The sequence below is a fragment of the Paenarthrobacter sp. NPDC089675 genome (assembly GCF_044749185.1).
Taxonomy (GTDB): Bacteria; Actinomycetota; Actinomycetes; order Actinomycetales; family Micrococcaceae; genus Arthrobacter.
In genome coordinates this window covers 225,565-416,357 of sequence record NZ_JBIVHM010000004.1, presented here as the reverse complement: position 1 = coordinate 416,357, position 190,793 = coordinate 225,565, and the positions used below count along the sequence as shown (strand labels likewise).

Here is a 190,793-nt window from a genome sequence, read left to right as displayed (position 1 = left end):
AAGCACGCCGCCAGCGTTCATCCTGAGCCAGGATCAAACTCTCCGTTCAAAAACAAAAAACGAAACACAACCACCCCCACCGGAAATCACGGCAAAAGCAGCTGCAAATCTGAAACCAGCTGAAAACCAAACCACCACACACGGGGGTGCGCGAATGGCCCGATCAAAAATCAACCAATCAATAAAACAATCGGTATCAACAAACTTGGCACACTATTGAGTTCTCAAACAACAGGTCACTAATCCAAAGCAGTACCACCACCAACCCCACAGGGCCACTGGATCGCTCCGGAGCAACTTTTCAAACTTACACGCTGCCTGCCTCCGGGTCAAATCGGCGTTCTTGACTTGATTTTCCTTGCGGATTCTTGTCAGACTCACCGGCCTCCACTGGGGAGCAGCGCGGGTATTAACTATACACACACCTGGCCGGGTTGGCAAAGTGCTGATTTGGCGGGCCCGGAGACGGAGACCGGCGGCCGGGCCGCCGTCGTTCATCACCCCACCGAAACCAGCAACGCTCCCCCGGAAGAAGTGGGAGAGCGTTGCCGTGAAACGGTGATTACGTGAGCGAGCATCGGCCCGAAACACGCGGGATGTGAGCGAGGGTTACTTAGCCAGGGTGAACCACGAGGCTCCCAGCGGCGGCAGTGTCACAGTCAGCGCTGCCGGCTGTCCGTCCGTTCCAGGGTTGCCTGCCTTCAGGACGCCCGCGTTGACCACGCCCGATCCGCCATAGGCCTCGGAGTCGGTGTTCAACACTTCCGTCCACTCCCCCGCGGCGGGAACGCCAAGGATGTATCCATGGTGCGGCGCCCCGGAGAAGTTGATGGCACAGACCAGGGCGTTGCCGTCGCGGTCGTACCGGATGAAGGACAAGACGTTGTGGTCGGCGTCCCCGCCGTTGATCCACTGGAAGCCGGCAGGTTCATTGTCCTGGCTGTAGAGCGCAGGCGTCGCAGCGTACAGCTCATTGATGTCCTTCACCAGCAACTGCAGGCCACGGTGCGACGGGATGTCGGCAAGGAACCAGTCGAGCCCGTACTGTTCGGACCACTCGGCTTCCTGGCCGAACTCCGTACCCATGAAGATGAGCTGCTTGCCCGGGTGCGCCCATTGGTAGGCGAAGAACGCGCGGAGGTTGGCCAACTGCTGCCAGCGATCGCCGGGCATCTTCCGCAGCATGGAACCCTTGCCGTGCACCACCTCGTCATGGCTGATGGGCAGGAGGAAGTTCTCGGAGAAGGCATAGACCAGGGAGAACGTGACGGTGCCGTGGTGCCACTTGCGGTTGATGGGGTCTTCGGAGATGTACTTCAGCGAGTCATGCATCCAGCCCATGTTCCACTTGAGGCCGAAGCCCAGGCCACCGTGGTTGGTGGGAGCCGTAACGCCGGGGAACGCCGTGGATTCCTCCGCAATGGTGACGGCACCAGGGTGTGTCTTGTAGACGGTGGCGTTCACTTCCTGCATGAAGGAGATCGCCTCGAGGTTCTCCCGTCCGCCGTATTTGTTGGGCCGCCACTGCCCTTCTTCGCGGGAGTAGTCCAGGTAGATCATCGAAGCCACCGCGTCTACCCGCAGTCCGTCAATGTGGAACTCATCGAGCCAGTACAGCGCATTGGCCACCAGGAAGTTCCGGACCTCGCGACGACCGAAGTCGAAAATCAGCGTGCCCCAGTCCGGGTGCTCGCCCAATGCGGGATCGGAGTGTTCGTACAGGGGCTGCCCATCGAACTGCGCCAGCGCCCACGAATCCTTGGGGAAGTGCGCGGGCACCCAGTCAAGGAGGACACCGATGCCTGCCTGGTGAAGGGAATCCACCAGGAAGCGGAATTCGTCCGGATGGCCGAAACGGGATGTCGGAGCGTAGTAGGACGTGACCTGGTAGCCCCAGGACCCGCCGAACGGGTGTTCTGCCACCGGCATGAACTCAACATGGGTGAAGCCGAGCCACTTGACGTACTCCACGAGTTCCTTGGCAAGCTCCTTGTAGCCAAGGCCCAGGCGCCATGAGCCGAGGTGTACTTCGTAGACGCTCATTGGCGAGTTGTGGGGATCGCGGGATGCGCGGGCGGCCATCCACTCGGAGTCCTTGAAGCGGTAGCTCGAGTCCACCACGCGGGAGGCGGTCAGCGGCGGCACCTCCGTACCGAAGGCCAGCGGATCGGCCTTCTCCACCCAGCGGCCCGCCTTGGTAAGGATCTCGTACTTGTAGCACGCCCCTGCTACAACGCCCGGGATGAAGACTTCCCACACCCCTGAGGATCCGAGCGAGCGGAGCGCATGGTGTCGGCCGTCCCATCCGTTGAAGTCGCCCATGACGCGGACTGCCTGCGCGTTCGGGGCCCACACGGCGAAGGAGGCGCCGTTCACATCGCCCAATGACGTCCGGTAATTCTGCAAGTGAGCGCCCAGGACGTCCCACAGCCGTTCGTGCCTGCCCTCGCCAATAAGGTGCAGATCCACTTCGCCTACTGTGGGCAGGTAGTGGTACGGGTCATCGACGGTGACCGTTTCGTCGTCGTAGGTTACTTCGAGGCGGTAGTCCGGCACGTGGCCGGCTTGGAGCGGTTCCAGGACCGCTACCCACACACCGTGGGATTCGTGCTCCATGGGCGTGCGGCCCGCTTCGGTGACCACGGCCACCGACCTTGCTAGGTGTTTGACCGTGCGGACGGTGACGTGCCCGTGGTCGTCCAGGTGGGCACCTAGAACGGAGTGGGGTGCATGGTAGGCACCAGCTGCCACGCGGGCCAAGGTCTCGGAATCCACCTGCCGGGGTACCCGGGGCCGTTCGGTGCGTGCAGAGCCTGTCATGTCATTACCTTCCGCTGTAGCCGCCGCGTGCTTGCCGCGGCTCGTGTTGTCGAGGATCCGCCGGGTTGCGTTGACCGGAATGGACAGCCAGTCCGGCCGGTTGCGCAACTCATAGACCACCTCGTATAAGGCCTTGTCCAGCCACAATGCCACAAAGAGCGGCGAGCGGCGGTCTATGGTTCCCGGGTTGACTTCCGTGTACCCATCCAGGAACGCTTCGGCGCAATCGTCCACCCATGTTTCCGGAACCTTGGCGTCCGCATTCTCGCGAACAGCGGCTCCTGCCGCGTAGTCAAAGGACCGAAGCATACCCACCACGTCGCGCAGGGGAAGGTCGGGCATGTTCCGTTCTTCGATGGTGCGCAGTGGCTCGCCCTCGAAGTCGAGAATGGCCCAGCGGCCGGGTTCCAACTCACCGGCGGGAACCCTAAGGATCTGGCCCAGGTGCAGGTCACCATGGATCCGCTGCAACCGGCCCACCGCCTGCGGCTCGAGGGTGGCCAGCAGTTCTTCCAGGCTTTCGTCATAGGGCCCGACGGCGGGAGCCGCTTCAGCCCACGACTGGCGGACGCGCTGGGCCAGGGTTGCGGCGACGCCGGAAACCTGCGCCTCGCCATCAGAGCTTCCGAACGTTTCCGCAAGCCGGGCGTGGACCGTGGCCGTTGCGACGCCAAGCCCGTGCGCTTCCTTGGTGAAGTCGGTGCCCGAAGAAGCAGCATCCACGGCCAACCTCCACGCGTCCATGCCGCCGCGCAGGAATTCGTGGGCCACGGCCAGTTCGCCCGTGGCGGCACCGGCCGGTCCTTTCCAGGACCCGGTAATCCAACCAAGCGTTGCCGGAACTTCCGTGGTGCCGGAGGCCGTGAGGGCCGCGCCCAATTCAACCTCCGGGTTCTTCCCGGCCGCGAGAACACGGAAGAGCTTCACCATCGCGGCCGATTCGCCGTCGTCGACAATGACGGAAGTGTTGGACTGCTCACCGGACAACACCTTCACCGAAGTGGGGCGGGCAGGTAGGGAAAGCCTGCCCTTGGTGAGGTGGCCGTTCGCGGTACCGTCAGCCACCGTGCCTTCCCGGCGCATCAACTCAAGCCAGGCATTGACGAAGTCCTGGTCGAAGACGGCGTCGTAGACCAGTTTCAGCCCCTTCCCGGAATCCGTGAACTCCCCCAGCAGGGCAGCCGGCGCTTCGGCCAGCGGCTGGCTGCGGAAGCTCAAGGGGACCTGGACAATGTCCGTTCGCGGGCCGCCGTCGGCCGTCCTGTAGGTCACCCCGAGCAGCAGGACCTCCGCGTTGGCGCTCCCTCCCGGGTCCGGGACTTGGAAGCCTCCGACACGCTCCAGCGCAAAATCGGGACTCTTCACCGGGAACCAGCGCTTGGTGGGGAGCCAGTTCCGGAGAAGACTTTCAATGGCGGGGTTAAGTGTTCCCTTGCTCATCTCATCCTTTGGTCGACACCACGGGGATCGCCTGCGTAAAAGGCGACGAAGGGTTGGAAGACGCAGAGCGCAGCCGCAACCAGTAGAAGTTGTGGCTTCCCAACATGACGTGCAGTTGGCCGTTATCGCCCACGGCGGGGAAGGGCTGGCCGCCAAAGATATCCCTGAAGCCCCTGCCGACGAATTCCGGCAGGTCCAGGGAAGCGGCCACTGGATGTTGTGAGAGGTTGAAGACGCACAGGATGGTTTCCGCGGTTTCTCCCTCTGCGTTTCCCGGCGGAAGCTCCCGCACGTACGCCAGAACCACCTCGTTGTCGGCTTCGATGTGGCGGAAGGTACCCAAGCCGAACACGGGGTGGTTCTTGCGGACGCTGAGGACTTGCCGGGTCCATCGGAGCAGCGAGCCGGAGTGCGCGGCCTGCGCCTCCACGTTCGCATTTCCGAAGTTGTACACGAGCGACTGGATCACCGGCAGATAGAGCTTGCCGGGATCGGCGTTCGAGAATCCTGCGTTGCGGTCGGGGTTCCATTGCATCGGGGTCCGCACGGCATCGCGATCATCCAGCCAGATGTTGTCCCCCATGCCGATCTCGTCCCCGTAGTACAGGAACGGGCTTCCGGGCAAGGACAGCAACAGGGCATTGATGAGTTCGATCTCGGCGCGGGAATTGTCCAGCAACGGCGCCAGCCTGCGGCGGATTCCAATGTTTGCCCGCATGCGGGGATCGGGCGCGTACCACCCGAGCATGGCGGCACGTTCGTCGGCCGTGACCATCTCCAGCGTCAATTCATCGTGGTTGCGGAGGAAGGTTCCCCATTGGGCGCCACGGGGAATTTCAGGAGTATCGCGCAGCGTCTCGATGATCGGCCCCGCCTTTTGATCCCTGAGCGCGTAGTACAGCCGGGGCATGATCGGGAAGTGGAAGGCCATATGGCACTCGGGGGCATCTTCGGTGCCGAAATATTCCACCACTTCCTGCGGCGGCTGGTTGGCTTCGGCGATGATCACCCGGCCCGGGTAGTTCGCGTCCACCATCTTCCGCAGGTCCTGCAGGAAAGTGTGGGTCTTGGGCAGGTTCTCGCAGTTGGTGCCCTCTTCCTCGTACAGGTACGGGATGGCGTCGGCACGGAATCCGTCGATGCCTTGGTCAAGCCAGAACCGGATCACGTCATGGAGCGCCTCGATCACCGCAGGGTTCTCGAAGTTCAGGTCCGGCTGGTGGCTGAAGAAGCGGTGCCAAAAGAACTGACGGCGGATGGGATCGAAGGTCCAGTTGGACTCCTCCGTGTCCACGAAGATGATGCGGGCGTCCTGGTACTTCTCGTCCGTATCGCTCCACACATAGAAGTCCCCGTACGGCCCGGTAGGGTCTTTCCTGGACTCCTGAAACCAGGGGTGCTGGTCCGAGGTGTGGTTGAGCGGAAGGTCGATGATGACCCGGACCCCGCGGGCATGTGCTTCGGCCACCAGTCGCTTGAAATCGCTGATGGTGCCGAATTCATCCAGGACCGAGGTGTAATCCGCAATGTCGTAGCCGCCGTCCCGCAGCGGGGAATGGAAAAACGGCGGCAGCCAGAGGCAATCCACGCCCAACCACTGGAGGTAGTCCAGTTTGTCGATCAGGCCTTGGAAGTCCCCCGAGCCGTCGCCGTTGGCATCCGCAAAAGCCCGGACCAGTACTTCGTAGAACACAGCCTTGCGGTACCAGTGCGGATCGTGCTGGAGACCGGGAGCGTTCAGCTCGAAGGTGTTCTTCGGAGTGAAGTACTGGCTCGGGTTTTGCGGAGAGAAACTCACTAAGGCTGCCTCCGGATGCTGAGCACGTGGGCGGGCTCGACGTGGGCGTCCAGGCGGACGTAATTGTGCTCGCCCCACGCCCAACTCTGGCCGGTAATGAGGTCGTCCACCCAGTAGCGGCCGTCCTCGTTGAAGTCACCTGGATCGAGTTGCAAGGCTGCGAGGTCCAGCGAGACCGTGCTTTCCCGCGTGTTGTGGGGATCAACGTTGACCACGATGATCAGCGTGTCCTTGGTGCCGTCCGGAAGCGTCTTGTGCTTGGAGTACACAATCGTGGCGTCGTCGGTGCTGTGGTGCAGGGTGAGGTTCTGCAGGTCCCCCAGTGCCGGGTGGGCCCTGCGGATGGTGTTGAGCCGGGTGATGTACGGGGCCAACGTGTGGCCGGAAGCCGCCGCGCCTTCCCAGTCCCTTGCCTTGTACTCGTACTTTTCGTTGTCGATGTACTCTTCCGCGCCCGGCCGGGCGACGTGCTCGAAGAGTTCGTAGCCCGCGTACACGCCCCAAAGCGGGCTTGCAGTGGCCGCGAGGACCGCGCGGATCTTGAACGCTGCCGGGCCGCCGTACTGGAGGTATTCCGTCAGGATGTCCGGAGTGTTCACAAAGAAGTTCGGCCGGAAGAACGCAGCGGTCTCGTGGCTGACTTCCTGGAAGTACTCTTCAAGTTCGGTCTTGGTATTCCGCCATGTGAAGTAGGTGTAGGACTGCTGGAAGCCTGCCCGCCCCAAGGCGTGCATCATGGCCGGCCGCGTGAATGCCTCCGCGAGGAAAACCACTTCGGGGTTTTTCTTGTTGACCTTGCCGATCAGCCACTCCCAGAACCAGACCGGCTTGGTGTGCGGATTATCCACACGGAAAATTTTCACGCCGTGGCTGATCCACAGTTGGACGATCCGCAGGATTTCCTTGGACAGGCCAGCAGGATCGTTATCAAAGTTCAGCGGATAAATGTCCTGGTATTTCTTCGGCGGGTTTTCCGCGTAGGCAATGGAACCATCCACGCGGGTGGTGAACCATTCCGGATTCGATGTCACCCAGGGGTGGTCCGGGGCAGCCTGCAAAGCGAGGTCCAGGGCAACCTCAAGCCCCAATTCATTGGCCCGCGCCACGAAGGCGTCAAAATCCTCGAAAGTTCCGAGGTCCGGGTGGATGGCGTCATGCCCGCCGTCCTTGGAGCCGATGGCCCAGGGCGAGCCTGGATCCTGCGGCCCGGGCGTCAGCGTGTTGTTCCGGCCCTTGCGGTGCTGGAAGCCGATCGGGTGGATCGGCGGCATGTAAATGACGTCGAAGCCCATTTCCGCCACGGCGTCCAGGCGGTTTGCGGCCGTACGGAAGTTTCCGGACGTCCAAACACCCGTGGCGTGGTCCAGGACAGCGCCTTCGGAACGCGGGAAGAACTCATACCAGGCGGCCCGTCCGGCCAGTTCGCGTTCAACCTGCAGCGGGTAGCGCTCGGACACGGTCACCAGTTCGCGGATCGGCACGCGTCCGACGGCGGCAAGCACCTCGGGGCTGAAACCGGCGGCGAGGCGCTCCTCGGGAGACTTGGTCGTGTCCCCCAGAACCACTGACGCGGCGCGCAAGGTGCGCTTCTCCGCGGCGCTTCGTCCGGCGTCGTCATCTGCCGCGCCCGCCAGCAACACAGCACCTTCGGTGAGCATCAGCTCCACGTCGATGCCCGCGGCGACCTTGACCTCGGCGTTGTGGTGCCACGTTCCATAGCGGTCGTGCCAGGCCTCGATGACGAAGGACCATGCGCCGGTACCTGCCGGGGTCATCCAGCCTTCCCAGCGGTCCAGGCCCTTCCAGCGTTCCTCCTGGGAGGGTGCGAGCCGGACCCGTTGGCGTTCCTTGCCCCGGGGATCGAGCAAAACGGCAGAGACACCGAGCTGGTCGTGGCCCTCGCGGAAGACCGTGGCGGATACGCGCAGGTCCTCTCCCGGGAGGGCCTTCGCCGGGAAGCGGCCACCCTCGATCACCGGCTGGACGGCCGTGATGGGGAACCGGCCGAAGCGAAGCCCGTCGGTGATGTCCGTTTTCGTCTTGGATTTCAAAGCGGTGATGGTTCGCTGCGTATTCGTCACAAGCACGACGTTAGCGACAAATATCAGAGAATGCTAAGCAAACGACCTATCTTCTCGACGCAAGATGTCTTTTACCTAAAAGAAACCCAAAGCAGTTCCGGCTGCCATGCGAGTCGGTTAGTGTGGCGCTCGTGAAGGCAATTCGAAGGTTTACAGTCCGTACCGTCCTCCCCGAGTCCATCAGGCCCCTGGCCCGTTTGGCGACCAACCTGCGCTGGTCCTGGCACCGGCCAACGAGGGAACTTTTCGCGAGCCTCAACCCGGCTCTTTGGGAGGCCGCGCAGCACGACCCCATCGCCCTGCTGGGGTCGATCAGCCGCGAGCAACTGCAGGAACTGGCGGGTAACGAAGACGTCGTGAACCGTGTGCAGGAAGCTGCCGCCGATCTGGACCGGTACCTCAGCGAACCACGCTGGTACCAGGGCCTTGGTGAAGACGCGCCACGGTGCATTGCGTACTTCTCCCCCGAATTCGGCATCAGCGAGGTACTGCCCCAGTACTCCGGTGGTCTGGGCATCCTCGCAGGCGACCACCTCAAGGCAGCCTCGGACCTCGGCGTGCCGCTCATCGGCGTCGGGCTCCTCTACCAGGCCGGCTACTTCAAACAGTCCCTTTCCCGCGACGCCTGGCAGCAGGAGACCTACCCTGTCCTGGACCCGGACGGCCTGCCGCTGACACTGCTCCGCCACCCGGCCAAGGACGGCGTCCCCGGCAAGCCCGTCCACATCTCCCTGCCGCTGCCCAACGGCCGGGAGCTCCACGCGCACGTGTGGCGTGCCGACGTCGGACGCGTACCGCTGCTGTTGCTTGATTCCAATGTCCCTTCCAACGACGAGGCCGCCCGCGGCATCACCGACAGGCTCTACGGCGGCGGCGGAGACCACCGCCTCCAGCAGGAACTCCTGCTGGGCATGGGCGGTGTCAAGGCCCTCCGCGTCTACCAGGAGCTCACGGGCAACCCTGCACCGGAGGTCTTCCACACCAACGAGGGACACGCCGGATTCCTCGGCATCGAGCGCATCCAGGAAGCGATGTCCGATCCCAACGATCCCCTCACCTGGGAGGAAGCGCTGGCCGCCGGACGCGCGTCCACCGTCTTCACCACGCATACCCCGGTCCCTGCCGGAATCGACCGGTTCGAAACAGTGCAGATCAAGCACTTCTTCGAGTCCGGCCTGGCCCCCGCCGTGCCCGTTGACAAGATCCTCGAACTCGGCCGGGAAAACTACGACCGCGGCAACCCGTCAGTCTTCAACATGGCGGTGATGGGCCTGCGGCTCGCGCAGCGTGCCAACGGCGTGGCAAAGCTCCACGGAGTAGTGTCACGCGAGATGTTCTCCGGTCTGTGGCCCGGATTCGACCACTCGGAGGTACCCATCACCTCCGTCACCAACGGCGTTCACGTTCCCACCTGGGTGGATCCCCGGATCTCTTCCCTGGCCCGCACGCAGTTCGGGGCGGAAGCCGAAGCACTCGGCCGCTGGGACTTGGCCTACAACGTCAGCGACGAGGACGTCTGGAACCTACGGCGCGAACTCCGCGTCCAGCTGATCGAGGATGTACGGCGCCGCTTGCGCGCATCCTGGAAGAAGCGCGGTGCTGCCGATGCCGAGCTCGGCTGGACCGACTCCGTCCTGGACCCGGATGTGCTCACCATCGGCTTCGCACGCCGTGTTCCGACATATAAGCGGCTCACGCTCATGCTGCGCGACCCCGCACGTTTGAAGGCCTTGCTGCTGGATCCCAAGCACCCCATCCAGCTGGTCATCGCCGGCAAGTCGCATCCGGCCGACGACGCCGGCAAGAAAATGATCCAGGACCTCGTCCGCTTCACTGACGACCCCGAGGTCCGTCACCGGATCGTCTTCCTGCCCAACTACGACATCGCCATGGCCCGCACCCTCTTCCCGGGTTGCGACGTTTGGCTCAACAACCCGCTCCGCCCGCTCGAGGCCTGCGGAACGTCCGGCATGAAGGCAGCCATCAACGGCTCGCTCAACCTGTCCGTCCTGGACGGCTGGTGGGACGAAATGTACGACGGCGAAAACGGCTGGGCGATTCCGACGGCCAACAACGGCGCTTCGGCCGACGAACGCGACGACATCGAAGCGGCGGCCCTTTACGAACTGCTTGAGACGCAAGTGGCACCCCGCTTCTACGGCACCACCGTCGCCCAGGGCGCAGGCGCGGCGGGACCTTCGGAATCCAGCACGGAGAAGATCCCCACCCACTGGGTGTCCATGATCAAGCACACGCTGGCCCACCTGGGCCCGGCCGTCTCGGCCGAACGCATGCTCCACGACTACGTCAACAAGCTGTACTGCCCCGCGGCAGTCTCCGGGCGGCGTGCCATCGCCGAGTCGCACAAGGAAGCCAAGGAACTTGCAGCCTGGACGTCCAGGGTCCGGAACGCTTGGCCCGAGGTGGTGGTGGAACACGTGGACTCCGTGGGCGTGTCCGAGGAGCCGCAGGTTGGCGACACCCTCCAGGTCAACGCCTACGTAGCCCTGAACAATCTCTCCCCGCAGGACGTGTCCGTGGAAGTCGCTTTCGGCCGCGCGGAAGAAAGCGATGAGCTCGAAGACGTAGTGGTGGCCGAACTCGATCCCAAGGAGGACCTCGGAAACGGACGGCACCTGTTCCACGGTTCGCTGGTGATCAACCGCTCGGGCTCCTTCGGCTACACCGTGCGGGTGTTCCCGAAGCACTCGGCGTTGGCGTCAAAGGCCGAACTCGGTTTGATCGCAAACGCCTAAGCTCCAAAAAGCAGTCGGCCCGCTGTTCCGTTGTTGGGAAACGGAACAGCGGGCCGACTGCTTTTTGGAGCCCGGGACTCTTAGTGCTGGAACACCGCGATCACTGCCAGGTCGCGGCCGGCATAGCGCTCCGCGTCCTGGAGGATTTCACAGACCACGGCGAAGGAACGGTCCGTGCGATAGGCCGAGGGAACCTGCCAGATCATGGTCACCGGGGCATCGTCGTCGTCGGAGAGGGAATCCGCGAAGTCATGCAGGGAATCATTCAGGGCATCCAGGTTCACGCCGTAGTACTCGGGGAAATCAAGGACCTGCCCGAACACCTCCAGCACGCCCTGCTTGGTCGCGGCCGCCGGTACCAGGATGGTGCGGCGTCCGGCGTCGGAGACCTGTTCCTGGAGTTCTTCGAGAGTCCAGGTATCTGCTGAGTAGATCTTCATGGGTTCCTACTTGTCCTCGACGATGAACTTGAACGATTCGTAGTGGTCGGCGGTGTAGAACTTGGCGCCGTCCTTGCCCGCGATGATCCGGCGGGCTCCCCTGTTGGAGGCGCCCGGGGTTACCACGGTGTATTCCCGGTAGTAGCCACTGGATCTCTTTGGCAGCAGTCCCTCAAAGTTGCCGAAGTTCCCGTCATCCTCGGGGTAAGGGTATGGCCCGCCCTTCGCGATCAGGGCCAGCGTTTGGCGTGCCTCCTTCGGCAGCTGGGAAGCGTTGACCGCCGGCAGTCCCGAAGGATTCGGGGGCGCGCTGACAGCGGCGGTGGGTGCCGCCGTCGTGCTTGTCCCGGGGCCGGTTGTAAGACCAGGTGAGGTGGGCGCCTGCTGGCCGCTCACCATGGCGATGACCAGCACGACGACGGCAATCACCAAGCCCGCGAAGGCCACCAGCCTGCTGCGCTTCATGGCGGTCCCTCCTTTTACTGCTGTGTGGGCGGTCAGGTGCGGTAGATGTTGATGGTGTTGGCTTGCAGGATATCCCGCTCGCCGGACGCCACCAGTGCACCCTTGCGCCGTTCGTGCAGCACGGAAGTGGTAAAGCGGAGCTCGAACATCCGTTTGCCGATGCCGGTTTCGCTCAGGATTTCCGGCAGGACCATCTTGACATCATGGTTGCTGCCGTTGACCACCACCAGGCCGCGCACCTGGCTGTCTTCGTGTCCCATGAGGAGCTGGACCGAGCGTACATTGGGATCGTTCCAGCGGGCCGGAGTCATCTTCTTGCCCTTGTCATCGAACCACTGCAGGCTCGAGTCGTTGGCCTTCGCAGGGAAGTCCTCGGGCTGGTGGCGGAGGAACCACCGGCGCAGGCGGACCAATTCGCGGGTGGTCTGGAAAAGGGCGTTGGCCTGGTGAGTACGGCTCCAGTCCAACCAGGCGGTGGGATTGTCCTGGCAGTAGGCATTGTTGTTGCCCTGCTGGGTTCGGCCCAGCTCATCGCCGGCCGTAATCATGGGAACACCGATGGACAGCAACAGGGTAGCCATGAGGTTGCGGACCGAGAGCGCGCGGGCGGCTACGATCGCCTCGTCCTCGCTGCGGCCCTCAAAGCCATGGTTGTAGCTGCGGTTGTCACCATGGCCATCACGGTTTTGTTCGCCATTGGCCTCGTTGTGCTTGCGGTCATAGCTCACGAGGTCGGCCAGGGTGAAGCCGTCGTGGGCGGTGACGAAGTTGACTGAGGCCAGGCGTGTTCTCCCTGAAGGAGCGAAGAGCCCTTCGGAGCCGGCCATGATCTCGGCCAAGGAAGCCACCGAGCCGCCCTGACCGCCGGCCTCGATGGCAGCACGGTCGGACAGCCAGAAGCGTCGTACGCCGTCACGGAAATGGTCGTTCCAGTCCGACCAGCCCTGCGGAAAGCGGCCTGTTTGCCATCCTCCATACCCGACGTCCCACGGCTCGGCGATGAGCTTTACTTTGGAGAGCACCGCGTCCTCGGCAATGCCCTGCAGGAACGGGTGCTCGGGATCGAACTGGTTGCCGGCATCGCGGCACAGGGTGACGGCGAGATCGAAGCGGAATCCGTCCACATGGAACTCGGTGACCCAATACCGCAGGGAGTCCAAGGCCAACTGCACAACCGCGGGATCGCTGAAGTCCATGGTGTTACCGCAGCCGGTGGTATCCAGGTAGCGGCCGTGGGCATCATGGCGGTAATAGCGCGCCTCGCCCAGGCCGCGGAAACTGATGATTGGGCCGTCCGGCCCTGCCTCTGCCGTGTGGTTGTACACCACGTCCAGGATCACTTCGATGCCCGCGGCATGAAGCAGTTTGATCATGCCCTTGAGCTCGTCCTGCACGGCATGCGGGCCCGCGTTCCGTGCCGCCTGCGTGGCGTAGTCGGCGTGCGGGGCAAAAAAGGCAGCAGTGTTGTAGCCCCAGTAGTTGGTCAGGCCCAAGTCCTGGAGGTGGCCTTCATCGAGATGGAAGTGGATGGGCAGCAATTGCACGGCGGTAATGCCCAGCTCAGTCAAGTGCTGGATCATCACCGGGTGGGCCATGCCGGCGTACGTGCCGCGCAGGTGTTCGGGAATGTCCGGGTGGAGCATCGTCTGGCCACGGACGTGTGCTTCGTAGATCACCGACGTCCGCAGCGGGGTACCCGGAGGGCTGTCATCGCCCCAGTCGAAATCGGCGGAAAGGTGGACGCTCGTGAGGAATTCGCCCCTCTGGTCCACAGCGCGCCCGTAGGGATCAAGCAAGAGACCCTGCTCGCCGTCGTCGTCAAAATCAACCGCGGGAACGGACAGCGGCAGGCCACCCTCGGCAGGAGCGGCCCGGAAACCGTAGCGGGTGCCCGGAGGCATGTCCGGCACGAGCCCGAAGTGGACGCCCTCCAGCGTATTGGGGAGGGTGTGGACCCGCCAGCCGTCCCCGGGGGCCTGGTAGGCAATCTCGACGCGTTCAAGTGCCGGCGCGAAGACGGCGACGTTGACTTGATGTGCCGCGGCAGGGGCAGCAGCGAAGGGCCCGGGCTGAGGTGCGCTCAGACCGAGGGGCGTGGGCCGCGAGGCATCCACGGTGGCTGCTGTGTCCAAAATAGGCATTACCATTGCTTGCAAGTTTAGTTCCACGCCCGATATGTGCGGTGTCCGGTTCCCATGTGACGAAACACACGGCATTTACTTTGACGTGCTTGCCATACTGAAGGGAACAGTATGGAGGTACACATCGTGCGCGTGGCACTTGCCCAAGTCATCACCGGCCGCGACCTGGCGGCCAACCTGCGGCTGCTCGAGGAATACGCCCGCCGCGCCAAGGACGGCGGCGCGGAGCTGGTGGTCTTCCCCGAGGCCATGATGCGCTCCTTCGGGAATTCCCTCCTGGATATTGCCGAACCCCTCGACGGTCCCTGGGCAAGCCGCGTCCGCGAAATCGCCAAAGAACTGGAGCTGGTCATTATTGCCGGCTTGTTCACGCCGGGCGCTCCCTCGGAATCCGGGAAACCCCGGGTCCGGAATACGCTCCTGGCCACGGGCCCGGGTGTTGAGACGAGCTACGACAAGATCCACTTGTTCGATGCATTCGGTTTCGCGGAATCGGACACCGTAGAGGCGGGTACTGATCCGGTCACGTTCGACGCCGGAGGCCTCACCTTCGGATTGGCCACCTGCTACGACGTCCGGTTCCCGGCACTCTTCACGGCCAACGCGCAGCGCGGCGCCGTGGTCAACATCGTTTCGGCGTCTTGGGGCTCAGGGCCGGGCAAGGCAGAACAATGGCAGCTCCTGGCCCGCGCCCGGGCCGTAGACACCACCACGTTCGTCCTCGCTTGCGGGCAGGGAGATCCGGCCACCCAAGGAATCGAAGCGAAAGGCACCGCACCAACGGGCGTGGGGTACTCCGCCGTCGTCTCCCCGTTCGGCCAGGTGCTGGCGGCTTTGGAAGGTGAGCCTGGGCTGCTCTTCGCAGACCTTGACGCCGCTGTGGTGGACGACGCCCGCCAAAAACTTCCGGTGCTTGCCAACCGCCGCGACTTCTAGACCCCCGTTCCTCTCGCACATCCCACCTGCTTTACCCGATCGTTCCTCCACATCCCACCCGCCTTACCCGATCGCTCTCGCACATCCCCGCGTCCGAAAGGGCGCTGGCTGCAAAGACAATCGCTCCCCCACCCGCCAGAGGTGAGAGAGCGATCGGAGAAACACGTCGGGAAGTGAGAGAGGAACCCTCAGGACCGGTCGGGAAGTGAGAGAGGAACCTAGTTGGCGGCGCGCTGGCGCGACACTTCGTAGAGGGAGATACCCACCGCCATGGATGCGTTGAGTGACTCCATGGCCGAGTCGATCGGAATGGAGACGATCTGGTCGCAGTTCTCGCGGACCAGGCGGCTCAAGCCCTTGCCCTCGGAACCCACCACGATGCAGACCGGCTCGGTGGCAACGGTGAGGTCAGGCAGCGAGACATCGCCGTCACCGTCAAGGCCGAGCACGTAGATGCCCATGTTCTTGAACTGCTTGAGGGCGTTGTTCAAGTTGGACGCACGTGCCACGGGAACACGGACGGCGGCACCGGCGCTAGTCTTCCAGGCGGAAGCCGTGACGCCAACGGAGCGGCGCTCCGGGACGATGACGCCGTGCCCGCTGAAAGCCGAAACGGAGCGGATGATCGCGCCGAGGTTGCGGGGGTCGGTGATGCCATCGAGCGCCACAAAGAGCGGGGCGTTCGCGATGTGCCCCTTCTTCCATTTGGCAATGGTTTCTTCCGCGAGCTCGTAGGCGTCACCGTATTCGTAGGGCGGGATCTGCAGGACGAGGCCTTGGTGGACGGCGTCCTCGGTCATCCTGTCCAGTTCCTGCTTGCCGGCTTCAAGAAGCGGAATCCCGCGTTCGGCGGCAAGCTTGAGGGACTCCTTGACGCGGTCGTCCATTTCAATGCGGATAGCAACGTGCAGGGCTTTCGCGGGGATGCCGGCGCGCAAGGCCTCGACAACCGAGTTGCGGCCCGTGACCAGTTCTTCGGTTGCGCGGCCCTTGGGTCCGGAACCCCGGCCCGCGCTACGCGGGTTTGTCCCGCGGGCACCCGGACCACGCTTCGCAGCGGAACGCTCGGCCAGCAGCTTGTTCTTGTGGGCCTTGTGGTAGACGCGGTCCTCCGCCTTGGGAGTGGGGCCCTTGCCCTCCAGTGCCTTGCGGCCATGGCCACCGGTTCCGATGGTGGGGCCCTTCTTCTTCTTGACCGACCGGTTACCGTTGTTGGCCATGGGATTCCATCCTTGATGTTGTGAGTAAGTCTGGAATCAAGTCTACTGACCCCGTCCAATCGGGCTGACGGGTCAGGGTCCGCGTCAGTCGCGCTTCAGGCTCCACGTGGCACCATCCGGGCCGTCTTCCACCACGACCCCCGCGGCGGCGAGGGTGTCCCGGATGGCGTCCGAGGCGGCCCAGTCCTTGGCGGCACGGGCAGCGGCGCGCGCGCTGAGCTGCGCTTCAACCAGGACTTCGAGGGCCGCATGTTCACGGCCCTGCACGGCCTCCGGACGCTTGACCGAATCCAAGCCCAGGACACCTGTCATGGCTTCCACGCTGTACAGAGCGGTCTTCGCTGCGTCCAGATCGCCGGCCGCCAGGGCGGTGTTGCCGGCACGGACGGTCTCGTGCAGCACCCCGAGTGCCTGCGGGATATTCAGGTCATCGTCCATGGCGGCCGCGAATGCAACCGGCATGTTGGCCTGGGGAGCCACTGCGTAGGCACCCGGCCCGCCCGTGTCGTGTTTGACCTTGGCGGCAGCCTTGGCAATGAAGCCGTCAATACGTTCGACGGCGGCCGCGGCCTCTTGGAGCGACGTGGGACGGTAATCCAGGACCGACCGGTAGTGGGCCTGCCCGAGGTAGTACCGGACGACCCGCGGGGAGGCCAGCTCCAGCATCTCGGCCGGGCTCACCGTGTTGCCGATGGACTTGGACATCTTTTCGCCCTCGTAGGTGACCATGCCGTTGTGCATCCAGAAGTTGGCGAATTCATCGCCGGCCGCCTGGGACTGCGCCATCTCGTTCTCGTGGTGCGGGAAACGGAGGTCCAGCCCGCCGCCGTGGATGTCAAAACGCGGGCCGAGGTACTTGGTGACCATTGCCGAGCACTCGAGGTGCCACCCGGGCCGGCCCGCCCCCCAGGGGGACTCCCACTTGGCGGTTGCGGGTTCGCCTTCCTTGTAGCCCTTCCATAGCGCGAAGTCGCGGGGGTCGCGCTTGCCGCGCGGATCAGCGTCAGGCGCTCCCTGCATGTCATCAATGTTCTGGCGGGTCAGGGAACCGTACTTGCTCCACGAGCGTACGTCGAAGTAGACGTCACCTGAGTCATCCAGCGCGGGGTATGCGTGGCCACGGTCGATCAGCCGCTGGATCAGCGCATGCATCTCCGGGATGTGACCGGTGGCGCGGGGCTCGTACGTGGGCCGCTGCACTCCGAGCGTCTCGTACGCTGACTCGAATTCCTGCTCGTAGCGGTAAGCGAGGGCCCACCATTCCTCGTCCATGCGGGCGGAGGGCTCGGTGAACCAGTCTTCGCGGAAGGACTGCTCGGATTTGACCAGGATTTTGTCGTCGATGTCCGTGACGTTGCGGACCACAGTGACTCGCAGGCCACGGAACTCGAGCCATCTGGTCAACTGGTCGAAGACGATTGCGGAGCGTACGTGGCCCACATGCGGCATGCCTTGGACGGTGGCCCCACAGTAGTAGACGCTGGCCTTGCCGGGTTCGAGGGGAACGAAGTCGCGGACTTCGGCGGAGGCTGTGTCATAAAAGCGGAGGGTCACCGCTCCAGATTAGCCGATGACGCAGCATGAACCGCTTACTTGCAGAACTCGCCGATCTTGTTGAACTGCACCGTCAACTGCTGCTGTTGTTCCTGCGTGGCCGCACCGAGCGACGAGGCAGCTGCTTTGTCCATAATGGCGGCCATTTCCTTGATCGGGCTGCCGATTTCGGGTGCCAGCTTGTCCGCAAGCTCGTGATAGTGCGCGGCAAGTTGCTTGGACTGTTGCTGCTGGTTGCCGTCGGGCTTGAAAGCATCGTTGTTGAGGAACTCGCAACTTGCCTTGACGTCCATTTTGGGTGCCGGAGCACACCCGCCCAGGACGGCCGCCACCAACGCTGCTCCAGTCACCAATGCAAGCCGTACGACGCCGGAACCTGGTTGGGTCATGCCGGCCCGCCTTCCGCGCCGGCCGGGGCCGCGAACACCAGCGCCGTGGCCACAGCGGAGATGCCTTCGCCGCGGCCGGTGAAACCAAGCCCGTCGCTGGTGGTGGCGGTGACGCTGACGGGAGCCCCGGCAGCCTCGCTGAGTACCCGCTGTGATTCCTCCCGGCGGGGCCCGAACTTGGGCCGGTTGGCCACGAACTGTACGGCCACGTTGCCGATCTCGAAACCTGCTGCGCGCACAATCCGTGCGGCCTCGCCGAGGAGCGTCACGCCCGAGGCACCTTTGAACTCAGGCCGGTCCGTGCCGAAATGCGTACCGAGATCGCCGATTCCGCACGCCGAGAAGAGTGCGTCCGCCGCGGCATGGGCAACGCAATCGCCGTCGGAATGGCCGGAAAGTCCTTGTTCGCCCTCCCAGAAGAGACCGCCCAGCCAGAGCGGCTGGGGGTCATCCGCAGGCGCAAAGGCGTGCACATCGATGCCGATGCCGGTGCGGGGCATGATCGGGGTCCCGTGCGTCATCAGCCCTCCACCCAGCGCATGCCCAGGGGACCTTCGAGGAGTCCCTCGGCAATGATCAGGTCAAGGGGCGTGGTGATCTTGAGCGACTGGCTGGCGCCGCGCACTGCATGGACCGGCACGCCCTGAAGCTCCACGAGCATCGCATCGTCGGTCACTGCTGCCGACTGGCGGTCGTCGAAGAGCCCGGCGGCCTCATGCGCGCGGCGCAAAGTGGCGACGTCGAAGCCCTGCGGGGTCTGGACGGCGCGCAGTTCCTCGCGCGTGGCTGTTCCGGTGACTACCTCCGGGGCAATCGCCGAGTCCGCCTCGGCGGTGGCGGCAACGGTCTTGATGGTGTCCACCACGGGCATGGCCGGGATCACGGCCTTCGCCCCGGCTGCCAAAGCATCGGCCACCCGCTGGAAGACCCGCTCGGGTGCGAGGGCGCGCGCGGCGTCATGAACCAGGACGAACTCGGTTCCGTCTTCCAACGCCGCAAGGCCGGCCCGGACCGAGTCGGCGCGGGTGGTTCCCCCGTCCACCACTGTCAGTTCGGGGCCGCCATCCACCAACTCCACCGCGAAGCCGGCGATCAGTTCCCGCAAGGCAGTATCGCCTTGGGGCACTGCGATACAGATTTGGCGGGCAACTTCCGCGGCCACTACTCCCCGCAGGGCATGCATCAGGATCGCCTCGCCGCCCAAGGGCACCAGAGCCTTGGGCATTCCGTAGCCCAGGCGTTCGCCCGAGCCGGCAGCGACGACAATGACGGCTGTGACCGGGCGCTTAGAAGGATGAGTCATGCGCCCAAGGTTACTTGGAAATACTGCGGGTTACTGTGCCGAGACAGTATTCCGCAGCAGCCCGGACGACTCCGGGCAAAAAGAAACCCGGCGGCGCATTCGCACCACCGGGCATCAATTCTTAGGAAGCCAAGACCTCGTCAAGAACGCTTGCAGCCTTCTCTTCGTCTGTCTTCTCAGCCAGCGCCAGTTCTGAAATCAGAATCTGCCGCGCCTTGGCCAGCATGCGCTTCTCACCTGCGGAAAGGCCGCGATCGTGATCACGACGCCAAAGATCGCGAACAACCTCTGCCACCTTGATGACATCGCCCGAAGCAAGCTTCTCCAGGTTTGCCTTGTAACGACGTGACCAGTTGGTGGGCTCTTCAGTGAACTCGGCACGGAGAACATCGAAAACGTGCTCCAAACCGTCCTTGCCCACTACGTCCCGGACCCCAACAAGGTCAACGTTCTCTGCTGGAACTTCAATGGTCAGATCACCCTGAGCCACCTTGAGCTTGAGATACATCTTCTCTTCGCCCTTGATGGTGCGCATCTTGATTTCCTCAATTTTTGCTGCACCGTGGTGAGGGTAAACTACTGTCTCGCCGACCTCAAAAACCATGTGGACTTTCCCCTTTCCCGCAGACTAGTCTATCACGATTAAGGCATACGACTGGCATCGAACGCCCCCTCCTGCCGCGTAAATAAAGGGAAACAGGCCCTAAAGGGCCACAAACAACCCCTTGACGAAAACTGTGAAAGATGCATTAGTCAATCAAAGTGAGCGCCTGGCTGAGGCCGCTGCGCACGCCACAATGCCTCGCCGAATCCTCGTTTCCACCGGTTTGCCGATAGGCTATGGCTGAAAACTTTCCAATGACTCTTGAGGAGTAGGTGTCGTGCGCATTTCTGCGATGAACACTGTCCAGCGCGGCAAGCTGGCAATGGCGGCCGCTGCAATCGGCGTCGGTCTTCTGTCCGTTACCGGCTGTGGCTTCGTCAACGCCCAGCAGACTTCGCACCAGTACTCGGCTTCGGACGGGGTCAGGGCAGACCTCGGCAAGCTGCAGTTGCGCAACATCCTGATCGTGTCCAACGGCGAGAACCAGCCGGGCCGCGTTATCGGCGCGGTGTTCAACCAAGGCACCTCGGACGCAACGCTGACCATCAGCGGAGCCAACGGGTCCCAGACCGAGATCCCGGTCAAGGCCGGCTCGGAGACCTACCTGAACGACAAGTCCGACGCCGCCATCCTCAGCTCAGCAGGAACCACCCCTGGCGGCCTGACCCCCGTGACCATCCGCAGCGGCTCGGACTCGTCCACCCTCAACGTTCCCGTGGTCAACGGCACGCTTCCGGAATACCAGAAGTACCTGCCCTCCCCCAGCGGTTCGGCAAGCCCGAGTGGCTCGGCGAGCCCCAGCGGTTCGGCTTCTTCTTCCGCCAGCCCGTCGGCTTCGGCCACGGAGTCCGCAGCCGGACACTAAGTCCCCGGACCTGTACAACAGGCATAAACAAAAGGAAGGGTTCCGCCGAAGCGGAACCCTTCCTTTTGTGTCCTTGGGAAGTCTTTACGGTTCGAACTTGTAGCCAAGTCCGCGGACCGTCACCAGGTAGCGCGGGGCGGAAGGATCAGGCTCAATCTTGCTGCGGAGGCGTTTGACGTGGACGTCCAAAGTCTTGGTGTCGCCCACATAGTCGGATCCCCAAACCCGGTCGATCAACTGGCCGCGCGTGAGCACTCGACCGGAATTGCGCAGCAGCATCTCCAGCAATTCGAATTCCTTCAGCGGCAGCGATACCTGTTCGCCGTTGACGCTCACCACGTGCCGCTCGATGTCCATCCGCACCGGGCCCGCCTGGACCGTGGAGGTGATCAGTTCTTCCGGTTCACCCTGCCGGCGAAGGACGGCTCGGACGCGGGCCACGAGTTCCCTGGAGGAGTACGGCTTGGTGACGTAGTCGTCGGCGCCGAGTTCCAGGCCTACCACCTTGTCGATCTCCGAGTCCTTGGCCGTGAGCATGATGACCGGCACGGAAGACCGTTGGCGCAACTGCCGGCAGACCTCGGTGCCCGGGGTTCCCGGCAACTGCAGGTCCAGGAGGACCAGGTCGGCTCCGTTGCGGTCGAACTCCACCAGGGCATCGCTGCCGTTGTCCACTACCTCGACGTCAAAACCTTCTTTACCCAGGAGGTAGGACAGGGGGTCGCTGAAGGACTCCTCGTCCTCAACTATCAGTATCCGGCTCAAGCGCTGGCTCCTTGCTCTTGGGCGCCGCTGGCACCCGGTTTTTCACTCGCGTGATGAGGTTGTTGGTTCGCCGGTTCAAGCCCGACGGCGGCACTTGCCGCCTGAAGCGCACCCGCCGGTGCGTTTGCCGCGGCGGGCGGAAGGCCGGCGTCGTCGTCCTGGCCTTCCATTTCCGGCAGTCGGATGGTGAAGGTTGATCCTTGGCCGGGCTGGGACCAAACGGTCACCTCGCCGCCGTGGTTGGACACCACGTGCTTGACGATGCTCAGGCCCAGGCCGGTACCGCCGGTGTGGCGCGAACGTGCTGCGTCCACGCGGTAGAAGCGCTCGAAGACGCGTTCCTGGTCTTCCGGGGAAAGGCCCTCGCCCTGGTCGGTCACGGAGATGGCCACTACGCCTTCGCGTGTCCTTACGCCCACGCCCACGCGAGTGTTTTCCGGCGAGTACCGGATGGCATTGTCGATGAGGTTCCGGAGGGCGGTGACCAGGAGGTCGCGGTCACCGAAGACCATGGCGTCCGAGTGGCCCCCCACCACGATCTGGATGCCCTTGCTCTCGGCGGGCAGCTGGGAACGGTCCACGGCATCGGCAATGACCGCGTTGATGTCCACGGCGAGGCCCTGCTGCGCCACGTTGGCACCCTGGAGGCGGGAGAGTTCGATAATGTCCTGCACCAGTGCTGCGAGCCGGCCGGACTCCTTGTGCATGCGCTTGGCGAAGCGGCGCACCGCTTCTTCGTCGTCCGGCGAGGCTTCAAGGGCCTCGGCCAGGAGCGAGATCGCACCAACCGGAGTCTTCAGTTCATGGGACACGTTGGCCACAAAGTCGTTGCGGATCTCTTCCGTACGCGTGATCTCGGTGCGGTCATCGGCCAGCAGCACGATGTATTCCTGGCCCAGCATCGCCGCCCTTACCTGGACCACGATCGCGCCCTTGCCGAGAGGGCCGCGCGGCAGCTCGTACTGTTCCTCCAGGATCACGCCGTCACGGCGGACCTTCGCGGTCATGTCCAGGAGCTGCTTGTGGACCACCGTATGTCCGCGAACCAAACCGTAAGCGTACGCGGCCGGACTGGCACGGACCACCCCGTCGATGGCATCTACCACAACGAAAGCCCGGCCCACCACGGAGAGGACCTCGGCGGCGCCGTCGGGAAGCAAAGGTTCGGTGACATCAAGGTCAACGATCCTGCGCTGCCGTTCGCTGATCCGGAAAGCGAGCATGCCAAAGACGCCCAGCGACAGGCCAACCAAGCCTGCGATGACACCTACGAGCAACGGATCCACCTGTCCAGCTTATGCTGTGCAAACAGGCCAAAGCGTGGTTCCTGCGCCAAATGCGGACGGTTCAACTAACGTTCACCTAATGGTGCGCAACAGTTCACGGGCTGCTGTCAGTGTTACTTGTTGGACTACCGTGGTTTTGAAATCCGGCCGCCACCACGGCACCAGGATTTCCAAGGAAAGGACGCCTTAGTGCGCAAGGTTTTTCAGGCGGAACTCACCCAGGTGGGCGACGACCTCATCGAGATCTCCAAACTCGTTCACGAAGCAATTACCAAGGCCACCACAGCCTTCGAAGGTGCCGACGTCGACCTCGCCCAGGACGTCATCGCAGCCGACGCCCGCATCGACTTCCTGCAGAACAGCCTGGACGAGCGTGCCATCGACATCCTGGCCCTGCAGGGTCCCGTGGCCAGCGACCTCCGCATGATCGTTGGATCCCTGCGCATGAGCGCCTCACTGGAGCGCATGGGTGACCTCGCGCGCCACGTGGCTCAGCTGGCCCGCCTCCGTTACCCGGCCACCGTGATTCCGTCCACGCTGACGCAGACCTTCAAGGCCATGGCCCAGCACGATATCGAGATCGTGGCCAAAGTCATCGAACTCCTCGAAACCCGCGACCTCGAGGTTGCCCGCGACATCCTCAAGATCAACATCGCCGTGGACGACCTGCACCTGAGCGTCTTCAAGGCGATTGCGGCTCCCGATTGGAACGAGTCCGCGGCCACAACGGTAGACGTTGCCTTGGCCAGCCGCTACTTCGAGCGGTTCGCTGATCACGGCGTCTCCGTGGCCCGCAAGGTCACCTACCTGGTGACCGGCGAATGGCAGCCGGAAGGCTTCTAGTACAGAGCGGTTAAATACGACGGCGGCCCGGTCACCTGAGGTGACCGGGCCGCCCGTTTAAGCGCCGGGCCCTACTTCTTGCCCTGGTTGGCAACGGCGAGGATGGCCTCTGCCGCGGCGTCGGGGTCGAGGTAGGTGCCGCCGGGCGTGACAGGCTTGAAGTCTTCGTCCAGTTCGTACACCAGCGGAATTCCCGTGGGGATATTCAGGGAAGCGATGGCGTCGTCGCTGATACCGTCCAGGTGCTTGACCAGGGCGCGCAGGGAGTTGCCGTGCGCCGTGACCAGGACGGTCTTGCCGGCCTTGAGGTCTTCCTTGATGTCCGATTCCCAGTAGGGCAGCAGGCGGACCAGAACGTCCTTGAGGCATTCGGTACGCGGGAGGGCCTCGCCGAGGTCCTTGTAGCGGACATCGTTGGCCTGGGAGAACTCGCTGTCGTCAGCCAGGGGCGGCGGCGGGGTGTCGTAGCTGCGGCGCCACTCCATGAACTGCTCCTCGCCGAACTCGGCGAGGGTCTGGGCCTTGTCCTTGCCCTGCAGGGCGCCGTAGTGGCGCTCGTTGAGGCGCCAGTCGCGCTTGACGGGGATCCAACCGCGGTCGGCCTTGTCCAGGGCGATGTTGGCTGTGTTGATGGCCCGCTTCAGGAGCGAGGTGTAGAGGACATCCGGGAGGATGTTGTTCTCCACCAGGAGCTCACCGCCGCGCACTGCTTCCTTGCGGCCTTGGTCGTTCAGGTCAACGTCCACCCAACCGGTGAACAGGTTCTTGGCGTTCCATTCGCTGTGGCCATGGCGCAGCAGAATCAGCTTGTAAGTCATGGTTTTCATCCTAGCCGAGGGCCCCTCTCCCCTGCCCGGCGTTACGCCATTGAACGGTCCCGCTCCGGCCGAGGCAGGCGATAAAGTGGGGGCCGTGGTGCAAAAAGCTGAACGGGTGGGCCCTCCCCGAAGCCGGGGCGGAAAGCCGGTCGGCAACATCACCCGGGGAACCACCAACCCCAACCGCATGCGCCGCCTGGACAGGTGGTTGGCCGGGCCGCAGGCGTGGCGGCTGCGCGCCGCCGTCGAACCCCTTGTGGTGGATCTGGGCTACGGCGCCTCGCCGGCCACCGCCGTCGAACTCTTCGAACGCCTGCAGGCTGTTCGGGCAGACGTCCAGGTGTGCGGAATCGAGATCGAACCCGAGCGGGTGCGCACAGCCAAGTCGTTGGAACGTCCCGGATTGAGCTTCCAGGTGGGCGGCTTCGAAATCCCGCTGCCGGGCCGGCCCGTGGTTGTCCGTGCCTTCAACGTGCTGCGCCAATACGAGGAAGCCGACGTGCCCGCGATCTGGCAGCTGGTTCAATCCCGGCTGGCGCCGGGCGGCTTGTTCATCGACGGCACGTGCGACGAAATCGGCCGCCGGGTGACCTGGGTGGCCCTGGACGCGGAAAGACCCCTTAGCCTCAGCCTGTCCGTACGCTTTGCTTCGTTTGAGCTGCCGTCAGAAGTGGCCGAGCGGCTGCCGAAGGCGCTGATTCACAGGAATGTCCCCGGTGAACCGATCCACACCTTCCTGCAGGCGATGGACCGCGCCTGGCTCGAAGCTGCGCCGTTGGCCTCCTTCGGAAACCGGCAGCGGTGGACTGCAATGTGCAGATCGTTGCGGGACGCAGGATGGCCGCTGCTGGACGGACCTGCGCGGTGGCGCCTGGGAGAAGTGACCGTGGCCTGGGAGGCCGTGGCACCGCTCTGATTCAGGTCTACCAGGGGCCGTATGGCCCCACGTTGCGGTTGCCGCCGCTGCCGGCTTCGCGTACTGCGGGACGGACATCGGCAAGGTAGACGCACGCCGCGGTGACGGCTGCGATTCCGAAGATCCCCAGGCCGCTGCCGCCGGTCAGAACGGTCAGTGCGCCGATGGCGAAGGCCACGCCGGTCAAAGCGGTCCAGAACGTCTTGGTGCGCTTGGACGCAGCCACAAAAAGGGCCGGGCGGTGCCGCAAGCAGTCCACGAATGCCCAGATTTCGAGGGCCAAGGCCACCAGTCCCAGGATGAAGTAAACCGCGTTGGTGACAATGGCGATCAAATATTTTCCGTCCACGCCCTTTAGCCTAGCCGCCCAGCGACTTCAGCGCCTGCTCAAGGTCCGCCCAGAGGTCTTCCACGTTCTCAATCCCGACGCTGAGGCGCACCAGGTTCTCAGGGACACTGAGGGGCTCGGCGGTGTGGCGGCGCCGACGTTCGATGAGGGACTCCACGCCACCCAGCGACGTGGCAGGCAGCCACAGCTGGAGGGCCCGGACCATCTCATCCGCCGCATCCGCACCGCTGCGGGCACCGTCACCGGCAATCTGGATGCACAGGATTGACCCGAAGCCCTTCATTTGGTCCTTGGCCCGCTGGTGCCCGGGATCCGACGGAAGACCGGGGTACCGGATCGCTTCCACGCGCGGGTGCGAGCTGAGGCGCTCGGCAAGTATGGCGGCCGAGGCCTGCGAACGCTCGATCCGCAGCGCCAGTGTGCGCAGGCCACGCAACGCCAGCCAGGCTTCAAAGGGACCGGCGATGCCGCCGTGGATGATGCGGTGATGCAGCAGCGTGGCCCTAAGCTCCGGGTTGGAAGTCACCAAGGCGCCCAGCACGACGTCGGAATGCCCGGCAAGGTACTTGGTCACCGAGTGGAGGACGACGTCGGAGCCCAGGCTGAGGGGCTGCTGCACCAAGGGCGTGGAAAAAGTGTTGTCCGTGACCACGATCGCTCCGGCGGCGTGCGCGGCGTCGGTCAGGGCACGCACGTCAGCGATGCCCAGCATGGGGTTGGTGGGGCTTTCGAGCCACAGCAGATCGGCTTTCCGGCCCTCCTGCGGACTGATAAGCGCTTTGACGGCTTCAGTATCGGCGATGTCCACCGTCCGGAGCTCGAAGAGTCCTTTCGCGGCCAATTCGGTGGCCATGACGAGGGAACCGGCGTAGCTGTGGGAAGGCATCACCACAACGCCACCGGCCGGGACCAACGAAAGGGCCGAGCTCACGGCTGCAAGGCCCGAAGCATAGAGCAGCCCCGGGAGTTCGGCGCCTTCCAGCTTCGCCAAGGCCTCTTCGAAAGGGTCCCATGTGGGGTTCGCGTAGCGCCCGTAGCCGCGATCGCCGTCGCCAAGTGAGCCCGTGCCGAAGTACGTGGAGGACAGGACAATCGGCGGATTGACCGGCTCATCGTGCTTGCGTTCAGGACGCCCCGCAGCCACCACAAGGGTTTCCGGGGACAAATCTGCGGCGTGCTGATCGGAGAGGCTCATGGATTCAGGGTAATCGTGGGCAACGGTGTGGATGAAAGGCATTACGTTTGCACCCGCTCGGTAGGCTAGGCAGGTGAGTATTCAGAGCCCCGGACTTTTCATCGCCTTCGAGGGCGGGGACGGCGCGGGCAAATCCACGCAGGCTTCCCTCTTGTTCGATGCCCTTGAATCGCGGGGCATCCCGGTGCTGCGAACCCGCGAACCCGGCGGAACTCCCATTGGCGAGAAATTGCGCTCCCTGGTGCTGGACCATGGGCACGGCACCATCGACGCCCGCACCGAAGCCCTCATGTTCGCCGCTGCCCGTGCCGCGCACGCGAACCAGGTGATCCGGCCGGCGTTGGCCGCGGGGACCGTGGTCATCACGGACCGGTACATCGATTCATCAGTGGCCTACCAGGGGGCCGGCCGCGGCCTGGGCGCCGGGGAAGTCCGCTCACTGAACGAGTGGGCAACCGAAGGCCTCCGCCCGGACCTGACGGTACTGCTGGACGTCGACCCCTCCGACGGGCGCCGTCGCCGCACGGCCGGTGAAGCCGCAGAGGACCGGCTGGAATCCGAGCCGGACGACTTCCACTCGGCCATCCGCCACGCCTTCCTGGACCTTGCCGAAGCCTCACCGTCCAGCTACCTCGTGCTGCCGGCCTCCCAAGGGATCAAGGAGCTGGCCGCCGGCATCCTTGAACGGGTGGAGTCGCTCCTTGGCGAGCGGGTCCGTCCGTGAGCGTATGGGATGACCTGCAAGGCCAAGCACCGGTAGTTGCCCAATTGAAGCAGGCCGCCCAAGGGGAAAGCGGCCTGACACACGCTTGGCTCTTCACCGGCCCTCCGGGCTCAGGCCGGTCCAACGCTGCCAAGGCGTTTGCCGCCGCTCTGAACTGCGAGCAGGACGACGTGGCGCTCCGCGGATGCGGTGATTGCGCTGCCTGCCACACCATCCTTGGCGAGACGCATTCCGACGTGACCTTCGTACGGACCGAAAAGGTCACCATCACCATTGACGAAGCCCGTGAACTGGTGGCCAAGGCAGGTGACCGGCCATCAACCGGGCGTTGGCGGATCATCGTGGTGGAAGATGCGGACCGCATGGCCGAGCGCACCACCAACGTGCTGCTGAAGGCCATCGAGGAACCCACGCCCCGCACTATCTGGATGTTGTGCGCACCCTCCCCCGCGGATGTGCTAGTCACCATCCGCTCCCGGTGCCGCCCGGTCACCTTGCGCCTGCCGCCGCCCTCCGACGTCGCCGACCTTTTGGTGAGGCGCGACGGCGTCGAACGTCAACTCGCCGAGCGTGCCGCCCGGGCCGCCCAAAGCCACATCGGAATTGCCCGGCGGCTGGCCCGCGACGCCGATGCCAGGGAGAGGCGCCTGGAAACAGTCCGCATTCCCTTGGGATTGCGGGGGGTAACCGCTGCCGTGATGATGGCCGAGAAACTTGTCAAGATCGCCACCGACGAGGCCAACAGTTCCAATGACGAGCGGGATGCGGCGGAGAAGGTAGCCCTCCTGGCCAGCCTCGGCGCCCCCGAATCCGGAACCCTTCCGCCGTCGATGCGCAGCCAGGTCAAGCAACTGGAGGACGACCAGAAGCGGCGTGCCAAGCGTTCCGTCACCGACTCCCTGGACCGGACCCTGACTGACCTGCTCTCCTTCTACCGGGATGTCCTGATCATCCAGTTGGGGAACGCGGTGGAATTGGTCAACGTTGAGCTGAAGGGCGAACTCGAAGAGTACGCACGCCAGTCGACTCCGGAAGCCACCCTCGCCCGGATGGACGCCATCAACAAGGCCCGCGTCCGAATCACCACCACCAACGTGGCACCGCTCTTGGCAGTGGAGTCCATGGCCACCAGCCTGATCCAGCAATAGGAGAATCCATGAAGTCCGCCCGCCCCCGCCAGGGGCTCGCCGCGCTCTGCCTGGCCGTTGTGTCCATGTTGGTCCTGAGTGCCTGTTCACTGCCTTTCCTCCCGGCGCCCACGGCAAAGCCGTCAACCAGCACTGTTGACCCCTCCATCGCCGCTTCTGCTCCCAAGGGCCTGGAGAAGTACTACTCCCAGAACGTGGAATGGAGTGCGTGCGAGGACGGCTTCCAGTGCGGCAACGTCAAGGTTCCCCTCGACTACGGCAACCCGGATTCCGGCGAGATCACGCTGGCGGCCATCAAGCTCCCCAGTTCCGGCACCAAGCAAGGGACCATCCTGGTGAACCCGGGCGGTCCCGGCGGTTCCGGTGTGGACTTCGTCAAGGACGGCGGCAAGACCCACTTCACCCAGAAACTGCGTTCCAGCTTCGACATGGTGGGATTCGATCCGCGGGGCGTCAAGAGGTCCGCCCCCGTGAAGTGCATGGCTTCCGACGCCGAGCGCGATGCCGCCCGTGAGAAGTCCTTCCAGGAGAACACCGACGACGGCCTTGCCGCCGCCCTCGCCTTCAACGAGACAGTCACGCAGCAATGCGTTCAGCAAACCGGGCCGGTGCTGGAGCACGTGGACACCATCAGTGCTGCCAAGGACCTCGACATCCTCCGCGCCGTGGTCAACGATGCCAAGCTGAACTATCTCGGCTACTCCTACGGAACCTTCCTTGGTTCCACCTACGCCGCGCTGTTCCCGGACAAGGTGGGCCGGTTGGTCTTGGATGGCGCCGTTGATCCCTCACTCAGCAATGAGGACTTGACCTCCGGACAGGCCGTAGCGTTCGAAAAGGCCATCCGCACCTACGTCGCAGACTGCCTCAAGCAGAAGGATTGCCCGCTCAGCGGCGGCGTGGACAACGGCGTCGGGCAGATCCGTGAGCTTATCAACGCGGTGAACCAGAACCCGCAGACTGCGAAGGACGGTCGGCTGGTCACCGGAAACGAATTCGTCAACGGCCTCATCCTTCCGCTCTACGACGATCAAAGCTGGCCCGCCCTGACGCAGGCCCTGGACAGCGCCTTCTCCGGCGATGTCTCCCAGATGCTGCGGATCGCCGATCTTGGCGCCGACAGGGAACCCAACGGCACGTACAGCTCCAACTCAAACTTCGCCTTCAACGCCATCAACTGCCTGGACTACCCCATGGTCACGGACACGGCGGGAATGCGCGCCGAGGAAGCCCGCCTGAAACAGGAATCCCCCACGTTCGGCGAGTTCTTCGCCTACGGCGGGGTGACCTGCAAGGCCTGGCCCTACAAGCCCACACGGACGCCAGCGCCCGTGAACTACACCGGGTCCTCACCCATCGTGGTCATCGGCACCACCGGAGACCCCGCAACCCCGTTGGAGTGGGCACAATCCCTGCGGAAGCAGCTGGGCAACGCTTCCCTCATCACTTGGCAGGGTGAAGGGCACACAGCCTACGGCCGGTCCAACTCCTGCGTCAGCAACGCCGTGGACAACTACTTCATCGACGGGAAGCAGCCGCAAGACGGAATTAAGTGCTGAGCACCTGGTGGGAGCGGCTGCCTTAGACCCTTCCCAAGGTCCAGTCCTTCTCCAAAAAAGCGGGAAGCTGCTTGATCGAGTCGAACACCACCGTGGCTCCGGCCGCGCGAAGGGTGGCTTCCGAGTGTGAGCCTGTGAGGACGCCTGCCATCAGGGAAGCTCCCGAACGGACGCCGGAGAGCATGTCCGAACTGGTGTCCCCCACAACGGCCACCTCCCGGACATCGTCCAGGTCCAGGGCGAGGACGGCGGTCAGGATCATGTCAGGGTAAGGGCGGCCCCGTCCTGCGTCATCGGGGCAAAGGCTGAGGTCCGCCAGGCCCATCCAACCGAGGGATTCCAGTACTACGTTTTGCGTGTGCCGGCCGAAGCCCGTTGCCAGGCAGACGAGCATCCCGGACTCGCGCATCCACTGGATCGCGTCCTCCGCGCCGGGAATTGCCCGCACGCCGCCGTCTTCCATCAGCTGGTCGTAAACCAGCTCGAACGTCCTGTTGGCGCTTTCGGCCACCGCCGCGTCTTCGAAGAGGTGCCCGAAGACTGTCCGCTTGGAGAAACCCATGGTGTCTCGTGCGTAGCCCAGCATGCCCTCGAAGCGAACACTGCCCGGTTCGATGCCATGCTCGGCCAAGGCCTGCGACATCGCCCGTTCGGTGCGGCCGTCGTCGGTGATGGTGGTACCCACCATGTCGACGACGGCGAGCCTCAGCCTGCCGGGCGTGCGGTTGAGGCCCCTGGTCAGTGCATTCGTGGTCAGTGGATCCGTGGTCGGTGCGTCCCCGGTCATTGCGCGGCTCCCTCGGCGAGTCTGGTGCCGCGGCTGAAACCGGCGGCGGTTGATTTCCCAGCTTCCGGCGGCTTGGAGAAAACGGCCTGAACCCGGCCCGACAACGGGGTGAACATCCCCGCAACGGCGCCTGCCGCCGTCGTTTTGACCCGGGCCGCGTGGCTCCATTACAGTTATGTCTTGCGTGATCGGCCGGGAAACCGGCAGATGGACGCGGTGCTTCCTTAGCTCAGTCGGTAGAGCGTTTCACTCGTAATGAAAAGGTCATCAGTTCGATTCTGATAGGAAGCTCGGTCAAGAACCCCTGGAAATCAAAGGATTTCCAGGGGTTCTTTGGTTTTGTGGGCAGTCGAGGCCAGCCGCCGGGAGATGCTTCCGGACCAACAACGATCCGGCCCCGGCATGAGTTCCGGTTTCAGCCTGCGGCGCACAACGGAACCGCGCCCTGACGCAACCCCGTAGAATTACCGCATCATGGATGACCCTCCTTCACATATGCCCAGGCCCCTCTGCCCGCTGACCGGATTGCCGGTCTTCCCAGGAGAGGGGCGCCCGAATGTATGAATGGATCATGCTCGGCATAGGACTTGTCCTGACTGTCGGCACTGGATTCTTCGTGGCTTCAGAATTCGCGTTGGTCAACCTTGACCGCGCTGAACTGGAGGCCCGCCAAGCCCGCGGCGAAAAGCGGCTGGGGCCAACCATCAAGGCCCTCAAAATCACGTCAACGCACCTCTCCGGTGCGCAGCTCGGCATTACGCTGACCACCCTGCTCACCGGCTACACCTTTGAACCGGCAATCAGCAGCATGCTCAGCGGGCCGCTGCAGTCCCTCGGCCTACCCCCCGGCCTGGTTCCGGGAGTGGGCGCAGTGGTGGGAATCTTCGTGGCCACTGTGTTCTCCATGGTGATCGGCGAGCTCGTTCCCAAGAACTTCGCGTTGGCTCTGCCGTTGGCCACGGCCAAGGTGGTGGTTCCGTTCCAGGCTCTCTTCACCACAGTGTTCAAGCCGGCAATCCTGCTGTTCAACAACACGGCAAACAAGATCATCCGGTCTTTCGGCATCGAGCCGAAAGAGGAACTCTCCGGGGCGCGCTCGGCTGAGGAACTCTCGTCGTTGGTTCGCCGCTCTGCCACGGAAGGTCTGCTGGACCAAGACCACGCCGAGCTGCTTAACAGGACTCTCCGTTTCTCCGAGCACACCGCGGGGGACGTCATGACACCCCGCGTCCGGATGGTGGCCGTGGATGCCGCTGACACCGCCGCGGACATCGTGGCCCTCGCATCAGCTACCGGATTCTCCCGATTCCCGGTGATCGGCCGGGACCGGGATGATGTGATGGGTGTCCTGCACGTCAAGCAGGCCTTCGCCGTGCCCCTGGACCAGCGTGAAGCCGTAACCGCCACTGAATTGATGACGGCGCCCCTGTACGTTCCGGAGTCCAAGGACATCGACGCACTGCTGGTTCTGCTTCGAAAGCAGGGCCTGCAAGTGGCGATCGTATCGGACGAACACGGCGGAACGGCCGGGATCGTGACCCTCGAGGACCTCGTGGAGGAAATCGTGGGCGAACTCGAGGACGAACATGACCGTGCCCGTGCAGGGGTGGTCCGTGTTGGCCGCTCCATCACCTTCGATGCGTCGTTGCGCCCGGATGAACTGCTGGACCGAACGGGCATCGTGGTTCCGGAAGGCGAAGAGTACGACACCGTGGCCGGCTTCATGTCAGACCAGTTGGACCGGGTTCCGGAACTGGGCGATGAAGTAGCCGTTGCCGGGGGCGTCCTTCGCGTGGAGCGCGCCTCGGGAGCCCAGCTGGGACGCATCCGCTATACGCCCGACCCCGGGGCGGAAACCGTCAGCACCCATGACCAGATCGTGGACAGGATTACCGAGGAGCTTGGCCATGAGTGAGTATCTTCCCGGCATCATCTGGCTGGTGGTCCTGCTGGTGGTGAACGCGTTCTTCGTCGGCGCCGAATTTGCCGTCATCTCAGCCCGCCGATCCCAGATCGAGCCCAAGGCAGAAGCCGGCAGCAAAGCGGCCAAGACCACGCTCTGGGCCATGGAACACGCGACGCTCATGCTGGCAACGAGCCAGCTCGGCATCACCGTCTGCTCGCTGGTGATCCTGAACGTGTCAGAGCCTGCCATCCACCATCTCCTTGAAATTCCGCTTGGGCTGACGTCCCTCCCGGCAGAAGCCATTGGCATCATCGCGTTCGTGGTGGCTCTGGTGCTGGTGACCTTCCTGCACGTGGTGGTGGGCGAGATGGTGCCCAAGAACATCTCCTTCTCGGTGCCCACCCGTGCAGCCTTGATCCTTGCGCCTCCCCTGGTGATGGTGGCCAGGGTCTTCAAGCCCGTGATCTGGACACTGAACGGCATCGCAAACTCCGTGCTCCGCCTCTTCCGGGTGGAACCGAAGGACGAGGCCACCAGCGCCTACACCTTGGACGAAGTGGCCAACATCGTTGAGCAGTCAACGCGCGTGGGTACCTTGAATGACACCAGCGGAACACTGACGGCGGCCTTTGAGTTCACCGCAAAAACAGTGGCCGACGTTGAGGTGGGCATCAAGGACATGGTCCTGTTGCCGGCCATCTCAACGCCGGCGGATATCCAGCGGACCGTGGCGGAACACGGCTACTCCCGCTACATCCTCACGGACGCTGACGGCCACCCCTGCGGCTACCTTCACTTGAAGGACGTCATGGACCTGACCACGCCGGAGAAGTTCAACCGGCCCGTTCCGGAAAAGCGGATCCGGCGCCTGGCTTCGGTCTACGTGGGCAATGAACTGGAGGACGCGCTGGCGTCCATGCGTCGCAGCGGAGCCCACGTGGCGCGGGTGTTCAATGCCGAGGGTGCGACCACCGGCATGCTCTTCCTTGAGGACATCATCGAGGAACTCGTGGGCGAAGTGCAGGACGCCACCAGCGCTTAGCCCTTTCTGTTAGAAAGAAGCAGGCCCCGTGATCGAAGTTTCGACCACGGGGCCTGCGGCGTTTCCGGATCCTGAGCCGATATCCGGACGGGCCGCCTCCTACGCTTCGGTCAGGTCCACGACGTCGGAGCCTGCGTTGTTCTTGACGGACTCGATGCCTTTTTTGGCGGCTGCCTTTGTCTTGTAGGACTCACCGGTGGCTATGACCTCACCATTGCCGGCTTTGAGCCGGAAACGGAACCCGCCCGACTTGTCCTGGTAAATCTCGAACTTTCCTGCCATGCCGTGCTCCTCCTTTTTGGTGCCGGTCCGGGCCGGCAAATCAGGGAACTGCTCAACGAGGTCATCGTAGCGCCCCCGCCCGGTCCCCTGGCCGGAACGCCGCGCATCCGCCGAGCTAGGAAACCAGCGCGCGATACTTCGCGCGACGTGCCTGACGACCGCTGGCACCAGCGTTCCCGGCAGCTTCGGCCTGGTTCAGGCCTTGGAGTTCGACGGCGACCAGCCCGCCAAGGCGGCGGCAGAAGGCCGCGGGGTGGTCCGCGGCGTCGGGCATTTCCGACAGCACCACGTCCACGATTCCCCGGTCCGCGAGCGCGGCGGCCGTGATGCCTTGGCTCTCTGCCATCTCCGGCGCCTGCGATGTGGTCCGGTGGACGATCGCGGATGCGCCTTCCGGAGGCAGGGGTGCCAGCCAGGCGTGTTGGGCGGCGATGGTGCGGTCGGCCGGCAGCAGCGCGAGGGCTCCGCCGCCTGTCCCCTGCCCCATCAACACGGAGAGTGTGGGCGTACCCAAACCGAGGAGGTCGTAGAGGGAGCGGGCGATCTCCGCCGCCAACCCGCCCTCCTCAGCTTCCTTGGAGAGCGCGGCTCCGGGTGTATCAATGATGGTCACGAAGGGGAGGCGGAGTTCCGCTGCCAGCCGCATCCCCCGCCTGGCGTCGCGAAGGGAGGCCGGCCCCATGGACGTCCCCGCGGCATGGCCCACCACCACGCACGAGGACTCCCTGAAGCGTGCCAGGGCCACCAGCACGCCATGTTCCTTGGCTCCATCTCCCGCACCCCGAAGCAGGACAACGTCCTCGGCGCCCTCCCTAAGAAGCTGATCGGTGGAGGGCCTGCGGGGGTCACGGGAGCGAAGCACCGAGTCCCAGGCTCCGGTAGTGGTTGGAGCATTGCCCGCGGCCAGTGCGGCAGGTGATCCAACGACCGGCGCCGGCAGCAGGTCGAGCACCCGGCCGAAGTAGTCCCCGATCCCCTCGGGAGGCACCACGGCATCCACCAAACCATGGTCGAAGAGGTTCTCTGAGGTCTGGACACCGGCAGGGAACTCTTCGCCATGGAGTGCCGAATACACGCGTGGTCCCAGGAAACCCAGGAGGGCACCGGGTTCGGCAGCGGTGACGTGCCCCAGCGAACCCCAGGAAGCCATCACTCCCCCGGTGGTGGGATGCCGCAGATAAACCAGATAGGGCAGCCCTGCAGTCCTATGGGCTTGGACGGCCGCCACGATTTCAACCATGCCCAGGAACGCGCTGGTGCCTTCCTGCATGCGCGTGCCACCGGAGGCCGGCATGGCGATGAGCGGCAGTCCCAGTTCAGTGGCACGTTCGACGGCGGCAACGAGCCTTTGTGCTGCATCCCTGCCTATCGACCCGGCGAGGAAGGCGAAATCGGAAACCACGACGGCGACCCTATGGTTCCGTATCAGGCCCTCGCCGGTCAGAACGGACTCGTCACTGCCGGACTTCGCGGCAGCGTTTGCAAGGTCGTCTGCATAACCCGGCGAGGTTGAAGCAATGCCGGCGGCCCCGCGAACGGGTTGGTCCCACGAAACGAAGGTTCCGGCGTCGATGGTTAACTCCAGCAGTTCGCGGGCGGCGAGGCGCCTGCGTGTAGCCGTTTCAGTCATCGGTTTCCTCCCCGGCGAGCCAGGCACGGATGCTGTGGCTGTGCTGGTCCAGGAGCGGCGGCGCGGTGTGTGTCTGCCGGGTCCACTCGGCTCCCGCGGTGTTGTCGAAGAAGCGCAGTGGCGGCCCGGGCAGGGTGACCGGTCCCAGCACCGGGTGGTCCACCTCCACCAGCAGGCCTTGGGACGCAAGCTGTGGCCACTCGTAGACCTCTTTCAGGGAGCGCACCTTGCCGGCCGGAATTCCCGCGGCGGAGAGCTTGGCGAGGAGCGGTTCGGCGTCGTATCCGGAGAAGGCCGCTTCGACGACGTCGATGACGCGCGAGCGGTTCCGGACGCGGTCGGCGTTGGTGGCGAGTCCTTCGGCCGCCGGATCCAAGCCAAAAGCGGAGGTGAAAGCCGCCCACAGTTTCTCGCTGCCGACGCTGATCTGGACGCTCCCGTCGCGGCAGCGGAACAGCCCGTACGGTGCGATGGACGGATGATGGTTGCCTTGCGCCTCGGGTGCCTCCCCCGCAACTGTGACCTTGGTTCCCTGGAAGGCGTGGACACCCACGAGGGAGGCGAGCAGCGACGTCCGCACCACTTGCCCTTGGCCGGTGCGTTCGCGTTCCAGCAGGGCTGCGACCACGCCGTAGGCCCCGTACATTCCGGACAAGAGGTCGGCGATCGGCACTCCAACACGCTGGGGGTCCTGCGGCCCGGAACCCGTGAGCGACATCAGCCCGGCCTCGCCCTGGAGGATCTGGTCGTAGCCGCTGCGGTGGGATTCGGGGCCGTCGTGGCCGAAGCCCGTGATGGACAGGATCACGAGCCGCGGATTGATGCCATGCATGGCGTTGGTGCTGAACCCCAACCGGTCAAGCACGCCGGGGCGGAAGTTCTCCACCACCACGTCTGCGCGTTCCAGGAGTTGGCGAAGGACCATCCGGCCGTCGTCGCTCTTGAGGTCGAGGGCGAGGGACTCCTTGTTCCGGTTGCAGGACAGGAAGTAGGTGGCCTGCGGGTCGTCTTCCGGGCCCACGAACGGCGGCCCCCAGCCACGGGTGTCGTCACCTGTGCCGGGGTTTTCGATCTTGATGACCCGTGCTCCGAGGTCTCCCATCATCATGGCCGCATGCGGGCCTGCGAGCGCCCGGCTCAAATCGACAACGAGGTGGCCTGCCAGCGGCCCGGCCGTTGCCTGGAGGACAGGGGTTGTTTCTGTCAATGCTGACGTCACGCGTAGCTCCTTGAAGATCAGTTGCCCAGCCGGGACAGGAGGACGGCGACGGCGGCCGAGACTCCCCCGGCCAAGGAACCTTCCAGTTCCGGGGCGAAGAAGGGCGAGTGGTTCACGGGGACGGCATCCGGCCCGTCGAAGACCGATGCCGGAGTCCCACCGAACATCCAGAACACGGACGGCACGCCGATGGCCGTGCCAAGGTGGCCGAAATCTTCGCTGCCCATCATTGGCGGCGTCACCTCAACAGAACCGGCTCCCAGCTCAAGGCGCAGTGCCTCCAGTACGGCCGGGACGGCGTCGGGGTCGTTGTAGCACTGCGGGAAGCGGTAGAGCTCCTCGATCCCGGGCGTGGGCGCACCGGAGGCTGCGGCCTCGGCCTCGATGATCCGGCGGACGGCGGCCAGGACCTGCCCGCGAACGTCGTCGTCGAAAGTACGGATGTTGAGCGTGGACTCCGCCGACGCCGGGATGATGTTCTCCTTCAGTCCGGCGTGGAAGGTTCCGACGGTCACGACGGCGGACTTCCGGGGATCCAGTTCCCGGGACACGATGGTTTGCAGCCGGGTTACCATGTGCGCTGCCATGACGATCGGATCGATGGAGTCCTGAGGCTGGGAACCGTGTGACTGCCGGCCGTGGACCGTGACACGCAGCGAATCGGCCATGGCGGCTACCGGCCCGCTGGAGATGGACACGGTGCCGACCGGGCCGGGCATCACGTGCTGCCCGAAGACCACCTCCGGACGGGGTGCCTTGTCCCAGAGCCCGTCCTCCAACATGGCGAGTGCCCCGGCCGCCGTCTCCTCGCCTGGCTGGAAGATCAGTACCAGCGTTCCAGCCCAATCGTCCAGGTTTCCGGTGAGGACTTCCGCGGCTCCCAGCAGGCTGGCCACGTGCGTGTCGTGGCCACAGCCGTGCATCACCGGCACCGCGTTCCCGTCGAGCATCCCCGTGTCCGTGCTGGCGTAATCCAGGCCGGTGGCTTCCTCGATAGGCAAGCCATCGGTGTCGGCACGGAAAGCAACCACCGGGCCCTCCCCGTTGCGGAGGATGCCCACAACGCCGGTGCCGCCGCAGCGGAAGTGGTCGATGCCGAGCCTGTCCAACTGTTCCCCGATGATCCCCGCTGTGGCGTGCTCCTGCATGGAGAGTTCGGGATGTGCGTGGAGCCGCCGGTACAGGGCGTGGAGCGCTGATGTCTGGCCGGCATCGAGCTTGAGGGCTTTGGCTGTTTGGGTCATGGTGTTCTCCTGGTGCGTTCTGGTGCGTTCTGTGGGATTCCGGTGAGGCCGGCCGTTACTCGATGTGGACCGGCTTGGCGGCCACAACCTGCTTGCCGCGGAAGAACCACGCCAGCAGGATGGTCCCCAGCACGGCGATGGCCGTGGACACCATGGCGAGCGACGGCACCAGCGGCAGCACCACAAAGACGACGACGGCGGACACCACCAGCGCGAATACGGTGGTGCGCGGCTGCCTCATGGAGACGATGGCCTGGACCAGCACCGCGCCGAGGACGGTTGGAAGGACGTACAGCCGGGTGACGGTCAGCACTGACGGCGGGATGACGCTGATCAGCCACGTGCCCAGGAGTCCCACAAAGATGGCGAGCGAGACGAGGTGGACCACCGCGGCGCCGCAGATGGCGACGACGGCGGCCAGTTCAGCGCGCTTGCTGCCAGGCTTTGCGCCGATGTTGGTCTGGGCAATCAGCGCCGCGGGCAGGAGTTTGTTGGAGATATTGCCGATCATGAAGGCCTGGTACATCGCGGCGGGCCCGAGGATTGGGAAGTAGGTCAGCGGCTCGACGATCCAGATGATGCCGAAGGTTGCGGCGACTGCGGCGAAGGCGATCCAGAGCTGGGCCGGCGCGATGTCCAAGCCACCGGCGAAGACCAGGTACAAGGGACCGGCCACTGAGATAAGGAGTCCGGCAATCATGGTGATCTGCCCCCAGCGCGACGTGGTCCGGCTGAAGTCCGCCATGGCATTCGTGGTGGCTGAGGTGGTGAGGGTGGAGGTCATGATGTTTGTTCCTTTCGTGTCCTGGTTGGTCTCTCAGGCGGCCAGTCCGGGTGCGGCGGCCAGGAAAGCGGCGCCAAGGCCGATGACGATCGAGAAGCCGAGGCCCCATTCGCGCAGCCAGCTCTTTCCGAGCCGTTTGGCCAGCAGCAGGCAAAGCCCCATGACGGCAGCAGAGACGACGAAGGAGAGGACGTGGATGCCGGACTTGGGAAGTTCCGTCAGGCCGAGGCAGGAGAACGCGCCGATCAATGCCGCTGCGGGCACGATCGCCATGGCGGCCGGATTCACCGACCGGATCTTGGCGTCACCCTTCCGGAGGATGGGCGTAAGGATGAGGGTGGCCAGCATCCACATGGCTCCGCCGATGCTCATGGCAAAGAAGGCCACCGCGAAGACGCTTTGGGTGTAGCTGGCGTCACCGAGTTTGGCTCCCATGGAGCCGGCGGCGATGCCTGCCGCCGAGACATCGTAGGCAGCCGAGCCGATGAGGCCGATCCTGGAGAGGACCGCCGGGGCGCCGAACAAGCCGAGGAGCGCGATGGCGACGAGTGAGACGGCCAGTGAGGGCCCGATTGCCGAAACCGCCCCGGACCGGAACGACGTCCTGACGTCCTGGCTGCTCATCTCCACGGACGGTGCGGCGCGGCGGGCCGCCTTCATGAAGATGACGGACTGGATGATGATGACACCGAACACGCCTGCCACGCAGATCCAGAGGACCGGGTTGTTGGCAATGGCCAGGATGTCGCTGGAACTGCCTGCAGCCAAGGGTTGTACTGTCAGGGGCTGGAATACCTGGAGTTGGAACATGGAAACCTCCGCGTGAAAGCCCCTCCTGCAGTTCCCAACCGGACGACGGTGTGCGGTCCGGGTTGCAGCTTGGGGCGGGTCCATGCCCATCGACCGGATCGGCCAGTGGGTTAGCATCACCTTCTGCTATGAGCCGGATCACACACAATAGCTGACGGAATCCGCCAAACATCTGGCCGAAACAGTCAAACCGCACTGCTTCGGCAGGACGCCCTTCCCGGGTCCGATGTGACTCGGCACACTTTCAGCAAGCGAATATCCAGCAAAGGAGCACCATGTCCAGCACCATTGGCGAGCTGTCCGCCGTCGAACTCGCCGCCGCGATCCGCAGCAAGGAAATCTCGGCGCGCGAAGCCCTGGATGACCATCTCCGAAGGATTTCGGACGTGAACCCGGTCATCAATGCCGTGGTGACGCTTGATGCCGAAGGTGCGCAGGTATTGGCACACCGTGCCGATCAGCTGACGGCATCCGGGGCCGCGCTGCCTCCCCTTCACGGCCTTCCCATGACCCACAAGGACACGAACAACACAGCGGGCATGCGCACCACCCAAGGCTCCGTAGCGCTGCGTGACTTCGTCCCCGACGCCGATGACCTCATCATTGCGCGGCTCAAGTCGGCGGGCGTCGTCAGCACCGGCAAGTCCAACGTCCCCGAGTTCGGAGCCGGCTCGCACACGTTCAACGACCTCTTTGGAACCACCACCAATCCCTACGCACCCACACTGAGCGCAGGCGGCAGCAGCGGAGGCGTTGCCGCCGTCGTCGCTTCCCGCGTGCAAGCGATCGGCGACGGCAGCGACATGGGCGGTTCACTCCGCATCCCGGCGTCCTTCTGCAACGTGGTTGGCTTCCGGCCGTCGACGGCGGTGATACCCATGCCGTCCGATGTCAACGCCTACGCGTGGCTCGGGAGGACAGGTCCGATGGCCCGCAGCGTGGAAGACATCGCCTTGTTCATGTCCGTCACCGCAGGCAGCGACCCCCGGGTTCCTCATCCGGCAGGCCTTGATCCGGAGGTTTTCCGGTCCTCATTGGAGACGGACATGCGCGGCGTGCGCATCGGCTGGTCCCGCGATTTCGGAATCGGTGTGCCGGTGGAACGGGAAATCCTCGAGCACCTGGAACGGCAATTGACCGTGTTCGAAGAGCTCGGGGCCATCATCGAGGAAGCCACGCCCGATTTCAGCGAGGCCGACCTCGTCTTCGGCAACACGCGGGCCATGGATTTTGCTGCAGGGCTGGGGCCGATCCTGGAACGCGCGGGAGATGTCATCAAGCCGGAAGTCCACTGGAACGTGAACAAGGGCCTGGACTTGACCGCGAGGGACCTCATTGAAACTGCCGCCGCGCGGACCCGCCTGGAACTGGGTGTCCAGGAGTTCTTTGGACGCTACGAGCTGTTCGCCAGCCCGTGCGCCCAGGTGCTGCCGTTCGATGCCAGCCTGCGCTACCCGGCTGCCGTGGCCGGTGTGGCATCGGAAACGTACCTCGACTGGATGCGTTCGGCCTGCGTGCTTTCCGCCACCGGGCTTCCCGTGCTCAGCGTGCCCGCCGGCTTCAGCAAGGCCGGACTGCCCATCGGCCTCCAGCTCGCCGGCAACCACTATACGGACATGCAGCTGCTTCGCTGGGGCCGCGCCTTCGAACAGCAGACGGGGTACGCCGCCGTCGCACCCTCCATCGCTGCGGTTCCCGTCCCGGAAGAAAAGCTCTCTAGCGTGTCCGCATGAACCGCCCGCCGCGTTTGTGGGCATCCAGCAGAATGGACACATCCACGCCGGAAGCGTACTGGGCCCAGTCCGAGGCCGTGATGAAGCGGTACAGGGCGGACATGTCCCCCACCGTGACGTCCGCGACCACTTGGTAATCGCCGGCAATCGCGGCAGCATAGCGGACCATGGTCAGCTCTGCCAGGCTCTTGCCCAGTTGCTCTACGTGCTGCGGCGAAGCCCTGATCCAGAGCAACGCTTCCACAGCCAGGCCGAACGCGGCGGGTTCAATGACGGCCCTCAACTGGACCTGGTTGTTGGCCAGGAGCCATTCGCTCCGGCGCCGGGCGGTGGCTTCCGAAACCCCGATCCGGCGCCCCAACGCCTCGAAGCTCATCCGGCCGTCCGCGCACAGGGCCTCGACGAGTTCGGTGTCCTGCCGGTTCAACTCCTTACGGGCCTCGAGGATGCCCGAATCGGCTGTGAGGTTCGAACGCAGCGCCTCGGCCCGCTCCGCGCTGAGCACCTCAGGCCGCCATCCCCGGATGGTACGGAAATACCTCAGGACCGGATAACTGGTGGAGTCCCGGAGGCCGATGGTGGAAGGCAATTCGTCACTCAGGACATCGCCCATCCTCTCCGGTTCCGTAAGGATCTCGGCAACGCAATCCCCCGTGCCGGTGGTGGTGTAGACGAACGTGGTGTCTCCCCGCCGGGCAAGTGCGCTGGCCGCGGCACGGACCGTCCCCGGCGTGCACCGCATTTCCACCAGCACCGCCGCCGGCCGCGGCCGCACTCCCACCACCGCTACGGCACCGGACTCCAACAGTTGGGAACCCCTGCGCGCAACCGTGCGCTCGGCTTCACCCAGCACGGCAGCCATCTTGCGCCACGGGCAGCGGGGGTCCAACTGCAGCGCGGCTACGATCTGCCGCTCCAAATGGTCAAACAGCACCACGCGCGCTCCGTCCGCTCCGGTTGATGGGTACGCGTCAATTTGACCACGGACTCCCGGAGCGGCGGCGCGCGGCCATCGTCAGCGTTCGGGAGCGAGCACCTTCGAGAAGACCGCCTCACCGTTGGCGTTCCGCAGGCTCACAGTGAACGAATCGTCCGCACCGAGTTCCACATGCCCGAAGAACTGGTTCTCCCCGTTGCGAGGAGACTCGCCGGGGAAACGGCCGGCCTTGGAGAACACGACCTCCGGCCCGAAGGTCCCGTCCATGTCATTCGGCCCGAAGGAGCCCGCGTTGATGGGGCCCGCAACGAACTCCCAGAAAGGATCGAAATCAGTGAACGATGCCCGCTCCGGAGAATAGTGGTGGGCTGCGCAGTAATGCACATCGGCCGTGAGCCATACCGTGTTCTTCACGCCATACTTCTTGAAGGCGCTCAGGACCCCGGCGATTTCCAGCTCCCGCCCCAGCGGCGCACCGTTATCCCTGTTGGACAGGCTCTCCTGGTTCACGGGGCCGTCCGGCACCACGATTCCGAGGGGCAGGTCCGCGGCAATGACCTTCCACGTGGCCTTGGACTGCCGGACTTCCTTGATCAGCCAATCCACCTGCTCCTGGCCAAGGATGTTGGTGGCGTAGGGCTCCTTGCCGTCGGTGTTCGGTGATTTGTAGGTCCGCATGTCCAGGCAGAAGATGTCCAGTTGCGGGCCTCGCGAAATCTTCCGGTAGATGCGCGCAGGCTGGTACTGGCCGGCGTCGTAGGTTCCGGGGCGCCACAGCGCCGCCGAGTCCGCAATCGGCATGTTTTCCTGCCACGCCTGCCGTCCGCGGGCCGCGAGGACGTTCACGTTGCGTTCGGTGTAGCGGGCGTCGTCCAGGATCTGGCCGGGGTACCAGTTGTTATGTGTTTCGTGGTCGTCCCACTGCGCGATGACCGGGATCTCGGCAAACATGGCACGCATATTGGCATCAAGGGAGTTGTAGCGATGGCGGCCACGGAATTCCTTGAGGGTTTCGGCCACTTTGGACACTTCCTCGGTGACGATGTTGCGCCACACCTGGCCGTCCTTCTCGGTAACGGTTTCCGCGATCGGGCCGTCGGCGTAGATGGTGTCTCCGGAGTGGATGAAGAAATCCGGGTGTACGTCGTGCATGGCCTTGTAGCCGCGCATGCCGCCGATCTCATCGTTGATGCCCCAGCCCTGGCCTGCGGTATCGCCGGTCCAGACGAAGGACTGGGAGGACGACTTGTTGCCGGGCGCCGTGCTGAAGGTTCCCTGCACGGCTTCGCCGGCCCCGTTGTCATCCTCGAAGTTCAGCTCCAGCCTGAACCTGGTGCCCGCAGGCAGCCCTTTGGCATGGATCTTGGCCGTGAAGTCGCTGTCTTCCGTCGCCAGCGGTCCGCGGATGGTCCGGCTGAAACCGTACCGGCCGCGGAGGATCTCTCCGGCGTCGTCGATTGCCTGGAGGGTGGCGGTGAGGCGGCCAGGTCCCGAGGCGCGGGACCACAGAACGGCGGAATCTGTTGTGACGTCGCCCGTGGCGATGCCGGCGGGGAGGGTGAGGCGCTTGCGGACCAGGGGGATGGATGCGGGCGCGGCGCCGGCGGGGGCTGCTGCGCCTGTGGCGAGGCCGGCAAGCGTGAGGCCGGCGAGGGAGGACTTGACGAGGGTGCGGCGGGAAAAGTCGGTCATGCCGTCCACCCTTTCCACCCGTCGTGAACGGAAGGTGAGGGTGGGATGAAGGTTTTGCGGGTTGTTGCTCGACTGGACCTCCGATGGATGGAATTCTGGATGGAGGCGACAAGCCACCCACGGAGTCAACTCAGGAACTGGGGAAAGACGTGAATGCAGGTGCCGCAATATCCGTTATCCCCATTCGCGTCGCTGAACTGGTTCCCGAAGGGCAAACGATGCCGGTGTACATACACCTCATCGACCATCCGGACGCCCGGGTGCTGGTGGACACGGGACTGACCTCGCTCCACCCCGCCATTGAAGACATGGATCCCCGCCTTTTCCCGTTGACGGAACAGGACTTCGACATCCGCAGCGTGGACATCGTTGTGAACACCCACCTTCATTTCGACCACTGCGGGGGCAACCACCTCTTCACCGGCAGGCCCATCTACGTCCAACGCGCTGAACTCGATGACGCACGCAACCAGGACCACTACACCATTCCGGAATGGGTGGATCCGCCGGGCGTGCACTACGTTCCTGTCGACGGGGAGCTGGAACTGCTACCCGGGCTGCGCCTGCTTCCGGCACCCGGCCACACCCCCGGATCACAGGTAGTCGTGATCGAAGGAAGCCGGGGTCCGGTCGTCATCGCCGGGGATACTGCCGTCTGGCATGGCCAACTCGACAACCCGGAGACGGAGGGCCAGAAGCTGGTGCGGTCCTTGAACCCCGAAAGGGTGTGGCTTGCCCATGCGGACGAGCCGTGGACTCCGCAACGGGCGCAGACCGGGTAACCCAAAGTGCGCGGCCGCCACCTAAGGCAATAGGGTTGCCGTATGGGGACGAATACGTTGAACTCCGGTGGTCAGCTCGACAAGCAGTCCCGTATCCTCGACGCGGCAATGGAGCTGCTTTCCCGGCACGGGATCTCGGGCGTCAGCATGCGCGCCGTGGCTCGTGAAGCCGGCGTCGCACTGGGCTTGGTCAACTACTACTTTGATGACAAAACGAGCCTGATCCGGGCAGCACTCCGTCGCGTGGACGAGCACGACCTCCTTTTGGTGGCCTCGGACCCATCAGCCGACCCGCAGGAGCAGCTTCGGGAAGCCCTCCGCCGGGTCGCAGGGGCGGACCTCCTCACCACTGGCTACCTTTCCCTCCGCCTGCACCTCTGGGCCCTTGCGCAGGCTGACGAAGGCTACGCGGAAATCAACGCCGCCGCCTTCGACCGATACATTGACGGGCTTGCGCGCCTGATTTCCAATGCCCGCCCGGACCTCTCGTGGGCGGAATGCCGGGACCGCGGAGCGGACATCGTCGTGATCCAGAACGGTATGTGGCTGACCTCCCTCCTTGGCATAGACAAGGCAGCCATCCAGCGAAGCATCGCCCGCACCGAAGAGATCGCTTTCGCCGCGGCCCTGGAAACGAAGTAGCGGATCCAGGGGCCGCTGGACCGTCAGCGTCACCAGTCAGCGTCACAAATCCTCGGATTGATATATCTGCGCTTAAAACCCTTGAACGATCGTTCAAAGTGCTCTACTGTCTTTCTATGACCTACGACACACTCGTTCCTGGCTCTTAGCAAAGAATTTTCCAACCTCGGCCGCGTCACACTGTGACTCCCGCCGAGGAAGCGCCGCACCGTGCAGACCGGTCCGCGGCGCTGTACCACCCGCCCCACAGCGATGGCCTCACCAGGTGACAGCTGTGCATCCCGGATTCCGGGAACCGCGGGACATCGACCCCAGCCCAGGTCCTCTGCCTGGGCATTGGCACCCATTACCGAGGGAGATCCATGTCAAAAACAGCATCCACACTCTTCATCAACGGCTCCTGGGAAGAGGCCGCCTCCGGCGCCGCCCGCGAGATCCGCAATCCGGCCGACGGTGAAGTGGTGGCCATGGTGTCCGAAGGCGGCAAAGAAGACGCCGAACGCGCCATTGCCGCGGCCCGAGCCGCCTTCGACTCCGGAGTTTGGTCCTCCGTCCCGGCGCCCGAGCGCGGTTCCTTCCTCTTGAAAGTGGCCGCCGGCCTGCGCGAGCACCGCGAAAAGTTCGCCCGGGCCGAGTCGCTGGACACGGGAAAGCGGATCGTGGAGAGCCGCATCGACATCGACGACATCGCCGCCTGCTTCGAATACTTCGGCAAGCTCGCTGGCCAGCAGCCGGGCCGTATGGTGGACGCCGGGAATGCCGACGTCGTCAGCCGGATCGTCTACGAACCCGTCGGCGTCTGCGGCCTCATCACACCGTGGAACTACCCGCTTCTCCAAGCCGCGTGGAAGATCGCCCCGGCCTTGGCGGCTGGCTGCACCTTCGTCCTCAAGCCTGCCGAGCTGACCCCGTCCACCAGCATCCTGTGCATGCAGCTCATGAAGGACCTGGGCCTGCCCGACGGCGTCGCGAACCTTGTCACCGGACCCGGCCGCAAGGTGGGCGCACCGCTGACGGAACATCCCGACGTCGACCTCGTCTCCTTCACCGGCGGCTTGGAAACCGGTAAGAGCATCGCCGCCGCAGCTTCCGCCACGGTCAAGAAGGTGGCGCTGGAACTGGGCGGCAAGAACCCCAACGTTGTCTTCGCTGACGCCGACTTCGACGCCGCCGTCGACAACGCCCTCAACGGCGCCTTCCTCCACTCGGGCCAGGTCTGCTCCGCGGGCGCCCGCCTTGTGGTGGAGGAATCCATCGCCGAGCGTTTCGTGGACGAACTGGTCCGCCGCGCCGAAGCCATCCGTTTGGGCGGTCCGTTCGACGAGGACGCCGAAACCGGCCCGCTGATCTCCGCAGACCACCGCGACAAGGTCCACGAGTACGTCCAGCGCGGCATCGCTGAAGGCGCGCGGCTGCGGACCGGCGGCTCCGCACCTGAAGGAGAAAAGTACGACGCCGGTTTCTACTACCGGCCGACCATCCTGGACCGGGTCACCCGCGGAATGTCCGTGGTGGTTGACGAAGCGTTCGGTCCGGTGGTGACGGTGGAAACCTTCCGCACCGAGGACGAGGCCGTTGCCATTGCCAACGACACCATTTACGGCCTGGCCGGAGCTGTCTGGACCCAGGACGCCGGCAAAGCACAGCGCGTAGCGGGTCGGCTCCGCCACGGCACCATCTGGATCAACGACTACCACCCCTACCTTCCCCAGGCGGAGTGGGGCGGGTTCGGCGCATCGGGAGTGGGCCGGGAGCTCGGCCCCACCGGACTGGCCGAGTACCAGGAAGCCAAGCACATCTACCAGAACACCAACCCCCAGGTAACGGGCTGGTTCGCTGACCACGGCAAGGAGAACTAGATGCACTTCGATAACATCGACAACCTCGGCGAGCGCACGTTCGACTACATCGTCATCGGTGGTGGATCTGCCGGCGCCGCCGTGGCCGCCCGCTTGAGCGAGGACCCGGACGTCACCGTCGCACTCGTGGAAGCCGGCCCGGATGACCGCAACATCCCCGAAATCCTGCAGCTGGACCGCTGGATGGAACTGCTGGAATCCGGCTACGACTGGGATTACCCGATCGAACCCCAGGAAAACGGCAACTCCTTCATGCGCCACGCCCGCGCCAAGGTCATGGGCGGCTGCTCAAGCCACAACTCCTGCATCGCTTTCTGGGCTCCCCGGGAAGACCTTGACGAATGGGAATCCAAGTACGGAGCAGCAGGCTGGAACGCCGACGCCGCCTGGCCGCTGTACAAGCGCCTGGAAACCAACGAGGACGCCGGCCCGGATGCCCCGCACCACGGTGATTCGGGTCCCGTACACCTCATGAACGTGCCGCCGGCCGACCCCGCAGGCGTCGCACTGCTGGACGCCTGCGAACAGTCGGGCATTCCGCGGGCCAAGTTCAACACGGGCGCCACCGTGGTCAACGGTGCGAACTTCTTCCAGATCAACCGCCGTTCGGACGGTACCCGTTCGTCCAGCTCGGTGTCCTACATCCACCCGATCATCGATCGCCCCAACTTCACGCTCCTGACCGGCCTGCGTGCCCGCCAACTGGTGTTCGACGCCGATAAGCGTTGCACCGGCGTCGACGTCGTCGATTCGGCCTTCGGCCGCACCCACCGCCTGTCCGTCCGCCACGAGGTCATCCTCTCCACGGGCGCCATCGATTCGCCAAAGCTGCTCATGCTTTCCGGCATCGGCCCGGCCGCCCACCTCGCGGAGCACGGCATCGAGGCGTTGGTCGACTCCCCCGGCGTCGGTGAGAACCTGCAGGACCACCCCGAGGGCGTAGTCCAGTTCGAAGCCAAGCAGCCCATGGTCCAGTCCTCCACGCAGTGGTGGGAAATCGGCATCTTCACCCCCACCGAGGACGGCCTGGACCGCCCGGACCTGATGATGCACTACGGCTCGGTCCCTTTCGACATGAACACGCTCCGGCACGGCTACCCCACCACCGAGAACGGCTTCAGCCTCACCCCGAACGTTACGCATGCACGCTCCCGCGGCACCGTGCGGCTCCGCAGCCGGGACTTCCGGGACAAGCCCATGGTTGACCCGCGCTACTTCACGGACCCCGAAGGCCACGACATGCGCGTCATGGTTGCGGGCATCCGCAAGGCCCGTGAGATTGCCGCGCAGCCTGCCTTGGCCGAGTGGACGGGCCGGGAGCTCTCCCCCGGCATCGAAGCGCAGACGGACGAAGAATTGCAGGAGTACATCCGCAAGACCCACAACACCGTCTACCACCCGGTGGGAACAGTCAGGGTGGGGGCGTACGACGACGACATGTCGCCTTTGGACCCCGAGCTGCGGGTCAAGGGCGTCACGGGACTTCGGGTCGCCGATGCTTCAGTCATGCCGGAGCACGTCACCGTCAATCCCAACATCACAGTCATGATGATCGGCGAACGCTGCGCGGATTTGATCAAAGCCGATTTGGTCAAGGCTGTGTCCGCCGAAGCCAACGTTGCCACCACCACCGCAGAGGAGGACCTGACGCCGTCGTACGTCTAGGAGGCCGCCCCCGAACGGGGGCGCCTTCCTTTGGGGGAAAAGTCACCACACCAAATCCTGATTCGCCGCGCCCCAGGGCGGCCGATCCCATCTTGCTTTTCTGATAAGGAGTCCACAATGGAACCCAGCAAGAGTAATGATTCAAGCGGCATGGATGAGTTTGGCTACACGCAGACCCTGGATCGCAGCATTGGCAAGTTCGCCAGTTTCGCTGCCGGCGTCAGCTACATCTCCATCCTCACCGGTGTTTTTCAACTGTTCTATTTCGGTTTTTCGATGGCGGGCCCGGCGTATGCGTGGTCCTGGCCCATCGTCTTCGTGGGCCAATTGATGGTGGCCCTGTGTTTTGCCGAGCTTGCCGGCCGGTACCCGGTTGCGGGTTCGGTCTACAACTGGGCCAAACGGCTCGCCTCGGGAACATCGTCCTGGCTGGCAGGCTGGCTCCTGCTGCTCTCCTCCATCATGGCCTTGGGCTCTGTGGCACTGGCGCTGCAGATCACCCTCCCGCAGCTCTGGTCCGGTTTCCAGTTTGTAGGTGACGGAACCGGTCCCTTCGATTTCGCCATGAACGGTGTGGTTCTGGCGACAATCATGATCACCATTTCAACCCTCATCAACGCCTTTGGCGTGAAGCTCATGACGCGCATCAACAGCATCGGCGTGTTCGTCGAGCTGATTGCGGCCGTGCTGCTCATCCTTGCACTGGGCTGGCACGTGGTGCGCGGACCGGAGGTCTTCTTCGACACCGCCGGTTTCGGTGAAGGCAACGATCTTGGCTTCTTCGGGGTCTTCCTCATCGGTGCCATGGCCTCCGGCTACGTGATGTACGGATTCGATACCGCCAGCTCACTGGGCGAGGAGACAAAAGACCCCAAGAAGACAGCACCAAAGGCCATCATCCGTGCGGTCACGGCGTCGTTCATCCTGGGTGGAGGGATCCTGCTCTTCGGCATCCTCGCCGCACCGGACCTGAACGACCCCAAGGTAGGTGCAGCCGACGGAGGACTCCAGCACATCGTCCTCAGCGTCCTTGGCGGCCCGTTCGGGAAGGCATTCCTGGTCTGCATCGTGGTAGCCGTGGTGGTCTGCACCCTGGCCGTGCACGCCGCAGCCATCCGCATGATGTTCGCCATGGCACGTGACAACAACCTGCCCTTCAGCCGCCAGCTCAGCAAGGTTGACCCGGTTCGCCGGACCCCCACTGTGGCCGCGATCGTCATCGGCGTCCTGGCCGTGCTCCCGCTTCTCATCAACGTGATGCAGCCGGCAATCTTCACCATCCTGTCCAGCATCAGCATCGTGCTGATCTACATGTCCTACCTGCTGGTGACGGTTCCCCTGCTGCGCAAGCGGTTCCTGAAGAAATGGCCGCTGGCCACCACCGACGGCTCCGAGCCGGGCTTCAGCATGGGCAAGTGGGGGCTGCCGGTGAACATCCTCGCCGTGCTCTGGGGCGGGGCCATGACCATCAACCTGATCTGGCCGCGGCAGGAAATCTACAACTCCGTGCCGCCCTTTGAGTGGTACCTGCAGTGGGGCGGCGTGATCTTCGTTGCCGCCGTCACTGTGGGCGGCGCGCTGCTGTACCGGTTGAAGATCCGGCACCAGACGGGCGTCCTGGCCGAGCACGCTGCATCGGTCGCGGCGCACCCGTCGTCAAGTGCTGCGGACCACTCCGCACCCCACCCGACGAGTCCTTCCGCCGCCGTCTTGCCCTAACAGGCTGTGCCTTAAAAACGAGTGCCCCGCACCCAACCAAGTCGCATTAGTGCGCGTTTTGCTAATGCTACCCAGTTGGGCGCGGGGCACTTGCGTGCTATCGCTTAGGCGAAGTCGGAAACCGCCGGGTCCGGGCCGATGCGGCCTTCCGCGCCACGGTCCAGGCCGTTGATGGCCTCGACGTCGGCATCGTCCAGCTTCACGGACAGAGCCGCGAAGTTCTCCTGGATGCGGGATTCGGTGACGGACTTGGGAATCACGACGTTCCCGATGGTCATGTGCCAGGCGATGACCACCTGGGCAGGCGTTGCGTGGTGCTTCGCTGCAATCTCGGCCACCGTGGCGTTCTCCAGCAGCTCGCCGCCCTGGCCGAGCGGGGACCAGGCCTGGGTCAGGATGCCCTTGGAGGCGTTGAACTCACGGAGCTCGGACTGGTTGAAGAACGGGTGCAGCTCGATCTGGTTGATGGCCGGGACCACGCCGGTCTCGTCGATGATGCGCTGCAGGCCCTCGGTGGTGAAGTTGGAGACACCGATGGACTTGACGCGGCCTCGCTTCTGGAGCTCGATCAGGGCCTTCCAGGTGTCCACGTATTTGTCCTGCTTGGGCTGCTGCCAGTGGATCAGGTAGAGGTCCAGGGTCTCGAGGCCAAGGCGGTCGAGGGACTCCTCGAAGGCAGCGAGCGTGGATTCGTAGCCCTGGTCGGCGTTCCACAGCTTAGTGGTGATGAAGATTTCCTCAGCGGACAGGCCGGAGGAAGCAATGGCCCGGCCCACGCCGGACTCGTTGCCGTAGATCTTGGCGGTGTCGATGTGGCGGAAGCCCGCCTCGAAGGCCTGGCGGACCACCTTTTCGGCTACGTCGTCTTCAACCTGCCACACCCCGTAGCCGAGCTGGGGGATGGTGTTGCCGTCGTTGAAAGTAAGTATTGGTGAGGAAGTCATGTCTGCCATCCTGCCAGCATGAAGTTGCTCAAAGCACCAAATATTACGCAGATCAGCTATCCGCGAAACTTGTTGCGCATTCGGAATAGCAGCGCGCGCGGGTAATTGCGCACGCTAGCTAGTTTGGGTCATTCAGGGCAAGCAACCGCTCGGCATCCGCCACCTGCTCAAACACGGCATCGGCACGTCGCTGCACGGACAAGGCGCCAACAGGTACCGGCCCCACGGCCAACCGCAGCATGGCCGCGGCTTCTGCCGTAGTGGCCAGCGAATTTCCGGCCTTGGAGAGGGCCCTGTGCACTCCGGCGAGGGCCCCCGGCACATCCAGTCCGTCGCTCGGCGCGCGCTTTTGGGCCTCAACGCATACGGCCCTTACCCGGGGCAGCAGCTCCGCAAGTTCGTTCGCAATCTGCACCAGCTCGTTGTAGAGCTGATCGTCGTCCACGCCCTCCAGCACTTGGTGGTACCTGTCCAAGCCGCGGTGGAACCGATCGTGGGCGCGCCGCCAAAGCCCCTTGCCGAGCTCAAGATCGTCCTTCCGTCCCTGCCGGACGGCCCCAAAGAATGCCACGGCCAGGCTCAGAGGTACTGCCCCGGACCGTGGTCAGGGTCCTCAGGCCGGCCGGGTGAAACGACGCCGGGAGCGCCCGGTGCCGCTGCCCGCTGCGGCTGTCCGTTCTCGCCGATGACAATGCCCGGGGCGATGACGGTGCCGGGAGGCAACTGGCGCAACTGGCGCTGGGCCGCTGCGTGGTCCTTTGCCGCCTGCTGTGCCGCAATGGCCGCCTGGATCCCGTGGAAGAGGCCTTCCAGCCACCCCACGAGCTGGGCCTGGGCAATCCGGAGTTCAGCGTCGGATGGAGCCTTCTCTTCCGGGAAGGGCAGGCTGATCCGTTCCAGTTCTTCGATCAGCTCAGGAGCCAGCCCATCCTCGAGCTCCTTGATGGAACGTTCGTGGATCTCGGCCAGGCGACCTCGCGCGGCGTCATCCAGGGGCGCGCTTTTCACCTCTTCGAGGAGCTGGCGGATCATGGTTCCGATCCGCATGACCTTCGCCGGTTCATCCACGAGTTCCTGGAGATTAGTGCCCTTGGGCTTTCCGTCTTCGGGTTTCACGTCTTCGGGCTTTACGTCCCCGGCAACGTCCCCATCCAGCGCAGTGCCTTCAACGGGTGTGCCCTCAACGGGGGTGTCGTCCGAAGCCTCATCCTTGGGCTGAAGGTTGTTCAGATCGCTCATGCGTTTCATACTCTCACGTGGTTCACGCCAGCCCGCGGCCAAGACCGGATTTTGGACTTCGTTCGTAGCGAAACTGCCGGGTCAGCAGCATCGCCCCTGCGGATTGCTGTCCTGCCGGTCCATCCGGTCCCGCCAGAACTCACGTTCAGTCATGGCGGGGCCCGGATGGTCGCTGGCAGCGTGATGCTCAAGGTACTTTTGGTACGCGTCCGCGCCCATGACTCCACGGAGGTAGCCGGCGAAGCCGCGGAAGCCCTTGATGACGGCATTCATCAGTGATGCCCGGCCCTCTCCAAGCGCTTCTCCGGCGGCAGGGCATTCCATTCAGCCAGGAGTTCCTTCTCAGCCGGAGTGGGGATCAGCCCGGCCGGCGCGAAGACCTTGGACGGCAGGGCCGGATCCTCATGGTCACGCCCGCCACCGGCACGGATGGCCCGGACCGTGGCGATGATGGCCGCAATGATCACAATGATGCTCAGGGTCACGAAGATGACCGAAAGGACACCCTGGATCATGGTGTTCCGGACCACGGCTTCCATGGCTTGAACCGTCTTGGCAGTTCCAAAAGAGGTCTTTCCGTCAGCGAGCGCCTTGCTGAAGGCCGCATTGTTGGCGAAATAGCCGACCGCGGGAACCGGCGAGAAGATCTTGTAGAAGCTGGCCGTAATGGTCACGACGGCGGCAAATGCCAGCGGGACGGCGACGATCCACAGATACTTGAACGTCCCCCGCTTCGCTGCGATGGCCATGCAAACAGCAAGGGCGATCGCGGCAAGCAACTGGTTGGCAATGCCGAACAGCGGGAAGAGCGTATTGATGCCGCCGAGCGGGTCCGTGACGCCCATGAGGAGCACCGCACCCCAGGCCGCCACCATGATCGCGGTGCAAAGCCAGGCACCCGGGCGCCATGAGGCTTCCTTGAACTTCGGGACAAAGTTGCCGATGGAGTCCTGCAGCATGAAGCGGGCCACGCGGGTTCCGGCGTCAACGGCGGTGAGGATGAACAAGGCCTCGAACATGATCGCGAAGTGGTACCAGAAGGCCATCATGGCCGGGCCGCCGATGAACTGCTGCATGATGTGCGCCAAGCCAACAGCCAAGGTAGGAGCACCACCGGAGCGCGAAATGATGCTCTCCTCCCCCACGTCCTTCGCCGTTTGCGCGAGGACGTCCGGGGTGATGTTGACGTTGGCCAGGCCCAGGCTGTTCACCCATTGCGCAGCGGATTCAACCGTGCCGCCGGTGAGCGCGAGGGGCGCATTCATGGCGAAGTAGATGCCGCGGTCGATCGAGATCGCGGCCACCAGGGCCATGATCGCCACGAAGGATTCCATCAGCATGCCGCCGTACCCGATGAAGCGCGTCTGGCGTTCCTTCTCGATCAGTTTGGGAGTGGTTCCCGAGGAGATGAGGGCGTGGAATCCGGACAGGGCACCACAGGCGATGGTCACGAAGAGGAACGGGAACAGCGCGCCGGAGAAGACCGGCCCGTTTTCCCGGCTTGCGAATTCGCTGAAGGCAGGGACGTTGATTTCCGGGCGGACCACGATGATGGCCACGGCGAGCATCACGATCACGCCGATCTTCATGAACGTGGAGAGGTAGTCGCGCGGCGCGAGCAGGAGCCAAACGGGGAGGATCGCGGCGATGAAACCGTAGATGATGATGCCCCAGGCGATAGTCACCTTGTCCAGGTGGAAGAACGCGGCACCCCATTCCGTTCCCGCCACTGCACCGCCGCCGATGATGGCAGCCATCAGCAGCACGAAGCCGATGATGGAGACTTCCATGACTTTCCCGGGCCGGAGGTAGCGCAGGTAAACACCCATGAACAGGGCAATCGGGATAGTCATTCCCACCGAGAACACACCCCACGGGCTCTCACCCAAGGCATTGACCACCACCAAGGCCAGGATGGCCACGATGATGATCATGATCAGCAGTGTCGCGATCAAGGCGGCGGTGCCGCCGATCACGCCAAGCTCTTCACGGGCCATCTGGCCTAGCGAGCGGCCGCCGCGACGCATCGAGAAGAACATCACCAGATAGTCCTGCACGGCACCGGCCAATACGACGCCGATGATGATCCAGATAGTGCCGGGGAGGTAGCCCATCTGGGCCGCAATAACAGGTCCCACCAGCGGACCCGCCCCTGCGATGGCGGCAAAGTGGTGGCCGAACAGGACGTTGCGGTCAGTGCGGACGTAATCCTTGCCGTCGGCCTTGTACTCGGCTGGGGTGGCCCGGCGGTCGTCCGGCTTGAGGAGGTATCGCTCAATGACCTTGGAGTAGAAGCGGTAGCCGATCAAGTAGGTGCAGACAGCCGCGAAAACGAACCAGATCGCGTTAACAGTCTCGCCGCGGACCAGGGCCAGCATCACCCACGCGACGCCACCGAGCAACGCGATGGCTATCCACAGGCCGATCTTGGCGGGTGTCCACTTCCGTTCCTCGGCGTCGCTTCGGGCCGGGTCCACCGCGGGCGATGGGAGGGTTGGATCAAGTTGTTTGCCGAGGTCTGGTTCCGGGTTGGCGTTCATGTCTCCTCCTTGAGAACTTCCGGGGTGCGGGAGCGGCGGCGGGCCGATGCTGGACGCACGTCTTCACGGGCAGAATAGCAAGGCGCCTTATTTGGGCGTGGCACGAATCACGGCGAAGGCTCCGCGGATGCGCTGAACGGCGCCGGTGGTGCGATGAGCGGTGGGGAGTCTCTAGCTTCGTTCTTTGAAGTGTTTGAAGAACTGCCCCTCGCGGCTGGCGGCAGCAGCCAGGAGGCCACCAGTCGTGGCACCCAGGAAACCGGCCGCTCCAATGAGCACGATTTGGCCGTACAGAGGTACCGCTATGGCGGGCACACCGAGACGCGCCGTCAGGAGGACAAATGCCATGGCGATCAGGCAACTCGCACCTGCCCAGACAGCCGACTCAACCAAGGCGACGAGCGTGAGGTCGGCCCTTGCTACACCAGCATGACGCGAGGAAGCGTACTCCAACCGACGGCGATGTCCTCCTAAGAGGGCGATGACGAGTCCAAGCAGTCCGGACGCTAGTGGCGCATAGCGCGTGAGCCGGTTTTGGTATTCGTCGGCCCCGTTAAACATTGCGCCGCGCGTGGGATTGAGCGTCGAAACCATCGCTGGCCCGTCTGTGTTTCCGGCGCGTTGTGAGGCACGCAGTAGTGAATCAAACGCTGCAGTCGAGGGCCACACGTCGGCCCAACATTCATCGAATGGCCCTTGGCTCAATGTAGGTATCAGCACGGCGTTGGCGAGTCGGCTGTCCCTGCCGTCGCTCTCCGGATAGGGGAACACCGCGGCAACATACACTGGACCCCGGTCAGTTTCCAGCGTGTCTCCTGAGCCGACCTGCCAGCGTTTCGCCAGCGGTTCGGAGACAAGCACACCCTGCTTCAGGTCCTTTTCCAGTCCGAGGACCGCTTGGAAACCAAGCGTCGTTTCAAAGGCCGGGGTTGTGATGCCGGGAAGGCTTGAAATGGCGATGGAAGGTACCGATTTCAGAGCTCCGGCTGACTGAACCCCGCTTGTCTTCGCAAGCGCGTCGCATCGTTGCGGATCTACAGTGCCCTCTGTCTTAAGGACACGAATGGAAGCCGCAGCTCCGTGATAATCCCGGGCCCGTGCATCCAGCGCCCCGACGGTACACAATTCCGCCCAGGACGTGAGTGAGATGACCAGAATCAGCGCTGTGGAGAGCCATCCGGCCTTGGCAGCGCCACTTTGTACGTTGCGCCAGGCCTCCCGAAGAACTGCATCCGGACGCATCATGGATCACCACTTGCACGGTCTGTTGATAGTTCCAGAACGCTTGAACACGAGGCAAGGGTCTCCTGATCGTGACTGGCAACGATGACCACCGCACCGCGTTGAGCCAGTGCTTCCAGAACGGCGTTGACTGTTGACGCCGTTGCGCGATCGAGTTGGGCGGTTGGCTCATCAACCAGAATAAGATCCGGCTCCCCGGCTACTGCCCGTGCAAGCATCAAACGTTGGGCCTCTCCACCGGAAAGCAGGGAAAAACGCTTTTGCGCACTGGCCCGAAGGCCGAAGTCGGTCAACCGTTGGAGGGCAAGCTGTTCACTATGGTCGCGTCCAAGCCCCGATGCCAGATACGGCAATGCGACGTGATCGAGCGCCGTTCGTTGCGGAACCCCAGTTGGGTTCTGAAAAACCCATCGAACACTGTGAATTCCAGTCCGCTCGACGGTTCCTTCCGTAGGTTTTTCCCAACCCGCGATGATGGACAGAAGAGTCGATTTACCTGACCCCGATGGCCCGCAAATCCCAGTAACCGAGTTTGCTTCGAACTCGATGTCCAAATGCCGGAAAAGATAGTGACCCGGTGCGAAGCCATGCCCTACGCCGCACATAGCCAGCCGGGAAAGATTGCCGATGGGCCGCTGTGCCCGGGCAGTCATGGGCATTGTTTGTCCCCTACGCTTGCGCCCAGGAGAATCTCCTCTGGCACGTCCTTCTCGAACCTGGCCAGCACCGCCCCTGCACTTGAACCGGCAATGGTGATGTGAGAGGTAGAGCCGTCTACGGCCTTGACACATGCATTGTCCTTCTGGACTCCGAAGACCCCCGACACCGGGACTTTGGCTACTTCCAGAGCTGAACTCAGCGACGTTGTAATACTCAGGGGCTTCGAGGTGCTGCCGGTCTGTGATTCAGCGAATTCAGGGCTTCGTGACACCTCAGCAAGCAACGTCGGATCGGTGACCAATCCCTCATCCGTCACCGGAGCGGATACGTTTCCGAACGTCACAGTCCTGGGGCCCGCGGCTGGCGGCTGACCCGGGGGGAAGACGACACGTAGGCTGCTCACAGCCCCCACAATGGTGATGAACGGTGCACCCGGCTCGTATCGGGAACCAAGCAGGGCGTCGCAGGACTTCACCCGAACTGTGACGGAAGGCAGCCAGAGTGTCTCGTCCAAATGCAGAATCCCGTCACGATTGTTCAACGCCAAGTCGGTTTGGATCTTGAAAATAGCCATGGCGAGGTCAGCGCTGTAGGCTCCCTTGTCCTGCACAGCCAAACCCATCGCGCCGAGCTGGGTCCTGAGGGCGTCCACGTCCGCGCCGGCGGTTCCTGGTCCGATGTCCCGGTAGAAAGGCACTGCAGAATGCAGGCCCAGCACCGGCCGTCCATTCAGCGAAGCCACCACGTGTCCTGATTCAATCCCTCCCCCGGCAACGCATGTCGATGAAGTGACGGTCCCCGACAAGCCAAGCGTCGTCTCTACTGGTTGGGTCGCTTCGACCTCGGCAGCAACTGTGCGCTCGTCCCGATATTCGGTCAGGACGACGGCGGCAGAGGACGCCTCCTGCGCGACACGCAGGGACGAGGGCGGGGCGTTGGCAGCTGTCCCCAACACGCAGACCACAGCAAGCGCGGCACACGAAGCGGCGATAAGGGCGTGCGACAACCACGACGGTTTATTCACCGCTGTGACGCACCCTTCCCGATAACAATGTTGGCTCCGACAAAGCACGCTTGGGCCTCGTCAGCATACGGGTCAAACGGAAGCCGATCTTCCAATGAGGTTTTGTCGTTTTCTTTATCGTCCAGCGCCTTCTTAAGGTCATCCTTGGAGAACGCCGATCCAACCATGCCTTTCGCTGCCAGGCAGTTGTAAGCGACTTGATCAGCGTCCGCAAGCAGTTCAGGATTTCCTTGTTGAATGCCGAAGAGTTCACCAATTTCGTTGGTGGTTCCCCGTTGACAATTTGTTACAGCCGAAAATGCCGACTCCAAGGTCTCCCCATCTGCCAGGGGAGTATTTTCTACCCGGTAAAGTCCATTGTTGAGTTTCGTTAGCCTTACAGGCCTTCCCGCTGCCGCCATGCACTGGGCAAAGCGTCCGTAAGCCTCGTCGTAGTCGGCTTGTTCAATCCGGCCTGATTCCTTGGCTCGCGCCAGAACATTCCTGTCGAATTCTTGCAGCGTGGGATCCCTGAGGGCTTGAACTACAAGATCCGAGAAGTTATCCGCAATATGCCGCCGCTCAGACGGTCCTTGGTCGCCGTTCGAACAGGCTGAAACCGAGGAGAGTGCGCATGCGGCAACCACAAGAAGCGCAAAGGGCCTGGTGGTCTTCAGCGACTTAGCCAAGTCCAACCGGCCTAAGCGATTCGAATCTGGTAGGCCTCGTGCGTCCAGCTGTAGCCATCTACCTGCGACCTCGAATAGGACCAAGAGGGCGCGCCGTAGGACCACGTATTTCCAAGGCGGGCTACAGACTGAAGTCGGTAGCTGCCGTTGTAGATCCACACTTCAGCGTGCGCGCACCACCAGTTTGACCAGTTGTTAGTCATGCCGTCGACGGCCGCCGAAGACGGCATCGCCGCAGTAAGTGCAATCCCTCCAGCCAGGGCGACAGCACTGACACTGGAAACAACTTTCCCAAGAACACGAGTACTCAAGGTATCCCCCATATTTAGACAGAGCCCATCGCCGTGGATATAGGTTCTTTTGTAGCAATTAAAATTGCACCAAGCAAGCCGTTAAATTGAAACTGTTTCACATTTCTGGAAATTGCATGTCAAAACTCAATTTCTTTTTCAAAAGACAGCTCGACGTCCTCAATCACACATCAAGACATTCACTTCGACACAGCCACAACCCGGGACTAGGCCGGGTTTGCCTCCCCGGCCTTCGCCTGGGCCTGCACCATCCGCGCCTCACACAGATCCAACCAGCGCACTTCCGCCTCGGCCTGGAAGATCAGGGAGTCAAGCACCAGCAACAAGGCAGTATCTGCTGAGCGCTGGTTCGCCGGAACAGCCTTCCTGGCCTGGGTATGTTCCTGCAGTGCCCGGACGGAGACGTCCCGCTGAGCCTGGATGACGGCCGAGGCATCCACCCCCGGCAGTGTCACTGCGAGCGCGAGCTTGATCGCGATCTCATTCCGCGGCGGACTGCCACGGTCCACCGCCCCCTCGAACCAGGCCCCGACTTCGGCGAGCCCGGCGTCAGTGATGCTGTAGACGACGTGGCCGCCGCCGTCGTCGCCGTCCTTGCTGACCAGGCCGTCCCGCTCGAGGCGCTCCAAAGTGGTGTACACCTGACCGATGTTCAGCGGCCAGGCAGCGCCGGTGCGCTCCTCGAATTCGACACGCAGCTCGTAGCCGTACCGGGGCTGGTCCTGGAGCAGGGCCAGCAGGCTGTGCCTGATCGACATGGAGCTCCTTGCAGTTGAGTGACGGGTCAGAGGAGCAGCAGGACCTTGCCCATGTGTTCGCCGGAGTCGAAGTACTTGTGTGCTTCGGCCACCTGGTCCAGCGGGAAGGTCTTTGCAACGAGCGGCGTGATCCGGCCGTCAGCGAGCATGGGCCACACCACCTCGCGCACGGCGGACATGATGATCCCCTTCTCCGCCACGGGCCGCGGCCGCAGTGCGGTGCCGATGACTGCCGCGCGCTTGCTGAGCAGCTGGCCCAAGTTGATCTCGGCCTTGGTGCCGCCCTGCAGGCCAATGATGATCAGCCTGCCATAGTCCGCGAGCGCGTCAATGTTCTGTTGCAGGTATTTGGCGCCCACGACGTCGAGGATCACGTCCGCGCCTTTGCCGCCGTTTTGTGCTTTGAGGCTTTCGGCAAAGTCTTCCTCGTTGTAATTGATGGCGATATCGGCCTTGAGGAACGCCTTGGCCGTACCGACTTTCTCGTCAGTTCCGGCGGTGGTGGCCACCTTTGCGCCATAGGCCTTCGCCAACTGGATGGCCATGGTTCCAATACCGCCGGTGGCACCATGGACCAAAACGGTCTCGCCGGTTTGGAGCTGCGCGGTCATGATGAGATTCGAGTAGACGGTGGCGGCTACCTCGGGCAGGGCCGCGGCAGTGACCAGATCAACGCCTTCGGGCAGGCGCAGGACCTGCTCCGCCGGAACAACCACCTGCTGGGCGTAGCCTCCCCCGGCCAGGAGCGCCACCACTTTGTCGCCGAGCGAAAACGCCTTGGTGACGCCGGGGCCGAACCCGGCGATGCGGCCGGATACTTCCAGGCCCGGGATTTCGGAGGCACCCGGCGGGGGCGGGTAGAAACCGCGTCGCTGTTGGACGTCGGCCCGGTTAAGCCCGGCCGCGACGACGTCGATCAGCACCTCACCCTCGCCGGGCACCGGCGACGGAACGTCCCTGACCTCAAGGACCTCGGGTCCGCCCGGCTGGGAAATAAAGACGGCTTTCATGACGTGCTCCGGTTTCTAGCTTGCACTTCCAAGGCCCGGGGCCGGGCTCGGAAAGACGCGATGTTTTGGTACAGCCAACTCCCTATGAAACACTACTAGGCAGGGAAGGTTGTCCGAGCGGCCTAAGGAGCTGGTCTTGAAAACCAGTGTGCGGTAACCCCGTACCAAGGGTTCAAATCCCTTACCTTCCGCCACGTTGGAACCCCCGGTATGCGAAAGCTGGCCGGGGGTTCTGCTTTTGCGTCTTTTCGGCCCCGGTTGCGCCATTTTTCGGAACCGACACGAAAGGGGCCTCCGTCCCGGCTTCCACGTCACCCGAGTGCCTGGTCCAGCGCTAAAGGCTGCACGCCTCCACGGTCACCCCCGGAGGACCTGCCAATTCTTTTTGTGCTGCCATGCGTCATAGAACGCCCTCATGCGGCTCTAACTAAGTGGAACCGCGCTCCCGGTTGACGGATTGCGGTGCCCATCACCCGCATTCCGAAAGGCATCCCTGTGGCGCTTCCTGTTACCCGCTCATCTCCGTATTACGGGTCGTCCCCTCTGCGGACAGGACCGGGACGGGGCCACAGTGTCGGCTCCGATCCTTCCAAGACGGTGGTGAGGGGTTTGCTGGGCGTCGCTTCACTGCTCATGCTGTTGCTTGTCACTGTTCCTGGAGCCGCGGCCGCAACCGACACGGGCGCAGGCACGCGCGTAGGTGTTGTTTCCAAGGCATCCACGTCGGACTCTTCGTCGGTTCCCGCAACTCAGCATGTGGCGTGTTCAGCCCAAAAGGACGCTGCTTCCTGTGACGCCGATGGGGATGCCATACCCGACGGTGTCGAGGTGGTGGTTTGTGGGTCCGAGACGTGTGCGACGGGCCGGGAAGACACCGACCATGACGGCATTCCCGACTGGACCGAGGTCACGGCGTGCGGTGACCTGAGATGCGCGGACCCTGCCACCGACGCTGATGCTGACGGCGTCCCCGACTACGCCGAGGATTTGGCGTGTGGGTCAGCAACGTGCTCGAACGGCCGCGAGGATGCGGACGGGAACAAGATCGCGGACTGGATCGACGTCGTCATCTGCGGAAGCAGGGGGTGCGCGACCGGTGAGGAAGACCTCGACGGCAACGGTGTCTCAGACGCCGCAGAACTGGCCGCGTGCGTGAAGGAACAGCCGAACATCTTTGGCATCCCGCTGCCAGGTGCCGCTCCGGGTTCGGCAGGATTTCTGGCTTCGACAGGCTTTCAAGCCGGTGCTTTGGCTTTGTTCGGAGTGGTCCTCCTCGGTGGTGGTGCCCTGTTGATCCGTCGAAGGAAGACCGCCGCCTCCGCAACGAGCTACGCGGATCCTTCCACGGGCGGTGACGCATGAGCCGCCGTCACAACACAAAAAGTGAAACCTCAATCGGGTCATGGATCAGGCGGTTGGCCTCGAGTGCAATGGGGGCCGGGCTTTCCTGCGCATTGGCCGCCTCGACGCTGACCCCAAGCTACGCCTCCCCGGTAGATATCAGTGCCTCATTGCGGGCCGAGACCCTGGCCATGGCACGGGACACATCCGCTGCGCTGACCCGATCCGTGCCCTACGTTGCACCGGAGGTGGAGGACGGGCAGGGTCCAGCCAAGGACGCCCCCGATGTTGGCAAGGGTGCGGCCCGGCCTGGTCAGGAATCTGCGGTCAGCGCGGATCCAGTGGGCGCGAAAGTCAGGTTCTCCGGCCACGAGATCAAAGACCAGTTGGATGTGGCGGTGAAGAAACTCGGCGACGGGGCGGCCAGGACCGCAGCGGCCGAAACCTCCGGCGTGGCGTTGAACAGTGCTGTTCAGATCACTGCGACCGCCCCCGACGGCGACAACATCACTTCGTTCCCGGCGGACCCCACCATCGTCAAAACCCAGGACGGACCGGATGTGGTGACGGCTGTGGACCCTGGGGTCGGTCTGGAGCTTGCCATCGACGAGACCCGGCTCGGCACCAGCGTGGGAAAGGTCGACCCTGCGTCCGTCCGGATCATGACTCGGGAGAAGCCCGGCGAACCTTGGGTTGAACTGCCTTCCTACTACGACAAGGCCAGTGGCAAGGTTCGCGGTGAGTCGGACCACCTGTCCCAGTTCGTGGTCATCGGCACCCCGTTCACGCCAGCCGCCGGACCGCGGGTGGTCCTGGATCCGGACGACGACGTGGCCGTCACCACCGGCCCGAGCGCAGCCATGACCGAACTCCCACAGAACGTGCGTTTGGCGAACGAAGTTGCGGCGATGTTGACCGCCACCTGCAAAGCCGACGTCCTGGTCACCCGCCCCTCAGCGTCCCCTCGATTCATCTCCCCCCAAACCCGGGCAGCGATGGCCGCCTCGCACAACCCCGACCTGACCGTGACCTTGGCCTTTGATGCGCTCTTCGGGCACCCGTGGGGTGTGGCCTCGGATGGTGGGACCAAGGCGTATACGCGCGGCGGGGCCGACGACAACGCAGTGACGAACTCGCTGATCGCGCAGATGCCCGGCTATACAGGCCGCCCCGCAAAGCAGGCTTCATCAGGTGCAACCACGCCCCTGCCCTATGCGGAGCTCGCGTCCTTATCTGGTGCTGTAGCGCATCTGGAGGCCCTATACATCGATCACAATTTTGATCGGCCCGTGATCGATGGTGGCTTCGCTTCGATCACCAACGGCGTCTTCACCGGGCTTGGGAAGTATCTCGAAACCAAGGGATTCAACTGCACCAATCCCACAACCGGCGGTTGGCCGGCGAAACCATCAGCCGCCGAGCTGGCGAAATGGCGCAACCTGGGCTTTCACAACTATCAGGCGTACGGTGCTGAGCCGGTCTCCTACACCACCGGGAACCTCATCGAAAAGTTTCCGCTGTTCACCCTCACCGGACCCGGAAACCAGAATCTTGACCTGTCCCTGATCTACAACTCCCAGGACGGCAGGCTCTCCAGTACCGGCGCCGGCGTCTCATTCGGGCTCGGCGCCCGGGTACAAAGGTTCAACGACGGGTCGGTCCTGGCCGTGCGTGGGGACGGGGCATCCTACGTATTCACCGGCAACGGTGCCGGCGGCTTCACCGCGGAAGCGGGCACCCGGAACACCCTTAGTGACGCCGGCAACGGGCAGCTCGTGCTGGCATCCCCGGACGGCGAATCCTGGTTGTTCGACACCTCCGACGTCGAGGGCATCGGTGAGCTGGTCAAACACACCGACCGGCAAGGGAACGCCACCACTTTGGCGTACGGTCCCGGAACACCGGAGACACAGTTCCAGCCGCTGGCCTCCATCACCGACGCCGCGGGACAGACCGTTGCCGTCGGGTCCGACAACCTGGGCCGGGTTACTTCCTTCACGCACCCGGATGGAAGAGTCTGGAGACTGTCCTACGACGCCGCAGGGAACTTGGCCGTCATCACCGAACCGGACGGCCGCACCCGGTCCTTAACGTACGACGGCGCCCACCAACTCCTCACCGCCACGGATCCTCTTGGGGTCCTGTACCTGCGCAACGAATACGACGCCGCCGGCCGGGTCGTGAAGCAGTGGGACGCCCAAAGCAATGAACGGGTCTTCACCTACGACGACGCCGCAAAGACCACCACCTACGTGGACAACGAAGGCAACAAGACCGTCTACACGCGAGACGACAATTACCGCGTCACCCGGATCATGGACGCCGCCGGCGGAACACAGGACTTCTCCTACGACGGGAACAACAACGTCACCGGCCACACGGATGAAAACGGGCACATAACTACCTACGCCTACGACGCCGCCGGGCACGTCACTTCGACCACCGCCGCGGACGGGACTGTCACGTCCCATACCTACACCCCTGCAGGGGACCTCGCTTCGAGCACGGACACCGGTGGACCCGGCGGAGCCACTCGAACCACCAGCTTCGATAACGACGCCAGGGGGTTGCCTGTCGCAGTGCATCTGGCCGACGGCACCATCATCACCAACGCGTTCGACGGCGGCGGGAACCTCACGGCGTCCACTGACCAACTGGGCAACACCACCTCTTACGGCTACGACAGACGCGGGAACCTGACCACGGTCACGGACCCGCTCGGCCGGACGAATTCCTTCGCCTACGACGCCGCCAACCGGGTCACCGGAGCAACCGATCCGCGTGGAAACACCACTTCCTATGGTTGGGACGCCGCTGACCGTTTGGTAACTCAGACGGACGCCGCGGGCGGCGTCACCGCCCTGTCCTACGACGGGAACAACCACCTCACCTCGACTACCGGCCCTACGGGGGCAGTCACCACGTACGAATGGGACACCCTGTTCAGGGTTGCCTCCGTGACAAATCCCGACGGCGGCAAGACCACCTACGCGTACAACCGCGAGGACGAGCTCACCAGGATCACCAACCCACTCGGCGCCGAAACATCGTTCGAGCTCGACCCGCTCTACAGAATCACCAAAACGATCGATCCCCTCGGTGGGACTTGGACCCGGACGAGGGACAAGGTGGGGAACCCGCTCACCACCACCAACCCCGAAGACGGCACCACGAGCACCACCTACGACGTCCTGAACCGCGTCACGTCCACCACGGACCCAACAGGCGCGAAAACCGAATACACCCTTGACGGCGTCGGGCGGACCACCGCGGTCACCGATCCGGCCGGGGGTGTGCGGAAGTTCGAGTACGACGCAATGGATCGGCTCGTCAAAGCCGTTGACCAGTCCGGGAACGCAACCACCACCGCGTACGACAAGGCAGGGAACCCCGTCACCATCGCTGACCGGCGCGGGCAGGCTTGGAAACAGGCTTTTGACTCCGCGGGCCAGCTCACCTCCTCGACCGACCCCACGGGCGCGGGTAGCTCGTTCGGGTACGACGCGGACGGGAACAGGACTACGGTCACCAACCCGCTTATGCAGGTCACGACTACTGCCTACGACGCGTTGAACCGGCCCGTGGCTGTGAAGAACCCGGCGGGAGAAACGACTACTACAAGCTACGACCGCGCCGGGCGCGTCATTTCCACTACGGATGGGGACGGGGACGCTTGGACCCGGTCCTATGACATCGCCGGCAACCTCGTGAAGACCCTCGATCCCGACGGGGTTGCTGCCTCGTACGGCTGGGACCTCGAGGGGAACCAGACGTCCATGACGGATGGGAACGGCGTAGTCACCGCCTATTCCTGGGACAAAGCGTTCCGGCTTACTGGCGTCACCGAAAACAGCGTCCCGGGCAAACCCGAGGGCCCTGACACGAATGTCACCACCAGCTATGTGTACTCCCCCGCCGGATACCTGTCCGAGGTCACCAACCCGAACGGCAACACCACAAAGTTCAGCCACGACAAGGCCGGGCGGACCACCGCTGAAACCAACCCGGCCGGCAAGAAGCGGGCGTACGAATACGACGGACGCGGACTGTTGACGAAACAGATGGACGCAAACGGGACCGTCACGACGAAAAGCTACTCGCCTACCGGGGACCTGAGCACCGTCACCAATTCCACGGGTCAGAAGGTCTCCTACGGCTATGACGCTGAGCAAGCCATGATCACCATGGAAGATGCCATCGGCGCCTCAGCGTGGAGCTACGATGCCCGCGGGGCGCTGAAGTCAGAGACCGATGCGCTGGGGAAGAAGCTCTTCTACGACTATGACCCTGCCGGGCAACTAACCACACTCACTCTGCCGGCCGGGGCAACAACCCCGGCCACCACCGGCAAAACCGCAGGACAACCCACTATCGACAAACCGGTGGGGGTCTCCTACAGCTACGACGCCGCCGGCCGGGTCAAGTCCCAGAGCTCCCCTTGGGGATCCCTGGACTACACCTACACGCCCGCGGGGAACACCGGCGTCGTGACCCGTTCCAACGGTGTCACGACCACCTCCGAATACACACCCGCGAACCGCACCAAGTCCATCACGCACGCCACCACGAAACCCGAGCCAGCTACAGCTGCTTCGGCCGCAGGCTCTGTTGCGGGGCCTGGCGTGGTACCCGGAACCAAACCCGTCTCAAAAGAACCGAAAGCCTGCACCACCGTGGCCAACTACCTGGCCAACCGGGCTCTGCCGGAGAACGGCGCAACTGGAACGAACTGTGTGAAAACGGCGGACTACCTGGCCCGCCGCACCCTACCCACGCCGGCCGCGGGCATTGCACCGGGCGAATCCCTGACCCTGAGCTACGCCTATGACAAGAACGGCAACGCGGCCTCTCGGACCCGAACCAACGGAACCACCCCGACGTCGGCTACCCCGGTCACGGACACTCGCGACTACAAGTACGACCCCCTCAACCGACTCGTCGGCTCCACCTCGAGCACCGGACTGAAGAACACCTACAACTTCGACCGGAACGGGAACCGGACCGGCTGGACCACGAACGACAACCCCGCAACCACCACGGCCAGCGATCCCTTGGACGTGACCGCGGTATTCGATAACACCGACCATCTCACCAGTGAAACCCGCACCGGGTCTGGCACAGGGGCACCTGGTGCTGCTGTGACTGCGTTCGCATACGACGCGAACGGGAACCGCACCAAAGCCGCCGTCGCCGGCGGACCCACCACCGCCTATGACTACACCCCCGACAACCGAGTCCAATCCATCACCCGTCCGGGGATCGAGAGCGCCTACAAGTACGACGGACTCGGGAGGAACCTCACCAGCTCTGACAAAACCGCCTACGGGACCCACGAAACGTCGACGGCGTTCAACGGGTCTACCCCCGTCCAGAACACCGACAACCACGGAACAGCGAACCTGATCCCGGACAACGTAGGGCACGTCGCCCTGCAAACCGGGACCACCACGATTCAAGACCGCTGGGAATTGCTGGACCGGCTCGGCTCGACCATCGCCCAAACCACCAACGCCGCCGGTAGTGGGGCCATCACCGAACTGTCGGAGTTTTCAGACTTCGGTGTCCAGGAATACGGCACCACCGGCTGGGACTCCGACCTCAATTACACGGGACAACCCACCAACGCAACCCACGGCACCTACCAATTCCACGCCCGCACCCTCGAACCGTCCACCGGGGCCTGGACAGGGCAGGACGAATGGCGCGGTCTCCTCAACGCACCCCAAACCCACAACGGGTACGCCTACACCCTCAACAACCCCACAACCCTGATCGACAACCTCGGATACGACCCTGTCAGGGTCATCGACGGAACCTCCTACGACTACCTGCCGGCGTCCCAAAGCTGGGAACCAATCCCTGACAGCACGCCAGCGTTGCTGCCAATCCCGCCTCTGCCGCCGGATTCAATCCGGCAGCCGGACTACACGCCACCCACCGGTAACTCCTACTTCAATCGCGTCATCCAGCAGGCCACTGTCTATACACCTGCACGTGCCAGCGCACCCCAGATCAGCGCCACACATACTGCCCTGAATTGCGCTGGAAACGTGAAGGTCGGCATGAGCCCGGAGCAGCTGGCCATCAACGAAGCCTGTGGCAACGAACTTGCGGAGGCCAACCTCCAAACCAAGCCGCAATGGGCGCAGGACCTCGTCCACGGCAACCAGGCGTTCGCTGACAAGGTCCGGCCGCTGGTTGTGCTGGGCATCGCCGGAGGGCTAGGCAGCGCTGGAGCATCACTCCAAGGAGCTTCGACCATCGAAGCGACAGAGGGTGCCGGAGCGTGGCCCGGCAGTGCACGCAGCTACGTCGACCTAACTAGGAAAGGCTCAATCCGAAACGTGGGTACGAGCACCTCCCATGTTGAGTTCGCCGATACACTGGTGCGAGGTGGCTGGACGTCGCGAATTTCGAAGGATGGACAAGTCCAAATCCTTGAGAGGGCCGGCGCCAAGTACATCCTCCGAAACAAAAACTCCAGCGGCTACGCGGGCTGGACGGCGGACTTCACTCCCGCGGGAGCCACGGGAAAGACACTGGAGATCCGATTGGGGTACACGCCATGACAGCCGCAGATTTCTATCCCACGGATGTCGCGTCTTTTAAGCGAATCCTCGACAACTTGAACAAAGTCGTACATGTAGAGCACCGCCTTCCGCTCTGGCCTTTCAGAGCCCCGACAGGGATCGTGGACATCTGTCAGTACAGCCACGCCATCGAAGGTTCCTTCGAGCCCGTTCTCCAAGCGCTCGCTGCGGCCCATGATGACACTACTGTGAGCTTTGCCGCCATGGAACCGGACCCCCACTACTACCGCGAGAACTATGGCTCCTACCCGGCATTTGTGTTGCCAGCGAAGTCAATAGGTGGCAGGTACTGGGACGCGGTCAGCTTCGAGCCGATCGGGGATCCGACTGGATCCGTTGCCTACACCGCGAATGTCGCGGCCCTGGTTGGTAGTTCCGGAAGATGGGCAGTCTGGGCTGAGCGGTCATGGGATATAGCGCTGGTTCTGTCCCAGCATAGAGACGGTGCATGGACATCAGCTGGCGTGGAATTCGTTTCCGTTGAGAATGCGCTGGCCAATTTCACGGAGCCCGACTTTAAGACACCGCTTGAGGAGAACCAACGAACGTCCTTCATTGAACGCTTTCGCAGAAGAGGGAGCGGAGCTTAACATGTCCTCAGAATGGCCTTTTACCGGGGTGGTGCGCGAGTCAAAATTTGCCAACACGGGTGAATCCCGCAACAGCTTCGATGAATTCCGTCGAGAAGTAGAATGCGCCAGTCCAGGAAGAAAGCATCGGAGACTAGCCTCGAAAGGAAATGGGTCGGCGATGGCTGCTAGCTTTGAGAAACACGTTCAAAGGGCAATGGCTCAGGTCATTAGCGGGAACCCATTCTCATTGGACGTCCTAGCGCGACTGGAGCATGTAGCGTTCCGCGATGCATTGGCTAATCTCGAAGAGCCGATAGTTCTTTCTTGAACCGCCGTAATTTCCGTTCTAAATGGCTTGATCTTAGGGGACTTTCCCCCTGAGGCTGTGCAGTCATGGGCCTCTTTTGTCCGACGCGGCTACATTCGAGCGGCTGGAGGCGAGCCGGTTCGACCTCTTGCTATCGAGTATGAAGCGGACGGCGAAGAAGTTATCGTCGAAGCTATCGCCAGATTGGACGAAATAGGAGATGCCATTGACGGACATGTCAGCACTTCTGAAGCACTCGAACTGATTCGTTCCCTAGAAGGTCTTGAGCAGTGAACCAGTCTTTGTGTTCGGAGCAAGATTCCTTACTGCCTATTCTCGGGCCTTCTTACCCAAACTGGCGCCTGAAGCTCCGGACTCTCAGGAGTCCAACTCACAGATGCGCCCTCTTGGTCCGGGTGAGACTCCACCTTCCCTTTCTTCACACTTTGCTCCACAAAGAGTTCCGCCGGCGGGCGTGCAACTTAGTCTGTTTCTCCTCCGATGGGAGCAGAAAGTCGCCAGTAATGAGCATCTGGACATAGTGAATCTTCCGTCGCAAGGAGTGAGTCGTGCCGCACAACAAGATACTTCGTTGCTATGTCCCATGGTGTGGCTAGTCCCTTGGACGCGGACATCATCAATCTCCTGGCAGCCCGAGGAGGCGTGGCCACCCGTGTCTACGTCGAAAACGGAACCGTGTACACCGTTTTCAATATCGCCTGGGGATATGACATCGGTGAGCCTTTTGCCCATGTAACCACAAACATAAGCCCAGAGGTTACCGCCGCTCCTATCGACTTCTTTTGCACGAAAGACATAGTTCAAATACGAGACGAGTTATCGGATGCAATACTCCTCGACTCTCGAAAGGGAACTCAACGGATGTAAACGACCTGAATCACGCGGATTGCATCAGGTATCGACTATCCGAACACGAAATTCGGGCCGGTACAGCCAAGGTACCTGACGGTTTGCAAAATTGGAGGACAACATGACGAGCTTCGCCGATATTCCCGGTATCTCCACCTTGGATCCATGGGCTACCCAAGCTGAGTTGAACCGAATTCTCACACCGACAGACAACAAGAATATACACCTCGCCCAATTGGACGCCTCAAGAATGAAGACCTTGGATGATCTCTTCTACGGATTCTCCGGCATCTCTTCATTTCCCGAATACTTCGGATGGAACTGGGCCGCATTTGCCGACTGCATTAGGGACCTTGCATGGCTCCTCATCAAACGTTTATCCGCAATGGTGGCATCAGCGGAACCCCTAACTAACCATGAATGAGGAGCAGGTTGAATTTTTGATTCCATGGGATTTCATAGCTCCGCGAGTGACACTGACTCCGGAGGAACTAGTCATGGGTTACCACCGCGGTTGGATCAACAGCGGTGCAGCCGTTGCCCTCGCTCTGGAATGGTATCAGGCGGGTCGAATCCTTGAGAGCGAAGAAGAGGCGCTGGCACTTCTTTTGTCAAACAATTTGGACAGAGTACCTGATCTTATCGGTGCTATCCGTCGACGACGGGCCCCCAAAAATGACGACTCTCTCGTGTGGCAGTACTTAACATTGGCCTGGATCCATGAACATCAGTCTGAGTTTATTGATCTGTTCGTTGTTGTTGAAATGTTGTGGTCAGGCTTTGGATATCCGGAAAGCTGGTCTGGGTTAATTCGCTACTTGCCTCCCCCACTTGGTGAGGTCCCCCTTGGAGTTAACGGAATAATGACCCGCTGGCGTATCTACATCGAATCTGAGGGCGCCAAGTTCCGGAATCGCCCAGCGTGAATCCGGAGGTCGAATTACGCCGGCATCATCAAGACACTGAACGACTCGTATCCTTTCCGGGATTGGACTCGAGTCGCCACCGTGGGAAGACCGTTTACCGGCGGGGACGGATATACCGTCACGCCCTATCGTCTGCCAGATGATACCTGGGGACAGTGGCGCTCCGGCTCTTCCAGCGATGACCCTACTCTTGAAGTAACGTTCCCGGGTCAGGGGCAGCAAAAGTTTGATATTCAAAAGTGAACGCTTAGGTATTTGGTATTAGGAAGTGTCATGAAGACAACAATCAGTCAGCGAACAATATTCGAGGATATTTTCGCTCGTAGCACGGAGGACTGGGTCTCTGACGGGGAAATCCATTCGCTCGTCATGACACGAACCGGTGAGATAGATCCTACGACAGCCCGCTCCATGGCATTGGGCGTCATTGTCGAGCGCATCATGCGTGAATGGATGATACCGACGACGTACAACACTTCGTGGAACATTGATCCATGGGAGGCAGTGCGTCGCATAGAAGACGCATGGTGGAAAGGTAGGGACCGAGTCGGTTATCTCGATATTGTCCAGTTCATTCCGACATCCGAGGCACTGGAAGTGGGTCGAGCCGTCCTGCGCGGAGAAGACTGGGACGCCTGAAAACCTCAGATCTACGTCACCACTCCACAAAATGATGAAACTGAACGTAAACCGGCCTGTTCGCAACAGACACTGAGAGAATCTGTTGTAAGCCTAATGCCAATGCTAGTCACTTTAACGCAGGCATCATCGATGTCTTGGCTGCCCGAGTAAGAGTCAACACCCATGTCTACGTCGAAAGCGGGGCCCGGCACACTGTTTTCAGAGTAATTTCCCAGAAAGTCCGCTGACACAGCTTGCGAGAAGCTCTCGCCGCACAGAGGGACTAATACACATGTTATAGCTGCTCAGTTCATTGATTGATATTGCCAAAAGTACCGGAAAGAAACAAGAAGCCTGATGAAATTATCCATAGATTCTCTGTGGGGTGGCACCTTGAGCAGTTTCTCGTTCGAGCCCGCCACTCAGACCTGTCAATTCGAGATTCGAACTCTCGATGCAGGAATCGCTGATAGACATACGATTCGCTGTCACGACACTCTCGAAATGCGGTTTTCTAACAAGATTCCGGGTCCGTGGTCATACGCTGAAGTGACTGAGGTAACTGCCTCGTTCGATGAGGCTTCAACAGCGTGGCGCCTTCAGATCCTGTTCTGGTCGCATGAAGCAGAACTAATTGTAATATCCCGAGATCTGCTGGTGGATGGTGTCCGACCCCTTCGCCGATAGCGCAGGCTGACCGACACCTTTGGCTGCATCCAGCGACACTTCAGAGTAAAAAGCGCTGGTCTGAGCCCGCGACGGTTGCCCCGGATCACTCAGGTCCACCCCGGCAGCGTGGCTGCATATTGGTCGCAAAGCCCGGTGGGTTCCTACGGATTCAACTGAGGCTCTTCCGTCCCGCCGAGAGGCGAGAGGCTCCATGTTTAGCACCGTTCCCATTAGCGTCTCGGCTCGCTTCCCTGGATCAGTTCAAACGCCTGCGTGCCTTGCTCGGAGGCCCTCTGTGTTTCAGAACCGAGACGTCTGGCCGCTGATTCCAGCCTTCCGCACCAGATCTGAGAACCGACATCCAGAAGATCGTTGAAAACTGTCAGAGCCCCCGCATAGTGTTCATCCTGTCTCCACCACTAGACCATCAGCCGCGGAGTCTGCCGCGGCCTGACAACAGGAGCTGTACACATGCCCAAGCCCGAAATCACTGCCGGTTCGCCGTGTTGGATCGACCTGATGACGTCCGATACAGAGAAGGCAAAGTCCTTCTACAACGCTCTCTTTGGGTGGACGTATGAGACTGGAGACGAGGAGAAGTACGGCGGCTACATCACAGCTTCCAAGGACGGAAAGCTCGTAGCCGGCATTATGCAGAAGCAGGAAGACATGGCCGGCATGCCGGACCTCTGGTCCACCTACCTGCGCACCGATGACATCAACGCCACCACCGAAGCTGCAGCAGCCAACGACGGGCAGGTCTACATGGAACCCATGGAGGTCCCCGAGCAGGGCGTGATGGCCATGTACGGCGATTCTTCCGGCGCCTCGATCGGTGCCTGGCAGTTCGGGGAAATGAAAGGCTTCGAGGTGGCAGCCGAGGCGGGTTCGCCGGCTTGGCACGAGCTTCTTTCCAAGGACTACGACTCCGCAGTGTCCTTCTACCGGAACGTCTTCGGCTGGGAAACGGAGGTCATGAGCGATACCCCCGAGTTCCGGTACACCACCCTGGGTTCCGGGAACGACGCCAAGGCCGGAATCATGGACGCTTCCGGCTTCCTGCCTGAGCAGGTTCCATCCATGTGGAGCGTCTATTTCACCGTGGCGGACACAGACGCAACCGTGGAGAAGGCTCTGTCCCTGGGTGCCACGGTGACCCAGGCCTCCGAGGACACTCCCTTTGGGCGGTTGGCCACGTTGACTGATCCCACAGGCGCGGTGTTCAAGGTGATCCAGGAGCGCACTGCGAACGCTTAGACTAGTGGCTTTCGGGCAGTACCGGCCATCCCCTACCCAAGGTTGGCCGGCATTGCCTGCCCATGGCCGATCCTGGGGGATCGATCGGCCATGGGCTTATTGACCGGTCCCTCAATCGTTGGGCCGCAGTCCGGACGTCGTCCGCAAACCATCTGTGGTCCTAATGGGGAACGAGGACCCGAAGTGCTTCACCTTTCACGATCCATCAAGGCCGCCGCCGTACTCGGTGCGGCCTCATTCGCTCTTGCCGGTTGTTCGCTGATCAGCAGCGGCGACGCCAAACGGGACGAGTCGGGCCGGCCCACCGAGACATCCGTCGCGGACGCCTTCCAAGTAAAGGTTGGCGACTGCATGGCGGAGCCATCGGGCAACGAAATCCGGGATGTCTCCATCATTCCTTGCGAGCAAAGCCACGATCTTGAGGCCTACGCCGCGAAGAAGCTCGTGGCCGACTCCTACCCTGGCCAGTCCGAGGTTGAGTCGCAGTCCGAGGAATATTGCGCCACGGAGTTCGCCACTTTCGTGGGCGTGGATTACAACGAGTCCACCCTCGAACTGACCTACCTTTACCCCACCAGCCAGACGTGGAAGCAGAACGATCGCGAAATCGTCTGCCTCATCGGCGGCGCTTCCGGCGCTGCCACCAAGGGTTCCCTCAAGGGCTCCGCCAAGTAGTGAAGTGCCGATGGCCAAGGGCAACCCTTCGGCCATCGGGACGCCACTCCACATTCATCCGTTCGTGTTCAGCTATGTCCGAGGCAGCTTTACCCGGGAGTAACTTCCGGCACATCGCCCACGTCACAAGACAGCGGGCGTCATCCCCAGAGTCCCACAGGGCTCCCCTGATGAAAGTTAATGCGGATGCACCATAAGCACTGGAAACTCTTGGCAGGCACAGTCCTGTCTGCGGGGCTCACAGCGGCCCCGTTGGCGGCTGTCCCCGCCGTAGCAGCAAATGAACCTGACCCCGGCGCATCACCTGTGGTCATCAATGAGGCCTACTTGAGTGGAGGCAGCAGCGGCGCCGCATTCAAGAACAAGTTCGTTGAGCTGTATAACTCCTCGGACGCGCCGGTCAGCCTGGCGGGCTGGTCTCTGCAGTACCGGTCGGCAACGGGAACTGCTGCCCCCACGGGAATTACTGCCCTGACCGGCAGCATCCCCGCCAAGGGCTACTACCTGGTCCAGGGCGCAACGAACAGCGGCACCTCCACGGCCCCGGCACTTCCTGCCCCGGATGTCCAGGCCACCGGCACCCTGAACCCCGGCGGCACGGCCGGGACGCTGATCCTTGCCAAGCAAGCCACCGCAATCTCGCAGCTCCCTGCCGGCTCCGTGACAAACAATGCGGTGATTGCCGACCTGCTTGGCTATGGCAGTTCCAACACTTTTGAAACGGCCGCCGCAGCAGCACCGTCAAGCAACACGGACGTCCGCAGCCTCAACCGCACCAATGGAGCGGACACTGACTCCAACGCTGCCGACTTCAGCCTCAGCGCGTCCATCACGCCTACCCCTTCAGGCGGAACCGGGACGCCGCCGGACCCACAACCGGAACCCGGCACCAAGACCATCGCCGAGATCCAGGGCACCGGCGCGGCCAGCCCGTTCGTCGGAAGCACCGTGACCACGCGCGGCAAGGTGACCGCGGTCTATGCCACGGGTGGCTTCAACGGCTACTACGTCCAGACCCCGGGAACCGGAGGGGACAACGGCGGGGCGGCCAGGACGGCGTCGGACGCTGTGTTCGTCTACTCCCCCACCACGACGGGTTCCGTCCAGCCGGGCGACTACCTGGAGGTGACCGGCGTCGTGAGCGAATTCGCGAACCAAACGCAGATCACCGTGGACGCGGCGGGCCTGAAAAAGCTCACCGAGGCTGCACCGGAGGTCAAGTCGACCCCGTTCTCCCTTCCCGCTAACGAGGCAGCCCGCGAAAGCCTGGAGGGCATGCTCGTTGCCCCGCAAGGCGATTTCACGGTGACGGACAACTACTCCCTGAACCAGTACGGCGAAATCGGCCTGGCTGCAGGCACCTCGCCTTTGGTACAGCCGACGGCGGTAGCCGCCTACGGTTCGCCCGAATACGCGGCGGTTGTGGCTGACAATGCGCTCCGTGGCATCAAGCTCGACGACGGCGCCTCCACGAACTTCCTCAAGGACGCCACCACCAAGGCCCAGCAACTGCCGTACCTGACCACCAACGATCCTGTCCGCGTGGGCTCGCCCGCGAAGTTCAAGACCGACGTGATCCTGGGCTACGGCAACAACTCTTGGAAGTTCCAGCCGTTGTCCGCCCTCACTCCGGCCAATGCCGACTCCGTCCAGCCGGCGACGTTCACCGCCACCCGTCCGGAGGGCCCGGCTGATGTTGGGGGCTCCCTCAAGCTGGCATCGTTCAACGTCCTGAACTACTTCCCCACCACCGGTGACCAGCTCAGCGGTTGCGTCTTCTACACGGACCGGGACGGCAACCCGATCACCGTCAAGGACGGCTGCAATGCCCGCGGTGCCGCCAACGCGGAGAACTTCGAACGCCAGCAGGCCAAGATCGTTGCTGCCATCACCAAGTCCGGGGCGGACGTCGTGTCCCTCGAAGAGATCGAGAACTCGGCTCAGTTCGGCAAGAACCGTGATGACGCGCTGTCCAAGCTGGTGGACGCACTCAACGTCAAGACGCCAGGCGTGTGGGACTACGTACGTACGCCTGCGAACGCTCCCCCGCTGGGCGACGAGGACATGATCCGTACGGCGTTCATCTTCAAGAAGGCAACGGCTGAGCCCGTGGGAGAATCCATCATCCACAACGACACCGTGGCATTCGCCAGCGCCCGCAAGCCCTTGGCACAGGTCTTCAAGCCGGTGGGCGCCACCGATGACAAGAAGTTCATCGCCATCGTGAACCACTTCAAGTCCAAGGGCTCGGCCGCCACGCCGGATGACACGGACAAGGGCCAGGGCGCGTCCAACGTGGCCCGCACCAAGCAGGCCGAATCGCTGCTCGCCTTCTCGAAGGAGTTGCAGGGCAGCAAGGGAACGGACAAGGTCTTCCTGATCGGCGATTTCAACGCGTACGCCAAGGAGGACCCGATCAACGTCCTCACGGGCGCAGGGTACGCAGACCTTGAGGTCGGCACCGGCAAGCACTCTTACCTCTTCGGTGGAATGGTTGGTTCCCTGGACCACATCCTTGCTTCGCCCTCGGCTGCGAAGAAAGTCACCGGAACGGACATCTGGAACATCAACTCGGTGGAGTCCGTTGCGCTGGAGTACAGCCGCTATAACAACAATGTGACCAACTACTATGCCGCGGACGAGTTCCGGGCCAGTGACCACGATCCCGTGGTGGTGGGCCTCAACCTGGCTCCAGATGCACCGGCAACCGTTGACCTGCAGTTCCTGGGCATCAACGATTTCCACGGTCGCATCGACTCCAACACCGTGCTCTTCGCCGGAACGGTGGAGAAGCTCCGCGCGGCGGCGGCACCGGGCGCCACGGCCTTCATCTCGGCCGGCGACAACATCGGCGCCTCGCTCTTTGCCTCCTCGGTTGCCAAGGACCAGCCCACCATCGACGTGCTGAACGCCTTGGAACTCCAGGCTTCCGCCGTGGGAAACCACGAGTTCGACGGCGGTTGGGCGGACTTGCGAGACCGCGTCATCGCCGGCGGCAACAACGCCAAGTTCCCCTACTTGGGCGCCAACGTCTACCAGAAGGGCACCACTACCCCGGTCCTGCCGGAGTACAAGGTCCTGGACATGAACGGCATGCGGGTCGCCGTGATCGGCACGGTCACCCAGGAGGTGCCAACCCTGGTGACCCCAGCAGGCATCGCTGATCTGGAATTCGGTGACCCGGTGGAAGCCATCAACCGCGTCGCCGCCAAGATCAAGGCTGATAACGCAGCCGACCTGATCATCGTGGAGGACCACGACGGCGCCGCTTCCGGAACGCCTGAAGGCGCCACTTTGGAGCAGGAGGTTGCCGCTGGCGGACCCTTCGCAAGGCTCGTGAAGGAAACGAGCCCTGACGTCGCCGCGATCTTCACCGGGCACACCCACAAGGAGTACGCCTGGGACGCACCCGTCCTGGACAGCAACGGCCAGCCGACGGGCAAGACCCGTCCGATCGTGCAGACGGGGAACTACGGCGAGAACGTGGGCAGCGTGACCCTGACGGTGGACACCGCATCCAAGTCGGTTACGGCGTACAAGGCATCGATCGTGGACCGCACTACTGAAACGGCCGAAAGCCTCGTCGCGGCCTACCCCCGGGTGGCCGCGGTAAAGACCATCGTGGACAAGGCTTTGGCCAACGCAGCGGACATCGGCAACCAGCCGGTGGGCGCAGTAACAGCTGATATCACCACCGCCTTCACCCCGGACCCTGCCGGCGGTGCCCCCAAGCGCGACGATCGCGCAAGCGAATCGACACTGGGCAACCTCGTGGCGGACTCCCTGGTGGACACCCTCAAGGCGCCCGAACTGGGTGCGGCGGAAATCGGCGTCGTAAATCCGGGTGGCCTGCGCAACGAGCTGTACTACGCGCCGGACGGAACCATCACCTACGCCGAGGCGAATGCCGTCCTGCCGTTCGTGAACAATCTGTGGACCACCTCGCTGACGGGTGCGCAGTTCAAGACCCTCCTGGAGCAGCAGTGGCAGACCAACCCGGACGGCACGGTGCCCAGCCGCCCGTACCAGCAGTTGGGGCTATCCAAGAACGTCAACTACACCTACGACGCCGCCCGCGCCGCAGGTGACCGCGTCACCGGCATCTGGGTCAACGGCGCCGTCATCGATCCTGCCAAGCAATACCGGATCGGGACGTTCAGCTTCCTTGCCACCGGCGGCGACAACTTCCGGGTGTTCAAGGAAGGCAGCAACACGAAGGACACCGGCCTGGTAGACCGGGATGCCTGGATCAAGTACCTGCAGGACCACAAGCCGGTCTCCCCGGACTTCGCGCGCCGCTCGGTCGCTGTTGCCAACACAACTGCCGCCGACGTCAAGGCAGGCGACCCGATCACCCTGGCCGTCTCCAAGCTGGACCTGACCTCCATCGGCAGCCCGGCCAACAAGACCCTCAAGGCCGTGTTCACGGATGCCAAGGGCACCACCACGGCCCTCGGAGATGTCCCGGTGAACTCCGGTGCCGCGAGCGTCAACACCAAGGTTCCCGCGGCGGCAGCAGCAGGAACCGGTGCTGTGGTGCTGACCGCCGTCGAAAGCGGAACCACGGTCAAGGTGCTGGTGAAGGTGGCTTCAAACGGTCCTAACCCGCCACAGTGCACCGCCCCGGTCAAACCGTCCAAGTGGTACGACTTCGTGGGCTGGCTCCGCTACGCAATTGCGTGGCTGGAGTACCAAAAGTGCCTGAAGGGCTAAGCGTCCCCCGGTAGCAGCAAAGGAGCCCCTCACGCCGGTGAGGGGCTCCTTTGCTTGTGCACTAGTTGCGGGCCGGTTCCAAGGCCCTCTCGGCATCCTTTTCCAGCTCAGCCTTGAAGTGCTCGTAGCGGGCCAGGTGGGTGGGACGTTTGCGGAGAACCACCCAGGCAACCCCAAGCGCCAGGAACCACAAGGGAGTCACGAGCAACGCCATGAGCGTGTCCGGCTGGGTGGTCAGGGCCCAGAGAATGAAAGCGAAGAAGGCGAAGACCACCCACACCATCACCACGCCGCCGGGCATCTTGAAAGCGGAAGAATCGTGCAGGTGCGGCCGGCGTTTCCGGAATGCCAGGTAGCTGGCCAGGATGATCGACCAGACGAACACGAAGCAGACGGCCGAGACGGTGGTGACCATGTCGAAGGCCTTGCCCACGTCCTGCCCGGCGTACATGAGAACGACGCCGGACAGCAACAGCACGCAGGAAAGGAACAGGGCGTTTCGGGGTACTTTGCGCCCGGACAGCGCGCTAAAGACCGCCGGCGCGTCACCTTCCTGGGCCAGGCCGTAAACCATGCGCGAAGTGGAGTAGATGCCGGAGTTGGCAGAGGACATCGCGGAGCTCAGCACCACCAGGTTCACGATCGTCGCGGCGGCACCGAGGCCGGCCAGCGAGAACATTGCGATGAAGGGGCTGTGACCGGCGGCGAATTGCGTCCAAGGCGTGACGGACATGAGGATGATCAGGGCGCCCACGTAGAAGAGCAGCACGCGGATGGGGATGGAGTTGATGGCCTTGGGCAGGTTCTTCTCCGGATCCTTGGCCTCGGCAGCAGTGGTCCCCACGAGCTCGATGCCCACGAACGCGAAGACGGCGATCTGGAAGCCGGCTACGAAGCCCATGAATTCGTTGGGGAAGAAGCCGCCGTGGCTCCAGAGGTTGCTGAAGCCTGCCGGCCCGGCGTCGGACTGGAACCCCGTGAAGATCATGAAAAGGCCCACGATGATGAGCGCCGCAATGGCCACGATCTTGATGAGGGCAAACCAGAACTCGGTCTCGCCAAAGGCCTTCACGGTGGCCAGGTTGAGCAGCAGGAGGATGCCGATGGTGACGAGTCCCGGGATCCAGAGGGGCAGGCCGGGCCAGAGTTCCTGTGAGTAGCCCGCGATCGCGATGACGTCCGCGATGCCGGTGATCACCCAGCAGAACCAGTACGTCCAACCGGTGAAAAACCCGGCCCACGGGCCCAGGAGATCCGCGGCAAAGTCGCTGAAGGACTTGTAGTTGAGGTTGCTCAGCAACAGTTCGCCCATGGCCCGCATGACGAAGAACAGCATGAAGCCGATGATCATGTAGACGAAGATGACGGACGGTCCGGCCGCTGAAATGGTCTTGCCCGAGCCCATGAAAAGGCCGGTTCCAATGGCACCGCCGATCGCGATGAGCTGGATATGGCGGTTGCTGAGTTGGCGTTCGAGGTGGGGTTCTTGCGTGTGACTGATGTCCGATGGCGGGCGCTGAATCGTCATAAGGAACTCCATTGTTCAGGCGGCACACTTGGATGCCACGATGATTCGGGTTCCTCCCCGCTCTGTCATTGACCTGAGAGTTTCCGCGTTCCTGCGCGCAGGAACGCTTGCACCTTCGGTGAGCCCGGTAGCCCGGACTGCTTTCCAGAGTTGCCTCGCCGCGGCGGTACAGGGTGCCTGAGAGATTCCTGGGGAGGGTTTGCTCCTACGGCGCCTGACGGGATGTACCGGCAGGACTCTCCCGCCACGGATCAAAAGCGCGCACCACCTCGCCGGTGATGCAGCTCACACAGTAGCGAAGGCATGGCTGGTTCGCAAGCCGCCCAGCTCAGGGCGCGGATTCAAAGACCAAGGATGCTGCGGGCGATCTCATCCGCGTCGCGGAGCGTCCGTTGGCCGCTTGTGTAAGCCCGGCCCGTTGCTGGCCGTGCCTCCGCAGCAATGGCGGTCCCCCACTGCGTCGCCGAGAGCTGCAGGCCCAAGAGGTACATCCCCTTGGTCACCGAACCGTTGGCCGCCACCGGACGGTAAGGATGCGGTTCAACGTCCAGGCCCGTGGTCTGCACCGGGGTCCCTTCGACGCTCATCATGATCTTGGTGCGGACCAGCCCGTCCGCCATCAGCTGTTCCAAAAGCGGTGAGATGTTGATGCCCACCCTGTTGGCCGGCGACATCGCCTCGATCAGTGTCCGTGCCTGGACAGGAGCATCGCGCACCCACGGCGAAAACGCCCGGAAGACTTCGGCGTTACGGTCCACGCTGAACTTCGGGTCGGGTCCCACGAAACTCACGACGCCGGCACGCGCCAGAGCCGCCAACTGTTCCGAACGCAGGGCCGGAGGTCCGCTCGCCAGCCCCTCGACGAAGGCCTCGAACCACCCCCGCAGCTCGGCCACCCAAGATTCGTCCGTGATGCCACCATCTGCCACGACCGTCTTGAGGATTGCCCTGCCGGTATGCAGCGCTCCAATGGCCATTTTCACGGGGTCCGATTCGCCCAGTGCCGATCGCCTGGCATCGTCGTCGAGGTAGTCGGTGACGGCCTTGTCCAGTTCCCGTCGCGAGGCGAACGACCTCCCGGCCAGGGGGGCCGAGAGCCCCCTCAGGTTCAGCCGGCGCGAAGCTACTACGTGCTTCTCCACCAACGCGCCGACTTCGCTTTCCCAATTGCCGGTAGCGTGGGCGTGGGGTTGCAGGGCGTCTTCGAGGTCCGCGAGGAACTGTGCCGCATCACGGATCGCGGCCGGTTGTGATTTCGCCAAAGTTACGTAGTAGGCCCACAGCGCGTCACGATGCAGGAGCGGCCAGAGGTCATGGTCGAATCCGGGCTGTATCCCCGCTGCCCTGAAACGGTCCACGGCGGCCTCGGTCAGGTACTTGAGGGTGATGCTCGTGGCGTAGTACCCGGGAAGTCCGGCCTTGGCCCGATAGGGCGTGCCCCGACGCGAGGCCGCGATGATCCTGGGTTCGCGGCCGGAAGGACGATACTCGAGCGTTCCCGCGCCCGGAGCCACGGCCTCCACGAATTTGCCGCCGCGGCCCTCCGTCAGTTGGCCCATCACGTCGAAGAAGTTCAAGCCCATGCCCCGGACCAGGACGGGCTCGTTGTCCGGCACGCGCTGCCAGTCCACATCCGCGGGCGGTGCCGGCGGGAAATAGAGCAGACCGTGTTCGTCCGCGGCGGCCTGGAAGGACCGCTGTTCGGGATTGAGGCGGGCCTCGATATGTCCCAGTGCGAGAACCACGGAATCAACGGTGAGGGTTTCGCCGTCGGCCAGTTCGACGCTGAACCGGTCCCCCTCGACCGGGCGCGCCGCCACGGCGGACGTTTCATGGAAGGTGACATCCACGCCGTCGGGCAGCCGCTGGAGCAGCTCCGCCAAAGTCTGCCGCAAGTACCGCCCATAGATGGCCCGGCTGGGAAAGTTGTCCGACTCAAGTGTGGACAGCTCCGCCTTTTCGGCCGGGTTCAGGCCCTGGCCATCACGACGTCGGGCCACCCGCCATTCGTCGAACGAGCCGCCGGCCAGTGGCGGGGCGAGTTCCGGATCCTCGGGTATGAGCGTGGGGTAGAACGACTGGGTGTTCATCAGGTACAACCGGGACTGATCCGGTTGCCAGACATGCCCTGACCCCGCCGGGTACGGATCAATGACGTGGATCTGCAGCTTCGCGGTCACAATCGTGCCGTCCGTGGCAGCGGCCTTGTTCGCAAGCAGGCGCTCGAGGACGCTGGTACCCCGGGGACCGGCACCCACGAGGGCGACTCGGATGATTTGCGATTTAGCCACGCTCAAGCCTAACGTCCGCGTGACTTGCTTCCCCTTGAAAAGTGTTGCTTGGATGGGGCGATGACCACCACAGAAGCTGATCAGACGCCCTTCCCCGAATCCCCCACCGCCTCCGGACCCCGTCACGCGGCCGAAGTGGCACCGGAGCCAACGGACGAGAACGTTTGGTTGGAGGACATCCACGGTGAAGAACAGCTCGCCTGGGTCCGGGAGCAGAACGCCCGCACCGAGGACCTGCTGGAAGACGCAGAATACGCCAAGGTCCAGGCCGGAATCCTCGAAGTCCTCGACTCGACCGACCGCATTGCCATGGTCAACAAACGCGGCGACTTCTACTACAACTTCTGGAAGGACCGCGAGCACCCCAAAGGCCTCTGGCGCCGCACCACCTGGGAAAGCTACCTCACCGAGGCACCCGAATGGGATGTATTGCTCGATGTTGATGCGCTGGCTGCAGCCGAGGGCGTGGAATGGGTCTTCCACGGAGCCGGATTCCTGCGTCCGGCCGACGGTTCGGAGTACCGGCTCGCGATGGTCTCGCTCTCCCCTGACGGTGGCGATGCAAACCGCTACCGAGAATTCGACGTCGAGACCCGCGCCTTCGTGGACCCGGCGTCCGGTGGCTTCGACGTGCCCACGGCCAAGGGCAATGTGAGCTGGCTCGATTCCGATACCCTGCTTGTCTCCACCACCGCTGATGGCCTGCCGGCAACGTCATCCTCCTACGCCCGGACCGCCGTGAAGCTCCGGAGGGGAGAGTCGCTGGCCTCCGCTGAGCAGGTCTTCGAGATCCCCGAGGACCACATGCTCGCCATGGTGGCCCACGATTCCACCCCGGGCTACGAGCGTACTTTCGCGGTGGACTACATCGACTTCTACAACCGAAGCACGTGGCTGGGCCGCGACGGTTCCTGGCTGCCCATTGATGTTCCTACGGACGTGAACATCAGCGCTCACCGGGAATGGCTGATGTTCCGGCCACAGCAGGACTGGACGGTGGACGGTACCCAGTACCCCGCAGGCTCCCTCCTGGCCGCGGACCTGGAAGCGTGGCTTTCGGGTGCCCGCGAAGTTCTGGTGCTCTTCACCCCGGATGAACACACCTCGCTGCAGTCCTGGAGCTGGACCCGTGACTACCTCCTGCTGAACCTGCTCCACGACGTCTCCTCGGAGATCAGGGTGCTCGACCCTTCCCGGCTGGACTCCACCGGGAGCTGGGCCTCGAGCGTCCTGGACGCCTGCCCGCCACTTCACGATGTCAACGCCTACGCGGTGGACGACGAAGACGAGTCCGGCGCCGGCAACGACTACTGGCTCGTAGCCACCGGATTCACGACGCCCACTACGCTCACCCGTGGTTCCCTTGCATCCGGCGAGGCCGTTTATTCGCTGGACTCCGGACGCACGGGCGGCGTCAGCAGCCACCACGAAGAGGTGAAGCGGTCGCCGTCGTTCTTCAACGAAAGCGACTACGAGGTCCAACAGCACTTCGCTGTGTCCGCAGACGGGACCCGCGTCCCCTACTTCCAAGTGGCCTCGAAGGACTTGGTCCTGGACGGGCAGAACCCCACGCAGCTCTCGGGCTACGGCGGGTTTGAGGTCTCCCGCACGCCCGCCTACAGCGGTTCCGTCGGCCGAGCGTGGCTGGAGCGGCGCACCACCGGCCCGGACTCCCACGCCCGCGGCGGCGTGTACGTGGTGGCCAACATCCGCGGCGGCGGCGAGTACGGACCGTCCTGGCACCGTGCCGCCCTCAGGGAGAACCGGCATCGCGCCTACGAGGACTTCGCAGCCGTGGCCCGCGACCTGATCTCCCGTGGAGTAACCAGCCGCAAGCGCTTGGGATGCGTCGGCGGCTCCAACGGTGGCCTGCTGGTGGGAAACATGCTCACCCAATACCCGGAACTGTTCGGCGCTGTGTCCTGCGGAGTGCCGTTGCTGGATATGCGCCGCTACACCAAGCTGTCCGCCGGATACTCGTGGATTGCCGAGTATGGCGATCCCGACGTTCCGGAGCAGTGGGAGTTTATTCGCACGTTCTCGCCCTACCACCTGCTGCACGACGGGGTGGAGTACCCGGAAACGTTCATCTGGACCGCGACCTCAGACGACCGTGTGGGACCTGTCCAGGCCCGGAAGATGGCCGCCCGGATGCAGGCCATGGGTATCCCGAATGTCTGGTTCCATGAAGCCCTCGAAGGCGGCCACGCCGGTGCCTCCGACAACAGGCAGGCCGCGGCCCTCCAAGCCAGGAGCAACCATTTCCTATGGCGGGCGCTGGCCGGGAGCAACTAACGGGCGCCCCCGCAGGGATGCCTGCGCAGGGCCGCTAAGTAGCTGTTTTGCGCTGGGCCGCCGGTTCTGCGTATCCTTGGTGGGCTAGCAATAGCGGATTGGAGACGTGCCAGAGCGGCCGAATGGACTTCACTGCTAATGAAGGGTCGGGGTTAAACTCGACCGGGGGTTCAAATCCCCCCGTCTCCGCGAATTGGTCCCGGTTTTCGAACCGGGACCTTTTGCGTTTAAGGCTGTCGCCGTCCGCCTCCGCTGACCTCGGCACCCGCATGCCGGTGCAAGGCCAGGCTGTCGATAGTGCTGACGAGCATCAGCACGGCCATGGCCAGGAAGGCGCCCTTATAGGCAGCCACGTGGTCCGCGCCGAACAGGTGCGTAGTGTCGAACAACCGAAGGAACAGGGCCCCGACGGCGATTCCCGCCCCGGCAGCCAACTGGACCAGCGTGGCGGAGATGGCATTCGCGGACGGCAGCTGGTCCGGAGCAATATCTGCATACTGCACCGAGGCGTAGGCGGAGAAGCCGATGGATCGGAACGCTCCGCTGAACAACAACAGCCCGAAGATGATTGGCTCCGGAGTGTGCGCGGTGAGGAATGCGCAGAGGGCAAACGTGATTGCCGACGCCAACGACGCAAACACCAGCACTGGTTTGAACCCGAAACGCCTGATGAGCGGCGTGGTTGCCGGCTTGATGCCGATGTTGCCGACAAAGACCGCTGCAACCATGACGCCGGCCTTCAGCGGGTCCCACCCGAAGCCATCCTGGAACATCAGCGGCAGCAGGAACGGCACCGAGCTGATGGTGAGGCGGTAAACGAAACCCCCGGTGGAGGTGGCACGGAAGGTCCGCGTGCCAAACACGCCCAGATTGAACAGCGGAACCTTTGCCTTCGACATCCACAAGACCGCTCCCGCAAGGGACAGCACACCGGCAGCAACTACGACGGCGGCTACCGCACCGGGTGCGTGGCCGCCCAGGGTCTCCAGGCCGACCACCAGTGCACCAACCCCCAACGTGGTGAGCAGCAGACCGAGCCAATCGAGTTTCCGTTTTCCCTCCATCATTGTGCGCGGCACAAGCCGGAGCGCAGCGATAAAGGCGGCCAGGCCCAAGGGGACATTGATGATGAAGATCCAGTGCCAGGAAAGGAAGGTGGTCAGTGCACCACCCACCAGGGGCGCAAGCACCGGCGCCAGGAGGCCCGGCCACACCAGGTAGGCCGTGGCACGAAGGAGCTCGGATTTGGGCGTTCCCCGCAGGACCACGAGTGTGCCCACCGGGACCATCATGGCTCCGCCCGCGCCCTGCGCCACACGGCTCAAGGTCAGCATCGTGAGATCCTGGCTCACCGCGCACAGCAGTGAGGCAATGGTGAACACCGCGATGGCGAGGCAGAAAACCCGCCGGGCTCCCAGCCTCTCGGCGAGCCAACTGCTGAGCGGGATGCCCATCGCCACGGTTACCAGATAGGCCGTCATGGTGATGTTGACATCCGCGGCCGGCACCCGGAAATCGGAGGCGATACTCGGGATGGCCGTGGTCAGGACCGTACCGTCTAGGAACTCCATGAAGAACGTCGCGGCCACAAGCAACGCCAACTTCGGCTGCCACGTACTTTCTCCGGCAGCGGCAACGTCGGTTCGATTCGAATCTGTGGTCATGGCTCCGGTCCAAGTCAGGATGCGCGGCCCTGGGGGCTGGTTTGCGTGTTTCATCGATCCTATAGAGTCGGTGTGGGAGCGATCACAAAATGACACGTCGTGAAGGCTCCGTTGCGCCTGCTCGCCCGCTCAGCCCGCCTGCCTGGCCGGCTTGCCTCGCCTGCCGCCTAGCCCGCTTGGGCGAGGGCAAGCGGCAGCACAGCTCCTGCCCCCGCGTGCCGCAGGGCGCGTGCTGCCACGGTCATGGTCCAGCGGCTGTCCACGAGGTCGTCCACGAGGAGCACCGGCTGCCCGGCAACACCGGAAAGGGCCTGCTCCAGTTCCGGTCCCACTACCAGGCGTTCCCACACACCTGCCAGCCGGTACGCGCTGTTTCCGCCACGCGAGCCCGTGGGGCCTCCGTGTTGCGGCTGCAACCCACCCAGATACGGCATTCGTCCGATTTCAGCGATCCCCCGTGCGAGCGAATCCACCAGTTGCGGTTTGCTCCTGGACGGGATGCTGACCACGGCCACGGGGCGTCCCACCCCACTCCAGGGAGTCCCGCCTTCTGCTCCTGACCACTCCCTCAAGACCTGCACGCAGGCCTGGAGCATTGCGGGATCGACTGCCTGGTCCGGGGCACCCGCGGCGAACAATCCGCGGAGCGCGCCGCCCCAGCCGAGATCCGTGAGGCGGGCCAGGACGCGCCCCTCCGCAACACTCTCGTCGGGCTTGATCTTTCCCTTGACCGCCACACCCAAGCGGTCCATGCCGGATGGCCACTGAAGGCGCGGATCGATTGCAATGCCCGCTCGCCGCAAGGTCTGGCCCGCCGCGTCCACTGCGGCGGCAGCTATGTCAACGGGGAACCAGCGCCCGGCACAGTTGTCGCAGCGGCCGCAAGGAGCGGCCGTTTCGTCGTCGAGGACGGAGGTGATGTACTCCATGCGGCAGCCCGAGGTGTCCTCGTAGATGATCATGGAATCCTGCTCCTCCACCCGCGCCTCGGCGATCCTGGCATAGCGCTCGGCGTCGTAGGTCCAGGGCCGGCCGGTGGAACGCCACCCACCGCCTACCCGCTCCACGGCCCCGTCTACGGCAAGGACCTTGAGCAGCAGCTCCAAGGGCGTGCGGCGGAGGTCGACGCGGGCCTCCAGGGCCACCGTGGACATCGCTGAGCCGGCATCGGCCAGTACGCCGAGTACGGCGTCGGCCTTCTCTGCGGAGGGCATTGAAGCTGTGGCAAAGTACTGCCAGATTTCCCTGTCCTCGGAACCTGGAAGCAGGAGGACGTCGGCGTTGGCCGCGCCGCGCCCTGCTCGGCCCACCTGCTGGTAGTACGCAACGGGCGACGACGGCGCACCGAGGTGGATGACGAACCCCAGGTCCGGTTTGTCGAACCCCATACCCAGCGCCGACGTTGCAACGAGCGCCTTGACCTGGTTGTCCTTGAGCAGTTGCTCGGCGCGCTCCCGGTCTGCGGGGTCCGTCCTGCCGGTGTAGGAGAGTACATTGTGTCCGGCGTCTGCGAGGAGCCGGGCGGTATCCTCTGCCGCCGAAACGGTCAGCGCGTAAATAATGCCGCTCCCGGGCAAGTCCCCAAGGTGAGTCAACAGCCAGCCCAGGCGGTCCCGGGAGTCCGGCATGTTGAGCACGCCGAGCCTTAAGGACTCCCGGCCCAAGGAGCCGCGAATGGTCAGCACGCCCGCACCGAGTTGCTCTTCAATATCGTGGACAACACGTGAGTTGGCCGTGGCCGTCGTAGCCAACACGGGCACGGTGTCCGGCAGTTGGGCAATAAGGTCGGCGATGCGTCGATAGTCCGGCCTGAAGTCGTGGCCCCAGTCGGAGATGCAGTGGGCCTCGTCGATCACCAGCAAGCCCGTGCGCCGGATCAGCTCGGGAAGCTGGTTTTCCCGGAACGACGGATTGGTGAGGCGCTCCGGCGAAACGAGGAGCACATCCACTTCATCAGCGGCGAGTTGGGCAAGTACGGTGTCCCATTCCAGGGCGTTTGCGGAGTTGATGGCCACTGCCCGCACACCTGCACGTGCGGCCGCTGCAACCTGGTCCCGCATCAGCGCCAGCAGTGGCGAGACGATCAGGGTGGGGCCGGCACCGCGCCTGCGAAGCAGGAGGGACGAGACGAAGTACACTGCCGATTTTCCCCACCCGGTCCGCTGTACCACCAGCGCCCGGCGCCCTGCGTCCACCAACGCCTCAATCGCCTCAAACTGGCCGTCATGGAACTCTGCCGCCGAATGGCCAACGAGTTCACGGAGGCAGTCGAGGGCCTGCTCGCGGGTGGGCGACTGCACGGAAAGAACTGGATTTTGGGGGTTGGTGGCCATGACCCCAGTATTGCAGGAGGCCCTGACAGCCAGGGCCGTCGAGTCCGGCTATGTGGACAACACTTTTCCACATAGCGCGAGGCTGGTTCATGCCCATTTGCACCGCCACAGTAGGATTGAGCGCGTGACTAGCGAGCAGAACAAGAACTTCGACCTCTCGGCATCCTTCAAGGCGTATGACGTCCGAGGCATCGTCGGGGAATCCATCACGGCTGAAATTGTTGAGGCCGTAGGTGCAGCGTTCATCGATGTTCTTGGTCTTGAGGGTGAAACCGTGCTGGTGGGCGGGGACATGCGTCCGTCATCGCCGGAGTTCAGCCAGGCCTTCGCCAAGGGCGCTGCCGCCCGTGGCGCTGACGTGCAATTGCTGGACCTGATCTCCACCGACGAGTTGTACTACGCCTGCGGTGCCCTGAACGCAGCCGGCGCTACGTTCACGGCAAGCCACAACCCGGCCCAGTACAACGGCATCAAGATGGCCAAGGCCGGAGCCCAGCCCATTTCTTCGGAGAGCGGCTTGAAGGAAATCCAGGCTCTTGCGGAGAAGTACCTGAACCAGGGCAGCATTCCAGCTGTTGCCAAGCGCGGCCGGATCGGCGTCCGGGATGTGTTGAAGGACTATGCCGAGTACCTGCGCAAGCTCGTGGACCTTTCCACGTCCCGCCCTTTGAAGGTTGTTGTCGATGCCGGCAACGGCATGGCAGGCCTGACCACCCCGGCGGTGCTCGGTGACAAGCTGCTCCCGGCCCTGCCGTTTGAGATCGTTCCCTTGTATTTCGAGTTGGATGGTTCCTTCCCGAACCACCCGGCCAACCCATTGGAGCCTGAGAACCTGCGCGATCTGCAGGCGGCCGTCCTTAAGCACGGCGCTGACATCGGGCTGGCTTTCGACGGCGACGCTGACCGTTGCTTCGTCATCGATGAAAAGGGCCAGCCCGTCTCCCCGTCGGCCATCACCGGCATGGTGGCGCGTCGTGAAATCGCCCGGGCCAAGGCGTCCGGCGAAGAGAACCCGGTGATCATCCACAACCTGCTCACGTCCAAGGCAGTGCCGGAACTTGTTGCCAAGGACGGCGGCCGTGCCGTTCGCACCCGGGTGGGCCACTCTTTCATCAAGGCGGTCATGGCCGAAGAGGGCGCGGTCTTCGGAGGGGAGCACTCGGCCCACTTCTACTTCCGGGACTTCTGGAACGCTGATACAGGCATGCTCGCCGCGATGCACGTCCTCGCTGCCCTGGGCGAGCAGGACGGCCCGCTGTCCGAGCTCGGCCGCCAGTACGAACCCTACGTGTCGTCCGGGGAGATCAACTCGGAGATCGAGGACAAGGCCGCCGCAGTTGAACGCGTACGGGTGGACTTTGAATCCGAGGACATCGAGATCGACCACATGGACGGCAGTACGTTCAGCGCCAAGGACGGCAGCTGGTGGTTCAACCTGCGCCCGTCCAACACCGAGCCCTTCCTCCGTCTCAACGCCGAGGCCAAAGACCAAGCCACAATGGAAAAAATCCGCGATCGCGTCCTGACAATAGTCCGGGCATAAAAGGACAAATCATCATGAGCCAAACGCCTCAAGCAGCGGGGAATCCGGCCGAAGAAGAACAAGAAGTACCTGGCAGCCACCCGAGCGGGTCCGGACAGGAGGACGCCTCCGATCAGGAACGCGAGCTCAGGGACACCCTTGGTACAGCCATCGGTACAGCCCAGGAGCATCTGCTCCAGAACGGCGGCTTCCTGCCGTTCGGAATCACGCTCTCCCACGACGGAGAGCTCCGGATCGTGCTGGTCACACCCAACGATCCGGACGAGCAGGGGCACCTTGATGCGGAACAAATGCTCGCCGACGTAAAGGAGCTTCTCCGCCAGGGGCGCGATGACTACCGGGCCGTAGCCATTGCCTATGACGTCACCCTGCCGGAACATGGTTCAGACGGGATTACCGGCGCTGCCGAACACCGCGATGGCGGAGTTTTGGCGGCGATAATTCCCTACCAGGAAACCAAGGACGGGTTCACCTTCGGTGCAATGGAGCCCGACACCCATGAGCCAACCATCTGGGTGGACTAGACCCCGTCGACGTAAGGGAAAGCCATGAAAATCAATGCTTTCGCGGATGTCAGCCTCCGCGCCGTCATGGTGCTGTCCTCGGCCCCTGATGGCATCCTGCTGACCACCCAAGCCGTAGCCGATGCCGTAGGAACGCCGTACAACCACGTCAGCAAGGCCATGGTCCGGCTGCGCGAACTGGGCTTGATCGACGTCGAACGCGGGCGGCTGGGCGGTTCGCGCCTCAATGCAGCCGGACGGGCGGCGACCGTCGGCCAACTCTTGCGTCAGTTGGACAGCCGGCAGGATCCGGCAGAATGCCAATCCCCCAATGGCGATTGCCCCCTCCTCACCGAATGCGCCCTGCGCCACGCGATGAAGAAGGCGCGCGAGGCTTTCTACCGCGAGCTGGACAGCGTGGTTATCTCGTCGTTGCCCCACTCACGCCAAATGACGCCCGTGTTCCAAACCATCGGTTTGCGGCCGCAGTTCCAGCATGCGGCGCCCCTCGCCATCGACCCTCCAATAGCAGCGTACTGACGGCCCCGCCTCAACATCCAATCGCCGCTTTGGGCCTGGTACGACGGCGGCCCGTCACCTTCCATGAAAGGTGACGGGCCGCCGTCGTTCGCTTAAGAACGCCGTTGTTCCTAAGGGGCCTAACCCAGACGGCTCTTGAGGCCATCCAGTTCGGACTGCAGCGCAGCCGGGAGCGATCCACCGAAGTTGGCGAACCATTCTTCGATGGAGGCGAGCTCGGTTGCCCACTCGTCTGCATCCACGCGTACAGCGGATTCAACCTCGGCCGGGGTCATGTCCAGACCTTCGAGATCAATGGATTCGCCGGTCGGAACGAATCCGATCGGGGTCTCCACGGCGTCGGCCTTGCCCTCGAGGCGTTCGATGGCCCACTTGAGCACGCGGGCGTTATCGCCGAAGCCAGGCCAGGCGAAGCCACCCTCCGGAGTACGGCGGAACCAGTTGACCAGGAAGATCTTCGGCAGGCGCTCGGGGTTGCCCTTCGCGGACAGGTTGACCCAGTGGTTCAGGTAATCGCCTGCGTCGTAACCGATGAAGGGCAGCATGGCCATGGGATCGCGGCGCACAACGCCGACGGCACCGGCGGCAGCAGCCGTGGTTTCCGAGGAAAGCGTGGAACCCATGAAGATGCCGTTGGACCAGTCGCGGGCCTCGGTGACCAGCGGAATCGTGGTCTTGCGGCGCCCACCGAACAGAATCGCGGAGAGCTCTACGCCTTCAGGGCTGAAGTACTCCTCAGCCAGCATGTCGATCTGGTCGATCGGCGTGCAGAAGCGCGAGTTCGGGTGGGCGGCCGGTGTCTCCGAGTCCGGAGTCCAGGAGTTGCCCTGCCAATCGGTGAGGTGTGCCGGGGTTTCCTCCGTCATGCCTTCCCACCACACGCCGCCGTCGTCGGTCAGCGCGACGTTGGTGAAGATGCTGTTGCCCTTGGCGATGGCGCGCATGGCGTTCGGGTTGGTGCCCCAGCCGGTGCCGGGTGCGACGCCGAACAGGCCCGCTTCGGGGTTGACGGCACGCAGCTCGCCTTCCTTGCCGAAACGCATCCAGGTGATGTCGTCACCCAGGGTCTCGACCTTCCAGCCCTTGATGGTGGGGTCGAGCAGGGCAAGGTTGGTCTTGCCGCAAGCGGACGGGAATGCTGCAGAGACGTAGTAAGTCTTCTGCTCCGGGGAGGTCAGCTTGAGGATGAGCATGTGCTCTGCCAGCCAGCCTTCGTCGCGGGCCATGACCGAGGCGATGCGAAGGGCGTAGCACTTCTTGCCCAGCAGGGCGTTGCCGCCGTAGCCAGAGCCGAAGGACCAGATGGAGCGCTCTTCAGGGAAGTGGACAATCCATTTCTCCGGGTTGCACGGCCAGGCAACGTCGGCCTGTCCGGCTTCGAGCGGGGCGCCGAGCGAGTGCAGGGCGGGAACAAAGAAGGCGTCGGTCTGGGTGATGCGGTCCAGAACATCGGTGCCGATGCGGGCCATGATGCGCATGGAAGCCACAACGTAGGCGGAGTCGGTGATCTCTACGCCGAACTTGGGGTCTTCGGCATCCAGGTGGCCCATGACAAACGGGATGACGTACATGGTGCGGCCACGCATGGAGCCAGCGAACAGGCCGCGCAGCTTCTTCTTCATCTCGGCCGGAGCCATCCAGTTGTTGGTGAAGCCTGCGTCGCGCTCGTTTTCAGAGCAGATGAAGGTCTGCTCTTCAACGCGGGCAACGTCCGCGGGATCGGAGAACGCTGCAAAGGAGTTCGGGAACGTCTCGGGGTTCAGACGCTTGAGGGTGCCGGCCTCGACGAGTTCGTCGGTCAGCTTCTTGTTTTCTGCTTCGCTGCCGTCAACCCAGTGGATGCGGTCCGGCTGGGTCAGTTCAGCAACTTCCTCAACCCAGGCCAGGAGGCGTGCATGCGTAGTAGGTGCCTTCTCAAGCAGCGGCAGTCGCGCCAGATCGCCCATTGCGGTTCCCTTCCTCGGGTTCAGTGGTGTGTCCTAAACGATAGGGGGCGCGGACCAGACCATTCCCCTGTCAGACATCGGACAACCAGCCGAGTGAAATGTGAAAACCGCGCAAATTCAGGGATTTGGGAAACTGGGAGGCAGATTTAAGTGACGAAGGTCACCTAGACCGGTCTAGTTGCGCAGATTACAGCTTTTCGATTTGGAACTTCACATGAACTTCTGTAAAGTTTATTGAGGTTCGAGGGGGTCAGAGAAACAGACCGCCGAGAATCACACGAAATGCGCCCATAGCTCAGCTGGATAGAGCGTCTGTCTACGGAACAGAAGGTCAGGGGTTCGAATCCCTTTGGGCGCACAAATGAAGACCCGCACCGGTTCGCCGGTGCGGGTCTTTTTGTTTGCCCGGGCCCAACCAAGGGACAGATAACGCTCCACTGAAATCCCGGTAGAACGGGTACTGTCCCCCAGTTGGCTGCCGCGCGCAGAAACGCCAAGGGCCGCCGTCGTGCTTTCCGCAAAAGTACGACGGCGGCCCTTGGGTTCACAGCGAGAGGCGGCTAGGCCGCTCAAACGGCTCAGGCCGAGGGAACGAACGGCATGGGTGGCGAGTAGCCCCGGCGTCGCGCCCGCTGTACCGGGTGAACGGGAGCCCCCGCGACGGACCCAGGGACGTAGCTCTGCTGCCTCGACTGACAGGCTGAACCCGTCCGTCCCGATCACGGCGGCACCTTCAAGTTCGAAGTCGAATTGCTCCGTGCTCCGGGGCCATGGGAACGCCAACGGTGTGCTGCTCGAAGGTAATGAAATCCCGGATGTCCGATCCCGGCGCCCATGAACGCGGCATCCTGGCCGAATACTTCGATCCCATGGCACGGGACTTCATCCAGGTAATGCGCAAGGCGCTGCCAAACAAGCCGCCGGGATTCCATGAATGGGCCTACATGTTCGGCGTGGGCGCGATCACCGGCACGGCACTCCCGCAGAGGATCGCAGCCCTGTCAGACCTCGGCAACATCAACGATTTCCGGTACGACTACCTGCGCTCGGTGCTCGTGGCGGGCTGGCGCGGCTAGCACGGCCACGCAGGGAGGTGACGGGCGCGCAGAAACGCCAAGGGCCGCCGTCGTACTTTTCGTTAAGTACGACGGCGGCCCTCGCGTCGGGTGCGTTACTCGCCAACGGCCTCGCTGATGCGGCGGCGGATTCCGTCGAAGTGGCGGTTCAGGAGCTCGGCTGCGAGCACCTTGTCCCCCGCAGCGACGGCCGCGTAGATGTTGCGGTGGATGGCCGCGGTCTTCACGAGGTCCTCGTTGCCGGCGCCGATCTCCACGTGGATCTTCCGGTAAACCTTCCAGAAGACGCCCATAAGGTTGATGAGCAGTTCGTTGTTCAGGGGTTCAAAGAGACGGCGATGGAACTCGGCATCGGCGGCCACGAAGTTTTCACCGGCAGCGGCAAGGTCTTCCATCTGCTTGACGGATTCCTCGATGGAGGCGAGTTGTTCTGGGGTCATCACGTCGATGGACGAGCCGATCAGGCCGGACTCGAGGGCCTGGCGGACGTCCACCAACTGGAGGGCTTCGAGTCCCTGATGCCGCAGGGAAAGCCGACCGCGGAACGTGAGTCCGTCGGCGAGCGCGTCGAAGTTGCTTGGCGCGACGAACATGCCGAAACCGTGCCGGATCTCGATGACGCCCAAAGCCTGCAGCACTTTGAGCGATTCGCGCAGGGTGTTCCGCCCAACGCCTAAGGCGACCGACAGCTCACTTTCCGTCGGCAAGGGGTCGCCGGCCTCAAGCTCGCGCTCGAGGATCAGTTCCATAATGTCCGACTGCAACGCGCGCAGCCGGGCCTGTGCGCTGAACCGCGCCTGCGGAACCACACCGGAAGTTGTCATGGCGCTCTCCTTGCCAATGCACTGTCCAACTGGGCCGGAGAGTGCGGTGTTAATATTGAGGCGAGCTTAGTGCCCACCACAGAATGAGTGACTCGCAACATACAATATCGGATGTCCCACGTCCTTGATAAGTATGTACCGGGAATTCCTCGGATTTCCCGCCGTTACTGGCCTGCGCGGCCGGACACGGAGGCGCCGCCACCTCCCCCGGTCCCCAACTCCCGCTTGACGTTCCGCTGTGACCGCCCTTACAGTTTCACTACGAGCATCGGACGTCCTACATCCGATAACCCACGAGACGTTGAATGGTGAGGCACCCTATGAGCAAGACGATCAACCGCCTGCCGCTGGTCAATGACGCCAGCCGCCGGAACTTCCTGAAGCTAAGCGGCGCAGTTGGTGCAGCAGCCGCCTTCACGGCAACCCTTTCTGCGTGCGGCGGCGCAGCCAGCACCACCACCGGCAACACGACGAACACTGCTGCAGTAAACAAGGACCTCACCATCGAGGCAGGCATCTCCTACGCCCTTTCCACGGGTTTCGATCCGCTGAGCTCCTCGGGTGCGACCCCGATGGCCGCGAACCTGCACATCTTCGAAGGCCTCATCGAACTGCACCCGGCCACCCGCGAGCCCTACAACGCACTGGCTGCCTCGGACCCCAAGAAGGTCAACGACACCACGTACCAGGTGACCATCCGCGATGGCGCCAAGTTCCACGATGGCACTCCCGTCACCACCGAAGACGTGGCCTTCTCCTTCACCCGAGTGATGGACCCGGCCAACAAGTCGCTGTTCTCGCAGTTCATCCCGTTCATCCAGGACGTCAAGCCCGTTGATGCCAAGACGGTGGAGTTCACCCTTAAGTACGCCTTCCCCGGCTTCGGTCCGCGCATCTCCGTAGTGAAGATCGTCCCGAAGGCGCTCGCCACGGACCTCAAGGCCTTCGACGCCAAACCGGTGGGGTCCGGTCCCTACAAGTTGGTCTCCGCAGTCAAGGACGACAAGATCGTCTTCGAGGCCTTCGCCGACTACAACGGCCCCAAGCCTGCCCTGGCCAAGGGTATGACCTGGCTGTTGCTTTCCGACGCCGCCGCCCGCGTCACCGCGGTCCAGTCCGGCCGTGTCCAGGCCATCGAAGACGTGCCGTACCTGGATGTCGACGGACTGAAGTCCAAGGTCAAGGTTGAGTCCGTACAATCCTTCGGCCTCCTGTTCCTGATGTTCAACTGCGCCAAGGCACCATTCGACAACATGTTGGTCCGCCAGGCCCTGCACTACGGCATGGACAAGGAAGCCATCATCAAGAAGGCCCTGTTCGGCAATGCCAAGCCCGCAAGCTCGTACTTCCAGGAAGGCCACCCCGACTACGTCAAGGCCAAGAACGTCTATGGCTACGACGCCTCCAAGGCCGCGGACCTGCTGAAGCAGGCCGGCGTCACCAACCTCGAATTCGAGCTCCTCACCACGGACACCGCGTGGGTCAAGGACGTGGCTCCGCTCATCCTCGAGTCATGGAACAAGCTCCCGGGCGTCAAGGTCACGGTCAAGAACCTGCAGTCCGGCGCTTTGTACACGGACCGCGTGGGCAAGGGCGACTACTCCGTGGTTGCAGCGCCCGGTGATCCCTCGGTGTTCGGCAACGACGCAGACCTGCTCCTGAGCTGGTTCTACTCGGGCGCCACCTGGATGGAAAAGCGCGCCTTCTGGACCACCCCCGAGCGCACCAAGCTGCAGGACCTCATGAACAAGGGCTCCCAGGCATCCGGAGACGCTGCCAAGAAGACCGTCGCGGAAATCGTGGACCTGGTCTCCGAGGAAGTCCCGCTGTACCCGCTCTTCCACCGCCAGCTGCCCAGTGCCTGGGACGAGAAAAAGCTCAACGGTTTCAAGCCGTTGCCCACTACGGGTCTGTCCTTCATCGGCGTCGGGCGTACTGCCTAGCAGTCCCGACACGTTGCGGGGCCCGCTGAGCGCGCTAAATCCCCCAAATAAAGCGCAGAGCAGGCCCCGCAACCCACAATCAACCGGAGAACACATTGGTCACGATATTGCGTCTGCTCGGCCGCAGACTTGCAGCATTGCCATTAATGATCCTGGGCATCACGTTGCTCGTCTTCCTCGTCCTGCAGGCCGCTCCCGGCGACCAGGCCAGCTCGGCCCTCGGTGACGGCGCCAGCGAAGAAGCAAAGCAACAGTACCGCCAGGAGAACGGCCTCAACGACCCCCTGGTCCTGCAGTACTTCCGCTTCCTCGGAAAGCTCCTGCAGTTCGACCTCGGAGTCACCACTCCCCCGGCGAAGTCCGTCGCTTCCATGATCGGCTCCGCCTTTCCCCTGACTCTTCAGCTCACCTTCCTTGGCGTGCTGATCGCGATCGTCGTCTCCCTGGCTTTCGGCATCATCGGAGCCCTGTACCGCGACAAATGGCAGGACCAGCTGGTCCGGGTCTTCTCGATCGCCGCGATCGCCACGCCGTCGTTCTGGCTCGGCATCCTCCTGATCCAGTGGTTCGCGCTTGGCGAGAACCCGATGTTCCCCTCGGGCGGTATTGCGACGCCGGAGTCCGGCTTCGGCGGTTGGCTCAACTCGATGGCCCTCCCGGCTTTGGCGCTCGGCATCCCTGTCTCGGCCTCGCTGATCCGCGTGGTCCGCACGTCGATGGTTGAAGAACTCGACCGCGACTACGTCCGCACGGCCATCGGCAACGGCGTCCCCTACCGCGAAGTCGTTTCCAAGAACGTCCTCCGCAATGCTCTCGTCACCCCGGTGACCGTGCTGGGACTGCGCGTCGGCTACCTCCTGGGTGGCGCCGTCGTGATTGAAATGATCTTCGCGCTGCCCGGCATGGGCCAGCTGATCCTCAACGGCATCACCAACCTGGACGTCAACCTGGTCCAGGGCGTGGTGCTCACCATCTCAGTCACGTTCGTTCTGGTGAACATCGTGGTGGACCTTCTTTACCTGCTCATCAACCCCCGAATCAGGACGGTATAGCTCATGCGCAGCAAGCTCGCAGAACGGCTGAGCGCCCCGGGCCTTCGTTTCAAGGCCTTGCCTTGGGGCTCCCGCATCGCCCTGCTCTTCCTCATCCTCATCGTCCTCGCGGCCGTTTTCGCGCCGGTCCTCGCCCCGCATGATCCGTTGGAAACCTTCATTCCGGCCACACCGCCGGGCGCCGAGCACTTCTTCGGCACCGACCGCCTGGGCCGCGACATCTTCTCCAGGCTCCTCTTCGGTGCGCAGTCTTCGCTCATGATCGGCCTCGGCGCCGTGGGCCTGGCGATCCTGGTGGGCGCGCTCTTGGGCTCATTCGCAGCGACGTCCAGCAAGTCCGTGAACGAGATCATCATGCGGATCATGGACATCCTCATGGCCTTCCCGGGCATCGCCCTGGCCGCCGTCTTGCTCGCAGCGTTCGGCAACTCGGTCCCGACCATCATCATCGCGATCGCCATCATCTACACCCCGCAGCTGGCCCGTGTGGTCCGCGCCAACGTCCTGGCCCAGTACGGCGAAGACTACGTCCGCGCTGAGCGCGTGATTGGCGCCGGCCGGTTCTACATCCTGGTCAAGCACATCGTCCGCAACACCGCCGCGCCCGTGCTGGTGTTCGCCACGGTAATGGTGGCCGACGCGATCATCCTCGAAGCCTCCCTGTCCTTCCTGGGTGCCGGTGTGCAGGATCCCGCTCCGTCCTGGGGCAACGTGATTTCCTACGGCCGCAACCTGGTCCTCTCCGGCGGCTGGTGGGCCACCACCTTCGCCGGCCTGACGATCCTGCTGACCGTCCTTTCCTTGAACATCCTCGCCGAGGGCCTCACCGACGCCATGGTCAACCCCAGGCTCCGCCGCGCTCCGGTGGTCAAGGACGACGACGGTTCCACGGCCGCCGTTTCCACCGTGGACACCGAGGTGGCTACGTCAGTTGCCCAAGCTTCCGTTGTTGAGGAACACGAGCTCGACGGCGTCCGTGCGGCTTCCGGGGACACGTTCACCGATGCGCTGGGCCATTCCGCCCTGCTCACCGATGCTCCCGCCGCCACCAATCCGCATCTCCTGCTGGACCGGGAACTTGAGTTGCTGGCAGAAATCGAAGCGAAGCGCACCGACCGCCTCCCGCAGGTACCGGCAGGCGCACGCAACGTCCTTGAGGTAAAGAACCTGTCCATCCGCTTCCCCGGCCGCTTCGGGGACATCGCGATCGTGGACAACGTGTCCTTCACGGTCCGTGAGGGCGAAACCATGGGCCTGGTCGGCGAGTCCGGCTGCGGTAAGTCGATCACGTCCCTTGCCGTCATGGGCCTCCTGCCGAAGACCGCGAAAATCACAGGATCCATCACTTTCGACGGCAAGGAACTCCTGGATCCCAAGACGGAGCACAGCAACCCCAAGGCCTACGTTGGCCTGCGCGGCGAGCAGATCGCCATGGTGTACCAGGATGCTTTGAGCTCCCTGAACCCGTCTATGAAGATCAAGGAGCAACTCGAGCAGCTCACAAAGCGTGGCGGCCGAAAGACTCCTGCCGAGCTGCTGGAAATGGTCAAGCTGGACCCGGTCCGGACTCTGGCCAGCTACCCGCACGAACTCTCCGGAGGCCAACGCCAGCGTGTGCTGATTGCCATGGCGTTGTCCCGTTCGCCGAAGATCGTGGTTGCGGACGAACCCACCACGGCACTCGACGTCACCGTCCAGAAGCAAGTGGTGGACCTGCTCAACGAATTGCGGGAACAGCTCGGTTTTGCCATGGTGTTCGTCAGCCACGACCTCGCCTTGGTTGCCTCGCTCGCGCACCGCATCACGGTGATGTACGCCGGCCAGGTGGTTGAATCCGCACAGGCTTCCGAACTGTTGCAGAACCCCAAGCACGAATACACACGGGGCCTGCTCGGTGCGGTGCTGTCCATTGAAGCCGACGCCGCCAGGCTCCACCAGATCCCCGGCACAGTACCTTCACCGCGCGATTTCGCCACGGGGGACCGCTTCGCGGCCCGCTCGCTGCGGCCCGACGCCGACCCCAACCAGAAGCTGGTCCTCACCACTGTCGCGGCGGCGAACGGTGACGATGCCGACCACTACTGGGCGAGCCACCTGAAGGAGGATGCAAAGTGACTACCACTCCAGTGATTGAGCTCAAGGACGTCAAGGTCTACCACCGGGCGCGCACCGGCGGCCTGTTCCGTCCCAACATCGTCAAGGCTGTGGACGGCGTGGACTTCAGCATCAGCCGCGGCGAGACGGTCGGCATCGTTGGTGAGTCCGGCTGCGGCAAGTCCACGCTTGCCTCAGTGCTCGTGGGACTGCAGCCGCCGACGTCGGGCCAGGTCCTGTTCCACGGCAAGCCGGCCATCAAGCGGAACGCTGCCATGCGGCGGGAGTTCGGCCGTTCAGTTTCCGTGGTTTTCCAGGATCCATCCACGGCGCTGAACCCGCGCATGACCATCCAGGACATCCTTACCGACCCCCTGCAGGTCCACGGCATCGGCACCGCCGCGAGCCGCACGGCGAAGGTCAAGGAGCTATTGGCGCTGGTTGGCTTGCCACAGTCGGCAGCCGAAGTGACGCCGTCGCAAGTTTCCGGTGGCCAGCGGCAGCGTGTGGCGATCGCCCGCGCGCTGGCGCTGGACCCGGACATCATCGTGGCGGACGAGCCGACGTCGGCGCTGGACGTTTCGGTCCGGGCGCAAGTGCTGAACCTGCTGTCCGACCTGAAAACGCAGCTGAACCTCGGCATGGTGTTCATTTCCCACGACATCCAGACCGTCAGGTACGTCTCGGACCGGATCTGCGTCATGTACTTCGGCAAGATCGTCGAACAAGGCACAGCCGCCCAGGTCTTCGACAACCCCAGCAACGACTACACCCGCAAGCTGCTTGGCGCCGCGCCCAGTCTGCTCCACATCTAGTTTTCCTTTCGCAAGTTACAAACAACGGAGATTTCTGTGTCCACTCAGTTCCAGGGCGTCATTCCCCCGGTCATCACGCCCCGCCACGCCGATGGCAGCATCGACGTCCAGTCGTTGAAGAACGTCACCAAGCACCTGATCGACGGCGGTGTATCCGGGCTTTTTGTGCTGGGCTCCTCCGGCGAAGTTCCCTATCTCACCAACGAAGAGCGGGAGCTGGTGGTGACCACCATCGCCGAAGCCAACGCCGGTGCGGTGCCGCTGATCGTGGGCGCCAACGAGCAGACCACCAACCGCGTCATTGAGGAAGCCCGCAAGGTGGTGGACCTTGGCGCCGATGCGATCGTGGTGACATCCATGTACTACGCAATCGGCAACGCTGCGGAGACCGAGACCCACTTCCGCAGCATCCACGAGGCCATCCAGAAGCCCATCTTTGCCTACGACGTGCCCGTCCGCACCCACTTCAAGCTGCCCACCGATTTGTTGGTTCGCCTTGGCCGCGACGGCGTCATCGCAGGCGTCAAAGACTCCTCGGGAGACGACGTTTCCTTCCGGCAGCTGCTCCTCGCTGCGAAGGACATCCCCGACTTCGATATTTTCACCGGACACGAAGTTGTGGTTGATGGTGCCCTCTTGGGCGGCGCGCAGGGTGTTGTCCCGGGCCTTGGCAACGTGGACCCCGCCGGCTACCGCCGCCTCTTCGACGCTGCGCAGGCCGGCGATTGGGCTTTGGCAGCGCGGGAGCAGGATCGCTTGGCCGACGTCTTCGAGATCGTCTACACCCCGGGCGGCCGGGTGTCCGGCGGCGCAGCAGGCCTGGGTGCCTTCAAAACCGCTCTCCAGGTCATGGGAATTATCGAATCCAACACCATGAGCTCGCCGATGCTGTCCCTGAACGAGGCCGAAACGGCTGCGATCCGCGCCATCCTGGAGCGGAACGGGCTGGTCTGACCTTCCGATGACCGCTTCCATGACCCACGTAATCGGCGTTGACCTCGGCGGCACCAAGACCGCCGCCGGGGTGGTCTCCGGCTCGGGCGAGGTGCTCTTCTCGGACACCATTCCGACACTGAATCGGGCCGGTGGCGAGGCGATCCTTGATGCCACCGCAGCCCTGGTTTCGGGCTTGGTGGAGCGCGCCGCCGACGCCGGACTGACCGTGTCCGGCGTCGGCGTCGGTTCCGCCGGGGTCATTGACGCTGCTGCCGGGGTGGTTGTCTCGGCGACCGACGCCATTCGCGGATGGGCAGGAACCTCGTTGGCTGCCGGGCTCGCCACGCGCCTTTCGCTTCCTGCTGCGGCTGTCCGTGCCGTCAACGATGTCCACGCCCACGCCCTGGGTGAGGCCTGGCTCGGTGCCGCCGCTGGTTCCTCCAGTTCGCTATTGGTCGCCTTTGGAACCGGGGTTGGCGGCAGCTTCGTCCTGAACGGTCACCCTGTTCTCGGGCACCGTTTTGTGGGTGGGCACGTGGGCCACTTCGCCTCTCCCCTGGCTGTGGGTGACGGGAAGCCGCTGCCTTGCGTTTGCGGGTCCGCCGGCCATGTCGAAGCGGTGGCTTCCGGTCCGGCAATCCATGAGTCCTTCCTTCGCTTAGGCGGTTCCGCGGCGGAGGCAACCGACACCCGCGGTGTCTTCTCGCTTGCCTCCCGGGCGCCCGACGCCGGTGCTGCCGCCGGCTCCCCCGATAACGCCACTGCTGCGCGGGCCGCCGTCGAACTCGGTGCGGTAGCCGCCGGTCAAGCCGTCGGCGGACTGATCAACATCCTCGATCCCGAAACCGTCGTCATTTCCGGCGGCCTCGCCGACGCTGGTGAGCTGTGGTGGAAACCCATGGAGGCGGCCCTACGTCAGGAACTGCTGGCCCCGCTGGCTGCCGTTCCTGTAGTCCGGGCCGCCCTCGGCAACAGCGCCGCCATTGTTGGTGCGGCGAAACTCGTTCTCCCGTAAAGGAACACCCTTGATCCTCACTTCCGAAAACCTTGAAGCCCTGCGCTCCCAGCTGATCGTCTCTTGCCAGGCGTACCCCGGCGAGCCCATGCGGGATCCACGCACCACAGGACAGGTGGCGGCATCGGCGGTGATCGGTGGTGCAGCGGCGATACGCGTCCAAGGGTTGGCCGACGTGCAATTCACGCGTGCCGCCGTCGAGGTCCCCGTGATTGGACTCTGGAAGGACGGTCACGACGGCGTTTTCATCACGCCCACACTGCGCCACGCCCTTGCCGTGGCCAACGCCGGCGCGCATGTGGTGGCTGTCGACGGAACACGGCGTACACGGCCGGACGGGCTGTCCTTGGCTGGCACGGTGGCCGGCATCCACGCCGAATCGCATGCTTTGGTCATGGCTGATTGTGGCTCGTTCGACGACGCCGTTGCTGCTGTTGACGCGGGCGCGGACCTGATCGGCACCACCTTGGCGGGTTACACCGGCGAGCGCCCCAAGACGGACGGCCCGGACCTGGCCCTGCTGGAACAGATCGCTGCGGCCAACCTCGGCAAGCCCCTGATTGCAGAGGGCCGCATCCACACCCCGGCGCAGGCGCGTCAGGCCCTCGATGCTGGCGCCTTCGCTGTGGTTGTTGGCACCGCGATCACCCATCCGGCTACGATCACTGGCTGGTTCAAGGGAGCGATGCACGCGTAGCGCCAAAATCTGCTCAATCATCGCCCGTTTGCCGCCCGCGGAACCCGCAGGCGCAGGGGACGCGGCCGCGCAGGCAAGAATGATCCAGCAAATTTCATCAGTGCAGCGTCATAGCCCGTACTTCTCCAAGAGCCGCAACCAAACCTCGCTGATGGTGGGGTACGACGGCACCGCATGCCACAACCGGCCCAACGGAACCTCGCCCACGATCGCAATCGTGGCCGAGTGCAGCAACTCCGCAACGCCCGGGCCTACGAACGTTGCACCGAGGATCACCCTGCGGTCCTCGTCCACCACGATCTGGGCCCAGCCCTTGTAGTCCGGTGCATACAGCTGCGAACCCGAGACATTGATGGGCAGGTCCACGCCGGTTACGTTCCTGCCCTGCAGCAACGCCTGTTCCAGGGTGGGCCCTACTGACGCGACCTCCGGATCGGTGAAGACGACACTGGGCACCGCGTGATCGTTGGCGGTATGGGCCAGGGAGCTCCAAGGTTTCGGAGCACCCCGCAGGGCGCCCTTGGCCCGGGCAACGATCGCATCTCCCGTGGCACGCGCTTCATACTTGCCCTGATGGGTGAGCAGCACTTTGCCCGCAGCATCTCCCGCCGCGTAGAGCCAATAGCCACTGGTGCCGTCGCTGGCCGGCCCGTCAACCAGGCCACTGGCATCCGTGCTGAGCTTCAGCTTGCCGTCCTCGGCTTCGACGCCCACGCTTTCCAGGCCCAGGTTGGCCAGCGCCGGATGCCTTCCGGACGCCACCAGGAGTTGGTCGGCGGACACGGTTGTCCCGTCGAACGCAACTGACAGCGAACCGTCGTCGGCCTTCTCCACTTTCTCGACGTCCGTGTGCAAGTGCACGGCGACGCCATCGGCACGGAGCCCGGCTAATACGAGTTCCGCTGCTTCCTCGGGGTAGGTGCTGAGTAGCCTCCCCCGCGCGATGAGCGTGACGTCCGAGCCCAGTCGGGCGAAAGCCTGGGCCAACTCGACGCCCGCAACGCCGCCGCCCAGCACAACGAAGCGGCGCGGGACTTCCTTGGCGGCGGTCGCGCCGCGCGTGGTCCAGAAGGGAACATCGGACAGACCCGGAATCGCCGGCACAGTGGGCGTTGAGCCCGTGGCGATGACCACGGCGTGGTGCGCTTTGAGCGCGTAGCTGTTGCCGTCGAGTCCGTCCACCTGCACTTCGCGGGGACCCGTGATGCGTGCCCTGCCACGAATGAGCTCAATGCCTGCGCTGTCCAGCCACTCCGCCTGGCTGCCGTCCTGCCAGTTGTTGGTAAACCAGTCCCGGTGGTTCAGCACCGCCTGGGTATCCAGCACTCCTGTGACGGCTTCCGTTGCACCCGGGATCAACTGTGCCGCGTGCAGCACGCTTCCGGGCCTGAGCAACGCTTTCGAGGGGATGCACGCCCAGTACGAGCACTCGCCACCCACCAGCTCGCTTTCGATGATCACTGCCGACAAGCCGCCGAGGACCACCCTGTCCGCCACGTTCTCCCCCACAGCTCCGGCACCTATCACAATTACGTCGAATTCACGGGAGTTTTCGGCAGTCATGGGAGAAGCCTACGCCGGGTTGGCTCGGCAAGTGAGATACATCTATTTGAACTGACCAGTCAGTTTAGTTAGAATAATTGCAGAAGAAGAACCCATTGCTTGAAGGGATCACATGCTGTCCGTACAGCAACTCCAGATCAACGGCCGCCGCACCGACCTGCTGCCAGCCACCTCGCTCCAGGTCCAACGCGGCGAACTCATCCTCGTATCCGGCGAAGGACAGGACCAGCGGACCGCCTTGGCGCTCGCACTGAGCGGCCGGATGAAGTCCAGCGACGGAACCCTGACCTGGGACAACACCAGCAAGGTCAAGAGGATCCGGCTCGCGAGCGCACTGATCGACTCGCCCGGGGTCAACGAACCGGAACAGCACCTGAGCGTGCGCGACCTCGTCACCGAGGACCTGTCCCTTATCCCCCGCCGCTACCGGGGTGCGTTGCTCAGCAAGCCGTGGCTGAAGGTGAACAGCTTCGAGGACATCGCGGACCTTTGGATCGAGCAGCTTCCGGCCCACCGCCGCCTTGAGCTCCTGACGTCGCTGGCGTTGGCAGACCCTGCCGTCGACCTCCTCGTGGTCGACTCTCCGGACCGCCACAGCGCCGACCCCTCGGCCTGGTTGCCGCGGCTGCAGGCATTGGCGTCCGACGCCGGAAGGCCACTCGCGGTGGTGGCGACGGTCAGCGCCCTCCCGGAGCACTGGGACGGACCCGCGGCAGTGATCGGCAACTCGGTATCGCACGCAGCCGAAGCCGAACCTGAACAAGGCGGAGCAGACGCAGAGGCCGAGCCCGTAACGGCGACGGAAGCAACCGCCGTCGTGCCCGAAACCCCGCTTGCCGAAGCGGAAGAACACCAAGAAATCCAAGACCTCCAAAGGACTGCAAAGTGACTGTTCTGCGGCTCGCCCGCTCCGAACTCAAGCGCATGACCGGCGGGCTCCTGCCCAAGCTGACCATCCTCGCCCTGACCATGGTGCCCCTGCTGTACGGCGCCGTGTATCTCTACGCGAACTGGGACCCCTACGGCAACCTGAACCAGATCGATGCCGCGTTGGTGGTTGAGGACTCGGGCGCCACGGCGAAGGACGGCACCGAGCTCCAGGCCGGCAAAAAGGTGGCAGACAGCCTGGTGGAGGGCCACGTCTTCAACTGGAAGCAGGTCTCCAACGCGGAGGAAGCCGACGCGGGCGTCAAGACCGGCGAATACGCCTTCGCCCTGCGGATCCCCAAGGACTTCTCGTCCAACTTGGTTTCGCCCGGCAGCTTCGACGCCGCCAACCAGGCCATGCTGCACGTCACCACCAACGACGCCAACAACTACCTCCTGAGCACCATCGTGGACAAGCTCACCACGGCTGTGCACTCCACAGTGGCCAAGGAAGTGGGCGAGGAGACAGCAAACCAGCTGCTCACCGGCTTCGGAACCATCCACGCTTCGATCGTCAAGGCCGCCGACGGCGCCGGACAGTTGGCCGACGGCGTCGGCAAGCTGAGCGACGGCGCTGCCACGCTCCACGACGGCACCTCCCAGCTCGCCACCGGCGCCGACCAACTGGTGGCTGGACAGACCCAACTGCGCGATGGCGCAAACCAGCTCAACGCGGGCGCGGGCCAGTTGAGCTCCGGTCTCACCGAACTGAAAAACAAAACCGCCACGCTGCCTGCGGATTCCCAAAAGCTGGCAAACGGTGCCGCCCAAGTAGCCGCGGGCAACGCGGAGTTGAACGCCAAGGTGCAGGACGTCGTCGGGCAATTGGACGCTGCGGACAAGGGCCTCCGGAACCGGGTGGTCGAATCCAACGCACGCCTGGTTGCCTCGGGTGTCCTGACCCAGGAACAGGCGGACAAGGTCCTCGCCGACTTTGACGCCGCAGCAGCCTCGAGCCCGGTAACCGATGCCAAAGCCAAGATCGCGGGTGACGCGGCCAAGATCCAGCAGCTCTCCGACGGTTCGGCCGCAGTGAGCGCAGGCGCCGCGCAGCTCGCTGGAGCTACACCTGCACTGGCTGACGCCATCTCGAAAGCCTCCGCGGGTGCAGGCCAGCTCAGCACCGGCGCGGCTTCGTTGGCGGCCGGCCAGCAGAGTGCCTTGGACGGTGCCATCAAGCTCGACGGCGGGGCGCACCAATTGGACGACGGCGCGGGACAACTGGCCAGCGGCGCGGTCACGGCGTCGGATGGCGCCCATACACTCGCCTCCGAACTGGCCAAGGGCGCCGGCGACATCCCCAACCCCGATGAAGAACAAAAGAGCAACGTCTCCAAGGTGATCGCCGATCCCGTTGCCGTGGAGAACGTCTCACAGGCCAAGGCCAACTCCTACGGCGCCGGCCTGGCACCGTTCTTCCTGACGCTCGCACTGTGGATCGGCGTGTTCATGCTGGTCCAGGCCATGCGGCCCATCACCCAGCGCGCCTTGGCCTCGAACGCCCCTTCCTGGAAGATCGCCGTGGGCGGCTGGCTGCCGTTCTTCGTGGTTTCCGTCTTCCAGGCCACGATCCTCACGCTGGTGGTGAACCTGGGCCTCGGGCTCAACGCCTCGCACCCGATCGGCATGTGGCTGTTCATGTTGGCCGCCGTCATGGCGTTCAGCGCCATCATCCAGGGCATCGTGGCTCTCCTTGGAACTCCGGGCAAGTTCGTGGTGCTGATCCTCCTGGTCCTCCAGCTCGTGTCCTCGGGCGGCACGTTCCCTTGGCAGACCACTCCCATGCCTTTGCATGTGGTTCACGAGATCATGCCCATGGGCTACGTGGTCACAGGGATGCGACACCTGATCTATGGCGGTGAACTGACCATGATCTTGCCCACCGTACTGGGCCTCCTTGGATACACTTTGCTGGGAGCGGCACTCTCCACCCTCGCCGTTCGTAAGCACAAGATGTGGACCCTCAAGACCCTGAAGCCGGAGATTGCAGTATGAGTACCCCCGCGGCCCCTGGTTCCGGGAAGAAACTCCGGCCCGAGCGCACCAATGCAACAAAGCAGCGCCTGTTCGAGGCGTCCATGGAGCTCATCGGCGAACGCGGTGCCGCCGGTGTGACCGTGGACGAGATCGCGGCTGCGGCCGGCGTTTCCAAGGGAACGGTGTATTACAACTTCGGCAGCAAGTCGGACCTCATTGCCCAGTTGCTGCGGCACGGCGTGGACATCATGCTGGGGCGGCTCCAAGCCATCGAGGGCCAGACCGAAGATCCACTGGAAGCCATGAGGGACATGGTGGAACAAGCCATGGAATTCATGGACGACTATCCCTCCTTCGCCCGGCTCTGGGTGAGCGAGAACTGGCGGGCTCCCGGGGAGTGGAGCGCGGTTTTCGCTGAACTGCGGGGTGAACTCCTGGCGGTGATCGGCAAGGCAGTCGAAGGCGTAGCCTCGGGGTACACGGTAGACACCTCCATTGCGCGTGGAAGTCTCGAAGCAGCCATCTTCGGAGCCATCTTCGTGGTGGGACTGGACAGGCAAACCTACAATCCTGAACGCACCCGGGAGCAAAGCGTTGCTGCCGTCATGACCATCATGCATGGGTACGTCATCAAGTAGCGTTGCGTGGCCCGCTCTGCGCGCCAAGACTCAACTTTGGGGCGTTGAGCGGGCCCCACAACGGTACGCAATTGCAATCTACGACGGCGTGGCGCGGCGCCCCGGTCGGCGATGATTAACCTCATGCGTCACATGGGGAACAGTGGAAAGCTTGCGGTCGTCTCCGCTTTCGTCTCCTTGGGCCTGCTGGTCCTGGCCGCAGTGGTCCTGGAAGAAATGGTTCTGTACCTGTTCCTTGGTGCCGTCCTTGTTTGCTACTTGGCCTCCCTGATCCAGGTCTTCAATCGGCGCCGCTACCTCGTGGTGCTGCTCGCGGCTGCCGGAACCACGATGTTCATTGGCTTCGGCATCGCCTTCCTGCGGATGTGGGGCCTCGCCTTCAACCAGGACCCGGCCGCCCTGGGAAGTGCCGTGAGCAGCAAGGACTCGGACATCTATTTCTATTTGGCCGCGGTAGCCGGTGTGGGCACGCTGGCCGTGCTGTTCCTTGGCGCCGTGTTGCCTGCTTTCGGTTCGCGGCTTGCACCTGCCACGGCCGGGCGTCCAGTTGCCAAGCGACCGGCCGCGGCCAAGCGCCCGACGGCGGCCCGGCCTGCCGCAGTCCGGACGGCCACCAAGGCGGCGCCCGCGAAGCGAGTTCCTGCCAAGGCGGCGCCCGCAAAACGCCCCGCGCCCGTCAAGCCGACAACGGCAGCCAAGCGACCGGCGTCGAACGCTTCCGCCCAGCGCAAACCTGCTCCCAAGCGCTAGCGCTGCACCCCACGTTGAGAGGCCCGCTTTGCGCCTCAACGCAGGGTTTTAGCGCGTTCAGCAGGCCCCACAACGGCCCGTTTGCGGGATACGCCCAGCACGGCAGTAGCCACTCCAAGGAGGAGGATCAGCCCACCGAGGATCTCGGCAGCCGTGGGAACTTCGCTGAGCACCAGCCACGCAGCCGTCATGCCGACCACCGGGACCAGCAGGGTGAAGGGCACCACATCGGAGCCCGGGTAGATCGCCAGGAGCCGGTTCCAGATCCCGTAGCCAACCAGCGAGGCGAAGACCGCGGTGTACAGCGCACTCAGGATGGTCGCCGGTTGCAGGTCCATGATGGTTCCAAGCACCGCATCCGGACCGTCCACCACCAACGACAACCCCGCCAGCGGAAGCGGGACCACCGCACCCGACCAAACCACGAGCCCCAGTCCGGACTTGGCCTTGGAGTGCCGCGCCACCACGTTCCCCACTGCCCAGGACAGCGCCGCCGCGAGGACGATCATCAGCGGCAGCACGGGCGCCACGGCACTGCGTCCCAGCGCAACGACGCCGAGACCGGCAATCCCCAGGACGACGCCCGCCAACTGGCGACGCGTGGGCCTCTCGCCAAGGAACCGCGAAGCCAACACGATGGTGAAGAGCACCTGCGCCTGCAGCACCAGGGAGGCCAGCCCGGCAGGCATCCCCAAGGCCATGCCAAGGTACAGGAGGCCGAACTGGCCGGCACTCATGAAGAGCCCGACGCCGGCAATCGCCTTCCAGCCCACCTCCGGTTTGCGGATAAAGAAGATGCACGGAAAAACAACCAGCAGGAAGCGGAAAGCAACGAAGAGCAGCGGCGGGACGTCGTGGCCTGCCGGGTGCAGTCCCAGATCGATGGCTACGAAGTTGATGCCCCAAAGAACTGCGACGAGGAGGGCGAGTACGGAATGACGGAGGTTCACGAGATAACTCTCCACCTCCTTCCAATGAAGCACCAGCGTTGAATTCGACATGAAACAACGTAGATTTACTTCATGATCGATATCTCCGCCCTTCGGGCCTTGGTTGCCGTCGAAGAGCACGGCTCGGTAGTGGCCGCGTCCGACGTCATGGGTTACAGCCCCTCAGCGGTTTCCCAGCAGATCAAGAAGTTGGAGAAACAGACCGGCGTGGCAGTCCTGGAAAGGAACGGACGGGGCGTCCTCCTCACCGAGCGTGGCGTGGCGCTGGCCGGATACGGCCGGCGCATCATGGGCGAACTAGAAGAACTGCAAGCGACCCTGCTGGCAGATCCGGGCAAGCCTTCCGGTCACCTCCGGCTCGTAGCCTTCTCCACGGCCTGCCGCGGCCTGGTAGGTCCAATGCTGGGCCGACTTGCCTCCGGCGGCTCCGCTTTGGAAGTCAGCGTTCTCGCCGAAGACCCTCGAGAGGCTGTTCAGCGCGTGGCAACGGGGGAAGCCGAACTCGCAGTGGTGCACAACTGGAATTCCGTGCCCCTGGTCATTCCGGAGAACCTGGCCCACGAGGACCTCTGCCTGGACCAGGCGGACATCCTCCTGAACAGCGCCCACCCGCTCGCGGGGCGTGCCGCCGTCGAGCGTGAAGACCTGGTGGACGAAGCGTGGGTGAGCACTCCGGCGGGCGCCATCTGCAACGAAGCCCTCCTGCAGATTTTTGCCGGGCTTGGCCGCGTCCCGGATATCCGCGTCTACGATCCCGACTTCTCCACGCACGTAGCCATGGTGGAGCAGTCAGTGGCAGTAGCCCTGGTGCCCAGGCTGGGCCGGCCGCCGCTGCCACCCGGCGTGGTAGCCGTTCCGGTGGTGAACCCGGTGCAACAACGGGCAGTAGGAATCGTTTACCGGAAAACCATGACGGCGAGCCCGAACATCCGCCACGCAGTGCACCTGCTCCGCGAGGTAGCGGCCAGCCAGGAGTTGCCGTTGCAGGGCTGATTCCCCGCCTGCTCACGACGCCGAAGCGGACGCCTTGGCGTTAGTGGCGCGGTACCTTGAAGTGCGTGAGCCTGGCGTCCTGTCCGTCCAGCTCAGCCCAGGGCTTTTCCGTTTCCATCACCGTCAAAGCGCTCGTTGGATAGCGTGTGGCGGCGTCCATGTAGGCGTCGTGGTCGGATTCGCGGGCTGCCAGGTGCATGGCAAGATCCTGCACGCCGGGCATATGGGAGATGACCATGAGGGTGGTGACCGTATCGGGAACGTGGTTGATGACGGAGAGCATCTCTTTCGCGGAAGCCGCATAGAGGCCGTTCTCCAGCTTGGGAGTCGGCGCTTTCTCCCCTAATTCGTTGCATACCCACGTGCACGTTTGCCGGGTCCTGAGCGCCGAGGAACACAGGATGAAGTCGGGGACGATCTTGTGCTTCAGCAACCATTTCCCCGCCAGCGGAGCCTCGCGGTGGCCGCGTTCCTCGAGGGGACGCTCATGGTCCGGCACACCCAGCGGCCAGTCGGCCTTGGCATGCCGCATGATCACGAGCCGCTTGATGTGGTGGTCACTCATGCAATAACCCTATAGCCGCCGCTTGGCCGGGGAAACGCGAAGCGCCCGCCTCCGGACGGGGCGGGCGCTTCAAGCGTTGCTAGATCGAGTATTCCGGAGCGGCCCAGACGATGACCTCGGGGTGCTCGTAGAAGCGGTACCCCTGGCCCCGGACGGTGCGGACCGTGTTTGCCAGGCGGCCCAGCTTGGACCGGAGGCGGCGGATGTGAACGTCGATGGTGCGCTCGTTGGGGACTTCCTCGGCGTTGCGCCACAGGCCCTCAAGCAATTCGTCGCGGCCCACGGTGCGGGTGCCGTTCTCCACGAGGTAGTTCAGGAGTTCAAACTCCTTGAAGGTGAGGTTCAACGACTCGCCATCCAGGTGCACTTCGCGGCGGGCAAGATCGATGAGCACGCCGGAAGGGCGGGCTTCCTGCTGGGGGGCCGGACGGGCGGCCTCGGTGCGCTGCCGAGCGGCAACAGTCGGGTCACCAAAGGTGGAGCGGACGACGTCGAGTGCGGAGCCGGGCGCGTTGGCGGGGGCCACCGCGACCGCTGCGTAGCTTTCGGCACCGGTCACGAGGGACTGGGCGTAGGCGCGGATTTCCTGGGCCAGCTTGGCAATGGAGGTTCCGGCGGCGGCTGCGGTCTCTTCGTCGATGCCCATGTAGAGCACGAATCCCCGGGCGACGTTGTCATTGGCAACGGGGCGCAGGCGGTCCGACTGGGCAATCACGGGAGTGGGCGCGGTGATTGGAGCGGGCTCGCTGGCGGGGACTGCCCGCAGCTGGCCGTAGGAGTTGGGGTTGTAGCCTTGGGGAACGTAGCCGGGGGCCGCCTGGGACGGAGCCTGTGAACCGGGAGCGTAGCCGGGGCGGTTGCCGAAACCGGGACGGAGACCGGCGTTGGAGGCGGCCTTATTGGCGTTTCGGACGGAGATGTGGACGTATCCGGATGCAACTGACATGGAGTGCTTACCTCAAAAGTGAATAGCCGTCATCGCGGCTTCGAATGCTGGTTGTCCCCGCAATGAGTCTGGGGAGGGGCGCCCAACGCTGGGCAAGGGGGCGAATGCCTGAAACTTCTTGGGGTGGAAAGTTAGGCTTGCATTCGACAACAGCGGGTCTCGTCGCCAGCGGGTGTGCTGGACCAGATTGCTGCGGCTGCAGGTGCTGTTGAGTTCTTGTTCACATTGGAAGTGTGCAACGTAACAAAGGCAACACGCAAGTAACAAAGCGCCGAACCGTCCACATTTTGAGACACGGGGCACTATTGTGTCGGAAATCACAATTCAGTGGCGGCCTAAAATGAACGGCTTTTCATTCGGTCAAGAGGCGAAACATTGGCCCCAAACTGAAGTTTGTTCGATCGATAGGGCATTATGCTCCATTTGATTCCCAAAGCATGGTGGCAAACGGAATCTCACGATCTGAAACAGTTGCTGTCCAATTCCGGTCCACGGGCTTCTCGATTTTCCCGGCGAGAATCTGCTACAAGCGGTAGAAACGGGCGCCGTGAGCGCCCGTTCCTCAAGATGTGGTTCCGGATCCGGACGTAGGGCCCTGCACTGAGGACCCCTCCCCGGAGGACGTCGCCGCAGTCAACCGCACCGACGTAGCCGTGTAGTTCTCGCCACTCTTGGACGCCGTGACCCGGACCGTGGCACCGGACTTGATGTCCGCCACCGTAAGACTGCCGGACGTGCTGCCACGCTGCCGCGTTCCTTGCGCCACGGCAGTATCCGAATCAAGGTTGTACGTCCGGCTGAAGCCATCGGCACTCTTGACGGTCAACGAGTTGGACGAAACCTCGCTGACCACCCCCAATTGGTCGGCCATGGTGACGTACTCGTTGTCGCGAAGGATGACGTACTCCGAATGGATGGCGGCATTGAGACCTCCTCCAAGTCCGCCGGGTGCCATTCCGCCCATCTGGCCAGGCATCCCCTGACCCAATCCGCCTTGCCCTGATCCGTTTTGTCCGGTCCCGTTTTGTCCGGTCCCGTTTTGTCCTGTTCCGCCCGGACCCAGTCCTTGACCGGGCACGCCCTGGCCCTGTTGCCCACCCAGCCCTCCGGCCAGGCCCGAAGGAACATTTGCGGCATCGGCAGAACCTGCATTGCCCAGGGAGTAGAACCCGGCCGCCGTTCCTGCGGCTACCGCAACAGCCACGCCCGCGACGATCAGCGTCCTCTTCAGTGACCAACGGCCCTGCAGGCCCGCCTTGTCATTGCCCGCTTGGGTGGAACCCCAGCCGGAGCTGTCTCCGGCCTGGGGGCCGGAGGCTGTGCCGGCGGGAGTGCCCCAACCTGCTCCAAAGGATGCGGTAGGTCCCGACGCCGGGACGCCCCACCCGGCCTGCGCGTTCTGGCCGGCCTGATCAATTGGTGAGTGGCTGCTTTGGGACGGACTGTTGAGGGGGTTGTGGTTGTTCAGGGTCCGGCTGTCTTGGGGCTGGCCGGGCTGCGCTTCTCCCCATGCCCAGGATGATCCAGAGTTCTGCGCAGCGGGTTGGACGGGCTGCGGCCGCACGGCTTCAGGCTGCTGGACGGCGGGATTGGTTCCCTGCGGCGATCGGGGTTCGGGGTTCCGCGGGAGATTCTGCTCGCTCATGATGTTCTCGCTTGTCTGTAGTTGTCACTTCTGCGGTTGTCACAGGTTGTTGTTGTCCGGTTAGGCCCAGAGTCGATCCCTTGGCTGTGCGGAAGCTGTGTTGGGGAGTAGTCGCTCCTGTGACCTGTGGATTCGCGTGTTTCAGGACTCCCGCCTCGCTACTGTTGACTTCACAGGGTCCTCACAGGATCGCCTCAGCACCGGCAAACCAGCAGAATGGAGAGTTGTCACATGGCATCCCCGCACTCCATGACAAACAACCTTCCCCAGCTCTCCCACCCGGACGGTTCCCCCATCCGCGCCTTGGTGGTTGATGACGAGCCGAGCCTTGCCGAACTGATGAGCATGGGTCTCCGCATGGCTGGATGGTCCGTCAATGTCGCCGCAGATGGTCCGGAGGCCGTCAAGCTGGCCAAGGACTTCCGCCCTGACGTCCTGGTGCTTGACGTGATGCTCCCGGGTTTCGACGGCGTGGAGGTCCTCAACCGGATCCGCGCTTTTGCCCCCGAAGTTCCAGCGCTGTTCCTGACCGCCAAAGATGCCGTGCAGGACCGCATTGTGGGCCTCGCCGCAGGGGGTGACGACTACGTGACCAAGCCCTTCAGCATGGAAGAGGTGCTGCTTCGCCTGCACCGGCTGGTCCAACGCTCAGGCGTCGCCGCAATGGACACCGCCGAGCTTGTTGTGGGCGATCTGACCTTGAATGTTGACACCCGCGAGGTGACCCGGGCCGGAGAGGACATCGCACTGACCGCAACGCAGTTCGAGCTGCTCCGTTACCTCATGGAAAATCCCAAGCGCGTGGTCAGCAAAGCCCAGATCCTGGACCGCGTGTGGGATTACGACTTCGGCGGGCAAGCGAACATCGTGGAACTCTACATCTCCTACCTGCGCAAGAAGATCGAGGCCAACCACGCTCCCATGATCCACACCGTGCGTGGCGCAGGTTACGTCATCAAGCCCGCGGAATAGGCCTTGACCACACTCTCAGGGGTCGCCAGGAAGACGCAGCGCAGCTGGCTGGACCCATCAACGTGGCATTTGCGCACGCGCCTGGTCCTCGTGGCCATGGCGTTGCTCGTCGCGATCTGCGGTGCAGTGGGAATCGTCAGCTACGCCTCGATGGACACAGTGTTCAACAGGCAGCTCGACAAACAGCTCGAGCAGGCGTCCACCAGGGCAAACGCGTTCGACAGGCCGCCGTCGAGCTTTCCGTCGGGAAGGCCCGATCCTTTGGAAGCTCGCGGCCAAGGGGCCGGAACGCTCAATGCCCGGATTGACGGATCCATCGTCAGGAGCGGCGGCCTCATTGACGCCGACGGAAACAGGGCTCCCCTCTCGGCGCAGGACGAGCAGGTCCTTCTTGGACTTCCGCTGGACAACAGGCCGGTGGACCGTTCGCTGTCCAAAGGCGATTACCGATTGGTGGCAGTGAAAACGGCCTATGGGGATGTCATCGTCACCGGCCTGCCGCTGGACGACAAGCAAACCACCGAGGCGTCGCTGGTCTGGACCATGGTGTTCGTCTCGCTCGGCGGCCTGGTGCTGATCGGCCTGGCCGGTACGGTCATCATCCGGCGCACCATGCGGCCGCTGGAGCAGCTTTCGGAGGTCGCCACCAAGGTCTCGCGGCTGCCGCTCGACGCCGGTGAGGTGGCCCTTGCGGTGCGAGTGCCGCCGTCGGCTTCCCACCCGGGAACGGAAGTGGGCAGCGTTGGTTACGCCCTCAACCAGATGCTCAACAACGTCGCCAGGGCCCTCGAAGCACGGCAGGAAAGCGAAACCAAAGTCCGGCAGTTCGTCGCAGACGCGTCGCATGAGCTGCGGACGCCGCTCACGGCCATCCGCGGGTACACCGAAATGCTGCGCATGACGGAGAACTTCACCGAGGACGGCCGGAAGTCGCTGGCACGTGTCCAGAGCCAGTCCGAACGCATGACCACCCTGGTGGAAGATTTGCTGCTCCTTGCCAGGCTGGACGAGGGCCAACCACTGAAGCTCACGGACGTCGACCTCACCCAGTTGGTCATCGAGACTGTTAGTGACGAGAAAGTCATGGCGCCGGACCACATTTGGCAACTCCGCCTGCCGGACCAACCAATCACAGTGCGCGGGGACGCGACACAACTCCATCAGGTCCTGGCGAATTTGTTGTCCAACGCCCGGAAGCACACAGATCCCGGAACCACCGTGGTAACCGGGGTCATGATCTCCGCGGATGGCAGCGCAGTGGTCACCGTAACCGATAACGGACCCGGAATCCCTGCGGACTTCCAGGGGCGGATATTCTCCCGTTTCGCCCGGGCTGATTCGGCCCGGTCCGGCTCTGAAGGTACCTCCGGCCTGGGACTTTCCATCGTGGAGTCGATCGTGGGAGCTCACGGCGGAAGTGTCGAAGTAACCTCCAAACCCGGTCGCACAGAGTTTGCCCTGAGGCTCCCGTGCGTAACGGTCGAACACGCATAACGGAACGGGCAAGGCGACGCACCGCCGTCGTGATCTCTGTTACCCAAATGTGACTTAAGCGGAAACCTCCTGTAGCGTCGAAAGGGTGGGTCGCCCCAAGAGACCCACACCCGGGATGCGCCGAGCTCTGCCACTTCCCGGAGTTCCGTTCTCATCGAGGCAGAGACGGGGGACCCAGAGTCTCCGGGCCAGGCATTGCGCCGGCCCTTGGGGTGAAGCCGCAGCTACGCGCGCGGCCGGATGACCTCATCCGAACCCGACAGCTAACTCCGCAGGCGCTGAGAGGTAATCACACATGTCTGAATTCAAGGATCAGGCGCGCCCTTCCGCGCGCCATCGCGACGAAAACACCGCCCCGCTGACCAAGTCGCAGACCGTTCTGAAGAACGCTGCCCGTCAGGGCAAGGCCGGCCACCGCATGTCGGTAGTAGCCGGCGTTGTTGCCGCCGCACTCGGTGTTGCATCGCTGGGGCAGGCTGCAAACGCAGCCTTCAACCTTCCGGAACTGAGCCAGGCCGCCCAGACCCAGTCGGCAGCACAGATCGACCCGCAGGCCCGCGAGAACGCGGCCGCCGAAGCCGCCGCCCAGGCTGACGCCGCCAAGCAAGCCGCAGCAGAAAAGGCAGCTGCCGCCCAGAAGGCCGCCGCAGATAAAGCGGCCGCAGACAAGGCTGCAGCGGACAAAGCCGCCGCGGACCAGGCCGCCGCCGCGCAGGCTGCTGCCGAAAAGGCCGCCGCTGATGCCGCTGCCAAGGCCGCCGCGGACAAGGCAGCCGCAGACAAGGCAGCAGCTGACGCCGCAGCCGCCGCTGCGCCGAAGGCCGTTGACGATCCCGCCGCCGCCAAGGCGTACGCTGCCAGCATCCTGTCCAGCTACGGTTGGGGCCCGGGCGAAATGACCGCCCTGAACACGCTGTGGGAGAAGGAATCGGGCTGGCGCACCACTGCCACCAACGCTTCCAGCGGTGCGTACGGTATTGTCCAGTCGCTTCCGGCCGGCAAGATGGCTTCGGCGGGCGCTGACTGGCAGACCAACTACCAGACCCAGATCAAGTGGGGCCTGAACTACATCAAGGAACGCTACGGTTCCCCGTCGGCTGCCTTGGCCTTCCACCTGGCCAACAACTGGTACTAAGCCGAGAGCTTTCCCGAAAAGCCGCTCCCGTTCCGGGGGCGGCTTTTCGCGTCCCGCCGGACGGAGAAACTTACACAGTCCCGTCACAGCTTCCGCCTAAAGCCCTCACAATCGGCAGCCTCAATGTAAATGCATGACGCTCATAGATCCCGCCACCAGTGCGCTGCCGAACCCCGCCCATTCGGGGACCTTCGCCGCTCCTGCCTTGCCCCACCGGCAGCCGCGGCGCTCTCCCGTGGACACGCGGACCTCGGTCCCTGTCCTGGACGTGACCATCCCCGTCCACAACGAGGAAACGGACCTTGAGGAGTGCTTGCGCCGGCTGCACGGGCACCTCGCAGACACCTTCCCGCATACGTTCCGCATCACGGTGGCGGACAACGCGAGCACGGACAACACCCTGAAGATCGCCGAACGCCTTGCCCGCGAACTCCCGGAAATAGCCGTCATGCGCTTTGAGGAGAAGGGCCGGGGCAACGCCCTCCGCCAAGTCTGGCTCGCGTCGCCCTCCCCCGTGCTCGCCTACATGGATGTGGACCTTTCCACCGACCTGGCCGCCTTGGCCCCGCTGCTGGCTCCCCTGATTTCCGGCCATTCGGACCTTGCCATCGGAACGCGGCTCTCGCGAAATTCCCGTGTGGTCCGGGGGCCGAAGCGCGAGTTCGTCTCCCGCAGCTACAACGTCCTCCTGCATACGCTCATGGGAGCCCGGTTCTCTGACGCCCAGTGCGGTTTCAAGGCGATCCGGGCCGATGTGGCCCATCGAATCCTCCCGCACACCTTGGACAACGCCTGGTTCTTCGATACCGAACTGCTGGTGCTTGCCGAGCGCTGTGGCCTGCGTGTCCACGAAGTCCCCGTCGACTGGACGGACGATCCCAACTCAAGTGTCGACGTCGTGCGCACAGCGGTGGCCGACCTCCGCGGAATGGCGCGACTGACGCGCGACCTCGTCACCGGACGCATCCCCGTCCCGGAACTTCGCGCGGCCCTTGCCCGAGGACCGTTGCCTGCTTCCTCACGGACGTCTGAATCGACGCCGCGCAGCAGCCTGTTCGGGCAATTGGTCCGCTTTGGAGCGATCGGCGCCGCGTCAACGGTTGCGTATTTGCTGATCTTCCTGTTCTGCCGGGGCTTCATGGACCCGCAGCTCGCCAACTTCCTGGCACTCATCATCACCGCCGTGGCCAACACTGCGGCCAACCGGCGGTTCACATTCGGCATCCAGGGCGGCAACCATGCCCGCCATCATTTTGAAGGCCTGATCGTCTTTGGCATCGGGCTCGGCCTCACCTCGGGCGCGCTGGCCCTGGTGCACGGCACCACGACGCCGGACCGCTGGCTTGAGGTGGTGACGGTCGTTGGCGCGAACCTCGCCGCAACCGTGGCCCGTTTCCTGCTGTTCCGTTTGTGGGTGTTCCGCCGACCCGCGGAATCCACCCCTCATACCGAGGGTTCTGCCCCAAACTCAGAGGGCTCCGACCAGACCACAGAGGTGGCAGCAAAATGATCACCGCCCTCCAACCAAGCAATGCTGCTGCCGAGCCGGCGCAGGCCAGGGAAGCACAGACGCGCTTCCACCGTGTTGCCTTCGGGCACCAGCCGCGCTGGGTGCGTCCGTCCGCCGCCGGCCTCTTGGTGGCAACCGCGTTCCTCTATCTCTGGAACCTTGCCGCTTCCGGCTACGCCAACTCCTTCTATGCAGCAGCCATCCAGGCCGGCACCAAGGACTGGACGGCCCTGTTCTTCGGCTCCCTCGATGCCGGCAACGCCATCACGGTTGACAAGCCGCCGGCCTCCCTCTGGATTCCGGCGTTGGTGGGCAGGATTTTCGGCTTCTCCCCCACGAGCATGCTGGTTCCGGAAGCACTCATGGGGGTTGCCGCCGTCGGGCTTCTATATCTGACCGTGAAGCGCGTATCCGGTCCCGCGGCAGGGCTGCTCGCCGGTGGCGCTTTGGCGCTGACGCCCGTTGCGGCATTGATGTTCCGCTTCAACAACCCGGACGCCATGCTCACGCTGTGCCTGGTACTGGCCGCGTACCTGACCACCCGCGCCATTGAGAAGGCCGGCTGGAAGTGGCTGGCCGCGGCAGGCGCAGTGGTGGGGCTGGCATTCCTGAGCAAGATGCTCCAGGGATTCCTGATTGTGCCCGGTTTGGCGCTGGCCTATCTTTGGGCCGCTCCCACAACACTGCGCAAGCGGATCCTGCACCTTCTGGCAGCGGCCGCGGGCATCGTGGCCGTGGCAGGAACCTACATTGCGATCTTCCAGCTGACTCCGGCCTCGGCCAGGCCCTACATGGCCGGCTCAGAGGGCAACAGTTTCCTGGAACTCACGTTCGGCTACAACGGGTTGGGGCGCATCACCGGTTCGGGTGAGGGCGGCGCAGGTGGCGGCATGCCCGGGGGTTCCGGTGCGGGCGGCGGTCTGCCGGGCGGCGGCTTCGGCGGCGGTGGCTTCGGTGGTGGCGGCGGCTTCGGTGGCGCTGCCGGACTGGGCCGGATGTTCGGGACCAGCTTTGGTGCTGAAGTCTCCTGGCTCCTGCCCGCAGCGTTGATCCTGCTGGTGGCCGGGCTGTGGTTCACCCGCCGAGAAGCCCGCACGTCGCGAAGCCGCGCTGCCCTGCTGATGTGGGGCGGCTGGCTGATCGTCACGGCCGGCATCTTCAGCTTCATGAGCGGCATCGTCCATCCGTACTACGCCGTAGCCTTGGCGCCTGCGATTGCCGCCCTCATCGGCATCGGATGCGTCGAACTCTGGCGCGGCCGGGCGTCGTGGATGCCCCGGATCTTGCTGGCAGTGGTGGTGCTGGGAAGTGCGCTGTGGTCCGCTGTGCTCCTCGGACGGGACGCCTCCTGGCTGCCATGGCTGCGGATCGTGGTGGTAATTCTTGGTGTCCTCGCTGCAGCCGCGCTCCTGCTTCGCCTGGATCAACTGGGTGCCTCCAGGCTCAAAGGTGCCCTCCGACGGCTGCCGGCTGCCGCCGTCGTCGTCGTGTCGTTGCTCGCCGGCAGCCTGGGAACCGGGGCGTGGACAGTTGCTACTGCGGCGACTCCGCACTCGGGTTCCATTCCGACGTCGGGACCTTCCGGTGCGGCCAGCGGCGGCTTTGGCGCCCGGGCAGGATTGGGCGGTAGAAACCGCGACTTTGGCGGCGCGGAGAACGGCCTCGGCGGGACCACGGGAGCGCCTGACACAACAACCAACGGTTCAGCCACGGCCGAGGGACTCCCAGGCGCAGGCGGTTTCGGTGGCGCTGGCGGCTTCGGTGGCGCAGGCGGCGGGAGCACCGCCAACGCCGAACTGTCGGCACTGCTGAAATCCACCACCACCAAATGGTCGGCCATTGTCTCAGGCGCCACCCAGGCTGCAGATTTGGAACTCGCCACCAATACCAGCGTGATCGCCCTCGGCGGGTGGAACGGCGGCGACCCGTACCCCACCCTGGCCCAGTTCCAGGACATGGTGGACAAGGGCCAGATCAGCTACTTCATCTCCGGCGGCGGTATGGGTGGCGGCGGCCGTGGCGGCAACTCCGAGGTCGCGGCTTGGGTAGCTGCCAACTACCAAGCCCAAACCGTCGGCAGCGCCACCATCTACAAGTTGGTGGGCTGACCATGACCACGTTCTTCAAACCGCTGACTGACGCCGGGGGCCGGACGGGCCCGGTCCGTGCTCCTGCCGGACCCCGGGGCAACTCCACGGACAGGGTCAAGACCAAAGGCCCCCTCCGGCACCGCCTCGAACTGGGTGCTGTCCTTTTGGGAACCGCAGTCCTGTACATCTGGGGTCTTGGTTCCTCCGGCTGGGCCAACGCCTTCTACTCCGCCGCTGCCCAGGCCGGCTCGCAGGACTGGACCGCGTGGTTCTTCGGGTCTTCCGACGCCGCCAACTCCATCACCGTGGACAAACCTCCCGCGGCCCTCTGGATCACGGGGCTGTCCGTCCGGATGTTCGGGTTGAGCTCCTGGAGCATTCTGGTGCCGGAAGCGTTGATGGGCGTGGCGACCGCCTTGATCATGTACCTGGCCATCCGCCGGGCAGCGCTCCCCGCCACAGGCAACCTCCGCCTGGCCCACCGTGCAGGCCTCCTGGCGGCAGCGGTCCTGGCGCTCACACCCGTAGCCACGCTCATGTTCCGCTTCAACAACCCGGATGCCCTGCTGGTACTGCTCATGACGGCCGCCGGCTACGCCGTGGTCCGCTCCATCCAGGACGGGAAACTGCGGTGGCTCGTGCTCGCAGGGGTGTTCCTTGGTTTCGGTTTCCTGGCCAAGCAACTGCAGGTGCTCCTGGTGCTGCCCGGCTTCGCGCTCGCCTATTTCGTCTCGGCCCACCCCACACCCCGCAAACGCGTCCTGCACCTCCTGGCCGCAGCGGGCGCGATGGTGGCGTCGGCTGGTTGGTGGATCGCCGCCGTCGAACTTGTCCCAGCGAACCTTCGGCCCTACATCGGTGGCTCGCAGAACAACTCGATCCTGGAACTGACGTTTGGCTACAACGGCTTGGGCCGCCTCAACGGCGACGAGACCGGCAGCGTGGGCGGTGGCGGCAACGGCTGGGGCACTCCCGGTTTGCTGCGCATGTTCGGCACGGAGTTCGGCGGGCAGATCGCCTGGCTCATTCCGAGCGCGCTCATTCTTGGCGGCGCCCTCTTGTGGCTGGGCCGCCGCGCGCCACGAACCGATGTGGTCCGGGCTTCGGTCATCGTGTGGGGTTCGTGGCTGCTGGTAACTGGCCTGGTGTTCAGCTACATGCAGGGCATCATCCACCCGTACTACGCCGTGGCACTGGCTCCTGGTATTGCCGGGCTGGTTGGCCTGGGCGGCGTGCTGTTGTGGCAGCGGCGCTCGCAGCTCCCCGTCGCTTTGCTGCTTGGGGCTTCACTGGTGGCGGCGGGGTTTACGGCCTTCGCCCTCCTGGGCCAGGTTCCGACATTCCTTCCGTGGCTGCGTTGGGTGGTGGTTCTTGGAACAGTGGTCCTTGCCGCCGTCGTCGTCCTGACCGGCCGCTGGCGCCGGGCCTGGATGACGCGTACGACGGCGGGCCTCGCCGTCGCTGTTGCGCTCGCCGCACCGCTGGCCTACTCGGTGGCGACCGCCGCCGTGCCGCACACGGGGGCGATCGTGAGTGCAGGTCCGGCCACTGCTGCAGGGTTCGGGCCCGGGTTCGGCCGCAACGCTGCGCCTCAAGGGCTACGAAGGCCAACCACACAACAGGGTTTTGGCGGCGGCGGCTTTGCCGGCGGTGGCGGACAGGGCGGCGCCATGGGTGGCCTGCTCGGTGCCACCACGCCGTCGTCCGAACTGGTGAGCGCCCTCAAAGGCGACGCCGGAAACTACACGTGGGCGGCCGCCGTCGTGGGTTCCAACAACGCGGCCGGCTACCAACTGGCCACCGGGCTTCCGGTTATGGCGGTTGGCGGGTTCAACGGTACGGACCCCTCGCCTACCCTGGCGCAGTTCCAGCAGCTCGTGGCGGACGGCAAGATCCACTACTTCATCGGTGGCCGCCTTATGCAAGGTGACAGCGGTTCGGATGCTTCCAGTGAAATCGCTGCCTGGGTTGCCGCGAACTTCCAGGCGCAGACCATCGGCGGAGCCACGGTGTATGAGCTCCGGGGCTAGGGGCTTGCACCTGACGTTACGTCAGGAATTAGCGTGGTTCCCATGACGGGAACACCAGGGAATGATCCACGGAGCATTGGTGAACTGGCCACAGCCTGTGGCGTCAGTGTCCGCACTCTCCACCACTACGACCAGATCGGGCTGCTATCCGCGAGTGAACGGACAGCAGCCGGGCACCGGCGTTATGGCGGGGAAGATGTTCGGCGGCTCTACCGGATCAAGGCGCTGCAGATGCTGGGCCTGCCGTTGGCATCCATCGGGGCCGCCTTGGAACATTCCGAGGACGATCCCGCGTCCATCCGGAACGTGTTGCAGGAGCAGTTGGCCCACATACGGAGGCATGCCGAGCACGTCCAGGCCCTCCAAAACCGCCTGAGCGATCTCCTCATGCAGATTGATGGACCCGCCATGCCTACATCCGAACAATTTCTGACCACCTTGGAGATGATCGCAGTGCTCGACAACCACTTCACCCCGGAACAACAGCGGCAACTTGCCGAAAAGCGCGAAAAACTCGGCGCCGGGAAGATCGAAGCCGCAAAGGCAAAGTTCGCCGAACTTGTGGAGGAAGGCCTGGGATATGCCCAGGCAAATACCGCAGTTTCAAACCCGGCAGTTCAGGAATGGGTCCGTTCATGGGATGTCATCGGCTCGATGTTCCACTCCGGCGAAGACACCAAAGCTGCAGCCCGGGCCGCGTGGCAGGAGAACGGCCAGTCGATCAGCGCGAGTCTGCCATGGAGCGCGGAACAAATGGCTGGGCTTATGGGCTACCTGGCAAAGGCCCGGGCACAGTAGGGAGCTGTCCGCAGCAACTCAAGACAGACAGGGAAGGGAATGCACCTATCCCCGCCTGAGAAGGATCCGCTGGATGGGTTGGCGAGTTCGTTCTGTTTGGAACCAAAGTCGTGGAACGGGACATCATTGGAATGCAGAGTTAGTCATTTTGGGACTTCCTATTCGAGGAGAATGAGAGCTTGCCGAGCCACTCTAGGCGGCAATGAAACGCCAATGCCAGCCGCTACTCCTCAGGCTCCGCCTCGACTGCACGTCGGACGGCCTCAACGGAAGCCGCCACATCGTCGTCGTCCGTTGACCAATTGCTGACAGAGATCCGGAGGATGTCCCTTCCCCGCCAAGACGAACCCGACATCCACACAGCCCCCTCGGCCATGAGCCGCTGCGTCACCCGGCGGGTGCGGTCGTCACTGCCGAAGCTCACCGATACCTGGGTGAAAACCACATCGTTCAAGACCTCGACGCCGGGGATCGCCGCGAGCCCCTCGGCCAGCGCACGGGCGTTCGCGGCGAGCCCCTCCACCATGGCAATGACTCCGTCGCGGCCCAGTTGTCGCAGGGCAGCCCACACGGGAATGCCCCGCGCACGGCGGGACATCTCGGGCACCTTCTCCAAAGGGTCGCCGAGGCTCTTGTCCGTAGCTATCAGGTAGCTTGTGTGCACGCTGAAGGCCCGCCGCAACGACTCAGGCCGGGAAACGATCGCCAGGCCGCAGTCGTAGGGAACATTGAGGGTTTTGTGGGCGTCGGTTGCCCAGGAGTCAGCCAACTCAACACCGGCCAAACGCTCCCGCAGCACCGGACTCACGTTGGCCCACAAACCGAAGGCGCCATCAATGTGAACCCAGGCACCACGGTCGTGGGCCACGTTGATGGCTTCGGTCATAGGATCGAAGGCACCGGAATGGAGATTCCCCGCCTGCAGGCACACCAAGGACGGACCGGGCTGCTGGTCCATGGCATCCGCCAAGGCGTCAGGCAGGATCCGGCCTTCCTTGTCTGCGTGGACGGGCACACAACCGCCAAGGCCCAGATAGCGGAGCGCAAGGTCCACGGCGGCATGCCGTTCCCTCCCGGCAAACGTTGTGATCCGGGGAGCGCCTGAGAGCCCCAGCCCTTCCAGGTCCCAGCCGGCTTCGTCCATCAGGTATTGGCGTCCGGCTGCCAGCCCCACAAAGTTGGCGGTTGTGGCGCCCGTGGTGAAGCCGACGTCGGCGGCGGCAGGGAGGTATAGCAGGTCCAGCAGCCAAGCAGCCGCAGACTCCTCAATGGCGGCGGCAGCGGGTGTGGCGAAGCGAAGCCCGGTGTTCTGGTCCCACGCCGAGACCAACCAGTCCGCGGCCATGGCGGCAGGCAGAGTGCCGCCCATGACCCAGCCGAAGAACCGCCCGGACTGGATGGCCATCAGGCCCGGCTCTGCCAGCGCGGCCAACTCGTCCACCACGGCTGCAGGATCAGCCGGTTCGTTGGGAAGGCGCGGCAGGAGGCTTGAGGCGACCCGGTCGGCGTCGTACTCGGGACGGACTGGACGTGTGGGCACCGACGCAAGCCATTCGGTGGCGTGCGCCATGGCACGCTCCAAAGCAGCACCGTATGCCTCCGGCAACGCAGACATGGGCACAGCCTACGCCCGGTTCAGCGGTTGGAACAGGAGGGACAGGGCTACAGCGTAAGGGTGATGAGGTGACCGCCGTGGTCGTCCTTGACGGCCTTGACCATCACCGCGGAATAATTCGGAATCCGCCACATGCCCGGCTCCAATTCCCCGCCTGCATCTCCCACCACAACCGTCCGCATCCCGGCTGCGCGGGCTGCGGCAATGCCTGCTGGCGCGTCTTCGAAAACCACGACGTCGGCGGGCTCCGCACCCAGCAGCGCGGCGGCCTTGAGGTATCCCTCCGGGTGCGGCTTGCCATGAGTGACCGCCTCGGCAGTGACCGTCGTGGTGGGCATGGGCAGTCCGGCTGCCTTCATGCGGATGTTTGAGAGGATCCGGTCGGCGGAAGTGACCAGCGCGATCGCGTCGTCGGGAAGTGCTTTCAGGAGGGTTTCGGCGCCGGGAAGGGCGATGATGCCGTCCGTCCGGTTGCGCTCCATCTCGCCGAGTTCTGCGGTGAGGGCGACGACGTCGGCCCCCTCCGGTGCATAGCGGCGCACCGTGTCACCTGCCTGGACGCCGTGGGAAGTCCGCAGGATTTCGTTGTAGTCCAGCCCGTAGCGGTCTGCGAATTCCAGCCAGACCTGCTCCACGATGGCGGTTGAGTCCACCAGTGTGCCGTCCATGTCGAAGAGGACTGCGCGGACGGTAAGTGTTTGTTGTGACTGCGTTGGCTGCGCGGCAGGATGACTCATACGTCCATCCTGCCGCACAGAGGGCCTGCGCTGCTTGGCTTCGGGTCAGCCGTTCGGTCGTTGGGGCAAGTACTGGACCGCCCACCTGTTGCCGTCCGGATCGGCGAAGTACACAAAGTGGCCCCAGTCCTGGATGTCGATATCGCTGACGTCAACGCCATTCGCCTTGAGCTGGTCGTGGGCCTTGTTGATATCGGCAACCACCACCTGCAGGTTAGGTGCCGAACCCGGAGGGGCGTCAATCAGGCCTTCCCCGATGGCAATGGAGCAAAGCCGAGCCCGGTGGAGTGAGCTGCACAAAGCGGATGCCGTCGGTAGGACGCTCATCGAAGTCGGCGTTGAAACCGACCTTGTTGACGTAGAAGTCCTTCGCTCGATCCACGTCGGACACAGGGACAAACACCAGTTCAAGTTTCCAGTCCATGCGCCACAGGCTAACGGGGCGTGGTTGAAAGCGGTAGGGGTGTTTGAGTTACCCCTGGCTTTAGCCGGCGATGCCGTACAAGCGGTCGCCCGCGTCCCCCAGGCCGGGCACGATGTACGACTTATCGTTGAGCTTCTCGTCAATGGATGCCAGCACGATCTTCACGTTTTTGTCCGCGAGTTCTTCCTCGAGCTTGGACAAGCCCTCGGGAGCTGCGAGCAGGCAAATGCAGGTGACGTCCGAGGCGCCGCGCTTGAACAGGAACTTGATGGCCTCGCGCAGCGTGCCGCCGGTGGCGAGCATCGGGTCAAGGACGAACACCTGGCGGCCCGTGAGGTCCTCGGGGAGGCGCTCGGCGTAGGTGATGATGTCCAGGGTTTCCTCGTCCCGGGCCATGCCCAGGAAGCCGACCTCGGCGGTGGGAACCAGCTTGGTCATGCCCTCGAGCATGCCAAGGCCCGCCCGGAGGATGGGCACCACCAGGGGCGTGGGCTTGGTGAAAGCCGTGCCGATGGTCTTGGTGACCGGTGTCTCGATTTCCACGGGTTGGGTCTTGACCTCGCGGGTGGCCTCGTAGGCCAGCAGGGTAACGAGTTCTTCAGTGAGCTGCCGGAAGACCGGTGAAGGGGTGTTCTTATCCCGCAGTACGGTGAGCTTGTGAGCGACCAGCGGGTGGTCCACGACGAGTGTGCGCATCCCCCAAAACTATCATTGAGACATGAGCCCTACCGAGCCGTATCACGCAGAACACAGCGCTTGGATGGGCCTCGCCCTGGATGAAGCCCGGCTGGCGTTGGAAACCGACGACGTGCCGATCGGCGCCGTCGTATTGGGGCCCGACGGCGGCGTGTTGGGTTCCGGACGCAACGAACGGGAAGCGCACGGCGACCCAACGGCGCACGCCGAGATCGTTGCCATCCGCCAGGCTGCCGCGGCTCTGCAACGGCACGCGCTTGAGCTGGGCGAGGGCGGAGATGGGTGGCGGCTGGAAGACTGCACGCTGGTTGTCACCCTGGAGCCGTGCGCCATGTGTGCCGGAGCGATCGTCCTGGCCCGGATCCCGCGCGTCGTTTTTGGAGCGTGGGACGAGAAAGCCGGAGCCGTGGGATCCGTTTTCGACATCCTCCGCGAGCGCCGCCTCAACCACTGGGTGGAGGTCTATGCAGGCGTTCGCGAGGACGAATGCGCTGCGCTGTTGAAGGAGTTTTTCGCGGCGCATCGCGTACCGGCGGCGGAGCCTCGCTCCCCCGCCTGAGTTGTTTGCCACATCCTTTGGGAGCCAGCCATGGCCGTCAGTTTCAACCACACCATCGTCTACGCCACGGACAAGCAAAAGTCCGCCGAGTTCCTCGCCCGTATCTTTGGGCTGCCCAAACCGCAGCCCATGTGGTCCTTTGTCACGGTTGCGCTGGAAAACGGGGTGACGTTGGACTTCCTCGAGGCGAACGGGAAGGTAGCCCCGCAGCACTACGCCTTCCTGGTCACCGAGGAGGAGTTCGACCAGATCTTCCTGCGCGTCACGGCCGAACACATCGATTACTGGGCCGACCCTGGACGAACGCGTGCGCAGACGATCAACCACAACGACGGCGGCCGGGGTATCTATTTCTGCGATCCGGACGGGCATTTCCTGGAAGCCATCACGCGGCCTTACGGTTCGGGTGGGGCATAGCGTCCGGCGGCCTGGTTCAGTACTTTCAACACCGTCGTGGCCGTGGCGTCCCAGCCCGGGAGGTGGTTGCGGGCCCGCATCGCGGCGCTGCGCCACTGCGTTCTGAGCGACGGGTCGGTCAGCCAAGCCCTAAGTGCGCTGGCCAGGTCGGCCGGTCCCGCGATATCCAGAGCCAGCCCCGCGCCACTGCCGCCCAGCGCTTCCACGGCTCCGGTTCCGTTTCGCACAATAGCGGGTACCCCATGCGCGAGCGACTCCACCACCACCATGCCGAAAGACTCTGACTCCGAGATGAGGATGCTCAGGTCCGCGGTCAGCCACTGCCGTTCAAGAGCTGGTCCGCTGAGCTCACCGGTGACGGTAATGCGGCCTTGCAGTCCGTGATCTTCGACGGCGGCCCGCACCTGCGCGGCGTACGCCTGGTCTGCATCGGGCGAACCGACGAAGGCCGCACTCCATGGCAGGTCGCTGAGTTGGCTCAGGGCGTCCACGAGCACGGTGTGCTGCTTGTTGGGCAGCAGTGCAGCAACTGCAACGATGCGCGGAGGATCTGAACCGACGGCTATGTCCGCAGGCTCAGCCCCCGGCCGGGCCACCACGATGTTTAATTGGCCATGTTTGCCCTGCAATTCCGCCGCGGCATGGCTGCTCGGGCAGATCACGCCAGTCGCAGCAGCCAACGCTTTTCCCTCCAGCGCTGAATGATCCGCAAGAGCCATGTGCGAGAGGATCCACACGTTCGTCCCGGATGCCACGGCAGCGGCCACCTCATCCGGCGCCCCGGAGGCCACCAAGCCGTCGGCAATCACGGTTGCACCGCCGTCGAGCGCTTCCGCGAACCGTTTCCTGTCCGCGGCGCTGCCCACCGGCCAGTCGCCGTCGACCGTTACTGCCTGGACGATGGCGCCCAAGGCGGCCAGGTGCTTGGCCAGCGCGGCGTTGTACTTGTTGCCGCCCGAGCCGTGGCGGACGTTGCCCGGGACGATGAAGCGGATGTCCACCTACTTGGCCGGAAGCTCCAGCGAGTAGCCTGCCCAGGCGTCGGGGTTTTCGCGAAGAACGACGTCGATACCGGCAAGTGCCCTGCCGTCGGGCGTCTGTGTGATCTGCACGGCAACGGCTTGCGCGATGTGCTCGGCCAGCGCTTCGGTGGTGGAGAGCTTGCCCTTGAATGCCGGGTGCTCGTCCAGGTTCTTGTAATTCAGGTCGGCCAGGACATCCTCGAGAATGCCGCCGGCTGCACCGATGTCAAGGACTATGGCGTCATCGTTCAGCCGCCTGCGCCGGAAGGAAACCTCGGCAACGAACGTGGCCCCATGGAGGCCTTGCGCAGGGCCAAACGCTTCACGGGGAAGGCTGTGGGCAATCATGAAGTGGCGTCGGACGGTCAGGCTGAACATGTCTTACTCCTCCGGCTTGGGATAGGCGACCACGTGGCAAAAACCACCCGGCTTTTCGAACAACTTAACAAGGCTGCCGGGCAGGTTCCGGAACTGGCACTCGCTGGTAAGGAAGGTATCGAACATGGGATCGCTGAGGGCGGCCGCCGCCGTTTCCAGGCGCTGCGCGTTGGTCCGCCGGTGCCTTCTGGGGAGGGCGACGGCGCCCACCTGACTGGAGCGGATGTTCAGCCGACGGGCGTGGAAGTCCTCCCCCAGCGGCAGGGTAACTTCCTTGTCAGCAAACCAGGACAGCTCGATCACGTCCGAGTCGTCACCCGCCAGCTGCAGGCTGAGTTTGAGGCCTTCGTTCGACGCGGAGCAGTGGAAGACGACGTCGCAATCTTCTTGGGCATTTTCCGGCAGGGCAAAGTCGATGCCGAGTTTCTCGGCAAGCTCCTGCTTGTCCGGGTCCGCGTCAACCAGTTCCAAACGGCCCAGCGGATACTTCCGCAGGAGCGTCGCCAGGACGCCGCCCACCAGGCCACCACCGACGACGGCGACCCGGTCACCCAGGCGCGGCCCGGCTTCCCAGAGTGCATTGACGGCCACCTCTACGATGCCTGTCAATACTGCTCGCCGGGCCGGGACGTCCTCCGGGATCGGCGTGAGCTGGCTGACGGGAAGCACGTAGTAATCCTGGTGCGGGTGCAGGCTGAAGACGGTCTTACCCAGCCACTCTTTTGGCCCCCGTTCCACGACGCCGACGTTGAGGTACCCGTACTTCACCGGGCCGGGGAATTCACCCTCTTGATGCGGTGCATGCATGAGATCGGCCACCCGTTGGGGGACCCGACCCTGGTGGACCACCCGTTCCGTGCCGCGGCTGACGCCGGAGTAGAGGGTCCTGACCAGGGCCTCGTTTTCCTCCAGGCCGGGCAATGCTTCGGGTCGCAGCTCGCCATGGCCCGACTCGGTGACCCAATAGGCCTCGGCTTTGACGGGCTGGTGGATGCCCTGCTCTTGAGAGATCGTCATGATACTTATGAATCTATCCTCGAGGCGCTCCGGACGGAAGTTGGCGCGTGTCCTGCGGCACTCTTGCCGCCCCGTTTTGGGGAACCACGCCCATCTCCGGTACCCTATTTCAGTTGGTGACGTGTCCGAGCGGCCGAAGGTGCAACACTCGAAATGTTGTTTGGTGTAAAAGCCAACGTGGGTTCAAATCCCACCGTCACCGCCACATAGAAAGGCCCCGGTTCCCCTTATTTATGAGGGAATCGGGGCCTTTTGTTTTGCTCAGATGTTGCAGCCTGATGCACGGGCAGTCGAATACGGGTACCAACTGACCGGGCCGGGCCCCATCTGCGGAGCGCAAAGAATGTTCCACGTCCGTGGGCCGACGATACCGTCAGCCTGCAGGACCGAGCAGCGCTTGCTAGCCTGGCGGCGGCGATGCTTCTTTTAGCCGCATGGACGCCTCCTCAAGTCACATAGAAGTACACTTGCAAACTCCAAGAGTCCTTTGGCCCGCGGCCAGGCCTATACAGATTCCACACTTCGGGTTCACGGGACTGTTGGAAGGGGCCCAGGCGTGTCTCCTAAATCTCGGGCAAACCATTCCTGAGAGATGAGCTCCCGAACGGGTCGGCGCCGACGCAGCGGTGCATCGGCGCCGGCAACAGGCAGGTTGCATTGCGCCCTCCGAGCTCAGATGAGCACGCCGGGGACCACCAACTTATCGTGCAGGTCGGCAGAACGCGCGCCGACGGCGTCTCTCAAAGCCCCTACCTTGTTCAGTTGCTCCCAAGGGAAACCCGGAATGTGGCGGCCGAAATGGCCGTAGACCGACGTCTTAGCGTAGATCGGTCTCCGCAGGTCAAGCGTCTCGATGATCGCCGCCGGTCGGAGATCAAACGTCGATTCAATGGCACGGACGATATCCGCATCACTCACTGCTCCGGTCCCGAATGTCTCGATGTAAAGGCCGACAGGACGAGCCTTGCCGATCGCGTAAGCAGCCTGCACTTCAAGTCTCTCGGCCAGTCCCGCCGCGACAGCATTCTTAGCAACCCATCGCAGCGCATAGGCAGCTGATCGATCGACCTTCGATGGGTCCTTTCCGGAGAACGCTCCGCCGCCGTGACGCGACGCACCCCCATAGGTGTCAACAATGATCTTGCGACCAGTGAGGCCAGCGTCTCCCTGCGGACCACCGACCTCGAATGTGCCGGTCGGATTCACGAGCAGGCACGCCCCGCGCCATTCGAGACCTACTTCGCCAAGCACCGGAGCAACAACATCGTGCTTGATGTCGGCAGCCAGTCGATCATGACTGATCCCACGAGCATGTTGCGCCGAAATGAGGACCGTGTCAACGAAGGCCGGCACGCCGTCCTCGTAGCCGATAGTGACCTGCGTCTTTCCGTCGGGACGGAGGTACTCGAGGGTGCCATCATGGCGGACACTTGCCAACCGCTCGGCAAGCCGGTGGGCGAGCCAAATGGGCAATGGCATCAGTTGCTCGGTCTCCCGGGCCGCGTACCCGAACATGATCCCTTGGTCGCCCGCGCCCTGAAGATCGAATGGATCCTTACTGCCGCCCGAACGACTCTCGTGCGATCTATCGACGCCTGCCGCGATGTCGGGCGATTGCTGCCCGATTGAGACGGAAATTCCGCAAGAAGCGCCGTCGAAACCCATCTCCGAGGAGGTATAGCCTGCGTCCAGAATCGTCTGCCGCACGATCTGCGGGATATCGACATACGCACTGGTAGTCACTTCACCCGCCACGTGGACCAAGCCCGTGGTGACCATTGTTTCCACTGCCACACGGCTCATTGGATCCTGCTTGAGCATTTCGTCAAGGATTCGATCAGAGATCTGGTCACACAACTTGTCAGGGTGCCCCTCGGTCACGGACTCTGATGTTACGAGCCGAACTTTGCCTGGGCCCCGCATCGTCGATGTACCCCCCAAGTCCATTGGCTACGCCTCTGCAAGCGCGACAAGCCGAGCGAGTGTTGACTCGAAATCTCCGGCAATGCGAGGGCCAATTACTACCTCGTCGTCGGCGCTGCCGTCGACGACCACGCCGTGAACGATCTTGGTACCACCGCCGGGAAGCGCCTCCAGAGAGTGCGTCAGACGTACCACGATTGGACCGAAGCGAGATTCATCGGCGAAGGATTGATTCGGAACGCAATCCACGATCGTGAACTCGCGCGGAGGGCGCCCTGTCGGAGTGATCTTCCCCTTGGTTCCGACTTCAAATGGGCCGTCTAGGGACACGCTCTCGATTCCGGTCTCCCACGCAAGCCGGTTCTGAGTGTTGGTATAGATTGCCCAAACCTGCTCAGGGGATGCCATTGTCGTTGCTTCTTGCTCTGAATTCCACATAACGTTATTCCTATCTTTCTGTTCGATTTGCCGTGCACACACACGGACTCTTAAATCGCCAATCGAGTATTTGGGGCACCGTCGCGCCCTCAGGAAATGCAACCGACAACGCCAGGCCATCCATGCAGAGCGAGTGGACCGACGTTCGAACCTCCAGGGCCTCTCTAGCTGGAGAGAATTTTTGTCCCGAGATCGGGATGAGCTCCAATCCATCCCAGCGAGTCGCGAGTCCCACCCCTTTGGCCTTGGCGAGAGCTTCTTTTGCCGTCCACATCATCGCCGCGCCTGTCACATGGTCCGGCTGTCTCTTCAGCCATCTCTTTTCGGCCCCTGTTCCATGAATCTCAAAGAACACATCCAACCCCCGGCGCCATTCGGTCGCAGCTACATCGACGCCAAGGAATCTAGCCGCGGCAACTGCTATTGCCATAGTGCTGCCGGAGTACGACCAACTAATGACGAATTCACCAAAGCGCTGCAATATCCCAACCTCAGGAGCGAAGTCCCGCGGCGCACTGATACTGACCGCGCTGCGAGGTATGTTCATCGACTCGGCCACAACATAAGCCGCCAAATCGTGACCTGCCTCTGAGCGCTGCCGCCGCGACACATGGCCCCGCCGGTCGAAGAGACGTTGGACATTCAGGCAATCAAGATGCTTATCCCACTGGCATACGACTACATGGATTTCGTCGGCGCCCAGCCTACGCAAATGCCCTCAGATAATGCCCCCAGTAACCGCGCCACTCACCGTACCGATCGGCCAAGCGTTGGAACTCTGCTTCATCGACTGGCCGCCCGTACACCCTCGATGCTGCCCGCAGGGCTTCGGCGTCAGCCGGCATCCTATCCATCCGACCTAGACCTCGCACCATGAGAAACGACGCGGACCATGGCCCGATTCCAGGCAGGGAAAGAAGGAATTTCTCTACGTCATCGAAGGGCGCCTTCCGGAGGAACACCTCAGGAACTTTTGCAAACTTCTGGATCGAGCCGAACAAGTACGTTGCCTTGCGGGCATTGCCCACCAGCTGCATCCACTCCTCTTCCAACAACGTCGCGAGCTGTTCAACGGACGGAAAGGCAACAAGAGTCTTGCCATCGACCTCCACAACATTGCCGAACCGAGCCACGATGCTGGCCTTCATCTTCTTTGCTAACGCCATCGGAACACGTTGGGCCAGGATGGCCCAACAAAGATGCTCCCCAGGAGACGGAATCTTCACCTGATGATAGCCACGAGCCCGCCGAATCAAATTGCCGAATGGGCCGTCTCCCTCTGCGAGCGAATATAATTCAGCCACATCATCGTCCAAGCTCAAGTAAAACGTGACTCGGTCTAGCAACTGATCGGCGGTGTGATCGTCAATCTCAGCCTCCGAAATCAATCTGACCTCAAGATCTCCACCAGCCTTCTGGCTCACATCAGCGGCAACAGTCTGATCGCCAATCCGCCAGGCCTTCACCATCCGGTTTGGTTCCGTGATCTGCTCACCCAGCGTGGCAGGAAATCGGCAAAGAAATCCCGAACTCATCTCAAGAGAAAAAGGTTTTGTCGGAGATACCGTTGTCGTTCTGACGTTCATGCGCATGGCTCATTTCTTCCATGTTGGGTGGATTTGGACATTCGAACAATGACAGAAGCGGCCTGGCCGAGGCCGTCACTACCGTTCACCATGACCCCAGTAAGTGGCTTCGCGATTCGCCCGGCAGAAATGTGCGTACCTTTGCTGGGCTGCTTTGGCCTTCCTAACGTCGAGACCACCGCTTGCTTCTGAAGAGAAAGGCAAGCCACTACAACTGAAGTGAGAAACGAAGCAGCGATTGCGTTGCCATAGCGAGTGGACGGTGCGCTTATGGTGAAGTTCGAGGCAAGAGAATCGGTGATAGCCGAAACTCCTGCGTACTCAGCGGCGTCTGCTTCAAGGCTGGCACGCCCGTCAAGATAGATGTGTTCAATCGAGACGCCGTCCAATGCCCGCACAGACTTCTCCATACTTTCGCTGAATCCGTTGCCGAAAGCCAGGCCCTCGAGCCACACCTTGGATTCTGCCGACGAATTGGCGTCCGCACGCTGGAGCACAATCGCGGCGGCACCTTCCCCAAGCACGGTACCGTCAGCGAGCTCGCCGAAAGCAGAGTACGACCCGTCCTGGGAGACGATCCGTCGATCCTGCCAGGCCATGTGAACAACCGGCGTAAGCGGCGCCTCCGCTCCAACGACGACAACGATGTCCAGGTCTCGGGCTTCCAGCGCCAAATGCGCTTGCTGCAGCGCGATCGCGCCACTCAGATTTTCGCCGGAGAGGGTTTTGCTGTAGCCACGAATGCCAAGCGCGATTGAGATCTCACCCTGCGCTGCAGTCGGGAACCAGGCTGTCGCAACATAGGGGTTGATCGCGTGCAGCGAGTCATCTGCGTACATTCGTCGTAGCATGGGCTCCACATACGCCCACCCTCCCGTCCCATTCGCCACGATCAGTCCAATACGGTCGCGGTTCGCGTCATTTATCTCAATGCGCGCATTTCGAAGTGCCTCGCGCACCGCGGACATCGCCAGCAATACGAATCTATCAACGCGCTTCGTATATCTCGTGGTGTAACCGTGATCGATCGACTGATCAGCAACGCGCGCTGCATTGAACGGAGGATAATGTTCATCACCCTCGGTCACCTCAAACACAGAAGTGGTCGAATCGAGACCGGCCCAGAACGAAGGGAGAGTGCTTCCCAAGGGATTCGCGATGCCCGCGCCAACTACACAACCGATAGCCATCAATGGCCCTCACTTTCATACGACCTGAGGACAATGCTCGAGTGAATTCCAGAGAAGCCGCTACTCGATTTCAAAACACAGTTGATCTCCGCTGAACGAGACACATTGGCCACAACATCCAAGTCGCATCTTGGATCTTGTCGGTTCAGATTGATGGTGGGCGACAGGATTGAATTCCTCATCGCCATGAATGAAGAAATAACCTCTATACTGTTTGCCGCCGCAAGACTGTGTCCGGTCTGGGACTTATTCGAGGTAACCGGAATCTCTCGGGCACGATCTCCAAAAAGGGCGTGGAACGCGTTACTCTCCGCAACATCGTTCAGTGGTGTGCCCGACCCGTGGGCGTTGATGAAATCAACCGCGTCGGGGTGAATCCCCGCGTCATCCATCGCGATGCGTGAGGCACGGACAATAGGGTTCCCGTCCTCCGGGATGCTTGTCATGTGGTACGCGCTGTTTACGCTGCCATACCCGCCTATTTCTCCGTAGATCTGCACGCCCCTGTTCAGAGCGCTTTGGAGTTCCTCAAGAACTAGCACGCCTGCGCCCTCAGCGAGAACAAATCCGTCCCTAGACTCATCGAACGGCCGGCTCGATCCGGCCGGATCGTAGTTCCGTCGCGACGTTGCGTTGATCTGGCTGAATGAACCAACGACTAGCGGCGTAATGGGCGCCTCACACGACCCTGTCACGATAAGGTCTAGGCCGTTGTACTTGATCGCTCTGTATGCCCAACCGATAGCGTCAACGCCACCAGTGCAGCCGGTCGCAATCGTCCCGTACTGCGCGGGGACGCCAAGCCATTCTGCGACGCTCGCACTCGCCGATACAAAACTGAACTCGTTCGTCCTAGGCCGCTTTGTTCCAGATCTAGCGTAGGGCCGTCGACCTCCATCGGTCCAAGCCTTGAACCGGGCCTCCATGCGCGTGATGTGCGAGATCGCCGTGGCAATGTAGACCGCCGCTCGGTCACCCCAGAGTTCGCCCAATTCGTCAGGGTCGATTGCCGCATCCAGGACGGCTTCCTTCGCCGCCGCCCGAGCAAGATGAACGTTGCGGTCCTCCCCTGCCCAATCGTCCAGGCTCTCGCGGAGCGTGGGCCCACCTTGCCAACAGTCAGCGACTCCAGCCACACGACTCATAGTCTCGGGGATATCGAACTCATCGATTGCGCGGATCCCCGAGAGTCCTGCGATGCTGTTGTTCCAGAATTCTGGCACGGATGCGCCAAGTGCATTGACGGTACCGAGACCTGTCACAACTACCCTGCGTTCAGGCATTTGCAGCTCCTTTGGCGATGAGCGCCTCCAACTTCGAAAGTTCAGACGACATCCTTTCTTCCTGGGCACATCGTTCTTCTTCGGTTTCCGCCGAAAGGAGACAGACATGGAAGCAAACCACCGTTGAGTCGCCGACAGGCACCAGCTCAAGTCTCGATGACTCCTCCTTGCCACGGATAAGCGATCGGATAAAGACACTGCAGAACATGCCGGTCTGGACAATCTCAACCCTGCAGCGAACCTCGCCGATATGTGTGGACATGCTTGTCCAGATTCCGGAAGTCGGCCCTGCGGCCTTGAAGAACGAAGTCCATTCAGGCAGCAGCTCAGTTCGCCCGAGCGATGCTAGGACATCGGGAATTGACCGGGAGAACTCGCGCACCGCAACGCAACACTTCATCGTTCGTCTTCTCCATTCAGAATTGCGACAACTCTTGTCCATCCAGCACCCGCGTCTTTGAGTTTCACGGGGAAGCAGGCAACGGTGAATCCAGAAGATCTGCCGATGGCCTCCAAATTGGCCAGCCTCTCGATGTGGCAATACTCTCGCTGGCGTCCGTAGAAATGTGCAGGCCAGAGCTCACTCTGGCCGCCGCCTTCGCTATAGTTCTGAAGCATTTGATGAAACGGCCTGTCGAAGCCGAAGCTGTCGATGCCAATTACCCTGACTCCGCGTTCGACCAAATAGGCCGTCGCTTCGCGTGACATTCCACGAAAATCGGTGAAATAGGACGGCTTACCCCACAGCTTCGCCGCGCCGGAGTCGATGAGCACAATCTCGTGCGGCGTCAAGACGTGACGGATCCTTTCGAGCTCCGCGGCGACCTCATCCGCTGAAATCGGACCGTCACCGACCGAACAGTCCAAGAGAACGCCCGGGCCAAAGAACCAATCAAGCGGCATCTCATCGATATTTCTCGCTCGGCTGCCCGCCGTCGTGGGACCAAAATGCGAGGGCGCATCCACGTGCGTACCGCTGTGGCTGGTGATCTTTACGTACTCGATAGTTAGCCCTGCTTCGTCCGGAAAGTCGGCACGTGTCAAACCTCCAGCCTTTCCGAGGATGTCGGCGCCTGCACCGTGCGAAACGTATTCGATCTCTACAGGGACAGGTTCACTGACGGTCGGCTCGGTTGTGACACTCAGGTCTATGAATTGCAAAAATATTCTCCTGTTTGAGGCGTTATGCGCTGAAATTGTCACGGGCCGACTGAACCATGTCGAACAATTGACCGTCATCGCCCGAATTGGAGGGCCGTATCGAACCGGTCCTAGTTACGGCCGCAGCAAGAGGCACGAACCACGGAAGGTGCGGATCAACAAAGGCTCGTGCTGGCAGATAGGGTCGTGCTGTGGCAGCGCGTTGGCGGATCTCATCCAGCGCGATCATAAGTGTCGCCGCGTAGGACGAATCGTGGACGCCGTCCGTCAGGAGGTCCGCCACGACGCCGCTCGCGATCTCGCCGGACACGACCGCAAACTCGAATCCTCGATCGAAGAACGGGTCGGCGAACGCAACGGCGTCTCCTATCACCACGTGACGCGGACCGAGGGGAACTTCGGACGTGTATTCGGCGTTGATCGGTCTGAGGTAGGGGAGCTTTCGCTCGGCCTGGCTCAGAGCAGATTCCAACCTCGGTATCTCGTGAACCACATCTGCGAAAGTTTCCTCGGGAGAAGATCTGAGCGCTGCTTTCGAGCCGCACGAGACGACGGCGCCAACGCTCACACGACCCTGGGCTACTGGAATCACGAAGACGTAACCATCAGGAACCTCAACGAGCCGCATCGTCGCCGACTCCGTCAGCTCGTTTGACTCGGACCATGTGAAATGGCTGAAGACCCCAACGCGATCATCCAGAGTTTTCCCAAGCTTGATCCAGTCGCGTGCTCGGCTTAGGAAGCTCATCTTGCCCGACGCGTCAACGACAACCCTTGCCGTGTAGGTTTGCCCTGTGCTGCCACCGATTTGCACTGTCACCGGCGAATCCCCACCATCGAGACCACTCACCTCCAGCACCGGAGACATACAACGGACGTCGAGTCCACGACGGATTGCTTCTGCCCGCAATGCCGCATCCAGCTCACTCCTGGAGACTCGGACCGTGCTCGCACCGTCATCACCGAACGAGCTCAAGTCGAGTCGAGTCCTTGTGACGAAATTGTGGTCCATGAATTCAACACGAGTCGACTTCCACTTCGCGGCCTGCAAGTTCACGCCTGGAAAATTGCGGTTCACGATGCAGTCAAGACCAGGAATCGTCTCTGGAAGCTTCGCGCTCACCAGCGCATCTCGCTCAAAGACGGCGCAGCGGTAGCCTGCGTCGTTAAGCCGCATTGCTGCGGTCAGCCCCGCCGGCCCAGCACCAATGACGATGACATCGAAATCGACCGGCTCAGTCATGCCGACCCCCTGCATCGGAGAAGTGGCTTGAGAAGGACGCCAGAATGGCGTCTACCCGACTCTGAAAAGAGTCTGCAAATGCATCTGCGTTCCACTGACGTTTCAGACTGGAATCGTCGAACCTGTCCTTCATAGCGAACCGTCGGGTTGCGGTCACTACGGTTCCGTCCGGGTGATGCGCGAAATCCCAACTCCCCGCGTGTTGCCGCATCATCGGAGGAGGGTTCGGAGTGAAGAAGCGTATTAACGATTCCTCGTAGCGAAACCGAACTGTCCGGACACGCTCATCGAGCCCGTCCCGATTCACTGTCATCCAGAATTCCTGATGCACTCCGTCGTCGTACTCAATTTGGATCTGGTCCATCGGCGACCAAACCCTCTGCCAAGCGGCCGCGTCCCAAAACAGCGCTGATACCGCGCGAAGGTCAGCAGGCACGACGCTTGAGCATTCAAACTCACGAATCACGTTCGATTGCCCCCTTGAACGAGAGGAGGTTCAATTCGAGAAATCCAGCAAGGCGTGTACGAAAGGCTTCAGTAGAGGAAGGATCGGGATCGACGAGTTCCACGTTTCTCGTTGCGCGGACGGCCGTCCGGTTACTATCCAGGGCGTCAAAGTTCCAGACGCCACTCATCGCTAGTACGCCCGGCGGCGGCGTCATCTGGAAAAGCTCTAGTTCCCGGGGTGCGCGGTGATAGCGGACGCCCCGCACAGTCTCATCCCCGCCGGGACGGGTAACGGTCATCGTGAACTCCTCGTTGTAGCCGTCGAAGTACAAGACTTCAACGGCCTTCGTGTCAACAAGCACGGAGGGCCAGCGCTTCAAGTCAGCGAACCATTCGAATACCAGTTCAATCGGCGCATCGATCTCGACGCGCGCCTCGACGGTCACTCGCCACCCCCAAGGACACGATTCCAGCCGGCCAGCGCAAGCCGCGAATGGTCCCCGAGAATCGTCTCGATGTGTCCGGGAATTTCGAGTTCATCCACCATAGGGAAAGCAACAGCTGCCCCGCTAGGATCGATATTCCACACATGCGTGACAGATACGTGTGTGCCAACGTCGCACGTCTGGAACCGCCAGATTCCGCCGTGGTTAGTCAGGTACTTCGGCGGGACCGGCTGGAACCACTCGATCTCGCCGTCGCGACAGTTGCGAACCGAACGCACGCGCACCTCATTCCCATCTGAGTTGACGACCATGAGAAACTCCTGATACTGACCATCGTCGTATAGGACTTCAATCTCTTGAACATGCGGGAGATGATTCGGCCAATCCCCCATTTTGTGCAGAGCGCTAAAGGCCTCAGTAACACTGCACGCAATGTCGAGGCTTTGCGTACAGCGATATTCGAATGCATCGGTTTCATCGATTCTCACGCGATTTTCCTCTCAGCAAGATCGTTCGAAAACTTGACGACATCCGAAAGAAGAACAAAATCCTTGAATCGCGACGTGTGAGTTCCCGCCGTTCGACCGTGCGTCTCTTCGAGCAACGCGATCATTTCAACGAGTTCCTGAGAGTCCATACCGAGGTCTTCCCGAAGGTCAGTGCAATCGCTTAGGTCGTTGATGGGGATCTCAAGTGTGGCAAATACGGCAATAACAGTCTCTGGAAGCATTTTTATAATTCCTTGTTCTTAGGCAAGCCAGGTCGACTTGTCGCCGCTAAAGAGATCGACCATAGGGGAGTTCATGGACCAGTGAGGGGTCCTGGCGGCCGCGCTGTTGCCCCAATACTTGTCGTTCGTGAACTCGAGTGCGACGTTCATGTGAAAGTCCTGACCTAGCTCGGTGAGGTCCAGCCTTTTTTCACTCAATGTCGCAAGACCGCGGTTGAGCAGCTTGTCCGTCTCCGCGGCGAAGTCCTCCACGAAGGAAGAACCGAACCGCGCGGAGTACGCATCAAGGTCGACACCGAGGTAATGGAGGGTGTTGAGCACGTAGTGCTCCTTGACTCCACGCTCGTCAAGCCGGTCGGAAGCCGCGGTTATGTAGTATTCGCCTCGCTCTACAGAGCTGATGTAGCCGGCCACGTCCTTCGCGCTCCCGAAGCGGGTGCCGTTGGAGAAACCGTAGGCTCCTGGCCCGACCCCTAGTACATCCGAAGCGTTGCCGAAGTTCCACTTGTTGTAAACGCTCTCCGATCCGACTGTCGCGAAGTGATCGAACATGTACATATTGAAACCAGCGTCGGCCGCGCTCTCCACGAGATCCATGTACATCGACTTTACGTATGCCGATTCTTTATCCACGGGCGGCGGCACTCGGCCATCCAGAATGAACTTTTTCTGCGGGGTGCCTTCATGAATTCGGTAGAGATAAGTGGTGAGATGATTTACATTCAGGTCCTTTAGCTTCGAAAGATCTTCCTTCCAAACTTTGCGAGTATGCCCTGGCATGTTGTACATCATGTCGAGTTGCACGTTGTCGAAGCCACGCTGTTGAAGCCGACCGATGACGTCTGCGCTCTGCGCGGCCCCGTGTGGCGAACCGATCACTTTCAGAACCTCAGGATCAAATGACTGCACCCCGAGGCTGATCCGAGTAATCGGGGAAGCAACCACGAAGTCCAGTTTCTCGTCGTCGTAGTCTCGCGCATTGCCCTCGAGTGTTATCTCGCAGTCGGCGGCCAGGGGAAAGTTCTTCGCGATCGTATCTGTGATTCGCCTCAGATTCGCAGTCTTTAGGACCGAGCCTGTACCGCCACCGATGTACACCGCACGGAGGCTTCCAGACTTCCATCGAGGCTCTTGGGCCCAGCGTTCGAGATCAGTCACCAGCGCGTCCGTGTAGCGCTGCTCCTTGTCCCGCGTGTCGTGGATCGAGAGCAGTTCAATGAAGTACGGGCACGAATGGCACCGGATCCGGCAGAACGGCACCGACACATACAGGACATAGTCGCCCCCAACATTGGTGAAGCCGAGATGGTTCTCCGCAAGGTCTGTTCCCACTTGGTTCTCCCAGAGTGTCGGCGGGTAGAGAACGAATGGGTTTGTGTACTTCTGCGGATACGGCGCCGCAGCGGGAGCATGCAAGGTCAAGGTTATGAATCTCCTCGGTTAGGTGGAACGGTCCGTGTCCCAATGCCCTCGACAGGAGAACGAACCAAACGAAAGCCCAGGTCAAGCATGTGTTCCAGACCCGAGCGATAGTCGCTTTTGGTTGACTTTAGCTTAACTTTGCGCGCAAAGTGTTAATCATGATTCCCCTCGCCACTGCTTCCGCGACTTCCACTGCGCACCCGTCCGGGTTCTACGCCCGGTGGGTTGATCTGCCGGGCCATCCGTCTTGGAGCTCGAACGTGATCTCCATGGAAGCTCCCGCCCCGCTTCGCGTCGGGACTCGCGGTTTGCTTCGCCCGAGGAAGGGACCGCCCTCGAAGTTTGTTGTCTCGGCTTTAGTTCCTGATCGCATCTATGAGGACACCACGTTGCTCCCGGGCGCACGTCTGGTATTTAGACATGAAGCCACAGAGAGTGACGGGCGGACAGAACTGCTTGCAACCGCCACGGTGGTCGGACTCATCGCTTTTCTCTGGGCGGCAATCCTTCGCCAGGACATTTCGACGGGCCTTCAGCGCGACTTAAATGCACTAGTTGCAATCGTAGAGACGACCTCGGCTCCGCAGTCCGAAACCTAAAGTTCAACGACCGGCACACCATTCGCTATTCGCCACGAACGGAATTCCCTTGCAAAACCGTGTTCTTGTAGTTTTTGTGTTACTACTCGCGTCGTTTATGGATCTTCTTGATTCGACAATTGTCAACGTCGCTTTGCCCGCCATTCAGTCCGACCTGGGCGCAAGTCCGGAACAACTCGAATGGACAGTCAACGGCTATGTCCTCGCTTTTGCCGTCCTCCTCATTTCCGGCGGTCGCCTTGGGGACATCTTCGGCAGAAAGAAGACGTTCATCGCGGGAGTAATTGGCTTCACGTTGGCTTCGGCGCTCGGTGTCGTCGCTGCGAACGCAGACATCCTGATTGGAGCTCGAGTTGGCCAAGGCGCTTTCGCAGCGTTGATGATCCCGCAGGTCCTTTCCATGATCCAGGTACTATTCGAGCCAAAAGAACGCGCGGGAATGCTCGGTGCGCTCGGTGCAGTCTCTGGTCTGGCCGCTATCGCGGGCCCCTTGGTCGGCGGTGCACTCGTATCCGCAGATCTATGGGGCTTCGGGTGGCGAAGCATCCTTGTGATCAACATTCCCGTGGGCGTAATACTGTTGGTCGCTTCAGCCATCTCTATGCCTGATTCAAAATCGCCGAAAGCAGTACGCCTCGATCTGCTTGGCTTTGCACTCGCTACGTCGGCACTGTTACTTGCCGTCTTTGCTCTCATCGAGGCAAGATCCGCAAACTGGGCACCTTGGATCTGGGCGATGTTCGTCGCCGCCGCAGTCCTCATCGTCGCGTTTGTCGGTTATCAGCGCCGAGTTGAATCTGACGGCGGCACTTCCCTAATGCCCCTGGAACTATTTTCGAGCCGCGGATACTCCGCAGGCGTGGTCGCTCAGCTCTCTTTTGCGGCTTCAGTTGCCGCCTTCATGATCGTCACGAGCCTCTACCTCCAACTCACGCTGGGGTTCAGCGCTATGGAAACCGGTCTTGCGACACTTCCCTTCGCCGTCGGTGCTTTCATTGGCAGCATTGTTGCGGTGCAGCTCGGCCCAAGGCTCGGGCGAACGCTGATCCTGTTTGGAGCTGCCGCTCAAATTGCGGGCTATTTCTGGGCTTCTCGAACTGTGGCCGATATGGGCCAGGCGCTGCACGGAAGCGATCTCCTAATCCCTTTGGCGATCGCCGGAGCCGGGCTGACCTTACAAGTTGTGCCTCTGACCGATCTCACTTTGTCCAGCGCACCTGTCGCCCACGCTGGCGCTGCATCAGGAGTCTTCAACACGTTCCAGCAGGTCGGTACAGCACTAGGCGTCGCGCTCGTAGGTGTCATCTATTTCTCCCCTACGGGAGGAACAGGTACGTCGATCGACGCGTATGTCGGGGGGATGTGGGTCCCGCTAGTAGCACTCTGTGTTTCCGCCCTCGCGTGCACGTTGCTTCCGGGTGTCGCCGCGGCTAACACGTACCGCTCCGAAGTTGAGGCTGCTGAGAGCGCTGAAGATCGGGAAGTTGCCGCGACCTAGTGGTCACCGCGAATCGTCGGGGGTGGCCATATTGTTTCCCTACTCCGATTCGTCAGCCGTGCCTAGATGTAGAGTGCGGAGCTGCTGCAAGAACAAACTCCTGGTCGACGCAATCCTGTGAAAGAACTCTTCATCTACCTTCTCGACCACTACGACCGCTTCGTTTACCAGCCTCCCCCCAGCGGGGGTCAATGCCAGCTCCCAGGCACGACCGTCGGTGGGGCTACGGGTTCTCCGAAGTAGCTGTCGAGACTCAAGGGCACGGACCACTTGGGACGTCATCGCCTCATCGAGATGCGCAAAATGGACGACGGTTCTCTGGGTTACGACCGAGTCTTTGCTCAGCCACCCGACTGCGGCCAAGATAACAAACTGTACATGCGTCAAACCAAACGGTTTCAGTGCGCCCCGCTGCCTGGACTGCCATTGATTTGTCACTTGCCAGAGAAGAAGCCCGGCGCTCTCATCAGGTTCGTGACTCTGGGCCGATAGATCGATCTTTCCACCTGCTTACCAAAGCATCGTTGCGCAAACCGTGGGCGCGTCATTTTCTAGGGCTCATCGAAGATAGCACCGGGAGGACGCCCGCGTCGACTGACGTGTGTCAAGTCCCAGCCTCGGACGAGTGGAGCGATTCGACCGCCGCGCTCGGGGCCGACGGTAGCTTTTGTCGCCAAACCCCCGCTGGTGCGCTGCATGCCATCAGATTCAGGCCCGACCAAAGGGATGGGTTGTCCCAGTCCCGATCGCCGTACATGAGCAACGGACGGTATCGCCCAGAGTTCAGCTATGCGCGTACTGGGCCGACGGGGACTCACTCAGCACTTAGAGTGCGCAATACAGGCGAAAATAGCGGCTGACAGCGTAGAAATTCCGGAGCTCGCTGCTGTCGGGCCGTGGAACAACTCCGTCGTCGCTCGATGCTGTATTAGTAATTTCTAAACTTGCCGTCACTGCCTCGTAGAACGGCCCTGGTTCCCGTGTTTGAAGGGAACCAGGGCCCTTCTCTTTGCCTGGTTACGGCTTGCACTCAAAGCCGGCGGAAAAGAGTCAGCCTAACGATTAGGGTTTCCTGCAGGCGCCGGCAAATCGATAATCGCCACTGCTGACCGCTGTTTTCACTATATGTTGCACCCCGACGCGCGTGCCGCCGAGTACGGGTACCAGCTGATCGGTCCCGGACCCATCTGCGGTGCGCAAAGGATATTCCAGGTCCGCGGGCCAACAATGCCGGCAGCGCGCCGTTCGGGGATTCGACAGGATCGTGCGCGAAGGTCAGCGTACTTGCAATGGGATTGGCGCCAGAGGCCGCGTAACCGGGAGCATAGGTGAAGAGCACGCTCCCCGGCTCTGTGCGTTCCAGATGGCCGGCCAACATCCCCGACTTGTACACATCCGCGGTGCGGACAAACTTCAGATGTGCCAGATCCTCAGCCATCAAGTGTCACCAGGCGCAGACCGACAGCATTGGCAGCCGCGACAACCGTCAGGAGCGAAGGGTTGCCCGTTCCGGTCTCGATGGCGTGGACGGTTCTGGCAGACGCACCAATGAGGTCAGCGAGGGTGCCCTGGGTGATACCGGCCGTTTTCCGGGCATGCCTGATGCTCACACCAATTGCCTTTACGTCATCCATTGATCCGACCATTTCTGAAATATGTTGCCGATTCGGCACCTTACAGGCCCCACCCTGCCCTATCTGAACAAAATACGCAACATATTTCCGAAAAGCCGTCTTTGCCCGTCGAGCGGACCTTTCCTGAACGAAATCGGCAACATGCTTCCGTTTTTCAAGTTGGTAGTTGCCACAGGCCACCCGGCGGTACATTATTCACGGATGCCACAAGGACACCCTCGGAGCCGCACGGACCGTGGAGGCAACAATGGCCGGGTCAACCAGCAAGACAGGCAAGAGCACCGACTACGAGTTCCAGACGGTATGGCGGGTTGCCGGGACGCGTGAGGAAGTTGTGGACGTGCTCGGGGACGCCGGCACATTGAAGCAGTGGTGGCCGGCCGTGTACCTCGACGTCACACCGGCTCCCGGGGCGGAGGGTTCCTACGATCTGCACACCAAGGGGTGGCTCCCCTATACCCTTCGTTGGAGGCTGACCCCTACGGAGCCGGCAACAGTGGACGGCTTCGCCCTCACCGCAAAGGGCGACCTCAACGGAACCGGCCGCTGGACCTTCGAAACGGACGGCCCGGAAGTAGTCATCACCTATGACTGGCATGTCAGCACGGCCAAGCCCCTCCTCCGCAGGTTGAGCTGGCTCCTCAAACCGCTGTTCTCGGCAAACCACCACTGGGCCATGGCGCGGGGTGAGGAAAGCCTGAAACTTGAGCTCCGCCGTCGTCGTTCAACCACAGGCACGGCCAACGTGCCGGCACCTCCGGGCCCGACGTTCACCCGCAAAAAGCGGGAAGTCCGCTGAGATGCCGGGCGAGCCAAAGAGCAGTGTCCTGTGGCTCCCGGAGCCGGAGGAACAGGACTACCCCGCAGCGGCGGACTACCTGTTCATGCTGACGTCGGAGGACGGTGTGGCTCAACTGGTGGAGTCCCTCAGGAAGGCTTCGATCATTCATCGGAAAGCGAAGGACATCCTCCGCGCTTCGAGACTCACGCTGCTGCCCATGGACAACGCGCACGTGGCGTCGGACCTGCGCAAGATCCGGAACGGCAAGCAACTCTCCCCCGTGCTTATGGTCCGCGGGGATCTCTCCCAAGGCATACCGGCACAAGTCGTTGACGGGTACCACCGCGTTTGCGCCAGTTACTACACGGACGAGAACACGGACATTCCACTCAAGCTGGCGGATCCCCTGCCCCAGCAAAAGCTTGTCCAAGACAACCCGTGACTTTCCTTCAGCTCTCCCTGATTTCGGCGGTGGCCCTCCTGGGGCCACTGCTCGCGTTGCCCAGGAAATGGCATCTGCCGGTAGTCCTCGGACAGCTCCTGGCGGGAATCCTGATCGGCCGCACCGGACTTCAGCTGGTGGATCCAGGTGACCCCACTTTCACGCTCATGGCCGACATCGGTTTTGCGCTGATCATGTTCGTGGCCGGAACGCACGTCCCCGTCCGCGATAAGGAGATACGGGCGGCACTCGGCAGCGGCGCCGCCAGGGCGGCGATCGCGGCGTTGCTGGGGGCCGCGACGGGGATCGGCATTGCCATGCTTTTTGGAACCGGCCACGCGCCTCTCTACATCGTCTTGCTGGCTTCGTCCTCGGCCGCCTTGGTGTTGCCGATCGTGGACTCGTTGAAACTCGGTGGGCCCAAGGTCCTCACCATGACAGCCCAGGTGGCCATCGCGGACATCGCCTGCATTGTTGCCTTGCCGCTGGCCGTCGATCCACCGAATGCGGGACGTGCGGCCATCGGCGCCGCGGTGGTGGCCCTGTGCGCGTTGGCGCTGTTCTTCGTGCTCCACGCCCTCGAACGCAGCGGCACGCGGGGCCGCCTCCACGATGTTTCCGAGGACCGCAAGTTCGCCTTGGAACTGCGAATTCAGCTGGCCTTGTTGTTTGCCCTGGCAGGCATCGCAACCCAAGGCCACGTCTCGGTGATGCTGGCGGGCTTCTCGTTCGGCCTGGCCGTGGCTGCGGTGGGCGAGCCGCGGCGCCTGGCCCATCAGCTCTTCGCCGTCACCGATGGCTTCCTCGGTCCTGTCTTCTTTGTCTGGCTGGGCGCTTCCCTCAACCTCAACGACCTCGGCAGCAATCCCGGCATGATCCTGCTGGGACTCTGCCTTGGCTTCGGCACACTGCTGGTCCACTCGTGCCTGCGTTTGTTGGGCCAGCCACTTCCCCTGTCCGTCTTATCGGCGTCGCAACTCGGGGTTCCCGTTGCCGCCGCTACGGTGGGATCGCAACTGCATCTCCTGCTGCCGGGCGAAGGCGCCGCCATGATCCTTGGGGCGCTCATCACCATCGCCGCCAGCGCACTGGCTGGACGGACAGCGGCCGCATCGGCATCCGTAACGAAGCCATCCAGGAACGGCACGGCAACGAACTCCCGATAGAATCGAATGTCGCAGCCAGGCCGAACAGAGGGAGGAAACCGTGCGCACCACGCAGCCCCGGTCTCCCTTCCATGCTTTGCGCTCCGTTGCCATGGCTGCGGTGATCGTCCTTTTGGCGGCAGGCGCGCACGTCCTGGGCGGCGGTTTGCTGCCCGCGCTTCCTGTTTTCGCGGCCCTGCTTGCCCTCACCGGACTTGCAGCGACGCTCGCGACGCGCTTCAAGCTGAACTTCCCGGCGATGACCGTCCTGCTCGGGGGAAGCCAGCTCGCGCTCCACGAGGCCTTCACGGTTTTGGCACCGATTGACGCGGCTGCCCCTACGGGACCCCACCACTCAGGCTCAGAGATGCTGGCCCCCGTTTTGGATCCGGCTGCCCACATCCACGAGTTGGGCACCGCGGCAGGCGCCCTGATGTTCGCGGCCCACGTGGTTGCCACCATCGGGTCCGCGGCGGCACTGGCCAAGGGTGAGGACGCCCTGTGGCAACTCGCTGCATGGCTGCGCCCCCTGGTCGCCCTGCCCACGTTGATTTTCAAGCCCGACGCCGGTGCCACACCTCCCGCTGCCGGCACCCCGGACGTTTTCATCCCGCGCCCTTGGCGGAATCTTAGGCAAGACAGCCGCCGCGGCCCACCGGCCGCCGTCGTACTTCCCTAGTTCCGCCCGGCACCGCCTCTTCCTGGTGACGGGCTCCAATCCCGTACCCGCGCCCGTTTCGGGGCGCACCCTGAAAGGCATTCCCATGATGAAGTCCGCCCTCCGCCGCACCCTGTCCGCAACCGCCGTGGCCGGTGGCACCGCCGCCCTGATGATGGCTGGCCTGGCCGGAGCCTCGGCGCACGTCGGCGCCGACCCCAACAAGACGGCAGCAAACTCTTACGCCCTTGTCACGTTCGGCATCCCCCACGGCTGCGACACTTCCCCCACCACCAAGGTGACCATCAACCTTCCCGAGGAATTGACCGACGCCCAGCCCACGGTCAACCCGAACTGGACGGTCGAGAAGGTCACTGAAACCCTGGCCGCGCCCAAGAAGCTCGACGACGGAACCTCCATCACGAAGCGCACCAGCCAGATCGTCTACACCGCCAAGACGCCCTTGGATCCGCACCTGCGCGACGCGCTCGTCCTGTCGGTCAAGCTTCCTGACGCCGCGGGCAAGACCATCTACTTCCCTACGCTGCAGACGTGCGAGCAGGGCCAAACCGACTGGTCGGAGATCCCGAAGGATGGTCAGTCCGAAGACGACCTGAAGTCGCCCGCGCCGTCGGTGACCATCACCGCTGCCGATGCGTCCGGTGACCACCACGGCGCCACTACGGCCGCCACGGAACAGGCTTCTTCGGTGACCGATGACGGCTCTGCTGCCCGCAGCTGGGCAGGCCTCATCGCGGGTCTCGGTGGTTTGGTCCTGGGTGCTATGGCACTCTTCCGCGGCCGCTCCGCCAAAACAGCCAAGTAAGCGGGCTGGCGCCCGGAAGATCACGATCCGGGCGCCAATCGCTTCTCGAGGCCGTGGCTCGATTGACTCGGGTCACGGCCGCGGCAAGGCTGGTGCCCATGTGGACTCAGCGCATTAAAACCGGACTTTTGACGACGACGGCGGCTGCCTCGCTGCTGCTGGTGGCTGCCTGCGGGCCGAGCCCGAGCCCCGCTGGAACGAGCAGCGCTCCGCCCACTTCGTCATCACCTTCGCCGTCGCAATCCTCGACGTCGGCATCGCCTTCAGCTTCCACCTCGTCTTCTCCCTCGGCACCGGAATCCTCTGCGGCGCCGGTCGGGACCGCCCAGTGCAAGGCGGGTTCGCTGACCGTCACCACCGACTCAACCGGTGGGGGCGCTGCGGGCAGCATTTACGAGAAGCTGATCCTGACAAACTCGGGCTCCGCGCCCTGCACCCTCGAGGGCTTTGCCGGCGTTTCGCTGACGGCCGATGCCAACGGCGCGCCCATCGGCGAACCTGCAGCCCGCGAAACCACGGTTCCGGTCACCAAGATCGAGCTGGCACCGGGCAAGGCTGCCTGGGCTGAAATCCGCTATACACAGGCTGGCAACTACGGCGACTGCACCAAGGTCGCGGCCGCGGGCTACCGGATCTACCCGCCGGGGGACACGGCGTCGTTGTTCGTTCCCGAGCCGCACGATGCGTGCAGCAACGCGGGCATCAAGCTCCTGACGATTACGGCCTTCCAAGCGGTCTAAACGTGTCCCCGGGGCCCGGACCTGATAGCGCACGCTTATTATGTCCGGGCCTTGGGGCATGATGGAGGAATGCAGGAGCAGCAGGCGTCCACAGGCGCCATGAGCCGTTTCAGCCAGGCAACCAGGGAATGGTTCCTCGGCGCGTTTTCCGTGCCCACCCCCGCGCAGGAGGGTGCTTGGAATGCCATCTCCTCGGGTTCCCACGCCCTCGTGGTGGCGCCAACGGGCTCCGGCAAAACCCTCGCTGCCTTCCTGTGGGCACTGGACCGTCTGCATTCGACGCCGGCGGAAACCTTGCCCGGCCTGGAAGAAGTACCGGCGGGCAAGCGCACCCGGAAGCCCAAGACCAAGACCCGTGTCCTCTACATCTCCCCGCTGAAGGCCCTTGGCGTGGACGTGGAGCGCAACCTCCGCTCACCGCTTATCGGAATCACGCAAACCGCCAAGCGTTTGGGTCTCCCGGCACCCCTGGTTACGGTCGGGGTCCGTTCGGGAGATACGACGGCGGCAGACCGCCGTACACTCTTGAGCAATCCACCGGACATCCTCATCACCACACCGGAATCCCTGTTCCTCATGCTGACGTCCCGGGCCCGGGAAACTCTCAGCGAAGTGGACACCGTAATCATCGATGAAGTCCACGCCGTGGCGGGAACCAAACGAGGCGCCCACCTTGCGGTTTCACTGGAACGCCTGGATGCTTTGCTGCCCAAGCCGGCCCAGCGCATCGGGCTCTCGGCAACCGTGCAGCCCCGCGAGTTGGTGGCGCAGTTCCTGGCAGGGCAGGCCCCTGTGGAGATCGTCGCTCCCCCTTCCAAAAAGAACTGGAACCTCACGGTGACAGTGCCTGTGGAGGACATGTCGGACCTGCAGGGCGCCGCGGGCGCTTTCGATTCAGGACCGGCCTCCGGGCTGCAACCCCAGGCCTCCATCTGGCCCCACGTGGAGGAGCAGATCGTCGATCTTGTCCTTTCCAAGCAATCCACCATCGTCTTTGCCAACTCGAGGCGCCTGGCCGAACGCCTGACCGCCAGGCTCAATGAGATCTACGCCGAACGGCAGCTCCTTGCCGAGGTCGGATCCCATTGGGACGAACCGGCGGGAGCCGACGGCGCAGGCGATTGGGGCCCTGCGCCCGGTCCAACCGAGGACGCTGCCACAGCGTCCTCACCGGCAAAGGTCCCGGTTTCCACGGCAACTCCGGCCCACATGATGGCGCAAGCAGGAAGTTCGGCAGGGGCCGACCCCGTGTTGGCCCGCGCCCACCACGGCTCAGTGTCCAAGGACCAGCGAGCCCTGATCGAGGACGACTTGAAGTCCGGCCGCCTGCGTTGTGTTGTTGCCACATCGTCCTTGGAACTGGGCATCGATATGGGCGCGGTTGACCTTGTGATCCAAGTTGAGTCCCCGCCATCCGTAGCCAGCGGCCTCCAACGCGTGGGCCGCGCCGGCCACCAGGTGGGCGAAATCTCCGAGGGTGTCCTCTTCCCGAAGCACAGGGCCGACCTTCTGCACACCAGCGTCACCGTGGAACGGATGCTCAGCGGGCAGATCGAACGGCTCAGTATTCCCACCAATCCCCTGGACATCCTGGCCCAGCAGACAGTTGCAGCCACTGCGCTGGGCAGCATTGATGTTGAAGAGTGGTTCAGCACGGTTCGCCGTTCTGCACCTTTCGCCAGCCTCCCACGTTCCGCTTTCGAAGCCACGCTGGACCTGTTGGCCGGCCGCTATCCCTCCGACGAGTTTGCCGAGCTGCGCCCGCGCATTGTGTGGGACCGGCATGCGGGAACCATCGAGGGCAGGCCCGGATCGCAACGCCTGGCGGTCACGTCCGGCGGAACCATTCCGGATCGGGGCCTGTTCGGTGTGTACATCATCGGCACGGAGGTTGAGGGGACAGGGTCTTCGGGTGCCGCGGACGGTGACGGTCCCAGCCCTTCGGCCCGGGCGGCCAAGGGAGGCCGTCGGGTCGGCGAACTCGATGAGGAGATGGTCTACGAGTCCCGGGTGGGCGATGTCTTCGCACTCGGTGCCACGAGTTGGAAGATCGAGGACATCACGCACGATCGCGTCCTGGTGTCCCCCGCGTTTGGCCAGCCCGGCAAGCTGCCGTTCTGGAAGGGCGACTCCCTGGGACGCCCGGTTGACCTGGGCCGCGCGTTGGGAGCGTTCATCAGGGAACTGTCCGCTGCGGATCCTGCCCCCGCCATGGAACGCTGCCAAGCCAGCGGTTTGGATGCGTTCGCAGCCGGCAACCTGCTGCAGTACCTCGAAGAGCAGAAGCAGGCAACGGAAGTGGTCCCGAGCGACCGCACCCTGGTGGTGGAGCGCTTCCACGACGAACTTGGCGACTGGCGGGTAGTGCTGCACAGTCCCTTCGGTATGCCTGTCCACGCGCCGTGGGCACTTGCAGTGGGCCAACGCCTCCAGCAGCGCTACGGCTTGGACGGCTCCGCCATGGCAGCGGATGACGGCATCGTGCTGCGGGTGCCCATGATGGAGGACGAGCCACCGGGCGCTGAGCTCTTCCTCTTCGACCCCGAAGAACTCGAGCAGATCGTCACGTCAGAGGTAGGCGGCAGCGCCCTCTTTGCCTCGCGGTTCCGCGAGTGCGCCGCGCGTGCGCTCCTCTTGCCTCGGCAGAACCCCGGCAAGCGCCAGCCTTTGTGGCAACAACGCCAGCGTTCGGCCCAGTTGCTCGATGTCGCCAGGAAGTACCCGTCGTTTCCCATCGTGCTGGAAACGGTCCGTGAATGCTTGCAGGATGTGTACGATCTCCCGGCTCTAAAGGACATCGCGGCCTCCGTTGAGCGCCGTGAGCTGCGGATCGTCCAGACCACCACACAGCAGCCTTCGCCCTTCGCCAAGTCATTGCTGTTCGGGTATGTGGCCCAGTTCCTCTATGAGGGCGACTCCCCCTTGGCTGAACGGCGCGCAGCCGCACTGGCCCTCGACTCCACACTCCTGAACGAGCTCCTGGGCCGGGTGGAACTGCGTGAACTCCTGGACGCCGCGGTCATCGACACCACCGAAAAGGAACTGCAGCGGCTGGTTCCCGATCGTCGGGTCCGCGGGATGGAAGGAATCGCGGACCTGCTGCGGCTGCTGGGCCCGCTCAGCGTGGATGAAGTGGCCCAGCGCCTGCAAGGCCCGGAGCAGTCGGAAGGCACTCCGGCTTCCGGCAGTCCGGCCGAGGCAGAGCAGCACCTTCTGGCCCTCCAAAAAGCCAACCGCGCGCTCAAAGTGACCATTGGCGGCGTCGAACGTTTCGCCGCGGTGGAAGACGCGGCCCGCTTGCGCGACGCCATCGGCGTCCCGCTGCCGATGGGTGTTCCGCTGGCCTTCATCGAGCCGGTAAACGATCCGCTGGGAGACCTCGTTTCGCGGTATGCGCGCACGCACGGCCCCTTCACTGCGGCCGAAGCCGCAACCAGGTTGGGCCTGGGCGTCGCGGTGGTCAATACGGCCCTGAAGCGGTTGGCAGCGGACGGCCGTGTGGTGGAGGGTGAGTTCCGCCCGCATGCTGTTGCCGCCGCACCGGAAGCGGAGACGCAAGACCCGGAGCTGATGAGCGTCGAGGCTCCGCCGTCGAGTGAATGGTGCGATGCCGAGGTCCTCAGGAAACTGCGGCGCCGCTCCCTGGCGGCACTCCGGGCCGAAGTGGAGCCGGTGGACGCCGCCGCCTACGGGCGGTTCCTGCCGGCCTGGCAGAACGTCACTGCGCCCGGAAAATCGCGGGGGCAGGCCCTTCGAGGGCTGGACGGCATCATCACAGCCGTGGACCAGTTGTCCGGGGTGCCCGTACCGGCTTCCGCATGGGAGCCCCTGGTCCTCGCCAGCAGGGTGGCTGACTATAAGCCCGCGATGCTGGACGAGCTCATGGCGGCCGGGGAACTCCTCTGGTCCGGTGCGGGTTCACTCCCTGGCAACGATGGTTGGATCAGCCTCCACATTGCCGATTCCGCTGAGCTCACGCTCAATCCTTCGCCTGATTTCGAGCCGGGCGATGCCCAAGAGCGCCTGCTGGAGTACCTCGGCGCCGGTGGCGGCTACTTTTTCCGGCAATTGACCGACGTCGCCGGCGGCATGGACGCCGTGTTGAGCGACGACGCCGTCCTTTCCGCGTTGTGGGATCTCGTCTGGGCCGGCCGGATCACCGGTGACACCTTCGCTCCCGTCCGCGCCCTGATCGCCGGGGGAAGGACGGCCCACCGGCAAGTGGCCAAGGCCCCCCGGGCGCGTGCACCGCGCATGAGCAGGCTCGGCCGCCACGGCGCCGGGCTCCTGGGCTCCCCCGGCCTGAACGGAGGCCGATACGGTTCCACGGCGGGGTCGGCACCCACCCCACCACTCGCCGTCGGACGCTGGTCCGCGCTGCCCGTGCCGGAACTGGACCCCACCATCCACGCGCGCGGCACCGCCGAGCTCTTGCTGGACCGGTACGGCGTGGTGACGCGGGGATCCGTGATGGCAGAGAACATCCTCGGCGGCTTCGGGCTCATGTACAAGGTGTTGGCCAGGTTGGAGGAGGCCGGACGGTGCCGCCGCGGATACTTCATTGAGCACCTCGGCGCCGCCCAATTTGCAGTGCCCGCCACCGTTGACCGGCTGCGCTCGTTTACTGAGGACGCGCGCATCGCCAAGCAGGAGCCATCAGCCCTTGCCCTTGCCGCAACCGACCCCGCCAATCCCTACGGTGCCGCGCTTCCTTGGCCGTCAGTGGCCGCGGACGCAGGATCGGGGCACCGTCCCGGCAGGAAGGCAGGCGCCTTGGTGGTGATGGTCGACGGCGCGTTGGTCCTTTACGTTGAACGCGGCGGGAAGACCCTGCTCACCTTCAGCCATGACGAGGCCGCACTGGGCGTAGCGGCGGAGGCTTTGGTGGGGGTTGTGCGGCGGGGTGCCGTGGACAAGCTCTTCATGGAAAAGGTCAATGGCCACGACCTCCTGGAGACCCCCATTGCTGTAGCGTTGTCAGCCGCGGGAGCGTACTCGACGCCGAAGGGACTGCGGATCCGTGCCTGAAGGTGACTCCATCTGGCGTGCCGCCCACAAACTGAATGAGGCTTTGGCAGGGCAGGTGCTTACGGCATCCGACTTCCGGGTGCCACGGTTCGCCACGCTGAACCTCGCGGGATGGACCATGACCGAGGTGGTGCCCAGGGGAAAGCACCTGCTGATGCGCTTGGTGGGACCGGAAGATACGGAACCCGGTGCCAGCCGGAAACCTCGCGCCCTCACCATCCACTCCCACCTCAAAATGGAGGGATCCTGGATGGTCTATGCTCCCGGGGGCCGCTGGACCAAGCCCGGCCATACGGCGAGGTGCGTGCTGCGCACTGCCGTTGCGGACGCCGTCGGGTTCTCCCTTGGGATCCTCGAAGTCGTGCCGACCAGCGACGAGGGCAAGATCGTGGGGCATCTTGGTCCGGACCTTCTGGGCCCGGACTGGAACGAAGAAGAAGCCCTGCAACGACTCTTGGCCGAGCCTGACGTTCCCGTGGGGTACGCACTGCTGGACCAGCGGAAGCTTGCCGGGATCGGCAACATCTACCGGTGCGATTCCTGCTTCTTGTCCGGCGTCCATCCTGCGGTCCCCGTCGGCCAGGTTCCGGATCTCGCGAAGATCGTCAACGATGCAAAGCGCCTCCTGGGCGAAAACCTCGGCCCCGGACGGCGGAGTACGTTGGGTCCCCGTGCCATGCGACCCGGCTACTGGGTGTACGGACGGACGCGCCGGCCATGCCGTCGCTGCGGCACCCCCATCCAGTACGGGCTCTTGGCCGCACCGGATGGCACTGAGGAACGGGACATCTATTTCTGCCCCCGCTGCCAGCCGGCCCCTTAGAGGGGAGGATCCCCGTCGCCCACGTGCCCGGTGGACTCCCGTGGAACAATCCTGAATCCCGCTTTGATTGTCCTCGGCGGCGTTCCCTTGCCGGTTTCCTGGATCCGGTCCACCAACAGGCCCACGGCTGTTTCCGCGATTTCCAGACGACCCGGGTCAACGCTGCTGAGCGATGGCAACGAAAAGCGGCCTTCGTCAAGGTTGTCGAAGCCCATCAGTGCGACGTCCTCGGGAACACGCAGGCCCGCCTGGGCGAGTGCCCGCAGGGCGCCAAGCGCCAGGGTGTCATTGAGGGCAAAAATTGCGTCGAACTCCACCTTGGTCCGGAGCAGGTGCTGGACGGCCTGGACACCTGTGTCCCGGCCCCAAACTCCTCCCCGTACAACGAGGGCGGGATCGAACGAGATGCCGCCCTGCTCCAGCGCCTCCGCGTACCCTCGTTCGCGGAGGCTCGCCGAACTGGCGTCGTCCTCGCCGGCTTCGGCTGCACCTATGAGGGCAATCCTTGTGCGGCCAGCGGAAAGGAGGAGCTCCACCGCAGCCCGTGCCGATGAGGTGTTGTGCATGGTCACGTGGTCCGTTGGACCACCGAAGATCCGCTCGCCCAGAAGCACCAAGGGATCGGCAGTATTCAAGACGTCCACATCCTGCTGGCCGATCGCCGCGGGGCTGAACAGCAAACCGTCGATGAAACGCATTTGTCCGCCGGAAAGTATCGAGAGTTCCAACTTACGATCGCCGTTTGTTTGCTCAATGAGGACCCTGAGCCCGCGCTTGGCGGCAGCACGGATGACGGAGTCGGCGAGTTCGGCGAAGTAAGACTCCCGAAGGGATGGAACAGCGAGCCCTATCACCCCGGTTTTTCCCGACCGCAAGCCCCGAGCGGAAAGGTTGGGACGGTAGCCCATCTCGTCCACAAGCCGCTGCACGCGTTGGCGTGTAGCGGGCCCCACTTTGGGGCTGTCATTGAGGACGTTCGATACGGTCTTGATGGAAACCCCGGCTGCCCGGGCTACATCGTGAAGCGTCGGGTTCGCGGTCATCTGAGCCTTTCCTACCCCGCAGGTTGTCCGATCGGGGCGCTGCGTCGATCATAACTTCACAATCGGACCCCCGCAGGATTTCCCTTGACGCTCGTCTGAGGCGGCCTCTAGCATTAGGTCCAACGTTGTACCAAGCAGAGTTGGTTCAGGTCTTTCAAGCGTCTTCCCGGAGCAATGACCCTCCTGGAAGCGCCCTGCTACGGCACCCCGCAGACTCAGGCCTCCGCCCACAAAATGCGGAGAACCCACACCTTTCAGGGCAGAAGGGTCGCCCCTCGTCTTGGGGTAGAACGTTGTACCAAGCACTGTCGCGATCATCCCGGTGATCTGCGGGTTGCTCATCGAAGACGAAGGAGTACGCAATGCTAAGAAAGAGTTTGGTAGCTGCAGCCACCATCGTGGCCTCAGCCATCGCCTTGACCGGTTGTTCAGGGGGTGGCACACAGCCGGCAAGCAAGGAAATTCCTACGGACAAGCCCATCACCCTCACCGTGTGGAGTTGGGACGGCACCGTCAAGGAGGCCGTGGCCGGCTTCGAAAAGCTCCACCCCAACATCACGGTGAAGGTTGTGAACGCCGGCTCATCGACCGACGAATACACGGCCCTGGACAACGCGATCCAGGCTGGCTCGGGTGTTCCGGACATCGCCATGTTCGAGTACTTCTCGCTTCCGCTTTTTGCAATACCCGGAAAGCTCGCCGACCTGTCCGAATTCGGAGCAAAGGACCTGTCCAAGGACTACGTGGACGCAGCATGGGGCAATGTGACCATCGACGGCAAACCATACGGCCTCCCTTCCGATTACGGCCCCGCCGCCATGTTCTACAACCAGGCTGTCCTGACCCAGGCCGGCGTCACCAAGCCGCCCGCCACTTGGGATGAGTACTACGACGCCGCCAAAAAGGTCCGCGCGCTGGGCGGTGACCACTACATCACGAATGATTCGGCCGATATCTTCATGCTGATGTCCCTTATGTGGGAGGGTGGCGGCCGTCCCTTCAAGGTGGACGGAACAAACGTCACCATCGACTTCAAGGACGCCGGCAGCAGCCGCGCAGTTGCCTACTGGCAGAAGCTCCTCGACGAAGACCTGGTCAACACAAAGGTGACCGGCTGGTCGGACGACTGGAACCGGGGCCTCAACGAGGGAACCCTGGCCACCCAGCTCATCGGCGGCTGGTTCACCTCCACCCTCCCGGAGCGTGCTCCGGATGCCGCAGGAAACTTCCGAGTGGCCCCGCTCCCCCAGTGGCAGGCAGGAGAAACGTCCGGCGCCGAAAACGGCGGAAGCGCCATGGCAATCCCCGCCGCGTCACAGAACAAGGAGGCCGCCTATGCCTTCCTTGAGTACTTCACCCACGGCGACGGGCTGCAATCCCGCATCGATGCCGGAGCTTTTGTGCCGAACCTCTCCAACCTCAACAACGATGCTTTCCTCAACACCACCAACAAGTTCTTCGGAGACCAAAAGTACAACCAGGTCCTCGCTGACGCCTCCAAGAATGTGGGCACCGGATGGCAGTACCCGCCCTTCTTCGGTTGGGCCCGGTCGAACTACGAGGACGTAGCCGCGCCGCTCTACGACAGCAGGACAGGCACCCTCGCCGATGTCCTGGAGACGTGGAAACAACGCAGCATCGCATACGGCAATGAACAGGGGTTCAACGTTCGGTAGCGGCAGCCGTTGCCGCGCCCTTGCGCGGCAACGGCCCCTCCCCTGTCCACGTATCGTGAAAGAAGGATATCCATGAGCCGCCAAATGCTCGCCGGCACCAAACCGGAGCCCGTCTTATCGTCCGCTGACCCCATTTTCCGGCAGCCCAAGAGACGTAAAGCGGGCCTGCTCTTCATTGCCCCCTTCAGCGTCCTTTTCCTGTTCGTCTTCATCATCCCGATCTGCTATTCCGCGTATACAAGCCTCTTCCAGAACAAGCTGATCGGTGGCAAGGTCTTCGTCGGGCTGGACAACTACCTCAAGCTGTTCCAGGACAGCCAGTTCTACGACGGAGCGCTGCGCGTCGTTCTGTTCACGGCCATCCAGGTTCCCATCATGCTCTTCAGCGCGATCGCCCTCGCGTTGGCCGTTGACTCCCTGAAGCTCCACGGCACCCGGTTCTTCAGGATCGTGGTTTTCCTGCCCTATGCGATTCCGGCCATCGTTTCCACGCTGATGTGGGGCTTCATGCTTGGCATCAAGTACGGGCTGCTGGGGAGCCTGAACCAGGCTACAGGCGCATCGTTCAATCCCTTTGCGCCCGAGACAACCATGATCTCCATCGGAGTCATGGTCACGTGGGGATTCACCGGATACAACATGTTGATCTTCTATGCGGCGCTTCGCGCGGTTCCACGGGAACTTTATGAGGCAGCAGCCATAGACGGCGCGAGCGAGCTGCAGATCATCAGGCACATCAAGTTGCCGGCACTCCGATCATCCCTGATCGTGACGATCATCTTCTCGATCATTGGAACTTTCCAGCTGTTCAACGAGCCCAACATCCTGGCCACGCTGGTCTCTAACAGCGGCATCACGTCCTACTACACACCCAACATGTACGCATACAGCCTGGCTTTCAACGGATCGCAGCAAGGATACGCGGCGGCCTTGGCCCTGGTGATGGCCGCATTCACGATCGGCATCGCCTACGCCGTGCAAATCAAGGGAATGAAAAATGTCCTCAACAAGTAGCCGGGTCGCACCCGCAACGCCCGCTTCGCCGTCGCGCCAATCGTCGCGCCAATCGCCGCGCCGGCCGTCAGGCCAGTCCTTCCATGAACGGACCAGGAAGCTCCACACGCTCGCGAATCCCAAAAAGAGCCTGGGCCTGACCCTTCTCACCGGACTCTTCGCCCTCTATTGCCTTGTGCCGATGCTGTGGCTTTTCATCAATGCCACCAAGACCCAAGGCGACTTCGTTTCTTCCTTCGGACTGGGCTTCGGCAAGGAATTCGCCCTCTGGGACAACGTCGTACAGGTCTTCACCTTCCAGGACGGGATCTTCAGCCGATGGCTGATGAACACCGTGCTTTATGTCATCGTGGGTGCGGTGGTCTCCACTTTCCTGGCAGCCCTGGGCGGCTATGCCCTGGCAAAACACGACTTCGCAGGCAGACGCGCGTTCCTGCTGGTGGTGCTGGGATCCATTTCGGTTCCGGGAATCGCCCTTGCCATCCCCCAGTTCCTTCTCTTTGCGCAGCTTGGCATTACCAATACCCCGTGGGCCGTGCTCATTCCTTCCTTCATCAATCCTTTCGGCCTTTACCTCATGTGGGTGTTTGCCGACCAGGCGGTGCCGACCGCTTTGATTGAGGCAGCGCGGATCGACGGAGCCGGTGAGCTGCGGATCTTCCTGCGAATTGCCATGCCCATGCTGGCGCCGGCCACCGTGACTGTGCTGTTGTTCTCCTTTGTATCCATCTGGAACAACTACTTCCTCCCGCTCATCATGCTGAAGGATCCTGGCTGGTATCCATTGACCATCGGTATCAACCAATGGAACAAGCTGGGCTCCACGGCGGGAAACGGCGAATTGATCCAGAACCTGGTCATCACAGGCTCACTGCTGATGATCATCCCGCTGGTTGTCGCGTTCCTCAGCCTGCAACGGTACTGGCAGTCAGGGCTATCCCTCGGCGCTGTCAAGGACTGACCGGACACAGTTGCGCTCAGGCGGCAGGTGCGGCCTCCACGGTTTCCGTGGGGGTCGTTGCCTTAACCGGTTCCGGCACCATGAACCGGGGCAGCAGCAGTTGCACGATGGGCCCGATCGCGAGCGCATAAACCACGGTTCCGATGCCCACGGAGCCGCCCAACAGCCACCCCACGGCCAGGATCACAACTTCGATGCCCGTGCGAACCAGGCGAACCGACCATCCCGTACGGCGGACGAGGCCGGTCATCAAACCGTCCCGCGCGCCAGGGCCGAGCCGTGCGCCGATATAGCAGGCGGAGGCGATGCCGTTCAGTATCACGGCACCGGCCAACAGGGCGATCTGGCCACCCAGGTGCGAGAACGCGGGAATCAACCAGAGGCCGAGGTCCGCGAACAGACCAACCAGTACGGCATTTGCGAGCGTCCCGATGCCCGGCATCTGCCGCAGCGGAATCCAAAGGAGCAGGACAAGGAAACTGACGGCGATGACCACAACTCCGATGCTGAATCCGGTTTTCTGGGATACACCCTGATGGAACACGTCCCATGGATCGAGGCCGAGTCCGGCGCGGATGAACATGGCCAGGGAAATGCCGTACATCGCGAGGCCGATCAGGAGTTGGGTGATTCTTCGGGTCATCATGGGTCCATGATCGCGAAGAACTGGCCTTGTATTCCATAGCCAGTTTGAAATACTGGACTGATGACCGGCTCATTGAATCCAACTGCACTGGCCCGCCTCCTGGGCTCCTGGCAGTCCGGCGCCCTGCCCGCCTACCGTGAGCTGGCCGACGTCGTGCGTTTGCTCGTCATGGACGGCCGCATCCCGCTTGACGTCGCGCTGCCCAGTGAGCGGTCACTGGCTCAAACGCTGGGACTGAGCCGGACCACGGTCACTGCCGCCTATGCGAGCCTCCGGGAGCAGGGCTTCCTGACCGCAGGCCAGGGAAGTCGCGGGCGTACCTGCATCCCGCACCGGAGTTTTCCCGTCACTATGCGGGGGCTGGCGGCGCCGGAGGGACTGTTGGACCTGGCCTACGCTTCGCTTCCGGCGGCCGGCGAGGTGGTGCACAGGGCCTTCGCCGATGCCCTGACGGAACTCCCGGCGCTGCTGCCCGGCTTTGGCTATGACGCCGTCGGAGTCTCCGCGCTGCGCCAGGCCATAGCGGACAAGTACACGGACGAGGGCATTCCCACCACCGCCCGGCAGATCCTGGTGACATCGGGCGCCCAACACGCGCTGAACATCGTCCTGAAGACCATCGCGGGGAAGCAGGACAAGGTCCTGGTTGAGCACCCCTCCTACCCGAATGCGCTGGACGCCATCCGGGCCGCCGGATGCCGGCCGCTGCCCGTAGCCCTCCCCGCCGCCGGAACCACGCCGGCCTGGGACATCGACTCAATGGTGGCCGTGATGAACCAGCAGCGCCCGGCCATGGCCTACCTCGTCCCGGACTTCCACAACCCCACGGGGCGGATCATGTCCGGATTGCAGCGGCGGCGCTTGGCCCGGGCAGCCGATTCCACGGGGACTGTCCTGGTGGTGGACGAGACACTGCGGGGGTTGAACCTCGACGGCGTCGAGGTACCGCCGATGGCCGCCTTCAGTCCCGCTGTGGTTTCCATCGGATCGCTCAGCAAATCCCATTGGGCCGGCCTCCGCACCGGCTGGATAAGGGCCGATGAAGAATTGATCAATCACCTGGTGATCACCAGGACAACAATGGATCTGGGCGGGCCCGTGGTGGAACAACTGGCCGCCGCCCGACTGGTCAGCGCGTACTCAGAGCCCCTCGATTCACGCTTGGCCGAGCTCCGGCACAACCGGGACGCCCTCATGGAACTGCTCGCGGAGCACTTGCCGGACTGGGAAGTGGAGCGACCACAAGGCGGACTAACGGTGTGGTGCCGCCTCCCGAGCCCCGGCAGCACCGCGCTCACCGTCCTGGCTCCCGACTTTGGAGTGCGCTTGGCGGCGGGTCCACGGTTTGGCGTGGGCGGAGCCTTCGAGCACTACATGCGAGTGCCCTACACGCTGCCGCCGGCGCAACTGGAGGTGGCGGTCCGGGCCCTCCGCGCCGCCCAGGACAAGCTCGACGCCTCACCCCAACTCCGGCGAAGCCTCAAAGCCGGGCGGCAGGCCGCCGTCGCCTGACCCAACCGGGCCGCAGTTAAGCGCGTTTTGGCGCCTCAAAACGCGCCCTGCTGCTACTTACTTGTGCGCTACGCGCGCGGCTGAACCCATCCGCTGCTTGGCCGTGTTGCGCCCCGGCCCCACCGGCACGTGCGAGGTCGCCTTCGCCAAGCCGAACAATGGCATGCCGTTGTAGACCACTTCGATTCCGGATGCCGGCACCTGGTAGGTCTCGTGCCAGACTCCGATGTCACCGCTGCCGGCGATCTCCTTCATGAATTTGCGCCAAGGCCCCAGGTGCGGCGACTCACGGTCGGCGGCGAACTTCCGGAGGTGTTCCGGGCTTTCCCAATAGGTGAGCAGGATGGTGGTCCGGCCCAGCCACTGCTCACTCCCCAGCAGCCCGGCCTCGGGGTTCTTTGCCAAGTGCTGCATCATGGCCGGCATTGCCGAGGCCACCTGCGCTACCTTAGCCGTTTTCCACCACCGGTTTGCCCGCATCCCGATGAGGAACACGGTGATGTTGTCGCGTCCGATATCCGCTGTGAAGCGTCCCGGGAAAATCTCCTTCGCCATGCCAGTTCCTCAGTTCGGTCCGAAAAGCAGTTTCATAACGTTGTTATAGAACGATGTTATGAAACACTTGAAGGCATGGCAAGACCCATCGTCCACGATCACGCCGTGCGGCAGCGGCTACTGGAAATAACGGCCGAACTTGTGGACCGCGAAGGTCCGGCGCGGGTCACCCTTCGGGATGTCGCCGCGGCTGCCGATACTTCCACCAGCGCGGTCTACTCCCTCTTCGGCGGAAAAGCGCAACTGCTGACGGCCGCCGTCGACGACGGTTTCCGCTCCTTCGGCGAGTCCCAAGAGGAAGCCGCCAAGGACGGGCTCCAAGGCCTTGGCCGGGCGTACCGCACGTGGGCACTGGCGCATCCGGCCCTCTATCGGCTCATGTTCAGCGGCGCCTTGGCGACTTACATCGATTGCAGCCCGACGCCGGAAGTCGCCTCGGCGTCCATGCTTCCACTGGTGGAGGCGGTCACCATTGCGCAGGAAACAGGACTGCTGAGACGGGAAAACCCCCAAACGGTCGCGATGGCCATTTGGGGGCAGGTCCATGGGCTGGTGAGCCTCGAGCTCGCCCGGATGAACGAGCCGGGCGCAGACTGGGCAGCCATTTACGAGGCCGCCCTTGAGGGAGTAGCCCGCGCCTGGGCTGCTTAGGCGTACACCTTCTCGAGGAACGCACTCCAGGTTTTCGAGGTCAGTTCCGAATCTCCGGAGCCGCTGAAGTCGTGCACCGTCATTCCGACGGGAGCACCGAACGCGTTCCTGCCAAAGAAGCGGTACAGCGTGTCACTGGTGCGCAGTCCAAGGAAGTTGTCATTGGCGAAGTCCACCAGGCCACTCACGTGGCCCACTCCGTCCAGGTCAACGGCGAAGGGTGAACCGGCTTCAATGCCGTCCACGCCGAGGGCGCGCTTCAACTGCACGAATCCTTCGGGTGCCTGCGAGGCCGCCGGGGCCTGGATATCAGTGAACACCACAGGCCTGCCATCGAAGTGCTCCAGATACTGGCCCAGGGTGTGGAGATAGAACTCAGTGTGCTTGCTGGCGCCGTCGTACTGCTCGTCCCAGTTCTCGGCGAAGATCCCGCTGTGAACGTAGTGAAGCTTGGCACCACCACCATCAACGGGCTCCAGGACGTGCTCCAACTGGTTGAACCAGCCGTCAGGTCCATCCATTCGCGTCACCAGGTGGGCCGGGAACTCGTCAACGGTCCGCACTGCGGGCCACTGGTCGGTGGGAAACATCCAGGCGGAGGTATCCGCCGTGACGGCCTGCCACACGCGCTCCGGAGTGCCGGGCAGTACGGTATCGGCCACGATTTCGAATTCACGATTGGCGGTCATTGTCCTGATCCTTTTCTGCTTTGGGTTCGGTTTGAGAAGGGGATTTGAGTGCGGGATGGAGTACGACGACGAGCCGGTGCTTACGTCCGGCGCCCGCACCGCCGTCGTGGTACTTGTCTACGAGCCGGGTCACCGCGACGCCGAGCTCTTCCGCGAAGGCCGCACGGTCAGCTGCCGTCCGGAAGGTAATCTCCCCGTCGATGGCGAAGCTGGCGAGCTTCTTCTTCGCAGCGGCAGCTCCCGAAATGAGCTTGCCCATCTCCTGGACGGTGCGCGAAGCCAGCGAGAGCAGCCAGAAGGCCGAAAACCTGTCAGCGAACCTGCGCGGATCCGGCGCCACGGAGGCCAAGGCCACGGGAGAGATCAGATATGAAGCCGCGGTGGCACGAAGCACCCGCTCCGTAACGTTGCCCTTGCGCCGCTCCTCCACCAACTCCACCAAGCCGTGCTGCTCCAGCGCTTTGAGATGGTAGTTGACCTTCTGCCGGGGCATCCCCACCTTTGCCGCAAGCTGCGTGGCGGAGGCGGGCTCGGCCAGCTCCTGCAGGATGCGGGTGCGGATGGGGTCGAGCGAGGCTTCCGCAGCCGCCGGGTCCTCGATCACTTCGATGTCCAACATGCTTCAAGTATGCGTGCCGACAAATTTTATTGTCAAGAACTTTTTTCTATTCGGTGTTGTGGGGCCTGCTATGCGTGCTTTCGCGCCAAAATTCCAAGCAAAGCGGGCCCCACAACGCAGGCAAAGCCCCACAACGCTGGCAAAGTAGAATTGTCAGGTGATGCAATCCCCCCTCCCCGTGCGCGACGGCGTCAACGCAACCCGCCTCCGCCTCCCGGAGGAGGGACCCTGGGACACCGCGATGGACTACATGATGCACCGCTGGGGGCACATCGATCCGCAGGGCATCGAGGACCGCTTCGACGCCGGAGAGATCGTCGGCGAAGGCGGCGTTCCCCTGACCCGCAGCACCAAACTGGAGGACCACACCTTCATTTGGTACTACCGCACCCTGCCTGCGGAAACCCGGCTACCCGTGGAAATCAACATCCTCCACCAGGACGAGCACATCCTCGTGGTGGACAAGCCGCACTTCCTGCCCACCACCCCGGGTGGGCAGTACATCCAGGAGTCGGCGCTCGTCCGGCTCCGGAACCTCCTGGATCTTCCGGACCTCATTCCCATGCACCGCCTCGACCGCATGACGGCCGGCATCCTGTTGCTCTCCACCAACCCGGAAACCCGCGGCAAATACCAGGTGCTCTTCGAGAAGCGCCAGGTCCAGAAGGAATACGAGTGCGTCTCCGCCGCGGTCCCGGCGGAAGGTTATCCCGCCGTCGAATTTCCCGCAGTGGTCCGCAACCGCATGACCAAGTCCCGTAGCTACCTCCTGGCTGAGGTTATCGACGGAGAACCCAACGCTGAAACGCGCATCGAACAGCTCACGACGTTCGACGCCGGTACGGAGCGGCGCGCCCTCTACAGGCTGGAACCCCATACCGGAAAAACCCACCAGCTCCGTGTCCACATGGCCTCACTCGGCCTGGGAATCGTCAACGACGCCTTCTATCCGGAGCTGCTGGACAAGGCCCCGGACGATTACAGCAAGCCGCTGCAGCTCCTGGCCCGCGGCATCAAGTTCATCGACCCCATCACCAAGCAGCCCGTGGAGTACAGGAGCCAGCTGGAACTCAGCGAAGCCCACGGCTGACCCGGTCCGGTCACCCCCCGAACACCGAGCGGAAGACCGCCGTCGTACTTTCCGAAAACAGGACGAACTCAACCAGGTCCGGCGCGCCTCCTGGCGAGTCCGCGTAGGCACTGACAGCGTCGAATGCCACCTCCGCAACCTCCTGCGCGTCCCAACCGTAGATTCCCGCGCTGATGGCCGGGAACGCAACGCTCTTGGCACCGATCTCCCGGGCAACCGCGAGACTCTCCCGGAAGCAGGAGGACAGCAGCTCCGGATCGGTCTGTCCGGCATGCCGGTTGGGCCCCACCGTGTGGATCACCCATTTGACGGGAAGCCGGAAGCCGGGAGTGGCCACTGCGGCGCCGACCGGAAGCCCGTGGGGCAGTGTTGTACGGCGCAATTCGCGGCAAGCCTCGAGCAGTTCAGGCCCGGCGGCGCGATGGATGGCGCCATCCACTCCCCCTCCACCGAGCAGTGACGAGTTGGCAGCGTTGACAATTGCATCGACGTCACGTGTTGTGATGTCGCCTTGGACGATCCCGATCCGCATCACGCCAGTCTTCCGCCGCGCGTTCACCGGGGCAAGTATTCAGCAGCAGGATGTGCAAGTGCGGTATTTTGTGGCCATGGACTTAGCCTCCCCGGACACGTGGGGATCCGCAATCTACCTGTGGGTGGTGCCTTTCGTGTTGGGCGACGCCATCTTCCCGCCCATCCCGTCTGAAATGGTGGTCATCACCGGTGGCGCGCTGGCCGCCGATGGCCACGTCAATTTTTGGCTGCTCCTGTTGCTCGCCGCCTTCGCCTCCTGGCTCGGCGACATGGCCGTCTACCTGCTCTTCAAACGGCGGGTCAGCCACGTGCTGGACCGCTGGGCGTGGGGTCGCAAAGCCCACCTGGCAATCCATGAAGGCATCGCCAAAGCCGGCCGCTCCACTGCCTACGGGGCCATCATCGGCGCACGCTTCGTGCCCGGCGGACGGCTCGCAACGTCTGCTGCGTCCGGCATCGCCAACGTCTCGATACGCGGTTTCAGCCTCTGCGCGGGACTTGGCGCAGTGCTGTGGGCGATGTGGCAGGCCGGCCTGGGATACTTCACCGGATCCACCACCAAGTTGCCCTTTTGGGCCAGCTCACTGATCGGTGTGGGGGTGGGCTTGGTCATCGGCGTTGTGGTGGGGCTGATTGTCACCAAGCGCCGCGGCAACCGCTCACCCGTGGAGGAACCGTTCGACGGCGACGCTCCCCCAGCGGATTAGCAGTCCTCCGCATCGGAGTAAGGCGTCCGGGGCGCAGCGCGCCCGGTCAGATTGGCGACCAGCGCCCGCGGCTGCGGCGCAGCACGTACAGGCTGCCGGTCAGGGCCACGCGCTCGACGGCGTCCCGCATCATGGCTGCTGAGGTGCGGGCCTCGTCGTTCTCACCTGTGTAGTCGCGGGCATCAACCATGAAGCGGAGGCTGATCTGGGGGACGCCGGCAACAATATCCAGTTGGTTCGACTCCACGTGATGGCGTGTCCCAAGAGCCTCCACGGCCGCCGCCATCACCGCTTCCGGTGCATTTCCGGGCTTGAGTCCGGTAATTTTCAGCTTGGTCTGGAACGAAGGCATCCACCTACCCTATCCCCGGCGCGAAGCTGCCCATTGCTGAGCCTGCGGTTGGATATTGCTTAAAAGCCGAACACCCGCCCGGGCAAGTGGACGGGTGTTCGGCTGCAGGCCGCGTTGTTACCGGATCAGCCCGTGTTCCTCAGGCCGGCGGCCACGCCGTTGACGGTGATGAGCATGGCCCGCTGCAGGCGTTCATCAATTTCGGCGCCCGAAACGGATTCCTCGCGCACGCGGCGGAGAAGCTCCACCTGCAAGTAGCTGATGGGGTCGAGGTACTGGTCGCGGATTTCAAGTGACCTCTTGAGCGTCGGCTGGGCATCCAGCAACTCAATCTCACCCGTGAGGCGCTCGATCTCGGCAACCGTGAGCTCGTACTCGTCACGGATCATATGGAACAGGCGGTGCAGATCCTCCGGAACAAGGGAGGAAACATAGTGCCCGGCGATTTCCATGTCCGTCTTGGCCAAGGTCATTTCGACGTTGGAGATGACGGAGCGGAAGAAATGCCAGCGGTCCATCATTTCACTGAGCTGCTCGTTGTCGCCCGCCTCGCGGGCTGCCTTCAGGCCCGAGCCCACGCCGAACCAACCCGGGACGATCTGGCGGGACTGGGTCCAGCCGAAGACCCACGGAATGGCCCGGAGTCCCCCCAGTCCGGCGCCCGAGTCCGGCCGTTTGGAAGGCCGCGACCCGATGTTCAGGGAGCCCAATTGCTCCACCGGGGTGGACGACAGGAAGTAGGCGGGAAGGTCCGGATCATCGATCAAAGCCCGGTAGCGAGCGAATGCGGCGTCGGAGATGGTCTCCATGACGTTGGCGTAGCGTTCCCGCTCGTCCTCGGAGGTACGGGGAGCGCGGTGCAGCGCCGAACCCTGCATCACAGCGGCCAGCGAAAGCTCCAGGTTTTCGCGGGCCAACTCCGGCAGCGAATACTTGTCCGAGATGACTTCGCCCTGCTCGGTGAACTTGATCTCGCCCTCCAGGACGCCGTTCGGCTGGGCCATGATGGCATCGTAGGTGGGTCCGCCGCCACGGCCCACGGAACCGCCACGGCCATGGAACAAACGGACGCGGACACCGTGCTTGGCTGCGACGTCGCGAAGCTTGCGCTGGGTCTTGTGGATTTCCCACTGACTGGTCATCACGCCGGATTCCTTATTGGAATCGGAGTAACCCAGCATGATCTCCTGGATGTCACCACGCAGCCGGACAAGCTCGCGGTAGGACGGGTCGGACAGCAACTGGTCCACGATCTCGGCGGACGCCCGGAGTTCCTCGACTGTTTCCAGCAATGGAGCGAAACCGATCCGTGCGTGGGGCTTGGCGCCGAAGAGATCGATGAGTCCGGCTTCACGGGCCAGGACCGCAGCCGCCAGGACGTCGTCAGCGCCGCGGGTCATGGAGATGATGTAGGTTTCCACAACGTCAGGACCATAGGTGTTCAGGGCCTGACGGATGCTTCGGAAGACGTCATAGGTACCGTCCGCGGTGCCCTCGAGCTTTATCGGGTGGCCGGACAGCGGGCGACGCGAAGCCAACTCCGCACCCAGGAACTCGAATCGCTCCTCCCTGCTGAGCGAACCGTAGGGTTTCCCGATGCCAAGACGGTCAACCAACTGGCCCACGGCATCATGGTGGTAGTCGGCATGCTCACGGATGTCCAGTGTTGCCAGGTGCAGGCCGAAGGCAGCAATCGCCCTGCGGACCCTGGCCAGCGCGCCGTCGGCCACCAGGCCTGCAGCGTGGTTGCGGAGCGAAGTTTCCAGCATTTGGAACTCAGCGAGCATCTCAGGCGTGGTGGAGTAGTCACGACCGGGCTCGTGATACGTCGAGGCGGCAATACGACGACCCGTATTGATCAGCTTGGCCTTGATGCACGTGAGCTTCAGCCTGTAAGGCTCCTGGGCATTGAGTTCCAGGACGCGTTTGTCCAGGCCCGGAAGGTTCTTTAGGTCCACCTCGATCGAGTCCAGCAATTCCTGGTCCGCGCCGAACAGCGCGGTGGAGTTGGACAACACGGAGATCAGCTCGTCGATCAGCCCGATGCCGATCCGGACAGCGTTCTGGTTCTGCAACTGCAAAATTTCCTTGGTCACGGCCGCCGTGACGTTGGGGTTGCCGTCGCGGTCACCGCCGATCCAGGAGCCGAACCGGAGCGGGGCACCGCCGGAGGGCAGCTTGACTCCGTGCTCGGCGAGGAGCTCGGAAAGGTCGGTCAGCATTTCCGGCATCGCGTCAGTGAGGATGCTGTTCAGGTAGTAGATGGCATTCCGGGCTTCGTCCACCGGAGTCGGGCGGACCTGGCGCAACTCGTCGGTCTGCCACATCTGGTCAATGATCTCGGACAACTGCCGGTCCTGGCGGCGGCGGGCGGACGTACCCTCCAAGGTGGGCTGGGCCAGGACATCGGAGAGCTTGCGGATCTTGTCCAGCACGGACCGCCGGGACGCTTCGGTGGGGTGAGCCGTGAAAATCGGCCGTACGTCCAGTTCATTCACCACGTCCTGGAGGATCTGCGGTCCTGCCTGGCCTGCGATCTCGGAAACGGCCTTCGCCAGCCAGCCGTCCTTTTCCTGGCGGGTACGAAGTCCGCGCACCCGGTGCACCTGCTCTGCCGCGTTGCTGAGGTGGAAGTAGAAAGCAAAGGCACGGACCAGGTCCGTCGCTTGGTCAAGCGGCAGCGAGGCGAGCAGTTCACGGACCTGGGCTACGACGTCGTGGGCGCTCCAAGGGCCGGTGGCATCGGCGCCGCCGCGCGCAGCCTCTTTGGATTCCTTGGTCAACAGGCGGACCTGCTCCACGAGTTCCAGCAGTTCCGGACCGTGCTGCCGCACCAACGATTCGCCCAGAAGAGTGGAAACCCGGCGTACGTCGGCGCGCAGTTCTGCGGCCAGATCGGTGTCTTGATGGGCAGTGTGAACCATAAATACTTACCTTTGGGATCAGGTTGGCTCGTACACTGCGCTGGATACTGTGAGCCGGATTACTAGTTTCCCAAGGGATATTACCCGCACCTGGTTCGAGCTGTGGAATGTGTCTCAAATTCCGGCAACTGCGAGTACCTCAGGCGTGGCTACCCCGCCCAGGCCTTCCTAAGCACCTCCCAATGGTCATCGCTCATGAGGCTTGCAGGAGTCACGGAAATTGACGTCGCACCGCCCTTTGCGGCCTCCTTCAAGGCATCGCCGAAGGTCTTGGCGGAAATCGTCCCGTCATTGGCCCACAGTCCCAAGGACATGGAAATCCGCGAGCCCGCACGCTCGTCCAGCGCCCGCACCAAAGCTTCCGTCTCCGGCGCCCGTTCGTCATTCAATCCCACGTACTGCCAGACATGAAGGCGGCTAACCTGTTTCAGGAGCAGGTCGTAGTCGTGTCCGCTGTCTGCCCGGTCAGCAGAGGCCGAGGTCTTCGGTGAACGCACGTCCATCTCGGTCCGCACCCCAAAGGGCTCGACGGCGGCACTCACCTGACGGGCGATGTCCGCCACCGCCTCGCAGCGCCAAGTCCGCAAATGCGGGTCGCTTGCATCGATCGAGCCGTTGCCCAGACGCGGCCAGTCCTCCAGGCCTGTTGTGGCCTTGAAATCCTTCAAATCATCAGCACCGAAAACGAAATCGTCGAACATCAGTTCCGTCACGTCTACCGCAAGCGGGTGGTACCTTTCGGCCACTTCCGAAGCCATCGCCACCAAACGCGAGCCGGCCTTGCCGTTGCGCAGCGCTGAGACGCTGGCGAAGCTTCCGGAGGCCTTTCCGGCTATATCGCGACCCGCCAAGGAGGGATCGTCCCGCAGGGTCCTGTCCAGAAGAACGTCTATGGTCAGGATGATGTCCCGCTTGACGCCATTGCCGGATGTTCCCACGGCAGCGATTGCCTCGGCCACGAAGTCACGACCCGTGCTTTCCGGGGTTGTGGATGCTGCCGACCCGCTTGAGGAAGGAAATGCCGTCCAGTCCGTCCGTCCAACGGAAATCGAGACCGCAGTCGCATCCACGGAGTCCAGACGCCGGGCGAGTTCTGGCAAGTGGCCCGGATCGTTGTTGACGATGTCCTCGAAACCCAGGTTCACCATGCGGTCGGCAGGCCTGGGTGCCCTTTCGGCAGAATCTGCCGAGAGCGCCAGGGAAGTGGAAGCTGCGGAGAGCCCGATGATGAGCAGCGCAGGAATCACTACGCGGCTCAAGCCGGGGCACCTCCAGTGGCGTCCGTTTCGAGTGCGGCCACCGAGACCACCCCGGTTCGCTGCAGTTTGTTCCAGCGTGCTGGGGCGCCGCGCACCTCCTTGGCTATGGCGCTGGCAAGTGCAAGCCCCACAAAGACCGAGTAGAGCGGCCAAAGGGGCACGGTCCACAGAAACCGGGCGTCGCGCCAGGAACCGTTCAGTCCGAGCGAAAAAACGATCAGCAGGAAAGACACGAACAGGCCCAGCCATCCCAGGATGGCCAGCACGTCTCCTGGAACGGGTCCCCGGCCGGCGATGTACAGGAAAGGCAGAACGGCCAGCACAGCCAGTTGCAGTATGGGGATCAACACCATGGTGATTGAGTTGAAAACGAGGAATAGCCCGAACGGGCCGTACTTGGTGCTTCCGAGCATGCCAAAGTGCAACCGCAAGGTCTGGACGAGCCCCCGCGACCACCGCACCCGCTGACGCCACAGACCACCCATGGTGGAGGGGGACTCCGCGTAGACAAGGGCTTTTGGCTGGAAATTGACGCGGTAGCCAGCCTTGTACACGCGCCACGTCAGTTCCAGGTCCTCGCCCAGGGTTGCCTCGTGAAAGCCTCCAAGCTCGCGCACCAGATCCGCCCTGAAGGCTCCGATGTTTCCCGAAACGATAGGCAGGCAGTGCATGAGCGACAGAGCACGTCGAACAAGCCCGGTTCCCACATGGCTCAGTACCGCCAGCATCCTGGTCTGGATCCTGTTGAGGTTAACCGGGCGATCATCCCCGCACACTGCGCCTACCTTTGGGTGGTCGAAGCCCTGCAGCATGTGCATCAAGGTGTCAGCGGCAAAAATTCCATCCGCGTCCACGAACATCAGGATGTCGCCGCGAGCCGCGCCTATGCCGGTATTGAGGGCCGCCCCTTTGCCCGCGTTCGCCCTGCTGATGAACTGCACGCGTTCATGCCGATCAGCAAGTCCACCCATAATTTCCGCGGTGGAATCCGTTGAGCCGTCGTCCACCAAGATGACCTCCAGTCGCTTATATCGGCTTGCCAGGATCGATTCCACGCAATTGGTGATGACTACGGCCTCGTTGTAGCCCGGAACAATCACCGAGACCAAGGGATTACCGCTGATGACCGAGTACCTGTGCTTTGCCTTCCGGGGACGATGAACGCGGTTGAAGTAAAGCGCCAAGGGAATGTACAGCGCCTTGATTGCGCCGAAACCCAGGATGGTCACGCCACCGACTTCGACGAACGCGAGGGCAAAATCGATAAGAGTCACTCGGTCCTTCCCGGAACACCGTCAGGCGCGTGCACCCGAAGCACGGCGTCAAGGAGTTCCGGCGCGTGCGCGCTGTTTGCTCCGAACCGTGCGTTCACTTCCAGCACCACCGGAGTTCCGTCGGGCATCCGCCTGATGTCCATATCAACCGGACCCCGCAGCCCGAGGGCGCCGGCAGCCGAAACGGCCAGCAGCGCAACGTCCCGGTCCAACGGGGCCTCACTACGCCGTACGGACAGCGCGTTCCCCACGCGCCCCTCCTTCAGCTCGGTCTTTTCCAAGACCACCACGGTGTCCACCTCCGTCCCGTTCCCGTGGACAACCGGGGCGTACTCGGTCCCCGATGCAAAGCGCTGGACAATCCAGTCGTCGTTCAACGTGGCCCACACCCGAGCAGCGTTCCTGCCCCGGTCCGCCAGCCGCTCCAAGACGCGCACACCACGACCCCCGCGTGAAACACGCGGCTTGACCACCACGGGTCCGCCAAGTGCGTCCATGGCTTCCTCTACGGACCCAAAGCTGCTGGGCAACCCGAAGTTGGGAACGCCCAGACCGGCATTACCGAGGCAGGTCATGGTGTGGAACTTGTCGTTTGCGATCCGGACCGGCGCCGGATCGGCCACCACCACGTCCACCCCCGGAGCCAGGTCGTCCCTGGCCTCCGAAATCAGGACCAGTTCGTCGCTGACGGTTGGGACCAGCACGTTTACGCCATGTTGGGCGATCAGCCCCCTCAACTCCCAGAGATATTCCGGCGCATCGGCCCGGGACACCTGCGCCACGCTGTCGGCTCGTCCGGGTTCCACGGCCTGCATATCCGCCCCAAGAACCCAATGCCCCCGGGCGCGCAACTGGGTGGCAAGAGAGCCGCCCGCCGGGCCGCCAACGCCCGTCACCAGGAAACGCGCCATCAGAACTCTCCTACTGCCGAACCGAGCAGGCGGACCGGTTCGAAGCCCTCTGCGTAGGATTTCTTGGCCTGGGAGCCCCGGAAGGCCGCCAGACTGCGGACCCTTTCGGCGCTCATGTAGGGCTTCCCCTTCTGGTCCTTGTGCATGGAGACCGCGTGGATTTTTACGTCCACGTAGCCGGCAATGTCCACAAACACACTTGGATTGAACTGCCGGGTGGCGGAGGGGCTCTCGAAACACAGGATGGAAGGGTGATGGCGCGCTGCGCGCATCGTGGCACTGTAAACGGCTTGGTGGTCCTGGTGGTAGTCGTGGCCCGAATGGGTCATCACTACATCCGGTTGGAAGTCCTTGATGAAGGCCTCGATGGCCTGCACCATTTCCTGGCCATGCTGGGACAGATTCGTGTCGTGGAAATCATGGACCAAGACTTCTGCGACTCCCATGAACTCCGAACCCGTGGAAGCCTCTGTCACGCGGACGTTGCTGTCGCCACCCTTGCTGCCGGCGCTCATCACCATTGCCCGGACTTCGTGGCCCGCATCCGCGAGTTTGGCCAGCGTGGCACCGCACGCCAACTCAAGATCGTCGGGATGGGCGCCGATGGCAAGAACCTTCCGCGGTTGCGCCGCCATGGCATGGTCAATTCTCAATGTTGGTGCCACAAGGAAACCCACAACCAGCCCGGCACCACTGAGGAGTATGAAAGCCACACACCAACCCAGATATTCAGGACTCAGCATGCATGCGATCAGCGAGACCAACAGCACAGTCCCCAGTGCCGCTGTGATCCATCGCAAGCGATGCGGTGACCTGAGCCTGCGAACGAACCAATCCCTGCCAACCGGGAACAAGGCCCAAGCCACTGCCACCGCTCCGAGTGTGCCGGCAATGGCAAACAAGGTTGCCTTCATTTCACCCCTAAAAATACGTGGATATTCCGCGCTGCCCGCCTCCGGGGCATGCATGGAGTGAGTGGCACCGACGGAAGCTTCGTGATGCCTTGGGCTTTGTGATCCGGCTTTCACCGCAGCGTCAAAAGTCGTAGACAAACTGCTTTGAGGCGATGCCTGCGCCGTCCAGGCGATAGGTCAGGGAATCATCCCTGCGATGACGTGACTCGAGCGTCAGATGGAAGTGCAGTTCTTCCCGTCGCAGCGCCTTGGTCCTGCAAACGGCCTTGGACGAGTTTTCCACGGAACACGACCACCCATCAGGTGCCTCGATTGTGCCGCCGATAATCCTCGCCCCGGCAGGCGCCGAGAAAGCGGCTTCGGCTTCTCCCAAAGGCTCGGAACCGGAAACGGCAAATTCGATTCGCAGAGGGGTGGTTCCCGGACTTCCGCCTCTGGACTGTCCGACGGTCGCCGTCACGGTTCCCGGCTTTGTTCCTCGATTGGGCCGGCCGTGGGTGGGGTCAGGAGCAGGCTCCGGACTTGTGGCCGGCGGCACGGGAGGGACCGGGGCCGCAGGTGTTGGGTCCACCGGCGCGGGTTCCGGCGTTGCTGCCTGCTCCGGCGCTGCCGGCTGCTGCGTCTCATCCGGCGGCGGAGCTGCAACGGTTGGTCCTTGGGATTCCACCGGAGCCGGAGTGTCCGACGGCGATGGTGTACCCAGGACTTCTACAGGCACGGGAGCGGTTTGGACAGTCCTCTGGTCGGCGGAAGGACTGGGCGATACCCGGTCCACTAATCCGGCCGCACCGAGGACCAGGCCCACTGCCGCTGCGGCAGCGATGGATGCGGCTACGGGCTGGGCGAGGAGCGGCGCCATGACCGCCGCTTTGACCGGGGCCAGGCCGCCGATAATACCCAGCCCCGAACCGCTGCCCGCCCAAGCGGCAGCCGTCACCCCTGTCACCAATGGAAGGAGCACTGCCTTCATGCTCCCCTCGACGTCCTTGAGCTCAGCCAGGACGGCGGTGCACTTTGCGCAGTCATCCAGGTGGGACCGGACTTTACGGGCCGCGGGGCCGGAAAGTCCGCCTCTGATGAAACTGCCAAGCTTGGCCACATACTCGGCGCACTCGGCGTCCCTCTCCCCGGATACGTGGCATTGGAGGTATTGCCGGCGCAGGCCTTCCCGCGCCCGAAGGGCCAGCGCGGAGACGGCATTGGCGGACAGCCCCAACAGCGGGGCGGCCGCGGCAGGCTTCATGCGTTCCACGTCGAGGTACCACAAGACCGCCTGCCAGCGCTCCGGCAACATCCGGAACGCCTTGGCCACGGCGTGCGATTCGAAGGCCTTCACCACCGCATCGGGCTCGCCCACGGCATGGTCCAGGGACGAATCGTCGCCGCTGGGCAGGGTCCTGCCTGCTTTCCGGTTCCTGTGGTGGGAAAGCCGGGTCACGGTTGACAACAGGTAAGCGCGGAAGAAGTTGTCAGGGCCTTTGCCTGCCACGAGGCTTTGCAGAACCGACTGGAAGGCCTCGGACACGATGTCCTCCGCGTCGCTGGGGTTGTCCACATTGCGTCTGGCGACGGTGGAAGCAATGGAGATGTGCCGCTCGTACAAGCCATCGAACGCGGCTGTGTCCCCGCCGCGCACCAACGCAATCAGATCGCCATCGCTGACCTCAGCGTCGGCCTTCCTGTGGTTGTGAGTCTTCGGCGCCATCTACGGCGTCCCCGCGTGCGAATAAATTGTGCCCATACAAACGGAGTGACGGGCGGTGGAGACTCATGACGCCGGTTTCTACAAGCTTTTTATGAATTCTTGCTGCTTCGCGCGTCGTCATGAATTAGCAGACCGACGCACTGTTCCGGTATGACCAGGTTCCGGACACCCCCAATGGCCGACTGCACATTCTCGCGGCACCTTCTCCTGCGCCGCTGGCAGACCGCCAGTTTCGAACAAGGGTGGCGGTTCAGGGCGGACTGGTTCTTGCCCGAGGTGCGGACAGTGGTCAGGAGCTTTGCCACGGCCTCGACGGTTCCGGCGCCCACGGCCAAGTCCCTGGGGGCCGCCAGGGCAAGGAACGGCGTCGGCATCAGCGAAACCATGTCCGATTTCCGGGCATTGTTCGCCGCTGCCGACCGGAACCTGGACATCGATGCCTTGCAGTCACTCGCTGAGGGCTGGGCCGAAGGCGCGGAAACTTTGCCGCCCATATCCTGCACTGATGTCTACACCGGTTTGGCCACGCAGGCTCATTTCCAAAGGCATCTTCACGAACTCTCCGAAGCTTCGCCCGGCGCTGCCGAGGCCCACGCAATGGCGATCATCGGGCTGCCCGGGCACTTGGAGGGCCAAGGACCCGCATGGACGCTGCTGGTAAAGCTTGGAGCGCTTGTGCAGAGCCAGCTCAGCGGAACGGGAGCCATGGCCACATATCGGAGCTCGGCCATCCATATTGTCTTCCAGGTGTGCGAGGCGAACCTCTCCCGGCTGGCCGAGTGCAGGGCCGCCGTAGAAACGCTCGACGGCGGCGGCCTGGCTCCCGTTCGGATGACGCTGTACCCGCTGGGCGGGGACTCGGATTTCAGCGGCCGCTGGCCGGAACTTCCGTAGCAAACCGGCTTTTGCCCGACGCGTCATAAAGCCTCCGGAAGGGTCACTCATCTTACGACGGCAAAAGAGTTACTGACGTAAGGATTCTTCTTTTTATGAACAACCAGCCCTACCTCAAGGCGGCCTCAGCCGCCGCCGCACTTCTGGCTGCCTTATTCTTGACCGTGGGCCTGGTGTGGTCCGCAGCATCTGCCCATGCCGCGGACATTGTCGACGCGAAGATCAGCCTCAGCACTGAATCAGTGGTCACCAACCAATGGGACCAGGTCAACCTCTCCTGCCAATGGAGCGTCCCCGACCATTCCCAACCCGGCGATACCTTTGAACTGCAATTGCCGCCCCAACTGCGCTGGTTCGGGTCGACGTCCTTCGATCTGAACAGCCCTGGCGGCGATACAGTCGCCAAGGCTGTAGCGAACGATTCCGGGCTTGTAGTCTTCACGCTCACGGAATTCGTCAAAGACCATCCCTTGGATATCGGCGGAACCTGTGCTTTTACTACCCAATACTCCAAGGTCCCCGGCGATGATACGGGCAGCCAACTGGACTTCGTTGTTGGTTCGTCGGTAGTCCGCGTACCCCTGGACATCAAGCCTTGCACCAGCGACTGCGCCCCGGTTCCAACATCGGCCGGCAAGTCCATGTGGTGGGCTGACGCGGACCAGACCCGCCTCGAATCCATCATCTACATGCCGCCCATGCAGTCGGACAAAAATGACGTCGTTGTCACAGACACCCCTGCAGACGGCATGGAGATCGACTGCGACGAGGTAACCCCCCGCGTGGGCAGGACTGTTAACGCCACGGGCAACCTCACTGATCCCTTGGAGAACGACAAGTACCCCGCAGCCATCGACTGCACGCCGCATAAAGTGACGGCCACCTGGGCTGCGTTGCCCAAGGACGAGCGGGTCGAGCTCTTCGTTGTTGCGCAGGTTACCGATTCGTCCCTTGACGTCTACACCAACACCGGCACAGTCACCATTGCAGGCGTCGAGAGCGCCGTTGACGCTGAGACCAAGCGCACCACTGCCAGCGGCACCGGCGATGGCACTGCAGCACCAAGTGAAACCCCAAGTCCCTCACCGAGCACAACCCCGGCCTCTCCGACGGCAACGCCAAGTCCCTCACCGAGCACAACCCCGGCCTCTCCGACGGCAACGCCAACCCCCTCACCGAGCACAACCCCGGCCTCTCCGACGGCAACGCCAACCCCCTCACCGAGTGCCACGACGGCAACACCAACCCCTACGGGGAGCCCCAGCACTCCGGCACCGTCGAAGCCTGCAGTCACAGCGCCGGCTCCCACGTCGTCCGCGCCCGTCACTCCCCCGAGCCGGGCAGCCACGACTCCTGCAGCGGCTACCACCACAGATGAGCTTGCCAGCACCGGAGCCAGCGGCCCGCTGTTCATATTCGTAGGCGTCGGGTTCCTGGCAGTCGGTTCCCTCTTGGCCTTCGCCGCAACGAGGTTTGCTTCACGGCGTCGCTCGCACTAACGGGAACCGCCACGACCACCTGGGGTACCCGAAGGGCCGGTACCCCAGGTGCTCCTTTAGACAGGCTCGCGCTGGCATGTATTGGGGGCCAGCGCGAGCCGCCCCACTTCTGAGCCTCCCCACGTCTGAGCCTCCCCATTCTGAGCGTCGGCACTCCCCACTGCCCACTAGGGAATGCACTTACACCCTGCGTCGTTGACGGGAGTGAGAAAACCGCCCAAAGCGGTTCCGCGCCAGCCGAGGAGAATCCATTGAGTGCCCCCACCACCGCCGCCGACGCCCAGCTCGCCCGTTGGGAGAGGTTTCGCTCGGGCAGGAATTCTGCGTTGGCCTCGGAGCACGGATGGCTCACGCTCACCTCGTTCCAGTGGCTTGAACAGGAGCCGTCCCCCGTGGAGCTTGCTCCCGGTCTTTGGTCAACCGACGGCACCGCCGCAACTCTGACGGCCTCTGCTGATGACGGCCTGACGTTCGTGGCCACGGGTGAGCCGGCAGTAGGGACCTTCACCGAGTCCCTCCAAAACGAGGAATCACTCCTCTGGGTGCAGTACGGGGGTGCGGACGGGAAGCAGACAGTGGTGGAACTGGCCGTCCGTGCGCACAAGTACGCGATCAGGACCCGGGACAACGGTTCGCCCGTCTACACGGAATTCACCGGCGTGCCTACCTACGAGTACAGCCCCCAATGGGTCATCGAGGGCAGGTTTGAGGCATACGACGAACCGGTGGACGTACCCATCGGTACCGCAAACCCCTTGGTCGATGGTGTGCATCGCTCAGTGGGAGAAGTGGTGTTCAAGGTCCCCGGAGTTCCCCACACGATCCGGCTCCATGCAGAGGAAGAGAAACTGGGCGCCCTGAACGTCACGTTCCACGACGAAACCAACGGCGATACCACGGACGATTGGCGGAAGGTCTTTATCCCCCGTCCACGTCCTGACGGATCAGTCGTGATCGATTTCAACCGTGCGATCAACTACCCCAGCGCGTTCACCCCTTACGGAACCTGCCCCATGCCGGTTCGAGGCAACTCCATCGACGTGCGGGTGGAAGCCGGCGAGAAACTGCCCGAAGAATAGCCGTCCCGCACGCAACGAACACTCACACGATGGCCGACACTCCCGTGACAGCGCGCCCCACGATGAGGGAGTTGATCTCGTAGGATCCTTCGTAGGTGAAGATCGCTTCGGCGTCCGCGAAAACCTTGGCCATCCGGTAATCGGTGACGATTCCGTTCCCACCAAGGATCGAACGGCCCAAGGCTACTGTTTCCCGCATGCGGGCGCTGCAGTAGGCCTTGGCCAAGGCGACCTGGGCCATCTCGGCTCCCCCATGCCGGGTTCCTTGAGCATCGGTGAAAATTCCCTCCTGCAACTGGGCAATCCGGACCATCATTCCCATACTGGCTACGGCGTTTCCCAACATGTCCACCAAGTGCTGCTGAATCAGCTGGAAACCGGCGAGGGGTTTGCCGAACTGCAGGCGTTCCACAGCGTATTGCCGCGCCACGTCGAACGCCGCAAGTTGTTGGCCCACCGCCTGCCACGCGACCATGATGCGTGAACCTCGGAGGAGGTGGTTGGTGTCGGTGAAGCTGTTGATTCCCGCGAAACGGTCCGACTCCGCAACGTGGACGTCGTTGAATTCGATGTCCGCGTTCTGGACCGTTCGCAGCGCGATCTTGTGTTCGATGCGGCTGCGTTTGATGCCGGGCAGTCCGGCGTCAACGATGAAGCCGCGGATGGACCCGTCTGCCTCGTCCTTTGCCCACACCAGCATGTAGTCGCAGAACGTTCCGTTGCCGATCCAGCGTTTCGCACCATTGATGATCCAGTAGTCGCCGCCGTCGGCAGTTTCCCTGGCGACCCGCCGGGCAGTGGTTTCCATCCCTCCGGCCACGTCTGAACCATGCAGCGGCTCCGTGAGCGCGAAGGCTCCGGTGGTGCGAAGGTTGGAGGCGTCGTCGAGGTAGCGGTCCTGTTGGGCGTCGCTGCCAAAGTCGTAGAGGGACTCGACGAAGAGGTCGTGGTGCACCATGAAAAATGTCGCAATGGAAGTGTCCACCCGGGTCATCTCCGCGATCACCAATCCCGCAAAGAGGTGCGTATAGCCGCGCTGCGCGGGTGCGCTGAGCCGGAGCGCTGCGAGCTTGGGCAGGATGTGTTCCGGAAACTCGGCCCGCTCCCACCACTCACCCGCATAAGGGGCGATTTCCGTGGCGAGGAAAGCCCGGAGTTCGTTGAGTTTCCGCTGCTCCTGCACGCTGAGCAGCGATTCGAAATCAAAGAAGTCCGCGGAGGGCAGTCCGAGGTCCGTCATTTCAGCCCCATGCGGATGGCACCGTCGAGCCTGATGGTTTCACCGTTCAGCATGGCGTTCTCCACGATGTGGGCGGCGAGGTTGGCATATTCGTCGGGGCGGCCCAACCGCGCTGGGTGCGGCACCTGTTGGCCAAGGGATTCCTGCGCAGCGGGAGGGAGCCCTGCCATCATGGGGGTTTCGAAAATCCCCGGGGCGATGGTTGCTACACGGATCAGCGACCGCGCGAATTCACGCGCCAGCGGCAGGGTCATGGCAGCTACGGCGCCCTTCGATGCGGCGTAGGCGGGCTGTCCGATTTGACCTTCGAAGGCAGCCACGGAGGCGGTGTTGATGATGACGCCGCGCTCGGGCCCGCCAAGCCGGGTGGTTACGGGATCGTTCCCGACCATCGCGGCCGCGGCCAGCCTGATGACGTTGAATGTTCCCACCAGGTTGATCTGGATGACTCTGTTGAAAGCCTCGAGCGGCAGCACCCCCTCGCGCCCGAGGACCTTGCCAGGCGTGGCGATTCCGGCACAGTTCACCACGATGCGCAGGGGGCCCAAAGCAGTTGCGGCGTCGACGGCTGCCTGGACCTGGGCTTCATTAGTGACGTCAGCGGCGGAGAAAACGGCCTTCTGACCGGCTGAAGCGGCGTTCAGTTCGGCCGCGAAGGATTCTCCGGCAGATTGCGGCAGGTCCACCAGGACCACTGACGCCCCGGCGTCGAATAACCGCCTTGCGGTGGCGGCACCCAGCCCGGAGGCTCCCCCGGTGACCAACGCGACTGTGCCCCTGATGTCCATCCATCCTCCTCGATGCAGACCCAAATCCGTTAATGCATGTTAACTGAAATTGTGATTTGGCGCACGCCGGAAGGGTCGGGGCGCTTCCAGGGCCGACGCTAGGCTGGGACCATGCCGAGCAATGCCGAGCCGTCAACGCAATCCAACCCCTGGGCAGACCGGGCCGACCAAGAGGCCCGTTCGGTAACGCGCACCTTCGGAAAGCGCCTCTTCTTCCTGCCGGGCACGCACTTGGGGGCCATCAGGGTTCCCAAGGGCCCTGGCAGCATCTTCGGGCCCTGGCATTACTGGTGGCAGGCCCACTATGTGGACTGCCTGGTGGACACCGGCCGCCGCGAACTCGCGGCGGGCCGAAAGTTCGACGGCGATTCCCGACCCAGCGCAGGCAGGCTGGCTTCCCGGCTGGTCACCACCATCCGGTTGCGAAACCGCTTCAGGTTCATCAACCACTTTTACGACGACATGGCATGGCTCGCTTTGTCCACGCTGAGGCTGGAAAAGCTGGCCGAGGAAACACGCAACCCCGGCAGGCGCCGCAACGCGTATGTCCGCAAGTCCCTCACCCTGCAATTCAATTCTGCTGCCACCGAAGACCTCGGCGGCGGCACGTTCTGGAGCACGGGGCGTGACTTCAAGAACACCCCTTCCACTGCCCCCATCGCCCTGTACTTCGCAAGGACCGGGCATAGGGACAAGGCCCGGTCCTTGGTGGCCTGGCTCAACGCCAAGTTGCTGGATTCCGGAAGCGGCCTCTACATGGACGGGCTCCGGATCCGCGAGGGACAAGTGGTCCTGGAGTCGGCGGTCTACACCTACAACCAGGGTCCGATCCTTGGCGCACTCCTGGAACTCGGGGAGGCTATGGACCTGGAGCGCGCGGCGCAACTTATTGAAGCGGTTGCAAGGGACCTGACGGTGATCGGCACCGGCGGCCCCGGCGAAACCGGGGCGGTCCGGGGTGATGGAACCGGCGACGGCGGACTGTTCACCGGAATCCTGGTGCGGTACTTGGCCTTGGCTGCCCGCGACGAACGGCTCCCGGAGGCAACGCGCGCCGTTGCGGCCGAACTGGTGCTGAACACGGCAGGGGCCTTCTGGTCAGGACGCCGGGAAGAAGAAGTCACGCCTGCAACCAAAACGCGCCGCCTCATCTTCTCTTACGACCCGCAGCGCCCGGCGTCGGAGACATATCCCCCGGGCGCCGGCGTCGAACTTTCCACCCAATTGCAGGCCTGGATGACCTTCGAGGCAGCGGCGACCCTTCCGGCGACGTGAGCCGCACGGTAATTACGTCACGCAATACTTGTGTAATTGAAGTGATCCTGATCACTTAAGGCCGTTTCGGCTTCGTAAAGAAGGATTGCCTAACCTACGCTTTTCTGGAGCGGGCACCCCAAATCCCCCACGCCCGCAAGGAACCGGAACCCCGTTCTGGAACCCCCATGTCTGTTCGCAGAAAGAAGTCCCCATGAAGCTCCGCAAGAACGCGCTGGCAGGCATCGCACTCGCTGCCACCGCCGCACTGGGCCTGGCAGCCTGTGGCTCCAACGCAAGCACCCCGGCCTCCTCCGATTCCGCAGCAGCCTCCGGCGACGGCATCACGGTCTACAACGCCCAGCACGAAAGCCTCACCAAGGAATGGATTGACGCTTTCACCAAGGAGACCGGCATCAAGGTCACCGTCCGCCAGGGCGGCGACACCGAGATGTCCAACCAGATCGTCCAGGAAGGTGCCGCTTCCCCGGCAGATGTCTTCCTCACCGAGAACTCGCCCGCAATGACGCAGGTTGAGAACGCAGGTCTGTTTGCCGACGTCGACAAGGCCACCATCGACCAGGTCCCCGCCGAATTCCGTCCGTCGACGGGCAAGTGGACCGGCATCGCAGCCCGCTCCACCGTGTTTGTCTACGACAAGAACAAGATCAGCGACGACAAGCTCCCCAAGTCCATGCTTGACCTGGCCAAGCCTGAGTGGAAGGGCAAGTGGGCGGCTTCCCCGACCGGCGCCGACTTCCAGGCGATCGTTTCCGCGCTTCTTGAGCTCAAGGGCGAGGCCGCCACCGAGGAATGGCTCAAGGGCATGAAGGAAAACTTCAAGGCCTACAAGGGCAACAGCACCGCCATGAAGGCAGTCAACGCAGGTGAAATCGATGCCGCGCTGATCTACCACTACTACTACTACGGCGACCAGGCCAAGACCGGCGAGAACTCCAAGAACGTCACGCCGTACTACTTCAAGAACCAGGACCCGGGCGCATTCGTTTCCGTCTCCGGCGGCGGTGTCCTGAAGTCCTCCAAGCACGCTGCCGACGCCCAGGCCTTCCTGAAGTTCATCACGGGCAAGAAGGGCCAGGAGATCCTCAAGACGGGCACCTCGTTCGAATACGCAGTGGCTTCCCAGGTTGAATCCAACGAGAAGCTGGTTCCCATCAAGGAACTCCAGGCTCCCGCCGTGGACCCGGCCAAGCTCAACTCCACCAAGGTCACCGAGTTGATGACCAAGGCAGGACTGCTGTAACCCATTGAGTACCAAGCTGCAGGCTTCCGGCACGCAATTGGCGGGAAGCACGACGACGGCGGGCAAGGGCAAGCGCCCTCGCCCGCCTTTCGGCGTTTCCACGGTGTCCTTGTTGGCGGTCCTGACGGCACTTTTTTCCTTGGTGCCGTTGGGCTACGTGGTCTACATGACCGCGGCGACAGGTTGGGACACCGCCGTCGAACTCATCTTCCGGCCCCGCGTGGCGGAACTGTTGATGAACACCATCCTGCTTACGGTCATAACCGTTCCGGCCTGCTTGATCCTGGGTGTGGGCGGCGCATGGCTGGTGGAGCGGACCAAGCTGCGCGGGCATCGGTGGTGGGCGGTGGCGCTTGCTGCTCCCCTGGCGATCCCGGCGTTCGTGAACAGCTACTCATGGGTCTCGGCAGTGCCATCGCTGGAAGGTATCTGGTCCGGCGTCCTGATCGCGACACTGTCGTACTTCCCCCTCGTCTACATCCCCGCGGCCGCGACACTGGGCAGGCTGGACCCTGCGATCGAGCAGTCCGCTGCTTCACTCGGCCTGGGCCCGTGGGCCGTCTTCTTCCGCGTGGTCTTGCCGCAGTTGCGGATCGCCATGTCCGGCGGCGCGCTGCTGGTGGCCCTGCACCTGCTGGCCGAATACGGCGCCTTTGCAATGATCCGCTTCGATACGTTTACGACGGCGATCATGGTCCAGTTCCAGTCGACCTTCAACGGCACTGCCGGCAACATGCTGGCCAGCGTGCTGGTATTCCTGTGCCTGATCCTGTTGGTGCTGGAAGTCAGGAGCCGCGGCAACGCCCGCTACGCCCGCATCGGTTCCGGGGCGCAGGCAAAGGCGACACGCCTGCCCTTGGGCGCCTACCTGGTCCCGGCCCAGCTGGGGTTGCTGGCCCTCACAGTGCTGGCTTTCGGCGTTCCGGTGTGGTTCGTCCTGCGTTGGGTGGTTGCCGGAGGCTCGGAGATCTGGGCGGCCGACGAGTTCCTCCCTGCCTTGGTCCAAACCCTGCTTTACGGGGCCGTCGGAGCCCTGGTGACCACCATCGTTGCCTTCCCGATGGCCTACCTGGCAGTGCGGCGGCCCAGTTGGTTCAGCAAGCTGCTCGAGCTGTCCAACTACGTCACCAGCTCGCTGCCGGGAATCGTGGTGGGCTTGGCATTCGTGACCGTGAGCATCCGGGCAGTTCCGGGTATCTACCAGACGGCCGGTGTGCTCATCGCGGCCTACGTCCTGTTGTTCCTCCCGCGCGCCCTGGTGAACATCCGCTCCGGCCTGGCACAAGCCCCGAAGGAACTGGACGAGGCGGCGCAGTCCCTCGGTAAAGCACCGCTGGTTTCGTTCTTCCGCGTGACCCTGCGGCTCTCTGCGCCCGCTGCCGCCGGTGGAGCAGCACTCGTGTTCCTGGCGATCGTCAACGAGCTCACCGCAACGCTCCTGTTGTCGCCCAACGGCACCAAGACCCTCGCCACCGAGTTCTGGAGCAAGAGCAGCGAAATCGACTACACCGGCGCGGCCCCCTACGCGTTGTTGATGATTGTGCTCTCGGCGCCCATGACCTACCTGCTTTTCCAACAGTCCAAGAAAGTTGCCGGACAGTGACCGAACAATCCCCTTCCCGACTCCCAGCCCCGCGGGTTGCGCCGTCCGTTGCGCCCACCACCAACCCGCACCTGGACATCTCCGAAGTCACCAAGAACTTCGGCTCCCAGGCGGTACTCAAGGGCGTCAACCTCTCAGTTGCCAAGGGCGGAACCACGGCGATCGTGGGGCCTTCGGGTTCGGGCAAGACCACGCTGCTGCGTTTGATTGCCGGCTTCGAACATCCGGACACCGGTTCGATCAAACTCGACGGCTCACCAGTAGCGGGCGGCGGCATTTGGGTTCCGGCGCACAAACGCCAAGTGGGCTACGTGGCACAGGACGGCGCGCTGTTTCCGCACCTTTCGGTCGGACAGAACATCGCTTTCGGCTTGGACCCTGCCAGGCTCGACGGCGGTCGGCGGGCTGTGAAGTCCCGCGTCGCCGAACTTCTTGAAATGGTCTCCCTCGATGCAGCCATGGCCAAGCGGAGGCCGCACCAGTTGTCCGGAGGGCAGCAGCAGCGTGTTGCCTTGGCTCGGGCTTTGGCGCGGGAGCCGGAGCTTATGCTGCTCGACGAGCCCTTCTCGGCCCTTGATGCCGGCCTGCGAGTGGCTACCCGACGCGCCGTTGCCAAGGTGCTCCACGATGCAGGCGTGACGACCATCCTGGTGACCCACGACCAGGCCGAAGCGTTGTCCTTCGCCGACCAGGTGGCCATCATGCGCGGCGGCAAGCTGGCCCAGATCGGCAATCCCTTTGTGGTCTATACACGTCCCGCCGACCGGGCCACTGCTGAGTTCCTCGGCGATGCCGTCTTCCTGGATGCCTGGATGGAAGGCTCCCTCGCAACGTGTTCCTTGGGCGGAATTCCCGTCCGAAGGCCGCCGGCGCAAGGCAAGGTCCAGTTGATGCTGCGTCCCGAGCAGATCCGCATCGCGCCCGATGGACCCATCCGTGGCGTCGTGGTGGACACCGACTACTTCGGGCCCGAAACCACCGTCCGCATCAAACTCGGCGAGTACCGTGCACCCGATGGCAGCGCGTCCGGTAACAGCCACCGCTACCCGGGCGGCGGGGAGATCA

The 190,793-nt window shown here is 63.3% G+C and carries 161 protein-coding genes, 5 tRNA genes, 1 pseudogene and 2 riboswitches (1 of these 169 running past the window's edge); of the genes and pseudogenes, 80 read left to right on the top strand and 87 right to left on the bottom strand.

Annotated elements, in window-relative coordinates; genetic code table 11:
• Positions 1-220: hypothetical protein (locus ACIPY2_RS11920; protein ID WP_400266584.1), on the top strand; the 220-nt coding region annotated here is incomplete at its 5' end.
• A 389-nt stretch (positions 221-609) separates the two neighbouring features.
• Here ACIPY2_RS11920 and ACIPY2_RS11915 read toward each other — a convergent pair.
• From ACIPY2_RS11915 to ACIPY2_RS11905, 3 genes are read right to left on the bottom strand one after another with little or no spacing between them, the layout of a single operon-like run.
• A complete protein-coding gene (locus tag ACIPY2_RS11915) occupies positions 610-4,260 on the bottom strand; it encodes a 1,4-alpha-glucan branching enzyme (protein ID WP_400266583.1) in 3,651 nt (1,216 codons plus the stop codon).
• 1 nt (position 4,261) lies between these two features.
• The gene (treS, locus tag ACIPY2_RS11910; RefSeq protein WP_400266582.1) at positions 4,262-6,058 is read right to left on the bottom strand and encodes a maltose alpha-D-glucosyltransferase; all 1,797 of its coding nucleotides are present in this window, start codon (positions 6,056-6,058) and stop codon (positions 4,262-4,264) included.
• Entirely contained in the window at positions 6,058-8,145 is a 2,088-nt protein-coding gene (locus tag ACIPY2_RS11905) for an alpha-1,4-glucan--maltose-1-phosphate maltosyltransferase (RefSeq protein ID WP_400266581.1), read from the bottom strand. Before ACIPY2_RS11905 ends, treS begins: the two co-directional genes overlap by 1 nt.
• A 125-nt stretch (positions 8,146-8,270) precedes the next feature.
• Here ACIPY2_RS11905 and glgP point away from each other — a divergent pair, with 125 nt between their 5' ends.
• Complete coding sequence (glgP, locus tag ACIPY2_RS11900) at positions 8,271-10,895, top strand: alpha-glucan family phosphorylase (RefSeq protein ID WP_400266580.1); 2,625 nt, start codon at positions 8,271-8,273, stop codon at positions 10,893-10,895.
• Between the two features lie 80 nt (positions 10,896-10,975).
• Here glgP and ACIPY2_RS11895 read toward each other — a convergent pair whose 3' ends face one another.
• The 3 genes from ACIPY2_RS11895 to glgX are packed head-to-tail and all read right to left on the bottom strand — an operon-like array spanning position 10,976 to position 13,947.
• On the bottom strand, positions 10,976-11,335 hold the full coding sequence (locus ACIPY2_RS11895) for a barstar family protein (protein ID WP_400266579.1): 360 nt from the start codon (positions 11,333-11,335) through the stop codon (positions 10,976-10,978).
• A 6-nt stretch (positions 11,336-11,341) separates the two neighbouring features.
• Positions 11,342-11,800 (bottom strand): ribonuclease domain-containing protein, encoded by a 459-nt coding sequence (locus ACIPY2_RS11890; protein WP_400266578.1) that lies wholly within the window; start codon positions 11,798-11,800, stop codon positions 11,342-11,344.
• A gap of 32 nt (positions 11,801-11,832) precedes the next feature.
• Complete coding sequence (glgX, locus tag ACIPY2_RS11885; RefSeq protein WP_400266577.1) at positions 11,833-13,947, bottom strand: glycogen debranching protein GlgX; 2,115 nt, start codon at positions 13,945-13,947, stop codon at positions 11,833-11,835.
• A gap of 120 nt (positions 13,948-14,067) precedes the next feature.
• On the opposite strand from glgX, the gene ACIPY2_RS11880 reads away from it, so the two are divergent.
• Entirely contained in the window at positions 14,068-14,877 is an 810-nt protein-coding gene (locus tag ACIPY2_RS11880) for a carbon-nitrogen hydrolase family protein (protein ID WP_400266597.1), read from the top strand.
• A gap of 218 nt (positions 14,878-15,095) precedes the next feature.
• Here the strand turns inward: ACIPY2_RS11880 and rlmB are convergent, their stop codons facing one another.
• The 6 genes from rlmB to ACIPY2_RS11850 all read right to left on the bottom strand — a co-directional run bounded on the left by rlmB (position 15,096) and on the right by ACIPY2_RS11850 (position 19,947).
• Positions 15,096-16,097, bottom strand: a complete 1,002-nt coding sequence (gene rlmB, locus ACIPY2_RS11875; RefSeq protein ID WP_400266576.1) for a 23S rRNA (guanosine(2251)-2'-O)-methyltransferase RlmB — start codon at positions 16,095-16,097, stop codon at positions 15,096-15,098.
• A gap of 84 nt (positions 16,098-16,181) precedes the next feature.
• On the bottom strand, positions 16,182-17,651 hold the full coding sequence (cysS, locus tag ACIPY2_RS11870; protein WP_400266575.1) for a cysteine--tRNA ligase: 1,470 nt from the start codon (positions 17,649-17,651) through the stop codon (positions 16,182-16,184).
• Positions 17,652-17,686: 35 nt separating this feature from the next.
• Positions 17,687-18,040 carry a hypothetical protein gene (locus tag ACIPY2_RS11865; protein WP_400266574.1) on the bottom strand — a complete coding sequence of 118 codons (354 nt, stop codon included), beginning with the start codon at positions 18,038-18,040 and terminating at the stop codon, positions 17,687-17,689.
• Complete coding sequence (gene ispF / locus ACIPY2_RS11860) at positions 18,037-18,561, bottom strand: 2-C-methyl-D-erythritol 2,4-cyclodiphosphate synthase (protein ID WP_400266573.1); 525 nt, start codon at positions 18,559-18,561, stop codon at positions 18,037-18,039. Before ispF ends, ACIPY2_RS11865 begins: the two co-directional genes overlap by 4 nt.
• Positions 18,561-19,343 (bottom strand): 2-C-methyl-D-erythritol 4-phosphate cytidylyltransferase, encoded by a 783-nt coding sequence (gene ispD, locus ACIPY2_RS11855; protein WP_400266572.1) that lies wholly within the window; start codon positions 19,341-19,343, stop codon positions 18,561-18,563. The genes ispF and ispD overlap by 1 nt, the downstream gene beginning before the upstream one ends.
• A 121-nt stretch (positions 19,344-19,464) precedes the next feature.
• Positions 19,465-19,947, bottom strand: coding sequence for a CarD family transcriptional regulator (locus tag ACIPY2_RS11850; protein WP_009357288.1), 483 nt, complete (start codon positions 19,945-19,947; stop codon positions 19,465-19,467).
• Between the two features lie 292 nt (positions 19,948-20,239).
• On the opposite strand from ACIPY2_RS11850, the gene ACIPY2_RS11845 reads away from it, so the two are divergent.
• Positions 20,240-20,812, top strand: coding sequence for a hypothetical protein (locus ACIPY2_RS11845; RefSeq protein WP_400266596.1), 573 nt, complete (start codon positions 20,240-20,242; stop codon positions 20,810-20,812).
• An 84-nt stretch (positions 20,813-20,896) separates the two neighbouring features.
• On the opposite strand, the gene ACIPY2_RS11840 is transcribed toward ACIPY2_RS11845, so the two are convergent.
• On the bottom strand, positions 20,897-21,577 hold the full coding sequence (locus tag ACIPY2_RS11840; protein ID WP_020608526.1) for a response regulator transcription factor: 681 nt from the start codon (positions 21,575-21,577) through the stop codon (positions 20,897-20,899).
• A complete protein-coding gene (locus ACIPY2_RS11835) occupies positions 21,574-22,854 on the bottom strand; it encodes a sensor histidine kinase (RefSeq protein WP_400266595.1) in 1,281 nt (426 codons plus the stop codon). The genes ACIPY2_RS11840 and ACIPY2_RS11835 overlap by 4 nt, the downstream gene beginning before the upstream one ends.
• Positions 22,855-23,052: 198 nt before the next feature.
• Here ACIPY2_RS11835 and phoU point away from each other — a divergent pair, with 198 nt between their 5' ends.
• Positions 23,053-23,706, top strand: a complete 654-nt coding sequence (gene phoU / locus ACIPY2_RS11830; protein WP_400266571.1) for a phosphate signaling complex protein PhoU — start codon at positions 23,053-23,055, stop codon at positions 23,704-23,706.
• A 71-nt stretch (positions 23,707-23,777) separates the two neighbouring features.
• Here the strand turns inward: phoU and ACIPY2_RS11825 are convergent, their stop codons facing one another.
• Positions 23,778-24,524 carry a phosphoglyceromutase gene (locus ACIPY2_RS11825; protein ID WP_400266570.1) on the bottom strand — a complete coding sequence of 249 codons (747 nt, stop codon included), beginning with the start codon at positions 24,522-24,524 and terminating at the stop codon, positions 23,778-23,780.
• 94 nt (positions 24,525-24,618) lie between these two features.
• On the opposite strand from ACIPY2_RS11825, the gene ACIPY2_RS11820 reads away from it, so the two are divergent.
• Complete coding sequence (locus ACIPY2_RS11820) at positions 24,619-25,440, top strand: class I SAM-dependent methyltransferase (protein ID WP_400266594.1); 822 nt, start codon at positions 24,619-24,621, stop codon at positions 25,438-25,440.
• Between the two features lie 7 nt (positions 25,441-25,447).
• On the opposite strand, the gene ACIPY2_RS11815 is transcribed toward ACIPY2_RS11820, so the two are convergent.
• Both ACIPY2_RS11815 and ACIPY2_RS11810 read right to left on the bottom strand, forming a co-directional pair.
• Positions 25,448-25,789: a DUF2516 family protein gene (locus ACIPY2_RS11815; RefSeq protein WP_400266569.1), complete on the bottom strand. Its 342-nt coding sequence runs from the start codon at positions 25,787-25,789 to the stop codon at positions 25,448-25,450.
• Positions 25,790-25,799: 10 nt separating this feature from the next.
• Positions 25,800-26,984: a trans-sulfuration enzyme family protein gene (locus ACIPY2_RS11810; protein WP_400266568.1), complete on the bottom strand. Its 1,185-nt coding sequence runs from the start codon at positions 26,982-26,984 to the stop codon at positions 25,800-25,802.
• A 73-nt stretch (positions 26,985-27,057) separates the two neighbouring features.
• Here ACIPY2_RS11810 and tmk point away from each other — a divergent pair, with 73 nt between their 5' ends.
• The 3 genes from tmk to ACIPY2_RS11795 are packed head-to-tail and all read left to right on the top strand — an operon-like array spanning position 27,058 to position 30,415.
• Positions 27,058-27,708 (top strand): dTMP kinase, encoded by a 651-nt coding sequence (gene tmk / locus ACIPY2_RS11805; RefSeq protein ID WP_400266567.1) that lies wholly within the window; start codon positions 27,058-27,060, stop codon positions 27,706-27,708.
• Complete coding sequence (locus ACIPY2_RS11800; RefSeq protein ID WP_400266566.1) at positions 27,705-28,856, top strand: DNA polymerase III subunit delta'; 1,152 nt, start codon at positions 27,705-27,707, stop codon at positions 28,854-28,856. Before tmk ends, ACIPY2_RS11800 begins: the two co-directional genes overlap by 4 nt.
• Before the next feature lie 8 nt (positions 28,857-28,864).
• On the top strand, positions 28,865-30,415 hold the full coding sequence (locus ACIPY2_RS11795) for an alpha/beta hydrolase (RefSeq protein WP_400266565.1): 1,551 nt from the start codon (positions 28,865-28,867) through the stop codon (positions 30,413-30,415).
• Between the two features lie 22 nt (positions 30,416-30,437).
• Here ACIPY2_RS11795 and ACIPY2_RS11790 read toward each other — a convergent pair whose 3' ends face one another.
• Positions 30,438-31,202, bottom strand: coding sequence for an HAD family hydrolase (locus ACIPY2_RS11790; protein ID WP_400266564.1), 765 nt, complete (start codon positions 31,200-31,202; stop codon positions 30,438-30,440).
• 218 nt (positions 31,203-31,420) lie between these two features.
• Between ACIPY2_RS11790 and ACIPY2_RS11785 the strand changes: the two genes are divergently transcribed.
• From ACIPY2_RS11785 to ACIPY2_RS11775, 3 genes are all read left to right on the top strand, one after another.
• Positions 31,421-31,493 (top strand) — tRNA-Thr (locus ACIPY2_RS11785).
• Between the two features lie 265 nt (positions 31,494-31,758).
• The gene (locus ACIPY2_RS11780) at positions 31,759-33,117 is read left to right on the top strand and encodes a hemolysin family protein (protein WP_400266563.1); all 1,359 of its coding nucleotides are present in this window, start codon (positions 31,759-31,761) and stop codon (positions 33,115-33,117) included.
• Positions 33,110-34,150: a hemolysin family protein gene (locus ACIPY2_RS11775; RefSeq protein ID WP_400266562.1), complete on the top strand. Its 1,041-nt coding sequence runs from the start codon at positions 33,110-33,112 to the stop codon at positions 34,148-34,150. The genes ACIPY2_RS11780 and ACIPY2_RS11775 overlap by 8 nt, the downstream gene beginning before the upstream one ends.
• Before the next feature lie 99 nt (positions 34,151-34,249).
• Here ACIPY2_RS11775 and ACIPY2_RS11770 read toward each other — a convergent pair whose 3' ends face one another.
• The 6 genes from ACIPY2_RS11770 to ACIPY2_RS11745 all read right to left on the bottom strand — a co-directional run bounded on the left by ACIPY2_RS11770 (position 34,250) and on the right by ACIPY2_RS11745 (position 40,119).
• Positions 34,250-34,432 carry a YegP family protein gene (locus ACIPY2_RS11770; protein ID WP_400266561.1) on the bottom strand — a complete coding sequence of 61 codons (183 nt, stop codon included), beginning with the start codon at positions 34,430-34,432 and terminating at the stop codon, positions 34,250-34,252.
• A 115-nt stretch (positions 34,433-34,547) separates the two neighbouring features.
• Positions 34,548-36,062, bottom strand: a complete 1,515-nt coding sequence (locus ACIPY2_RS11765; protein ID WP_400266560.1) for a carboxyl transferase domain-containing protein — start codon at positions 36,060-36,062, stop codon at positions 34,548-34,550.
• Entirely contained in the window at positions 36,055-37,281 is a 1,227-nt protein-coding gene (locus tag ACIPY2_RS11760; RefSeq protein ID WP_400266559.1) for a CaiB/BaiF CoA transferase family protein, read from the bottom strand. Before ACIPY2_RS11760 ends, ACIPY2_RS11765 begins: the two co-directional genes overlap by 8 nt.
• Positions 37,282-37,298: 17 nt before the next feature.
• Positions 37,299-38,525 (bottom strand): amidohydrolase, encoded by a 1,227-nt coding sequence (locus tag ACIPY2_RS11755; RefSeq protein ID WP_400266558.1) that lies wholly within the window; start codon positions 38,523-38,525, stop codon positions 37,299-37,301.
• 55 nt (positions 38,526-38,580) lie between these two features.
• The gene (locus ACIPY2_RS11750; protein WP_400266557.1) at positions 38,581-39,309 is read right to left on the bottom strand and encodes a hypothetical protein; all 729 of its coding nucleotides are present in this window, start codon (positions 39,307-39,309) and stop codon (positions 38,581-38,583) included.
• Positions 39,310-39,342: 33 nt separating this feature from the next.
• Positions 39,343-40,119, bottom strand: a complete 777-nt coding sequence (locus ACIPY2_RS11745; RefSeq protein ID WP_400266556.1) for a DUF5058 family protein — start codon at positions 40,117-40,119, stop codon at positions 39,343-39,345.
• 275 nt (positions 40,120-40,394) lie between these two features.
• On the opposite strand from ACIPY2_RS11745, the gene ACIPY2_RS11740 reads away from it, so the two are divergent.
• A complete protein-coding gene (locus ACIPY2_RS11740; protein WP_400266555.1) occupies positions 40,395-41,852 on the top strand; it encodes an amidase family protein in 1,458 nt (485 codons plus the stop codon).
• Here the strand turns inward: ACIPY2_RS11740 and ACIPY2_RS11735 are convergent.
• Both ACIPY2_RS11735 and ACIPY2_RS11730 read right to left on the bottom strand, forming a co-directional pair.
• Positions 41,836-42,789, bottom strand: coding sequence for an AsnC family transcriptional regulator (locus ACIPY2_RS11735; protein WP_400266554.1), 954 nt, complete (start codon positions 42,787-42,789; stop codon positions 41,836-41,838). The genes ACIPY2_RS11740 and ACIPY2_RS11735 overlap by 17 nt on opposite strands.
• Positions 42,790-42,867: 78 nt before the next feature.
• Positions 42,868-44,481 carry an alkaline phosphatase D family protein gene (locus tag ACIPY2_RS11730; RefSeq protein ID WP_400266553.1) on the bottom strand — a complete coding sequence of 538 codons (1,614 nt, stop codon included), beginning with the start codon at positions 44,479-44,481 and terminating at the stop codon, positions 42,868-42,870.
• Between the two features lie 149 nt (positions 44,482-44,630).
• On the opposite strand from ACIPY2_RS11730, the gene ACIPY2_RS11725 reads away from it, so the two are divergent.
• The 5 genes from ACIPY2_RS11725 to ACIPY2_RS11705 all read left to right on the top strand — a co-directional run bounded on the left by ACIPY2_RS11725 (position 44,631) and on the right by ACIPY2_RS11705 (position 51,148).
• Positions 44,631-45,263, top strand: a complete 633-nt coding sequence (locus tag ACIPY2_RS11725) for an MBL fold metallo-hydrolase (protein ID WP_400266552.1) — start codon at positions 44,631-44,633, stop codon at positions 45,261-45,263.
• Positions 45,264-45,305: 42 nt separating this feature from the next.
• Positions 45,306-45,905, top strand: a complete 600-nt coding sequence (locus tag ACIPY2_RS11720) for a TetR/AcrR family transcriptional regulator (protein ID WP_400266551.1) — start codon at positions 45,306-45,308, stop codon at positions 45,903-45,905.
• Between the two features lie 362 nt (positions 45,906-46,267).
• Positions 46,268-47,764, top strand: a complete 1,497-nt coding sequence (locus tag ACIPY2_RS11715) for an aldehyde dehydrogenase family protein (RefSeq protein WP_400266550.1) — start codon at positions 46,268-46,270, stop codon at positions 47,762-47,764.
• A complete protein-coding gene (locus tag ACIPY2_RS11710) occupies positions 47,765-49,429 on the top strand; it encodes a GMC family oxidoreductase (protein WP_400266549.1) in 1,665 nt (554 codons plus the stop codon).
• 117 nt (positions 49,430-49,546) lie between these two features.
• Positions 49,547-51,148 carry an APC family permease gene (locus tag ACIPY2_RS11705; RefSeq protein ID WP_400266548.1) on the top strand — a complete coding sequence of 534 codons (1,602 nt, stop codon included), beginning with the start codon at positions 49,547-49,549 and terminating at the stop codon, positions 51,146-51,148.
• Positions 51,149-51,252: 104 nt separating this feature from the next.
• Here the strand turns inward: ACIPY2_RS11705 and ACIPY2_RS11700 are convergent, their stop codons facing one another.
• The 11 genes from ACIPY2_RS11700 to ACIPY2_RS11650 all read right to left on the bottom strand — a co-directional run bounded on the left by ACIPY2_RS11700 (position 51,253) and on the right by ACIPY2_RS11650 (position 61,544).
• A complete protein-coding gene (locus tag ACIPY2_RS11700; RefSeq protein WP_400266547.1) occupies positions 51,253-52,092 on the bottom strand; it encodes an aldo/keto reductase in 840 nt (279 codons plus the stop codon).
• A gap of 118 nt (positions 52,093-52,210) precedes the next feature.
• Complete coding sequence (locus ACIPY2_RS11695; protein ID WP_400266546.1) at positions 52,211-52,663, bottom strand: hypothetical protein; 453 nt, start codon at positions 52,661-52,663, stop codon at positions 52,211-52,213.
• An 8-nt stretch (positions 52,664-52,671) separates the two neighbouring features.
• A complete protein-coding gene (locus ACIPY2_RS11690) occupies positions 52,672-53,331 on the bottom strand; it encodes a bacterial proteasome activator family protein (protein ID WP_400266545.1) in 660 nt (219 codons plus the stop codon).
• An 81-nt stretch (positions 53,332-53,412) separates the two neighbouring features.
• The gene (locus ACIPY2_RS11685) at positions 53,413-53,604 is read right to left on the bottom strand and encodes a YbdD/YjiX family protein (protein ID WP_400266544.1); all 192 of its coding nucleotides are present in this window, start codon (positions 53,602-53,604) and stop codon (positions 53,413-53,415) included.
• A complete protein-coding gene (locus ACIPY2_RS11680; protein WP_400266543.1) occupies positions 53,604-55,871 on the bottom strand; it encodes a carbon starvation CstA family protein in 2,268 nt (755 codons plus the stop codon). Before ACIPY2_RS11680 ends, ACIPY2_RS11685 begins: the two co-directional genes overlap by 1 nt.
• A 171-nt stretch (positions 55,872-56,042) precedes the next feature.
• Positions 56,043-57,116, bottom strand: coding sequence for a hypothetical protein (locus ACIPY2_RS11675; RefSeq protein WP_400266542.1), 1,074 nt, complete (start codon positions 57,114-57,116; stop codon positions 56,043-56,045).
• Positions 57,113-57,766: an ATP-binding cassette domain-containing protein gene (locus tag ACIPY2_RS11670; RefSeq protein ID WP_400266541.1), complete on the bottom strand. Its 654-nt coding sequence runs from the start codon at positions 57,764-57,766 to the stop codon at positions 57,113-57,115. Before ACIPY2_RS11670 ends, ACIPY2_RS11675 begins: the two co-directional genes overlap by 4 nt.
• The gene (locus tag ACIPY2_RS11665; RefSeq protein ID WP_400266540.1) at positions 57,763-58,779 is read right to left on the bottom strand and encodes a hypothetical protein; all 1,017 of its coding nucleotides are present in this window, start codon (positions 58,777-58,779) and stop codon (positions 57,763-57,765) included. Before ACIPY2_RS11665 ends, ACIPY2_RS11670 begins: the two co-directional genes overlap by 4 nt.
• A 14-nt stretch (positions 58,780-58,793) precedes the next feature.
• Entirely contained in the window at positions 58,794-59,465 is a 672-nt protein-coding gene (locus tag ACIPY2_RS11660; protein ID WP_400266539.1) for a hypothetical protein, read from the bottom strand.
• A 517-nt stretch (positions 59,466-59,982) separates the two neighbouring features.
• Entirely contained in the window at positions 59,983-60,534 is a 552-nt protein-coding gene (locus ACIPY2_RS11655) for a PadR family transcriptional regulator (RefSeq protein ID WP_400266538.1), read from the bottom strand.
• 26 nt (positions 60,535-60,560) lie between these two features.
• Positions 60,561-61,544, bottom strand: coding sequence for an NAD(P)H-quinone oxidoreductase (locus ACIPY2_RS11650; RefSeq protein WP_400266537.1), 984 nt, complete (start codon positions 61,542-61,544; stop codon positions 60,561-60,563).
• Positions 61,545-61,647: 103 nt separating this feature from the next.
• Between ACIPY2_RS11650 and ACIPY2_RS11645 the strand changes: the two genes are divergently transcribed.
• From ACIPY2_RS11645 to ACIPY2_RS11600, 10 genes are all read left to right on the top strand, one after another.
• Positions 61,648-61,738 (top strand) — tRNA-Ser (locus ACIPY2_RS11645).
• A 301-nt stretch (positions 61,739-62,039) separates the two neighbouring features.
• Positions 62,040-62,906, top strand: a complete 867-nt coding sequence (locus ACIPY2_RS11640; protein ID WP_400266536.1) for an LPXTG cell wall anchor domain-containing protein — start codon at positions 62,040-62,042, stop codon at positions 62,904-62,906.
• A gap of 53 nt (positions 62,907-62,959) precedes the next feature.
• The gene (locus ACIPY2_RS11635; protein ID WP_400266535.1) at positions 62,960-69,454 is read left to right on the top strand and encodes an RHS repeat-associated core domain-containing protein; all 6,495 of its coding nucleotides are present in this window, start codon (positions 62,960-62,962) and stop codon (positions 69,452-69,454) included.
• Positions 69,451-70,065, top strand: a complete 615-nt coding sequence (locus ACIPY2_RS11630; RefSeq protein ID WP_400266534.1) for a hypothetical protein — start codon at positions 69,451-69,453, stop codon at positions 70,063-70,065. The genes ACIPY2_RS11635 and ACIPY2_RS11630 overlap by 4 nt, the downstream gene beginning before the upstream one ends.
• A 1,280-nt stretch (positions 70,066-71,345) precedes the next feature.
• Positions 71,346-71,648, top strand: a complete 303-nt coding sequence (locus ACIPY2_RS11625) for a barstar family protein (protein WP_400266533.1) — start codon at positions 71,346-71,348, stop codon at positions 71,646-71,648.
• Positions 71,641-72,150 (top strand): DUF2247 family protein, encoded by a 510-nt coding sequence (locus ACIPY2_RS11620; RefSeq protein WP_400266532.1) that lies wholly within the window; start codon positions 71,641-71,643, stop codon positions 72,148-72,150. The genes ACIPY2_RS11625 and ACIPY2_RS11620 overlap by 8 nt, the downstream gene beginning before the upstream one ends.
• Before the next feature lie 273 nt (positions 72,151-72,423).
• Positions 72,424-72,789, top strand: a complete 366-nt coding sequence (locus ACIPY2_RS11615; protein ID WP_400266531.1) for a hypothetical protein — start codon at positions 72,424-72,426, stop codon at positions 72,787-72,789.
• 1,122 nt (positions 72,790-73,911) lie between these two features.
• A complete protein-coding gene (locus ACIPY2_RS11610; RefSeq protein ID WP_400266530.1) occupies positions 73,912-74,697 on the top strand; it encodes a VOC family protein in 786 nt (261 codons plus the stop codon).
• Between the two features lie 183 nt (positions 74,698-74,880).
• Positions 74,881-75,372, top strand: coding sequence for a septum formation family protein (locus tag ACIPY2_RS11605; protein WP_400266529.1), 492 nt, complete (start codon positions 74,881-74,883; stop codon positions 75,370-75,372).
• Between the two features lie 186 nt (positions 75,373-75,558).
• The gene (locus tag ACIPY2_RS11600) at positions 75,559-80,085 is read left to right on the top strand and encodes an ExeM/NucH family extracellular endonuclease (protein ID WP_400266528.1); all 4,527 of its coding nucleotides are present in this window, start codon (positions 75,559-75,561) and stop codon (positions 80,083-80,085) included.
• A 61-nt stretch (positions 80,086-80,146) separates the two neighbouring features.
• Here ACIPY2_RS11600 and cycA read toward each other — a convergent pair whose 3' ends face one another.
• Positions 80,147-81,613, bottom strand: a complete 1,467-nt coding sequence (gene cycA / locus ACIPY2_RS11595) for a D-serine/D-alanine/glycine transporter (protein ID WP_400266527.1) — start codon at positions 81,611-81,613, stop codon at positions 80,147-80,149.
• A 154-nt stretch (positions 81,614-81,767) separates the two neighbouring features.
• A riboswitch (glycine riboswitch) is annotated at positions 81,768-81,867 on the bottom strand.
• An 87-nt stretch (positions 81,868-81,954) separates the two neighbouring features.
• The gene (locus tag ACIPY2_RS11590) at positions 81,955-83,904 is read right to left on the bottom strand and encodes an FAD/NAD(P)-binding protein (protein ID WP_400266526.1); all 1,950 of its coding nucleotides are present in this window, start codon (positions 83,902-83,904) and stop codon (positions 81,955-81,957) included.
• 60 nt (positions 83,905-83,964) lie between these two features.
• Here ACIPY2_RS11590 and ACIPY2_RS11585 point away from each other — a divergent pair, with 60 nt between their 5' ends.
• A complete protein-coding gene (locus ACIPY2_RS11585) occupies positions 83,965-86,199 on the top strand; it encodes a prolyl oligopeptidase family protein (RefSeq protein ID WP_400266525.1) in 2,235 nt (744 codons plus the stop codon).
• A gap of 100 nt (positions 86,200-86,299) precedes the next feature.
• Positions 86,300-86,388: transfer RNA gene (locus ACIPY2_RS11580), tRNA-Ser, on the top strand.
• Positions 86,389-86,426: 38 nt separating this feature from the next.
• Here ACIPY2_RS11580 and ACIPY2_RS11575 read toward each other — a convergent pair.
• Together ACIPY2_RS11575 and ACIPY2_RS11570 are read right to left on the bottom strand one after the other, a co-directional pair.
• Entirely contained in the window at positions 86,427-87,863 is a 1,437-nt protein-coding gene (locus tag ACIPY2_RS11575) for an MFS transporter (protein WP_400266524.1), read from the bottom strand.
• Between the two features lie 167 nt (positions 87,864-88,030).
• Positions 88,031-90,196, bottom strand: a complete 2,166-nt coding sequence (locus tag ACIPY2_RS11570) for a RecQ family ATP-dependent DNA helicase (RefSeq protein WP_400266523.1) — start codon at positions 90,194-90,196, stop codon at positions 88,031-88,033.
• A gap of 124 nt (positions 90,197-90,320) precedes the next feature.
• Between ACIPY2_RS11570 and ACIPY2_RS11565 the strand changes: the two genes are divergently transcribed.
• Genes ACIPY2_RS11565 through ACIPY2_RS11555 form a run of 3 tightly spaced genes read left to right on the top strand, consistent with a single transcriptional unit; the run spans position 90,321 to position 92,782 of the window.
• Positions 90,321-91,739 (top strand): phosphomannomutase/phosphoglucomutase, encoded by a 1,419-nt coding sequence (locus ACIPY2_RS11565; RefSeq protein WP_400266522.1) that lies wholly within the window; start codon positions 90,321-90,323, stop codon positions 91,737-91,739.
• Positions 91,740-91,753: 14 nt separating this feature from the next.
• Positions 91,754-92,263: a hypothetical protein gene (locus ACIPY2_RS11560; RefSeq protein ID WP_400266521.1), complete on the top strand. Its 510-nt coding sequence runs from the start codon at positions 91,754-91,756 to the stop codon at positions 92,261-92,263.
• Between the two features lie 24 nt (positions 92,264-92,287).
• Positions 92,288-92,782 (top strand): RrF2 family transcriptional regulator, encoded by a 495-nt coding sequence (locus tag ACIPY2_RS11555; protein ID WP_400266520.1) that lies wholly within the window; start codon positions 92,288-92,290, stop codon positions 92,780-92,782.
• A 119-nt stretch (positions 92,783-92,901) separates the two neighbouring features.
• Here ACIPY2_RS11555 and ACIPY2_RS11550 read toward each other — a convergent pair whose 3' ends face one another.
• Positions 92,902-94,728 (bottom strand): phosphoenolpyruvate carboxykinase (GTP), encoded by a 1,827-nt coding sequence (locus ACIPY2_RS11550; RefSeq protein WP_400266519.1) that lies wholly within the window; start codon positions 94,726-94,728, stop codon positions 92,902-92,904.
• 284 nt (positions 94,729-95,012) lie between these two features.
• Here ACIPY2_RS11550 and ACIPY2_RS11545 point away from each other — a divergent pair.
• Both ACIPY2_RS11545 and ACIPY2_RS11540 read left to right on the top strand, forming a co-directional pair.
• A tRNA-Arg gene (locus ACIPY2_RS11545) sits at positions 95,013-95,086 on the top strand.
• A 457-nt stretch (positions 95,087-95,543) separates the two neighbouring features.
• Positions 95,544-95,804, top strand: coding sequence for a hypothetical protein (locus ACIPY2_RS11540; RefSeq protein WP_400266518.1), 261 nt, complete (start codon positions 95,544-95,546; stop codon positions 95,802-95,804).
• A gap of 95 nt (positions 95,805-95,899) precedes the next feature.
• Here ACIPY2_RS11540 and ACIPY2_RS11535 read toward each other — a convergent pair whose 3' ends face one another.
• Entirely contained in the window at positions 95,900-96,628 is a 729-nt protein-coding gene (locus ACIPY2_RS11535) for a FadR/GntR family transcriptional regulator (RefSeq protein WP_400266517.1), read from the bottom strand.
• Positions 96,629-96,948: 320 nt separating this feature from the next.
• On the opposite strand from ACIPY2_RS11535, the gene ACIPY2_RS11530 reads away from it, so the two are divergent.
• The 7 genes from ACIPY2_RS11530 (at position 96,949) to ACIPY2_RS11500 (ending at position 105,180) form a co-directional block, all read left to right on the top strand.
• The gene (locus tag ACIPY2_RS11530; RefSeq protein WP_400266516.1) at positions 96,949-98,571 is read left to right on the top strand and encodes an ABC transporter substrate-binding protein; all 1,623 of its coding nucleotides are present in this window, start codon (positions 96,949-96,951) and stop codon (positions 98,569-98,571) included.
• A gap of 95 nt (positions 98,572-98,666) precedes the next feature.
• Complete coding sequence (locus tag ACIPY2_RS11525; protein ID WP_186313600.1) at positions 98,667-99,623, top strand: ABC transporter permease; 957 nt, start codon at positions 98,667-98,669, stop codon at positions 99,621-99,623.
• Between the two features lie 3 nt (positions 99,624-99,626).
• Entirely contained in the window at positions 99,627-101,738 is a 2,112-nt protein-coding gene (locus ACIPY2_RS11520) for a dipeptide/oligopeptide/nickel ABC transporter permease/ATP-binding protein (RefSeq protein ID WP_400266515.1), read from the top strand.
• Complete coding sequence (locus ACIPY2_RS11515) at positions 101,735-102,532, top strand: ATP-binding cassette domain-containing protein (RefSeq protein ID WP_400266514.1); 798 nt, start codon at positions 101,735-101,737, stop codon at positions 102,530-102,532. The genes ACIPY2_RS11520 and ACIPY2_RS11515 overlap by 4 nt, the downstream gene beginning before the upstream one ends.
• Before the next feature lie 36 nt (positions 102,533-102,568).
• Positions 102,569-103,486 (top strand): dihydrodipicolinate synthase family protein, encoded by a 918-nt coding sequence (locus ACIPY2_RS11510; protein ID WP_400266513.1) that lies wholly within the window; start codon positions 102,569-102,571, stop codon positions 103,484-103,486.
• 19 nt (positions 103,487-103,505) lie between these two features.
• Positions 103,506-104,483 carry an ROK family protein gene (locus tag ACIPY2_RS11505; RefSeq protein ID WP_400266512.1) on the top strand — a complete coding sequence of 326 codons (978 nt, stop codon included), beginning with the start codon at positions 103,506-103,508 and terminating at the stop codon, positions 104,481-104,483.
• Between the two features lie 10 nt (positions 104,484-104,493).
• Positions 104,494-105,180: an N-acetylmannosamine-6-phosphate 2-epimerase gene (locus ACIPY2_RS11500; RefSeq protein WP_400266511.1), complete on the top strand. Its 687-nt coding sequence runs from the start codon at positions 104,494-104,496 to the stop codon at positions 105,178-105,180.
• A 108-nt stretch (positions 105,181-105,288) separates the two neighbouring features.
• On the opposite strand, the gene ACIPY2_RS11495 is transcribed toward ACIPY2_RS11500, so the two are convergent.
• Positions 105,289-106,743, bottom strand: a complete 1,455-nt coding sequence (locus ACIPY2_RS11495) for a dihydrolipoyl dehydrogenase family protein (protein WP_400266510.1) — start codon at positions 106,741-106,743, stop codon at positions 105,289-105,291.
• A gap of 112 nt (positions 106,744-106,855) precedes the next feature.
• Here ACIPY2_RS11495 and ACIPY2_RS11490 point away from each other — a divergent pair, with 112 nt between their 5' ends.
• From ACIPY2_RS11490 to ACIPY2_RS11475, 4 genes are all read left to right on the top strand, one after another.
• Positions 106,856-107,632 carry an ABC transporter ATP-binding protein gene (locus ACIPY2_RS11490; RefSeq protein WP_400266509.1) on the top strand — a complete coding sequence of 259 codons (777 nt, stop codon included), beginning with the start codon at positions 106,856-106,858 and terminating at the stop codon, positions 107,630-107,632.
• Positions 107,629-109,665 (top strand): YhgE/Pip family protein, encoded by a 2,037-nt coding sequence (locus ACIPY2_RS11485; protein WP_400266508.1) that lies wholly within the window; start codon positions 107,629-107,631, stop codon positions 109,663-109,665. Before ACIPY2_RS11490 ends, ACIPY2_RS11485 begins: the two co-directional genes overlap by 4 nt.
• Entirely contained in the window at positions 109,662-110,285 is a 624-nt protein-coding gene (locus ACIPY2_RS11480; protein WP_400266507.1) for a TetR/AcrR family transcriptional regulator, read from the top strand. The genes ACIPY2_RS11485 and ACIPY2_RS11480 overlap by 4 nt, the downstream gene beginning before the upstream one ends.
• Positions 110,286-110,417: 132 nt before the next feature.
• Positions 110,418-111,035, top strand: a complete 618-nt coding sequence (locus ACIPY2_RS11475) for a hypothetical protein (RefSeq protein WP_400266506.1) — start codon at positions 110,418-110,420, stop codon at positions 111,033-111,035.
• 35 nt (positions 111,036-111,070) lie between these two features.
• On the opposite strand, the gene ACIPY2_RS11470 is transcribed toward ACIPY2_RS11475, so the two are convergent.
• Positions 111,071-111,985, bottom strand: coding sequence for an EamA family transporter (locus ACIPY2_RS11470; RefSeq protein ID WP_400266505.1), 915 nt, complete (start codon positions 111,983-111,985; stop codon positions 111,071-111,073).
• Positions 111,986-112,057: 72 nt separating this feature from the next.
• On the opposite strand from ACIPY2_RS11470, the gene ACIPY2_RS11465 reads away from it, so the two are divergent.
• Positions 112,058-112,978, top strand: a complete 921-nt coding sequence (locus ACIPY2_RS11465) for a LysR family transcriptional regulator (protein ID WP_400266504.1) — start codon at positions 112,058-112,060, stop codon at positions 112,976-112,978.
• 40 nt (positions 112,979-113,018) lie between these two features.
• Here the strand turns inward: ACIPY2_RS11465 and ACIPY2_RS11460 are convergent, their stop codons facing one another.
• From ACIPY2_RS11460 to ACIPY2_RS11450, 3 genes are all read right to left on the bottom strand, one after another.
• Positions 113,019-113,543, bottom strand: coding sequence for a SixA phosphatase family protein (locus tag ACIPY2_RS11460; RefSeq protein ID WP_400266503.1), 525 nt, complete (start codon positions 113,541-113,543; stop codon positions 113,019-113,021).
• 79 nt (positions 113,544-113,622) lie between these two features.
• Complete coding sequence (locus ACIPY2_RS11455; protein WP_400266502.1) at positions 113,623-114,489, bottom strand: winged helix-turn-helix domain-containing protein; 867 nt, start codon at positions 114,487-114,489, stop codon at positions 113,623-113,625.
• A 562-nt stretch (positions 114,490-115,051) separates the two neighbouring features.
• Positions 115,052-116,134, bottom strand: a complete 1,083-nt coding sequence (locus ACIPY2_RS11450) for a hypothetical protein (RefSeq protein ID WP_400266501.1) — start codon at positions 116,132-116,134, stop codon at positions 115,052-115,054.
• Positions 116,135-116,365: 231 nt separating this feature from the next.
• Here ACIPY2_RS11450 and ACIPY2_RS11445 point away from each other — a divergent pair, with 231 nt between their 5' ends.
• The 7 genes from ACIPY2_RS11445 (at position 116,366) to ACIPY2_RS11415 (ending at position 126,163) form a co-directional block, all read left to right on the top strand.
• Positions 116,366-117,106 carry a response regulator transcription factor gene (locus ACIPY2_RS11445; protein WP_400266500.1) on the top strand — a complete coding sequence of 247 codons (741 nt, stop codon included), beginning with the start codon at positions 116,366-116,368 and terminating at the stop codon, positions 117,104-117,106.
• 3 nt (positions 117,107-117,109) lie between these two features.
• Positions 117,110-118,600: an ATP-binding protein gene (locus tag ACIPY2_RS11440; RefSeq protein WP_400266499.1), complete on the top strand. Its 1,491-nt coding sequence runs from the start codon at positions 117,110-117,112 to the stop codon at positions 118,598-118,600.
• Positions 118,601-118,708: 108 nt separating this feature from the next.
• A riboswitch (cyclic di-AMP (ydaO/yuaA leader) is annotated at positions 118,709-118,892 on the top strand.
• Between the two features lie 3 nt (positions 118,893-118,895).
• Positions 118,896-119,735: a hypothetical protein gene (locus ACIPY2_RS11435; RefSeq protein ID WP_400266498.1), complete on the top strand. Its 840-nt coding sequence runs from the start codon at positions 118,896-118,898 to the stop codon at positions 119,733-119,735.
• A gap of 133 nt (positions 119,736-119,868) precedes the next feature.
• Entirely contained in the window at positions 119,869-121,245 is a 1,377-nt protein-coding gene (locus ACIPY2_RS11430; protein WP_400266497.1) for a glycosyltransferase, read from the top strand.
• Positions 121,242-123,353 (top strand): glycosyltransferase family 39 protein, encoded by a 2,112-nt coding sequence (locus tag ACIPY2_RS11425; RefSeq protein WP_400266496.1) that lies wholly within the window; start codon positions 121,242-121,244, stop codon positions 123,351-123,353. Before ACIPY2_RS11430 ends, ACIPY2_RS11425 begins: the two co-directional genes overlap by 4 nt.
• A gap of 2 nt (positions 123,354-123,355) precedes the next feature.
• Complete coding sequence (locus ACIPY2_RS11420; protein ID WP_400266495.1) at positions 123,356-125,365, top strand: ArnT family glycosyltransferase; 2,010 nt, start codon at positions 123,356-123,358, stop codon at positions 125,363-125,365.
• A 42-nt stretch (positions 125,366-125,407) separates the two neighbouring features.
• Positions 125,408-126,163, top strand: a complete 756-nt coding sequence (locus ACIPY2_RS11415; RefSeq protein WP_400266494.1) for a MerR family transcriptional regulator — start codon at positions 125,408-125,410, stop codon at positions 126,161-126,163.
• Positions 126,164-126,386: 223 nt separating this feature from the next.
• On the opposite strand, the gene ACIPY2_RS11410 is transcribed toward ACIPY2_RS11415, so the two are convergent.
• The 4 genes and pseudogenes from ACIPY2_RS11410 to upp form a co-directional block, all read right to left on the bottom strand.
• Complete coding sequence (locus tag ACIPY2_RS11410) at positions 126,387-127,778, bottom strand: pyridoxal phosphate-dependent decarboxylase family protein (protein ID WP_400266493.1); 1,392 nt, start codon at positions 127,776-127,778, stop codon at positions 126,387-126,389.
• 47 nt (positions 127,779-127,825) lie between these two features.
• Complete coding sequence (locus tag ACIPY2_RS11405) at positions 127,826-128,515, bottom strand: HAD-IA family hydrolase (RefSeq protein WP_400266492.1); 690 nt, start codon at positions 128,513-128,515, stop codon at positions 127,826-127,828.
• A gap of 45 nt (positions 128,516-128,560) precedes the next feature.
• A pseudogene (locus ACIPY2_RS11400) lies at positions 128,561-128,939 on the bottom strand (glyoxalase superfamily protein).
• 60 nt (positions 128,940-128,999) lie between these two features.
• Entirely contained in the window at positions 129,000-129,635 is a 636-nt protein-coding gene (gene upp / locus ACIPY2_RS11395) for a uracil phosphoribosyltransferase (RefSeq protein ID WP_347109724.1), read from the bottom strand.
• 22 nt (positions 129,636-129,657) lie between these two features.
• Here upp and ACIPY2_RS11390 point away from each other — a divergent pair, with 22 nt between their 5' ends.
• Complete coding sequence (locus tag ACIPY2_RS11390; RefSeq protein WP_400266491.1) at positions 129,658-130,194, top strand: nucleoside deaminase; 537 nt, start codon at positions 129,658-129,660, stop codon at positions 130,192-130,194.
• Between the two features lie 30 nt (positions 130,195-130,224).
• A complete protein-coding gene (locus ACIPY2_RS11385) occupies positions 130,225-130,611 on the top strand; it encodes a VOC family protein (protein ID WP_400266490.1) in 387 nt (128 codons plus the stop codon).
• Here the strand turns inward: ACIPY2_RS11385 and ACIPY2_RS11380 are convergent.
• The 3 genes from ACIPY2_RS11380 to ACIPY2_RS11370 are packed head-to-tail and all read right to left on the bottom strand — an operon-like array spanning position 130,590 to position 133,028.
• Entirely contained in the window at positions 130,590-131,612 is a 1,023-nt protein-coding gene (locus tag ACIPY2_RS11380; RefSeq protein ID WP_400266489.1) for a glycosyltransferase, read from the bottom strand. The two genes, ACIPY2_RS11385 and ACIPY2_RS11380, sit on opposite strands and share 22 nt — an antisense overlap.
• Complete coding sequence (locus tag ACIPY2_RS11375) at positions 131,613-132,011, bottom strand: 6-pyruvoyl trahydropterin synthase family protein (RefSeq protein WP_400266488.1); 399 nt, start codon at positions 132,009-132,011, stop codon at positions 131,613-131,615.
• Between the two features lie 3 nt (positions 132,012-132,014).
• Entirely contained in the window at positions 132,015-133,028 is a 1,014-nt protein-coding gene (locus ACIPY2_RS11370) for a zinc-binding alcohol dehydrogenase (RefSeq protein WP_400266487.1), read from the bottom strand.
• Positions 133,029-133,143: 115 nt separating this feature from the next.
• Between ACIPY2_RS11370 and ACIPY2_RS11365 the strand changes: the two genes are divergently transcribed.
• Positions 133,144-133,233, top strand: a tRNA-Ser gene (locus ACIPY2_RS11365).
• A gap of 467 nt (positions 133,234-133,700) precedes the next feature.
• Here the strand turns inward: ACIPY2_RS11365 and metK are convergent.
• The 14 genes from metK to ACIPY2_RS11295 form a co-directional block, all read right to left on the bottom strand.
• Positions 133,701-134,951 carry a methionine adenosyltransferase gene (gene metK / locus ACIPY2_RS11360; protein WP_400266593.1) on the bottom strand — a complete coding sequence of 417 codons (1,251 nt, stop codon included), beginning with the start codon at positions 134,949-134,951 and terminating at the stop codon, positions 133,701-133,703.
• Positions 134,952-134,978: 27 nt separating this feature from the next.
• Complete coding sequence (locus ACIPY2_RS11355) at positions 134,979-135,389, bottom strand: SRPBCC family protein (protein WP_400266486.1); 411 nt, start codon at positions 135,387-135,389, stop codon at positions 134,979-134,981.
• 10 nt (positions 135,390-135,399) lie between these two features.
• The gene (locus ACIPY2_RS11350; RefSeq protein WP_400266485.1) at positions 135,400-135,819 is read right to left on the bottom strand and encodes a 4'-phosphopantetheinyl transferase superfamily protein; all 420 of its coding nucleotides are present in this window, start codon (positions 135,817-135,819) and stop codon (positions 135,400-135,402) included.
• Positions 135,820-136,093: 274 nt separating this feature from the next.
• Positions 136,094-136,981 (bottom strand): DNA-3-methyladenine glycosylase family protein, encoded by an 888-nt coding sequence (locus ACIPY2_RS11345; protein ID WP_400266484.1) that lies wholly within the window; start codon positions 136,979-136,981, stop codon positions 136,094-136,096.
• Positions 136,972-138,165: a beta-ketoacyl synthase N-terminal-like domain-containing protein gene (locus ACIPY2_RS11340; protein WP_400266592.1), complete on the bottom strand. Its 1,194-nt coding sequence runs from the start codon at positions 138,163-138,165 to the stop codon at positions 136,972-136,974. Before ACIPY2_RS11340 ends, ACIPY2_RS11345 begins: the two co-directional genes overlap by 10 nt.
• The gene (locus ACIPY2_RS11335; RefSeq protein ID WP_400266483.1) at positions 138,165-139,448 is read right to left on the bottom strand and encodes a beta-ketoacyl-[acyl-carrier-protein] synthase family protein; all 1,284 of its coding nucleotides are present in this window, start codon (positions 139,446-139,448) and stop codon (positions 138,165-138,167) included. Before ACIPY2_RS11335 ends, ACIPY2_RS11340 begins: the two co-directional genes overlap by 1 nt.
• Complete coding sequence (locus tag ACIPY2_RS11330) at positions 139,441-139,710, bottom strand: hypothetical protein (RefSeq protein ID WP_400266482.1); 270 nt, start codon at positions 139,708-139,710, stop codon at positions 139,441-139,443. Before ACIPY2_RS11330 ends, ACIPY2_RS11335 begins: the two co-directional genes overlap by 8 nt.
• 134 nt (positions 139,711-139,844) lie before the next feature.
• Positions 139,845-140,651 (bottom strand): cyclase family protein, encoded by an 807-nt coding sequence (locus ACIPY2_RS11325; protein ID WP_400266481.1) that lies wholly within the window; start codon positions 140,649-140,651, stop codon positions 139,845-139,847.
• Positions 140,632-141,852 (bottom strand): FAD-dependent oxidoreductase, encoded by a 1,221-nt coding sequence (locus tag ACIPY2_RS11320; RefSeq protein ID WP_400266480.1) that lies wholly within the window; start codon positions 141,850-141,852, stop codon positions 140,632-140,634. The genes ACIPY2_RS11325 and ACIPY2_RS11320 overlap by 20 nt, the downstream gene beginning before the upstream one ends.
• The gene (locus ACIPY2_RS11315) at positions 141,845-142,318 is read right to left on the bottom strand and encodes an SRPBCC family protein (RefSeq protein ID WP_400266479.1); all 474 of its coding nucleotides are present in this window, start codon (positions 142,316-142,318) and stop codon (positions 141,845-141,847) included. Before ACIPY2_RS11315 ends, ACIPY2_RS11320 begins: the two co-directional genes overlap by 8 nt.
• On the bottom strand, positions 142,308-142,745 hold the full coding sequence (locus ACIPY2_RS11310; RefSeq protein WP_400266478.1) for an SRPBCC family protein: 438 nt from the start codon (positions 142,743-142,745) through the stop codon (positions 142,308-142,310). The genes ACIPY2_RS11315 and ACIPY2_RS11310 overlap by 11 nt, the downstream gene beginning before the upstream one ends.
• Positions 142,742-143,233: an SRPBCC family protein gene (locus ACIPY2_RS11305; RefSeq protein WP_400266477.1), complete on the bottom strand. Its 492-nt coding sequence runs from the start codon at positions 143,231-143,233 to the stop codon at positions 142,742-142,744. Before ACIPY2_RS11305 ends, ACIPY2_RS11310 begins: the two co-directional genes overlap by 4 nt.
• A complete protein-coding gene (locus ACIPY2_RS11300; RefSeq protein ID WP_400266476.1) occupies positions 143,230-143,475 on the bottom strand; it encodes an acyl carrier protein in 246 nt (81 codons plus the stop codon). Before ACIPY2_RS11300 ends, ACIPY2_RS11305 begins: the two co-directional genes overlap by 4 nt.
• A gap of 18 nt (positions 143,476-143,493) precedes the next feature.
• A complete protein-coding gene (locus ACIPY2_RS11295; RefSeq protein WP_400266475.1) occupies positions 143,494-144,897 on the bottom strand; it encodes a coproporphyrinogen-III oxidase family protein in 1,404 nt (467 codons plus the stop codon).
• A 648-nt stretch (positions 144,898-145,545) separates the two neighbouring features.
• Between ACIPY2_RS11295 and ACIPY2_RS11290 the strand changes: the two genes are divergently transcribed.
• Positions 145,546-146,994 (top strand): MFS transporter, encoded by a 1,449-nt coding sequence (locus ACIPY2_RS11290; protein ID WP_400266474.1) that lies wholly within the window; start codon positions 145,546-145,548, stop codon positions 146,992-146,994.
• A 39-nt stretch (positions 146,995-147,033) separates the two neighbouring features.
• On the opposite strand, the gene ACIPY2_RS11285 is transcribed toward ACIPY2_RS11290, so the two are convergent.
• From ACIPY2_RS11285 to ACIPY2_RS11275, 3 genes are all read right to left on the bottom strand, one after another.
• The gene (locus tag ACIPY2_RS11285) at positions 147,034-147,432 is read right to left on the bottom strand and encodes a MarR family winged helix-turn-helix transcriptional regulator (RefSeq protein ID WP_400266473.1); all 399 of its coding nucleotides are present in this window, start codon (positions 147,430-147,432) and stop codon (positions 147,034-147,036) included.
• Positions 147,433-148,024: 592 nt separating this feature from the next.
• Complete coding sequence (locus tag ACIPY2_RS11280; RefSeq protein ID WP_400266472.1) at positions 148,025-148,432, bottom strand: HipA N-terminal domain-containing protein; 408 nt, start codon at positions 148,430-148,432, stop codon at positions 148,025-148,027.
• A complete protein-coding gene (locus ACIPY2_RS11275) occupies positions 148,425-148,604 on the bottom strand; it encodes a helix-turn-helix transcriptional regulator (protein ID WP_400266471.1) in 180 nt (59 codons plus the stop codon). The genes ACIPY2_RS11280 and ACIPY2_RS11275 overlap by 8 nt, the downstream gene beginning before the upstream one ends.
• Before the next feature lie 271 nt (positions 148,605-148,875).
• Here ACIPY2_RS11275 and ACIPY2_RS11270 point away from each other — a divergent pair, with 271 nt between their 5' ends.
• The 8 genes from ACIPY2_RS11270 (at position 148,876) to ACIPY2_RS11235 (ending at position 159,071) form a co-directional block, all read left to right on the top strand.
• Positions 148,876-149,427, top strand: coding sequence for an SRPBCC family protein (locus ACIPY2_RS11270; RefSeq protein ID WP_400266470.1), 552 nt, complete (start codon positions 148,876-148,878; stop codon positions 149,425-149,427).
• A 1-nt stretch (position 149,428) separates the two neighbouring features.
• Positions 149,429-149,851 (top strand): hypothetical protein, encoded by a 423-nt coding sequence (locus ACIPY2_RS11265; protein WP_400266469.1) that lies wholly within the window; start codon positions 149,429-149,431, stop codon positions 149,849-149,851.
• Positions 149,848-151,017: a cation:proton antiporter gene (locus tag ACIPY2_RS11260; protein ID WP_400266468.1), complete on the top strand. Its 1,170-nt coding sequence runs from the start codon at positions 149,848-149,850 to the stop codon at positions 151,015-151,017. The genes ACIPY2_RS11265 and ACIPY2_RS11260 overlap by 4 nt, the downstream gene beginning before the upstream one ends.
• A gap of 40 nt (positions 151,018-151,057) precedes the next feature.
• The gene (locus ACIPY2_RS11255) at positions 151,058-151,675 is read left to right on the top strand and encodes a hypothetical protein (protein WP_400266467.1); all 618 of its coding nucleotides are present in this window, start codon (positions 151,058-151,060) and stop codon (positions 151,673-151,675) included.
• 88 nt (positions 151,676-151,763) lie between these two features.
• The gene (locus ACIPY2_RS11250) at positions 151,764-152,480 is read left to right on the top strand and encodes a YcnI family protein (RefSeq protein WP_400266591.1); all 717 of its coding nucleotides are present in this window, start codon (positions 151,764-151,766) and stop codon (positions 152,478-152,480) included.
• A gap of 98 nt (positions 152,481-152,578) precedes the next feature.
• Entirely contained in the window at positions 152,579-153,220 is a 642-nt protein-coding gene (locus tag ACIPY2_RS11245; RefSeq protein ID WP_400266466.1) for a DUF4232 domain-containing protein, read from the top strand.
• A 69-nt stretch (positions 153,221-153,289) separates the two neighbouring features.
• Positions 153,290-158,248 (top strand): ATP-dependent helicase, encoded by a 4,959-nt coding sequence (locus tag ACIPY2_RS11240; RefSeq protein ID WP_400266465.1) that lies wholly within the window; start codon positions 153,290-153,292, stop codon positions 158,246-158,248.
• Positions 158,241-159,071, top strand: coding sequence for a DNA-formamidopyrimidine glycosylase family protein (locus tag ACIPY2_RS11235; RefSeq protein WP_400266464.1), 831 nt, complete (start codon positions 158,241-158,243; stop codon positions 159,069-159,071). The genes ACIPY2_RS11240 and ACIPY2_RS11235 overlap by 8 nt, the downstream gene beginning before the upstream one ends.
• Here the strand turns inward: ACIPY2_RS11235 and ACIPY2_RS11230 are convergent.
• Positions 159,068-160,114 carry a LacI family DNA-binding transcriptional regulator gene (locus ACIPY2_RS11230; protein ID WP_400266463.1) on the bottom strand — a complete coding sequence of 349 codons (1,047 nt, stop codon included), beginning with the start codon at positions 160,112-160,114 and terminating at the stop codon, positions 159,068-159,070. The two genes, ACIPY2_RS11235 and ACIPY2_RS11230, sit on opposite strands and share 4 nt — an antisense overlap.
• A gap of 362 nt (positions 160,115-160,476) precedes the next feature.
• On the opposite strand from ACIPY2_RS11230, the gene ACIPY2_RS11225 reads away from it, so the two are divergent.
• From ACIPY2_RS11225 to ACIPY2_RS11215, 3 genes are all read left to right on the top strand, one after another.
• Positions 160,477-161,790, top strand: coding sequence for an ABC transporter substrate-binding protein (locus ACIPY2_RS11225; protein WP_400266462.1), 1,314 nt, complete (start codon positions 160,477-160,479; stop codon positions 161,788-161,790).
• Between the two features lie 72 nt (positions 161,791-161,862).
• Positions 161,863-162,804 carry a carbohydrate ABC transporter permease gene (locus ACIPY2_RS11220; RefSeq protein ID WP_400266461.1) on the top strand — a complete coding sequence of 314 codons (942 nt, stop codon included), beginning with the start codon at positions 161,863-161,865 and terminating at the stop codon, positions 162,802-162,804.
• Positions 162,788-163,765: a carbohydrate ABC transporter permease gene (locus tag ACIPY2_RS11215; protein WP_400266460.1), complete on the top strand. Its 978-nt coding sequence runs from the start codon at positions 162,788-162,790 to the stop codon at positions 163,763-163,765. Before ACIPY2_RS11220 ends, ACIPY2_RS11215 begins: the two co-directional genes overlap by 17 nt.
• A gap of 16 nt (positions 163,766-163,781) precedes the next feature.
• Here ACIPY2_RS11215 and ACIPY2_RS11210 read toward each other — a convergent pair whose 3' ends face one another.
• Positions 163,782-164,411, bottom strand: a complete 630-nt coding sequence (locus ACIPY2_RS11210; protein ID WP_400266459.1) for a YitT family protein — start codon at positions 164,409-164,411, stop codon at positions 163,782-163,784.
• Positions 164,412-164,471: 60 nt separating this feature from the next.
• Between ACIPY2_RS11210 and ACIPY2_RS11205 the strand changes: the two genes are divergently transcribed.
• Positions 164,472-165,923, top strand: coding sequence for a PLP-dependent aminotransferase family protein (locus ACIPY2_RS11205; protein ID WP_400266458.1), 1,452 nt, complete (start codon positions 164,472-164,474; stop codon positions 165,921-165,923).
• A 57-nt stretch (positions 165,924-165,980) separates the two neighbouring features.
• Here ACIPY2_RS11205 and ACIPY2_RS11200 read toward each other — a convergent pair whose 3' ends face one another.
• Positions 165,981-166,478: a DUF4188 domain-containing protein gene (locus ACIPY2_RS11200; RefSeq protein ID WP_400266457.1), complete on the bottom strand. Its 498-nt coding sequence runs from the start codon at positions 166,476-166,478 to the stop codon at positions 165,981-165,983.
• Between the two features lie 75 nt (positions 166,479-166,553).
• Here ACIPY2_RS11200 and ACIPY2_RS11195 point away from each other — a divergent pair, with 75 nt between their 5' ends.
• Entirely contained in the window at positions 166,554-167,129 is a 576-nt protein-coding gene (locus tag ACIPY2_RS11195) for a TetR-like C-terminal domain-containing protein (protein ID WP_400266456.1), read from the top strand.
• Here the strand turns inward: ACIPY2_RS11195 and ACIPY2_RS11190 are convergent.
• Positions 167,126-167,818: an SRPBCC domain-containing protein gene (locus tag ACIPY2_RS11190; protein ID WP_400266455.1), complete on the bottom strand. Its 693-nt coding sequence runs from the start codon at positions 167,816-167,818 to the stop codon at positions 167,126-167,128. The two genes, ACIPY2_RS11195 and ACIPY2_RS11190, sit on opposite strands and share 4 nt — an antisense overlap.
• Positions 167,802-168,437 (bottom strand): ArsR/SmtB family transcription factor, encoded by a 636-nt coding sequence (locus tag ACIPY2_RS11185; protein ID WP_400266454.1) that lies wholly within the window; start codon positions 168,435-168,437, stop codon positions 167,802-167,804. The genes ACIPY2_RS11190 and ACIPY2_RS11185 overlap by 17 nt, the downstream gene beginning before the upstream one ends.
• A gap of 160 nt (positions 168,438-168,597) precedes the next feature.
• Between ACIPY2_RS11185 and ACIPY2_RS11180 the strand changes: the two genes are divergently transcribed.
• Complete coding sequence (locus tag ACIPY2_RS11180) at positions 168,598-169,527, top strand: RluA family pseudouridine synthase (RefSeq protein WP_400266590.1); 930 nt, start codon at positions 168,598-168,600, stop codon at positions 169,525-169,527.
• 10 nt (positions 169,528-169,537) lie between these two features.
• Here ACIPY2_RS11180 and ACIPY2_RS11175 read toward each other — a convergent pair whose 3' ends face one another.
• Entirely contained in the window at positions 169,538-170,059 is a 522-nt protein-coding gene (locus ACIPY2_RS11175; RefSeq protein ID WP_400266453.1) for an O-acetyl-ADP-ribose deacetylase, read from the bottom strand.
• Positions 170,060-170,135: 76 nt separating this feature from the next.
• Here ACIPY2_RS11175 and ACIPY2_RS11170 point away from each other — a divergent pair, with 76 nt between their 5' ends.
• Positions 170,136-170,768, top strand: a complete 633-nt coding sequence (locus ACIPY2_RS11170; RefSeq protein WP_400266452.1) for a DedA family protein — start codon at positions 170,136-170,138, stop codon at positions 170,766-170,768.
• A gap of 46 nt (positions 170,769-170,814) precedes the next feature.
• Here the strand turns inward: ACIPY2_RS11170 and ACIPY2_RS11165 are convergent, their stop codons facing one another.
• From ACIPY2_RS11165 to ACIPY2_RS11135, 7 genes are all read right to left on the bottom strand, one after another.
• Positions 170,815-171,120 carry a hypothetical protein gene (locus ACIPY2_RS11165; RefSeq protein WP_400266451.1) on the bottom strand — a complete coding sequence of 102 codons (306 nt, stop codon included), beginning with the start codon at positions 171,118-171,120 and terminating at the stop codon, positions 170,815-170,817.
• A gap of 125 nt (positions 171,121-171,245) precedes the next feature.
• Positions 171,246-174,044, bottom strand: coding sequence for a phosphoenolpyruvate carboxylase (gene ppc, locus ACIPY2_RS11160; protein ID WP_400266450.1), 2,799 nt, complete (start codon positions 174,042-174,044; stop codon positions 171,246-171,248).
• Between the two features lie 149 nt (positions 174,045-174,193).
• The gene (locus tag ACIPY2_RS11155) at positions 174,194-175,303 is read right to left on the bottom strand and encodes a hypothetical protein (protein WP_400266449.1); all 1,110 of its coding nucleotides are present in this window, start codon (positions 175,301-175,303) and stop codon (positions 174,194-174,196) included.
• Entirely contained in the window at positions 175,300-176,577 is a 1,278-nt protein-coding gene (locus ACIPY2_RS11150) for a glycosyltransferase (RefSeq protein ID WP_400266448.1), read from the bottom strand. The genes ACIPY2_RS11155 and ACIPY2_RS11150 overlap by 4 nt, the downstream gene beginning before the upstream one ends.
• On the bottom strand, positions 176,574-177,488 hold the full coding sequence (locus ACIPY2_RS11145) for an ATP-grasp domain-containing protein (RefSeq protein WP_400266447.1): 915 nt from the start codon (positions 177,486-177,488) through the stop codon (positions 176,574-176,576). Before ACIPY2_RS11145 ends, ACIPY2_RS11150 begins: the two co-directional genes overlap by 4 nt.
• A complete protein-coding gene (locus ACIPY2_RS11140) occupies positions 177,488-178,402 on the bottom strand; it encodes a PIG-L deacetylase family protein (protein WP_400266446.1) in 915 nt (304 codons plus the stop codon). Before ACIPY2_RS11140 ends, ACIPY2_RS11145 begins: the two co-directional genes overlap by 1 nt.
• A gap of 121 nt (positions 178,403-178,523) precedes the next feature.
• Positions 178,524-180,107 carry a sigma-70 family RNA polymerase sigma factor gene (locus ACIPY2_RS11135; protein WP_400266445.1) on the bottom strand — a complete coding sequence of 528 codons (1,584 nt, stop codon included), beginning with the start codon at positions 180,105-180,107 and terminating at the stop codon, positions 178,524-178,526.
• A gap of 174 nt (positions 180,108-180,281) precedes the next feature.
• Here ACIPY2_RS11135 and ACIPY2_RS11130 point away from each other — a divergent pair, with 174 nt between their 5' ends.
• The 3 genes from ACIPY2_RS11130 to ACIPY2_RS11120 all read left to right on the top strand — a co-directional run bounded on the left by ACIPY2_RS11130 (position 180,282) and on the right by ACIPY2_RS11120 (position 183,579).
• Positions 180,282-181,001 (top strand): hypothetical protein, encoded by a 720-nt coding sequence (locus tag ACIPY2_RS11130; RefSeq protein WP_400266444.1) that lies wholly within the window; start codon positions 180,282-180,284, stop codon positions 180,999-181,001.
• A gap of 95 nt (positions 181,002-181,096) precedes the next feature.
• Positions 181,097-182,500 (top strand): Ig-like domain-containing protein, encoded by a 1,404-nt coding sequence (locus ACIPY2_RS11125; RefSeq protein ID WP_400266443.1) that lies wholly within the window; start codon positions 181,097-181,099, stop codon positions 182,498-182,500.
• Between the two features lie 251 nt (positions 182,501-182,751).
• Positions 182,752-183,579, top strand: a complete 828-nt coding sequence (locus ACIPY2_RS11120; protein ID WP_400266442.1) for a DUF1684 domain-containing protein — start codon at positions 182,752-182,754, stop codon at positions 183,577-183,579.
• 22 nt (positions 183,580-183,601) lie between these two features.
• Here the strand turns inward: ACIPY2_RS11120 and ACIPY2_RS11115 are convergent, their stop codons facing one another.
• Positions 183,602-184,819: an acyl-CoA dehydrogenase family protein gene (locus ACIPY2_RS11115; protein WP_400266441.1), complete on the bottom strand. Its 1,218-nt coding sequence runs from the start codon at positions 184,817-184,819 to the stop codon at positions 183,602-183,604.
• Entirely contained in the window at positions 184,816-185,607 is a 792-nt protein-coding gene (locus ACIPY2_RS11110) for an SDR family NAD(P)-dependent oxidoreductase (protein WP_400266440.1), read from the bottom strand. Before ACIPY2_RS11110 ends, ACIPY2_RS11115 begins: the two co-directional genes overlap by 4 nt.
• Positions 185,608-185,718: 111 nt before the next feature.
• Here ACIPY2_RS11110 and ACIPY2_RS11105 point away from each other — a divergent pair, with 111 nt between their 5' ends.
• From ACIPY2_RS11105 to ACIPY2_RS11090, 4 genes are all read left to right on the top strand, one after another.
• Positions 185,719-186,882, top strand: coding sequence for a glycoside hydrolase family 76 protein (locus ACIPY2_RS11105; RefSeq protein ID WP_400266439.1), 1,164 nt, complete (start codon positions 185,719-185,721; stop codon positions 186,880-186,882).
• Positions 186,883-187,075: 193 nt separating this feature from the next.
• Positions 187,076-188,125 carry an iron ABC transporter substrate-binding protein gene (locus tag ACIPY2_RS11100; RefSeq protein ID WP_400266438.1) on the top strand — a complete coding sequence of 350 codons (1,050 nt, stop codon included), beginning with the start codon at positions 187,076-187,078 and terminating at the stop codon, positions 188,123-188,125.
• A 4-nt stretch (positions 188,126-188,129) separates the two neighbouring features.
• Positions 188,130-189,728, top strand: a complete 1,599-nt coding sequence (locus ACIPY2_RS11095; RefSeq protein WP_400266437.1) for an ABC transporter permease — start codon at positions 188,130-188,132, stop codon at positions 189,726-189,728.
• Positions 189,725-190,793, top strand: partial view of an ABC transporter ATP-binding protein gene (locus ACIPY2_RS11090; protein WP_400266436.1) — the 5' portion only. Its footprint extends 98 nt past the window's final position; only the first 1,069 of its 1,167 coding nucleotides appear in the window; the start codon lies at positions 189,725-189,727; its stop codon lies beyond the right edge, outside the window. Before ACIPY2_RS11095 ends, ACIPY2_RS11090 begins: the two co-directional genes overlap by 4 nt.

Excerpts from the sequence above, each read along its gene's own strand:
- ACIPY2_RS11915 (WP_400266583.1), bottom strand. The coding sequence starts at position 4,260 with ATGAGCAAGGGAACACTTAACCCCGCCATTGAAAGTCTTCTCCGGAAC.
- ACIPY2_RS11895 (WP_400266579.1), bottom strand. The coding sequence starts at position 11,335 with ATGAAGATCTACTCAGCAGATACCTGGACTCTCGAAGAACTCCAGGAA.
- ACIPY2_RS11890 (WP_400266578.1), bottom strand. The coding sequence starts at position 11,800 with ATGAAGCGCAGCAGGCTGGTGGCCTTCGCGGGCTTGGTGATTGCCGTC.
- glgX (WP_400266577.1), bottom strand. The coding sequence starts at position 13,947 with ATGGTAATGCCTATTTTGGACACAGCAGCCACCGTGGATGCCTCGCGG.
- rlmB (WP_400266576.1), bottom strand. The coding sequence starts at position 16,097 with ATGGCCAACAACGGTAACCGGTCGGTCAAGAAGAAGAAGGGCCCCACC.
- ACIPY2_RS11865 (WP_400266574.1), bottom strand. The coding sequence starts at position 18,040 with ATGACCCAACCAGGTTCCGGCGTCGTACGGCTTGCATTGGTGACTGGA.
- ispF (WP_400266573.1), bottom strand. The coding sequence starts at position 18,561 with ATGACGCACGGGACCCCGATCATGCCCCGCACCGGCATCGGCATCGAT.
- ispD (WP_400266572.1), bottom strand. The coding sequence starts at position 19,343 with ATGACTCATCCTTCTAAGCGCCCGGTCACAGCCGTCATTGTCGTCGCT.
- ACIPY2_RS11850 (WP_009357288.1), bottom strand. The coding sequence starts at position 19,947 with ATGGTTTTTGAGGTCGGCGAGACAGTAGTTTACCCTCACCACGGTGCA.
- ACIPY2_RS11845 (WP_400266596.1), top strand. The coding sequence starts at position 20,240 with ATGAACACTGTCCAGCGCGGCAAGCTGGCAATGGCGGCCGCTGCAATC.
- ACIPY2_RS11825 (WP_400266570.1), bottom strand. The coding sequence starts at position 24,524 with ATGACTTACAAGCTGATTCTGCTGCGCCATGGCCACAGCGAATGGAAC.
- ACIPY2_RS11810 (WP_400266568.1), bottom strand. The coding sequence starts at position 26,984 with ATGAGCCTCTCCGATCAGCACGCCGCAGATTTGTCCCCGGAAACCCTT.
- ACIPY2_RS11795 (WP_400266565.1), top strand. The coding sequence starts at position 28,865 with ATGAAGTCCGCCCGCCCCCGCCAGGGGCTCGCCGCGCTCTGCCTGGCC.
- ACIPY2_RS11790 (WP_400266564.1), bottom strand. The coding sequence starts at position 31,202 with ATGACCGGGGACGCACCGACCACGGATCCACTGACCACGAATGCACTG.
- ACIPY2_RS11780 (WP_400266563.1), top strand. The coding sequence starts at position 31,759 with ATGTATGAATGGATCATGCTCGGCATAGGACTTGTCCTGACTGTCGGC.
- ACIPY2_RS11775 (WP_400266562.1), top strand. The coding sequence starts at position 33,110 with ATGAGTGAGTATCTTCCCGGCATCATCTGGCTGGTGGTCCTGCTGGTG.
- ACIPY2_RS11770 (WP_400266561.1), bottom strand. The coding sequence starts at position 34,432 with ATGGCAGGAAAGTTCGAGATTTACCAGGACAAGTCGGGCGGGTTCCGT.
- ACIPY2_RS11765 (WP_400266560.1), bottom strand. The coding sequence starts at position 36,062 with ATGACTGAAACGGCTACACGCAGGCGCCTCGCCGCCCGCGAACTGCTG.
- ACIPY2_RS11755 (WP_400266558.1), bottom strand. The coding sequence starts at position 38,525 with ATGACCCAAACAGCCAAAGCCCTCAAGCTCGATGCCGGCCAGACATCA.
- ACIPY2_RS11750 (WP_400266557.1), bottom strand. The coding sequence starts at position 39,309 with ATGACCTCCACCCTCACCACCTCAGCCACCACGAATGCCATGGCGGAC.
- ACIPY2_RS11745 (WP_400266556.1), bottom strand. The coding sequence starts at position 40,119 with ATGTTCCAACTCCAGGTATTCCAGCCCCTGACAGTACAACCCTTGGCT.
- ACIPY2_RS11740 (WP_400266555.1), top strand. The coding sequence starts at position 40,395 with ATGTCCAGCACCATTGGCGAGCTGTCCGCCGTCGAACTCGCCGCCGCG.
- ACIPY2_RS11730 (WP_400266553.1), bottom strand. The coding sequence starts at position 44,481 with ATGACCGACTTTTCCCGCCGCACCCTCGTCAAGTCCTCCCTCGCCGGC.
- ACIPY2_RS11720 (WP_400266551.1), top strand. The coding sequence starts at position 45,306 with ATGGGGACGAATACGTTGAACTCCGGTGGTCAGCTCGACAAGCAGTCC.
- ACIPY2_RS11715 (WP_400266550.1), top strand. The coding sequence starts at position 46,268 with ATGTCAAAAACAGCATCCACACTCTTCATCAACGGCTCCTGGGAAGAG.
- ACIPY2_RS11710 (WP_400266549.1), top strand. The coding sequence starts at position 47,765 with ATGCACTTCGATAACATCGACAACCTCGGCGAGCGCACGTTCGACTAC.
- ACIPY2_RS11705 (WP_400266548.1), top strand. The coding sequence starts at position 49,547 with ATGGAACCCAGCAAGAGTAATGATTCAAGCGGCATGGATGAGTTTGGC.
- ACIPY2_RS11700 (WP_400266547.1), bottom strand. The coding sequence starts at position 52,092 with ATGACTTCCTCACCAATACTTACTTTCAACGACGGCAACACCATCCCC.
- ACIPY2_RS11690 (WP_400266545.1), bottom strand. The coding sequence starts at position 53,331 with ATGAGCGATCTGAACAACCTTCAGCCCAAGGATGAGGCTTCGGACGAC.
- ACIPY2_RS11685 (WP_400266544.1), bottom strand. The coding sequence starts at position 53,604 with ATGAATGCCGTCATCAAGGGCTTCCGCGGCTTCGCCGGCTACCTCCGT.
- ACIPY2_RS11680 (WP_400266543.1), bottom strand. The coding sequence starts at position 55,871 with ATGAACGCCAACCCGGAACCAGACCTCGGCAAACAACTTGATCCAACC.
- ACIPY2_RS11675 (WP_400266542.1), bottom strand. The coding sequence starts at position 57,116 with ATGATGCGTCCGGATGCAGTTCTTCGGGAGGCCTGGCGCAACGTACAA.
- ACIPY2_RS11670 (WP_400266541.1), bottom strand. The coding sequence starts at position 57,766 with ATGACTGCCCGGGCACAGCGGCCCATCGGCAATCTTTCCCGGCTGGCT.
- ACIPY2_RS11655 (WP_400266538.1), bottom strand. The coding sequence starts at position 60,534 with ATGTCGATCAGGCACAGCCTGCTGGCCCTGCTCCAGGACCAGCCCCGG.
- ACIPY2_RS11650 (WP_400266537.1), bottom strand. The coding sequence starts at position 61,544 with ATGAAAGCCGTCTTTATTTCCCAGCCGGGCGGACCCGAGGTCCTTGAG.
- ACIPY2_RS11630 (WP_400266534.1), top strand. The coding sequence starts at position 69,451 with ATGACAGCCGCAGATTTCTATCCCACGGATGTCGCGTCTTTTAAGCGA.
- ACIPY2_RS11625 (WP_400266533.1), top strand. The coding sequence starts at position 71,346 with ATGACGAGCTTCGCCGATATTCCCGGTATCTCCACCTTGGATCCATGG.
- ACIPY2_RS11620 (WP_400266532.1), top strand. The coding sequence starts at position 71,641 with ATGAATGAGGAGCAGGTTGAATTTTTGATTCCATGGGATTTCATAGCT.
- ACIPY2_RS11615 (WP_400266531.1), top strand. The coding sequence starts at position 72,424 with ATGAAGACAACAATCAGTCAGCGAACAATATTCGAGGATATTTTCGCT.
- ACIPY2_RS11610 (WP_400266530.1), top strand. The coding sequence starts at position 73,912 with ATGCCCAAGCCCGAAATCACTGCCGGTTCGCCGTGTTGGATCGACCTG.
- ACIPY2_RS11600 (WP_400266528.1), top strand. The coding sequence starts at position 75,559 with ATGCACCATAAGCACTGGAAACTCTTGGCAGGCACAGTCCTGTCTGCG.
- cycA (WP_400266527.1), bottom strand. The coding sequence starts at position 81,613 with ATGACGATTCAGCGCCCGCCATCGGACATCAGTCACACGCAAGAACCC.
- ACIPY2_RS11585 (WP_400266525.1), top strand. The coding sequence starts at position 83,965 with ATGACCACCACAGAAGCTGATCAGACGCCCTTCCCCGAATCCCCCACC.
- ACIPY2_RS11575 (WP_400266524.1), bottom strand. The coding sequence starts at position 87,863 with ATGACCACAGATTCGAATCGAACCGACGTTGCCGCTGCCGGAGAAAGT.
- ACIPY2_RS11570 (WP_400266523.1), bottom strand. The coding sequence starts at position 90,196 with ATGGCCACCAACCCCCAAAATCCAGTTCTTTCCGTGCAGTCGCCCACC.
- ACIPY2_RS11560 (WP_400266521.1), top strand. The coding sequence starts at position 91,754 with ATGAGCCAAACGCCTCAAGCAGCGGGGAATCCGGCCGAAGAAGAACAA.
- ACIPY2_RS11555 (WP_400266520.1), top strand. The coding sequence starts at position 92,288 with ATGAAAATCAATGCTTTCGCGGATGTCAGCCTCCGCGCCGTCATGGTG.
- ACIPY2_RS11550 (WP_400266519.1), bottom strand. The coding sequence starts at position 94,728 with ATGGGCGATCTGGCGCGACTGCCGCTGCTTGAGAAGGCACCTACTACG.
- ACIPY2_RS11540 (WP_400266518.1), top strand. The coding sequence starts at position 95,544 with ATGTCCGATCCCGGCGCCCATGAACGCGGCATCCTGGCCGAATACTTC.
- ACIPY2_RS11535 (WP_400266517.1), bottom strand. The coding sequence starts at position 96,628 with ATGACAACTTCCGGTGTGGTTCCGCAGGCGCGGTTCAGCGCACAGGCC.
- ACIPY2_RS11530 (WP_400266516.1), top strand. The coding sequence starts at position 96,949 with ATGAGCAAGACGATCAACCGCCTGCCGCTGGTCAATGACGCCAGCCGC.
- ACIPY2_RS11520 (WP_400266515.1), top strand. The coding sequence starts at position 99,627 with ATGCGCAGCAAGCTCGCAGAACGGCTGAGCGCCCCGGGCCTTCGTTTC.
- ACIPY2_RS11505 (WP_400266512.1), top strand. The coding sequence starts at position 103,506 with ATGACCCACGTAATCGGCGTTGACCTCGGCGGCACCAAGACCGCCGCC.
- ACIPY2_RS11495 (WP_400266510.1), bottom strand. The coding sequence starts at position 106,743 with ATGACTGCCGAAAACTCCCGTGAATTCGACGTAATTGTGATAGGTGCC.
- ACIPY2_RS11490 (WP_400266509.1), top strand. The coding sequence starts at position 106,856 with ATGCTGTCCGTACAGCAACTCCAGATCAACGGCCGCCGCACCGACCTG.
- ACIPY2_RS11480 (WP_400266507.1), top strand. The coding sequence starts at position 109,662 with ATGAGTACCCCCGCGGCCCCTGGTTCCGGGAAGAAACTCCGGCCCGAG.
- ACIPY2_RS11475 (WP_400266506.1), top strand. The coding sequence starts at position 110,418 with ATGGGGAACAGTGGAAAGCTTGCGGTCGTCTCCGCTTTCGTCTCCTTG.
- ACIPY2_RS11465 (WP_400266504.1), top strand. The coding sequence starts at position 112,058 with ATGATCGATATCTCCGCCCTTCGGGCCTTGGTTGCCGTCGAAGAGCAC.
- ACIPY2_RS11460 (WP_400266503.1), bottom strand. The coding sequence starts at position 113,543 with ATGAGTGACCACCACATCAAGCGGCTCGTGATCATGCGGCATGCCAAG.
- ACIPY2_RS11455 (WP_400266502.1), bottom strand. The coding sequence starts at position 114,489 with ATGTCAGTTGCATCCGGATACGTCCACATCTCCGTCCGAAACGCCAAT.
- ACIPY2_RS11450 (WP_400266501.1), bottom strand. The coding sequence starts at position 116,134 with ATGAGCGAGCAGAATCTCCCGCGGAACCCCGAACCCCGATCGCCGCAG.
- ACIPY2_RS11445 (WP_400266500.1), top strand. The coding sequence starts at position 116,366 with ATGGCATCCCCGCACTCCATGACAAACAACCTTCCCCAGCTCTCCCAC.
- ACIPY2_RS11435 (WP_400266498.1), top strand. The coding sequence starts at position 118,896 with ATGTCTGAATTCAAGGATCAGGCGCGCCCTTCCGCGCGCCATCGCGAC.
- ACIPY2_RS11430 (WP_400266497.1), top strand. The coding sequence starts at position 119,869 with ATGACGCTCATAGATCCCGCCACCAGTGCGCTGCCGAACCCCGCCCAT.
- ACIPY2_RS11425 (WP_400266496.1), top strand. The coding sequence starts at position 121,242 with ATGATCACCGCCCTCCAACCAAGCAATGCTGCTGCCGAGCCGGCGCAG.
- ACIPY2_RS11420 (WP_400266495.1), top strand. The coding sequence starts at position 123,356 with ATGACCACGTTCTTCAAACCGCTGACTGACGCCGGGGGCCGGACGGGC.
- ACIPY2_RS11415 (WP_400266494.1), top strand. The coding sequence starts at position 125,408 with ATGACGGGAACACCAGGGAATGATCCACGGAGCATTGGTGAACTGGCC.
- ACIPY2_RS11410 (WP_400266493.1), bottom strand. The coding sequence starts at position 127,778 with ATGTCTGCGTTGCCGGAGGCATACGGTGCTGCTTTGGAGCGTGCCATG.
- ACIPY2_RS11405 (WP_400266492.1), bottom strand. The coding sequence starts at position 128,515 with ATGAGTCATCCTGCCGCGCAGCCAACGCAGTCACAACAAACACTTACC.
- upp (WP_347109724.1), bottom strand. The coding sequence starts at position 129,635 with ATGCGCACACTCGTCGTGGACCACCCGCTGGTCGCTCACAAGCTCACC.
- ACIPY2_RS11390 (WP_400266491.1), top strand. The coding sequence starts at position 129,658 with ATGAGCCCTACCGAGCCGTATCACGCAGAACACAGCGCTTGGATGGGC.
- ACIPY2_RS11385 (WP_400266490.1), top strand. The coding sequence starts at position 130,225 with ATGGCCGTCAGTTTCAACCACACCATCGTCTACGCCACGGACAAGCAA.
- ACIPY2_RS11375 (WP_400266488.1), bottom strand. The coding sequence starts at position 132,011 with ATGTTCAGCCTGACCGTCCGACGCCACTTCATGATTGCCCACAGCCTT.
- ACIPY2_RS11370 (WP_400266487.1), bottom strand. The coding sequence starts at position 133,028 with ATGACGATCTCTCAAGAGCAGGGCATCCACCAGCCCGTCAAAGCCGAG.
- metK (WP_400266593.1), bottom strand. The coding sequence starts at position 134,951 with ATGCGGGGCCCAGGCAAAGTTCGGCTCGTAACATCAGAGTCCGTGACC.
- ACIPY2_RS11355 (WP_400266486.1), bottom strand. The coding sequence starts at position 135,389 with ATGTGGAATTCAGAGCAAGAAGCAACGACAATGGCATCCCCTGAGCAG.
- ACIPY2_RS11350 (WP_400266485.1), bottom strand. The coding sequence starts at position 135,819 with ATGGCAATAGCAGTTGCCGCGGCTAGATTCCTTGGCGTCGATGTAGCT.
- ACIPY2_RS11345 (WP_400266484.1), bottom strand. The coding sequence starts at position 136,981 with ATGCGCATGAACGTCAGAACGACAACGGTATCTCCGACAAAACCTTTT.
- ACIPY2_RS11340 (WP_400266592.1), bottom strand. The coding sequence starts at position 138,165 with ATGGCTATCGGTTGTGTAGTTGGCGCGGGCATCGCGAATCCCTTGGGA.
- ACIPY2_RS11335 (WP_400266483.1), bottom strand. The coding sequence starts at position 139,448 with ATGCCTGAACGCAGGGTAGTTGTGACAGGTCTCGGTACCGTCAATGCA.
- ACIPY2_RS11330 (WP_400266482.1), bottom strand. The coding sequence starts at position 139,710 with ATGTCCACACATATCGGCGAGGTTCGCTGCAGGGTTGAGATTGTCCAG.
- ACIPY2_RS11320 (WP_400266480.1), bottom strand. The coding sequence starts at position 141,852 with ATGACTGAGCCGGTCGATTTCGATGTCATCGTCATTGGTGCTGGGCCG.
- ACIPY2_RS11300 (WP_400266476.1), bottom strand. The coding sequence starts at position 143,475 with ATGCTTCCAGAGACTGTTATTGCCGTATTTGCCACACTTGAGATCCCC.
- ACIPY2_RS11280 (WP_400266472.1), bottom strand. The coding sequence starts at position 148,432 with ATGGCTGAGGATCTGGCACATCTGAAGTTTGTCCGCACCGCGGATGTG.
- ACIPY2_RS11270 (WP_400266470.1), top strand. The coding sequence starts at position 148,876 with ATGGCCGGGTCAACCAGCAAGACAGGCAAGAGCACCGACTACGAGTTC.
- ACIPY2_RS11265 (WP_400266469.1), top strand. The coding sequence starts at position 149,429 with ATGCCGGGCGAGCCAAAGAGCAGTGTCCTGTGGCTCCCGGAGCCGGAG.
- ACIPY2_RS11250 (WP_400266591.1), top strand. The coding sequence starts at position 151,764 with ATGAAGTCCGCCCTCCGCCGCACCCTGTCCGCAACCGCCGTGGCCGGT.
- ACIPY2_RS11245 (WP_400266466.1), top strand. The coding sequence starts at position 152,579 with ATGTGGACTCAGCGCATTAAAACCGGACTTTTGACGACGACGGCGGCT.
- ACIPY2_RS11240 (WP_400266465.1), top strand. The coding sequence starts at position 153,290 with ATGCAGGAGCAGCAGGCGTCCACAGGCGCCATGAGCCGTTTCAGCCAG.
- ACIPY2_RS11230 (WP_400266463.1), bottom strand. The coding sequence starts at position 160,114 with ATGACCGCGAACCCGACGCTTCACGATGTAGCCCGGGCAGCCGGGGTT.
- ACIPY2_RS11225 (WP_400266462.1), top strand. The coding sequence starts at position 160,477 with ATGCTAAGAAAGAGTTTGGTAGCTGCAGCCACCATCGTGGCCTCAGCC.
- ACIPY2_RS11220 (WP_400266461.1), top strand. The coding sequence starts at position 161,863 with ATGAGCCGCCAAATGCTCGCCGGCACCAAACCGGAGCCCGTCTTATCG.
- ACIPY2_RS11215 (WP_400266460.1), top strand. The coding sequence starts at position 162,788 with ATGTCCTCAACAAGTAGCCGGGTCGCACCCGCAACGCCCGCTTCGCCG.
- ACIPY2_RS11210 (WP_400266459.1), bottom strand. The coding sequence starts at position 164,411 with ATGATGACCCGAAGAATCACCCAACTCCTGATCGGCCTCGCGATGTAC.
- ACIPY2_RS11205 (WP_400266458.1), top strand. The coding sequence starts at position 164,472 with ATGACCGGCTCATTGAATCCAACTGCACTGGCCCGCCTCCTGGGCTCC.
- ACIPY2_RS11200 (WP_400266457.1), bottom strand. The coding sequence starts at position 166,478 with ATGGCGAAGGAGATTTTCCCGGGACGCTTCACAGCGGATATCGGACGC.
- ACIPY2_RS11195 (WP_400266456.1), top strand. The coding sequence starts at position 166,554 with ATGGCAAGACCCATCGTCCACGATCACGCCGTGCGGCAGCGGCTACTG.
- ACIPY2_RS11190 (WP_400266455.1), bottom strand. The coding sequence starts at position 167,818 with ATGACCGCCAATCGTGAATTCGAAATCGTGGCCGATACCGTACTGCCC.
- ACIPY2_RS11185 (WP_400266454.1), bottom strand. The coding sequence starts at position 168,437 with ATGTTGGACATCGAAGTGATCGAGGACCCGGCGGCTGCGGAAGCCTCG.
- ACIPY2_RS11180 (WP_400266590.1), top strand. The coding sequence starts at position 168,598 with ATGCAATCCCCCCTCCCCGTGCGCGACGGCGTCAACGCAACCCGCCTC.
- ACIPY2_RS11175 (WP_400266453.1), bottom strand. The coding sequence starts at position 170,059 with ATGCGGATCGGGATCGTCCAAGGCGACATCACAACACGTGACGTCGAT.
- ACIPY2_RS11170 (WP_400266452.1), top strand. The coding sequence starts at position 170,136 with ATGGACTTAGCCTCCCCGGACACGTGGGGATCCGCAATCTACCTGTGG.
- ACIPY2_RS11165 (WP_400266451.1), bottom strand. The coding sequence starts at position 171,120 with ATGCCTTCGTTCCAGACCAAGCTGAAAATTACCGGACTCAAGCCCGGA.
- ppc (WP_400266450.1), bottom strand. The coding sequence starts at position 174,044 with ATGGTTCACACTGCCCATCAAGACACCGATCTGGCCGCAGAACTGCGC.
- ACIPY2_RS11145 (WP_400266447.1), bottom strand. The coding sequence starts at position 177,488 with ATGGCGCGTTTCCTGGTGACGGGCGTTGGCGGCCCGGCGGGCGGCTCT.
- ACIPY2_RS11140 (WP_400266446.1), bottom strand. The coding sequence starts at position 178,402 with ATGAAGGCAACCTTGTTTGCCATTGCCGGCACACTCGGAGCGGTGGCA.
- ACIPY2_RS11135 (WP_400266445.1), bottom strand. The coding sequence starts at position 180,107 with ATGGCGCCGAAGACTCACAACCACAGGAAGGCCGACGCTGAGGTCAGC.
- ACIPY2_RS11130 (WP_400266444.1), top strand. The coding sequence starts at position 180,282 with ATGGCCGACTGCACATTCTCGCGGCACCTTCTCCTGCGCCGCTGGCAG.
- ACIPY2_RS11125 (WP_400266443.1), top strand. The coding sequence starts at position 181,097 with ATGAACAACCAGCCCTACCTCAAGGCGGCCTCAGCCGCCGCCGCACTT.
- ACIPY2_RS11115 (WP_400266441.1), bottom strand. The coding sequence starts at position 184,819 with ATGACGGACCTCGGACTGCCCTCCGCGGACTTCTTTGATTTCGAATCG.
- ACIPY2_RS11110 (WP_400266440.1), bottom strand. The coding sequence starts at position 185,607 with ATGGACATCAGGGGCACAGTCGCGTTGGTCACCGGGGGAGCCTCCGGG.
- ACIPY2_RS11105 (WP_400266439.1), top strand. The coding sequence starts at position 185,719 with ATGCCGAGCAATGCCGAGCCGTCAACGCAATCCAACCCCTGGGCAGAC.
- ACIPY2_RS11100 (WP_400266438.1), top strand. The coding sequence starts at position 187,076 with ATGAAGCTCCGCAAGAACGCGCTGGCAGGCATCGCACTCGCTGCCACC.